Origin of the sequence: Sphingobacterium yanglingense, assembly GCF_004363245.1 — a bacterium.
Taxonomy (GTDB): Bacteria; Bacteroidota; Bacteroidia; order Sphingobacteriales; family Sphingobacteriaceae; genus Sphingobacterium; species Sphingobacterium yanglingense.
This window is the reverse complement of sequence record NZ_SNYV01000018.1, coordinates 1-230,686: the sequence shown is the minus strand read 5'-3', so window position 1 is coordinate 230,686 and position 230,686 is coordinate 1. Positions and strand designations below refer to the sequence as shown.

The following is a 230,686-nucleotide window of genomic DNA, read 5'->3' as shown; positions in this document are numbered from 1 at the left end:
ACCAACGACGATATACCCATCGTTGAGCTCCAGACAAAATAGCTGATAAAATAGAGCAAAAGCCCTGATCCAATGTAGATGCAGGCATTCTTAACCGTCATCTTCTCGCTCTTTTTTCCCCGGCTACCCATTAATGAAATGGACAATAATACTAAGGTAATCAACTTCGATCTATGAAAGCTTTTAAACAGCCCCGTAGCTTCAATGTTCATCAAAATCTGGTTTGAAAACTTTGAAATCCAGCCCAGTTCCCTAAAGAAAATGTAATTGAAATAGTAAAAATGGAGCAAAAGGATAGCTATTGCTATCCACCTTGTCATATCTATAATTTTTCTTAAAGCCTGTTGATTTTCTCCTGTGTCCGCCATATCATTATCTCCCTTCTTAATCCGTACGCTTCCTTTTTTTCTTCTTTTTCTTCCCCGAAAATGCCCTGACCACATAATCATTACTCTGCTCCACCTTTAAAAGCTGTTCTAAAGTTGATCCAGCATCAATAGGAGTAGCAGGAACATTTTGATCCTTATTGACGACCATGTTATCAGGTTTAGCTTCAGATTTTATAAATTGTCTATTATCAGTTTTCTGATCAATACGCTGACTTTCTTTTTCTTTTTTAAACAAGGCACTAACGACATTGGCACTGTAGGCTTTTCCCAGAGTACTACCATTCCAAACAGTTTTCGTTAACATATCTACGTAGGTTATCCCATAAATTCGCCCGTCTTTATTTTCTCTAAATACGACCTGAATACCATTCTTTTTAAGCAGGTCAGCAAAGTGATTTTTGTTGCTAATAGTATTGCTTTTTAAAACTAAATCCAGTTTTCCAACGACCGATTTCCTTTGTTTCTGCCTATCCAGATCATTGCGAAAATATCTCGTTTCAATATCCTTCATCTTTGCACCGATAGCGAATTGACTAGCCTTGATAGCGATCCCAATTGGTTCTCCATCTGGTGATATTGGTTGATAAACCAATCCCCCATTGCGGTAAATCCTTGAACTTTCACTGCCTCGACTTGCACGGATATTGTATAGGGAAAGCACCGCATTCAACTCATGTAAAGAAGTATATTTATATTTTGGCAACACATGTTTGATAATGTTTTCGATCTGCCGTTTTGTAGGTACACCACCATACAGAAGCTTTTGCGCCTGCTCATCCTCTTGCTTTAGTTCTTTTTTTTCCTCGGCAATGACCAATCCGTATTTCTTTTCAATAGCTTTACGAGCAGGTTCAGACTTTAGCTTACCAATAAAATTGGTATCAATAGGATGACCATTTTCATCAATTTTTACGGATACAATATGGACGTGTGGATGTCCGGCATCATTATGTTCGTAAAGTAAATACGGTTGATTTCCAAAGCCGATTGCATCCATGTATTCCTGTGAAATCTGCTTTAAAATTTCATGATTTAACAGCTCACCTTTGGCAAAATTTAAACTTATATGTATAGCGTTGTGGCGAATGTTGGATGCTCCTTCGCATCTTCTCAGCAACATATTGAGCCGTTGCGTTTCACTCATTTCATCATGCCTCAATGGATAATTTACAGCTGATAATAATATTGCCGAACCTTGTTTTACCTTATTTTCATTGTAGTAAAAAGTCCTTGTAATAGACTTTCCACTTCTTATTCTTGCAACCATTTTTCAGCACTTTTAGCTATGAAAGCTTTTATTTCATCAATGCATATAAATAATTCAACCCTTTGTTTTTCGTATAATTTTAACCAGAGTTTTACCTCTGCAACGGAAGTGGACAAGTGCAGTCTATGCAGCATCTGATTATAGTTATTACCAATTCCGTTAAGGTCTTTCTGTAATTTTGTGAGTACTGTAATGATTTCGTTCAGGCTTTCATCTCTTGTGCGTGCAATAAGAGGTTTGTTGAACATGATCTTACGCACATAGTTACTTATGTACTTCTCGGTCGTCCTCAATTGCATGTTTTGCAACTGTAGCAGTTCATCTTCATCGATGCGGATATGCAACCATTTGTTTTTATTTTTAACTTCTTTCTTCATCACTATATCTTTTACACATTAAAATTTCAAACCATTTTAAGCGATACGACTTCGGAGTAAATTCGCCAATGTATCACGAGAGGACATCTTGCCGTTTCCGGATGTAACAGGGAAACGGAAGGAACTAGAGTGCTTATTTTATTCTATTTTTAAAAGCTCTTTTTATTGAGACACTATTACGTTTCAATTGCTGTAGATAATCATTTATATCATTATGATCTGTATAGAGGTTACTTCGATCAATGATCCTATTTGATTTTTTAAGTGCAAGCTGAGTGAGGCGTTTTCCTACGTTATCGTTATTTAAATAGAGGTTAATTCTTTTATAGGTTTTTAAGGTCTCTATGGTTTTCATAAAGAAGGATAAGGAATTTAAGATAATAGTGTCGTAAGATGAATGATCGTTTTTCAATTCAAGGAAAGACAAGTAATCAATAAAGCCTTCAAAGATTTGCGTTGTATCACTACCTGCTTTAAAAGTTGTAATTCCTTTTGGCGAAGAACTTCCTTTAAAAAACTTGTTTCGAAGCTCCCAACCACCAAGATCATTTCCAAAGCCAACTGCGAAATATTGTTTGTCATACATGGTGAAATGTACTTCTCGACAATACTTTTTAGCTAGTGAAAATGAAACGGCTCGGCTTTCAATGTAATTTTTAGAAGGATAAGATAAGTTTGTGACATTTTGTATTTTAATGATAGGCTCTACAACTTCTGTTGTACTAGTGGGAATATCGTTTCTTCTAGCAAGATTTTTTCTGGCTATAATACGTAAAGCATCCGAAACGTTGACCCCTGAATACTTTACAACAAAATCTATTGTATTACCACCTAAACCTTCTCCGAAATCGTACCACCGATTTGTTTTCCGATTGATCTTAAAAGACGGCGTTCTTTCTTTCCGGAATGGCGAATGATACCAGTAGTATTTATTAACTATTTTAGCAGGATTATAACCTAAAGAACCTAGTAACTCAACCAGATCAACCCCACGTGCATCTGCACAATTCAAATTCTCTCTATCCATAACCTCACAATTTTACCCTACACAAAGAAGAGTGATACAAAATTATTAGCTTTTTAGGCAAACAGGCTCTGTTGTTCAATTTCTAAATATGTGACGGACAATTGTTTTAAATAGTTTTGTCAAAAAGGAAATGAAAATGGAAAATGCAAACTTAAAAATGGTTTATGAGACATTGCTTGCTGCGCCAGGCATGGCAGAAGTGGTAAAGGTTGATTTACGGGTTAGTCGTAAGCTTGCCTTATTCTTGGTGACAGCTATTGAAAAAGGGCTAGTGGTTAAAGATGGTTCTAATGACCTTCTCTCTATTTCAAAAGATGTATCACATGAAGAGATGAAAGAAATCATAAGTAGTGTACTGGATAAGACAGGTCTTACGAGCATGCACGACAAGTTAAAATTCTTGACAAAATGAATAAGGTTGGACAGTGTCGTCCAACCTTTAATTCAATCATTTGAGCACAATAGACTAGAGGATAGCTGCGGCATCGACAATTATTCTTTTCATTCTTTTGTTTTGACCTCTATCATATATGCTAACCCATTTTTCACGAAGTTTTAGAATATATTTTAGATCATTAAGAGAAATACTTCCTATTACCTTGTACATATTAAAAACGGGGTTAATGTGAGACAACTCCATTCCCGAACTATCAAAATGATAACGACCTATTTTCAAACAGAAATGCGAGTATGCAAATATGTCTTTTCGCTTACGTCTCCTTATATTTTCAATGTTATCTAAATGTTTGCCCTTTGTGATGACGATATCATCTTTGTCATACAAACAAATGATGTCAGACCGATAACCTTTTGATTGTAGAATTTTTTGTAGATAGTATACAAAGAAACCGCATCCACCATTGTTTAGAAATTCTATTTCAGATATGCGATCAAGTAGACGTAAATGAAGTGATAAAATCTGTGTAGCATTCATTTTAGCATGTTTGTTCATAATTCAAATTTTAAATCCTATCAATCGTTAATCTGATTAATAGAAATCGTTTACGATTAAATTTGAACTTGCCTCACATCTCAATGATGGCCGCACAAAGGTTTTTGACAAAAAATACTACCCGCAGGGTGGAGAATTTTTGTCAAAACTATTGCATGACCTTTTTGCGCCAGAATTGCAATGTATTTTTGTGAGGATTTAATGGGAAGGATTTCTAATTATATGAATATGATTTTTCGTAAATTGTGCAAAGAACTAATACTATTAAAAACTTATTGTATGAAAATAGCTCTATTAGAACCAGATATATCAAAATGGGATGTATACCGGAACATGCTCAAAGATATTAGTGAAGGAAATGATTTAATTTTCTTCTCATCTGGACATCAGTTAATCGATTTTGTTAAACAAAATTTGGTGGGTAACAAAAATCATGTTGATATCATTATTTCTGAATTTATTTTGCAGGACAGAGCGTTTACAGATATCTTAGAAATTATAAGAAATAGTCAATCAACATTTTCAGCAGGGAACTTTAAGGTCAGTTCAATTCCTGTAGTACTATTTACCGAAAAAAATCCTCAAACCGAATATGAGAAACTGGATGTAGATTTGATTATTGACAAATCTTCAAAGGACGATAGTGATAAACTAGCAGAGAAATTAAAATCCTTGAACAAATCTTGGAGAATGCAGATTTTTGATGACCTAGAAGTTTTAGGGATTGGAATTGACTATGATTTTTCGAAGATTGATGTTGGATATACTGTTAAAGTAAAATCAGATAACACCAAAGTTCTTTCATCAGCGTTTGTTCTTAACCAGTCTAAACTTCCCTACCTCTGGTTAAGTAAAAATTTTTTTGAGCAGGAACAGGCTATAGACGAATTGGATGTATTGGTTAACCAGTATATGGATCTCACACGTGATAAGCTATACAGAAAGCAATGGGAAAGTCAATTACAAGATTTTTTCGAAAGAAACCCCAAATTTATATTTAGTGATACATATGCTGATTTCTGGTCAGAACCTAGACTTTATTACCAAAATTCCACAAAACATATAAAGCCAGATTTTGTCACTGAACCAATCATTTCACCTGAACTCGGCAAGAACTGGCATATTTATGATTTGAAGCTTCCCATACAAGAATTTTTACAACAATCTGATTTTCATAAGACCTTTACCCATAGGTTCGAAAAATGTCTAACACAGATCTCTGATTATAAGAAGTATTTTCAGAATGATGCACACAAAGAGAATATCGAGAAAGTTTTAAAGTTTCACCCTAAAAATCCTAAGCTTACTTTGGTGGTAGGTAGACGGAACACCTTACTTGAAAATCAAGACAAGCTTTTTGAAAGAATGCAAGAAAGGAACTATGCTGAAATAAATCTGTTAACCTACGATGAAATATTGGATCATCAGAAAAGGGCTATTGAGCGATTAATGAATGATAAACTATTTTAGAGTTTCCAAACAAAGAACCATATAACATAATGGAAAATATAAGTAAAGCGAATAAAGCATCTCAGGCTTTTATAAACGCAGGCGTTGAATTTGAAAGTATTGAACGTATCCTATTGTATTTAAGGGTTAGCAATTCTTTAATTAACGAAGACATTTTGAAATCTGTTAAAAAGCTCACTGAATTTAACAGCAAATTGGAGCTTTCATATGAGCTTGATGCTAAAAGAGAAGAGGATTTTTTAAAAGTTAATCACTACGAAAGAATGCTTTCAATAATGATGTATATAAGATTAATAGATAACTTCGAAAGCTATTTTAAAGATATTTTATCCGAAATTGTGTTTAAGAACCCGAAAGTACTAAGCTCAAATGAAACGGAAAAATTGGATTTCATTTTATCTTTTGATGACTATCCTAGTTTGATAAAGGAAATTGCTAGTAAGAGAATTGAAGCACTGTTCTATCAAAATATAGATAACATCCAAAAATTCTTCAAAGAACGAGTTGGAATTCAGATATTTAAGGAGAAGGCAGATGATATCAACCTTTTAATTAAGCAAAGGAACTTAGCGGTTCACAATAGAAGTAAAATCACAAAAGAATTTATAAGACTATTTCCTAATAAAGAATTTGTTGAGGGAATGGTTTTGAAATTCGATTTTGCTTACATAGAACGCCTTATTCCGGCTCTATACAAAATCATAAACGAATTAGATTATGAGATTTGCGCAAAGTTTGATTTGAAAGAAGTTGAATATTAATGCGTTAATTGTCTATATTTTATTTATCACATTTAGAATATCCTCGAATAAATGGGTGAGCCAGAACTTCAAAATAAAATTGCTACACTTTCTTCCCTAAAAGAGAAATTCGAAGTGTGGTCAGCTCATAATGACGTTTTAACCGCTCATGGGCACGCCTTAGTTTTTGACAAAGACGGTAGAATTGTTGAAAAGTTATACTGTCCATGCAACCAATGCCAAGAAAAAGATGATTTCAAGCAGCGAGAACAGCTTTTTTTAAATAAATATAGTGAAAGCTTCTTCGAATTATCAGATAAACTTAACAAGGCTAGCACATATTCTGAGCGTTTAAATTTATGGATTAAGAGATTTGGGATCAACTACTGCATTTCCTATTCTTTTGAGAATACTCTTTTAACAGTATTACCAAAGGAAAAAAGCGAAATACAGGTCTATAATACAGCTCAATATAATTTATGGAGAGATTACTATTTCACCAATCAGAAGGAAACCAGATATACACAGACTGATTTCAATTCCAGATTAAAAAAGCTAAATAACCAATTGGCTTTATCTCCTTTCAAAGATACCATTTGGTCAAATACGATACGTGAGTTGGAAGATCATTTTAAGAATGACGTTAACGATGAAACAAAACAGTTTTTCTATGATCTGATAAATGGAAAGCCAAAAGCATTCGATGAGAAACCTTTCGAGCTTTCAGAACTGGTGAACTATATCAATGCAAACGAAGCTTATCAATTTTTATGTTACTTACACAATAAAGGAATAATGATAAAAGAAGCATTTTTAAGCCACACCTCTGAGGTGTTGGCTGAAACACAGTCAGGAATGACTTGGGGGCAGATTGTTAAATTTTTTATTGCTAAGGCAGTAAAGTTTAACATTGACATTCCCTACACTGATAAAAATTTTCTAAATCTGGTTGATAAAAATGGAAAAAAATTAGCTAATAAACGTACAGCATTCTTTGAAAACCTCAAAGCATTTTCGCCACAGCAGCAATTTGATATTATTAATGAGCTTTGCGACACTCGTAGTGATATTCCAGGGGCATTGGAATTGAAACAAACATTGGTGACCCAGTATAAACAGTTTCGGTCTACTTCACCATTTGAAAGTAGCGTGGAGCAGATCGAAGAAGTTAAGACCTTACTCGGAGATTATCCTGCTGCTGAAACTTTATACAAATCTGGCATAGAAAAAGTTGAAAATGGCATATATGAAAGAAATGCGATTGATGATTTACGCCTAAGTTTAGAAGTGTTAGTTAAAGAAATTTTAGTCAACGAAAAATCATTGGAAAATCAACAAGGGGAATTGAAAAAGTTTTTGGCATCAAAAGGCGTAGTTCCAGAAATTGCAAATCTTCTTTGGGTGAATATAGATCATATTACAAAATATAATAACAGGTATGTTAAACATAATGATAATGTTGGCAAAATAGACAGTGAAATGATCTTAGATCTTACAACTACTGTTATCAAACAAACAATTAAAGTCTGCCAATAGCAGAAAAACAGGTATCGGGAACTTGACCGATACCTGTTTTTATCAGGACGTTCTATAGAACATATTACCCTTCCACCATTTCAGACAACAACTTATCAATTTGAGCCATCCTATCGTTAAATCTCTCCGCTCGATTATCAGCTATTTCCTTTTGACTTTTTTCAATGCGCCCAAGATCCAGTTTCGCTTCTTTGGCAATTTGATACAAAGAATCTGAAAAACTATTATTTGGAAGCTTACTTTGTGAATTGCTAACTAATGCCATTCGGGTTAGAAAGCAGAATTCATCATCGTTAAGTTTTGACAAACTTTTATTCAAATCATCTTGCTGATCGGGGTTTGGAAATAAAACAGAGTTCACAAAATTACGCACTGCATAATCCAAACTGTTATAAACAATTAAACGAACAGCGGTTTGATCAGCAATAACAGATTTACAATTTTTACTTTCTCCAAATACCTCAGAGAACAGTGTATAAATATTCAACTTCACTTTTTCTTTATCTATTTCCTTAGCCCGGTTTTCCTTTATGGTCAAACGTTGTTTCTCCCGTTCCAACAATTCCGGAGTAGCTTCTCCTTGCTTTATTGCATCTTGCACTTGTTTAGCTGTAACTCCAATTTTATCGCAATTTGAAAAATTAAAATATTGATGTTTTATAGACCAATCATCAATAAAATAGGCTAATAAAATCTTACCAGCTTGCAGATCACTTTCAAACTCATCCATTTCCGCATGATACTCTACAAGAGCAGTTGTGTATGCTTCTTCATCCAAGATTTCATTATCAATAAAATCCCTTTGTTTGGGATGTACTGGTTTTTCAACTCTGTTAATCTTTTCACTGCCATATTTTTTCAACACAGCTAGATCAGCAAAATTGTTTATGACTTCATCCATTTCAATTGAATAATTATAGCTTGTCAAAATAGCTACAGGATTTGGATGTTTGCTTTTCATTAATTTTTGTATTCTGTTACTCAAATGCGTTTGACACTTTTTTCTAAAGCATTCCTTTTTAGAGCAAACGCTATCTGTTGCTTCCTCCGGAAAAAGGGAACCTAACGTAGCTGAATTAAATGGGCAACTGGTACATGCATCAACATCACTAATCAGATATTCATCTTTGGTATTAAATGGTGCATTACAAAGCTTATATTGGTATTGAGAAATTTTGTAGTCGAAAGAATAAATTATGAACCCTTTATTTTTCCAGTCTTTGCAATAGGCATCAAAAAATTCCATTTGGGAACTTTGTTCAAGACCGCCTAGCGTTATTGCTTCTTTGAATGATATTTTGTTTGCCCTAAACATCTCCTGCATTGACAGAATTAATTGAGCAAGCCGCAATCTATTATAAACATAGGCTTTGCTTTTTCCTATCCGATTTGCTGCTTCTTCGATAGTCTGACCTTTATCGAGTAGATACTTTATTACCAAAGCTTCGTCCATTGGGTGTGGGTTTTCCCTTTGGATGTTCTCTACGAGTTGAATTTCTTTTACCTCATCATCAGTCAAGGGTCTGATCACAGCAGGGATTGTTTTAAGATTAGCCAATACAGCAGCTCTGTATCGTCTCTCACCTGTCACCAATTCATATTTTCCATCTTTGCCAGGTCTAACAAGGATTGGTGAGATCACCCCGTGTAGGGCAATCTCTTTCGCAAAGTCAGCTAACGCTTCTTTATCCATACTTTTTCTATAATTCAGATTACCGATAGCAATATCCGAAAGAACAATGTTCATGTACTCTTTTTGGGTTTGTTTGATAGTAGTATTCATAATACTTAGTTTTAATGTTTATAATGATGTTGTTTATTGGAATTTTTTGAATGTCTTATCACTTACGTAGCCATTTCGTTTAATGCCCATCAACCATGTATTTGCGAAAGAAGCTTGTTCACTTTGTATCACTTTGCGGTACTTAGTGGCCTTGCCATCTACAACAATTACACTTTCATGATATATTCCAAGATTAGCCTGCACATACAAAATTGGAAAGATGGCAAGTAGATTCAGGTCTTTAACCTTTTCTGTCCGATCATCTATTACGATGAAACACATTTCGGGATCTTGCATCAGATCACCATTTTGAATATAGAAATGACACAAACTGTAAATCTTACCAACACCAAAAGCAGTTTCTATGCCTTCCGCAAGTTTTTCAATTGTAAGAGGCATAAAAGGACTATTTGAATCTTTGTCGTTGGGATAATCAAACCTTATATTCATATATTGTTTTCCTTGCATCATATCCAATAGTTCTGCAAAAACTTCATTCGCTTTTTTATTTAGTTTTTTCATAGTAAATATTATTTAGCGTTAACAATTTTTTTATTTTTGTCGCTATCGCTGTTGATAATGGAACTACCATATTTTCCTCTTATCTCATCCAGCGACTTTCTACCACCTCTACTCACTTTGAACAGCTCGCTCCTGTAGTACCAAGCCTCTTTTTTTGATGCGAAATAAAAACCAGCTTCTTTTAATTGCTGTCGCACAGGTTTTGTCTTACCAGTAACCCATATCCAGTGCGCCACCAATTCAATAATTATATCAGGCAGGTTGATTATCTTTTCTATTACCTCCCGATATTCATGTGAATAGTTCATTTCTCTATCTGTTTCTTCTGCTGAGGAATATTGACCACTTATTATTTTTGCAGATATATAAGCGTACTCCTTATTTATTTCCTGCATTGTAGCTGTGTTTCCTCCTTTATCAGGGTGATTTTCAAAAGCTAGCTTCCGATAAAGCTTTCTAACTTCTTCCAATGTGTTACAATCTTTAAAATACTTCATAACATTAAAAATTTAAGATGAACCTTCTGCCTTGCTTTTATCGCAAAAGGGAAAGTCCTAACACCCAAAGCCTGCACACTGGAACAAAAAAAGGAAGCGGAATAAATGGTGGGTATGTGCGTTGGCAAAACGCCACGCAAAAAATCAAAACTAAAAAGACGTGGCGTGTGTTTATGCCGAACACTTTTTTTTTACAAGATGTGCTTGCTTTACTTTCGCGCCCCCTTTAGTAGATAAGACAAGGTAGTATTAGTTGGAAACTTTCAAAGTAGCCGATCCTATGTAAGGAATAAATTTATAAGATAAACACCTGTTTATCTTATGGATAGAAGTTTACGATGTAGCAAATTCTAACTACATTCCGTTGACATTATGGTTTTCAATTTGAATAATTATATATTTCATTCACTAAAAACGAAATTGTTATGAATAGAGAAGCAATTACTGGTCTTTTAACCTTAATTAACAACACTGAGGAACTCAATTTCTTACCATCCAATTGGAGTGGTGAAAAATTTCAACACAAAAAAACTATTAAAAAGCTTAAGAAGTACTATTTATATTTTAAGATACAAAAAGCAATTAACGACCTTACAACTGGCATTTCAGTTCCTATTAACGAAGGTGATAGAGACAGAGTAAAAGTCAACCTAAGTGTTGACCAGATCGCTATAATGCTTAGATCATTAGTCGAGGCAGACGTATTTGATGATCCAAACCTTTCAAAAATTGCCAGGAGATTCGCTAGTTTTTTATCAAGCAGCAAAACAGATAAAATTTCGACAGAAAGTCTAAGAAGTAAATTCTACAATGTAGAAACAAAAGATAAGGAGATTGTTTTAGAAACTCTACGCAAAATGATAGCATCAATAAAAAGTATGTAATAATCACAGATATTTGCCTTTGATATCCTCAACTTTTTGCTTTACGAAATTGATGTCAAATTTGTTGTGCGTAAATTGCAGAGCCTTTTGATAGGTGTCAATTGCCAGTTTATGGTTTTGCAATTTTAAACACAGGTGAGCTTTAGTCGTATAGAAATAATAGGCTAACTTATCGTCGATTGATTGCTCAAATGAATCTAATTCAGATAAAATTAGATTTACATTTTTGACATTGCTTTCAGCAATCAATCGATTTAATTTCACTGTTAGGGAATCGGGTTTTAGAATTTCAAGTTGTCGGTACAAAAAAGAAATAGATTTCCAATCTGTTGATTGGTAAGATAGAGAAGAGCAATGTATCGATGATATCAACGCCTCTAAATAATAGGTTTCAATTTCTTCTGCTAAGTTATCTTTAGCTACATTTAAATAGTAAAAACCTTCGAAAATAAATGTGAAGTTCCATTTTTTACGATTTTGTTTTTCTAATGTCACCCAAGATTCCTTACTAACTCTAGCAGGGAAACGCGAAACGTTGAAGAACATTAAAGCCAGAAGCGAGTTTAATTTTGCATTACTAGGTATATAAGAATGTAATAATTTCGCCAATCTAATAGCTTCAAAACAAAGTTGTAATTGTATGTTGTGCAGATTTTTTGAGCTTTTGTAGCCAGCGTTAAAGAGTAGATATATGACTTGAATAGGTATGTCATAATTTTTGATCATATTCATATCAAAATTATCAAATCGTTCCGCATGTCTTTTAAAAGTTTCTTTATTTCTAAGAATCATCTTTTTCACACCTTCCAAATTTAGGAAAAGCGCAGCAGCAATTTCATTGTAACTAAAGCCACAAAGAAAGTAAAGTAGAAAAATTATTTTTTTCTTGTTTGAAACCTGCATAGACGAACAATGTATTAATAATTTTAATGCGCTTTCTTCTGCTTCATTTTCCTGTAGCTCAAATGAAGTGTAATATTCATAATGTAGGTTTGATATTTTTTTTCTCTTTAATTTGTTAAGCAGATTATTTTGAGCTACTTTAAATAACCAACCTGATGGATTGGTTGGTATTGAACCGAATTTCCATGTCCTGATCGCGCTTTCAAACGCATCCTGTACAGAATCCGTTATATCTTCGAAATACTCATAACCGAAACGCTTTGCCAATATGGAGACCATCTTTCCAGAATTATGTCTGAAAAGATGGTCAGTAAGTTTGTTTGAATCTAAACTATTCTGCATCAGTGTCTATGACCTCACGAATCTCTATCGTAGCCCCATTAGCAAGATCTGGGCATCCACGTGCTAGCTCTTTGGCTTGTTTCAAGTCTTTAGCTAGAATAAAGTAGTACCCACTGACACATTCTTTTGTTTCAATATAAGGACCGTCGGTTTCGGATTCTTGTTTTAAAACTGCGCCTGAGTTTCCATCCAACGGATTTGCCTCACGGAAGTGTCCTTTTTGTACCAGACCCTCCACCCATTTAATGTGGTTGTTGATGTCTTCTTGCATTTGCTCAACTGACATGTTGGAATAGTCCGCACTTTGCCTAATGAGTAATAAAAACTGTTTCATAATATCTTTATTTAAAATTAAAAACTATAGACAAGACAATTGCAATAACAAAATCGGGACATATTTAATTTTTTTTTAAATAAAGTTACAAAAAAGTCCCACCCAAATCAATGGATGGGACATAGCTTATGAAATCCTCCTGATTTTATGTAGATCAGTAAACTACTATTTGGTCTCCCTAGAAAGGGGTACCTCTTTTCTCTGATTACCAATTTTCATCCTTCTCTTATAGAACAAAAATGGTGCAGCAAAATAATGTTGAATAATCAATATTTCCAACTTTCATTGGAGAAAATGACTTTAATCAAAATCTTAATATACATTACCTAATATCTTATTCATAACTACTGGCAGCAAATAATCGATAATGTTATCACCGATTTTATACCCGTTGTTGATAAAATCATTTTCTTGTATCGACAAATTAATATGTTCAAAAAAATCAACAAGCAATTCGTTTGAAGAATAACCAGACCTGTTGTAATCAAACTCATAGATATAAAGGAATCTATAACGATCTATGTTTAGATTTTTAAGATAATATACCTCGAATTTTCCAGTGACAAAATCTGTTTCGAAATTTATCCTTATCGCAAGATCCTTTGCAATGTTTAGATTTCTCAAAGCAATCAATTATAATAGAAGAAAAAGAAGGTAGATGGTCTAATGAACATCTACCTTTAAGGGTGTCAAACAGCTAGTGACAACCGAAGATACTGATATGATACTAATCTTACCAAGATGGGAATGCGGTATTATCGTTTATCTTTATTTTATTGAGTTTAATCATGTAGAGATAATACAGATGCAATAAAAAAGCAGGACATAGAAATGCCCTGCTTTGTACAGCTCTTGTTGCAGCTGCAACTTACCTGTTTCTAACGGAGTCTGGAAAGATACCGTTACGCAAATCAACTTGAAGATTTTAAAGTTTGCAATGCACTTTTGTGAGATATGAAAAACCAAAAAAAACAAACAAAAGGAATCGCGCATAAAAAACCTTGCAAGTAATCATAAAAAAAGCTTTACTCACTGAATTAAGAAAATTAAAATCAAACGGAATATCATTTTGATATTCCGTTGATTTTACACACTTCGCATAAAACATGTGCGAAGAATTCAAAGATAAACTATTATTTGACCCTACAATCAACTTTAAAATAAGTTGACTTCAGTCAATTTGAAAAAAAAGCGGAATCTTAAAAGATTCCGCCTAAATATTCTAAGGAATATTTATCTACTGTAAAGAAGAAGTTCAGTGTAGTGAATAGATAAAAACTACAGATTCCCTCTAAAACTAATATCAAGAGCTAATAAAAATACCAAGCAAAATTTAACGATTAATTTCCTCACATTCATAAGTCAAATATGGAAAATCATTTATATAGACTAGATGTATTATCACATCTAATAGAGTTAAGATTCTCAGAGCAGTTGATAGATTAAACGGTTCTTCGAATGCAACTGTGAAGTGTCGCATTTTCTCACACTTAGGCGGCAAAAAATTTAATGATGATTTTTTACAGATATAATTCATTACAGTATCCAAAGCGGTGTTGTCAAAAAATTTGGTCTGGGCTACACAGATTTTCTGAAGTAGTAAAAAGAAAATTAGTATTTTAATGAATTTCATGATCGATTGTTGTTTTGATGAAGTCTATAATGCAGGCAGTAAGTATACTTTTAAATAGGCGGAAAAATTTATAAATGCTATTTTCCTGACTTTTGGACTGTGGCAAGCCATTTTGAACGCCTCCCATAGCTCCTCCTTTTCCAAGTGGTAAGATATTAGCTTTAAAGCTTCTTTTTCGGATAGCTCTAATTGAATAGTTTTGTTGGATCTATTACGAATTTCGTCTATTGGATAAAGGCAAAAAACCTGTTTTGCATCCAATAATAATTCGTTTAATCCTACTTGTAATTTGACCGTGTGATTATTTTGTTTTTCATGCCAAAAAACATCAATGATATTTGCTATATTATTGTAAGGTTCGATGCTCGATGGACAAGCATTAGTTTGTTGCGTTATCAATACATAGGTATTGGTCAAGTGCCTATATCTGCGTGCAATCATATGTTTTTGACAAACATAGTAGAAAAATTTAAATGCTGAGAAACCCATTAAAAGATATTGATTTTAATCAACCTTTCGTTGTTGAAAAATGTTGATGGTAATCAATTGGCTCACAATAGAAATAGTAATATTTTTAGATAATGAATTGCGTAGGTTTAGTTTTTGCTCATATTACCACTTCGTGGTATATTGCCGTTAGCGGTCTATTGGGTGGACTAGCCGGCGGATTATTTAGTTAGCATTATTCTTTCATTCTTAAAACAATTCTGAGCCTAAAGCGTATTTCTATTTCGATAAAACACCTTTTAGGCTCATTAGTATTAGTACTCTGCAACTCAAGTTTAGTTACCTTCATATCAGACCCTATTAAACAAAGCACATCCTTCCTCTCTTTTCATTATAACAAGCTTGGAGTTCACAGCGATCAACTTAAACTTCAACAGCGGAACCACAGTCGGTAAACTGGATTTAAACAGGAATTTCGAGCACAAAACATGTGCTTATGAAAAAGAATATCATTGATTTCATTAGTTACTCCTTTGTAGCATTGTTTGTTTTTGTAGCATTGAGCAAATTGTATATCTACAATGAATTTGTATCACAGATCAGATCACAGGTATTTCCGGATCAGTACACATTCGTGATTGTCTGGGGAATAATCCTGCTGCAACTTACCTTAGCTGCACTACTCTTATTCAATAAGACAAGATTATTAGGCTTATACCTCTCCACGTTTTTGCTGATCGCCTTCAATGTTTATATCCATCTTGTGATAAGTAATTTTTACGGCTACATGCCCTGCTCATGTGCTGGTATCAGCAAACATTTCTCTTGGTGGCGACAGCTTAACTTCAATTACTACTTTATTGTACTTGGCATCATCGGCATCATACTCAGTCACTGGAATAACTCCATTTTTGTGCAACGAAGATCAAAAGCCAACGGATAAAAATATTCATGAATACAGATTGAAGGCATCTGTCCAAAATGCTTTCTAATATTTTTTAACAACCTAAAATTTGAAACATGAAAAAGATCAAAATCGCCTTTACGGCAATAGCCTGTTCAGCTATTATAGGTACATCGATCGCTGGTGCTTTACCATTTGCACCAGGTGATCATTATCCTGATGCTACATCCAATACGCCAATTACTGGACAAAAAGGTGTAAATTGGGATTGTAATGAAGCATTCCCTGAGCAAACCTGCGCTTATCTTCAAGTTAGTGAAACTGAAAGAGTACCTATTTCAGGATTGTTTTATTTAAAATGATAAAATTCAAGGGTAGGATATTTTTCGGATCCTACCCTTTATGATATATCTTCATTAAATAAGCATATCGAACTAAACCTAGTATTTGACAATTTGATTGCAATCGTTACTTATTAATTGCGGCTTCAATAAAAGCTATCAATTCAGATTTTTCCATTTGTCTAATACCTTCCAATTGTAAATTTCTTCCCTGCTTATCTATAATTAAAGGATGTGGATACCCTCTAATTCTATAATGCTTAATGATATGGTGTCTACTACCCATCCCCATAGTATATAGATTAAGAACTTCATTACTGGTGTATTTCCCTGAATTTACACTCTCAATCCATTTCTCTCGATCAAGATCAATAGAGACCGTAATAAACTGAATGTTTGGATTATCTTTAAAATAATGTTCTATATTCTTTAGCTGTGTGTTATAATAAACAGCACACCATTGGCATCCTGTATACCAGAAATCAATGAAGATCACTTTACCTCTAAGGCTCTCCAATGTTACGATATTTCCGTTGGTATCTTCCAGTTTAAAGTTAAAGGCTGGTTCATTTATTTGGGGTCTGTTTTCTAAGCCAATTAATATTTTTTTATAAGATGGTGTTTTCACAAATTCATGTGTTTTTATGAGAAATTCTTGATGCTCATTGAGATATTTGATTCCCCATAGCAAAAAATCTACCATTAATTTTTCACGAAGCTTTCCTTTGAAATTCTTTTTATAGTAATAAAACAAGTCTTTCTCTTCGTCTGGAAGACCTATTTTGAATTCTACATCTAATCGTGCTTTAAGGTATAAATAGCTTAAAAATCGACCATCTGAAAATAACAGGTCTGTAGTTTTAAAATTGTAACTTTTCAATGGTACAAGATTTTCATTGTAAATATCTTTAAACTGCTTGTATTGGGAACTATCACTAACCAATCCATAGCTCTTCATTTTAAGGAAATTTTGATGCCTTTCGTGATATTCTTGCCCAATTAAATTAGCTTTCATTGTCCGGTATACTTGCTTAGGTAAATTCTTTTTCTCTTGTTCAAGCAATGCTAACCTTTCACTTAGATATAAATTTAAAGGGGCTTCGAAATATGTATTCAATTCATCAGCAAATGTGGAAAACTCTTTATTATTTAGCCTTTTAAAATCATCAATATAAGCTTGTTGTTTTTTCTTTAGATCTCCTATCTTTTGGACAATTATGTATTTGTTTGTGCTATTTCCTATAAAAGATAGGCTATCTGGATGTATTGTGATTGTGATTTGATCACCTTGTACAACTAAAAATAACTGTTCATGCAATTGCTTTTTAGTATTACTTTCACCAATGATTTGTAAATAGCCTGGTCTGTTCATTTTAGGAATATGCAAACGAAAATTCGGATCAGTTCCAGAAAATATTTTAGAAATGGAAATTGTCTGCGAGGGTGAGCCCATAAAGTAATCTTCCCAAAAATTTACTTGAATACTATCAAATTTTGATGGAATAAGATTTCGAAACTCAATATTGGCTCCTATGCTATCTATAACCGTATTACAATTACTGAATGCTTGGTGTTGAAATTGAATCGACAGCAAGACAATAATAATATATTTTATCATATTAATTTCTTTGATTTTGTTGAATACCTGATATATTGATTTCGTTTTGCGGAATCGGCAGTGCATAGTTTGGGCTATTTGCGGACAAAGTATATGTTTGTCCATCTATCGTACGACTTAATGTAGTTTCTCTGCCTGCTTCTTGGTTAAGCCTGCGTAAATCTAACCAACGAATACCCCTAAAAATCAATTCCTTTCTTCTTTCTGCGAGTACAATATTTATAGCAGTTTCTCTATCGTTTGCAGTTTGATCTGTGTACGTACTATTTCCGTTTCCATCTTTTTTATAGCGATACCGTAGTAGTCTGTTTATCTGCTCCATTGATTTTCCCAATTCATTATCTCGTGCGTAGCATTCAGCCAAATTGAGCATGACTTCATCAACTGCCAGCCCACTAAAGTGATATCTAGACCCATGTGTATATGATCCATTGGCGTAGTATGCATTTGGTAGGTTCGATCTGAAAAATGCAGGCTTTCTTAAATCATCTAAATGATAAAGTGATAAAAGATATTCATCAACCATCATATTTTGATCTATGCTTATGTTGTGTAAAAAAGAATAATATATTACTTCTGGGTTAGTTCTGGTGAATGGTGTAGAGGCTGTTAAGTTTAAAGTTTTAAAATCCAATAACTGATTATATATAAGTAAGCAATCTTCTGCATATTTACTTGCCATGTCGTACTTAGCCATACTAAGATAGATCCTAGAAAGTAGTGCTAGCACAGCAGGTTTGTTTGGACGGCTTCTATTATCAGAAATTTGGGTAGGAACTAGTTCTATCGCAGATAGCAAATCATTAAAAATTTGATCATAACATTCCTGTATTGTCGACCTTTTTGAAACTATAGATAGATCAGGAGATAAACGCAATGGAATGCCTAAATCACTTTGTGCCGTGTTCACATTATAAGGCATGGCAAAAGTCTGTACCGCATTAAAAAAAGCATAAGCACGGCTGAATAAAGCAGAGCCTTTTAGAAGGTTGTATTCATTATCATTAATTTTTTTTCTGTTAATCTCAATCCCTTCCAATACACAGTTAGCATAAAATATCTGTTGATAAACCCTATTCCAAAATGCACTGACATCATTTTCATAAATATCTTTTGCCCATATATAACTGTTTCTTGAGGTTGGTGACTGTGCTTTCCAAGTGGCTGTTTGATAATAATATTCGTCAGAAGATAAATGACCAAGTGGAAGAGTAAACTGCATAATATCCACATTGTCCAATAATGCCCAATAATCTGCTGCATATTGTGGTACTACCAATGATGTTCGAGGTTTTTCATTTAGAAAATCATCACTACAGGATAGCTGTAATAAAATTGTAATCGTTATAAGGTAAAGTTTAGCTTTCATAGTCATAGGGGTTAAAATGTAACATTCAATCCAATTGCATAGGTAGCAGGCATCGGATAGGCACTGGCGGCTGGGTCGATACTGTGTTTATTCGCGCGCCAGAGTATACCGAGATTGTTTGCGTAGCCATACACACCGATCCCTGCTATTGGCATCCGTTGCAGAAACTTGGCAGGTAGCTGATAACCGAGCTGTATATCCTGCAATCGGATATGATCGCCTCGCTCGACCATGATCTCTGATCGGGTGTAAAAACTATCCCGATTGAAATCTGTGGGATACACCATAGCAGGTACATGGGTTCTGCTCTCGTCGCCTGCCTGTTGCCAGCGGTCATTGTACTCAATATCGCCCAATGAAATTCTGCTCAATAAATCAGCGTACAACAGTGCTGGTCTTCGAAAATAGAAACCAAACTGATAGAGTATATTAAAAGATAAAGTGATATTCTTGTATGAAAAGGTATTCATCAGGCTACCAAAGTGAGTGGGATTAGCTGCGCCATGATAGACGATCTGATCTATATCTTGTGATCCGGCTATGCCGCTCCAATCGGTAGACAACTCTCCGTCCAGATACCCCTGCGGATCACCACTACTATTGAGACCTCCCCATCTATAGCTGTATAATGCGAATAATGCTCGATCCTCTATCGGGTTTTGAATACCATCTGTTACGTATGCACTTGCCGTGGTATAGTCCATCAGGTATTTGCTTACCGTAGTGAAAGTATTGTTGTACATCGCTGTGGTCTGCCAGGAGAAATTGCCTATAAGATTTTTAGATGTGATGGATACATCCATACCATGCCCTTTAATGTTGGCGGAGTTGCCACGGTAACGTGACATCCCTGTAGATGGGGCAAGCTCCGCATCCCCCATGATGTCTTTGCCACGCTTGGTAAAGTACTCCACATTTCCTGATAGCCTGTTGTTGAACAAGGCGAACTCTGCTCCAAAATTGACCATCTGTACTCGTTCCCATCTCAAATCCTCGTTTGGCGGATTTGAAATAATGGTGTATGGATTGCCCCAAACATTACTCGGCAATGTATACCCTGTTAAATATGCGGTCACATTCTTATCGACATTACCATTATAGCCGTATGTGGTTCTGATGGATAATTTGTCTATCCAGTCCGCCTGAAAAAAGTTTTCCTTGTGCAGATCCCATTTCGCACCAATAGACCAGAGCGGTACGCCCTTTTGATTGGTACGTACACCAAAGAGATTGCTCTCGTCCCTGCGTACGCTGCCACTCAAGGTATATTTATCTATATACGTGTATGAAGCATTGGCATAGTAAGAGCGATATCTGTCCGTCACTCCACTGATCGTTTGTCCATTGTCTATACGTTGGCTAGTTGTCCCGTAAATGTAGGGAAAGAAAGTAATATGATTGACCGGTGCAAAACTGGTTACCTCGTCTTTGTAGCCATACAGCCGATTGGTATGCCAATCTCTACCTATATCCGAAACCTCAAAACCTGCTATGGCGGAGATCTCATGATCAGTGCCAAATGATCTGTTTAGATTGAGCTGTGTTCTGATATTTTGGGATTTATTTTCTTCATCCCGTAAGTCCAATATGCCACCTAGCGGTACAGGTCTGGTGATGGCTCCTGTACTGGCATTGATGGAAGAAAATTGGTTGATATAGTTTCTGGTGAAATATGTCTCCTCACTTTGGTGGTTTCTTCCTTTGAGTGTACCCTTGCCATATTGATACTTGAGATCAAAATCCAAACCTTTCAGTATTTTATAATTCAATCCCAGATTGATCAGATAACGGCTATTTGTCGTACTGTTGTCTGCAAGATTGATCTCATCCAGCGGTCTGTAATTCCAGTCCAATAATCCAGTACCTGCCATGCTTTCTATATATTCCCTCCGTAATTTGTCAACAGGTAGCGCATTGCCCTGCTGATCCACTAGCTGCGCATATGGATAGAGGATCGGTGTCAACCCGAAGGTTACACTACCCGTATTATTTTGTCTATCCTTTGTCTGTGCATAGTATACAGCAGTGGATATATCGAGTTTGTTTTTCAATAGGCTAACCGTGTTATTGGCATTTAGCGTGACACGTTCATAATCGTTTCTGACCAGGCTATTTAAGTTCTTGTCATATCCTCCTGATATATAGTATCTATTATTGCTTCCACCACCAGATATATTTAGCGCATATTGTTGGTTTTGGCTTTGTCGGTAAAAATGATTGAGAAAATCGTTGCGTACATCGTGCTGACCTAGTTCAGTCAGCTGTCTTTGCAGCTCATCATCAGATAGTGTATTGTTTCTGTTCTGTAGCATCAGCTCTACCGCTGGTGTCAAGGCGGTCATTTGCGGAGAAATGATCTGACTGTCGTAATACCCCTGAGCAAAAAGAAACTTTTCGATTTCGATGTATTCCTTTGGTCCAAGCTGCCTGCCATAGAATAGATCAGGTTTATTGCCGACCGTGACGTTAGAGTTCAGTGCGACCTTCGGTGCGCTGTCCAGCTTTCCCTTTTTTGTCGTCAGCACGATTACGCCATTTCCAGATTTCGCCCCCCATATACTGGCTGCTGCGGCATCCTTCAGTACGGTGATGTTTTCGATATCATTGGGATTGATATCAGATAGATTGCCCTGAAATTCGAAATTGTCCAGAATGATCAAAGGTTTGTCATTGGCATAGATCGTGCTTTCGCCCCTGATCTTGATATTGGATCGTAGACCTGCACCTTTGGGATTGTGATTAAAGAGCAGTCCGTTCGTAATCCCTTCCAAGCGGTCAATGACATTGGTCGATACCCTTCTGTTGATAGCTTCATTGTCTACAAATTCAAACGATCCCGTTGCTCGTTCTTTGGGTATACTCTGAAAACCTGTAGAGATAACATTTACTTCTGTTATAGATGAAAGTACTTCTTTCAATATAATGTTATTATCTCCATATGTTGCTATCTTTTGTTGAGTGGCATAGCCAAGTAAGCGAAAAGTGAGCATCGTTCCTTCTTCAACATTCGTAAAATGAAACTTTCCGTCACGATCGGTTACCGTTTGCAAAGCCTGCTGGCCAACGGAAACCGTCACACCCTGCAATGGTCTTCCTATGCTATCGGTGACCTGCCCATGTATCGGGCGTTGTTGGTCTTTTTTAGGTTGTGTGCGTTCAGCTTTCTTACTGATGATAATGGACTTCCCTTTGAAGGTATAGTTAAGATTGATAGGCAGCAATACTTTATCCAATGTTTCTTGTAGTGTGGCATTGTGTAGCTGTACAGAAACTCTTGGTGCATCCTTTATTACAGCCGAATTGATCACAAAGTTATAGTCACTTTGTAGTCGTATACTGCTAATCACTTCCTCAAGATTTGCCTGCTGAAAAGAAAGCGTAATCTGTCCACTTGCTTTGGCAAAGCATTGTAGCGTAAAAAGTATCGATATAATAATCGTGAGTTTCATCTTCATTAGGTTGAAGTAGCTCTTTCGTCGGATATGATTTTTTATATAGCCGACCAATGAATAGTAATTATTCATACATTTGTGTTAGTTAAGGTTAATATTAAATTACTGTCGAGGTAATTGTTAATTCTTACTTTGCCAGAGGTGTTGTCGCACCTCTGGTTTCTTTATAGCTTTTATTTTTCTGTTATTTTCACCCTCCTTCCTTTGATTTCGAAATTTATATCCGAGACAACCTCCATCAATTCTAAAATTTCAGATAGTCGGGTTGACCTTTTGATTTCAATAAAGAATAGTTGATCAGTAGAAACGGAATTAGGGTCTAGTTCAAAATTGTAATAGCGTGCTAATTCCTTCATGATCGTTCCTAGCTTCTGGTGATGAAAGATGAACATATTGTCTTTCCATGCCAGATACTCCAATAGATTGACCTGTCGGGTACTGAATTTACCTCCTGTGAGTATACTCTGTTGCCCAGGTTGTAACCTGACAAAATTACTATTGCTTACATCATTGACCTGCACACTACCTTGTGCCAGTGTGGTCAAGGTCTCCCTATCATCCGCATAAGCTTTTACATTGAACTGTGTTCCCAGCACCAGTACTTCTTGATTTTTTGTCTCAACTATAAATGGTTTATCCTTTTCGTGCGCAACATCAAAGAAAGCTTCTCCTGTCAGTATCACCTTGCGCTGTAGGCTATTAAAGGCAACGGGAAATCTCAAAGTAGAACTGCCATTGAGCGTTACGACTGTTTGATCGGCTAATTTTATCTTATACATACCGCCAGAGGCTGTCTGTATCGTATTCAATAAGTTTTCACTGTTATTATTCTCAGGACTGATGGAATAGGTTAACATACCATCACTATCCTTTTGTAGACGCATGCCGTCTATATATAATATACTGTCAGCACCTAAGTCATCCAACAACAACTGCTGCCCACTACTTGATACCAGCTTGGCTACAGTGTCAGGTAAAATATCATCGCCATACTTGGATGTAGAAATATGTGTGTCAGTACTGCCTTTCTTCATAAACAAAATGGAAAAGATCGGAACTAGGATCAACATTGCCGCTATGGAGATTACTGCGGCTAATCGCACCGTACTGATTTTTTTGCGTTGAGGAATATTTTTAATGATCGGATCATTCCTTTGCAATATGCTATCGATACGCTTTTCCTGCACATCGGTAAAATGATCGTTCGCCAATTCTTCTTCGATCCGTTCTTTTAGGGATAAATTGCTTTCGTTCTCTCCGAAATAATCCAAAAGCTCCCTCAGCTCGTCATCCGTGTACGCATTGTTGAGATACTTTTTGAACAGTTCTATTTTTCTATCCTCGGTATTAGCCATAGTTTTTTATTTTGCTCCTTTAATCAGCTAATACGCTTGAGATCAAAAAAACAATTAGTCCAATACGAAAAAAAATAAAATAGATTTAAATATCTTGTGCTGTTAATACCGTGAGTGCGATATATACAATATCTTTATTGTTTAGCACATAGTCTCTAACCTGTTTGTTCGCTATGGTTATATGTGCATTGATGGTGGCTGTTGAAATTCCTAAAATTTTGGCAACTTCTTTATAGGACTTACCTTCTAACCTACAAAGTCTGAAAATATTTTGCCGCTGAGGGCTTAAAGTTGATATTGCCTTTTCCAATAACTGGGGCTGTTCATTTTTGATCAGCGTTTCTTCCAGCACCATATAACCTTCCTCAAAATTTTCTTTAAGATATTGAAAATAGACCTGATCCCTTGCTGCTCTTCTGAATATATCTACACAAAGATTTCTACCAATCTGAAATAGGTATGATTTAATGGGACGGTCGGTATCAATATTTTTTCTATGCTGCCATACATTGGCGAATAGTTCCTGCAATACATCATCTACAAGTTCGTCGGACTTCAACAGCCTGAGCAAATTACCTGCTAACCTACGTTTGTATAAGTCGTATATAATATCAAAAGCAGAATGATCACCTTGTTGCAATCTCAATAATAATTCCTTGTCGCTATAGACACTATACGTCATAATTTATCTATTAGTAACACAAATTACTGTATTATAATTTGTAATTACAATAGATTCAGCACTTTAGAGGTGGCGAAATACTAACAGGGTACAGTAGGGTACGCCGAAATATTGTACTTGTATATAAATTGGTTACAGAATTTCTTTGTGTAAAAACTTTTTCTGAACACTAAACATTAAATCTATGAAACAGTATTGCGATACACTACATAATAAAATGTTGAATGAATTGAACGTAGTTCAATCAAAATCCGAAAATGAGTTACAACGATACTGCTGGTCTTATAACGTGATTGAAGAAAATTTAAAGGACTTGAAAAGTTTTATTCTTCACTACGATTTTAATGATATTGAAGAAGAAATTAGCTTTTTTAAGGTTTACAAACCACAGTTTCAGCGTGAATTGATGTATTATCAAGGGTTGTATTTTTTCGAAGCTAATATGCCTATCGCAAAAGAAGGAATGCTTCACTACCACATGCACACACTTTATACCTACGCTAATTTTTTCGAACATCACCGTGCATTATACAATTACTACAAAATGAACTATACGGAGAATGATCACATATACTTCACAAGATCATTAAGTCTTATACCTAACCATCCAGAATATTCGCTCGATCTTGATTTGCGATTTAGTACTGTATTCAGTTATAAGTTAGCCATGATACAGGCATATGAATTGTTACGCGATCACGTTACCTTATCGCTCAACATGGTAGAAAATGGAGAATACTTTATTCGTCCCAACAAGATGGAAAATATTAATTTAAAATGGAGTGATAAAAAATCCGCCCTTATAGAGCTGTTGTTAGCAGTTCATTCAAACAAAAGCATTAATAACGGTCACATTAGTTTTGCAAAACTAGTCGAAAACTTTGAGAAGCTTTTTGAAGTCGATCTTGGAAATGTGTACCGCTCGGTTCAATCTATGAGAATCAGAAAAAAGGACCGAACGCCTTATTTACATTCGCTCATAAAAAGTCTTGAAAATTATATGGATGAAGTGGATATACAATAGTAAAAAATCATTTGTTATCTATTTAGTAAAAAGAGTAGTTACCAAATCCTACTCTTTTTTTATTTCTATTTGAATGACTTATCCAAATACGTGGTGTAGAGATACAAAATACCACAATTAGCATTACCTGATACCATTTGCATGCTGTCAAAAAAATAATTGGTAGGTACATCTTAGGTGTAAATATTAACTCTCAATTGCCTGCAACTTTGCTAACAGACAAAAGGATATAAAAAGATGAATTTATTGGAAAACATTTCATGGATGGAATTACTGCTCTTTTTAGGCATAGCGATCGTAATCTATTACGCAGTCATTATCATCAGGTTTAAGATTGATCCTACCAAAATTATAGGATCAGAGAAAGATATAAAAAGGAATGTAGGTAGTGATCTTCAGATACCTGATGAAGAAATCGCTGATGAAGAGAACGAAATAAAGGAGCTGGAAGAATTGGTGCAGATGTTGAAAAAAGACGTATTGGAAGCAGGCGGAAAAGGTCAGACCAAAGCAGAATTGTTGAACGCAATATCCCATATGGTCAGAAGCTACTCTGGGCTACAGAAGCCTGCTTTCCGGTACGCACTAATCAACTTTATCATCTATAATGCCAACGAAATTTGTGCGATACAACTGGAAGAGGATGAGGTTGAGATGATGTTGGATCATGTATCGCACAGTGATGACGGCACGCTTTGAGTTGGTTGATTGAGGTAGTTGGTGGTAGCGTGTGGTCAGTTTTTGAAGTGGGCAACCTGGGAATTGTGAAAGTGGGGTTAGGATATGGTTGCCCCTTCATTTTTTGCTTAGAAAAAGGAAAGTGTTTAATATAAAAATGTGAGAAATGAAAGTAGTGAGTGTGAAAGCAGTATTCCACTGTGTGAAATGGAAGGCATGTGTTCTTTTTTTAGCTATGGTGCATGTCGGTGAATTGTTGTATGCACAAGATGGACGTTCGGGTATTCAGACAGCAAACACACAAGTTCGAGGTTACTTTGAAGTCGGTACTCAACTGATGCTGGCAATAGGTGCGCTCGTCGGATTGATCGGTGCTGTTAAGGTATATACAAAATGGAGTCAAGGCGACCAAGATACGTCGAAAGTCGCCGCAAGCTGGTTCGGGAGTTGTATATTTTTGGTTGTAGTATCGGTAATCATTAAAAGTTTTTTCGGGGTTTAGTAAATATTCACAGGTATGGAAATGGAGATTATGGGGACAACTTTTGTTGTCGATACGGCAAGCGATCAATTGGTAGAAAAAACAAATCCCAATAATACTATATCACTCGATAAAATGATGTACATGAACTGTGAGTATTCTTTCCGCTACGATCCTGTGTCGAAAAACATTGCACATCCGTCTTCAAAAAGTACTGCAATGGAAGTTATAAAATTTCCTTCGCTTATCGAATTTGATCCGGATGCTATCGCAAAAATGTACAAAATCAGGATGGATCAGCAAAGCCTTTCTTCCATTACGTTATTGAAAGTTCAAGAGCGGGGAATAATAGAAAGATTGAAGGGAAATATACCTATTGTAAGCATCAATGGCAAACCATACGCTGTGAATATTAATAGAAATCAGCTGATAAGTGAAAATAAGCAATTTCCAGACATCGATTTGGATATATTTTCCAAAGATGCAAAGGGCGAAGATTTGTATTGTCTCTATCAGGAAAAAACGGGTGAGAGCATCAGTTTAAAAGATTATGAGAATGCGCCTAATGATGCTATGCTGATAAGAATATCCGCTGTATCTAGGTTAGACCCTGTTGGATTAGCGATTAAAAACAGGCAATCCCCAGTAAAATACTTAGATAAATATGTACAGTCAAACAGAAATATAGCGACGGTCTATCCCAAAGATGCCGATTGGATCAAGACAAAAGTTGATGCCATAAGGAAAAAAGAAGAACAAACAAAAATCAGACAAGCCAAGAAAAAACTAAAAATAAGATAACTATGTACCAAAAACTAAAAGAAAGCCTTTGGGCTTTTATTGTTGTCAACAATCCAGATCTAATGTTTAGACTACAGGATGAATATTCGGTGGTGACTTATCTTGAAGAAAAGGTAAGCAAGGTCATGCCCACTGCATTAAAACTACTTGAAACGGACAAACCCAGTCATGCGATCATAGAACTTTGCTTAAACGAAATGACTGCTGATCTCAAACCTTCCAGATATCAATACATCTTAGGTCTGTTGCAATCGTATTTTTCTAATCGACACAAGGAGCTGGCAGAATTAGGAACTCTGACGTATGTTGCTGTCAGATTGGTCGATCACTGTCAAGAGGTATTAGATAAATTTCCTTTTTGCGAAAAAAGCAAGGAAAGCGATGAATTATCTGTGCAGATGCAGTGTATGATCGGTGATTTCTTATTAAACCTAGAGGATTATTAATAGTTATGGCGACGAGCGTTTATCAAATGAATAAGGGGATTAATAGAAGTATTGAATTTAAAGGCTTACAGGCGCAATATATCTGGTATGTGGCATTTTTGCTGTTGGGGCTCATCGGTGTTTATTTCGTGCTGTTCATCATCGGCTTGAGCCAATATATAGCCATAATGATTGTTGCGATTATTGGAGTTGTTGGCTTCACCAAAATACTAAAGTTAAGCAATACATATGGTGAACATGGATTAATGAAAGTGATGGCAAAGCGGTCATTGCCTAAAGTAATCCGTTGTAAATCTCGGCATGTGTTTATCCAATTGCAAAATAGAAATAAATGATCCCAATTGAAAACATAGAGATCATATATAAAAAAGAAATGAGTGAGTATGGAAAAGTGGCTACAGGAATTGTTTCCTATCTATGATATTAATGAAGAAGGATGTATTGTCAATAAGTCCGGTGATGTGACTGTTGGCTTTAAATTGGAGCTCCCAGAAATATTTACCTTAAGTGATGGCGAGTTAGAGACTATCCACCAATATTGGATAAAAGCAATCAAAATGCTTCCAAAAAATACCGTAATACACAAACAAGATTGGTTTGTCGAAGATCAATATCAAACTGAGCGGCAGGAAAATCCTACTTTTCTTCAGAATGCAGCTGACGACTACTTTAAAAATCGACCCTATCTTTCTCATACGAGCTATTTGTTTATGACCAAATGTGTATCGGATAGAGCTATTTCCAGCATAACTTCAAATTTAATCAGACCAAATTTTATTCCTCCTCATCTGTTGGAAAAAAAGGAAATAGACAATTTTATTGAAGTATGTGGGCAATTTAAAAAGATCATGCAGGACTGTGGTTACTTTAAATTTCATCAGTTAGGCACTGAGGAACTTTTGAGTAATGATAAGAAAATCGGTTTATTTGAAAGGTACATGTTTTTGAATACAGATGCTCAGAAACTAATTCAGGATATCGAATTTAAAGATGAAATACGGATTGGCAATAAACAGTGTCAATTCTATACACTTGCTGATGCGGAAGACCTACCAGCTCTTTGTGGCAGCAGAATAACATTTGATAAATACAGTACGGATCATACAAAATTTCCAATAGGGTTTGCTTCGAATCTAGGTTTACTATTGCCGTGCAATCATGTGTATAATCAATTTATAAAAATCGAAGATCCTCAGTTGACATTAAAGAGATTTGAAACCAAACGTGTACGGATGCAATCGCTATCTGCTTATAGCAGGAGCAACACTATAAATCGGGATGCTATTAATCAGTTTCTAAACGAAGCTATCGGACAACAGCGATTGCCTGTAAAAGCGCATTTCAATATTATGGTATGGGCGGATAATAACGAAGAGCTTAAGAAAAGAAAAAGTATGGTTGCTACCGCTCTTGCTAAAATTGATGCAACCGCAAAAGAGGAAGTTTGGGGTGCCGCGCAGATTTTTTGGTCTTGTATTCCTGGCAATTCCGGAAACCTTCCTCTAAACGATACATTTGATACGTTTGCAGAACAGGCTTCCTGTTTCTTGGTTAATGAAACAAACTACCAAAGTGAAACTGTAAGTACAGGTATTCGATTTTGTGACCGCTTTGGTCGTCCTGTTTATTTAGATCTGTTTGATAAACCACGCAAACAAGGTATCTCCTCCAATATGGGTACGCTAGTATTAGGTACTTCCGGCGGTGGGAAATCCATGACAGTCAATCATATGCTCCGAAGTCTGTATGATCAGGGGGCACACGCTGTTGTGATTGATATAGGTGGTAGCTACAGGGGTTTATGTGAACTATTGGGCGGATATTATCTGACGTACGAGGAACATGACCCGATAAAATTTAATCCCTTTTATTTGCCAGAAGGAATTGCTTTAGACACGGAGAAAAAGGAAAGCCTTAAAGCCTTATTGGTTGCACTTTGGAAACAGGAAACAGATTATTACAACAGAAGTGAGTATGTTGCGCTTTCCAATGCACTACAGGGATATTATGATCTTCTCCAAAAAGACAAATCTATATTTCCCTGCTTCGATACGTTTTACGAATATCTCCAGACAACTTATGTAGAGTTGTTGCGCTCTATGAATGTCAAAGACAAAGATTTTGATATAAACAATTTTCTATACGTATTACGACCTTACTACAAAAATGGAGAATTTGACTACCTGCTCAATGCTAAAGATAAACTTGATATCCTTCATTCCAGATTTGTGGTCGTTGAGTTAGACAATATTAAAGATCACCCTATTTTATTTCAGGTTTCGACACTTTTAATTAGCGAGTTGTTTATTTCTAAAATGCGGAAACTGGCTGGTACACGTAAAATACTTTGCATAGACGAAGCATGGAAAGCGATTACAAAAAGCAGTATGGCGGAGTTTTTAAAGTACGCCTTTAAAACGATACGAAAGTTCAACGGTATTCCAATCGTGGTAACACAGGAGTTGGACGACCTAATTTCTTCTCCTATTATAAAAGAGGCAATTATCGCCAATGCGGATATCAAAATTTGTATGGACATGCGAAAGTTTGTGAACAAGTTTGATAAGCTACAGGATGCACTTGGTATGTCAGCCAAAGGAAAAACCATATTACTCTCTGTAAACAAAGATAACAGGGAAATCTATGTTGAGGTAGGCGGTCAGATGATGAAGGTGGTTAAAAACGAACTGTCTCCTGAAGAATATTTTGCCTACACTACCGAAGGTAAAGAACGTGTTAAGGTGCTGGAATATGCAAAGAAATATAATAGCATGGAGCTCGGAATACAGGAAATGGTCAAACAAAGTAAGAGGGTAGAAAAAAAATAGCTGTTATGAGAAAGCTTAGAAATTATTTCATGATCTTTTTTTTGGGTATTAGTCTGGTTTCATTACCAACTCTTACTGCAAATGCAGGTATTTACGAAATCATAAAGGCAGCTGTGGTGAAAGCAATACGGGCTGCCGACCTGGCGATCCAACGGCAACAGAATAGGGTCATCTGGTTACAAAATGCCCAAAAGGTTTTAGAAAACACTCTATCAAAATTAAAACTGGATGAAATATCGGATTGGACAGGCAGGCAAAAGGAACAGTACCAGAAGTATTTCGACGAATTGCGAAAAGTTAAGATGCTGATAAGTTACTATCAGAGGATCAAAGATATTTCGGAAAAACAATTGCTGTTGACGAAGGAATATTCCCGAGTCTGGACAACGATTAGGAATGATACATATTTTACTCCGGAAGAAATTGACTACATGTCGAAGGTATACATTGGCATATTGGAACAGAGCCTAAATAATGTAAACGAATTATCTATGATCGTCAATAATTTTAGAACTCAAATGTCGGATGCTAAGCGACTTGAGATCATCAATTCTGTGTCGGATAAGGTGGATGAGAATTATAGTGATCTGAAACAGTTTAATGCACAAAACAGTATTCTCCGATTACAAAGGGCGAAAACGAATAATGAAATTCAGCTGGTAAAACGAATGTATGGATTGGAGTAAAAACATATCAACTGAAAATTGATAAAAAAATGGACTCAACGAAGGAATGTGCGAAGTCCAAATAAAGGAATTTAAACGCAAGTAAGTTATGAAAATATTTATAATAATGTTCCTCATATTAGGTTCATTCCCTGTTTTAAGTTTTGCGCAATCGACTTGGTTCAAAGAGTGGTTCAGGCAGAACAAAACACAAAGAGAATATCTGATTAATCAAAATGCGGCACTACGTGTATATATCGGATATGCTCGTAAGGGATATGAAATTTACAATAAGGGATTGACCACCATAGGAGCGATCACAAACGGAGAGTTTACCTTTCATAAAGATTATTTCAATTCACTAAAGACAGTAAATCCGGCTATTACAAAATTTGCAGGTGGCGTAGATATCTTAACCTGGTACGAAGCTATACTACGATCTCATAAGACAAATATGGCTATTCTGACCAAAAGCCATTCGATACAAAACGAAGAAATCAGATATGTAAACACCGTGTATGAGCGTGTTATCCGAGACTGTAGTTTAATGGTTGATGAGCTGAATATGATCGTCAGTAATGCTACTATTGAGATGACTGATGATCAACGTATTCAGCGTATAAAAGAACTGCATGTAGAAATGAAAGACATCTATACTTTCATTACATCCTTCGGTCAAGATGCTGTGATGTTGAGTATATCCCGTAATAGAGAAAAGGGAAATATCAGATTAAGTAGAGTTGTACAGGAATAAAGTGAATATCATGAAAAAATCAATCGTTACGATAATTCTAGTTACCCTTGGAATAGGATTTCAGTTGAAGGTATCAGCGCAGCAAGATGAAATAGCGCAGTTACTATTAAATGTGGACAAGCTAGCACAGTTCAGAAAGATCCTAGACGATATGAAGAAAGGATATGATATTCTTTCTGGCGGATACAATACGGTAAAGAATATTGCAGAGGGAAATTTTAGCGTTCATAAAGTCTTTTTGGATGGACTGCTGACTGTTAGTCCTGAAGTTAGAAATTACCGTAAAGTTGCTGGTGTAATCGATTACCAACTACGTATAGTCAAGGAATACAGATCGGCTATGAACAGATTTCGTGACAGTAAAGTGTTGCGTATGGAAGAAATATTATACTTGGAACATGTGTATAGTAACCTTTTCAAAAAATCGATAAATAGTTTGGATGAACTAACCATGATATTAACAGCAAACCAACTCCGAATGAGTGATGATGAGCGACTGAAAGCCATTGATCAAATCTACCAAGATATGGCGGATAGATTGTCCTTTTTAAAGGAGTTCAATAGCAATACAAGTATGCTCGTAGTCCAACGGAAAAAGGAGCTGGACAACATCCGTTCGTCAAAAAAATATATAGGAAAAGAATGATTTTTTGTACTGTTTTAAAGGAAAGTGAGGGAATGGTTTATGTGGGGAAATTTAAAACTACCATTACTAACGATAATGGTCATACTACCTATGTTGGTATCAGCACAGGTAGCAGAGGGTATACGAGGTCTGCAAGAAGTCTTGGAGACCTTGCATACAACGATGAAAGGTGAAAGCAGACATCTCGTAGGGGTAGCTAGTGGTTTGGGTGGATTTGGCGCTTTATTTTACATAGCGGCAAGGGTATGGAAGCATCTTGCAGCAGCAGAGCCGATAGACTTCTATCCTTTACTTAGACCGTTTGCAATTGGTTTCTGCATTATAAATTTTAGTGCTGTACTCGCAGTTATTGAAGGTGTGATGAAACCCACGGTCACAGGTACAGCTGCCATGATCGAGGGAAGCAATCAAGCTATTGCCAGATTGCTGGATGAAAAGGAAAAAGCTTTGAAAACAACGCCCCAATGGGAAATGTATGTCGGAGTAAGTAATAAGGGAGATCGGGACAAGTGGTTGAAATATACGTATGATAAAGATCCTGCTGATGAAGGTTTTTTTGATGGTATAGGAAATGATATCCGTTTCGCAATGGATAAAGCCGCATACAGTTTTAGAAGTTCGGTGCGTGAATGGATGAGTGAAGTGCTAAAAATAGTTTACGAAGCAGCCGCACTATGTATTAATACACTACGTATTTTTCAATTGATCGTATTAGCTATTCTTGGTCCCGTCGTCTTTGCCATAAGCATTTTTGATGGCTTTCAACACACATTGACAGTATGGCTCGCACGCTATATCAACATCTTTCTTTGGTTACCCGTTGCAAATATATTTGGGAGCATAATTGCTAAGATACAGGAAGAAATGCTCAAGTTGGATTTGAAGCAGATAAATGAAGGTAGCTATTGGGAAGCAAAGACTTTTTTCTCTCCTACTGATATCGGTTATATGATCTTTCTGATTATTGGTATCGTAGGCTACTTCACCGTTCCTTCAGTCGCAAATTACATCGTGCATGCCGCTGGTGCAGGTGCATTGCAAAGTAAGGTAACCAGTATTGCAACAAGCACGGTTGGTGCTGCTACGAGTACAGCTACAGGTATTGCAACAATGGGTATCGGCGCAACAACAGCAGCAGGTAGTATGGCGATGGATGCACTTGGAGATGCTGCATCAAGGATGGCCGGAAGCATGTCATCACAAAAAAGTGGCGAAGGATATTTTAACGACAAATTAAAAGGAGAATAAGATGTTTAAGAAAGTGATCAATATGGATGCCTCTTTCAGGCAGATGCGTTTGGTAGCCATAGTTGCGGTGTGCGCATCCTTTTCATTATGCGCATTTGTGGTGTCCAAGTTTTTCAGGATGTCGTCAGAACTTCAATCAACAATATATGTATTAGGTAACGGAAAAGCAATAGAGGCTTTCGCCTCTAATAGAAAAGAGAATATTCCAATTGAAGCTAAAGATCACATAGCAACATTTCACGAATACTTTTTTGATCTACCACCTGATGATAATCAAATAAAAAAGAATATAGCTAAAGCTCTATATCTAGCTGATCATTCCGCAAAACGTGAATATGATAATCTAGTTGAAGTCAATTATTATATGACTCTAGTTTCATCTAATATCAATCAAACTATTACGATCGACAGTATACATTTAAACTTTGACGTAATACCGTTTCAATTCCGATGTTTTGCCACACAGACAATAACGAGAGCAACATCAATAGCGAATAGAAGTCTTATAACCGAGGGTAAATTACGTACTGTGCAACGTAGCGAAAACAATTCACACGGTTTCCTTATCGAACAGTGGAAGATTGTAGAGAATAAGGATATTTCTGTTAAAAAAAGATAGCTCTTATGAAGCAAAAGAAATTAGAAACCCGAAAAAGAGAATTGGCAAACTGGCTACAGCATAGAGCAAGCAAGTTTTCTGTTCGCGCCCAAAAATGGGTATTTGTTATCAGTGTATCCATAATTGTAATTTATTGTATCAATCTTATCTCTGGAGATTATATAATCAATAGATTAATAACGTTTGAGAAAAGCAATCTGAGAATTGATACCGAGATGATAAAGGCTCGTATTTCATACATAGAAAAACATCTGGACAGCATAAGTGAAACGCAGAACGGACGATTCAAGGTTGATAGTATTCTTCTGGTAAATCCTGGCTTACTGGACAGTATGGCAAGGTGGAAAGCAGAACTTGAAAGATTGGAAACTCCTTAGAGTATCATATGAAATTTAACTTATAAAATATATCAGTCATGGAAAAAAAACAACACAAAAGTTCTGACGAGGAAGTAAGAAAGCAAAAACTTATGCTAGTTCTACCTTTATTAGTAATACCTTTTATCATGTTCAGTTTTTGGGTATTAGGGGGTGGAAAACATAAAAATAATTATCTATCTGAAAATAGTACTGGTCTGAATATGGATCTGCCTGTTGCGGAAAACAATAAAACGCAAAATGATAAACTGTCTCTTTACGATGTAGCTGAAAAAGATCTTCAGCGATTAAATGAACTTAAAAAAGCAGATCCCTACTATAGTGCCGAAGACTTAAATGCAGAGTATTATGAAGGATATGATGATTATCAAGGTTTCAGATCATTATCCTTTCAAGATAATAAGGAAAAGCAGATATACGACAAGATCAATCAACTCAATGCAAGTTTAGATCAAAGCCAATACTATCCAACGCCAAAATACAGTGAACCTACCTATGTTTCTGCATCTGAAACATACCAAATCAAAAGCGACATTACTAGATTGGAAGAAATGATGAGTAGAATGCAAAATGTAGAGCCAGCTCCCGATCCAGAAATGGAGCAAATAAACACGGTATTGCAATCAGTGTTAGATATTCAGCATCCTGTGCGCGTACAGGATAGAATCAAAAGGACATCGTTGGAAAATTTGGGGCAAGTGTTTGCTGTAGATGCCGTCAAAATTGAAACCCCTATAACATTTTTATCGGATCAAATAGACACAGGTATATCAGATGTCAGATCAGTATTTTATGGATTGTCTTCTGATCATATTGAAAACAATGATCGCAACACAATTGAAGCAGTCGTACATGAGACCAGTACTGTTACATCTGGCTCAACTTTAAAATTACGGTTGCTGAATGACATCTATGTAAATGGAAATCTTATACCAAAAGACAATTTTTTGTTTGGAAAAGTTTCGTTTCAGGATGAACGTTTAGCTGTGACAATTGATGCAATTAGATATCAAAACTCAATATTTCCGGTCAAACTTTCGGTGGTTGATCTAGATGGAATTGAAGGAATATGTATTCCTAGTTCTGTCATTAGAGAAGTAGCAAAGCAAGGTGGCGATCAATTCACTAATAGCATAGGGATAAACAGCTTTAGTCCAAATATCGGAACTCAGCTGGCTACTACGGGAATAGATATTGGTAGATCTATGATAAATAAAAAAGTAAAAGCTGTGAAAGTTCAGGTTAAATCTGGCTATAGAATATTATTAAGAGATAACAAAATATAAAAATTTAAAAAGTAGTAATTATGAAAAAGTTGTGTAGAGGGGTATTGTGTGCAATGCTACTGATCATTAGCAATGTTTTTATTGTATCGGCGCAGGATATTGAGACAGATAAACTTCATTTAGGCATTCCTGTAATTGAAATCGCTAACGATAAGACAACAAACTTAATTTTCCCATTTTCCATTATATCTGTAGACAGAGGTAGTAGTGAAGTAATGGTCCAGAAAGCAAAGGGGGTAAAGAACGTTTTGCAATTAAAATCGGCGGAAGAGGATTTTGCAGAAACTAATCTTACCGTAATTACAAGTGACGGCTCCTTGTACTCTTTCCTATTGGTATATAATCATTTTCCATTCCAGACGAATTATGTATTAAATGATATGAAGCCGTTTCGCTTTAAAGCTGAACTGCATGATACAAACAGCAATGAAGCAATTTTATTTTCTAAATCAACGGAAGTGTCATTAAGGAAAGCGTTTCTAAAAAAGCTCTCTAAGGCTTATGGAGTTTCAATACAAATACAAGGCATATATATATATAACGGGATTATGTATTTTAAGGTTCAGCTATCGAACAATACCCAAATCCCATATAATGTGGAGCAGTTCAGGTTTTATATAAAAGATAAAAAGCTTACAAAGCGAACGGCATCACAGGAATTGGAGATATCACCAATTAATATACACGGTCATTATGAAGCAATCCCAGCTAATTCCAATATAATTGTCATCGTAGCGATGGAAAAATTTACTATTCCAGACAAAAAAATATTTCATATTGAAATGCTTGAAAAGAACGGTGGGCGCAATTTGCATATAAAAATCAAAAATAAAGATCTCATTAAATGTAGACAGCTATAATCGATACGATTAAAAGCTGTTATCAGGAGAGAGGTAAGAAATTATTATTTATAAAAAAACTTGTGTGATGGAAACGAAAGAAAGAGCCGAAAATATACAATCCCTTGCAACTAAAATGTACTATTCTGGATTTAGTGAAATTACTGTTGATCAATTACAAAAGCAGTTCGACGAGGCTGTAAAGAATAAAAAAGATAGTTTCCAGGTGGTTTTGGATAAGAAAAGTAACGGTGATAGTGTAAGGGCTGTATTGAATTTTGATTTTTCTCAAAATTCAGGGAAGTACTATTTCAATAACTTTGATCTTTTACTTAAAAAATATGGAAAAGAAGAAACTCTTCAGCAAAAGTTTTATGTCGGTTACGGCTCTAACTATACTCTGAAAGAAGGTTATAATTTGCTGGATGGTCGCTCAGTGTATAAACACCTGATCACAACAGATAAAATTGATCGGGAGAAAAAAAATGAGTTTAAAGGCTGGGTAAAACTGGATTTTAACGATGCCAATGAAAGCGGTAATTTTAAAATCCAACGGATAAACAATTTTGACATCGCAAAAAATATTGAAGAATATGCGTTAAAGGGAATTGAAAATGACAAGTATAAACAGAACCTGATCAACTCTCTAAAAAAAGGCAACCAAGCAAGCGTTACTATCGAAACTTCGGCTGGTGAAAGAAAAATAGTAATTGAAGCTCAGCCTTCTTATAATTCCATCAAACTGTATGATGAAAATTTGAAGCCAATATTGTTATCGATGAAAAGGAAAATCGATAAAACTGTTCAGGGGAAGGATAATAATAACAGTCAAAGTCAAGCTGGCGAAAATCAATCACCTAAAGTTGAAGAGAATAATGTAGTCAATAGTAAAGATCAAAATCATGGCAATAGCCCTGACCAAAACCAGACTACTGATACACTTAAAAAAGTGGAACAAAATCAGGCTGAAGACAATCTACTACCTAAGCTTGAACAAGAAAATAATGTTGTCAATAATAAAGATCAAAATCAGTCTACTGATACATCTAAAAAAGTGGAACAAAATCAGGCTGAAGAGAATAAAAATAATGAAGTCATCAAAAAGTCTCAAGATAACAAACAGACAGGACAAAAGAAATCAACCGGAGATAAAAGGCAAACAAATAAGCGAAGTGTTAGAGTATAAATAAAATTGGAAAGCTATGCTTGCCAATCAAAATCGATTAATAATGGCTAACAGAATTGAAACTTTTCTCAATGATATCGCAAGATGGAAGGATTATTTCGAAAATCTCGCAAGCAAAGGTATGTTCTCTACTGCAAACTTGGGAAGTAGACAACATAAAAAGGAATTGTTAAATAGATATCGTGAAATTGCTGGAACAAATTTGAAAAATCTAACCAGTGAGGAAAAAGCTTCCATGCGAATTGTGCAGAGGGAACGAAGACAATTGGAAAGGGAGCTATATCCTAATGTAATACTAAGGTTTGTGAGAAATATGTTTCGTCTTACTAATGCCACTTTAGGAAAAGTCTTTGTCAATCCGATGAAGCAAAAGCAAAGCCAAAAGACTGTAGATGCGGAGTTACACCAGTTCGGTTTGGAAAGCTTTTCGGATAAGATAGCTCCACAAATTCGGGCTGGTCAAAACTCTATCGTAGAAAAGACAGCAATATCAAAAAAACAAAATGAAGTATTGGAATTTGGTGTTTCGGTGGATAAGGACATGACCGGACGGCACTATCTGAAAGAAGCTACGGCAACGTTGACATTAAATGAAAAGGACAAACGTAGTTTGAGCTTTATCGATAATATGGGACTTTCACCCGATAAAGCCAACAATTTACTTGCTGGTCGTCCTGTGCTTATGTATGGAGATCGATGGAAAATTCCAAATATAAACGACACGGATGGAAAGGGTAATATTATAGTGAAGGAAATCAAGGTTATCGATTACAAAATAGAAGAACTATTAACTAAAATACCGGGCACAAAGTTGAGCAGCACTGAACTTCAGAAGACTGTAAAAGCTTTGAAAAAAGGGGAACGTATTGAAATCCCTATTAAGATTGATGGAAAGCAGAGGAACATTGGTCTGGAAGCTTCACCACTAAAGAGGGATTTTATTTATTACGAAGGAAATAGGCGAACGACGTTAGATCAGTTGCTCGGTCAAAGACAAAATGAAGCCAAAACGATAAACCTAAAAGAGAAGCAACAACAGTCTCAACGTAGCCAGTTAAAGAAAAAAGTACAGTAATGGATAATCGAGATGCAATGATTGTTTTTTTGGAGCGTATTGCAACAGATCCCTATGTCGATACAAAGCATATCGCAGTGTATTCAGCTTTATACTTGAGATGGCAAAGGGCTAATAAGAAACCTGTACGTGTGAAGAGCCGAACACTTATGAAAGAAGCAAAAATATCCAGTTCAGCCACGTACTTTTTGAAGTTAAGGCACCTCGTGGATAAGGGCTATATAAAATACTATCCGTCGAGAAATACAAAGAGCTCCAGCAGCTTTTTTTTGGAATAATTGTTAACAGAGTGATGTTAGAAATACAGTGAAAATGGAAGGGAATAACAAAAACAGAGACAGGCAACCTGTCACAAGAGCAGATTTAGATTTTTTTAAAGTTGAGATATTGGAAGGTGTTCGGCTTATTCTTGCTAACAAAGGTCTAGTACAGAAAAAGTGGCTAAAATCACATGAGGTAAGAAAGCTTTTAGGTGTTTCCTCTGGTAAATTACAGCGTATGCGAGACATGGGACAACTACCTTACACGGCAATAGGCTGTGTATTCTATTACTCGGAAGAGGATATTAGGAAACTTCTTGAAAGTAGGAAAAGGCAATGAAAAAATCACAGACTGGTTTTGGAAAGGTCTTGCCACCAACAGAACACGAGGTCACTATCTATTTCGCACAGGCAGGGAAAAGTCGTCAATTAGCTAGTGAATTTTATGATGAGTTCAATTCTAAAAATTGGCTTACCAGATCAGGTAAGCCAATTTTTAACTGGAAAAAGAAGGCTTGGGAGTATATTAGCTTACTGTCACAGTAATGGTTAATTGATTGATAATTATCGCTTTTTAGATAGTATTTGTCCGCGAAAAAAGATGGAATTGGTTGCAAAATTATTCATAACGATTAGCAGATTAGCTATTTTAGTTTAATCACTTTGCTTCGGTTTAACATCTCCTTTGTGGATATTGAATTTTGAATCTTATGAATGTTTATTTCGCATTCCGCAGAATTCCCAAACTTTTTTGTCTGCATTTTACAAATGTCCTTTAGTTTTTCAGCCACATCCGTTTGAACTGAAATCGTCCGCATTGCTGTTAGTATATTCGTTTTCGTATCAATTAAAAACAGGTTAACAATATTACCCTCAGCATTTAGCCAGTTATCTATACCAAAATCAGATTTTATTTTTAGAACATTGATGCTGCAATCTAAATTCCAGCTATCAAAGTTCAGTATAAAAAAAGGACAATTGTCTTTTCAAACAGAGCATATTCTAGCGAGCCTTTACGCCAATCCATAATTTCATTGGATGTCGGATCAGACAGATAACATTTTATATCAAAAAAAGATATCGTAATTTCCGACAATGTTATCTCACCACCTGAATTCGGTTGTGGAAAAGGAAAAGGCTTGTTTACTTCGTATTTAATCATATAGTGAATAATTCAAATTGTTGGAGTATCTAAAAAATTATTCTGCATATCTTTTAAACTTTTATTATATCTAGTATTGAGATATAACGTCCAGAATCTGAATAACAGTAGTTTTCATCCAATAGAGTTCCTTGATCAGTTTTGTCCAAAAAAGCGTGAGAAATATCATCTCCATCTATTTGCTCTGCGACAATTTTCCCATTTTCTTCTATACTGCAAATATTACTGATACCTTGATATGAATAGTTTTCTTTAGACGAAGGGGCACTCCATCTTACAATTTTTCCTTTAAAATTTTTGGCGTTTTTTATCGATAATAACTCCATTTATTGAGGCTTTTAATTGGTTGAAAATCCTGTGTTTTTATTATAAAAATACAGGATTTTTTGTGCCAACAATCAATTTTAAAAGAAATTAAGAGTATTTTTTTTCTAAAAAAAAGCAAAACTAAGTCTTAGAACTATAGTATAGAAGTATCACAGATATTGATATTTAGTAAATTATCAGATTTGATCATCAATATAATGGTATTTCATCTGAAGTGAGTTTCCATTCTAAAAGTAATTTTCAATACAAAGTTATGATAACCCCCTTTGTAGGTTCTAAATGTTCTAGGAAATAAGAGCTGCTAAATAATCGAATCGTTAATATCAGTCTTTTATATCTATAAAACTTAGTTATATTTGTAATAGATAGATTTTATCTATACATTTATAGTAATTAGACTTTTAGGTCAAATCGATCTTTATCAGATTTCTTAATTCGGTGGGTAAGCAGGTGGGTAAAAATGCCTGTTGTATGATCTTAGAAGATAAAAATATTGTATAGTTTTGATAAATAACGAATTAGCGAAAAATAGTTGTGATCCCAGCGGGATCACAAAGAAAGCTCAATCAAAAGATTGGGCTTTCTTTTTTTTATACTATGGGATGAGAACAGAAGCGCCGGGATGGGTTCGAACATAGCGTAGCTCGTTGCAGCCCTATGTGCGGGCATTGCGGGGCGCAACATATCCCAGCGGGATCACAAAAAGCAACTTCAAAAGAGTTGCTTTTTTTTGTTTTTACCCGCTTGGAGTTCGAACAGAATGTCTTATGTAGTTTCAAATCTATATTAAAAATATTGAACAAAAAACAGGCAATTCCGTTCAAACTTTGAAAACCTTGCCATTGAAAAAGGATTTATCGAAGATGGCCACATCATTTTTTTTGGCAATTGCTAATCAAAACTATATGATTTCGATTAGTTGGTAGTAGGGATTTTACTCATGTCCATATAGAATACTTCCCAGGTGTGACCATCAAGATCTTCTAATGTACGTTGCTGCATGAAGCCATAATCTCTCATCTCGGTTGGCTCTACCCCACCTGCCTCTAGCCCTTTTATCATCATGGTATTGACCTCCTCGACCGACTCCATCGATAGGGAGAAAAGACCTGCTACACTGGACTTGGTGTCGGCAATAGGTTTGTTGATAAAAGAAGAGAATTTGTCATGGGATAAAAGCATAACATAGATATTTTCGCTCCAAACCATGCATTTGCCCGATTCGTCTGAAAACTGAGGATTATTTGTAAAACCGATTGCGCTGTAGAAATCCATCGATCGCTGGACGTCTGCAACGGCTAAATTGATAAAAATTTGTTTTGCCATTTTATATAGGTATTAGTTTTGTTTATAGAATTATACGCAAAGATGGTTGAATTGCTCCTGTTTTGAATTGTCCTAAGGCAAGAAATGAGACCGTATCGGAAAGGACCGCACACTTTCGGAAAAAGCCATACCTCCAGAAGAACTATTTTAATAGTTTAAATCGACCAGTCTCCAACACTGTGAATATGGATTCTTCGTGGGTAGGTACTTCGCTCATATAATTCCAACTCTGAATGCTGATCCGATCCTTCTCCAGCTTTCCGATTTTACTAAATGCAGATTCGGCTATCTCATCATAGGCAATATCTAGCTGATCGATGATACTCCCGTTTTTATCTAGGGTAACTAAAGTGGTATAGAGTTCGTGTTCGCCATCTCTATAGGTAATAACGACGGCACTGAAATTCTCGGAGAAAGGCACTTTATATCTTAACTTAAAATCCTCTGCTGTGTTGTTTGAAGTTTTAAATTTTATCTTTTTGATGAAAATATCGTCTGCTATTCCTTGTGCATGATAATTATCAAAATTAGTCGAATCGGTGATTACAAAGTTTCTAATTGGAAGCTTTTTTAAGACATCGTCCTCCTTACTATCATTGCTTTTGTCTACAGTCTGCTCCCGAACTCCTTCCGAACTATCAGTTTTAGTTAATTCCGTATGGGGCTCTTTTGCCGTTGCTGCCTGCTGTTTCCCACCATTGTTGCAGGATAGGAGGCCTAAGCATCCTGTTACCGTCAGTGCTATTAATACTTTTTGCATATGTTCGCTTTTATCCGTACCTACCTCGGTTTATCGGAAGGAACTTCTGATGATTTTTGCAGCAATTCCTGTACCAAGGCTCCAATCGTGGAAAAATCAAAAAGTAAATTATCTTCTATAACGCGCCCTCATCTTGGTCCAGGACAAAGCAGCGCTATCCTCCAATTCCTAAATTGGGACGAGCACTTCTTTTTTGGAACATACTTTGCTAAATAAATAGCGTATAGAACCTTGTTCATGAAAAGAAAACCGCTGCCCCTACTGCAAAAAACATTGCTCGGTCTGCTTATACTCATTCTGGGCATCATGTTTGCAGATCTATTGCTGCGCTTGTTGTTTGATATCAGTTTGGAGATTGGACTGTTGATTCTCCCTTTTGTGGGAATAGGGTTCATTAGTCTGTTGGTCTTTTTTCGGAAAAAGAAGCTTTTTATCGGGGTACTTTTAGCGATTCTCAGCGGCTTGGTGTTGATTTATTCCAACCTGACAAAAGATGGTTTCTTTGGTGGTTCCTTAATAAAAAGCAGCGAATATGCCATTCGAGTCACACCCCACAGCTATTGGATAGTCAAGCATTATAATTTTGCAGAAAGGGTAATCGCAAGGAAAAAATCTGATATCTTTTTCGATCCGGACTCAAAAACGGGATATGACCGGGGATATACTATACAGATAAGCAAGGAAACAGCCGACAGCCTCTATATTGAAATAAATTCTGATCGTCGCCAGCTGGACAGTTTAAAAAAGAGAGGTCTTTGGGAAAAGAAATGAAAGCAAAATGAGTACAATAGAAAAAGGAGTTGACAGAGGTTACTTACTTCAACACAACATCGGGTGATCAGGGGAGAGAGATTTAAGAGGTATCGTACGGTAAAACAAAGTGAATAATATAAAACTAAAAATTTTCACAAACCCAATGGAAAATATGACAATTATATCGCTAGACGATATTAACGCGGACTACCTGCGACTTAACATTATATCGGACAACAAGCCGAGTGGCACTATTGATTTCATTTCGGAAAAAATAAATTTTAATATTATTGGCCCATCTTTCTTTAAAGGAATGGTGCCCATAAGGAATATCGATCTGGAATTCAAGGATGGGAAATTAATTTTCATATTCGACAGTAAAAAGAAATTATTATTCAATTGTAGTTTGGGAGGATTTGAAAAAGTAAGCACACATATCAAGGCTTATGGTAATCCTAGTAATAAATAGGGTAACTTTATGTACGGTGAACAAAGGTTAAATTTTCAGTTTTTTGAAAGCTGCTAGATACTTGTTCCTAACCCCATTATCTTCTTCCCGTTCACAAAGCTCCTTGACCTTGGGGACCAACAGTTTATTATGATCGGTCGCCAGCTTGAGGATCTCGGCCAGGGCATAAGCACCAGCCCAGCGTACAACAGTACCACCTCCAGGTATATTTAGAAGTAGGGCATCGATAGCCGCACCTATCTGCTCTGGGTAGTATTGGACAATGTTCCCAATTACTTTAGCACTCTCCCACTTGACTCTAGGCTCATCGTCAGCTAGCGTCTTTATAACATATGCCATAAGATAATCATCCGATATGCTGGGATCCTTTTTTGTAGCATATTCTATGGCTTCGATGCAGGTTGCTTTATCTATAGCCTTTTGCCGCTCGGCGAATCCCATTAATTCATCTAGGGGCAATTCACGCTGCAAGAGCCATTCGGCAATCATAGCTACCTTGCCTTTGGCTTTAATGGACTTGTCCCGAAAAACTTCTTCTATAGTCATCTAAACAATTACAAAGTATCGAAAAATTTAACTCCGCAAAATCTTTTCCATCTTCTTACCCTTGGCCAGCTCATCAACCAATTTATCCAGGTATCTGGCTTTCTGTGTCAACGGATTCTCGATCTCTTCTACCCGATATCCGCAAATAACACCTGTAATCAGCCCCGCATTCGGATTAATGGTCGCTCTCTTAAAAAACTCCTCAAAAGTAACTCTGTCGGCTATTAATTGCTGTAGGTCATCTTCGTTAAATCCGGTCAACCAAGTGATGACCTGATGCAAATCGGACTCAGTCCGCCCTTTCTTCTCTACTTTTGCTACATAATGGGGATAAACCGATGCAAATATCATCTTTGCGATACGTTCGTTGTGAGCTTCAGAAGTGTTCATATCAGATACCGTCTTTTAAATTATTTTTTCCTTACTAATGTCCTGTCCACTGCTTATCTTTGGTAAAGCAGATACTCTAAATTAGAAAAATTAACAACACACTTTATGTCTTTGCCAAATTTTAACTAAACAGATATCAACTACAAAAGCTCCTAAATAGAAAAAACAAAAAATGTAATTACTTTTTTATATTTACCAGAGCGAGTTGAAGAGCAGACCTATGAAACGTATTCGAAATTATTGGGAAACCCTAACACATATCGGTACCGATGCGTCTATGTCTTACATGGATTTTAAGCGAGCGCACATGGTCAATATGATTGCGTTATTATGTATTCTCCCTACAGTTTACTTTTCCATCACCAACCTTTTCGAACAACGTCCACTTCTTGCCCTGATTAATTTCTCAAATGGCTTATGCGACCTTGTCGTTCTTCTTCTTCAATATCGTCGCAAACATCACTATGCTAAATTGACGTTATTGTCGAGTAACTTTATTTTCTTTTTTGCGGGAGCCATACTCTACCAGAATGGAGCTGAGTATTTTCTACTCTGTATCCTAATCTCTTCCACTTTGCTCTATGACGACCGCCGTATACACCTGCTTTTTGCTTTAGCAGTCACAATAGCCATGGTATTTATTTACACCTCTCCAAATATAAATACCTTCGAACAACCTGTCCCTGTAGCTCGGGTGTTATACAATATAATCTGTTCAATTATCTTTATTGTTGTTTCTGTTAATTTCTTCTTGCAGATTATCTACAGCAATATGAAGAAAATAGAGGATCAACGCCGTAGTCTGCACGCTATCAACAAGGACAAAGAAAAGATTTTTTCGATTATAGCACATGACATCAAGAGCCCTTTTGCAACCTTAGAAACAATGGCTGTGGCACTAGAACAACAAGTGCTCAATGACAGCATATCCCCCGACTTCATGCGTCAATTGAGGTTACGGATAGTACAACAGAACCAAGTACTCGATGACCTCCTCCAATGGGGCAGCAGCAGTCTGCGGGGGATTGCAAATGCGCCCACTCCGCTAATGATCAAACCTATTGTAAATGATATTTTAATTACATTTGAAGAACAGATTCTCGTAAAACAACTAAACCTCAAAATCAGCATTCCTGAAGAAGAGCAGGTGCTTGTGAACAAAGATCACTTGACCATTATTTTACGTAATTTTATAAGTAACGCAATCAAATTCAGCTATGTTACAGGTGAAATACACATTTTTACCTCAACAGAAAAAGAATTTACCTTCATACATATCAAAGATCAAGGTATTGGAATTAACCCTTCTAAGTCAGCACTCCTGTTTAATGAGATTCAGCGCAAATCTCTTGGCACAGGAGATGAGCCTGGTGCAGGTGTAGGTTTGATTCTATGTAAAGACTTGATCGAAAGAAATCAAGGCATTGTACATATACAGAGCACACCTAACAAAGGTTCTGTATTCACAGTGGGGTTACCGACCCACCTTAAAGGAGAGCTAAATTCGAACCAAGGAGTACTAGAAACTTCTATAACAAAAGATATCCCTCTACCAAAAGGAGCGGTAGAGAAAATCATCTAGGTGACTCCACAATCCAAATAGTCTGCTATTATATGATATCCCACTCCCATACACTATGATACCCATTCACAGATTCCACATAATCTAAAAATCCCTTATAAAATGCGTGTTGCCCGATAGTGCTGCTATCACCTATCACGATGAGTTTTTTCTTAGCTCGTGTCAAAGCTACGTTTATACGTCGTACATCCGATAAAAAACCAATGTTTCCGTCTGTATTACTACGCACTAAACTAATATAGATAATATCTTTTTCCTGTCCCTGAAAACCATCTACGGTACTCACCTGAAGATCAATATCGGATAGACCTACCATATCGGACAATAATGTCTTCAACCGATTCGCCTGTCCCCGATAAGGAGTAATGATTCCAATCGTAGGCAATAGTCCTTCGTTATATTCCCCCTCCAACTGAGTTATTAGTGTAGTCAGGTGATTTATCAGAAAATCCGCTTCCTCTTTATTTGACAATGCTCCTTCATCTTCCTTTTCTTCAAAGCCAGCACCTGCCGTATCAATGAAAACAAGAGGTTGACAATCGCCTGTCAAACGCCACTCCGCGGCCGACGGTGCAGCTTTGAGCATCCCATCATACATCGTCATTGAAGGATAGCTCATTATCTGACTATTCATCCTGTATTGGGTATCCAAAAAAGAGACCGAGTCCGGATATTTCTTCACCAGCTTTTCAAACAATGTATTAAAGAGTTGTCTACTCTCCTTTTCTTCCGATTTTATTGTTGGGGGCAATTGACAATGGTCACCGGCCAATAGCAGACGGTCGGCTTTTAAAATAGGAATCCAACAAGCAGGCTCGAGCCCCTGAGCTGCTTCATCTATAACCACAGTATGAAAGCGTCTATCACGAATATGAGGGTGATTGGCACCGACCAACGTAGCCGCGATAACTTGTGCTTTATCCAATAGATCTTCTATTACGTAATCTTGGATACGATCGATATCCTTTCTTATTTTCCGGGCCTCATTCAATAATGCCTTACGCTGTTCATATTCCGAACGTCCAAAATTACGCTTGTACTTGCGTGCCATATCCGTGTAGGCACGGGCTTGTTTCTCCAATCCCTTTACCTCTTTATAACCAGCATGCTTACTCGCCTTCTCATCCAGCGTCAATGCCAGCAAATGCGCTGATACCTTTACCGGGTTCCCTATACGTAAGACATTCAATCCTAAGCGATCAAGTCGTTCGGCCAAAACATCCACAGCCGTGTTACTTGGTGCAACAATCAGTACCTGCTCGCCCGAGCGCTCTATAGCTACAGATATCGCCTTAATCAAAGTCGTCGTTTTACCAGTACCCGGAGGACCATGCAAAATAGCCAAATCACCTTCGCCCAAAATATGTCGAACAGCCTGATTTTGACTTTGATTAAGTGTAACATCATCAAAATCATCTTGACCATGACCAACAGTCAAGGGCTCTAATCCCAATAGCTTTCGGGTTAGCTTACCTTTCTGCGGATCTTCTATCCCACGCTCTGCCTCCAATAGAGCTGCTTTCATTTCACGATACGAGTTTTCATCAAACAAAAGATCCAATCCTAATTTCCCCTTTCGGCTCCATTCCGGAAGCTCTTCTGTTCGAAAAGATACTTTCATCAGGTTTTGATTTACAAAAGCTATAGTACCTTGGATTTTGTCTTCTTGAGGGGAATAATTTGAAAATAAGCTGATGGGCATGCCAAAACGAAATCGATGACCATTTTCAAGATCATTAGTCTTATGGAATGTAACTGTCAGGTAATCCCCCCTACCAAGCTCACTATCGGAGATCTGTATGGGATACCATGTCACCCCCAACTCTTTGCGCTCTGATAGCGTACGCGACGACAAGAGCAACTCATGTTGCGCCCTATCGTGCGCCAACTCCAGCTCCAACAAACCGGCTAAATTCTTAAAATAATCCATCAATCAATACCATCTTTAGAGATGCAAATTAACCTCTTTTTTTTGACAACCACGTTCCCAATAAAAACCAAAGAAAACCTCTAGCCCATTTAGTGCTACATCATATACCTTATATATCAGAAAGATTTTTTAGCTTTAGCTACTGAGCTGACAGATTATACAGGAGCGATATGACAATGGAAAAAAAGGTAAATGCTGATGAATTTGTAGAGCGATTCATGGTCGGCAGCCAAGAGCACTTAAAATACAAACAATTCCCGGTTAAGGTATTCCAACTTAGCGAAATTGCCCCTTTCATAAAATTCCCTACTCCTCCCATCTTTTTAGCCTACAACTTGGTCATTCATCTTACTGAAGGCTATTTCATCTATCAAATTGGCCCTAAAGAATATAGCGTACAGGCTCCAGCTATTCTTATCAGCAGTTATGGGAATATTTCTGCAGTAAAAACCGCAGACAAATCCGTCAGAGGACATTGCATTTTAATCAACGAAGCCGCTATGACCTCTATATTCAGAGCACAGGAAATCCTAAATATTTTCAGTATTTCCCCACTTATCAACCTTCCGCGAGAAGACAGTATCGGCATCCATCAGCTATGCAAGCTACTTTACAAAGAGCTTTATGCTGAAGACTCTTACAAAGAGCTAAATGACAGCCTATTAAAATCCATACTTTTAAAAGTTATCAAGCTATCTTCTTCAGACAAATTACTGAGCAGAAGACAGGAAATCGCGATGATGTTCAAGCACTTAGTTCACAAAAACTTTAAAAAGCACAAGCATATCGGTTTCTATGCAGATAAGCTAGCCGTATCCACCAATTACCTGAATCGATGTGTATTTTCCGTGTTCAGTCAGTCGTCAAAAGAAGTAATCCTTGAAATATGTATCATGCACAGTCAGCTCCTTCTCTTTGAATCCAATAAAAGCATTTCGGATATCTGCTACGAACTCGATTTCTCCGATCCTTCCTATTTCTCACGCGTGTTTAAAAAACTGGTAGGCCTATCCCCTACAGAATACCGTAATAGCGCAAAGTAGAAAACCCAAAGATGCACGATTTGTCCTAGTATTAATACAGGATTAGATACATGCATCATCATAAAATACCTACTTTTGTATCAAAGGGACATCACACAAGTAGTTTATGTGTCCACGCGTTAAAATCACGCAAAAAACAGTGTTTGATTTTGTGCTAGACTCACATTTCTGTTTACCCCTTCATATTTTCAATTAAAAAACGTTTGTTATGCTTAATCTTTTAGAGCAAACCGGTGTACATCAAGATTTCAATGTGTATATAGCATCCTTCAAGGAGCGGTTAGCTAGCCTGTTCAATACTGAATACGATTACAACTCAATAAGTTTGTCTAGAGGCCTACCTCCTACATTCTTGAGTGAGATTATGGCGATGAATCCTTTGTCGGTAGCTATCCCCGAAGAACATGGTGGCAGAGGTGTGCATGTCAAAGAATGCTTGGGCGTACTAGCTGCTGCTTCTTACGAATCCCTATCACTCTCATTGATGTTTGGTATCAACATCGCTTTATTTTTAGAGCCTTTTGCCAAATATGCGGATACTTCTTTACACCCAAGCGTCTTCAACCGTTTTTTGAAAGACAAAGCAATGGGCGGATTGATGATTACTGAGCCTGGATATGGTAGTGATGCACTCAATATGCGTACAGCTCATGAACTCCAAGGTGATACGTATAGCATTAAAGGCCAAAAGCATTGGCAAGGATTGACAGGCGCAGCAGACTTTTGGTTAGTTACCGCACGAAAAACAGTAGCAAATGGGGAACTAGCGAGAGATATCGATTTCTTCGTAACAGACAACTCGATTGAAGAACAAAAGATTATCGTCCAAAAGAAATTCAACAACTTGGGCTTATATGCCATACCTTATGGGTTGAATGATATTGACATCAAAGTACCAGCTGCGCAGAAATTAATTGCAGAAAGTACGGGTATCAAATTGATGCTGGACACTTTACACCGTAGCAGATTACAATTCCCGGGAATGGGAATGGGCTTTATAAAACGACTATTAGATGAATCGTTGCTTCACTGCAACAACAGACGTGTTTCAGGGCAACCACTGAGTGAAATAGATGCTGTCAAATTTCAACTATCTCGTATCCAGGCTGCATTCACGATATGCTCGGCTATGTGTTCATACAGTAGCGGCATGAGTTCTATATCAGCCGATTTATTTGGAAATGCAGTCGATGCAAATAGTGTCAAGGCATTAGTAACTGATTTAATGCAGGAATCTGCTCAGATTGCGTTACAATTGGCTGGTGCCAATGGATACCGCTTAGACCATATTGCAGGCCGCAGTGTAGTCGATAGTAGACCTTTCCAGATTTTCGAGGGATCTAATGAAATGCTATATTCACAAGTAGCAGATTCAATCGCTCGTGTGATGCGCAAAACAAAAGTTAATAATCTCTTGGAATACCTAAAGAGCTATGAGCTCACCAAACATGCTGCAGAAGTATTTGGCGCAACACTAAACTTTAATCTACCAGACCAACCTAAGCAGCGGCAGATGGTTACGTTAGGAAGAATGATTGCACGTGTAGTTTGTTTTCAGTTCGTAATACAGTCTAACCATCTTGGTTTCAACAATGAAATGACAGAAATAACGCGTCAACATATGCAAATGGATCTAAGCATGTTAGCAGGACAGTGGTCTGCTGGAGTACAAGCGGATGCAATGATGAATTATGAAGAGGGCAGTGACTGGTCCAACTTCATACACCAATAAGCACAAAATCACACTACTTTAAATCAAGAATGCCTGCAGTAACTTACCGCAGGCATTTTTTCTGAAACTGCATGTATTATTGATGCGACGCTATATTCTAAGGCACCAATGATGCCCTCTTCGAATATCAACTCAAGTGATAGCTTTGATTCTTAAATTCCATAGAAATATAATATTGATACTTCTGCTTATCTAGAGGATAATCCCAGCATCCCAAGCGATGATAAATATCGCCACCAAAACCTGACTTGAATCGATAAAGCCCATACATAGGATGCGAAGGGTCTGCCTGAGGTGCTACTCCAAAAAAATCATACTCTGTACAACCTTTCTCTCGTGCGATCTGCATCGCTCTCCACTGTAACGCATATGTAGCCATATAATTCCGGTTCTCAGTAGCTGATGCTCCATAGAGATAAGTTCCTCTATTGGCAGAAACGACTAAAAACATTGCAGCTAATGGTTTATCCTCCACTTCCGCCACTAACAGATACACCTCTGCTGGCGAAAGTGTATCATTAGCCCGAGCCGAAAGAATAATCCTAAAATTATTGATGTCGTGTAGAAAAAAATTGTTACGCTCAGCTGTCTGTCTATACAAGTCATACCATATTTCCAAGCTTTCTAGCCCCAACGAACGTATACGCACACCTTTGCGCGATGCAAGATTTATGTTGTAGCGGGTTTTCGCTTTCATCCTACCCAACAACATATCATCATCTCGCTTCAGGTCCATAAAAATCGTATTCGAGGGCAAAATATCGGTATTTGACTTGTGCAGATTCCAATGCTCCGTATTAAAATTGAGTCGCATTTCTTGAATCCTACGCTCAGGCACACCCAACCAATTGCCATGCAGATCATAACAATCGTCATCTTTTGCCCAATGAGACTCCCAAGACAGATCATATCGAATCATAATACAGTTTACCGGTAGTTGCGAACGCAGACTCTCGGACAATTGCTCTAAGAAATATCCTTGATTTTCTTCTGATGGTTCTACTTCGGGCCCATAGGGTACATAGGCTATACAATGATCTTCATCCACTGCCTGTAGGATAACCAAAAGGTCCCCTACAAAATAACTCATATCATCCGTATCGGTGTATAAATCTGACACCTTGGTTTTAAAATTAAAAGCCTTCGATTGCAAGCCTTGAAGTTTTTTAACCGTAGACCAATATGCGGTCTGTTGAATAATACCTGTTTTATAGAGATCGCCTACCTCTTTATCTTCAATATCTGCTATCATGACGCTATTTCGTTCACTTTCTAAAAAACCTCTTAATACAACACGTATTAATCGGCTAAATCCGGCAAACATATCCAATATAAATGGATAAAGCTAAGGGCGATTGTTATTTTAGTGTTAAAAAGTAGCACTAGCTCTCTTACACTACGGAAGAGAGCTAGTGAAAAAGGCTATTTGTCAAGATAATTACTTGGTTTCTTCATTCAATCTACGAACCAAAAGGCTGTCACAGACCAAGGAGGTCAGTACAACCGAGGTGCGTCCCGAATAACTCACATGCATACTACGATCAAAAGGTTCAATTTCCTCTATATGGATAACCACACCAAGGGCAAGTTCACGTGTATTTAGGTATTTCAATAGCGATGCCGAAGACTGACCAACCGCCATTAACTCAACTTGTTCACCAACTATACATTCACTCAATTTGAGGTATGGATTTAGAACGATCTTTCCTTCTTCGCTCGGTATCGGAGAACCATGTGGATCAACGGTTGGATAACCTAAAAGTTCATCCATCTTATTAAAAAACTCTGGAGCATGGATATGCTCTATCTGCTCTGCAATATGGTGTACCTCTTCCCATCCAAATCCCATCTTCTCTACAAGGTACATTTCTGTCAACCGATGCTTTCTGACAACCAAGGCAGCCTCTAATCTCCCCTTCTCCGTTAATTTAAGTGGTTTATAATTCTCATGAATCACCAAACCTTTTTCCGAAAGTCGCTTCATCATACTGTTTACAGTAGGCATTTTTATATCTAAAAAACGACTAACTTCGTTGACAGTAGCCTCCCCTTTTGTGCTAGACAGCATAAATAGAGCCTTAAGGTAATTTTCCTCTACAGATGAGTTCATACACAAATCTACAAAATATTAGACCATACTAATATGTTTGTTGAGAAAAACTTTATTCATATTGTCTAACTCCCTATTTTTGTGGAATAAATGAATCTATCATTAATAAGCTTGTATGTTTGACCCCATCATTTCGTTTTTAGAGCGTACAGATCCCGTATGGGCCGCGTTTTATGCCACTATGTTTACCTGGCTCGTAACAGCACTAGGTGCATCCCTCGTATTCTTTACCAAGGACACCTACAAGAGATTTATGGATAGTATGCTCGGCTTTACGGGAGGCGTCATGGTTGCAGCCAGTATCTGGAGCCTACTCATACCAGCCATCGATATGAGTGAAGGAGAAGGTTTCCAGAAAGTACTCCCCGCAGTATTAGGCTTTCTTGGTGGAGCGGCTTTTCTTTTTGCACTAGACAAAGTACTTCCCCATCTCCATGTTAACTTCAAGCAAGTAGAAGGAATAAAGACACCTTGGCAAAAAACAACCCTTCTTGTCTTAGCCATTACACTGCACAATATTCCGGAAGGTTTGGCTGTAGGAGTCTTATTCGGCGGCGTAGCCGCTGGCATACCCGAGGCAAGCATAGGTGGTGCGATTGCATTAGCTATAGGTATCGGATTACAGAATTTTCCTGAAGGAATCGCTGTGGCCATGCCATTAAGAAGAATGGGAATGAGTACTAGAAAAAGCTTTTTCTACGGACAGTTATCAGCAGTTGTGGAACCAATTGCGGGAGTCGTAGGAGCTATAGCTGTGGCTGCCTTTACCCCTATTCTCCCTTATGCATTAGCTTTTGCAGCTGGAGCCATGATATTTGTTGTCGTTGAAGAGGTAATCCCTGAGGCCCAGCAAAATAAAGGCTCAGACATGGCCACATTAGGATTTATTGCGGGATTTGTTATCATGATGACCTTAGATGTCGCTTTGAGCGGATGATATGAAAAAGGATAAAACGTTACTCTAGGACAGTAAGTGTAAATTGAATTGGAACTATCGGATAGTCGAGACTATCCGTTTTCACTTTACTGATTTTCAGTAGGACATCCAAACCTTCATAGACTTCGCCAAAGACCGTATAGTCACCATCCAACCGAGGCTGCCCTCCAGATTTTAAATAATGAGCTCTCTGCGAGGCTGTATATTTTATTCCTTTCTTGACCTCCAAACTATCCAGATCCACAGCGGAGACAGGCTTTCCTACCACAAAATAAAGCTGATTCAGAAACGAAGCTTTATCCGGATTGTCATCACGTCCCGCTCCCAAAGCACCAACTTTATGAAAAGCACGTTGATCAAACTCAGGTGCCAACCGAGGTTTAGACTGTAGCGGGTCAGCGGATTCGCGTTTCTCAATATCGATATCATGCTCACCTCCCTGCACCAAAAAACCGGATATTATCCTATTGAAAAATGAGGACGCATACGTTCCGTCTTTTATAGCTGTCAAAATCAACTCGCGATGATTGGGCGTAAAATCATAAAGTACCACTTTAACATCACCAAATGACGTTTTAAACAATAGCCGATTCGTCTGTCCGAAAGATAAAGCCTGATAAAACAGAAAAAACAACAGCAATAAAACGGCTCTTCTAAAATTAAAAAATGTCAACATCATGTCATTATAAAAAAAATAGCACAAATCATTTGGTTAGTGTACATATTACACCTATATTTGTAGTATCATAATTTAGGTTTATAATTGGTTACAAAAGGTTTTCATTCTCCCCGCTTGAAAACCTTTTTTCATTAATACATTAGCCCCTATCAATTGCATCGTATATCGCATCCCACAAAGCTATCCTCTTCTTCAAAGCTTCTTTTGATACCGCTTTTATTGCCTCCCATCTAGATTCATCTGTTCCACCAAGCTCTAATATCATCTGCATCGCCAACGGTCCATGCTCATCGGCATCCAACTCAATATGACGCTCAAAATAATATATAAACTTCTGCAGATCTGCATCGGGAAACTGTAGCTGTATCTCCTTTAGTATCGCGTTGAACATTCCTGGTATCAAATCCTCACGCCCGAAGGTAAATGCAGCAGCGACCTCATGATCACCTCCATTAAAAATCACATCAAAAGTGTATAACAAAAAATCTTTGATACGTGCATCTACATCCATTTTACGAATGGCATCTTCCACTCTCGTACCATCTTTGATTACTGACACAAATTGTTCGATGACACTTGTATCTGCTCCCATTGACCGCATAGCATCCAAATACATCTCGTAGTGACTCAACCTACTACCATCGATATACTCATCCGATTCTTCTGCCAGTACAATCTCATTAATAAGATATCTCGTATTCGGATAATCCGAAGCAATCCAAGGTATGCGCACACAGGTCAAGCGGCGTTGCAAACTCTTCAACAACGACATAAAATCCCAAACAGCATAGACATGCGTCTCCGTAAACAATCGCAGATCTGCTATATCTTTAATTTTGGAATACAGAGGATGGGTCAAAAGTAGCTCCCGTTCCTCATGAATGTAGGTATTAATCTCTTCAATCTTATTCATACAACAAAAGTAAGTATTCATTACTGTATCCGTTCAACAAAAAACACAGGTAAATTAAAATTACCTGTTATCGGGGATAGAAAAAAGGGGAAACTATTAGCATATTTGCCTCGTAATTTAACAGAAAGATGAAAAAGTTCACATTAACCCTTTTTATGGTACTTATACTATGTACAAGTATCTGGGCACAATCCCAAAAATCGTTTCGGATTGATTATCGCGTCACGACCGACGCTGGTTCTACAGCAGAAAACAACGAATCTCTTATCAAAGCATGGGTCAACAAAACTCATTTCCGGGTTGATAACGCAATGATGGGAAGTATCATATATGTTGGAAACAAAACTGAAAATTCAGCTTTCGCCTTGTTACCTGATTCCGAAGAATATGTAATTACCGAAGATGGCACGCAAAACGATGAGGAAGAATATGCTTTACCAGTAGAATTGGTAACAGGTAAACAAAAAAAGATTGCAGGCTACAACTGTAAACTAGCAACTGTTAAAGTAGATTACGGTACAGGAGAGGATGAAAGCACTACCATCGAAATCTGGTATACCGAAGATATCCCTAGCCTTTACTGGGGCGAATTTTCCTTTTTCAAACAACTAAAAGGAGCCGTTTTATCTTTAAAACTGGGAGACTATGGTTTTGTTGCAACCAACGTTGTATCAGAAAATGTAGACAACAGCCTATTTGAAATACCAGACAATTATACTGAAATGGAGGACGAAGGCATGAATGGTATGAATGAGCAGCTTTCCGAAGACCGATTCGCCTACGCTGATGAAGAGGGTGTATTATATGGGATAAGAGACGAAGAAGGTAATGCAATTACTCAACCATTATATACCTATATCGGTGTATTTACAGAGGATAATGTGTCCATCGTTATCGACGACAAGGAGAAATATGGAGCCATAGACAAAAATGGCAAAATATTGGTCCCGTGCAAATATGACTACCTCAGCTATGACGAGGGCACACAGCAATACCTATTCGGCCAAACCGAAAAATACGGTTTACTCCATAAAGATGGAAAAGTCTATGTTCCTGCAAAGTACGATATGATTTCATTCTTCAATCAAGGATATGCTACGTTCACACTGAATGACAAAAGCGGTTTGATCGACCAAAATCAGAAAGTAGTAGTTCCGGCCCAATATGATGTCATCTTTGAATACAACAAGCACAATTTCACGACAATAGAAGGTGAAAAATATGTTTTAAACAGTATAGCACAGAAGAAAAAAGTAATAGGTGGTTTTGACTTTCTTTCACTATCGTTGGATTGTAATATTATCTTAGCTCAAAAAGACGGTAAATACGGCTATATCGATGAAAACGGGAAAACAGTTATTCCTTTTAAATTCACATTCGCGAACACCTTTTCTGAAGACATGGCTGCCGTAGCAGAAGACGAAGCAACAGAAGATATATACTACATTAATACGAAAGGTCAACGTATCGATGTAGCACAAAACTAGTTGGTTTTATTACTTCCATCCTATCATCAGGATGGAAGTAATCTTACTACGAATCCTTTGGAGCTGGTCATACCCGACCAACATAAACCTACACCGCTATTTCCCATAGAAAGCTTATATTCGTTGACCTGTTAAAAAAAGTGCTATCTGGCATGGAAGAAAAAGTGATAAGATATATTTTCAAGTACGTTACATACATTTTTAGTGTTACATACCTTCTTTGTCACAATACTGGCCACGCCCAAGGTTTGTTACAACAACTAAAAACAGATTACAATAAGACAGAAGTCGCGAGCATACCACGTTTCCAATTAACAGGAAAATATGCCCAGGCCCTTTTCTTTAACAACGAGCAGGATAAAGCTATCGAGATCTTAGAGGAGAATGTAAAACAAGCCTCTAAACTCGCTGAGGGAAAATACGCAGCCTATCTTTATACGGTGTTAGCAATCAACAACCGTATTTTGGAGCGTATCAGCAATTCCACTAGCAGTATCGAAAGAGCCAAACTATTTGCGACAAATACCTCCGACCTAGAGACAAAAGGTTATGTCAAATATGGTGAAGGCTGGCTCGCCGCAAGAAACAACAAAGAAGCAGAAGCTGTACGCAACTTCTTACAAGCCGCACAATATTTCGACAAAGCTCCTCCTTCGCCCTCGTTAGACGCTCGGAAGTCAACTGTATACAAAGAGCTGACATCGATCTACGCAAATTGGAACGAGTATGAGTTACAGGAAAAATATGGTGCCCTATCACTTCAAGTCGCATTAAAGCAAAAAGATGCAACAGCTATTTTTGAAGCTTACATGTCTATGGGGTATATACATGAACAACGGTTCATCCAATCTCCCCATCTACAGAACCATAGAGACTTAGCCGAAAAATATTACCTACAGGCAATAGACCTCTACAACAAAAACAAACAATCCTTTGCTATTGCTTCTAATTTGTCTTTTGTTGCCAATAACTTAGCCAATCTATACTTACGTTTCTACCCGAGCTCTTACAAAGATAAAGTGAAATATTATGCCCAGTTGGCTCAAAAGCAAGGTCAAGAATCGGAACAACACAACCACATTGCCTCTTCCTACGGCATTCTAGCAGAATTAGCGATTCAAGACGGCGACTTTCTCAAGGCAAAAACCTTCCTTCTTGCCTCTCTTAGCGAAATATACACCGAACCTGTTGTAGATCAGCACATCCTGCTCAGCATCTACGAAAATCTAAGCGATATCTGCGAAAGAGACAACGATTACAATGAATCATTACGGTATTACAAACTCTACGTAGAGACATTTCAAAATATTTATAACAAGGAAAAATTAGGTTTAAGCAAGCGCCTCGAGGCTCAATACGAGAAAGAAAAGCAAATGCAGGAACTCAAAAACCTTCAATTAGAGGCCCAAAAGAAAGAGCAAAAACTACAATTAATGCAAGTTCTTGACCTGCAGCAGCGTCAAGATTTAGAAAATCTAAGACTCCGCGACGAAAACAATCTCAAACGGCTGGAGCTTTCCCGTATGGAGGGTGACCAACAACGACAAGCTTTACGTCTCTCCAAGCTGGAAAGTGAAACAAGAGCTAATGAGGCATTGAACTATCGAAAAGAACTCTCCTATCGTGAAAATATAAATCGCTTTTACACGGTACTCATGATTGCTTCCTTTTTGTTGCTCCTTGTATTGTTCTACGCCTACAGACAACGGACCCGCCATATGAAGCAGCGGGAAAAACTCCATAGCTTAGAGTTAGACAAAGAAAAACAAAGATCCAACATCGCTACCTTAACAGCTATGCTCGATGGGCAGGAACAAGAACGTGGACGATTGGCACGAGATTTACACGATGGTCTGGGAGGTCTCCTTTCTGGCACAAAACTCCACCTATCCCATGTGACCGAGCAATCAGGGCCTGACTTAAAAGGCCAGCTTTCGAAATCAATTAGCCAACTCGATATCGCTGTAGATGAGTTACGACGAGTAGCCCACAATCTAATGCCTGACCTCTTACAGAACTATGGCCTTGAAGAAGCCCTAACAGATTATGCCTCCCGCATGTCCAATGATAATATCGAAATCGATGTACAGTTTCTTCACTACACTTCCCCGATGAGCAAGGAACAGGAATTAATTATTTACCGAATCATCCAGGAGTTGGTAAATAATGCTATCAAGCATGCCTCTCCCCACCAAATCATTATACAGGTAGTGGAGGAAGATGAACGCTACAGTATTACCGTAGAAGACGATGGCAAGGGTTTTGAAATAGATAAACTAAAAAATAACAACAGTGCAGGATTGCACAACATCAACTCTCGAATACGCTTCTTGAACGGCAATCTACATATTCAATCAAGCATCGAATTAGGTACCAGTATAGAATTCTATTTTCCTAAACAGACTACACATGATTAAAATCGCAATCACCGACGATCATCCCTTGTTACTAGAAGGGTTAAAAAACATTTTATCCCAAGACGCAGATCTACAAATCATAGGTTGCTACGAAAGCGCTACCGCCTTAAAAAACGGCTTACAAAGTGCCGCAGTTGATGTACTCTTATTGGATATTAATCTTTCGGACAGTAACGGCATAGATCTGATTAAACCCTTACGGAATCAGTATCCTGCCATGCAGATCATTATTTTGAGTGTACATAACGAGTATGCCGTAATCAATACCGCATTTCAAGAAGGGGCACTAGGATACATCCAGAAAAATGCCGGTGTAGAGGAGATTTTGACAGGGATAAAGACAGTCTTGTATGGTAATCGTTTTACCTGTTCACAGACTAAAACAATCATTGACAAAAAAGCCAAAGATGGACTTAGCAGCGTACCAAAGCTCACACGCAGGGAAAAGGAAATACTAGTTGAAGCGGCAACCGGGCTCACAACCGTTCAAATTGCAGAAAAACTTTTTATCAGTCCACATACGGTAGAAAGTCATCGCAAAAATCTCATTGAAAAATTTAAAACATCAAACTTAAGTTCGGCTATCAAATTAGCCATTGAGTATGGTTTAGTGCGTGCTTAGTATTGGGATTAATCTATTTTAGAGATCGACGAGAAGCTTTTTATCAAGGCTTACCGTCGGTCGATACCCCATATATTCATACGTAGCCTTCGATTCGTACTTTACCCTATTCTCCATAATAAACAGAATCATACCGATTTCTTTGTTCACCTTTCCTTCCACGACCAAATCTCAATAATTTCCTGCTGCCCTACCGTGACGTAAACAAATCAAAAAAAGGGACAATTAGGGACAAATAGTCCGACTACCCGAACACTACCCGTCTTCTACCCGCCTCCTTATATAGATATTTGTCATATTTGCCACACAGCAGCAAAGCAATTACAGTATGGCAGAAAAAACAAATACACTTCTCAAAATAACCATTTATGGAGAAACAGCTTCTGAACAGAAAAGAGTATATGTAATCGACAATAAATCCTTGAAAATCGATTTGGCTAACCTTAGTCCAATCGGAGAACAGCGCCACCACACGACGATACAGAACTATGGAGCTAAATCAAGCAACCTATTCCCTATCGTTCCTGAGTAAAACTTATTTCCACAGCAGTTGTGCCTTAAAAACACAGGTTTTGTCCAACAAGTTATAGGACTCGTCATAAACTGGTAGATAAAAAAAGAAATACAGCGGTTTTGTCATTTTGCTGACCGAGACCGTTTTTTCCGTATTCATAAAATAGAAACTCTTGACTGTTCGAAAAGCTTGCCAGGAATCAGCATTACCATTCGCTCCCAAATCAAAACGATGGTCTTTGGTTGATGAAAAATACCAGTAGCTAGGCGCTTCATCATTAACAAAAACCTCCTTATCTTCGTTAAAAAAAGACTCCGCCATTCCGGTCTCATCAAACCACATCACTTCCAGGTCAGCATCTCCCAGTGCAGATCTGTAGATATCTTCATCTGCGGTGACTCCGATTAAGAATCCTTCTACCCCTGTAGCTCTAATCTGAAAAGAAAAGGTCTTAGGATTCAATCGAAAAACATCATTTGTAGCTTCTATCACCTTTCCATCCTGCACAATATTAACTTCTACTTTTTGCGCACGCAACACAACAGTGATACACATCAAAATGGAGTATACGAAAAGCTTCTTTATAACCATTACCTTTTATATTTATTTTAACTCCAAAACAACTTTACAGTTCTCACAACTTACAGGAGCAGATCGTCTGCGATAAACATCAAAATGTACTGTACTCAACAATTTATCCAGCATGGCATCCCCAGTAGACTCCCGCTGCTCTTGGATTCCTTCCAAACGCAATCCTCCAGCCTTCTCCATTGTTAAGCGATAATATCCCCAATACCCTCTTGATTCCAACACCAGAGTATCCTGCTTAAGTTCCCAATTATACGTTTCTACAGCGGCAACATAACAGGTATCTAAATCTCCCTCATAATAGGTATAATCGACGGTACCATCCGATTTGAACACAAAATTCTGAGATAAACGACAGGCATTAAAGTCCTTGATGACCTCTTCTCCGTCTGTTATAAATCCCGACTCTTCCAACTTCCAGATACCGACCAATTGTTCAGCCACTGTTTCTTGAGCCAACGTGAGGTTACAACATCCAAACGATAGCAATAAGCTATATATAACTGCGGACATATATTTCATATAGGGCAAATGTAACTATTTATAGTAATTCCATGTATCCCCATTTCCAGTGAATTCCCCAAAAAACCTATGCTTACTGACCCAAATATGACCATCCAGTCTATATGTCCTTATAGAAAAAAGGCTATCTTTACATTGGCTTTAGGGGCGTCCGTGTAACGATGGACTGAGATAGACCCTTTGAACCTGATACGGTTGATACCGTCGTAGGGAAAAGCAAGAACCTATCTGTTCAGGATATATCCATATTCCTGATGCATATAATTCCCAAAAGCCTTAGTACATATGTTTAATTTTTTAATCAGGCTTTTTTCATGGTACATTCCATTGACAGACAACTCAAAGCGCTAAGAACACTTAGCCCGCTCGTACACAACATTACCAACCTCGTCGTGATGAACAATACCGCCAATGCCCTTTTGGCATTAGGAGCATCCCCCGTCATGGCACACAGTCCTGCCGAAATCAAGGAGGTCGTAGATATTTCACATTCACTGGTAATCAATATTGGCACCCTCAACGAAGCATGGGTGGAATCCATGTGTCAGGCTGCGGCACACGCCCATTCCAAAAACTGTCCTTGGGTATTAGACCCTGTAGGCGCAGGAATTTCCACACTCCGCAATAACGCCTTAAAAAAGCTACTTGCACTTTCACCTACGGTAATCCGCGGCAATGCTTCCGAGATACTCGCGCTAGCCGATTTTACCCAATCCACCACCAAAGGCGTCGACAGCACAGCCCACAGCAGCACCGCAATAGAAGCCGCACAGCAGCTACAATCGACCTACGGTAGTATCATATGCATCTCTGGTGAGGTCGATTATATCATCTCACCTAGCGAGATCATTGAGGTTCACAATGGCTCCCCTATGATGACCAAAGTAACCGGACTGGGCTGTACCTCATCGGCATTGGTCGGAGCCTTTCTGGGCCTCCGCGACAATCCATTAGAAGAGACCGTCGCCGGAGTTGCCATCCTGAGTTTAGCTGGCGAATTAGCTGCCTGTGTATCTCCAGGACCGGGGAGCCTACAACTTCAAATCCTCGACACACTCTATACTCTGGATACAGCAACACTAAACAGTAATCTCAACATAAGACGCTATGCCCGAAACAGCTAACTTCCCTTACCTGCTCTATCTCGTTATATCAGAAAAGGACTGTCTACATCGTCCTTGGCTCGAAGTTGCCGAAGAAGCCATCCTAGGTGGAGTAGACCTCATCCAGCTCCGGGAGAAACAGCTGCCCTATGAAGACTTTTTGGAGCGTGCGCAGACCCTAAAATCAATCACAGATCGCTATCAAATTCCGCTCGTGATCAACGATGCTGTTGATGTAGCCGCAGCTGTCAATGCCTGGGGGGTACATGTAGGCCAACAAGACACAGCCCCTAGCGAAATTGTAGCCCACTACGGTGGACGGTTCCACATCGGTTGGTCCATAGAGCAGCTCGATCAGCTGAACTCTCCCGAAATAGCCAATGTGCAGCACCTGGGAGTCAGCCCTGTGTTCCGCACGGACACCAAAACAGACACTATTACCGAGTGGGGGCTGCAGGGGCTACAACAGCTAAAAAGCCTTACAAACCTTCCGCTCGTAGCGATCGGTCATATCAACGCGTCCAACATCGGTGACGTATACCATGCCGGAGCATCCAGTCTAGCGGTTGTTTCGGCTATATGCCATAGTCCCAATCCGCGGGAGGCAGCAATTCAATTAAAACAAAACATTAAGAACACGACAAAGTAATGGAACAAAACAAATATACCGTAGCTTCCGTACTCTCCATTGCAGGATTTGACGGAAGTGGTGGCGCAGGCATACAGGCCGATACCAAGACGATATCTGCTTTGGGCTGCTACGCCATGAATGTACTCACGGCTCTCCCCGTGCAGAATACACAAGGTGTCAAAAAAATATATGATATACCTACCCAAGCCATCAAAGACCAGCTGGAGACCATCTTTGAAGATATATACCCTAGCGCAGTCAAGATTGGCATGGTACACCATGCCGCACTCGTCGAGTTGATAGCCGATTTCCTGAAAGACTATACCGGTCATATTATCTTCGACCCCGTCATGGTCTCGACCTCCGGCCACAAGCTTATCGAAGATGACACCATACACGCGTGCATCGAGCGATTGTTCCCACTGGCTACATTGATAACCCCCAATCTGGATGAAGTTGCAGTCCTCATTAACGAACAGATAGACAGCCTTCCCAAGATGCAGGAAGCAGGCAGTAAACTGCTTCAGTTGGGAGCCCAAGCTGTATTGGTAAAAGGCGGCCACCTCCCGGGCACCGACCTATCCTCTATATTGCTCAGCGACAAGGGGAGCCAGCTCTTCAGCACCGATAGAATCGATACCCTTAACACACACGGTTCAGGATGCACCCTATCTTCAGCCATAGCGAGCTATATGGCACGGGGCGAGGCGTTCAGCACGGCAGTCGGCCACGCGCTCGACTATGTCAACAAAGCCATTCAAGGCAGTCAACACCTACTCATCGGCAGAGGCAACGGCCCTCTCAATCATTTTCATAACCCACAAAAACTCATTACATATGACATGGACTGATCAAGCGTGGCAACACATACAGCCACTTTACAGCAACATCCTAGCGATGCCCTTTATCGAGCAACTCAAGAATGGCACACTCCCGTTGGACAAGTTCCAATTCTACATGCAACAAGATGCCCGCTATCTGGAGCATTATGGTCGAGTACTCGCTTACCTCGGTAGCAAAACCGGAGACAACGACCAAGCTTTGGACTTTTTTGATTTTGGTAAAAACGCATTGATTGTCGAGCGTGCTTTACACGAGAGCTATTTTTCACAATTCGGCATCCACGAAGACAGCGACACAGCAGATCTCGAGCCTATATGCCATCACTATGTGCATTTTCTCAAAAGCACAGCAGCATTCGACCCCTTGGAAGTCGCTATGGCGGCAGTACTTCCCTGCTTTGTGATTTATAAAGAAGTAGGAGACTATATTATCGCCACACAGACCAACCAGGCCAATCCGTACAAAAACTGGATTGATACCTATAGCGGTCCCGAATTTGCAATCGGGGTCCAAAAAGCAGAAAACTATGTGAACGCCATGGCAGAAAACACGACCGAAGCCATTAGAGCACAGATGCTAGAAGCCTATGTCAAAGCCTCCCGAATGGAATTTAAGTTTTGGGAAGCGGCCTACAACAAGACCGCTTGGTAGACTATACCGTCCTCAGGCCCCTGTAGAGAATCCTGCAGGAGGCTGAGGTTATACTACTGCTAAACGCGCTTCAGGATCATGGCAGAGGCACCACCACCGCCATTACAGATAGCAGCCAGACCATAGGTCCCTTGCTCCTGCGCCAGCACACTACTCAGTGTCACCAGGATCCGTGCGCCCGAGCAACCCAGTGGATGTCCCAAAGATACCGCTCCACCGTACACATTTACCTTACCCATATCCAGATTCAAGATTTTGGCATTTGCTAAAGCCACCACCGAGAAAGCCTCATTAAATTCAAAAAAATCAATATCAGCAAGGGCCAGTCCTGCCTTTTGCAGCACTTTCTCCGTCGCCACACTCGGTGTCGTCGTAAACCACTCTGGTGCCTGTTCAGCATCTGCACAAGCGATTATTTCCACCAATGGTTTTAGCCCTAGCGCATTTACCTTTTCCTCACTCGCCAATAGCAATACCGCAGCTCCATCACTGATTGTCGACGCATTTGCAGCCGTTACCGTCCCGTCCTTCTTAAAAGCAGGTCTTAATCCCGGTATCTTATCATAATTGACCTGTTCAAACTCCTCATCACGCGCCACTGTTACATCCCCTTTACGACCTTGTATCGTTACAGGGACCACCTCCTGCTCAAACTTACCCGTATTCCAAGCCTCCTGACTACGTTTGTACGAAGAGATAGCATACGCATCCTGCGCCTCACGGCTTATCGCATATTTATCTGCACATAGCTCCGCAAATACCCCCATAGCTTCCTGGCTATAAGCATCCGAAAGGCCGTCCTTCTGTAGTCCATCGACCAATACCTGATCGCCAAATTTAGCTCCCCATCGGTTGGATGCCGCATAATAAGGCGCCTGACTCATACTCTCCATTCCCCCAGCCAATATCATATCCGCATCTCCCAGTCGAATCGCCTGTGCTGCCAGTGCCACAGCTTTCATCCCACTCGCACACACCTTATTGATTGTGGTAGCAGGCACATTATCGGGCAATCCTCCTTTTTTGGCTACCTGTCTAGCAGGAGCCTGTCCAAGATTGGCCTGAATAACATTTCCCATCAACAACTCATCCACCTCAGTAACCTCTAGCTGAGTGTCCTTTAAAATCTGTTCGACGACTTTAGCCCCTAGATCTGTTGCCGATAGACTAGACAATCCACCACCAAAACCACCTATTGCAGTTCGCTGTGCAGCGACGATAAATACTCTTCTTGACATAACGTAAAACCCTATATATGATTATTTAAAAGTTTATAATTGGGATTACTCCCCTAATCACGATTAGCAAATGAAGCGCTCTATTGTGATGAGCAACAAATTTAGTATTAAATATCAAAATAAATATGAAATACAAAACCTTTTTGGCTAAATTAGCAATTATCCCGAATAATTAGCAAAACCACATCGGGATGTTATAACCAAATAAACTTAAACGTATATGCGTGCATCTATATTGACTGCAGAACACGAGACATTCCGAGAGACACTACGTACCTTCATACGTAAAGAGATTCTTCCCCACGTAGACCGTTGGGAGCAACAAGGCCAAATCGATCGAGAGATCTGGAAAAAAATGGGCGACATGGGCTTCATGGCACTTAACTACCCCGAAGAATATGGTGGCCTGGACCTTGACTTTTACTTTTCCATGATCCTCTGCGAAGAGCTGTCCTACTGTTTTTCAGGTGGATTCACGATAGCAGCTTTAGTTACACAGTACATGTCTGCACCCTACTTGTTGAAGCATGCTTCCGAAGAACTGAAACAAAAATACCTGCGCCCTGTATTGAGCGGAGACCTCATCAGTGCAGTCGCTATTACCGAACCTGGTGCTGGTTCTGATGTACAACAGATCAAAACTACCGCACGTAGAGAAGGCGACTATTACATCGTCAATGGTTCCAAAACCTTCATTACCAACGGCTATTACGGTGATTTCTTTATTACAGCCGTAAAGACAAGCCCTGAAAAGGGGCACCGAGGCATAAGTCTACTACTTATCGATCGCAATGCAACAGGTGTAAGCGCTACTAAAATCTCCAAAATGGGATGGTTAGCATCCGATACGGCCGAGCTCGGCTTCGATCAGGTCAAAGTGCCCGTCTCCCATCTCATTGGCGAGGAAGATGCAGGCTTTAAATACCTCATGGGAGGCCTACAGTTGGAGCGGCTTACCGCAGCCATACACAGCTTGGCCACAGCAGAGTCGGCGCTCGAATATACGCTAGATTATATGCGCCAACGGGAAGCCTTCGGCAGAAAACTACAAGACTTTCAAGCCTTGCGACACCGTATAGCACAGATTGTAGCAGATATCACCACTGTCAAAGCCTTTATACAGCATTGCTGTGACCTGCAGCAGCAGGGCGAATATGCGGTAAAAGAATGCTCCATCGCCAAACTACAGGCCAGCGAGCTCGCTGTCACAGTCGTCAGCCAGTGTTTACAGTTATTTGGCGGATACGGATTTACCGAAGATTACAAGATCGCACGTCTATATCGAGATGTACGGGTAGGGACCATCATTGGAGGCACCTCCGAGATCATGCTGGAAATCATAGCCAAAATAGCGATCGATGATATACAATACGAACCGAAAAACAATCAATAGCGCGATGTCAGATACAGCATTTAATTTCTCCCGGATAGGTATTATTGGCGCAGGCATGATGGGGGCCGGCATTGCCTTTGAGGCAGCAAAAGCCGGTATTCAGGTATTCCTAAAAGATGTCACTATCGAGCAGGCACAGCAGGGCAAGGCTTATTCCCAACGTGTATGCCTTAAACTTATTGAAAAGGGTAAGATGCATACCGAGCAAATGGAAGCGCTGCTCGACAACATCCACCCCGTTACTGATTACGATAGCTTCCAGAACCTCGACACCATTATCGAGGCCGTATTTGAAGACCTAACACTTAAGAAGACTGTCATTCAGAATGCTCAATCGGGCCTCCAGACCGAAGGCTTTTTTGCCTCCAATACCACCTCCCTTCTGATCAGTGAACTAGCAAAGTCAAGTCAGGCTCCGGAAGCCTTTGTCGGTATGCACTTTTTCTCACCTGTAGATCGTATGAAACTGGTGGAAATCATACGTGGCAAAGAGACCAGTCCAGCGACGGTAGAAAAAGCACGACAGTTGGCGCAAACATTAGGCAAAACCGTTATCGTTGTCAACGATGGACCTGGCTTCTATACCTCCCGTGTCTTTTTCAACTACCTGCTTGAAGCCATCAGCATGTTGCTGGAAGGTATACCTGCCGAACAGATCGAAGCCGAGGCACGTCAAGCTGGCTTTGGCGCAAGCCCTCTTGCGGTATTGGACGAGATATCCCTACCACTGATGCTACACGTCTATGATCAATTCCCTTCATTAAGTGCAAGCCAGCAACGGGCATACCGCTACTTAAACACTTTGGTCGCACAGGGCCGATCGGGACGCAAAGCAGGTAAAGGTTTTTATAACTATGGCGAATCGAAAACGATATGGCTAGACCCAACATTACCCGCTACAGCACCTGCGAACGAATCAGGAACTATCGCGAAGCGGCTCTTGCATGTAATGGCGCTAGATAGCTATCGCTGCTTGGAAGAGGGCATTTTGGACAACCAAAGTGATGGTAATACTGGTGCACTACTCGGCATCGGATACCCACAGCACACAGGAGGTGTTTTCGGACATATCGATCAAGTCGGGTTACCGCAGTTCGTCCGCGAATGTGAACAGTTTGCCGACAAAGGTGAGCAGTGGGAGATTCCGGAATCGTTGAGAAAGTTTTAGAAGTGAGGATGGTGAAGAGATTGCTTCATTTCATTCGCAATGACGAGGATAAAGTAGTCAGCTATAGCTTTTAAATCTCTCCACTTCGGTCGAGAGGACGACATAGTTTCCAAACCGAGCTTGCGAGCTCACCGTAACCCATCATTGCTGGCAAAATAGCATAAAGCGAAGCAATCCCCTACAACAAGGAGATTGCTTCATTGTATTCACGATGACGACAAAAAACTACTTCATCATCAAATCTACTAAATCATTGACATCCATAGCGATAAACGTATCGTAATCTAAAGTAGCTTCACAGATCTGCTGCTGTTGTTTCTCCGAAAAGATACGAGCCAGGTTGCGTTTATATTTCTCAATCAACTTCGGTATCCCCTCGTCTCTACGTCGTGGATGCCCAATAGGATATTCGACCAATACTTCAGCGAGTACGGTTCCATCATTCAGCTCGACCGTAATACCGTTAGCGATAGCACGTTTCTCCGGATCGTGATAATCCTTGGTAAATTGTGGATCCTCTATACAGGTCATCTTATCGCGCAATACATCTATCCTCGGATCTAAAGCTACAGCATCTTCATAGTCCTCTGCCGTAAGGCGTCCATACAGTAAAGGCACAGCGACCATATATTGTATACAGTGATCCCTATCCGCAGGATTATGAAGCGGCCCTTTCTTATCGATAATACGGATAGCTGCCTCATGCGTACGGATGGTAATACGGGCGATATCCGCTGCCGTATATCCCTTAGCCAGCAACTCACGATGCAGCTGCATAGCACACTCCACCGCTGTCTGTGCATGAAACTCAGCCGGGAATGAAATCTTGAACAATATATTCTCCATAACATACGAACCGTAAGCCCGTTGGAACTTAAACGGCTGCCCTTTAAAGGACACATCATAAAAGCCCCAGACAGGAGCCGAAAGCACCGAAGGATAACCCATCTCCCCAGTCTGGGCAATTAAAGCCAGGCGTACGGCACGGGATGTCGCATCTCCTGCAGCCCATGACTTGCGACTCCCGGTATTCGGAGCATGCCTGTACGTGCGCAACGCTTGCCCATCCACAAATGCCAAAGACACCGCGTTGATCAGTTCGTCGCGATCAAGCCCCAACAGCTTACCTACCACAGCCGTCGAAGCCACCTTTACCAACAGCACATGATCCAATCCTACCCTATTAAACGCATTTTCTAAAGCCAATACCCCCTGTATCTCGTGTGCCATCACCATAGCTTCCAGCACAACATCCGCTTTCAGTGCTGCCTTTCCCTTAGCCACATTGGTACGGCTTATCCAATCTGCGACCGCCAGTATCCCCCCCAGATTGTCCGAAGGATGGCCCCACTCTGCTGCAAGCCAGGTATCATTAAAATCCAGCCAACGGATCATCGCACCGATATTAAAAGCCGCCTGTATAGGATCCAGTTGATAGCTGGTCCCCGGCACCTTAGCCCCCCGAGGTACGATAGTACCTTCCACTACAGGCCCCATCAACTTGGTACAAGCCGGGTAGGTCAGCGCTTCAAAACCGCAGCCCATCGTATCTAGGAAACAGTAAAATGCCGTCTTACGGGCTACAGAACTTGTTATTTTATATTGGAGTACATAATCAGCGATATCACACAGCACCTGATCAGGCTGCGGCCTTTCATTGGATAATAATAAAGACATATTGAAAAGTTAAAGAGTTAAAGAGTGAAAAAGTAAAAACAGAGCTTGCGAGCTCATCTAAAATAATTAAAATAAGAATTAACGTTGGTTCAACGGAACAAAAGGCCTATTCTCCGGGCCGACATAATTGGCACTAGGCCTTATAATCTTGCCGTCCTGCCGCTGTTCGAAGATATGAGCCGACCAGCCCGTAATCCGCGACAGCACAAATAGAGGCGTAAACATTTCCGTAGGCACTCCCATCAAATGATAAGAAACCGCAGAGTACCAATCCAGATTCGGAAACATACGCTTCTCCTCCCACATCACCTTTTCCAACCGTTCGGCGATAAGGTATAGCGTCATATCCCCAGCCTCTTCCGACAGTTCACGCGCCACCCTCTTGATTACCTCATTGCGCGGATCAGCAATAGTATATACCGGGTGGCCAAATCCAATAATCACCTCCTTATTCGCCAGCCGCTTACGGATATCAGCTTCCGCCTCGTCGGCATTCGCATAGCGCGTCTGTATCTCATAAGCCACCTCATTGGCACCGCCATGCTTAGGGCCACGCAGTGCGCCAATAGCCCCCGCTATACACGAATAGATATCCGACCCGGTACCAGCAATCACCCTTGCGGTAAATGTAGAAGCGTTAAACTCATGTTCGGCATATAGGTTGAGCGAAATCTGCATCGCACGCACCCAAGAATCCGGAGGTACAGTACCGTGTAGCAGGTGTAAGAAATGTCCACCCTGCGTCGCATCATCCGTCTCGATCGCTATTTCGCGTCCATTTTGGCTAAAATGGTGCCAGTACAACAAAGCCGACCCCATCGACGACATCAGCCGATTGGCGATGTCGCGGGCACCTGCCAAAGGATGGCTTTCCTTTTCTGGTTGCAGACTCCCAAATACCGATACATAGGTACGCAGGACATCCATAGGATGTGAGGTCGTCGGCAGCTGCTTGAGCACCTTCTGTATAGCGATAGGCAATCCCCGTTGACTGAGCAATTGCGTCTGATAGGTATTCAGCTGCGCCTGTGTCGGCAGCGCACCATAGATCAGTAGATAAGCCACCTCCTCAAAAGTAGCCCGATCCGCCAGCTCTAAGATATCATAGCCCCTGTAGTGAAGATCATTACCCGTTTTACCTACCGTACTAAGGGCTGTATTACCAGCCGCCACCCCCGATAGCGCCACACTTTTCTTCGGTTTAAATCCAGTTTCGTTAGTCTCGTTCATCCTATTTAGTTTTGAAAAGGTTATCTAATCGATTTTCATAAGCATAATAGTCAATACTCTGATACAACTCCTCCCGTGTCTGCATATCCTGCAGCACCGCCTGCTGACTCCCATCCTGACGGATATGCGTATAGACCTGCGTTGCTGCCTTGTTGGCTGCGCGGAATGCAGATAGCGGATACAGTACTATCGATACCCCCGCATCGCACAACTGCCCAACGGTAAATAACGGGGTCTGTCCGAATTCTGTAATATTGGCTAATATCGGCAAGCCCGTAGCGGTAGCAAAAGACTGGTAATCGGCCAGATCGACCACGGCCTCCGCAAAAATAAAATCCGCTCCAGCCTCTTTATAAGCTAGCGCCCGTTCTATTGCTCTCTGTATACCCTCCGAGGCGATAGCATCGGTACGGGCACCTATTACAAAATTCGCATGCGTCCTCGCATCGACGGCCGCCTTGATACGATCACACATTTCGGACGATGATACCAGCTCTTTGCCTGGTCGGTGCCCACAGCGCTTAGCCCCGACCTGATCCTCCATATGCACCGCTGCCGCCCCCGCCTTGATCAGGGACCTGACTGTACGGGCGACATTAAATGCTGATGGTCCGAACCCTGTGTCGATATCCACCAAAAGTGGTAGATCGCATACATTCGTAATACGGTCTACATCAATAAGAACATCTTGTAATGTGGTAATCCCAAGATCAGGAATCCCCAATGAACCGGCAGCAACACCACCGCCCGATAAATAAATAGCTTGAAATCCTGCCTGTTGAGCCAGCAGGGCATGGTTGGCATTGATCGCACCGACCACCTGTAAAGGTTTTTCCTTTTTAACAGCCTCTCTAAAAAGAAGCCCTGGAGAGTTTATCATATAATTGGATATTGAATGACTATACGCCAGTACTAGCTACTAGCGTATAGTCTTGTTAATTCGTATAGAAACTGTCTAGAATGCAATTAACTTCCGTCACCTTGAGCGAAGCCGCCATTTGGCGGAGAAGTCGAATAGGTCTAAAGACTGAATTACATCTTTTTAGATTTCTCTATTCCGCTACGCTACAATCGAAATGACGAAGGACAAGAGTATTATGACAGCCCGTATTTTCAACGGATAATATACAAATTTAATCCCATCAATACCAAATGATTATCTCATTATTAACAATTAAAAACGATACGATAAACCAGCAGCTACACCAGCATGAAAGGTATTCTGATCGGCTTCACCTTTCCAGAATCGCCAAACCGCTTTTCCCTCCTGATTCGCAACAGTAGCAGCCTGCGTATAGTTCAACGATGGTGCTACATATACCCGCCAATGTTTAGAGAATACATACGATGGCATGATGCGCAAGGTAGAACGGGAAGCGTCCATCCATCCCAGGTCTTTATCCATATGCATACGCTGCGTCAGTTCAGCAGACAACGCAAATCTCTTTCCATCGATCAGATTAGCCCCCAATCCCACCTCTACACCATATCGAAAAGAAGCATGATCTAAATAAGTACCGATCCCCAGCGAGCTATACAATACACGACCCCCCGACTTAAAATTCAAGCCCAGGTAACTGCTTTCATCTATAGCCAATGTCAGCTCCCGCCGCCCATTTTTAATCCAGTTGAAAATCGCTATCGGGTAGTCACTACTATCTCCAATATTAATTAAAGAAGCCACCTGTACTCCTTTGACTTTCTTCGCAATATTAATCACACCAGCAAGTTGACTACCGGTATTCTCTTTAGCGATATTGATTCCTCCAGCCAGCTGCACCCCTTTGACAACAGCACCTCTATTCATCACACCGGCCAGCTGATACTGCACCGTATCCTTTACATAATTGATCCCACCAGCGAGCTGTCCGCCACGTACCTCCTTAGCCATATTGATCACCCCAGCAAGCTGCAGTCCCTCGGTTGTATCTACCTTGTTCCAGCCTCCTGCTAGCTGTACCCCGTTCACATTGCGCAAGACCACATTGCCCAAGCCAGCCATTTGTACCCCCGATACATCACCACCGACCACATTCACTCCACCGGCCATCTGCAGCCCACGCACTTTATACTGGTTAAGGTTGAAAACCCCAGCAAACTCCACACCGTCTACCCCAGCCGTAGATCCCCCCAGTATATTTATCGAGACCTTATTTACAATCTGCGAATTAAAGAAACCATGTGTACTCAACCCTGGAGTCAATGACATCTGATACGGGCTGTAGATAAAGAAACCACCCAGATTTGCACTCTGAATACGCTGTGATGTACTGCTAAATGCTGCCCCTAAGAACGTTTTATAGATATTACGGCTCGAATCCTCCAGCACGTAGTAGCCTACTTTCTTGGCTTTACTGTCTTTGGCCACCTCTACCGGCAGCAAAAGAATCAATGTCGTATCCCTGTAATTTTCCTTATTGAGGCCTATAATGACCCTATTCTCCGGTTTCTTGACATCTAGCTCAAAAAAACCATCCTTGTTTGTCAATGTAGCTAGATAAGTTCCCTTATCGTACACACTGGCAAAAGACAGCGGCTTATTACTACGCAAATCCCTGACATATCCAGAGATCATGGTTTTATTCTGCTGTTTGAGATCAATATCCACCTGCTCGACCACCATCCGCCAGTCCGATCGGCTAATAATGATATGAGTCGCTGTCTCCTTGAATGAATACCGCGGCCCCAAGCAGCTCTCCAGATAACCGATCAGCACTCCATTGTACGAATTGGCCTGAATCAGACTATCGACATCCAACAATTGACTGTTATAAGAGAACAAGAGCCCCTTGTCCTTTTGTAGAGTCTCTAGAAACTCCCCTACAGGACGCTTACCATAAGCAGGCATCTTCACCTCCTGCGCCAATTTTGTTTGCGACATGACATCTGTCTGCACGAAAATAAAGATAGACAGTGCTACAAAAAACTTGGCTTTACGTATGAAATAAACCATCATCTTAAAGCTTCTAACAAGCTGGTACATAACAGCATTATCCTTTAATATAATATACATTACCTTTTTTCTCAATTTTCAATTCAAAAGTCTTCAATATCACATCCAACATTTCATTCAATGTCTGCCGCTCGAATGATGCCGTGTAGCGTAGCGTCTTGTCCTTGTCATTTACGACTACGAATTTTTTATCAAAAGCCTTACCCAACACATCAAAAACACGGCTCAAAGGGGTATTCTCAAAAATAAACTCCTGATGGATATAATACTTGTATAGCTGATCCTCTACGGTATGCACTTTAACCTTCGTACGTGCCGTATCTTGAATCAGCACCCTATCATTCGGCTTCAAGCGCACGCTATTCTCCCCATGATCCACCTGTACAGATCCAGAAGAAACAATCACCTCCGTCTCACCATCCGCTCTGCGCACATGAAAACTAGTACCCAGCACCGTAATCTTACTATTACCACTCTGAATGACAAAAGGCTGCGTCGTATCCCGCTTGACATCAAAGAAAGCCTCCCCCTTGCTAAGAACCACTGTGCGCTCTTTGGCCAGCCAGCCCTTCTTATAATCCAGTGCGGTCTGCTTATTGAGGTATACCGTACTACCATCGGGAAGCCCAGCCTGCTGCAGCGCATCATTAGAGACCAGCGTCATATCTGTAGATAGTGTCCATCGCAAGATACCGGCAGAAGACAGCAACAACGTGATGATCGCTGCGGCCACCGTCCATGGCTTCCAGCTTCTGGAGCGCTTAATCTCTTTTACTACTACGGTCTGCTGCGGCTGTGTATCCCGGAGCTTTTTAAAATCAGCCCATGCACGATCCACGTCCACCTCCGGACTTTCGTCTGAAGCCCCGCTCCACTCCCATATCTTTTTCATATCCTCATATTCCTTTTCGTGTTCGGCACTCTCCCTGATCCAAGCCTCCACAACTTCCCTTTGCTCTACAGGCAGATCACCGCTTATATATTTCACTAATTCTTCCTTATTCATAACCCATTGATTAATAAAAAGACAACAACATTTAAATAATCTGCCAGATGAACCCTCAAGTGACGTAGCGCCTTGGTCATATGCCCTTCGACGGTCTTCAGCGACAGCTCGAGAACCTGGGCTATCTCATGGTATTTGAGTTCCTGAAAGCGGCTCATCTCAAACACGGCCCTACTTTTCTCGGGCAGCTTGGCCAGCGCTACATGCAATTGCTTCTTAAGCTCCGTATCCGTACCATCTATATGCGCCTCCATATCTCCATTGTGCTGCCGGTAGGCTTCGTACCGCTGCTTGAGCTGCCCTCGCTTCAACACGTTCAGGCATTCATAATAGACCGATTTATAGAGATACGATTTTACGGAAGTATGGATCGTATTCTCCCAGTCCCGCTCCCAAAATCGTAAAAACACCTGTTGTACAGCTTCTTCAGCAGCATCCGAATCTTCAAGAATTTTGTAGGCATAGCCATGCAAAGCCTTAAAGTGCGCTCGAAATACCTGCTCAAATTTTGTTTCTTTCTCCAAAGACATACATTCAATTTAATTAGTCATTTTGTACCACTTACCTAACTAAGACAGTCTTTTGCGCTTACCCCCTCATTATTTTTTCACTTTTTTTTAAGAACCGAGCAAGGGTATAGCGGTTATTAATTGTCAAAACTATAAAAAAGTAATCTTATGCTACTACTCTTCTTCCTTACGATTCTACTGCTCGCTATAGGGATGGTGACATACCTTCTTACGCTATTGATCCGTACTGTACATGAATTTAGCGAAAACTAAAGGGATATGAACAAGCTATATAACTTTGGCGGATTCCTGATCGGGAGCATACTACGGTACCGTAGTGCGGTGGTGATACAAAACCTAGCACGTTCCTTTCCGCTGTCAAATTACAACGAACTCTCCCAGCATCATCAGCGCTTCTACCGTAATATGTGTCGATTGCTAGTCGAGCTATTACTACCTAGCCGCCCGGAACTCATCCTCTCGGCCGAGCTATACCGCACCCTGCACCAACAGTATCAGGAGCAGCGGCAGGTCATCCTACTACTAGGGCATTATGGCAACTGGGAAATACTGGGCAAGCTTCCGCTCCAATTAGGGCTACCAATACAATCCCTATATAAGCCACAGAAAAACCGCTGGGTAGACCGCTTTTTAAGAAAAAGACGCGGTCAATATGGACTACACCTGCTCCCAGCCCAGCGGGCGGCCAAGCTATTGCTCGAGCAGACAGCAAGCCCCTCTATCACGCTATTCATCGCTGACCAGTTTCCGGGGCAGGCCAATGGCCTGGCCATTGACTTTCTAAAACAACCCTCGTATATGTTTATGGGGCCAGAGCGCATTGCCAAGCGTCTTGACGCGTATGTAGCCTATGTTGATCTACAGGCCATAGGTGACCACAAGTGGAGGGCACACCTGCAACCGATCTGCCACCACGCTACAGATAGTCCCGATGGGCATATCACCACCGCCTATACCCGAAAACTAGAGAAAAGCATACAGCAGGATCCGAGCTGGTGGCTATGGTCTCACAAACGGTGGAAATAAAAAATAAAAAAAGTTAAGGGTATACTTTAGTTAGACCATCATAGTAATAAAGGAACTAGAAATATATATTAAAACAATAACAATGAAAAAACAATTAACGTACGGCCTGCTTTTAGCAGCAATGGGATTCGGTCTTAATCAGCAAACAAAAGCACAAGAGGTTGACTTTGGCGTAAAAATCGGTGGTCAGTACCACATGCCATCTTTTGGGGCTAACATGGTAAAAGGCTCGGATTCAAAAATTGGCTTTGAGGCAGGCGCTTTTGTACGCACCAAGGAGCGTCTCTATGGTCAGGTAGATCTAGGGATGTCCTACTACAAATTTGCTTACAGCATCGACAATCCCCAATACACTCCAAAATTCTATCAGTTAAACTTGCCTGTCCAATTGGGATATCGTGTGATAGAATCAGACAAGCTCACTTTGCGAACAGCAATCGGAGCACAACTAAACTATCAGTTGAAGAAAAACAAGGCATATACCAATAATTTCAATACAGTAACCTACGATGGATTGATCAATATCGGAACCGATATCAAACAATTTTCCATCGACCTGAAATACAACCACGGTATCAACAAACTGAGCAAAGAGCTTGACGCTAATAACAGAGTCCTAGGGCTATCTGTAGGTTACAGATTTTAAATACAAAAGGGAGGCAGATTAAGGCCTCCCTTTTGCGTCAGCCCTTTCCATTCCATCCCCAATCTATCCCAATACAAAGACAAGCACAAGCGATAGACCAAGTTACGAACGTCACTGCGCTATGCCCCAATCTTTCGGGAACCCTAGTGGAGGACTTGTTTTTCTTTTTACACACAAAGACATACCTTTTGCTATTTGAGACTCACAGCATCCCTTAAAAACGCTAAAATCGAAAGAGATAGCACATCCCAACTCCACGCCATTGCACGCTAGAAGAACTACACCGAAGCAATCTCCCTCTCCCTCACTACCGCACTTTATTGTGTCATCCTTGTGAGGTTGATGTGTCAAACATGTACCGTTATTGTGTTGAATAGGTGTCAAACATGTGTCGGGCATGTACCGTTTATGCATGTTCCCTGTTCCCTTTATGTGTGTTTCTGGTTCATAGACGGTTCTTAGCAAGTTCAGAGGAAGTGTTGAAACCTTTCGGTTCTTAAGCACACCACTAATGCGACTATTATGCGGGTATAATGTAGGTATAATGTAGGTATTATGTAGGTATTATGTAGGTCTATAGCTTTACACAATGCCTGCGTAAGACATACTATACCCCTACTATATATACGCTTAATCCCTATGGGAACTATCCCCGCAATGTATTGCCTAAGTACCCCCAAAGTAGAAACAGCGGTTATCCCCTGCTTATTCTCTACCCGTTCTCTATCTGTTCCTTGCTCTTTCTCTGGGATTGGCTTGGGCTTCGCTTGGTATTTGTTTGCCTTTTCTTTGCCTGTTCTCTGCCTATCCGTTGCCTGTTCTTTGCCTATTGTTTGCCTATCCGTTGCCTCGGAGGCAATAAAATAACGAGCAAAAGGCGGTAAATAAGTAGACAAAGTTCCTACTTGGTATCTCCCAAGACCTGACCTGCTCCCACTTTTACTCGATGAACGCACGGTGACGCCTCGATGGTTACACGATTGTGACCGAGTATCCATCGAAGAACGACCGAGAAACCACCGAGGAATGATAGACTTTTGGTTGAACCAAGGTAGAACCTGGGCAGAACTAAGTTGGTACACAGTAGGTGCCAAGCCGGGAGCTTCATAACCGCCCTGCTCCTGACCAGATTCGTACCTGCTCCGTACCAGCTTCGGAGTTTCACTACCTCCGGAACACCTTTCTATCACCTTTTCATCGACGATTCTCGATTCGGAGGTGTTAAATCTGTGTTGAATACGTGATGAATCTGTGATGTACGGCCGAAGCAAAGGCGAAGCCAGTCCGAACGTAGTACGAAGGCTTTCAACACCTTCGTCATTATCGTCATTGCGCTCCAGCTCGTCACTGCGATTCCGCCCAAGCGGAAGAAGCAGTCTTTCAAATAGATTATCTCCGATGAGCCCTGCAGGGTTACTTCTCTCCATTACATTTCGATTGTAATGATGGGATATTTGTGATAGGGCATCACCCTGCCCCATAGGCAGACCTCTTCCATCCCTAAAACAATGTTTCATATCTAAGCTATATTAGCGGCAAATAGATTGAAAGTCCCATTTTAGAAACAAGACCGTTAAACACTATTTATCAGCAAATTAAATAATTTAAATTCTATCGCTATACCTAAGTCGTCTGCTATCGAAAATAATTGGTTTATATCGGTATAAAAGCGATGGTTTGGAACCTCCCTTGCCCAATGGTTGATCTTGAGAAACTACACGGCCACGACCTTAAAAAATTAAGAGAGGCCCTGTCTGAATATCTACTAATTTTATTTAAGTATATACTTACCACTCAAGTATCCCCCAAAAAAGAAAAACCGTTGGCACATTCCCTAACGGTCAAAGATCATTACGAGGCCTTTCTATTTGTAATAAATGAAGCTTCTAAAAAGAATATAAGGCGATGCTAAAGTCAGAAATTACAGCAAGTGAAAATATAACGCACTAATCTAAAAAAGGGCTTGGTTTTACCCTACTGTTCTAAGATAGTTATTGACCGTTAATAAATTAGACTTTTTTGACCAAATAACAAGCAGACATTGCTGATTACAGAAAAGGCACTCTCCCTAGAAGTCTCACTTTTTTTTCCAAACTTTACCGGTATTAATTTATACACTTAATCTAGGTATTACCATGTTCTCAGTACAGACTTATCAAAACCGAAGATCAGAGCTTCAAAAACGAGTCTCCAAAGGCATTCTCCTTTTTTTAGGAAATATTGAAAATCCGATCAATTTCGAACATAACACGTATCCATTTCGTCAGGACAGTACTTTTTTGTACTATTTCGGAATCAGCGCACCTTATATAGCAGCCCTTATCGATCTCGACAACGATAACACCATTGTTTTCGGCAATGAGCTCAGCATAGACGATATCGTCTGGACAGGACAGCAGGAATCACTAAAAGAGAAGTCTTTAAAGTGTGGAGTGCAGGATACGCGTCCTTTCCAACAATTGGCCCTATACCTGCAACAGGCTAAAGCCAACAATAGAACAATACACTATCTCCCACCATACCAATCCAGCAGCAAGCTCTTGCTTGGCGAATTGTTACAGCTCAATCCAAAAGACATAAGTCCCTCGGCATCCTTTATTAAAGCTGTAGTGGCCCAACGGTCCATCAAGGAGCCACAAGAGATAGCAGAAATCGAAAAAGCATTGGCTGTCTCTACAGAAATGCATCTGTTGGCTATGCGTACAGCCCAAATAGGTCTGCAGGAGCGTCATGTTACAGCTGCGATCCAACACTATGCCTCCGATCAGAACTGTAGCTTTGCCTACCCTCCTATTGTCACAATACATGGCGAGATACTGCATAATGCCTATCAGCAGAACGTGCTGAAAGAGGGGGATATGATACTCAATGATTCGGGAGCAGAGACCGCTATGGGCTATGCTGCAGACCTCACCCGAACTTTTCCCGTCTCAGGTCGTTTTACCCCCCGTCAGCGGGAATTATACCAAGTCGTACTACAGGCGTTTGAGGCTGCAAGAGACAGTCTGAAACCCGGAGTAAGATTTAAAGATATACACCTACTCGCTGCCAGACATCTTGTCGAGGAACTGATAGGTGTCGGCTTGATGAAAGGAAACCCCGAAGAAGCTGTACAGGCTCATGCGCATACGCTATTCTTTCAATGTGGTCTAGGACATATGATGGGGCTTGATGTGCATGATATGGAGGATCTGGGTGAACAATATGTCGGTTATACCGAGGATGAACCTAAGGACACGTCTACATTCGGGCTTAAGTCTTTACGCCTAGGACGCGAACTACAGCCGGGATTTGTCGTGACTGTCGAACCAGGCATCTACATCATTCCGGAACTCATCGATATATGGAAGAAGGAGAACAAGCTTTCCCAATTCATTAACTATGACGTACTGGAATCGTATCGCGATTTTGGTGGCATACGTATAGAAGATAATTTCTTGATTACGGACAACGGCTTCCGTCTGTTGGGACCGGAGTTAATTAAATCAGTAGAAGATATAGAAAACTATAGAATCAATCATGTACAATAGAATCACAGGTATTTTACTCGCCTTATTTACAGTTCAGCTCTTATGGTCACTGCCTGCTCTAGCGCAGACGCAATGGACCGAAGATGGTAATGGGTATTACGATTTCTCTAAGGATGGAATCGTAGTCATCGATTTACTACATCCTGGCCAACGAAAGGTCTTTCTTGCAGCCAAAGACCTAACGCCCCTAGGCCAACAATCGCCGCTCGAAGTACAAAGCTTTCAATTGTCTCCAGACAAGAAAACACTGCTATTATTTGCCAATACCAAACGTGTATGGCGCGAAAATACAAGAGGCGACTACTGGCTGTACAGCCTTGACGGCAAGACATTGACGCAATTGGGAAAAGGGCTGCCTGAATCTTCCCTGATGTTTGCTAAATTCTCTCCAGATGGGAAACAGGTTGCTTATGTCTCTAAACATAATATCTATATAGAAGACATCAATACGCTACAGCGCAATCAGATAACAACAGACGGTACAGACCGCATGATCAACGGAACGTTTGACTGGGCTTATGAAGAGGAATTTGGAACTAAGGATGGTTTTAGATGGTCTCCTGACAGCAAAAAGATAGCCTATTGGAAACAGGACGCTAAAGATACGCGCCATTTTTACATGATCAATAATACGGATAGCCTGTATTCTTTTATCATCCCGGTGGAGTACCCCAAGGTAGGCCTTAAGCCATCGGCCACGAGTATCTGGATATACGACCTAAATAATAATAACAGCAAGTCTCTGGATATCCCTGGTGATCCCAGCCAACATTATATCCCACGCATGGAATGGACGCTAGATGCGAAGTCGGTGATATTACAACAGCTCAACCGTAAGCAAAACGAGAGTAAGATCATGCTTGGCGATGCAAGTACGGGTAGTAGCCGTACAATCCATACGGAGGCTGATGCTGCATGGATCGATATCAAGGCACGCTGGAATGATGGCGATCCCAGTGGATGGGATTGGATGGATAATGGAAAGGCATTTATTTGGCTCTCCGAGAAATCCGGATGGAGACAAATCTATAAAATAGATCTTCAGGGTAAAGAAACGAGACTCAGCAAGGATGATTTTGATGTTATACAGATAGACCGCATCGACCCGATCTCTAAAAGCATTTATTTCAGTGCGTCTCCGGTTGATGCAACTCAAAAGCACCTTTATCAGTTATCATTTGCTGGAGGCAAAGCAAAGCGCATTACTCCTGCCGAGCTCAAAGGAACTAACAGCTATACTATTTCGCCTAATGGCAAGCTCGCTATCTTCACTAAAAACAGTACTACAGCATACAGCAGCGGATCCGTAGTATCGCTGCCGAATCATTCGCAGCTCGTCCCTCCTACCCGGGAGATGCAAGCTGACAAAACCACCTCGCAAACGGAGTTTTTTCAGGTGACAACCGTCGATGGGGTCACACTGGATGGTTGGATGGTCAAACCTAAAAACTTTGATCCTACGAAGAAATATCCAGTAGTCTTCTATGTCTATGGTGAGCCTGCTTCGCAAACGGTAACGGACAACTTCTACGCTGGTAAAAACTTCTTGTATGCCGGTGATATGGCTGAAGATGGCTATGTGTATGTATCGCTTGAAAACCGTGGTGCTCCTGCACCGAAAGGCCGCGAGTGGCGTAAATCTATATACAGAAACATCGGTATAATTAATATCAGAGACCAAGCGATGGGCGCCAAAGAAGTATTCAAATGGGGCTTTATTGATACAGACCGTGTGGCGGTATGGGGATGGTCCGGAGGGGGAGCATCTACCCTAAATCTATTGGGGCAATATCCGGATATTTACCAAACGGGAATCTCCATAGCACCGGTCACCAACCAACTCCTTTACGACAACATCTATCAAGAGCGCTATATGGGTCTTCCTCAGGAGAATAAAGCAGATTTTGTGAAAGGATCGGCCCTAACCTACGCTAAAAATGTGCGCGGCAATCTCCTCCTCATCCATGGTACTGGAGATGATAATGTACACTATCAGAATGCGGAGGTGTATATCAACGAGCTTATCAAGCACGGTATTACTTTCGACATGATGGCTTACCCTAACCGCAGCCATTCTATCAATGAAGGGGAAGGTACATCGGAACACCTCGCTAGGCTATACACCCGATACCTAAGACAGCACTGTCCTCCGGGGGCCAAATAGAAAAAACTTTCATGATTCCATTGAATCGCCAACAGAGATGAAAGTTCTTGATGGCCTCTGAAAACAGACACTTTCAGAAAAAAAACAACAAGCTATTTGTTTTTTTAAATATTCATAAGTACCTTTAGTAATAAGGAGATAGGCATCGCTCTGATACTGTCTCCTTATTATATAAATCTAAAGTACATGAGAAAATTCAAATTAGACCAGACATTGGTTCCTGTAGCAATGCTATTGTTGGTTGTTGGGATGACAAGTAGTGAAACCTATATGAAGTTTACACTAATGGGAGCTTCTATCCTTTTAAACTTTACAGCTCTTCTGCTCAATACCCAACGCGTTAAGAACAAGTAATACGATTTGGAACAAACAGACTGTAACAGCACACATTAGAGTAGAAGATTTAGGTTTATTATCCTATCTTTATTCCGATGGACAAAATATCGGAAAGAAACAGCCCAGAATTAGATAACGCAAGAGAGAAGCAGCGAAGCCTTTTTTTGCTTATAGCCCTCTATACGCTTGTTTTTTTCTTACTTGTGCTCTTATTTCCCAAAGAGAATGACATGCTCTACATCCCTGCATATTATTTTGCAGTGGTTACTGTCCTACAATCCAGCTATGTAATTTATTATAAGTTCCCCTTCAAATCCTGGCCAGTTGCAGTTTTAATACTTTTCGTCATCTTACTTATTCTATTCGTTGCTTTCAGTATCTATATCACAGGGTTAGCGGCAGCATACCAACACTAGCCCAATGAACATACTCAATAAAATCTACACGGCACTCATCATTCTCCTACTAACAAGTTCGATATTCTTGGTATACCGTTCGAATCAAAAAATAAACTATAGAGCAGGCTGTTTTTCTGCTGTCCCGATCCATACACGTCAGGTCTTTTTTACGGACACGAGATCAACGGAATATGGTAATTTTTACGAAGCTGACCCTAATTATTTTGCTTGGGGACAGGTCGATCAATATTTTGACAACAACCGCATCGATGTACCTGACAGCTTACATATTGAATACTTTTCCTATACAGATTCTGTTTTTTATAACAGTACCCTTTCTCTGGACCGAACGGATTCAACTTGGGGAAAATACGTCAAAACGAAAGAACAACTTATTTTCACACTAGGTATAGCAGACAAAGGCATTATTAAGCTATGGTGCTCTACTCCTATTCTGGGAACCCAGCTGATACTCGCGGAGCAACTGCCTGCCGTAGCCCCCAAACCAGAGGACCTATATTACAGAGAACCTCTTTCGAAGGCCCAATACATTACGGAGATGTTCTCCCTATTGGATGATAGCATCAAAAATAACATCGACAAGCAGTTGTACCTCAAAAACTACAAAGACAGTAGCGACTACAAGCTGCCTGAATACATCTTCAATTAAGGACCTTTATTCTTTGAGAAAATAAGCAGCCTGTAAGCCCCTTTCGTTGTTTAGAAGCAGATCGGACTTGAGCAGTTTAATCTTATCCAGATCCGCAGATACCTTATACAATGCGCCTTCATAGGTAAGCATGTATATACTCGAGTTGGCCGCTGTAAGTGCCAATGGTTGACCGATATCCGTAGACCATCTTTTTTCACGCAATAGTTTTCCTTTTTTATCTAGAATCAATAGTGTATCCTTCGTCAATATGACATACTGGTCCCGCTCCAACAAATCCAATCCTTTAATCTCATTTAGATTTTTCACCTTCCATTGGATTTCTCCTGTTTTGGAATCTAAAGCACACAAACCATCAAAGGAGAGCAAAACGGAATTGTCGGTAACAAACAGTTCGGACTGTACATAACCCTCTTCTGCATCGGGTGTATACGTCCACTTCAGTTGGAGCTCTTGATCCAAACAATAGACCCTTCCTTTTTCCGTCTGAACATACAATAGCCCATTAACAGATTTTGCAGCAAAAGAAGAGCCTTCTTCGAGATTGAATTTTGCCAATTCTTTTCCTGTGGCTGCCTCTAGCTTCAGCACCTGATAGCCTGTAACCTGGTAGACAGCATTGTGCGCTATTAATGGCTCTGACAGCAATACGACACCAGTCTGGTAGTTCCATTTTTCTATTCTATCCATAATGGAAATAGACTTGACTTCACCATGGCTATTTGCGAAGAACATCTGGTCCTGATAGAGACTAGGCCGTTGATAAAAATGGACAAACCTAACATCATCAAAATTATAACCGTAGAAGGCCTGATCTTTTGATACACTATCTTTGAATATCCAGTTTTTATGGCCTGTTGTTTTATCAAAAGAAACAATTGTTCCATCTAGATAATCCTTTATAAGCTGTTCCTTATAAATAGCCATATAGGTCAGTTCATCTATATCGGAATCGCTCATCACCTGCTGCCAACGTAGCGAATCCGTGGCTAAATCCAAGCAATAAAGACTTCCACTATTTGTTGTAACAAACATCCGGGTCAATTGAGCTTCAGGATTATCGCTACGGCAAGCTTCAAGAGATACCAACAGCGATAGGGCTACAACAAGATTCTTACTAAAACCTGCCTTTAAAAAGCGTATAATCATAAGGTATAGTCTGTGAGAAATCCGTTATGTACCATGTATTCGGATCTGATTGAAACCGAACGAAATCGTATACGATGTATAATGGCTCCTGAATGTTGCCGAGATTGTTACCTTTACTATCAAAAGCACATACCATAGCCGTTACACGGGCTATCTCGGGATTATCATCGTCGACTGGTTGCAACTTGGCTTCGAAGGCTGTTCCTATACGGATATGAGCATCATTTTCTCTCAATAAAGCCACCATATCTTGCTTGTATCGATGTACAATAGCCTGTTGGGTCTCTAAGTCTGTAGGTTTACTATCGGTCTCTTTAAGATTACTTAAATCTAGGTTTTTAAAATAGGTATATCCTTCTTTGACATCATCCGGAATAAACTCACCTTTACGAATCTGCTCTCCCCAATATAATGTATCGAAAGGTTCGCGTACGGCCATGCTAACCGCCAGGGTATCGGCTTCTTGTCCACCCATGCCTATTGGTTCTTCTGCTATTGCTGGCTCACCGGTCTGTGTATTAAATAGACTTGAAGTCAGACTCTGAAAATGGTGTGGTATATGATGCCAACCTACGAGAAAATGAAGAACTGCAACAATAAATAAAAGGACGAGTCCCAAGGTCACCAATAAAGGCTTTTTTTGCATATATAGTCTGTTTTGTTGGGTTAAAAATAGTGCATCTATCTAACTTTTTTTTAACTAATTTAAATTCGCTCTCGCTACGCGAATAATTAACCATTAGCGGCAACTATGGTATCAATAAGTTTTTGTAGATTTATCGCCTGTCTATTATCAGAACAAAACAACTATGTCAACTAAAAACACGAAAATAGCTGTCCCTGCGGCGCTTCTATCTATGGCCTGTGTACAGGGAGGAGCATCGATCGCAAAGCAATTATTCCCCGCTATAGGTGCTGTAGGTACGAGTACCCTACGTATAGGACTATCCGCTATACTACTGACATTAATCAATAGACCTAAATTCTCTAAATTCACAAAACAACAATGGTGGTACGCGGCACTATATGGTATAGGTATCGCAGCTATGAATCTTATTTTTTATCTTGCGATACAACGTATTCCTTTAGGCCTGGCTGTTACGGTGGAATTTGTTGGCCCACTATTTCTGGCACTGGTATTATCCCGCAAACTATTGGATGTTGTCTGGGCTTTATTGGCCTGCACCGGGATATTGCTTATCGTCCCATGGACTAACAATGACATAGACCTCATTGGACTAGGTCTTGCCTTGTTGGCAGGAACATTCTGGGCGATGTACATCGTCATGGGAGGTAAGGTATCCAAAGTAATGGAAGGTAAGGATGCCGTGACGACGGGAATGCTGTTCGCGACTTTACTCATCATTCCGTTTTCTATTTGGGATGGAGCTATCTTTCAGGTCACGCCACTATTATTGCTTAAAGGACTCGGGGTTGCCATTTTTTCCAGTGCGCTTCCATTCTCTTTAGACTTTGTAGCACTGAAGCGATTGCCCGCGAAGACTTTCAGTATCCTGACCAGTCTCCAACCGGCCTTCGCAGCATTTTCCGGGTTACTTTTTCTTCAAGAGACACTCACCTTTATGCAATGGATATCGATATGCTGCGTTGTAGCAGCCAGCATGGGTACAACAATTTTTAGCAATTCAAAACAATAATCCTTATATTGGGTTCGGTATTCTATTAGAGAAGGCCGAACCAATGTATTCCCATTATTTCTTATTTACCTTTATTGCACTTCAGTTCCTTAAACTGAGTTCATCCTTATAGAATTAATTCACTTAACTTATTATCACTATGTATACAATACAGCAAGCACAAAACATTGTGATTACTGGAGGACCAGGTATGGGCAAATCCTCCATCATTGCCCATATGACGTCGCTAGGTTACCATTGTATTCCTGAAGTCGGACGTATGATCATCATTGAACAAATGCGTACCCAGGGGAGCAAGTTACCTTGGGTAGATCCGCTTGGCTTCGCCATGGAGATGCTTCAACAAGCTACAATTGACTATAAAAATGCAACAAGTCGGCAAACGGGTGGCTTTACCTTCTATGACAGAGGGATACCCGATATCATGGGCTATCTATTACTCTGTGGTATCGCACTCCCTCCACAACTAGAAGAGGCTTGCCACAACCTCCCCTATTTCAACAAAGTGTTTATCACCCCTCCCTGGAAGGAAATATACGTTAACGATACAGAACGAAAACAATCTTTTGCAGAGGCAGAAGCGACTTATGAGTGTATGTATACCGTGTACGACAGCTTGGGGTATACCTTAATTGAAATACCCAAGCTATCCATAGCACAGCGCGCCGATTTTATCCTATCTCAACTTGGATAATCTCCGGTTAAGCTTTCTTAATCAAACTTGGAGCGCTGAATCCGTACGGCATTCAGAATGGCGATAAGCGCTACCCCTACATCTGCAAATACGGCCTCCCACATGGTAGCAAGCCCGCCTGCACCCAATATCAACACAATACCCTTTACTACAAAAGCAAGGGTAATATTCTGCCACACAATCTGCTTTGTCTTCTTTCCGATCCGTATAGCCATCGGTATTTTGCTCGGCTTATCATCCTGTATCACAACATCGGCAGTCTCTATCGTAGCATCACTTCCCAGTCCTCCCATTGCTATACCGACATCACTCAATGCGACCACAGGTGCATCGTTGACACCATCACCGACAAAGGCTACTGATTCGCCTTTTGCTTTGATTTCCTCTACCCGCTTTACTTTATCTTCGGGCAGTAAATCGCCAAAGGCATTGTCTATACCCAGTTCTCGGGCTACATACTGCACTACAGAGTCCTTATCCCCGCTGAGCATGGTAGCCTTGATACCGCTGCTATGTAATCGCTTTATCGTCTCCGAGGCATCTTCTTTAATACGGTCGGCAATAGTAATGTATCCTGCAAACTGGCTTCCATAAGCTATTGCGATGACGGTAAATACAATAGCCTCCGGATCGACGTCATAAGAAATACCAAATTTGTCCATCAACCGAAAGTTACCTACCAATAGCTCTTTGCCTTTAACCGTAGCTTTCAACCCATGACCGGCAATCTCCTCCACATCCTCTAATACAATTGTATGGTCCAACTCACCAACATGCTCGTGTATTGCTGTGGCGACCGGGTGTGAACTTTTGCTTTCCAAGATATTGACCATAGCCAATATCTCCTGTCTATCCAGCCCGGCGGTAATCTTTACGTCCTGCACCTCAAATACCCCTTCGGTCATAGTTCCGGTTTTATCCATAACTACATTTTGAATATCGGCTAAAATATCCAGGAAATTGGAACCTTTGATCAAGATTCCATTTCGACTTGCTGCACCTATCCCACCGAAATACCCCAAAGGTATAGAGATGACCAAAGCACAGGGACAGGAGATAACCAAAAAGATCAAGGCTCTGTATAACCAGGTTACAAACTGATAATCCGACACAAATAAAGCGGGCAACAAGGCAATACCTATTGCTAAAAAGACAACGATAGGTGTATAAATCTTTGCAAACTTAGAAATGAATAACTCGGTAGGAGCCTTTTTGCTACTGGCTTGTTGCACCATCTCCAGAATCTTACTCAACTTACTGTCTGCATAAGCGGTCGTAATACGAACATTGGCCAGTGTATTCAGATTGATCATACCTGCCAGCACCACCTCCCCTTCATATTTCGTATCCGGTTTACTCTCTCCGGTCAGTGCTGCTGTATTGAATACGGCTTGATCACTGAGGAGAACCCCATCTAATCCTAGTTTTTCTCCGGGTTTGAGTTGCACAATATCGTCAATGCGTACGTCCTTTGCTTTGATTACGGAAGCGACCTTGTCGCGTAACACAGTAGCTTCATCAGGGCGCTGGTCTAACAACGCCTTGATGTTGGATTTTGCCCTGGATACGGCCAGTGTCTGAAAACTCTCTCCCACAGCATAAAAAAGCATAACAGCCACACCTTCTGGATATTCACCTATAGCGAATGCGCCCAAGGTAGCAATCCCCATAAGAAAAAACTCCGAAAAGAAATTTCCCTTGCGGATGCTGACAAGAGCGTCTTTAAGTACAGGAAGTCCTACAGGCAAATAGGCGACTACATACCATAGTATACGTATAGCCCCCTTAAACCACTCCTGTGGAAAATAATTATCAATGCCCAGTGCAACCAGCAGTAAAACCAAACTAATAATAGCGGGCATAAACAGCTTGAGATAACTACCTCCCTCAAAATCGTGACTGTGGTCATGCCCATCATCGTCGGAATGCTCCTCTGTATCATGCGTACAACAACCTGCTGCCTGTTCTTTTCTACCGCCGATCATAGCAGTTGCGCCTGCCTTACTATATATTTTTTCAGTCTGGTTACAGCATAATTGCCTCCCCTGTTCGTCATAACGATGTTTATGTTCCATAGTAACAATATACAATTTTTTAATTAATGATCGTGTCCACCCGTATTGCCCAATTTGGCGTTGATAAAGAAAGCACCTTTTACTACAATCTGTGTTTCCTTAGGTAATTCGCGAACCGGGGTTATAGCAGTATAGCCTAGTTCACTCACACCTTTCGCAATCTCAATCTTCTCAAAATTAACTTGTCCTTCAGCAGGCTTACTATCTATATGCGGATGCTCATGTCCTTCTCCTTCTTGGTGTTCGTGTCCTGCTTCATCATGATGTGCTTCTCCTTCCTTGTCCGTCACGACAAAAATGTAAGACTTTCCTTCGGCATCTACGATAGCCTCATTGGGTACAGCCAATGCTTTACGATCTCCTACTCCTAATAAACCGATTGTATTCATGCCATCTATCAATCCTTGCTTATCGCCCAATACATCACAATGCACCGCTATTGATTTGCTTTCATTCTCAAATGAAGCGCCTATCCTAAAGACCTTTGCTTTGTAGGTAACACCTGGATTATTGGTTAAAGAAAAGTCGATAACCTGTCCTATTTTAACCTTAGGTAGATCCTTTTCAAAAACCTGTAAATCTAAATGGATCAAACTATTATCTACCACCTCTATTACGGGTGACGATACATCTACATAACTTCCTATCTTTGCAAACACATTACTTACCGTGCCATTTATGGGACTTTTCACCACCAAGACAGACTTTAGATTGGAATCGGTAAGGCTATTGATATCTATCCCCATCAACGCGATTTGCTGCTGTAGAGATGCTTTACGGGTGCGCAATGTATTCATTGTCGTCCTTGCTGTCTGTAGGTTTTTACCTGTACCGGCATTTGAGGCATTCAATTCTTGCTGACGTTCCAACTCCTGCTCTGCTAGTACAATCTGACTCGTTACGGTTAGATACTCTTCCTGCAATTGTATATATTGAGGATTCGTAATCGTAGCTATTGTCTGTCCTTTCCGCACATAATCCCCTAATTGTACCAATAAGCTCTTGATAACACCCCCATATAAGGAAGTTGCATTTGCTTTGTTATTATTGGGCACACTCAACTGGCCATTCACCTTAATGGTAGCCATCAGGTCTTTATATTCCATATTCCCCCAGCTGATACCAACAGAAGCTATCTGTTCTTTGCTTAAAGTAGCTATCGTAGTAGATTCTTCTTCTGTCTCGCTATGTGCTTCCTTAGCAGCAGCTCTTTCTTCTTTTGATTTATTACTATTACAGCCCACTATCAATAGTAAGATCGTAATCACCGGTAATATTGTTTTTATGCTTAGTTTCATTATAGTCTCTTTTTTAAACACGTTATTTATTATTCAGGTAGTTAATCTGTATGGCCGATTTATTGTACAGATTGAGCACATCTAGATAATTCTGACGAATAGCAATGGCCTGTCCCAAAAATTGGCTAAGTTCTGCGAAACCAATCTCTCCGGTCCTATAGCTGAGCGTAGCGGCTTTTATAATCTCATCTGCCTGTTTTAATCCTGATTTTTCATAAAACTCCAGCAATACATTATTTCTTTCAATCTCTGTAACTGCTGACGCTCTATCTATCTGTAACTGCTGCTTATTATAGGCTAGAGTTTCTTCTTGGACTTTCACCTCCGCTTTAGCTGCTTTAACTCTATTCTTGGCGGCAGACATACCAAATAGTGGAAAAGAAGCACCTACCGAGAACCCTGTAATGGGATCATTCATTCCTAAGAGCCGTTGAGAAGAAAACCCTCCTGAAAAACCGGGCATATTAGTATTACGTTCGACCTGTACATTTGAATTGGCTATAGCTACATTTTGCTGTTGCAAATTCAACATTGGATGTGAAGGATTATCTTCCAACTGTTCCATTGCTATTTTGTGCATTGCGCGCTCGATGGGCAACATCCATTCATTACGATTGGTCAGCAGCATTAGCTGCTGCTGCTGCACCGTCATTTCTTTCGTGTTTTGTTTAATCTGAGCCCGTAGTTCATTCAACTTAGCCTCTGCCGCAATACGATCCAGCATAGCCACATCTCCCGTTCTGGCGCGTAGATCTGTCGCTTTAAATAGGTTTGCATAAATGCTATCCAGCTGTGCAAACAAGGACTGCTTATCCTGCAAATACCATAACTGAAAATAGGCTAACCGTACATCTCTTTTTATAGTTGTCGTGAGAAGCTCTCTGTTCAGTTCCGTAAACTTCAGTTGCTCGTTAAAGTATTTTTTTCGCGCCGAATATAATCCGGGCCAGGCAATATCTTGCGATATCCCGATCGTAGGCCTTCCCTTTCTGTTGGACGGCTGCATCTCATCATTCTGCACAGAAACACCGAAAGGTGCTATATCAACAGCGGTCTTGACCGTATAACCCGCCGCATCTACCTGGGCCTGATTGACACGGTACTGAAGATTATTTTTTAAGGCACTATCGATTAGACTCTCGACAGAAACTCTACTCTGGGCAGTAGCAAACAAGCTCCCCATTCCAAAAAACAATATGATCATTGTTGTTTTCATAATATCGACTTTAGCTGGCTTTATTTTTGAATTAAAAATAATATAAAGCAGAGGAAGGACAAACAGGGTTAAGAAGGTCGCCGTTACCAGTCCCCCAATGACTACTGTCGCTAGCGGCTTCTGTACCTCGGCCCCTGCACTGCTACTGATAGCCATCGGCAGAAAGCCTAAGGAGGCAACTGTAGCTGTCATCAATACAGGTCTCAGACGAATCATGGTTCCTTCCCTTACCCGCTGCAACACATCCTTAATCCCCTCTTTTTCGAGCTGATTGAATGTACCTATAAGTACTATACCGTTTAAAACAGCAACTCCAAATAGTGCAATAAAACCAATACCCGCACTAATACTGAAAGGCATATCGCGTAATAGAAGTGCCAATACTCCTCCAATAGCACTCATTGGGATTGCGGTGAATATGAGTATGGCCTGTTTGAAGGAGTGGAATGTAAAATACAATAACATAAAAATAAGTAATAAGGCAATAGGCACTGCAATCATCAGCCGGGCAGATGCTTTCTGCAAGTTTTCAAACTGTCCACCATAGGTAAAATAATAACCTGAAGGGAGTTTTACATTCTCTAATTTCTGCTGAATCTCTTTGACTACAGACTGTACATCTCTATCCGCAACATTAAATCCAATTACGATCCTACGTTTACCAGACTCTCTACTGATTTGAGCGGGTCCCAACTTGTAATCAATATCTGCAAGCTGGAATAAAGGCACCTGCGCTCCACTTGGAATTGGCACTAATAGATTGCGAACATCATCTATATCGCTTCGGTGTGTGCTATCCAAACGGACGACCATATCGAATCTTCGCTCATTTTCATATACGCTCCCCGTACTCTTACCGGCAAAGGCTGTACTGACAATATCATTCAGATCCTGAATCGTAAGACCATAATTAGCTATTCGAACCCGATCGTATTCTATATTAATCTGTGGCAGACCGCTCACGCGCTCGATCTGCGGTGCCGTTGCTCCAGGGACTGTCTGTATAACAGCTCCAACTTTGGTCGCATAATTTGCCAAGGTATCCATATTCTCTCCGAATATCTTTACAGCGACATCTTGACGTATCCCTGTCATTAACTCATTAAAACGCATCTGTATAGGTTGATTCTTTTCGAAGAAAACCCCTGGGATAACTTCCAGTTTCTCCAGTATGGCATCTCCCAGTTCATCGTAAGTTCTGCCCGAAGTCCACTCGCTCTGTGGTTTTAATATAACCATCATATCTGTTGCCTCTGGAGGCATAGGATCCGTAGGTACCTCGGCCGCACCGGTCTTACCGACGACCATGCGCACCTCATCAAACTCCTTTATAATCCGGGATGCTTTCATGGAAGTTTCTATACTCTGGCTCAAAGAACTTCCTTGCGGTAGAATACAATGGAAGGCAAAATCTCCTTCCTGTAATTGCGGAATAAATTCTCCCCCCATTCTGCTGAATAAGAATACTGCTATTCCAAAAACCAGTACTGTAAGCGATACCACAATGTATTTGACCTTTATCATCTTTTCCAACAAAGGCTTATAACCTCGTTGTAATCGGGCGATCATCTTATCACTGAAAGTCTCCTTTCCACTATTTTTCTTTGGAAGAAACAGGGCACTCATCATTGGAATATAAGTCAATGAAAGAATCAAAGCACCAAGAATGGCAAATCCCACCGTTTTAGCCATTGGGGTAAACATTTTTCCTTCAACCCCAACTAACGTAAGGATAGGGATATATACGATCAAGATGATAATCTCACCAAATGCGGCACTGGTTCTTATTTTGGAGGCTGATTCAAAGACCTCTTGATCCATCTGCTCCTGTGTCAGACGTTCCGTGGACTTACGTAACCCCAAATGATGGAGCGTAGCTTCTACAACAATCACCGCTCCATCGACAATCAATCCAAAATCTATGGCACCCAAACTCATCAGATTGGCGCTGACTCCAAATACATTCATCATCCCCAAAGCAAACAGCAATGATAATGGAATCGCAGACGCTACAATCAATCCTGCGCGTAGATTTCCCAAGAAAACAACCAATACAAAGATTACGATCAACGCCCCTTCAATTAGATTCTTTTCGACTGTCTGAATGGCACGTCCGACGAGGTCTGTACGATCCAGGTAAGGCTCGATAACAACATCTTCTGGTAACGATTTTTGTATGGTGGGAAGTTTTTCTTTAACACGGTTTACCACTTCGTTGCTATTTTCGCCTTTTAACATCATCACAACTCCCCCCACGGCATCTACCTCTCCATTATAAGTCAAAGCTCCATACCGTACAGCACTGCCCAAACGTACATTGGCTATATCCTTAACATAAATAGGCACTGTCCCCGTAGTCTTGACGGCTATGTTTCCAACATCTTCAAGCGAACTGACCAAACCTATACCTCTAATAAAATAGGCATTTGGCTTTTTGTCGATATAAGCTCCTCCTGTGTTTTGGTTGTTCTTTTCCAGGGCCGTAAACAACTCAGGAATGCTCACATTCATAGCCTTGAGTCTATCTGGGTCTACGGCAACTTCATATTGTTTAAGCTCACCTCCAAAGCTATTAATCTCAGCGATACCTGGTGTACCGTAAAGTTGTCGTGCTACAATCCAGTCCTGCATCTCCCGCAGATCCTTTGCATTATATTTATTCTCACTACCTTTTTTCGGATGAATGATATATTGATATACCTCACCCAACCCTGTACTAACCGGAGCCATCTCAGGACTTCCTATACCGGGAGGCATATTTTCAACGGCCTGTTTGAGCTTTTCACCAATCAATTGACGGGCAAAATAGATATCAACGTCCTCTTTAAAAACGACAGTTACAACCGAAAGTCCGAATCTGGATATACTGCGGATCTCTTCGATATCGGGCACATTCGCAATACTCTGTTCTATCGGAAAGGTAACTAACTGTTCTACCTCTTGTCCAGCAAGAGTTGGAACAGCAGTAAATATCTGTACCTGATTATTGGTAATATCCGGCACAGCATCTATAGGGAGCTTGGTAGCACTCCAACTCCCCCAAATGATAAGCAATAAGGTCATCAAACCTATAATGATCTTATTCTTGATGCTAAATCTTATAATACTATCTAACACAATACATTAAATTAAAGTTTGTAATTTTTTCTAAAAAGATAATTAGGCAGCCTGATACAATTTTCTCCAAAGAGAAAACCATAACAATCTTTTATTTTACAACAAATAATTGAGGGTATTGTTAGCGGTAGTAAATACTAAATTTACCTGCGCTACATCTAACGAAAGATTATACGTATCAACAAAAGATTGAACAAAGGCTAAGCTGTAGCCTTAGGTGGCTGCCAAATACTTCCGTTATAATCGGAGATAGGAAAATTCTTTTTGAAAAACTGATTTACAACTTTATAGACTACTGGCTGTTCAGGAGTTTCGTACCAGAAGAAAGAGACCTCGCTAATGTGCACACCACAGCAAGAACAACCGCACAAAGGAGTACAGGTATCACGATTCTCCTGATCATGGTCATGAGATTCTACAGTCAGATGTGTTAAATCAATTTGTATTGGAGCTATAAGATGGTCGGTACAAGGCAGCACTGCCAGCACCAATATATAAAGGGATAATATATAAATCAACCATCTCATTGATAACAAAATTAGACTATTCCCAACACTTTTCCAAATAGGAAATATTCTACATGTGGCTTTTCAACGACATTCAACCGATTCACGTTCAATAATTAATGGATAAAAAAGTATTTGGGATAGCACAAAAAGCACAGATTATTTCCTTATTTTCACATCAAAAAACAAACCTTAAAGGTTCCTATTTCGGATTATTTAAGGCAATAAAAACATTTTAAAAGACAAAAAATGAGAACAATATTATTAGGCTTTGTATTAGCCTTAGGTTTACAGACCGTATTGGCGCAATCGACTCCTGCTCCTGCGGAAGATGTTCTGAATGCAGCTATAAAGACAGCGGCAAAAGAGAATAAGAGCGTATTGGCTATTTTTCATGCCTCATGGTGTGGCTGGTGCCATAAAATGACTGCTAGTCTTAACGATCCTAGTATAAAACCTCTTTTCGATAAATATTATGTAATTGCGGACTTTACCGTATACGAGACCAAAGGCAAAGAGAATCTTGAAAACCCTGGCGCTGCAGATCTCTTAAAAAAATATAACAATGCTGACCAAGGGCTGCCTACCTGGCTGGTCTTTGACGGTAAGAAAAATTTAATTGCCGATTCCCAGATTCGTCCTATGGGTGCACCTTTGTCAAGCAAAGGGGAAAATGCTGGCTGCCCAGCTGCAGCAGCAGAAGTAGCCCATTTCATTGACTGCTTAAAGAAGAGTTCCTCCTTAAACGATTCACAGTTATCAGAAATTGCTGCTGTCTTCCGTAAGAACGAAATAAAACGCTAGTCGCTCTCTCTAGGTAGATACCTCTAGGACAGTATTACATTATAAATATTACAGACCACTTTAAACGAAGTGGTCTATTTTTTGTCCAATACTGTGGGATGCTCGAACACGGTTAAGTATTTTTTACCCTGTCGCGGTTCTATTCCATAAAATAATAAAATAAAAAAACACATGAAGACACTGCTAAGATTTCTTATTCCCCTCATGCTGATAGGAGTCATTATATGGTTAGTAAAAGACAAATACACCCCAAAGAGAACAACTGAAAGTAAACATCAAATTCTTGTAGAACGTATTGAGGCTATGGGAAAACTTGAATTGGTAAAGTATAGATTCAGTGATGTTATAGAACACAAGGACGTCAGTAACTATCTACCTGAAGCCAGTGTATTATTGATTGTGAAAGCTGATGCTGTAGGCTGCATCGACCTGAGCAAGGTAAAACCTGAGGATGTAACCATCTCAGGAGATTCTGCAACAATTGTCCTACCTAAAGCAGAATTATGTTATGTCAAGATAGATCATAAAGACTCGAAAGTCTATGATACTAAAATGGCTTTCTTCAGAGAAGCGACTTTGGTAGATGAGGCATTTAAAAGCGCCGAGAGCGAGATTACAAAACAGGTCCAAAAGTCAGACATATTGGCACAGACGCAATCCAATGCCATACATGTATTTCAACCGCTATTAGAAGGTCTTGGCTTTAAGAAAGTAAACTTAACTTTCCAATAAGCTGCTTTTTATTCTATAAGGGTAAACAAAAAGTTTACCCTTTCAACAAATCAAAAACCAAATGTACCAGAGCCGGGATTGATGTCCGCAATGCCTCTTCGTCCAGATTAAACTGTGCATTATGTAATCCGTACTGTGTTTCTAAACGACCGTTATCGGTACCAACCAATACGAACAAAGACGGATACTTATGAGAATAGTAAGCAAAATCCTCAGCAGCCATCCATATCCCCACATCCGTAATCCGATCTTGTCCTAAAAGCTTAGTCCAAAGTTCCTTTGAACGGGCGGCCAACTCGGGATCATTATACAACGTAGGGTATCCCCTACGTATCTCCAATTGTACCGAAGCACCTAAAGAATTGGGAAGTGTATTAATCAATCCTTCTATCTGTTGCAATGCTTCAGCCCGCCATTTTTCGTCTACAGTTCTGAATGTTCCTTCTAAAATCACTTCCTCGGGAATCACATTGGCCGCACCTTTACCCTCAAAACGACCGAAAGTTAAGACGGACGGTGTATTAGGATCTGACTTTCTACTCACAATCTGCTGCAAGGCACTTAAAAGCTGTACTGCAATCATAATCGGGTCTACCGCTCGATGGGGCTCCGCAGCATGGCCGCCACGTCCTTTGATCGTCAAATAGAACTCATCGCTAGAAGCCATAAAACGCCCCGCACAAATCCCGATTTTACCTAACGATAACCTTGGGCTCACATGTAATCCCAAGACAGCTTTTATACGCCCTCCAAATGATTCTAAAATACCGGACTCCAGTACCTGAATCGCTCCACCGGGTATTTTCTCTTCAGCAGGTTGGAAGAGCAAAAGAATTTTACCGGAATAATACGACCGTAACCCGTTGATTATAGATGCGACCCCTAGCAAATTGGCGGTATGAAAATCATGTCCGCACGCGTGCATAACACCATTATGTTCGGATCTATAATCAACTGCATTCTTCTCCTCTATTGGTAATGCATCAATATCTGCACGTATCACGACCACATCATCGCTGTCCTCCAATTCGCCTTCCAGCACTGCTACAACTCCCGTCTTGGCAACAATCCGAAAAGGAATATTCATAGCATCCAATCGACCTCGTATGTACGCACTTGTTTCAAACTCATTGAAAGAGAGTTCTGGATGCTGATGAAGGTACCTTCGGTCGTACACAGCTTGTGAAAACACCTCTTCTATCTTATTATTTATCTGATCTGCTAATTGGCTCATGGTCAGTATATACTATTATAATAGAACAAAATAGTTAAAACCATCGAAACTAAGAAAACAAAAAGGAAATTATAACGTATATCTTATATATCAAAACCAAATCGGGTATGAGGAGCACCTATAATTTAAACAATCCTTGTACTCGCAAATAAATAGTATTATGAATTTAAAGCCTGCATTGTGCTACCTGATTGTTCTTGCTTTCTGCTTTGGTACTTTCCCCCTTTATGCAAACTCCATACAACTGGATTCAACTCGTAACCAACAAGATAGTCTACCCCATGATTTTGTTTCCCGGATGGAAGTGTTTTTCAATGAGTCTGCGAAAAAGAGTTTGAAGGATCTCGAGAACGACAAGGCCGCCATACGTCAAAGCCAAGTAATGGAGGAGATAAAAGCATTATCCAGACAAGCTCGTTCATTTCTGAAGAAGGGCTTTGATACGCTAGCATTAAAAGCTGACTTACAGCATATCGTGCAATGGCATCGTGTTGTCCAGGAGGGGGTCTTTGAAAACAAGGGTTCCTATCAGACGTCCAGAAACTTAACTACAACCTCACATATTCTAAAAGCACTGTATACCGAAACATCAACCTACAAACGGAGAATTGACAATTATCAGGATCGCCTAAGCGATTACCGGCTACAGATTGATTCTCTAAGCAACGATAGATCTCTTTTTATCTTTCCGCGTGACTCTGCAGAGCTCCAAAATTATGTACACAAGCTGAAGGTACTGGCATTGGAAAGCTCCTATCACACAACAGATAAAAAAGAGCATGAATGATATACAGCTCTTACAGAATGAAGTCAATTTAGAACTGTTGAATCTAGAAACAGGGATTGAAGAGGTACGCTACTATCAGCAACAGCTAGCGGGACGCACATTGACTCAGGAATTTCCTAAACTCTGGGAGCCTAATGCTTTTGACAGACCATTTAAAGAAATACTCAGCTTCTCAATTGTAAAGGCCAAATTGGTATTTAGCTACTATATCCGAGGATATTGGGGTAGACTATTACTTCTATTGATTGCTGTTAGTATTGTCACGGTATATATCTATTCATTACATCGTGATGTTAAGCTAGAAGGCAAAGTCAATCTATCTAAAAGCATGATACTCCGCACGCCGCTTATATCTGGTTTACTGATTGGGCTCAGCTTAGGACAATTTGTATTCCCTAGCCCACCTTTTATATTCTCCACAACAATACTACTCTGCTGCGCTATCTTATTGACTTTATTATTACAGGGTTTTACTTCCAAATACTGGATGGCAATCTGGCTAGCATTGCTTGTGCTCTACATTACGGTCGCATTAGATAACATGATCCTGCAAACTTCCCGTCCTGAACGGTGGGGACTTTTACTAATCTCTAGCTGCAGCTTTCTCTTAGGAGGGTATACCTTACTCAACAAAAGCAGGCATAATGAACTTCTTGAAAAATGGATACTCTACCCTATTGGGTTAATGACCTTCATGGCACTCTTATCCTTATTTTTCAATCTCTTTGGACGTTTCAACATTGCTAAAGTTCTTGTCGTATCTGGTGTACTTAATGTAATTGCGGCGATTATCTTTCTGTGGGTACTACGTCTAGTCAATGAAGGCCTTAGTTTTGCTTCATCAATGTACAGACAACGGGAGCGCAGGCTATTTTACATCAATTATGACCGTGTTGGGCAGCGAGCGCCCTCGTTTTTCTATGCGATTTTAATCGTCGGATGGTTTGTCTTAGTGGGGCGAAACTTCTACGAATTCAAACTATTATCGGAACCTATACGGGACATCTTCTACGCACAGCAAAACCTGGGCAGGTTCTCATTTTCACTCTATACGCTGCTTGTATTTGTATTAATCATGCTAGGCGCAACGATCTTGTCCAAGGTTGTTTCTTTTTTTGCCTCAGACCCTCAATCCAGCAACCGCGAGGGAAAAGATAACCGTAAATTCCATTTGGGGAGTTGGATATTACTCGTCCGTATCGTCATCATCGTACTCGGTTTCTTAATAGCCTTTGCGGCGGTGGGTATTCCTCTTCAACAAATCACCTTAATTGTAGGGGCACTTGGGGTAGGTATAGGTTTTGGCCTCCAGACCTTGGTCAATAACCTAGTGAGCGGGTTAATTATTGCCTTTGAAAAGCCCGTCAACGTCGATGATCTAATCGATATCAATGGACAATCGGGCAAAGTGAAATCCATAGGTTTTAGAAGCAGTGTCATCGCTACGCCAGAAGGAGCCGATTTGGTGATACCAAACGGTGATCTTCTCAATTCGCATGTCATCAACTGGACCATGGGAGGCTTTAGAAAACGAATCCATCTTCCCCTTGCTATACGTTATGGTACAGACTTGGATTTGACAAAACAGATCCTCACAGAGCTATTGAACAATCACACAGAAGTATTACCTAGCCCATCACCGTGGGTATTATTTGGAGAGGTATCGGCACAATCGGTACATATAGAGCTTTATTTTTGGACAAAAACTTTCAAAGATACCGTACAAGTCAAAAGTGCGGTCATATCGGATATTGCACGTATTTTTGAGGAGAAAAACATTGCATTTGCTATCCCTATGCAGGAGGTCGTACAGCAAAAGCTACCTACGGATGAGAAGTGATCAAAGTCTTGTGAAAATAAAGGCTGGCTTAAATCTAAAGCCAGCCTTTATAGTCATTAACTGACAGGCGTTACACTACCGTACGACATCATTCAACATCTTATATTACAGCTTCATGCTCGATCTTAATCTAACACTTCGGCCAACTTTTTCTCCAATTTTTCACCTCTTAGATTAACCGCGACAATTTTTCCGTCGGGTCCTATCAAATAATTTTGAGGAATACCACGTACACCATACAATTGCGCTGCGGCATTCTTCCAGCCCATCAGATCTGAAACCTGTGTCCATTCTAGCTGGTCTTCTGCAATTGCTTTCAACCAATTATCTTTTTTACCAGGGTTATCCAATGATACACCTAGAACGGTAAAGTTCTTGTCTTTATAGGCATGATAAGCCTTTACCACATGTGGATTTTCTGCCCGGCAAGGCCCACACCAGGAAGCCCAAAAATCCAAGAGAACATATTGCCCTCTAAAATCCGATAATTTGATAGGCTTATCATTCACATCATTTTGGGTAAAATCAGGAGCCATAACGCCTATAGCTGTCTTTTTAGCGGACTCGATACGTTTAGCAAAACTCTGACCTACTTCGGTCTGTCTCACCCATTCCGGAAACTTAAGGAAAGTCTTTTCTTCCGTATAGCCATCCATGTCCAATCCTGTAATCTCCTGCAGTGCTAACAAACTAACATAGGAATTTGGATACTGTAAGATGTAGGTCTTCTGTATCGTTTCTTTTTGCTTTTCTAAAACATCAAACTTTTCAGAAAGTGATTTTGAAAAACCATTCTTACGTTGCTCTTCACTTGATGCAGCCCATTCCTTCTCCAGGTTTTCCATTGTCTTTTCCTGTACAGCGAAAAGTTCATTGTATTTCAGATACTCTACAGACAGAGGCGAACCTGAAAGCTGTGCATACTTCAGTGAATCTGTGACAGCAAGGGTATGTTTCCCTTTGTCTAGCAATAATCTATAACTATCGGAGAAATAACTTCCTTTCTCCGCAGGAAAACTCAATGTCATTACTGTAGGACTACTAATGATTCCTTTAAATTGAAATTTGCCGTTCTTTACCATGGCACTATCTCGCTGATGCCCCTCTGTATTACGATACGACATGTATACTTTCTCTTTTCCTTTACCATTCTTGACCGTTCCCTCTATGCTATAGTTATTTTGTTGTGCCAGCAACACCAGAGGACTAGCCAACAACATTGTTATTATTGTCTTTTTCATTGAAATAATTTAATTAAGTGAAGAAGCTATCTTTTGCCGTTTTTGCGCAGATAGCTTCAAACACAAAAACACACTAATATTTTGTAGGCAGATAAGGTGTATTATTTTCTTTCAGCCCCCAACTTGGATTTAATAGTATTGTTGGATTATTGATCTCCAATGTAAAATATTTCGATTTTACATCAGCAGAATAGGTTTTACCATCCAGTGTATGCGATATTTTCGTTTTACACCAAGGCTTTCCTGTATCCAAAGCCAATCTCTTTATATCGAATACCCTTTGGAATGTACCTAGAGGCATCTCACGACGACGTTCTTTTAGAATCTCTCCCAAAAGTTGATCCTGGCTCTTACCACCACCGTTGCCCAGATCTGTATTAGTACCTTCGTAACGGAACTTGCGCAATAGATTCAAATCAGAAAGAGCGGCAGCCAGCTTATTCAAACGTGCATTGGCTTCTGCTTTCATCAATAACAAATCCGGGTAAGTAAGCCCTGCATTCGCGGTCATTTTATTATCTCTATAGTAATACGTACGGATACCGTCATCGTGTTTGACGCCACCTATTGTAGCTGCATAGCCCAATCGCTTCAAGCCGAACAAAATATATCTCCGGTCTACAGTTTTATCAAAGAGATCCAAAAACTCATCCGATGGATAATTGCTCCAACTCGTTGCTGCTGTTCTAAAAAACAAAGACTCCTTGTTATTCGTTTGCTTGATTAAATTATCTGTTCCAATTAGTTCCAGACCAATCTCAGGGCTTGTTCCTGGTGGAGGATTACTTCCTACATTGGGTTTATAATAAAATTGATTAAGATTATAGATCATATTATTCACGCCGCCTTTTGCAGCGAGTGATAACTTCCATCCTTCTTCTGCATGTTCGGACATCTTTATCCAGTCTCTCTTATACATATAGAGTTGAGCCAATAGTCCGTGCACGGCAGGTCTGCTCGCCCTGCTCGGGTGTGCTACACTCATCGGCGCATCCAATGCCCCCAACAGGTCCGCCTCTACCTTATCCATCAGCTCTTTGGTAGTTGACAAGTCAGGGTTAGCTGCAGCTGGAGAACTCGTAGTCCGATAGGGTATCACGCGCTGATCATTTGCTGAAGCTGGATCATACATCGGGCCATATCCTAAACCTCCTACCATATACGACCAAGCACGACCTGCTCGCGCCTGAGCGACTAAAATCTTTCCCAAATCACTGTTCTGCGCATCTAGACTATTCACCTCATCCACAACCAGATTAAGAAGAGCTGTAGCTTTATAAATTCCCCAATCCCATGTATGTTGTGGATTTATTGGATTCATATAGGGATGATAATAAACATAAGCCGCATAGCGGTCTACATTGGGATGTGTACTGGTATACAAGTATTTCTCCTGATTGGGAGAAACCTGAAGATTATCACCCAAGAAAGCATAAAAACACCCCAAGTTATTATCCATGAAATGAAAGTCTACTGTTCCTGGATTATTCAGTACATTCTCTAAGTCCTCTACTTTTTCTGGTATTAGTTTTCCGATGGGTTTGAAATCTAAAAACTTATTACATCCGGTAGTGCTCAACAACCCGCTCAGTAATAATATATATGTTATCCGTTTCATAAAATAAGTTCTTTAGTTATCTATTAGAAATTGACACGTAATCCGATAAACATTTCTCGAGGTCGAGGTAGGGATGTAAATCCTTGCTCTGAAGTCGAAGAAACTCCACCGGTCTCGTTTACTTCTGCTGTCTCAGGATCAATATCCACTCCTTTTGCTGTGATCAACAATAGATTTCTACCCTGTACATACACCTGTGCGTTCGCTATCTTAAAGCGTTTAGTAAATTTGCTCAAGTCATAAGACAACGTCACATCACGTAGTTTGGCATAGCTCGCATTCCCTACCAGCTTGTCGATATAAGGAAAATCAAACATATCCATGTTCCAGTCCTGTAGCACTGGATATATCGTATTCGCTTCATCACCAGGTTTACGCCAGCGCTCACTCACATGTCTATTCATAATATTTGACCCTAGAAATGCGTCTTTTCTATATTTATGTCCCAGTTTGGCAATAAACATAAAAGAAAGGTTGAAGTCCTGGTATTTAACTCTATTGGTCAAAGCCAAATCCCATTTAGGACGGAATGTCCCTTGATAGATTAGATCTTTTATTTCTGCATTTGCGATGAGTATCTTTTCACCGTCCTTATTGTATACCTGTGTCTGACCGCGGTCATTAAGGCCTGCAAAACGATAACCAAAAAGAGCTTCGGCCGGAGAGCCTTCAATCAAGATTCCCATAGCATCCGTATAATAAGACGTGTATGGTCTGGTAACATTATAATGATGTACCGTATTCGCATTGAATGCGATATTAGGCGATACAATCCATTTCCAGTCCTTTTTGTCGATTACGTTAATATTCATACTCAGCTCAAGGCCTTCATTGCTCATCTCTCCCACATTTCTAACCACGGAAGTGTAACCGACTGTCTGATCTACCGCATCTTCAGCCAATAGATCTTCACTACGTTTGTTGTAATAATCCAAAGATCCCTCTACACGATTATTGAATAAACCAAAATCAATCCCGACATTGGTGATACCTGTCTTTTCCCAACGTAGCTGGTCATTAGGAGGAGACTCTACATAATAAGGGATCCCTCCCATTTTGGGGCTGTAATTATAGGATTTCAAGATCAAATAAGGACCATTATTCAAGGATATATTACCATTTATACCATACGATCCTCTCAAGTGGAGTTTGTTAACCACCTCACTGTTCCAGAACTTTTCTTTACTGAGTTTATAAGTTCCGCCCAAAGACCAAAGCGGTTTATATCTAAACTTTTTGTCCGTTCCAAAAAAATTAGTTAGATCTAAACGCATAGAACCACTGAAGATAAAACGATCATCATATTCGTAAGAACCGTTTGCGTACCAAGAGACAAATCGGTTATCACTATAGTTGAACGCTCCATCCGTAATACCTTTAAAGACCGGAGTCATCAACATATCCGAATTATAAATCCGCGCGTTATAATCCTTTATATTCACCGGTATAAATGATCCGGCAGTAGGATTATATCCTAGACGAGTAGCTAACTCATTACGATCAAATGTGAGTTTACGCATCTCATTACCGATCAAAGCGTTTACACGGTGTTTATAACCCGAAAAATCCTTGCTGTAATTAAGCTGGGACCTCAATGTCCAAGATTCATTAAAATCTCGGTTTTCATTGATTACGCCACCATCAGGGAAATAATGATTAGCATAATTGGCCCTTGAAGTAGCATCATTGTACGCTATCCGTACATCATATGCTTCCACATCTTGAATCCCCTTGACCAACCTACTCCCTCTCTCCCAGTTTCCACCGAACTCAGCCGTAAGTCCTTCCATCAAATCTGCACGTACAAATCCCATTATTCTACTCGAAAAACCATTACGCGTAAATTTTCTTTTGTTGAGATCGTCGATAGGATAATAATCCCAGTTCTTCATACCGGGTGTATTTTTATAGGCATCAATTTTATACTGACTTAGCCCCCAAAGCGGAAGTTGATTTCCGGCCTCATCCCACAACTGTGTATACGGTTGTAACATAGACTCGGTATTGAAATTAGTCAATGTCGAAAAATGCATCCCTTGATATTCGGGTCCCAAGAGTGTATTAACCAACATCCAGCTCGAATTCGCTTTGTTTAAAGTAACATTCGCTGCTGCCCCCAAAGTCAGGAACGGAAGTGGTTTCCATTCATTTTTCAAATCGAATATAAAGCGTTTGTTATCGTTATTCAACATATTTTGCTGTGTATTCTGATAATTAACAGCTATATTGTAGTTGTACTCTTCCGTTCCTCCAGCGATTCCTATATTATGTTGATGACTGATTTCATTGCGAAAGAATGCTTTTTCAATCTGTCCCATACCATCAATCTTTTTCAATCCTTCTATCTCCGCCATAGCAGCCTCTTCGGTAATTTCACCGTCCCTAGCCTGCATCAAGAGGTACGTTACGCGACTCATATTATATTGATCAATAGGTGATGCATTATTGACGTTATAATTAAACAAATCGACTTCGGCATCGATATAATCGGCAGTAGTTGCTCTATTAAGATATTTCAGCTGTGGCCTACCGATGATATTCACAAACGAAGAATATCTAACCTTTGGCTTTCCACTCATCCCCATTTTTGTAGTCACGACGATAACCCCATTCGCTGCACGAGATCCATAAATAGAGGCTGCCACACCGTCTTTTAACACCGTGATACTGGATATATTCATCGGATTTATATCATCAATACTTCCTTCTATGGGATAGCCATCTACCACCAATAAAGGAACTTTCTGCGCATTGAATGTCGATATACCACGTATTTCGATATTCCCGGATTTATCGATCACCACACCAGCAGCTTGGCCTTCCAATGCATTCTTGAGCCCTGTTGCCATTTTGGATTCAAGCTGTTCGCCGCTGACGTAACTAAACGACCCAGTCATGCGCTCTTTAGGCAAGCGTTGATACCCTGTATTGACGCGCACTACAGCCTCGTCAATGTTATCGTCTTTTGCTTTTAACACAATTGTACCGACATTGGCCTTGGCTTTGATCGTTTGGGAGAGATACCCTACATAACTAACAATTAAAGTTTCATTATCGGCTACATTCTGTAGTGTAAAATGGCCACTGGCATCTGTAACAGCACCAGTTTTCTTCCCTTCTACACTTATAGAAGCTCCTAATAAAGCTTCGCCCTTCTCATTGACGACGCGGCCTGTAATTACCGATTGAGGAGCGACTTCTATAGTTTCTATCTTTTTGGTTGTTGCGCTTATTACAGGCATCGTTGGGATGATAGACACCGATTTGCCACTTATGGTATATTGTAGAGGACGACCTGCAAGTAAGACAGGTACTACCTCTCCAACCTCTCTATTAGAGACGTTAAGGTTGACGCGCCATTCCGGATTGATGTCTTTATCCTGATAGATAAATGTTACTCCGGTCTGTTTTGTAATCTCCAAAAACGCTTTCTTAAAAGAGACCTTTTTCAGATCCAGGTTGATCTTCTGCGCATTGATTTTCGCCATGGCTCCCAGCATGGAAAAAAGAAACAAGACTAAGGTTAGTTTCATGTGTAATAAAAAAACGTATTTTTTATTGCTCATCGTTAATTCATAAATGAACAACACGTCTTAAGGGAATTATCCATCATGATGTACCATAGATTGATACAATGATTTCTAATCCTTAAATTTGTATTGTCCGGTTAAAAAAAATAGTTAGCTAATACTGTATATTTTGACAGGATCTGGCTGCTGCTGGTGTCGTTACCACCACAGCGGCTTTTTTAGATGCCTGCAAAATTTTTGTTCATTTGTTTATTTTATTCTGCTACCGACACCCTCCTTTCTTTTACTACAAATTTTATCTTCGTTCTTAATGTAATCGCGTCCAATACCTCTTTCAGTTTAACATCTCTACGAATTGTCGCTGAAAGCCTGTAGTTTTTATAATTTCCCATATCGACATCCACATCATACCAACGTTCGATCTGCTTCGCAAACTGTTCCAACGTTAGATTATTGACCATATAAGCACCATCTTTCCAAGCTGTATATTCCTCAACGTCTACCTGCACAACATCCATTTCCCCGGACTCTGACACAATCGCCTGCTGGCCCGGTTTGATCACTAGACGTTGATCATTCTGCTTAGCAATAACACGCAGGCTCCCCTCAATCAGCGTCGTGAGACATTTGCCCTGATCAGCATAGGCATTTACATTAAAGCTTGTACCTAGTACCTCTATTTTCTGATTTTCAGTTTGTACGATGAATGGCCTTTTTGCATCTTTAGCTACATCAAAATAAACCTCTCCTGTCACCTTTACCATGCGAAGATCTTTTTCAAACGTGGTTGGATAACTTAATGAAGAAGCAGCATTCAGCCAGACTTCCGTACCATCAGGTAGACTGACTTGATATTGTCCAGCTCTGGGCGTATGGATGGTTGCAGTGCGTACTCGGACCGCCCCAGGAATTCCTGTCCCATCGCCATATGTCATGCCTTCATCTGAAACAACCAATGAAGACTGCCCTTCACTGAGCGCTATAGATTTACCATCGCTAAGGGTCAAGGTCGCGCGGTTGCTGCCGGGTTTGATGTCGGGAACATTGACGGTAACTTCTTCTATAGCTTCCTTTTTATAATAATAACCGATAATTGTTAAGGAGATTAATAAGAGTGCGACAGCGGCATACTTATAAAGCCTAGAGAAGGGACGAATATTTATTAAAATCTCTTTATCAACTTCTTTATTCAGATACCTCCATGTATCATCCACTATTGGTTCTGCTTTATCGAGCCATTCGGAAGTCGTGCCGTCTTGCTCAGCGCGGAAAAAATCCGCTATCGTTTCTTCCGTGTATGTATTATACTCCTCCAGATCTAAAGCATTTTTCAATGCAGCTGATTCAGATTCCGTAATAGTTCCGTCTAAATACTTTTCAAACAAAAGCTGAAATTGAGCTTTAGCATCCATAATGAATCTTTTGGTTAGTAGTCCATTTATTTAGAATACACCACAGACAGAAAAAGTAACAGGTGTTTTTTTAATAAAAACACAAAAAAAACACAAGAACTTGATTTACAGTTTATTTATTTCAAACAACTAGTGATCAGTAAGGGAATGACTGACAGCATCAGGTCGGGTAACCGGTCTTTCAAGATGGCACGAATCTGTTTATTAGCCAATTGAAGATGTTGATTGATGGCAGAATGGCTTATTTGGAGCAACTCGCTTATTTCTTTATAAGTCTTGCCTTCCAGTTTATGTAATGTATAGACTTCACGCTGCCGATCAGTCAGAGTGGACAAGGCATAATTCAGTACTTTAGTTGTTTCCGCAAAATCGATATCTTCTTCAATGTGCGTATAGGATTCGCTTCCCTTAATTTTCATCAGGCGATTTTGTTCCCGCACCGCTGCACGATAAGAATTCAAGGAGAGATTGCTCGCCATAGTATACAGTAACGCTGCAAAAGAATGCTCCTCCCTGAGCGTGCCGCGCATCTGCCATATCTTCATGAATATTTCCTGCAATAAATCCTGAGCTATTTCTTCAGACTTGACAAGTTGAAGCAACTTTATAGTAAGCCGTGTTGCATATCTATGGTAGAGTATATCGAAAGCCATACGGTTGCCCTTCTGCAACTGTACCAACAGCTCTCTTTCCGGTGTCAGGTCTCTATCAATCATCAGCTAATGCTGTAAAATTAAATAATAATCTGAAATTACAAAATGGTTTTACTAGGCCGATCTATACTTACTCTATTTCAACAACCTTCATTCTACACAACACTGAATACTCTTCAAATTATTGAACAACAAATCAAATAAATAATGATTGGCTGTTAAATAGAGCCAACACATGTCCATATCAAAACTAATTTCTAAATTGCAGTAACGCTCACAATACGATAGGCTAAACCAACAAAACTATGAATGAGATAGAAATCACAGGGACAGATTCTAATATTCAACGTGAAGAATTAAAGCATTCTTTTGGCTTTAAAGGGGGGTACTTAACCGAATTATGGCAAAACATCGTTCATCTCAAAAGTAAAAATGGTTTTGATGCTATCGGTATGGCTACACAGAGTGTACTATATGGGGATTCCAATGTGTTCGCTTCAACTTCCGAATTCAATGCTAATGCATTAATGTATGAAGTAACCAATAGGGCTCTAAAAAGAATAAACGGTTATCAGTTTGATTCCCCAATGGTGCTCTTAGATCAAATCATTCCACAACTATATCAAGAGGCCAAAGAAATAACAGGGATCGATCACCTCAACATCAACTTTCTTTACAATGCCCTATCGAGTATAGATAATGCACTATGGTTGCTCTATGCCGCGGAAAATTCCATATCAACCTTCCGTGACATGATCCCTATCCCTTATAAAACCGCATTATCACATCAAAACAAAAAAATAGCCATCATGTTTCAGGTTTCTTACGATATGTCGATAGATGATATCGTCAAAGCAGCGGACAACGGCTATTTTATTTTCAAGATTAAAACGGGTTTCCCAGGTTCTCCCGAAGAAATGCTAAGAAAAGATATCCAGCGATTGACCGAAATCCATCAAGCATTAAAGGCCATAAAGACAACACAGACACCTACAGGCAAGCTATACTATACCATGGACGCCAATGGTCGTTATCCTGACAAAAAAACTTTACTCAGATATCTAGACCATGCCCGAACTATTGGGGCCTTTGATCATATTCTACTATATGAAGAACCTTTTATGGCGGATAATAACGAAAATGTATCTGATATAGGAGTCCTGATTGCAGCAGATGAAAGCATCCATAGCGAGAAAGACGCCTACACGAAGCTTAACTTAGGATACGGTGCATTTGTCCTAAAAGGAATTGCTAAAACCTTGAGCTCAACAATTAAAATTGCTAAAATAGCATGCGACCATCAAATTCCATGCATATGCTCGGACCTCACCGTCAACCCCATATTGGTAGACTGGAACAAAAACGTTGCTGCTGCTGTCGCTCCCTTCCCTAGTCTAGGTATGGGGATAATGGAAACCAATGGCGATATGAACTATAAAAATTGGACAACGATGAAAGCACGACATCCCTATCCTACCGCTAGATGGGCGAATGCGATAAACGGGATATTTGAATTAGATGACCACTACTACGAAAAAGCGGGGGGAATCTTTGATATCCCGATCTACTATCGGAATCTCTTTAAACCAAGACCATAAGCAGAAGTGAAGCAATAGAGATATTCCTTCACTTCTGCGTAATAAGAGAACAGATATATTCTTAATCTTTCAAACTGGCCATATCTATTACAAAACGATATTTCACATCGCTTTTTAATAAACGCTCATAAGCTGTATTAATATCTTCCATCCGAATCAGTTCGATATCAGATGTAATATTATGCTGTCCACAAAAATCAAGCATTTCCTGCGTTTCAGCAATCCCTCCTATCATCGATCCCGAAAAGCTCTTCCGCGTAGGGATGAGACTAAATGCTGCGACAGGAAGTGGGTGTTCTGGAGCGCCCACTAACGTAAGTTGGCCATCTCGCTTCAATAACCTTAAGTAGGCGTTGATATCATGTTGAGCAGACACACAGTCCAGAATAAAATGCAACGTTCCCGCATTTTTCTTCATCTGTTCGTCATCTGTAGACAAAATAATCTCATCAGCTCCCAAGCGCATGGCATCTTCCTTTTTCGAAGCCGATGTTGTAATCACCACAACATAAGCCCCCATTGCTTTTGCCAACTTGACCCCCATATGCCCCAAGCCACCGATTCCAACAATTCCTACTCTTTGTCCTGCCCCTACATTCCAATGACGTAATGGCGAATAGGTGGTAATACCAGCACATAAAAGCGGAGCTGTAGCTGCCAGATCCAGATTGGCAGGCACTCTTAATACAAAATCCTCATCGACGACGACACGTTCTGAATACCCTCCCATAGTGTGTGTTCCCAAGTGTTTGTCGATCGAGTCGTATGTCCCTGTCATTCCGTTTTCACAATACTGTTCTAGTCCTTCCTTGCAGCTATCGCACTCCCTACAACTATCGACCATGCAGCCCACGCCAACTAGGTCACCAACTTTAAATTTAGTTACCCCACTGCCGATCTTAGTAATCCGCCCCACAATCTCATGCCCTGGTACACTCGGATAGGATGTGCTTCCCCATTCGTTTCTCGCCGTATGTAAATCCGAGTGGCAGACACCACAGTATAAAATATCGATTTCAACATCTTTTGAGGTCACTTCCCTACGCTGGATGTTCATTGATTTTAAATCGGCCTCCGGTGCTTCTGTACCAAATGCCCTTGTCGAAAATGTATTCATAGTCATGACTGTGCTAAAGTATATAACCAAATTTAAGACAAAAACACTATAACCACTTATCCAAAATCATTTTAATTCTATTTTAATTAAACAGCTTACTCCTTCAATTTAACCAAATAGTGGATACTCTTGTAGCCATTAGCATCATCAAAATCATGTGCCAATACATCATACATCAGCAGCTGCCTGTCTTTTAATTGTAATAGATACAATTCATTTGCTGCTGCATCCTTATGAGTAAGGTAAAGTTTTCCATCTTCCACATACACATAATATCCTTTTACCGATTTTCTATCCTTCTGCTTATTACTCGCTTTTCCGTTTTTTAGGATTTGCCAAACATTTTCACCAGTCTTGTAGCTATCTGTCCGTACTGTAGGATTGTCTTTCCCTTCTGGTATCTGTTGCACCAATTTCGTTACTGTCCATTTTCCGACAATATCTTCTGTCTTCTCCTGTGCCTTTCCAATCATTACTGCTCCCATAATGAGCAATGTGCATAAAATTCTAGTTTTCATATGTATATAATTATTTCATCATCCGTCAGCTAGCGGGTCCAAACGGCACTATGATGCACACTTGTGTTGTCAGATGCTGTGCGTGCAGATTTCATATTATGTAAATTATCCTCTGTAGTATTTTCCCAAACAGGGAATAGCTCCAAAATTAAAAACTATATAGCACCAAAGAAAGCGGCTTATATCACTTGAAAAATGCCACAATCTATAAAAAGCTCAATGATTGACACTTAAAACGAACGCCAACCACTACAACTACCTATCAACTACCCTCTCCTACCTCCACCCCCTAGCTATCGCTATGTCATTCTATAATAATTTTTCAGAATTCTGTCGTTTACGACACTGCATCCAGGACCTATCTACAAAACAGCACTGTTTTAAAAAAACAAACATACTTTAGACAACTTCTATCAAATTTTATCTATCATTGCTGATGAGAACACGAACTAGCACTTCAAAGTAATGACTTATTATAGAAACTTTTCTGATAAAGAACTTTTCGGCCTTTTAATAAAAGGCAACGAGAGTGCTTTTTCCGAAATGTACCACCGCTATAAAGAAGCACTTTATTTTCATGCTAATAGATCTCTCCATGATCACGACGAAGCCCGGGATATGGTACAGGAGGTATTTGCTTCATTATGGGCCAAGCGAGAGGCCCTTCATGTCCCTGACTCCGTAGACGCCTATCTCTATGGCGCCATCCGAAATCGTATCCTGAACTATATAGCCCACCAGAAAGTGGTAGACCGATATATAGGCTCTATAGACACGTTTTTAAATTTCACAACCGATACGACCGACCATACAATCCGTCACAAAGACCTAGAGAATCTACTGTTGCGAGAAATAGAACGACTTCCTAAAAAGATGAAAGTTGTTTTCGAAATGAGTCGAAAACAAGGTATGACTTACAAACAAATTGCTGACGAGCTTAACATATCCGACCAATCCGTAAAAAAACAGATGCAACGCGCTATCAAGCTACTCCGTATCAAAATAAAACTGAATTTATTCCTTTCGCTGTTCTGGTAGTTAATCCCCTCACTACGAAGGCAGACAAATGTGAAAACCAGAATATTCCGAATATTTTATTTTTTATTGTCCCCCTACGCATCAGTTACCTGTCTAACGACTATAAGGAGCACGAAGAGATTTCTTCTAATCAATTGTAGAGGCGTATCTAGTTTTATGATACGAATGTGTGTAATCATCAGATAAGTGAATTACGCGCTATTCTAGTCCGTCAATTGTCGGAAGACTGATAACAAGCAAACAGATTATATCCATATGAGACGAGCGACAGGCGAGCAACTATTAAAGAAACTTAAAGAAGGTACAATCACTACTGAAGAACGTACACTTCTAGAAGCTTGGTACGATCACTACATCGAAACGGCCCAACCGTTCGATGACATAACTGCATTTGTCAACGATATGAACAAATTGGATAAAGCATTTTCGTTTGCTCCAAGTCCCAATGTACCCAAGACGGCTTTTTACAGGTTAAACTCTTTTCGCATCGGGTTAGCTGCTGCAATCGTCCTCCTAGTGTTTGGAATCTACTTATTCAACCAACGACAAGTGCCATCAACAACAGCGGATCAACTCACCCATAATGAGATTTCTCCAGGAGGTCAAGGAGCAACACTCACCTTGGGTAACGGTCAAAAAGTGAACCTCAATACTATAAAAAGTGGCAACATCAGTATGGAAGCAGGGATAAAGATTACAAAAACTCAGGATGGGCAATTAACTTATACCCTGCAGGAAACAGACCAAGGCCACAATGAGTCTCATACCCTGAGCACTGCCAATGGAGAAACCTTTGCCTTAATCTTACCGGACAAAAGCAAAGTCTGGCTCAATGCGGCCTCTAGTCTAACCTATAATACCGTTCCAGTACAACAGGGGCTGCGTAGAGTCACATTAACGGGAGAAGCCTATTTTGAAGTTGCTAAGGATGGTAAACATTCTTTTATTGTGGTCAGTAAGAATCAACAAGTCGAAGTACTGGGTACTAGTTTCAATATCAATGCCTATCCAGGGGGATCATCTCTACAGACCACGCTAATAGAAGGTAGCGTAAAACTATCTGCATATCATGGCAATACAAGTCATACCAAAATACTCATTCCTAATCAGCAGGCCTCTGTCCAACAGGGCAAGATACAAGTCCAAGAGATTGTAGCCAGTGATGTTATTGCCTGGAAAGAAGGTTACTTCCTCTTCTCAAGTGAAAATTTAGAAAGTGTCATGGAGAAAATAGCTCGCTGGTATAATGTCCATATCGTTTTCGACAACCCTGCACTCAAAAAGGAAACCATGCTTGGCACCATGAGCCGGCACGAACAATTATCCAAAGTACTCGATATTATGGAGCGTATAGGTATCGCAAAGTTTGAAGTCAAAGGACGTGTAATCCACGTCAGGAACAAGTAACTAACATAATTGAATAATATATAACCTAAAAACAATGAAGAAAGAAAATAGATACTCTTAAAAAAATCCATATATCAAAAAAGACTTCGACTGGAATCGAAGTCTCCTTGATCTGATTTAAAAAAACTGACTAACAATTATTTTTAAACCTGATGCTGTAACTCTTTTTCGCGATTGACCACAGCACCATAAAAGACTACGTAAATGTATAAAATTTATGCGAGAATCCGCTGTTTGCTACCTTCTGGCTACAGCCTTAAATTTTTATTGATTATGAAATTAACGGTTTTCATATTGGTATTATGTCAACTGCAACTAAGCGCAAATAGCTTTGGGCAGAAACTAACCTTAGCCGGAAAAAATCTATCGATTGGTAGGATATTCGTCGAAATCCGTAAACAAACGGGATATGATGTATTGATGAAAAACACCACATTCCATAAACCTGCGGTAGACGTAAACTTTAAGAATACCCCATTACCCACTGTGATGGACGAGCTACTGAGCGGCACCGGATTCACCTATACTATCACGGACAAAACCGTTACTGTAGAGGCTTCTTCAATAAAAACCACCTCACTATCTCCACAGCAAGAGCATATAGAGGTTCGTGGGCGTGTGGTCGATGAGCAGGGAAAACCATTGGCCGATGCTACTGTTACCATTGTCGAAACTGGTATTTCCACATCGACAGATCGTGAGGGCTATTTCGCATTAAAAAATGTACGTCAGGGACATACCCTACTCATTAGTTATGTCGGTTTTACCCCCTACCGTCTCCCTGCTACAGGACAGCTTGGCAACGTTAAAATGAGACCTGTCATTGACGAAATAGAAGAAATAAAAGTAATCAATACCGGATACCAGAGCATTTCCAAAGAGCGCAGCACGGGTTCCTATGCCAAACCTAACATGGCTATTCTAGAAAACCGGACAGGTAGCATGAATATCCTACAACGCCTTGACGGGCTTATCCCAGGACTAACAGTAAACAACTCTCCGAGTGCCGCTCAAAACCCGTTTCTAATTCGCGGTTTATCAACCATTGGAGTCCAAGGTTCTGATGGTCCAGGTTATGTCGGTACCAACAGAAACCCGCTATTCGTGGTAGATGGCATCCCTATCGATGATGTATCAAGTATCAATCCACAAGATGTAGCCGATATCACAGTGCTCAAAGATGCTACAGCGGCTTCGATATGGGGAGCAAGAGCCTCCAACGGGGTCATCGTAATTACCACCAAAAAAGGTACCCCTGGCGATCGATTGAGAGTCAACTACAGTGCTTTTATCAACTTTCAGGGCAAACCTGATTTGAATTATATCCCGACCTTGAATAGCAAACAATTTATTCAGGCAGCCATCGAAACCTTCGATCCAGTCAATTATCCTTGGGAAGAAGTTTACCCTTACCTATTCGGTAGCGCCGGTATAGCCCCTCACCAACGGATACAGTATAATCTCGCCAATGGATTAATCTCAGCCGAACAGGCCAAATATGGACTAGATAGTTTATCCAATATAGACAATAGGCAACAGATCAAAGATCTATTCTACCGTAATGCATCTTTAATGAACCACTCGGTATCCCTTTCTGGTGGTAGTACCAACTATTCGTTCTACGGGTCAGCTGCCTATACCAAGGCGACGAGCAACCAACCAGGCGAGAAAAACAACAACTACAAAGTCAATTTAAGGCAGGATTTTAAACTGGGTAAATCTATTCGTTTAAACCTGATAACTGACCTGACCAACGGTATAAACAGCAGTAAAAGGAATGCTATGGTCAGTCCCAATTTCTACCCTTATCAACTGTTTAGAGATGCTTCAGGTCGCAATGTCTCCATCCCCTATATGATGGATCTGAGTGAAGAAATGCGTCAAGAATTTCAAGACCTGAGCCTTATCGACCTCGACTACAACCCACTGGATGAGTATGATTACGGACATAGCAAAAACAACAATTTCCTGAGCCGTAATGTACTTGGGCTTAACATCAAACTTATCGATGGTTTAGCATTTGAAGGTACCTATGGCTATACTAAAGGTAATGGAAAAATGGAAAGCTATGACGACACCAAAAGTTATTTGGTACGCAATGAATTGGTACAGTTTACCGTAGCCCCCAACGGAGGTTCGACACCGACCTACTACCTTCCCAAAAATGGAGGTCGCTATAGTCTGACCAACCAGAATCAACAGAGCTGGACAGTGCGCAACCAATTGAGCTATAATAAAAACTGGCTGGCCGATACCCATCAACTAACACTACTCCTTGGCCAAGAGGTGCAAGAGCAGCTTTATACCACCAACCGTAGTACCGTAAGAGGTTATAACGAGCGCCTGCAAACCTTTGGAGCAGTTGATTATAATACCCTCGGAGAGTTTGGAGTAGACAACCCCATTATGCCCAATTACTGGGATAGCAGCCTACTCAGCAATGATGCTTTTAATCAAACCGAACGGTTATCCAGATTTATATCCTACTACGCCAATACAGCGTATACCTACAATAGGAAATATGCAATCAATGGAAGTTTCCGTATCGATCGAAGCAATCTATTTGGACTGGACAAATCGGCACAAAACAAACCCGTATGGAGCATCGGTGGAAAATGGTTATTAAGTGAAGAAGATTTCATGCCTAAGAAAGACTGGCTACAGGATCTAGCACTACGTGCCACCTATGGGCTGACCGGTAATTCTCCTGAACCAGGGACGGCAGCCTCAAAAGATATCCTTAGCACCATACAAAGTGGCTTTCTTCCTGGACGAACAGGCTTAACCATCGCGACACCATCCAATACCAAGCTCACCTGGGAAAGTACCAAGAATATCAACATCGGTCTTGATTTCGGCCTATTCAACAACCGTATATCCGGCTCCCTAGACCTATATCGCAAACGGACAAGCGACATGCTAGGTGTCATGCCTACCAATACGTTCAGTGGTTACCCTAATATCATCGGAAACCTTGGCGATATGGAAAACAAAGGTATTGAGTTGGGATTAAATACCGTTAACATTAAAAAAGATGCTTTCACCTGGAATACCATCTTCAATATAGCATACAACAAGAATAAGATTACAAAACTGAACTTGGTGACTTACGACAATAGCAGCACGCAACGTATATGGAAGAACTATGTAGCTGGATTTCCGGCTTTTGCATTATTTGCGTACAATTTTGCCGGACTTGATGAACTGGGTGATCCAAAAATCCGTCTGGCCGACGGAAGCGAAACAAAAGCACCGAATAGTGCCCTACAAGAAGACGTATTTTATCAAGGCACTTTTCAACCCGTTTGGAGCGGCGGTATGACCAACGTTTTCCATTACAAAAACTTCAGCCTGAGCGCCGCTGTAATTTTCAACCTAGGTCATGTTATGCGCAAGGACGTCAATGACGTTTATACCAATAGGTTACATCACTCAAGTGCACTTCGTAACGGATTGACCACAGGTAATCTCCACGCTGATTTTGCACAGCGTTGGCAAAATCCTGGCGATGAGCAGTATACCAATATCCCTTCGTATGTGTCCAACTCATCACTCAGCTACTCCCGTCGCGATTTCCAGTACTACACCTTGGCAGACATCAATGTCGTCAGTGCCTCTTACATCAAACTCCGTGATATCACCTTAGCATATGACTTACCAGTCTCCTTGCTCAACAATATCCGTACAGAAGGTATCACATTACGAGCACAGGTATTTAACCTTATGATCTGGAAAGCCAATAAAGATAATATCGATCCGGAATATATGGATACCTCCCAAGGCATACGTAGCATGCGTGCCAACCAAGGATCTGTTTCATTTGGTGTAAATGTTAAATTCTAAGGTAAATAATTATGAATACAACGTATAAAACAATAGTACTTACAGGATTAGTTATTCTGTTAGCAGCCTGTCAAAAAGATTTCCTGGAAGTCACCCCTAAAGGCCGCTTAGTGGCCGACGAGGTTGCTGATTATGATCTATTACTAAATAACCTAGAACTTATCAATATCAATGCTAGTGCACAAGTTGTCATGGGAGACGAGATTGCAGGCATTCAACCCTATTTCGATGGCGGCCGTCTGAAAAACCAACGACTTTTTCGCTGGGATGCCCTAGTTTATGAGCCGTCTGAGAATGCTTCGGAACTTGAAACACCAATTAAAAACATTTATGTCTACAATAAGATCATCAATGAGCTTCCCGAAGCTACGAATGGTACAGAAAAGCAGAAGGCGTCCTTACAGGCCGAAGCCAGAGCTGGTAGAGCGTGGACTTACTTTCTGTTGATCAACCTTTTTGGTAAACCTTACGATGCCGCTACATCTGCTACAGACCTCGGTTTTCCGATACTGGAGAATGCCGATGTTACAGGCAATACATTTACAAGAGCATCGGTCAAAGAGGTATATGATTTTATTATCAAAGACCTAACTCAAGCTATTCCCCATCTTCCAGCAACACCATCGCACCGCGTACGGATGTCAAAAATCGCAGCAGAAGGACTATTGGGCAAGGTATATCTCTTTATGAGAAATCCTGAAGAAGCCCTAAAGCATCTAGATAATGCATTGGCTGGACTCAGCACTTCTACTGTTCCACTAGGTCTATATGACTACAACAAAACCTTTGGTCCTGGCGGGGAGTTTTTACCCATTACTTCTTTTGGCCCCAACTATCCGTTTGTACCAAATATCAAAGAGAGCGTATATGCAAAACAAGCTTATTGGCCATCATCATCCAATGACCTGGTGCTTGATAAGAGAACGGTAAATCTTTTTGACCCAACAGACCTACGCCGCAACTTCTATTCCTCCAATGCATATTATGGGCCAGCATATCCCAGTGGATTTCTTAAAAAAACAGGTCCTAGTAACATTCAAATGGGGGTCATTGTTCCAGATCTTTATCTTTTACGTGCCGAGTGTAAAGCTCGACTTAATGATCTACAAGGAGGCAAAGTTGATGTAGAATACTTACGTAAAAACAGAATGCCTCTTGCAAAGGCAAGCATCCCAAACGCTGTAAGTGGTGCACAGAAAGAATTAATCGAGTTTATTTTAGAAGAACGGATACGCGAATTTGCAATAAGCGGATTCAGATGGTTTGATATGCGCAGGCTCTCTGTAGACCCGCTTTTTAAAGACAAAACATATAGCCATTCTCTCTATTCGGAAGCAGGTAATATCCAAAGTACCTATACACTTAGCACCGAACGGTTAGTACTCCGTTTTCCACAGAAAGTAATGGATGAAAACCCAGGAATGCAAAACAATCCTTAAAATATTAAGAACACACCTATGTGCAAGACAAATTATATACTATTAGCGTTCACTAGCATATTCGTTTTACTTACAAGTTGCGCTTCGAAAAAAGAAGTCGTGGGATATGCAGTAAAGGCAAGAATTGATAATCCTGAAAACTATTCCCCTTATTATTTGGAGTATTCGGACCGGGGCGAAGTTATTGTGGACACCAATTATACCGTTGATGGTGATTGGATTGTTTTTAAGGGTAAAATCGATGAACCTGTTGTAGCTTCTTTTGGAGTGCGTGGTAATCCTGCCAATTCGATAACCGATAATATAAACTTTCCAATGGAGGCGCCTTCACTACGTTTTTTTCTGAGTAATGATAAAATCGAAATCGTGGGAGATGCCAATCATATCTATATGGCCAACATAAAGGGTGGAAGCGCAAATCAAGACTGGTCTAAAATTAAGATGTTAGAAAACGACCTTATCAATCAAGACTGGACACTTTTAAAAGATGCTTATCATAATTTAACATCCGACAGCGATTCGACAGTGCTTAGCAATGCCTATAGAGCACGGAGAGATAAGCTTAAAAAAACAGCCGCGCTCAGAGAGGAGTTTATAAAAAAAAATCCAAATTCTATTGTGAGCTCCTATTTCTTATCTGAAATGCTTTTTGGAAAAAGCCTAGATGAGTTAAAAAATTCCTATGCTCAACTAGGTGAAGAAAATAGAAGCAGTAGATATGGCGGCGTGATATCGGATAAGATTGCCCGTATAGAAGCAAATGCAATAGGGATTAAAGCCATTCCGTTCCGCAAAACAGATATGCATGGAAAACCTATCAGTTTAGAAGATTTAAAAGGAAACTACGTATTGCTAGATTTTTGGGGCACACAGTGTGGTCCTTGTATCCAAAGCTTTCCACATTTAAAAGAGTTATACGCTAAATACAAAAGTAAAGGCTTTGAAATTATAGGAGTTGCAGACGAGAGCTGGCAAAAAGATGAGGTGAAACGTCATAAGAGATGGAAAGAGGTCATTGAAAGAGAAGGCCTGACCTGGATACAGGTTTTAAATGAGAAAGATAAAGATCAGCTCGACCTACAGAAGGCGTATGAAATTGCAGCTTTCCCAACCTTAATACTTTTGGACAAGGAGGGCAAAATCGCTGCCCGCTTTACCGGAAAAAGTGATGAACTCGCCATCAAATTAAAGGAGATTTTTGGCAGTTAATAATCAGTAATAAAAAACAGATTTAATAAAGACAAATTAAACTACAAAAGCATGTTACATAAAATAGCTCTTATCTTATTCACCGTTACTTCTCTGTCTGTTCAGGCACAGAACGGATTTTTAATCAAAGGAAAAATCAGTGGCAATCACGAGGGGAAAATTGTCCGCTTGATATACCCTAACCCTGCAGGTCTTAAAGACCCGATACAGGATTCGACTTTTGTAAAGAACGGTAGCTTCTCCTTCAAAGGGCATTCGGACAAAGACCTAACACAAGCAAAACTGGTGATGAGCGTAGTTGGGCAAGAAATTGACCCTGCCGACTATACCCGCTATTATGAAATCGACCAGCAACACTTCATTTTGGAGAACAGTACATTTACCGTAACGGGTAAGAATCTGCAACAAGCCAAAATTGTTGGTGGCACAGCGCAGGCAGACTTTAATACCCTGTCGGCACAGCTCAAACCTTTGGAAGACCAGATGCGGCCCCTATCTCAAAAAATCATACAGTATGGTCGGGAAAACAATGACGAAGGCCGCGAGGCACTATATCCGAAAGTAAGGAAAATTGCCCAGGAAAAATCGAAGGTAACCGAAGCCTTTATTAACAATCATCCCGATTCCTATGTCAGTCTAAAACTTCTTAACGAAGGTGGAGGCGCAGACGATGCGGGTCTTGAGGCACAGTTTGAAGCCCTTAGTGATAGGGTAAAGAATACCGACCTAGGCCGAGAAACAGCAGCGCGGATCAAAGCAACGAAAACCGTTGAAGTAGGCAATCCAGCACAGGACTTCATCATGAACGATACCGAGGGAAATCCAATCCAGCTATCTTCATTCCGGGGCAAATATGTATTTCTTGATTTCTGGGCGAGCTGGTGCGGTCCCTGCCGTTCGGAGAACCCAAATGTACTAAGAGCTTATGACAAACTTAAGGGTGATAACTTTGAGATTATCGCGGTATCATTGGATAATAAAAAAGAACACTGGCTTAAGGCCATCAAAGAAGATAATCTTCCTTGGATACAGGTCAGCGATCTAAAGGGTACCAAGAACGAAGCTGCTTTGAAATACGGCGTGACAGGCATCCCACAGAACTTTCTAATAAGCCCCGATGGCACTATCCTAGGAATAGGTTTTAGAGGAGAGGATATCCTCGAAAAGCTCATGGAGCATATGAAATAATAGTGGAAAATCCTTCAAACCAATACATACTATACATAAAAAAGGGAATCCGTTTGGTTAGCTACCAAACGGATTCCCTTGTATTAATAGTTACGATCTGGATAGAAAAATAGGCTCGAATGTGACAACATCCCAGCACTCGGTGTAAAGAAATAAGGCTGTACTAATCCTTTCTCTCCTGCAAGAGGTAGTCCCTTCCCAAAAGCAGACACCTTACTCTGATTTTCGTCACCCTCGATTGCCCACTGGTCCACTGTCCCTGCTTTTGTAAAACAGATACTTGATTTATCGAGCTTAGTCTTCTCATTAAAAGCTTCTGTTGCCAAATAGTTGGTATACACCCAAGTATTAGGTCGGACATTCTTCGCAAAATACTCCCTATATTCCGCTCCATTGACTTCATCCCTGCGATAGAGGAAAATATCAATAGGACTATTATCCGTAGGATAATTCAGATAAAAACCCAACTTATTCGTATTAGCATCGGCCTTAGGTATCTCGATTACCTGCTCTTTACCATCGAGATAAATATAATTGAACATCGCTTTCGTACCTTCTACGGGCAATGCTCCGGTATACATCACCTTTCCCGTAGTCGTATTCTTTATCCGAAGTAGCGGTTCTGTAACGACCGGATTAAAAGTATACACCACATTAAAACCTATTACTGACGTCGATTTAAGCAAAAATTTACCATGCATTACCGTTTTATCGTACACCGTAGTATCAATACTTACCTCTAGGTCTTCTGCATCACCATTATACCCATTGATGATAATATGCATAGCCTTTTCGCGGATGATGTCGTCCTTATTGCAGGCCACAAATACCAGAGACAGTAGTATGCAACAAAGTGAAGTTCTGATATAGTTAATTGTTATTTTCATTTTCTGTCCTGTATTAAAGTTCCAATTCTTTGAAAAACTGCATATTACCACCATTCGGAGCTTCCTGAAAAACATATAATTTAGAGGCTGCGGCATTAGCACCTGGTTTAGGAGCCGTCGAAGAGGTAGCGTGCCAACCATACTCCGTATCTTTAGTGTAATACTCATTCGTTCCTGCTTTGTAAATATAGGCTACAAACGAAACCGGTGTTGGCTGCCCGTTATACTGCTGTCCTACCGTAGGGAATGTAGCGATCGTAATCGGCTTAGTAAACTCGTAAGGCTTGACATCTTTAATTCTATCAATTTCTTCAAAAACCTTCGGTGTCCAATAATATTTCCCGAGCACAATATCTACCGGTCCAGCATACTTGGTCACTGTCGGTTTAAACATGTAAATCAATTTCAGCTTACCTTGTTCCAAAGCAGGAATATCAGGCATATCGCTCACTTTATCATTTGCATATAAAAAATTGATAGTAGTTGCCCCATCTCCCTTTTTCAATTCCCTTTCCAAAACCACTTTTTCCGTATTTTTTTCGGTTATCACCAACTTTGCTGTCTCCTTATTTTCAGGAAAAAGATAGGCTTCGCTAAAATCAAAGCGTCCGGTTGAGATGATCGATTTAAACTTTACGGTATCTATTTTGACCTCCATATACTCGCTTCCCCCATTGTAACCTTTGATTGTCACGGGCAACATATCACCTTTATACAGGAAATCTTCACTCGACTTTGTACATGCAAAAAGTAGTGAGAGCCCCATACCCATAAATAGAATTCGGGCAAATAGCGCTGAGATCCTTCTTTTATAACTGTTGTTCATCTGTTTCATTTTTTATTTCACCAACTACGTCAGTTTATACTAATTGCTCTATTTAGAAAGAATAAGATACCGAGAGACTGAACGATGTACCTACTCTACGTGTAAAAGTATCCTTATCCCCAATTCTTTGTTTGGTCTTGCCATCTTTCGAAGTTTCGTAATATCCCTCTTCGTAACGCTGGGAGAACCCATATTTCCATTCGTATATATCACTCCATTCTGTAGCAGCAATACCACTTGGAGGAGTATTCTTCCATTTGTCAAGAAGCTTGTACGTATCATTGCTATTGATATAAAAGCGGTAAGGATCATTGAGCAGATTGCTCATATTCAGTTTCGTTTTCAACTTCTTACTCCGTAAAAAATTGTAACTGATCTGTGCGTCCAACTGGCTTCGTGGGCGTTCATACTCCACGATATCAGGAGTCATACCTGTAGTAAAGGTTTTATAGCCCATATGGTTGAAGGCGATGTTGGCTCCAATGCGATCACCATCATATTGCAAACCTATATTATAGAGTAAAGGAACCTGTCCATATAATGGACGCTTCTCATTCTGTGCCTTCTTCGTTCGGTATACATAATTACGTCCATACTTGTCCTCAGTCATTGCCTGCCCAAGATAGGTGCTAGCCTGTACTTTTGAGTTCTGTATCGTGATATTACCATTCAGGTACAGGTTATCCAGAAATAGCCATTCCGGTTTAATAAATCCGAAGCTCTTGCGGATATCAAACTCCCATCCACTCACCTTAGCCCATTCCGAGTTACGGGTTACCACATACACCCGTCCTGTATTGTCAGGCTGATTACGATAGATCTCTGCCGGTTTATCAAAGTACTTGTAGAAATATCCAAAGGAGATCACCTCGCCCGATTTAGGATACCACTCTACCCGCGCATCATAGTGATCGATCAGCGTCGATAACACCCCCTCATTACTACGGTAGGCCGATATGTTCGGATCAAAACGGATCATCCGGGAGTTTTCGATCAACGCAGGACGTATTACCGATTGCGAATAGGCTGCGCGGATGTTAAAATCATCAAAAGGGGTCACCGTAAGACTAGCTGATGGCAGATAACGCCATTTTTTTTCCTCATACTCCGGATCTGCAAAAGAGCTCACAATCTTCCCACTAACAGGATCTACATAACGTTGCTTCTCTCCTCGCTCTATCAGATCACTGGTCGCCAAATCATTTACACCATTTTTAATCCGCTCGTACTTATAATACTCAGCACGTGCTCCCCATACCAAGCGTATCCAGTCCGTAATACGGTTATCCAGCATAGCATAGATAGCCTGGTTGTTGTTCTTACCCTGATATCCGTTGTACGAGAACCCTGCAGGGTAGTAAAAAAGATCCTTAGCAGGGTCGTTGAACTCCAGATACTTTGTCCATTCCTGTACCGGAACAAAGGGATAGACGCCTCCCCGAGGCTTTACTGTACCGATCGGCAATAATGTCCAATCGTACGTCCCCTCCCTATTCATGTATTGATAGCCTGTTTTAGCGATCTGTTTAAATCCTTTAACATTGAAATTATAACTTAATGCCAGTTCCGCTGCCTTATTCGTTTCATCATATTTATATTGTGCGCGGTTAAAAGTACCTCCACCAGGATTCGTAATCCCACTAGGCGTCACATTATAGACGACACCATTCATGGTCTTGGTCGGTGACAACCAAGCTTCTACCGCATCCTGCTCCAGGTTGCTCACCTTATTGCGTGATAGGCTCCAATCCACGCGGAATGCACCTAAGGTATGTTCACCATTAACACGGTTCTGTAATAGATCTATAAATTTAGGCCGGTCGTATTCCCGAATCTCCGCCAGACCATCTTCAAAACCGATCTCATTGCCCCAACCCACTATCCGTGAAAATTGATTGCTGAATACACGTGAGTAAAAGTTGCGCGAAGTAATCTTATGGTTCTTGCTGCTCCACCCTAGGTTCAATAGACCGCCCCAATTGGTATTGAAATTGTACTGATTGGCAAATGTAGGATTGATTTCCGCTCCGGTCTCGGCATCGATGACCGTATTTCCAATTTTTTCCCAATTGCCACGTGCAAAATGAGAGATATCATCTATAGATTGTTCATTGCGGTAACTCAATGACCCTACAAAACCAAACTTTCCATTCTTTAAGGTATAGTTACGTCCCAGACTGAACTGATAATTTTGCCCTGGGGAAGTTTTATACACACGTGTTCCCATTCTTTCCAATCCACCGATACGCTTGTTCTGTTCGGCAATCATCTCTGGTGTAATAGGATCAAATCCCGGCATCCGCGCACCATAAGGGTCCAGTGGATTATAATTCCCTCCGTTAAAGACCAAGATATCCTTTGGAAAATGATCCCGGATACCGTCATCAAATCCCAGGTAATCATATTTACCACGGCCATAGCCCAAGAAGTCCTTGCCTGTGCTTCCTTTTACATATTTACCCCCAAAGCTGAAATTATTAAAATTATGATCTGGAATAGCCAAGGTATTGATCTGTATCAAACCGCCTCCAAAGCCAAAGCTCATATCGGGTGTCGAGGTCTTGGATACTACGACATTATCAATCAGATTGACCGGTACAATATCGAATTCAAAATCACGGATCTGCACATCCGTACTAGGTAGCACAGCGCCATCCATCATCGCCAGATTATAGCGTTCGGCTATACCGCGTACCACCACGCGACGGTTGTCATTGGTACTCACACCCGAGATACGTTTTAAAGTCTCACCGATATTCTTGTCAGGTAGCGTTCCAATCTGTTCGGCCGAGATACCATTGGAAATACCCGCTTCATTCTTTTGGCGGGCATAGAGTGCAGCCGTGTTTTCCTTTTTTAAGCTTCCCGTCACCACAACCTGATCCAACTCATTTGTTGCATTTTTAAGCAAGACACTAAGCGAAGTCGCTTGCCCAGCCTTTACTTCCACATCGGTAATCCGTTTACTCTGATAGGAGATATAACTTACTTCCAGCGTGTAAACACCCGGCTCCAGCATCAAGGTATAAGTCCCATCTACTGCACTCCGTACACTATGGCTACTATTCAACACCTTAATACTTGCACCCGCCAGTGGCTGCCCACTATCATCCAGAATCTTACCCGATACACGTCCCTTTTGTTGCAGCACCCTATTATTAGCTATTTTCTGAGAAATAGCCGGTGGGGCCGCATAAATCGTAACCAGTTTATTATCGATACTATAATTGTAGGGTTTTCCATCAAACAGTGCGTGGAGAGTTTCTTCTATAGTTGCATTCCTGACCTGTATGCTCACTGGCTTCGCCGCGGAAAACAGCTCCATGTCATAGAAAAAATCATATTTTGCCTGCTTACGGATCTCCTCCAGTACCGCATGCACATTGCTATTCTGTTTGCTTATGCTGATTCGCTGGGCATACGTGTATGCGTTCACCTGCATCAAAAAGCAGGTCATAAGTAACATGATTATCTTCATGACTCGAATGCATTGGTAAAAATTTCTATGTATTTTATTACTCCTTAATAACCATAGAGAATATTCATGAGAAAATATTTTATTTTTTAAAGACCTCATGGAACCTGCCATGCAGGTTTCAAGTGAATATTTCATACTTTTGTTAATGTTAAAATTGTATTGATGAATATTGTTCTAGCAATGTCTTGATAAGCATTTTAACAATCCGGCCAGAGGTGTACCACCACCTTTGGCTATTTTTGTAGCTCGCTTACCTTTCGTTGATCCTTATCAGTCCGTCACTACAAACCTCCTTTCCTTAATCGTTACTTTTGCCTTTTTTGTTGACTGTATCATCTTCGCTATAACCGAGAGCGGCTGCGATCTGGACACCATTCCCGTAAACCGTATCTTCCCAAGATGAGCCGGACACTCTACCTCCACATCGTACCAACGGGCTACCTGGCGCAGCACGCTTTCCAGCGTAGCTCCGCGGAATACAAAATCCCCATTTACCCAGGATAACTGTTCCTGAATATCAGCTTCACGTACTTCCAGAGATTGGACCAGTACCGTCTGTTGACCAGGCTTTAACACAGCCGACCGACCGTCCTTGGTATTGACCTTCACCCGTCCTTCGACCAGTGTCGTCCGTACCGCGCGTTCATCCCTATAGGCGTTAATATTGAAATGGGTACCTAAAACCTGTACCTCCTGTGTAGCCGTTTCGACAAAGAAGGGCTTGTTTACAGCCCCCTTCGGAGCAGCTACTTTCTTAACTTCAAAATAAACTTCACCTGTCATCTGTACACGACGCTCTTTTTCTGAAAAACAAACAGGATAAGTTAGCGATGAACCCGCATTAAGCAAAGCCGTAGAACCATCGGGCAGTACCAACTGGTACTGACTTCCCTTTGGCGTACTGATCGTATTGAAAGCAGGAGACTTTGTCTTCAATTCATTCTGGGCTGTATAGGTCACCCTCCCCTCCGCATCCTTGTCGATACGTATACCATTCTCTGTGGCTATCGTACCATCACTCACCTCATTCAGTGCAATCACTGAGCCGTCCGAGAGCGTGAGTAAGGCGGTATTTTCTCCTGGTTGGATATCGTTCGTCTCGGCTAGTGTCTCTGGCTTCCCGACCGATCGTCCAAGATACCAATAGACAGCGCCTGTCGTCATCAAACCAATTAACAAAGCCGCTGCAACATATTGTAATTTTCGAAAGGGGAATGTTTTTTTTCTTTTGCCCGCTATACGTTGCTGGATACGCCTGCGCAAATCGTCTTTGACTTTATCAGCTGGCTCCAAAAAACAATCGCTCTGCACCGCATCTATCTCTTCATTCAAGACCTGATCATAAGCTTCTCTCAATTGCACCTCTTCTGCTGCACTTAAGCGTTCTCCCTCGGCATGCTTTTTCAATAACTGTCTGAATTGTTCCTGATTCATTTTTTGACTGTATAAACCTCTACTCAAGAAAACTAACGTCCCCTTTTATATATACAATCCAAAAAGCGGGGGTATCCCTTGGATTATATTTTACTTTTTTTACAAAAAAACATAACCGACAGATTTTGAACCGACTAGTACAGAAAGAAAACTAGAGAAATAACAGAAGAAGCAGTATCGTTAAGCTACCGATACTCTGACGTATACGTTTCAGTGCCAAAGTCATATGCCCTTCTACGGTCTTAGGAGAAATGCCTAGTTCAACAGCTATACGTTTGATAGACAGCTGCTCATTACGGCTCATGGTATATACCTTTCGGCATTTTTCAGGTAGCTCATCGACGCATTCGTCCACCTGCTTTTGCAGTTGTTGCAGTTGTATAGAAGAGTCTGCTTCTGGTGCCCATACGGGTGACAGATCAGAACCATCAAGTACTTGGGAAGATTTCAGTTGTTTTAGACTTTTCAACACCAACCTATAGGACGTAGTAAATAGCCATCCTTTTATGTTGATATGGCACATGGTATCCCAATGCTCCCAAAGCCGCACAAAGGTATCCTGAATAATATCCTCTGCGGCCTGCTCATCATTAAGGATGCGCAATGCGGTGCGATACAACGGCTTCCAATAGCGGTCATATACCTCATCAAACGTCAAGAAATCTTCACTCGATAACGTCTTTGGTTCTGAACAAGCCTTAATATTGGTTTTCACTGTGCCGTGTATTTTACGCAACAAAACTATTGGCCCAATATTAGATAGTCAATAAGAGTCGATTAAGTAATTGTTAAATAGCCGAGGATAAGCTTGGATTTTTTTGAGTAGATTCTATATAAAATAAATGATATGAAGCACCCCATTACTGTACTACTACTGACGTTATTGATTTCTTGTGGTCAAAACACACAAAAAGAGGTATCCGTTGAAAAAATTGGTTTAAACCTAGCGCAGATCAACTTCGAAGAAGACCCACAGATCCTACTGAGCGGGAAAATTGATAGCTCCAAGAATGCGACAGCTAGCTTTATCGAAGAAGGACTTTCCGATCCATTTGATTATCCGACCGGACACAAAGTAAACAAATGGAACGGCAATCAATCCTTATATGGCAAAGCCTATTACAGTAAAGCGTCGGATAGTATAGCTCACTATAAAGATTTATATTTTGATCAGATTTCCTTTTTAACACATCATAATAAAACGGTAGCCGTACTAGCCACTGTAGCTGTTACTTCCGACAGGATCTACCCTCACTTGATCGACTTACTCAATGCGCAATATGGCGCTTCTTCTTTTAATCGTCCCACCACTACAGATGAGTTTTACGAATGGACAGGGACAGACCGGTATGTGCAGATCGATTACAGTGTAGGTGGTTCAATAACGGTTATACCAGATCGTCCCATGACGACAGAAACCGTTTATACGATTAAACTACTTATTTTTAACAAAGCTGCAGCCGACGAGATCAAAAAAATACAAGACGACAATTACAGAAAGACAAAAAAATACGAGATTCTGTATGGTGATTTTGAGATTTACAGACAAAATCCCGAGAGAAATGTCGTTATGATGAGCGACATCCTATCCGGGACATATCAATAAAATAATTCGGCCTGAGGATAAAACCTCAGGCCGAATTGCTGCTATAATAATCCCATTCCACCGAGCCGATAACGGAAACCGACCTCGTGTGTATTGGTAGATATCTTCTGGTTTAGCGTATGTCCGTTTACACTGAACTGATAACTATAACCTATACCAAAGTTGCCAAAGTTGAGCTGCATCAGTCCAGAGAGATCTCCCTGATTCTGCACCCCCATTCCGAGACCAATCTTAGGTCCCATAAACACCATCGCATTGATGTCATAGCGCGGGGACATCTCCTGCATATGGCTCACCAAAAATGAAGGACGCAGCTTGAACGTATCGTCTAGATGGATCAGCATCCCCCCTGTCACATAGATTACATCCCGGAACTCATATTCCCGATCCACATTACGCTTTAGCGAAAACCGTGGCATCGCTACCCCCACATAAAACTTATCCTTTTGGTAGTACGATGTACTCACACTCAACACCCCTGCAGTACCACGCACATCTTCCCAGAATGCTGGATCCTGGTCGTCCAACTGCCGGTAATTGCCCTGATAAAATAAAAGACCTCCTCCCATAGAGAGGCTGAGGTACTCATTCTCTCCCAGTTGTACTGCTTTTGCTGCATACGCGGTGACTTCATTCTCACGAACCACTCCCAACGAAGCATTTTTAAAATCACCACCGATGGCTAGTCCCAGACTCTTGATCATTCCATGACCAGTCACCCACACCGACTTTGGTGCCCCGTCCACACCCGTCCATTGGCTACGCCCAAGTGCAGCAAAACTCCCCTGCTCATCCATCGTACTCAATGAGGAGTTGAAGCTGTTACGCAGTTGACCAAACTGGTTGTAACTTACCCCGTGTTGTGCCAAGCTGCACAAAGGCAGCAAGGACAACAGGCTCATAATTATATTTAGTTTTTTCATTTCTATATTGTTATCAAGTTATCCTGTGATCAAGTGATCTAGCTAGGCTTATTCTGATTTATCGGAATTCCATTTTTTTATCGGGATAAACAGGTTCACTCGATAGCTTGTTCACTCGATAACATCATTATCTCCTAATCACAAAATACCCCTTCTCGCGTTTCCACACACCGTTATCTCTAACATCGATGTAATAGAAATAAGTACCATCACGGTGATCATTACCGAAGAATACGCGATCTCTATTGTCATAGCCTTCTATCTCGGCCAGTACAACCCCATTTTTATCGAAGATCGTCACCTTATTATCAGTGTAGTCACGGATACCTTCGATGATCAAGAACTCGTTGATACCATCACCGTTCGGAGACAGGGCCTGGTGCACGCGAATCGGCAACTTGGCAGATGCATCATTTGCAACCCGTACCGATACCGTCACCGGACTTGCTGCTTCATAGTTCTCATTACCTGTCTGCACCGCTGTGACACGTACCGTACCCAAACGCAACACATTCAGATCCGTACCCGATACTGTGGCCACCATAGGATCATCAACGCTTAACACCACAGGAAGACCACTGCTACTCTGCACATCCAACGCAACTTTTCCAGCATCGCGCCCCAGTGTCTCTGGTGCTACAAAACTGATCGTTTGTTTGGCTTTGCGGATATCTAATCGAGCAGTAAAACTTGCTCCAAAATAGTTCTGCGTTTCAGCAATAACCGCTTTTACCTCATAACTACCCGTATTGATCTTATCGTTGTTTTGATAGCTCACTATTACGCCATTTGGAAGAGTACCGGTCAATTGCAGTGATTTCACTGTTCCATCGTAGACTACATCCTTATTTTCAAAACGTAATCCTTTCAGCGTTGCTTTAGTTATCTCGAAGTTATTACCAACGTAATTTACCTGATAATTTGCCCCAGCACTAAGGTTACCTTTATGGATCTCGTAGTTTCCTACATTTTCACCGATTACACGGCTTAATGTTCCTGTCACCACAGAAGCAGCGTCACCGTTACGCAGATCAGAAGCTTTAACCATATAGGTCAATACCGGATCAGACTCACCATATACTTTTGATTTTAGTTCTGCTGTGACGGTAAGATCTGCCTTAGTAATCGTCAGATCCGCAGACTGATAATTGATACTATAATTATTTGCCGTAAGGTCTACGTTATTGATAGCATAACTCCCTACATTTTCACCGATTGCACGGCTTAGTGTTCCCGTCACCACTGAAGCAGCGTCACCGTTACGCAGATCAGAAGCTTTAACCGTATACGTTAACACAGGATCGACCCCACCGTATACTTTTGATTTTAGTTCTGCTGTCACCGTAAGATCTGCCTTAGTAATCGTCAGGTCCGCAGGCTCGTAATTGATACTATAATTATTTGCTGTAAGGTCTACATTATTGATCGCGTAACTACCTACATTTTCACCGATTGCACGACTTAATGTTCCTGTCACCACAGATGCAACGTCACCATTACGCAGATCAGAAGCTTTAACCGTATAGGTCAATACAGGATCGGCCCCACCGTAGACTTTTGATTTTGGTTCTGCTGTCACCGTAAGATCTGCCTTAGTAATCGTCAGATCCGCAGACTCATAATTGATACTATAATTATTTGCTGTAAGGTCTACATTATTGATAGCATAACTACCTACATTTTCACCGATTGCACGACTTAATGTTCCTGTCACCACAGAAGCTGCGTCACCGTTACGCAGATCAGAAGCTTTAACCGTATAGGTCAATACCGGATCGGCCTCACCGTAGACTTTTGATTTTGGTTCTGCTGTTACGATAAGATCTGCCTTAGTAATCGTCAGGTCCGCAGGCTCGTAATTGATACTATAGTTACTTGCCGTAAGGTCTACATTATTGATCGCGTAACTACCTACATTTTCACCAATTGCACGGCTTAGTGTTCCCGTCACCACAGAAGCAGCGTCACCGTTACGCAGATCAGAAGCTTTAACCGTATAGGTCAATACCGGATCAGACTCACCATATACTTTTGATTTTGCATCTGCTGTTACGATAAGATCTGCCTTAGTAATTGTCAGGTCCGCAGGCTCGTAATTGATACTATAGTTACTTGCCGTAAGGTCTACATTATTGATCGCGTAACTACCTACATTTTCACCAATTGCACGGCTTAGTGTTCCCGTCACCACAGATGCAGCGTCACCGTTACGCAGATCAGAAGCTTTAACCGTATACGTCAATACCGGATCAGACTCACCATATACTTTTGATTTTGCATCTGCTGTCACCGTAAGATCTGCCTTAGTAATCGTCAGATCCGTAGGCTCATAATTGATACTATAATTATTTGCTGTAAGATCTACATTATTGATAGCATAACTACCTACATTTTCACCGATTGCACGACTTAATGTTCCCGTCACCACAGATGCAGCGTCACCGTTACGCAGATCAGAAGCTTTAACCGTATAGGTCAATACCGGATCAGACTCACCATATACTTTTGATTTTGGTTCTGCTGTTACGATAAGATCTGCCGGAACTATGGTTAAGGAGTTCCCTACAGCCGTTGCAGGTAAGTATTCATTATTTCCTGCCTGTGTAGCAGTAATTGTCACCGTACCTACCTTCTTCGCATTTATCTTCCATTTTCCAGCATCATTGTTGTCCTGATATACTTGAGCAATACCTGGATCTGACGAGGTAAAGGAAACCGGAAGATTAGAGCTAGCAGAAGCCGTCAATACCACACCTTGTTGGCCATAAGTGAGGTCTGTCAATGTCGCAAAATTGATTGTCTGCTCTCCCATCGTTTTTGCGGAGGCAAGAGCTTCAGCACTTTGATTACCGACCTGATCTGCTGCTACCAAATAGAACTCATAAGTTTTTCCATTCGGAAGGCCTGAATATGTATAATGTTCCGTTCCTTTTACTACATCTGCTAAATGTACTTTCACACCACCTTCTGGTTTTACATAGAGTATGTACTTGTCAAGATCTGGCTCAGTATTAGCAGACCAAGTGAGCAAAATCCGTCCATTCTGACCTGTGGCAACAAAAGCAGCAGGAACCATCGGCGCCGTCTTATCAATCTCAAACTGCACCGTAGTAGAATTTCCAGCTGCATCAGTTGCAATCAATGTATAATTACCTTCGGTAGAAACAGTAGTTCCTGAGACAAAACTCGCCCCATTTAACGTAGCATCACCCTCATTAAATCCTATCATTCGGTTATCATTATACACTCCCCCGTGAGTCACGCCTGTCACAATAGGTGCCGTTTTATCAATTTCGAACTGTAGCGTTGTAGAGTTCCCTACAGCATCCGTTACAACCAATGTATAATTCCCTTCAGCAGAAACAACAGTTCCTCCTGCAAAAGCGGCACCATTCAGCGTAGCACTACCCTCGTTAAAAACAATAGTACGGTTCGTGTTATATAAGCCATTATGAGCTACTCCTGATACCACAGGAGGCTTGGAATCTACTTTTACCCCCCTAGTATCACCAACCGAGTTTAGCGTCAACACAGCATTGTTGCCTGCGATATCGCTAATTGTACCACCATTCAATGATAAAGCGCCTACTGCGATACCATCATGATCCTCTAAGCCCGTAGCAACTGTATATCTGAATACGAGAGCGGAGCTTCCAGAACCAGATAAGTAGTTCGCAGATGTTGTCTGTCCCCCAATCGTAAGCGATATTAGAGGCGTTCCTCCAACCGTATTTAGAATCACAGCCTCGGAGAAGTTAACCGTAAAATCCAAATTTTGATTCAACAGATAATAACCGTTAGCAGGCACGGTCACCGATGTAACTGTAGGAACAATACCATCTATCACTATACTGGAATTTGCACCTAAAGAACCTGCCGATCCCGGTGTAGGCAACGTCAAGATTGCATCGTCTCCGTGGACATTTTTAATAGCCGCACCATTCAGTGCAAGAGCAGTAGTCGATGTATAGTCTAGATCTGCAGAGATATCAGCAGCCTGTACCTTATAGCTAAACGTTAATATATCACCTCCAGTACCACTTACATAATTCGCCTCCCGGTCGATTGCTCCTGTCTCCAATAAAAGGGTAGGTATACCTCCACCATTATTGACCATCACCGTTTGATCGAAAGTCACTGTCAGTGTAATAACATCGTCTATTTTATAGGTACCATTAGCAGTCGAAGCGCTGACCGAAATTACTTTCGGATTAATCGAGTTGACTGTAATAGCTATATTGTCGGTATCCGTTTTAGCTCCACCTGATCCCGTATTACCTAGATCATCTGTTATTATCTGTATGTAAGCAGGTCCATTATAACCTGGAGTTGGAGTAAATACCAAGCCGTTTAAGGCCGTATTAATATCTACTATCGTACCTCTAAAGGTCATCATAACATCGCTTGTACCACTACCTGATAAGAAAATCAGCCCATCGGTGCTAACCAATGTCATCCTACCGTTTGTTGCAGTCAAAGCAACCTGAACATTTAAAGATCCAGCATCTACATCCGAAATGGAGATTAAATTATTATTACCGGTACTAAATGTCAAAGTAGCATCCTGATCCACCGATTGCGCCCCAGGTACCGAATTGACAGGCGCATCGTTGACAGCGGTCACAAGCAGCATAATTATTTCGCTATCCGTTTTCAAATCTCCACCTGTATTACCCAGGTCATTAATTTCTACATTCAATGATGCGGTAAGCGTGGAATTACTGGCTGTAGTAAATCTTATGTTATCCCCCGCTATAAAAGCATTGATGTCCGAGATACTACCCGTCAACGTCAAAGAAGGGGACGTTCCTCCTACGGTAACACCAGAACCTGATGTTGCACGCAGTGTACCGCCGCCTGAGACGTACAAGGTCACTAACACATGGTTCGTCCCCGCATCTACATCCGCAAAACTAAAACCTTTCAGTACGGTTTCCTCATCTTCGACTACAACTATATCATTAGGAGCTGTGATTACCGGAGCATCGTTGACTGCATTCACCGTAATAGTCACGGTCTCAATATTACTTTGAGCAGCCCCATCAGAGGCCCTATAGGTAAAACTATCCGTTCCATTAAAATTCGCATTCGGTGTATAGGTAAATGATCCATTAGCGTTTAAGGTAAGCGTACCATTAGTAGGTCCTGTTACAAGTACCGCAGTTAGTGTATTGCTATCCACATCCGTATCATTTGCTAAAATACCAGGAGCAGGCACTGTCAACGTCACATCTTCATTAATGATATAAGAATCATTCGTAGCTACAGGGGCATCATTGACGGCAGTTACGTCCAGAATTATCGTAACAGAAGCTGTTTTAGCACCTCCCACCCCTGTATGCCCATTATCATTAATAGACACAGAAAGCGGAACATCCGTAGTTGCATTACTAGCGGTAGTAAATGAGACGTTGCCTCCAGCAATAAATGCATTAATATCCGATATAGCTCCATTAAGGACCAATGATGATGGCATTCCTGACACGATGACACCTGATCCCGTTGTCGCCTGCAGTGTCCCGTTAGGAACCAAAAGTAATACGGTCACATCGTTCGCTCCCGCATCTACATCAGAAAAACTTATCCCTGTAAGCGCAGAAGCAACATCTTCTGTTACAGTAATGCTCGCAGGTGCGGTAACTACTGGTGCATCATTTACCGGATTAATGGCTAAATGCAACCAGGCAGTGTCACACTTGGAAGGAAGTCCATTATCGCACACTTGGTATTGTAAACTATCCCTACCCGAGTAATTAGCATTAGGTGTATAGGTAAAACTACCGTCCGCATTCAGGACTACCGTGCCGTTAACAGGCGCTGTGACTAAGGATGCCGTGAGGGTATTACCTTCTGGGTCCGAATCGTTTGTTAGCACATTACCCATTCTTGGCGTATCTTCTGTCAATGTCAGGTAATCATCCATAGCTATAGGTGCATCATTAACCGCGACAACAGATACTGTTTTGATAGCAGCCGCAGACTCTTCGTTGCCATCGCTAACCTTAAAGCTTATGCTGCGCGTAGCCGTATTCGGGTTCTGTGACGAGTTATCGTATTTAACAGCACGCAAAGCCGTCTGCCATTGCGCTATGGTAGCTGAAGCGCCAGAAGACGTCATCGTCAGCACACCAGTACCGGCATTATACGATGTCGCGATATTGCCCATTGTAGAACCTTCATATGTAAAAACCAATACATCTTGTCCAGATTGGAAATTACCCGTAATAGCTACTGTTGCGGATGCGAATGTGGTGTTATCCGGATCGGAAAGGGTCAAGGCACCGTCTATTGCTACACCGGATGCTCCCTCCGTAAAAGTCGTATTACCACCGCTAGTCGTTGCTACAGGCGCATTATTTACTGCGACCAAAGTAACTGTAGACGCTATTGATAAGCTAGTGGTATTAACTCCACCGTTTGCCGTGCCACCGTTATCCTGTATCAAAGAAAGTTTTACTATACGATTCGTGGTATTAGGGTTAGTGCTCGTGTTACGATAGGTAATCCCATTGATTATTCCCTGAAGCACCGCTGCCGATTTACCAATCAGACTGCTCACTGTAAAAACAGCATTAGTTCCAGTCAAATTGATTGTAACCATAAGCTCGCTAATATCCGTTGGATTAGTACCATTCTGGATAGGGAAGTTCTTTCCATCAATGTTTATAATTTCGCTACTACCATCAAACACATTAGCCACTGTAAACTTGAAATTTTCGATCAACTGCCCTGCTTCAACTGTACTTATAGAAGTTCCGCTGAATAAAGAAACTGCAGCAGCTCCCTCAGTAAAAGTTGGGTTAGTCGCTGTACTAGACATTGTCGGTGCATCGTTGACTGCTGTTATCTGTACAGTCACATTAGCAGCGGCGCTAGTACCTCCATCACCATCATTGATCGTTACAGCTACAGTACGCACAGCTGTGGAAGGATCTGTATCATTGGTATTCATATACGTCAGATTGCGAATCAATGCCTGTGCGCTAGTCGGATTAGCATTACCATTAAAACTGATGATCAGATCGTTTGCTCCTGTTCCACCAGTCCAAGTACCGATAGTAGTGCCTTCGTAAGTCACATTGCTACCTGATATTCCTATCTGTCCCGCAGCCGTTCCTTCATTGCGAATAGAAAGTACATCTTCGGCACTTACACGGTTCGCAACAATGGAAACCGTCACATTGCCACCGTTAAAGTCTGGTGAATCCGAATCGGTTACGGTAGCATTGTTACCTACATCAATTAATACAGCAGAGCTTCCCTCTGTAAATCCCACAGCGTCACCATTAAGATTAGTTATAATCGGAGGTTGATTAGGGGGAACTGTTACGGTTAATTTTGCAGACAACGAAGTGGCATCAGGACTTACAGCCCCAGTCACAATACAACGGTACAAGTATCCGTTCATAGCGATTGTTGGAGCAGTAATCGTCAAAGTGTTGGAAGTTACTCCGCTATAGAGAGCTCCATTGGAGACATCAGTAAACCCAGCCCCTGTAGACACCTGCCATTGATAGCCGGTTGCACCTGCTGCCAACATCGTGAAAGCTATTTGATCACCTGCCATCACAGTTTTATCTCCAGGCTGCTGGCTTATAGAAGGTGCAGTGTTTACCGTCAGCGTAGCAACATTGGAGGCAAGACCTACAGAACAAAGGTTAGACACAACACACTGAAATTGCACACCATTAAGCCCTAATGTTGCATTAGATATCTGTAAGGTAGCTGAATTAACACCAAAAAAGCCCCCACCATCGCTAATATTTACAAATGATCCACCGCCGATTTTCTGTTGCCATTGATAGCTTGTTGCACCCGATGCTGCTACCGAGAAAGTTCCCGATCCACCTGTCGTAATATGCGTATTTACAGGTTGCGCATCAATCTGCACTTGACCAGTTACAAATAGGTTTGCAGTCGAAGAGTATTTACTGCCGGCAACGCCAAAAGTAACCTTGCAACGGTAGATATATGTATTAAAGCTAGCCGGTGTATTTATAATCGATAAATTTGCAGTAATGGCTCCGTTGTAATTTGCATTATCCAGGACATTATTATATGTATTACCACCATCTGTACTTACTTCCCACTGATGTGCCGTCGCCCCCGTAGTTGTGAGCGAAAAACTGGTAGAAGCATTGGCACAAATATCTGAACTTACAGGGCCTATTATTTCATTAGAGGGCTCATTCCCAGCGTTCGGATTGGGGACAATTCGCATCACACTTCCTCCTGAATTGCCATCATCTCCTGTAGTGTAGTAACCTATATCTCCTTTGAATACTACCCCCCAAGGGTAGATAAAACTACCCGCCTTTAAATCGGTACGTAATGGAGATCCTGTCCCCGACATATTGCTATACTTAGACAATTTATAGCCTCCCGCCGTCCCCGTACTCTCCAAGGCATACAAATCATTGCTTTCAATCGATAGTGCACTGGCATAGGTATCTTTTAAAAGGTAGGTCTTTGTTGCATAATCATAGCTTCCATTATTGTTAGCAACCTTGACAACACCTCCCTTCATGGAGAGAAGGGCTGTATTCGACTCGTCCACACAAAAGGGGTCCGTATAGTAAACATCACCATTTGTCGCTATCGCCAAATTCGTTGCATAACTCAATCCTCCTTCGGAAGGGATGCCTGAGAACAAGGAGGTATAACCTGAGCCGTTATTTAAATTGTTATACCGAACAACTTCGTAAGAAGTTCCATCATATTGTAGCGCATAGAGTCGATCGTTTACATCAATTGCTAATCCTGTATAATATTTAACGGGATTGCTCTGAAAATCGGATACGGTATATATTCCGTTACTATTCGTCAACTTCAAGATCCTATTCCCATTCTCTCCTATACTAGTACTAACGAAAATCTGTCCATTGGTGGCAACAGCTAATCCCCAAGGATAAGATCCTGCTTCATGACTTAATCCTGAATAAAGCACTGTAGGTTGTCCCTGTCCGTTGGTATATTTTACCAATTCATAGTTTGTCGAGGAGACCGCTCGAATCAGATAAATATTACCATTAGTATCCTTAGTCAATGCGGTATACAATCCTCCTGTCGCTATATTCTGTGCATTATAGCTCTGCGCACAAGCTGGTTGACCACAAAACAGCCCCAGTATACAGATGGACAAGAGTACCAGGGAGTGATAGATGTATTTTTTCATAATTTGCATTAATTTAGCCTATACAGACCAGTAGGGATTTAAGTAACCGCTCACTGATTCTTCAAAAACTTGTGTCGCATCGTACCCCAGTGCAGTGCCTTGAGATAAAATAGTATAATTTATATGTTGACTAGTCGTTACTACTCTATTGATATCGACCAGAGGGTACGTCAACTCACTCCAGCCATGAATTGTGATTGCTCCCCTTGGACCTGTCACCCCAGACTGCCGAAATTTAGCAATAGCCGAACCAGTATCCCCTTTCATCAACTCGTCTCGCATCTGTACAACGACCTGTCCCAATTCAAATCCCAACATACTAAAAACGGATGCTGGTTGATGATTGGCACCTACAAATTGTTGTGTAAAAGATTGATTTAATGCCGAATGGTCTGTATCTTGCCAGTTAGAAGCTGCATAGAACTTTAGGTTCAAATGTTGGACATCACTCAACATATCTTTATAAGCCATATTCTCTATCGTCAGCAAAGGTATCGTATCATAAAATTTACTTGCTCGCCACTGCTTTAAAAATTCGGTTCCTAAAGTGCCCGAAAAAATAGCGTGGACAAAGTCGGGGGTATCTCGGTCTACGGCATCAAAAAAAGGTTGTAAGTTGACACTGTTATTGCTTACATAATTTTCGGGCAATACCATACAATTCAAAGCTTTTGAACCAGCGGCTCCCGCTCCATCCAAAAAAGCCTGATGCAGATTAAAGCCAGACTCATAGATGGGCATGATAATTTGTCCATCCGGACCAAATTCTTCCATGGCCCATTTTCCGAGCGTATACTCGCTTTGCCAATAGTCCATTGACAAGCAGCCTACGTTTTTACCGTAACCGTTTGAGGGATGGATCAGCTCTCCGAAATCTATAAAAAGCCCCGGCTTATTATAAGTATCTAACAAGAGAGCTATTTCAGTCAGCGATTTAATATTGACCATTCCACTAATTAGATCTACACCTTCAAAAAACAAGAGCTTTTGGACAGCTTCTTGCATCATCTTGTGCTGTCCTTGTCCAATATATACGGGTACAAACACTACATCTGTCGAAGTAAGCCCATATTGTGCAAGAGACGTAAAGAAACCTGCCATCATATGTTGTCCATAGAAGGGATACACCGCAGAGAAGGGGGTCAAAAAACCGATTTTAAGAGGTCTATTCATTTTTCCTAGTTACGAGAAGGAAAAATTCCTTCCATGACGACGACATAGCTTATCGCTAAATAAGGCTGTATAATTTGAAAAGCTTGGTTGTTTCCTACAGCTTCATTAAACATTACAGCTGTGGGATCACTAGGATTATTATTATATACGTTTAGGTTACTGGTATTGGGACCTGATCCTACTTTAGGACCAAATGCCAAACGCGCATTTGTAGGGTTTGGGGTATTTCCTGCTGCCGAAGTAGCCATCACATGTCTATGATTAGGCAACTGATTAGTCGTCAATGTAACATTTTCTACTCCTCCACTCTGTCCTAACGTATAATTCGAAAGCCCCGGACCTTGCCCCCATCCAATAGGAGTTCTTCCACGTAAGTCCGGTAATCCAAATGTTGTTTGACCGTTACCACCAAAAGTGGTTCCCAGTAATGCAAAAAGTGCTGTATTTTGGGCAAGAGATACCAATTGACCATTACAAAACATCGTGCCCCGCATTGCAAAGTTGCCACCGAACATCTTTATCATTCCCATATACTCTTCCATAATCTTATATCTTTATTGTTGTTAATATTATTTTTTATTCAAATCTCATTGCTCCACCGACACACTACGACCAGTGTATTGGATTTTTTGGTGGACAACAGGCAATTCTATTTGGTAGAACATATCCAGCAGTTTTCATATTTGCAGCATAATGCCCTAATTCGATAGCTTCCTTTCCTCCGTAAATCAGCGTTGCCTCTTTCTTATCCTTATTTCTAAGGATATAAATCGCATCCTTTGGGGCATCTGTAGCGACACAGAAAAACACATCAATGCCACCACTTTCCCTAACCAACTCCAACAATTCTTTCTTTTTGAGTCCATTAGGCACTAAGCAAATGGCCAGATCACATTGTTGCTCTTTCTTTAGCTGCTTGGCCAGCGACGTCAATATAACTACCTCTTGGTTAGAAGGACACATCGGCGCTGTTGCAAGAACTGCGACATTCTTGTCCGCTATTTCAACCAATTGAAAAGGTTTGATCCAATTCGACAACTCGGGGTTTCGCCATGTCGTCAAACTATTCACCAACGTAAAATCGCAAGACTTTGCTAATCTTAACAAATTATCTTCTCCTATGGCCATTTCATGTTTACCCAATGCCGCAGCCTGATACCCAAAAGCATTCATTTGGGCTACTCGATGCATCGTCTTTGTTTTTGATTGCTCAGTAAAATTACCTGCGTCTAGATAGACACCAGACATATTTTGCAATAGTGGTGCTACAGCAACATCTAGATGTTGTTTAAAATTCAAGTTTCCTGTAAAGAAGAAGTTCACGTTTCGCAAATCAAGCTTTAACTTAAAGCGTGCCGTACGAGACAAAGGTTGACTAACGCCTAATCTTGAGATTAGAAGCCCCCCTAATAAAAGTCCTGAACTTTTCAGGAAAAACCGACGATCACTTTTTTTCATACATCAATAATTACTTCTTGATCCGTCAGTTGACGGATCAGTTTGCCTTTTAATATTCATTAGCCTGTTCAGATTTATCAATCTCTTAACCATTTTTTCATTTTCGGGTAACAACTTTCATCATCCGCAGCCCTCTGTGGCCCCAGTTTACATAATCCCCAATATTGCAGTAGTGGCGTAAATAAATAATTACCGCTATTATAATTGCTTATCAACATCTCCGAATCATTCTTATAACCATTTGCATGAAATAAGACTTCAATCGGCATCTCCAGATGACATGCCGCGGCATAGCTCCAGGCGATAGCACTGAGTTCATAACCATCCAATGTATGCACAGGAATATCGCTTGCGTTTAGATCGCCACTACTGGACGCTCTTTCTTCTGGAGTCATTACAGCAATATGGCCTGCTTCATGCAACAAATCTCCCGGATACATCAACCTTGACCTATCTACAATTAAACTTCCCCCTTGTATCTCGATACCGGGCAAGAAGCAGTCATTCTCTAGGCCTTGCTCTTTAACCGGTATCCCAATCTCGCGCAAAAACGATATAATCCGCATTGTCCACAGCATATCTTACATTTCTATTTTATGGTACGCTAAATATTGTACAAAACGAGGCTTGCTCGCTGTATTAGCTGTTGCAGCATGTGGCAACGATTCAAGCCATAGGATAAGATCGCCCTTTTTTCCATGGAGCTTAATAGCCAATCCTTGTTCTCTTATCCATTCCATCGCTTTTTCTGGGGAACCATGCTCTTTTAATAATTCCTCCACCTTATTTTGGTAACCCGGCACCAGACTAAAAGCTCCGCCCTCAGGTTCTACATCATCCAGGTACAATAGCCCCTGTATGTAGTATCTTAGCCCGCGATCAAAGTCGATATCCCAATGTAAATCAGTACCTCTAAATTTATTTGACGTCGTTTCGGGAGGATTATACCCCAGTGGCAAAGTCTGGGAAACGATCGTCTTTTGCTGGTACAGATCTTCGAATACCCTTCGTATTTTCGGATTTCCTTTTAGCTTTTTAGAACCGGGGGTCGTTAATGAAGGTAACATGATACTCTGTATTTTTTCAGAACCCGCGGGCCACCAACTTTCCGGTCGTTCCAGATCCACTTCTAGATATTCACAGATCTGCTGCTTGACACAATCGCAGTCTTCCTCCGGAACTAATCCCGATAACTGAAGATATCCTTTCTCTTGCCAGTGTTGCCACTCTTCATCTGTCAACAACTGATTCTGATAACCTTCTTCTGGTTTCAAATCATGTAGTAATCGATGGAACTCTTGTACTTTTTCGTCAAGGTAAATTTTGCTGTCCCTCTGTCTAATCCATTGCTCTAAATCTGCTACATCCTTACATTCATTGTGTAAGAAAAACAGCAGATCAAAAATCGGGATATCAAACAGGGCACGGAATACCTGTTCCTGAGTCGCATAATGATCATTTTTTTTCTTTTGCCCATTTTTTGCACTTAAAAATAGGGACTCCAAAAAACGCTGAAAAAAAACGTCGGCTTGTTGTTGCTCTATAAATGCCTTGAACCATACCGTTACTTGTTCAACAGCTTCATTTATACCATGAACCCCTGTATCTATCGTCCACTTGGAGGTGTTAGGCTGTTCAAATGGATCGGATATTCCCGTAAAGTTGTTCATACGATTGGGATTCCCTTCGGGAAGCAATGCTTTTTGATAAAGGCCTTTGGGATCCCGCTCTATCAGCTGTTCCAATTCACACTTTACATAGAGCAGCGGGCTATTATACCTTTCCTGTAGAAGCCCTCTACCTTCTTCAAAAGGATTTATCGCTGCAATAATAACCGCATCGTATACTTCAGATAGTTCCTTAGCCCGTGCTGCCAAGCGCCTTATATTGGTTAGACGATCTTGACGACTGAACCCTAGATCCTTGCATAACGTTTTACGGTATTGATCCGCATCCATCACATATACATTATGTCCTTGTCTTGCCAAAACTTCCTGCACGCCAAAAGCCAAGGTCGTTTTACCAGCCCCAGACAATCCTGTCATTTGGATAATTATACCTTCTCGCTGCGACATAACAACTTATAATATTGTGAATAACTAGTATGACTGTGCTCATACAGAATACTCTCAGCGTCTTCCTGTCTTTCCTTAAACACCTGATCTGGATATTTACTATGCTTATTTAACCGATCCACAGCTGCCCCGGATGCGCTAAGCTGTGTCCCGACATGTGCATCAAAATCAGCTAATAAACCGAGCATACCCGACGCATAATCATAAAACCCGTCTAAAGGATTCCGCTGCGCCCGGACGTCTATCAGTCCTTTATAAAAGTTGCTCAACACATCTGCTGTAAAAAGGGAAAAATCAGCATAATGCCCAGCGTGCACCTGCACTGGATTTGCCCCCTCCGATAGATAGCCTGGTATCATCTGGATTCCCCTACGCTTTTCATGCGATTGGATTATTGCTTTCGGCTCCCTACTTAAAAAATAAAAAGGTGTGTTCAGAAACCACCCTCTTAACAAATTATATTGATGTATGTGCCAACTGTCCAATTTGATAAACAGTTGTTCCTGACCTAAACGTCGTTGTCCCAAGAAAGTCAATATGGCCTTGAAGAATCGCTCTCTAGAAATTTCTTCTGGCAATAGAGCTTCTTCCAATTGCAGTATTTCATCGAGCAAGGGGGCTTCTGGAATAACCACATACTTTTTATCAGCAACCAAACATTGTGACAATAAAGTAGAGCCACAACGACTCACATGGAAAATAAAAGCTGTTACAGGACAAGTTTCTACCTGTGATACCCATTCACACAGACTCCGGATATCAGACTGCGATACCAGTCTACCTCTCCCTTTATTTTTAGCACATATTCTATTTTCAAGAATAGTTTCATCAAAGAACGGTTCCGCTATAAAACGATCCTCTAGGTCAAGCCATAGTACACGCACCTCTTGGTCTACTATTTCTAACTTATATGGAATCCAATTGCTAAGCATCTTTAAGTTCCTTTCTCAGTTGTAGAATCAGCTGTCTAGCTCCTTCGCCCTCCATCATTTCCAATTGGGCAATCATTGCTCTTTTCGTAACCTCATCATAGCCCGGCTTTGCCGGCTCTACATAACCGTTCTCCGAAAACCACGCATCGGTAAGCGCATCTCTTATCCCATCTATTACCAGATGAACTCTTATCTGCTCACTTCTATTTATGATCTGATGTGTTTTGGAGAAATCCAGATACCAGCAACTTCCCTCTTCCATTACCACACGCTCGCCTTCCAAATAAAACTCTACATATGGGTTTGTACAAATGGGAATATGAATTCTATACACTCCATCCGTATAAGAGCAGCCCGGGTCTTTATGCGGTTTGATTTCGGCACCTGGATAAAGCGCCATCATTCGGATAGATTCTTTTGCTCCAGGAATACCATCAATCACAGCGCGCACATAAGGAACCTGATCCAACAACGGGGTATCCTGATACGATCCTTCACCACCAAAACCAACGATAGTTTGATTACGACCATCTACAGAACGTAAAGAAATACATTCCCAGTTTCCTTCATAATCACGCTGATTGAAATGTTGCACCCAATCATACTGCACGCAAATTTGTAGCTCTTCTTGGAGTAGAGCGACTTCATAGTCTCTGTTGAATTTGATCGAATTACACACGTTGCTTAATAATTGCGGTCGCTAAAATTAATTTAAAAACCCAAAAAATACACCATTCAAGGGGGGGACAATTGGGGGACAAATGAAGGACATTACACTTAAACCACTGTATTACAAATGGATAAAAACACTGTAATAGATCCTCAGAAGTACTTCCAACCTACCCTATTGAACTCCGGAATTCGCTTTTAAGGTAAACCACAGTCACCGCAGCATATACTTTTCATAGTTAATTTATCTTTTCATAAGTAGTTTGGCAGAGAATCCACGTATAGTCATACCTAACGGGTTTCTCGAATACTGGGTAAAAATATTCTATTTCCATCATTTTTTCTTAAGACGAGACCTCTTTTTTGACATATGTCAACCACTAGTTTAATAGCACAAGTTATAAATAAGGCAATAGATTTACTTAGATAATCAAGAGCAAGTACAAACAAGCTCACAAAGAAATGCGAACATCACTCCCTCCACTTATTAAGCTTAAACCATCCACTCGTTAACATCATAACGTATCTCACCTGATATATATTTAATATTTTTTTAACACTACCATAGTACTCGCTTAATCTATTGTCGTTATACTAGTATACCAGCACCTAATTTAGCATGGAGAGGAGATTTACAAAAGAACAGTTAGCGACCTTTTTGAGTTCAGAAAAAGAGCATAGCAATGACGGAGAGATACGGGAGTACTTAAATACCGAAGAAGGCAGAGCCTTTTTGGAGGAATATTTCCATTCGGTATGGGGACAGACTAACTCAGCACAGCTTGATTCGCAAAAGGAGCAGGAACTGTACCAAAAATTCCTTTTCAAAAAGAAAGAGCAGGAAGACCATTCCACAGTGTTACACATCGACCCCAAGCACAATAAACGTTCTTATCTACGTTATGTAGCTGCAGCGGCTGTCATTCTAGCAATAGGCTTTGGTATCCGCCAATATTATTTCCAGAACAACAATAAAGATCTAGCAAACACCACATGGGCTCCTTCTGGGCTAGACTCTGTAGTCACTGGGTTGGGCCAACGTGCCGAGATAAAATTGGCTGATGGTTCTGTAGCTCACTTAGGCCCCATGAGCACACTCTGGTACCCCAAAAAGTTCACAAAAGATGAACGGCATATTATCCTAAAAGGCCAAGCTTACTTTGATGTCAGCAAAAACCCAACTAAACCATTTCGGATTTCGAGTCACAATTACATAACAACCGTATTGGGCACGACTTTCCTAATCGATTCATACGAAGCAGACCGCTATAAACTACTGGTATCCTCAGGCAAAGTTCAAGTAGAGAAAAAGAACTCGGCCAACGAAACGCAGGTACTAGGCATCGTCACGAAAGGCCTGGAATTGATTGATCAGAACAGTCAACCGTTGATAAAGGATGCCGATTTATTAAAACTAGAAGCATGGCTCCATAAAGACCTCGTCTTCAATGGCGAGCGACTACAACAGATAGTAGAGGAGATCAACAGAAATTACGACCTAGAGATCACGATTGAAAACAAACAGCTCGAGGAGCTTCCTATTACGACAGTCATAAAACGAGGGACAAACATTAATCAGTTCTTAACACAATCCGGAGAAATATTTGGCTTCAAATTTAGTAAAAAAGGAAGGCAATATCACATATACTAACCTACTAACTAATACCAACAATAATTATGAACAAGCAATGAAAGAATAGACTTAAAGAATTATAGAACAGCTCTGATTGTATTGGAGAGAATCATACCGCCGGCAGAATTTTCGACGCCCTACCGGCTTATGATCCGCTAATAGTATGTCCGTGAAGTACACAGGATTTAACCATTAATTATGTAAAGTTATGCAAAAAGGATCAAAAACAAATCCTTTAAAAAGAAAGATTTATATCTACCGCAAGCAATTATTTTTTTGGATGAAATTTTCGCTGGTTGTTTTATACCTAAAGGTGTTTCTAATTACTGTTCTCTACGCCGAAAATAGCAAGGGACAGTCTTTGGATATGAAATTAAATATCGAACTCAGTAACAGTAGTATCAAAGAAAGCCTGAGTATACTGTCTAAAAAAACAGATGTATCTATTTCGTACCGAGATGATGTCATTGGTGGTTATACGAAAAAGGTAAGTCTTTCTATTCAGAATAAAACAGCACGACAGGTGTTAAATCAGATTCTGGATAGGACAGACCTCGTATACCACGAGACCGGAACCTACGTATTCGTGACCAAGAAAACCCAGCAGAACACCCTCGTTGGCGTCGTTTATGATGCCGCCAACCGCACCATTCTCCCAGGCGTATCTATCCGGCTTAAAGGTTACAATACATCCGTCATTAGCGACAAAGACGGCAGATTTCAGATCCAGATTCCCCAAGGTGGCGGCACATTGACATTCCAGTACCTGGGATATATGAAACAGGAAGTCAAATTTGACAAGTCGAATACCGCTATCCAGATATTCCTTAATAAAACATCAACGGAGCTCAACGAAGTGATTGTCAATAGTAGAAAGCGTGTAGCAACGGAGGCTGCCTTACTAGAAGAACGAAGATTGTCTTCTACGATTCAAGACGGTATTTCTGCCGAATTGATTGAACGTACCGCCTCCATTACGACTACCCAGGCCTTACAGCGCGTCACAGGCGTCACCGTTACTGATGATAAATATGTCGCTGTGCGCGGTCTTGGCGAGCGAAGTGTCATCGGTCAGCTCAACGGTGTACGTTTAGCCTCTTCCAATCCAGATCGTAGCGCGATTCCTCTGGATCTGGTACCTGCCTCACTGTTGGATAATATCACGGTATACAAGACAGCTACCCCCGACAAACCTGCAGATGCAGCCTCGGCCATAATTGAACTAAAAACTAAATCCATACCAGATACCATTACCTTGGAGTTTATCGCACAGACGGGGTTTAATTCGAACATCGGATTTGGTGGCCAATACAATAGCTTTAAGAATAATGATATGGGTATCGGCGGGCAGCGTATCAATAAGAAAAATCTACAGGACGATTTTCTTGCCCTCTCCCAGCAGTATCCCAATGGGCTTGGCTCTATTCAAAAACTGATAACAGATCGCAACTACAGTCCCGAAGCCTGGCAAGAAGTAGAACGCATAAATGGTATTATGCAGCGCTTTGACCCTATCATGACGACACAATACGATAATGCCAGCCCCAATCAGATATATTCCCTGACATTTGGAAATAATTACAAAGGATTTGGAAACGGAAAAGTAGGTGTCATATTGGGTGGTAATTATTACAAGCGCTACACGGACATCCGAGAAGGAATGCTAACCCAATACAGTGTCTATCAAGGGGTGGTTACCGGAAATCCGGATGTATACAGCCATCGTAATATTCCGAACTTTATAACACCTAACCGCCTTTATATGGGCCGTTATCAAAACTATTTGGAGAATACCGGTACAGAAACGGTCAACTATGGCGTATTGGCGGGTCTAGCTTACCGTTTCAACCCCAGACATGAACTTGCCTTCCAATACATGGGCTCTTGGGGCGGGGAGAACAAAGCAGTCAACATGAACGGTGGCTATGAATATACCGGATTGCCAGGTACGGTAGATAGCTATATCTATTCCCTGCAGCAGGCCTATCGGACATTAGATATATTTAATTTCCAAGGAGAGCATAAGTTTGGAACAGGTGAATTTGCACCTCGATTAAGCTATAATGGTGCCAGCTCGACTTCTGGCCAGAATGAACCGGATTACCGCTTCGCAGGACTGGCTGTATACACCCCAGATGCCGGTGGATACTATAAAAGACCTTATTTTCAAGACGGCAACACCGTTATGGCGGATACCTACAGTGAGCATCTCTACGCCTTGACATCGGGGTATGTAAATGGATATGGCACCTATGGAATTATACAGGCCGAACCTAACGGTCGCCGTTGGCGAGATTTAAAGGAAAAGAACTACAACTACAAAGCCGACCTGTCCTTCCCTTTCTTACTATTCGACGGCAAGCAGGAATTCAAAACAGGGGTCAATTATTTATTTAGGGACCGCACCTTTAACGAAAACCACATGTTTATTCCGGGCTCTAACTTTGTAGGTAATAAGTCTATACCACTATATGATGTACAAGGAGACCTAGATCGATTGGTAGGGCCGGAGATTATCGGGATCAAGCCACCTACGGTACAAGGTGAGGGCGCTATGCCTATCGGAGGCTTTCTTTACAACAGTCAGAAATCGCCCAATAACTATAAAGGCTATTATGAAACCAATGCTTTCTACGGTATGTTAGACCTCCATCCTTCGGACAAATGGCGCATTACAGGTGGCGTACGCTTCGAAATGACCAACATCGGTTCTCGCGTAGATACAGCCAATGTATTCTTAGATCCAGGTCTTACCGCCACATCCCAAGACGGTAAAAAGATTCCTATGCTCTTGATCGAGCCCAATTCCCTATACCGCACCGGATACAAGCCTTTTTATTCGGTCAACCTCACTTACCATCCTAAAGAAAAGATGAACGTCAGGGTGGCCTACAACAGTACATTAGCAAGACCCGAGCTCCGTGAAATAACCAATGTCTTCGAGTTTGACGCATTTCAAATGGGTCTTGTCATTGGAAATCCGAACTTAAAAAATCAATACACACAAAATCTGGATTTTAGGTGGGAATGGTTTCCAAACACAGGCGAGGTTTTGGCGGTATCAGCCTTCGGAAAGCAGATTGAAAATCAACTGATCCGAGTATTTAATCTAAAGACGGATGGACTGGCAGCCACCTACCCCGAGTTTCCGACGATACAGTATCAGAACGACCAAAACATGGGGTATGTATGGGGATTGGAATTGGAAGTCGTAAAGCGCTTTGAAACATTGTGGCCTGCAATGAAGGGATTTTCACTGGGCTCTAACCTCATGCTCGCACAGAGTAACATCAAAAAATCCGACGAGCGCTATCTAGCCAACAAATCGTTGGACAGGCATACACCAAAAAACAGTCCCCTATTTGAACAGGCACCTTACTCGGTAAACGTGTGGCTCAACTATGTCAACAAAAAATGGGGTACAGATCTCACTACCACCTTTAATATGGTCGGCGAAAGATTAGTACAGATAAATCTAACTGGTGAGCCCGACCTCTACAGCCGTCCCGTACCGATGCTAGATTTTGTATTTACACAAAAGCTTTATCGAAAAATAAACCTCAAAGGTTTTGTAAAGAACATCTTAGACCCGGCCATAAAAACGGTATATGCCAACCCTGGTACAGGAGGGCTCTGGTATGGCAACAGTTACATCAACAGAAGTTATAACAGGGGAATGGAAGTAGTCTTTGGTTTAACCTATAACCTATTTTAATCATGTTAAACAAGAATAGCATACGTACTTTGTTTCTAGCATTGTCTTTAGCGTTCACGGCCTGTCAAAAGGATAAACTAGATAATGTACAGATAAATCTTATCCCAAAAGATATTGACCTGACGCCTTCGGCAGTGCGGATCATCGATTTATATGGTCTCAATCATGTCAAAGCAAATGGGGATAGCTTAACCAACTTCTCTCCACCAGTGACGGGCGAGGTATTTCGCTTTCCCGCTACAGCTTATTTTTCTGGGGATGGCCGTTTCGGAAATCATTGGTGGTCCGACAACAATATCGATGGTAAAGTAGGCGCCATATGGAATATCCCGAAAAAACTATTCAAACAAGATGGTTCTATCGATCTGGAATTTTACAACCTGACACTAGGTGGTACTATTGACGAATTTGCGGCATACTCCATTAAAAATTCGGATAGCCCCAGGGATCATTATGTATCTCCATTCCATACCTATGCATATGGTGGCAGCTCCTACTTCGTCGAAGTGCCGCGGGAGACCTCAGCGCCAAAGGAAGGCTATTTTAAAATTCGCTTACTCAATCTCAGCGCTCCGGTATCCACTCCAGTTGCTGCCTATGGTCAACTGGAAGACCTAACAGGTCCAATGACCCTCACCTATGCAGACGGATCGGCAGTAGATGCCAAAACAAATGCCGTAGCTATAGGAAAAGCTTCAGAATACGTAGAGATCCCTTATGGTACCTATCAGTTTAAGGCCCTGACCCAGACGAATAAAATAGTACCTGGCACCTCCGGAAATATGACCTACAGAACCATAGACCCGGGTACATCCAGTATTGCGATAAGCCGCTTTGAGCCGAGCGACGTTATCTACTCCAGTATCCAAACTTTTCAGCCAGGAGGAATATATACCATCGTCATTACACCAATGAGTTTTGAGTACTTTAGGAATGAATTGGGCTATAAGTATATGCTCAAGCAAAATGCCATAACTGTGATTGCCGATGTGGCCGAACCGATCAATACCTCCCTATTTAGGGTGCAGGGTTTTAATGCTACTCCGGATAAAAAGATCCGCTTTTCTGCCAATGGCAAAGAAATAGGCAGTACGGTACCCTTTGCCCAATCCACTTCATACAGTAGTTTCACCCCTAGTGAGCAAGCGTTCGAAATAAAGGATGAAAATGGAATAGTATTGGATAAATTGACCTATATAGCGAGACCCAATGAAAACTATACCTTATGGTCCTATCCCGATCCACAGGGGCAGATCAAAATAGGCCTTACCGTAAATAATCTGAGCGCACTGATGCCTATTGCCGGAACAGAGGCCGACGGCACCTACGCTTATACCAAGAATAGCTTTCCGACAGATTTTCGCTTTGTCAATCTATGTCCCGACATCCCATACCTCAGTATCACAGCTGATGATGGCCAACCTTTGGGCGAAAAAGGAAACAAAGCCGTATATAACCTCCAGCCAGGCATTTTTACCACTACCGCTCCCTATATAAGGGCTACTTTCAAGCAGCTGATGGCCTACAGATCAGCGCCAGGCGTTATTCCTGGCACTTGGGCCGAAGATATCCCTGTGATCAAAGGACAAGATTTAATAGCAAACAAAGATCTCTACCAGCGTATCGGCAAAGTTTTGCCACCTTACGAAACAGGGATATACACCATCGCATTGATAGGACGAACTGGCCCTAATGTGCCCAATGCTCAAAAAGCGCGTCTGGTCATTCTAAAACACAATAAATAGAACCTAAGAGGATGAAACGAGAGCTACAAATAAAAAGGATAATTTATACCCTATTATTATTGGGTATAGTACAGATCAATCTAAGCTGTTCAAAAGTAGAATACACATCTACTGAAAATCCAGCCTACTTACGGGTATTCAATAATATGTATTTCTATAGAGATGCGGCCCATAAAAGTGAGCCTTATCCCATGTTCACCATGCTAATAGACCCTAGTTTCGATGCACAGGGCAAATTAACCGGGGCTGCGATTGTAGGTGATTACCTAGATCAAAGGGATAGCTATGCCCCACCCTATCCGACTCACATCGGTAATAGCACATCTGTCTTCAATCCAGAATACCCTGGAAAGGAAAAAGTATTGGTAGGACCTATCCTCAATGGATTTGACCTGAGCAGCTGGGCACAGATCCCATCCGGAAAGAAGCGCATCATGTTTGTCTACCGTCCAAAAACTACCGTACCGTTCTTTCAGCTCGAAGAGCGTTTACGCAGCACCATTTTTATAGATACAACATTAAACATCACAGAAGGTGAAGTATATACACTGAACCTAATCCAGAAAGATTTCAACACCAAGAAAAACGGTATAATCCTACGACAGGAAATCTTCCATAAAATCGCACTAGCAGACTCTCTGACTTATGTTAATTTCTACAACATGAGTGCTAAAGGATACCTCGAAGCAAGCAAAAGGACGAAAGAGGATATCTCAGATGTCATCTGGTTTAATGAAGGGCTTCGCGACACCTTGTCCGTACATCTTTCCATTATGGAAAACTATAGAGATGAAATGAACTTCGCTAAATCAAGAGGTATATCTGGATACGACAGACAGTTTGTTACGACGCTATTAAGAGATTGCGAGTCGACTCGGGTAGCCTCCTACCATAGCTTTCCTACCTTTCCAAAATCAGGGAACAATACTATTTACACCGATGTATGGCAAATGTTCTTTTTTAGACACCCTTCGATCGATGTAGACCGGATATATCAGTATGGAATCAATGAGCCGGACGGCAAATTTGCTATGATGGCCTGCTACAAAGACGGGCGGACCACTCCACCCTACAATCCCATGGTTTATCGTTCGCCGATGTTCCCCAATCTATTGATCAATACACATTCGGGTGTACATAATCCACGGACATTTAGCTCCGTGAATACCATTGAGATTGTCAATGGACGGGTATTTCTCACGACCGTACAACGGGAATATGCTCCACCGATATATCGAAAACAACAACTAACCTACTAACAAGCTTAAATAAACATGAAACTCAGATTAAATATATCGCTTTTATATCTCCTGGTTGCGGGCTTATTGGCTGTTTCCTGCGACTTTGAGCCTGTACGCCTCGCAGAGCCCAATGAAAAGATACGCCCTATGGCAGCCTATCTGAAAAACAATTATGAGTTCTCCCTTTTTTCGGCAGCTTTGGAATATACAGGCCTAGAGGACGAATTGAATCAGGGCGGCCCGTACACTATTTTTGTGCCCACCAATAGAGCATTCAATGAGTTGGGAATAAATAGGCCAGAGGATTTTCAGACGAATAACCGCGACAGCCTACGTACCGCCATACGGTATCACATCCTCAAACGCCGACTGAATGTTGACAACGACATCGCGCTAGGCAGTACTGACAATTTATTTGAAACCATAGATGGCCCTCCTCTGTACATCAGCCGTGACGAAACACCAGCATCGTATAATAGAACATTTGTCAATGGTATACAGATACAGCGTAAAAACCTGGAGACATCCAATGGGGTATTGCACAGCATTGATGCCGTATTCAAATATCAGAATAGCACCATTCAATCCTATCTAGAAAGTCAGGAAAAATTCTCCTGCCTTCGAGCGGGGCTTAAGAAGTTTGGACTGTGGGATCAACTAAAGGATGAAAAACCTCAAACCATAGTCGCTCCGAATAATAATGCTTTTAAGAAAAATGGAATAAGTCTAGAAGATATTAACAAGATGAGCCCCGATAAATATGGACAGCGTTTATTTGCAGCCTATATCTTTCCACTCAGTTTCTTTATGAAGGATTTCAACTTGTACCCATCAGTGGGTATCGGCTATTATGCCGGCGCACCGCTACGCTATCCTGTACCTGGCGATGAGCATTATACCTACGGTATAGCCGCCGATCACAACAATATCTTTATTATGCTAAGCAAGTATAATGACTATCCTATCATTAGAGACCTTCCTATCAACCAAAAATCGAAAAGAGATTATCTGTTGAATAATGGTGTACTGCATGAAATAGAAGAGATGCTCATACTTCCCTCAGAATCTCTTAAACCTTAATTTATGATCAGCTTTATGAAACGGTTCCATATCCCATACCTTACTACCATCGTGCTTCTGACCATAGGTCTATGTAGCTCCTGCCTGAAAAAAGAATTCATGCCTCCTCCTATTGGTGAGTCGATACCTTATCAGGACAGTATCCCCACATTCTATGAAGCCTTTTCGGATCCCGCTTACTCAACATTTCTCCACGCATGGAGACGAAGCCGCATCAGTAGTCAGGTGAATGTACAAGATCCAAAAACTAAATTTACCGTTCTGATTCCAGACAACCAGGCTATGGCCCAAGCAGGATATACCCTCGCCAAAATCAACCAGATGTCCTTGAACGACATTGATAGTCTAGTTTTTTACCACACCATAAAAGGACAGATGCCCCAAAAAGGTATTGAAGAGAGTAAAGGCAATACGAGACTAAATACCCTCTTAACCCATCCCTCTGAGATGGAAGGTGGAACTTCTGAAACCGGAGAAAACAGCGTTTTCCACTATAAATATAAAGTCTACTTCGGAATAGAGAACCAACAGATCCTGCTAAACGGAAAACCACATGGCCCTCAAAACAGGATAGTCGAGAGCAAGCAGGCTACCCTGATACCAATCAGCAAAGTGCTAGTCAGGCCTAGTAAAACAACTGCACAGTTCTTGAGAGAAGATGGTCGGTTCAGCATGTTTATCAAAGCACTCAACTACAGTGATAGCCTTTATCACGAAATGCAGACCGAGAGTAACCCGTACTATTATCAGCCAGAAGGTTACCAATTACGCATGAATATGCTGTCGACTTTTAATTCGACCTCGCTATTGGTCCCTACGGATGATGCGTTCAAAAAAGCGGGAATCTACACGGTCAGCGATATCGAGAAACTCTGCGAACGCTCCCCCGTACAAGTTAAGAACTGGACAGGGACTATGTCGAATTTCTCGGTGATCGATTCCGTCATGAACAACCATTGGTGGCAGATCAATTCCTGGAATGTATTGGCAACCGACCCCAGGGGCCTTGCCACCTACCATCAGGCCAAGAATGCTTTCACACCCTTCTCTACCTTTTTCAGCAACGATCTCAGAAATGAAATTCTAGGTACTATTGTGCTTAGCTGGGAGGTTGATCAAGGCTACCGAATAGATAGTAACAACTTGGAATTTGACCGTGCTAACAATGAAATCCGTATAAAGACCAAAGGTTCTAAGCATCCTGCGGCAAAAGTTATTGAACAGGATATCCTAACCTACACCGGAGTTGTGCATGTAATCGATCGGCTCTTGCTTCCCAAAGATTTCAAACTAAACTAACTGAACCATGAATAGATCCTTTATACTATATCTGTCTTTTGCCTATTACCTATTCGCTACTTCATGTAGTCGCGACAAGGACTATGTATTGGATATTGACTATAATACTACCGCATTAGTAATTGCTGACAATGACAATCTATCGGTATTTAATGCAGGTATGCGTCCGATCGGACTCATCGAGAAGCTGCAAGCTCCAGGCCCGTTTACCGTATTGGTTCCTAGTGATGCGGCCTTTCAAAAGGTAGGAATGGACAGCAAATCGATACAGCTCCTATCTACCCAAAATCTATCCAATCTGATGCTGTATCACATCATAGACGGTACTTACCGTCTCGATAACCTGCCCTTTTTATTCAATCAGGAGATCAAATCCCAACGGGGCAAACTGTATGTAACCCATTGGATTAAAGAACGGGACACCATACTAACGATAAATGGGGCACGGATTCTCAATCAACGCATGACAACGAGTAACGGACTGATTCATGTAATCGATCGGGTTCTTGAGCCTTTCAAACACGAACGGTTAAATGATGCTATCAGTGATGACAACAATTTAACTTTCTTTAAAGAAGCCCTACGCTCCTCGGGTCTGGAACCACTGCTGAACAGAGAAGGAGAATATACCGTATTTGCGCCCAATAATACCGCTATGAAAGCCAACGGCTTTAACAGCATACAGCAAATACATGATACTGATCCCGAGCTGCTGAAAAGTTTTATCCGATACCATATCGCAGATACCAGACGGTTTGTCTACGATTATATCTTAACCACCGATAAGACCAATATCAGCCAGCAACGCATGCTGGATGGCTACAACTGTAGAATAAACCTTCTCCCGGATTACTGGGCACCAGGTTCATTCCTCGGGATTACGTTGCAAGGCCCAGGAAATCTGTCACCCATCTCGGTGGCCAAACAGGATGTACTGACCGGAAATGGCATTTTACATACCATCAATGGGATACTAAAACCTACGCGGTAACACACTGAACCTTAATTTGAAAAGAAATGAAAAGAACAAAATTGCTATACGATACAACCACCTACAGAACCTATTGCCATCTTCTGCTCCTTTTGGTATCAGTGGGCCTTTTCATAATAGGTTGTAAAAAAGAGGAAGGTGGATCTGCCGGTCCGAAAAACCCTATCGTAGAGAGTTTCTATCCGAACAGTGGAAACGAAGGGACACTAGTCACCTTATTGGGAAAAAACCTGAATGCCGAAAAAGTTGAAGTTCACTTTGCCGGCACCAAGGCCGAAATATTTACGAGCAAAGAAGATGAACTGGTTGTACAGGCTCCTAAAGGTGGTAATTCAGGCATGCTGGTACTTGCCGTAGGCGACAAGCGTATTGAAGTGGGCAACTATACCTATCAGGCACTGAGTATACATGGGCTGTCCCCTTCAAATGGTACAGCAGGGTCACATATCCGCATTTCAGGAACCGGTTTTAGCAGTATTAAAGAACCTGCTAAGGTACAGGTCAACGGCAAGGAAGCCATTGTGATCAGCGTTTCCGACACCGTGATGGTCGCTCAGGTACCAAAAGACGCCGGAACAGGTGCAGTCGTGGTACGGGTTAATGGTATGGAGTCTACCGGTCCTATCTTTACCTATCAGACCATCGAAGATATCAAACCCCGTACCGGTGGTGTTGGTACACGTATCACGGTAAAAGGAACTGGATTCAATGGCGAGCTATCACAGATCTCTGCCGATATCAACGGCAGCGCAGCTACCTTAGTATCCGCCAATGATACCGAAGTAGTTCTCACCGTACCTCAAGGAACAGAAAGCGGTCCGCTATCTATCACCATCAACGGTCAGCGAATCACGGGGCCAGACTTTACGATGGTCCCCCCGCCTAGCATAGACGTCGTGAGTCCTTTGAGTGCGCCAGCTGGAACAGAAATAGCGATTAAGGGATTAAATTTCAGCACAGTTTTAGATGAAAACAAAGTCCTTATCAACGGCCAAGAAGTCACCCCATCGTCTGTAAGCTTCTCAGAGATCAAGTTTATCCTTCCAAGTGGTATCGGTGCTGGAGATCTTGTGGTCAATGTAAATGGACAGTCTATGCTAGGTCCGAAATTCACCGAACAGAATCTGGGTATCCAAAGCGTAAGTCCTGATAATGGACTCGCTGGCACCGAAGTGATCATCAAGGGAATCGGATTCAGCGCCGATATGAATCAAAATCAGGTTTACTTCAACGGTGTGCAGGCACAGATCCTTTCAGCAAACAGTTCAGAGATCAAAGTAATAGCTCCTGCCAACCTAAGTACGGGTCAGTTACAAGTGCACAGCAATGGTCTAATCGCCAATGCTCCAAACTTATTCCGCAGAGCGGGAATCGTCACCATTGCCGGTGGACCTAATACAAATATCTTTGACTTCCAACTCCGCAACGGAAGCTTGGCTGTGGATAGTAAAGGTAACATCTATGTAGCCGAGTGTGTTAACAATGTCATTAAAAAGGTCACCCCATCGGGTCAGGTCAGTCTGTTCGCAGGCAGTAGCACAGGCAAAGCAGGATATGCAAATAGTACACGGGACAAATCCCTATTTAATATGGGATACTCCGAAACCAGATTATGGATTGATCATCAGGATAACCTCTATATTGCCGAAAAAAACAACTCGGCTATACGGATCATACGTGCTAATAGTGAAAACGTAGAAACCTATATCGAAGGTACCGGTACTGAAAATGTATTGTTGGTAGAAAACGGAGACTTCTATGCACTACGGGACAACGGACAGCTTTACCATATCCCCAAAGCAACCGGCAACCGGGTAGAAATGAAACTCATAAGCTCCAACAATTATAACACCTATATAGGTGACCGGCGATTTGCCATTGGGCCTAATAACTTCCTGTACCGACTTATCGACGATTATGACACCTTCTTTAATCTACCTACCGGTATAGTGGGAAGCTACTCAGACTATGGTTACAAAGATGGCATAGGAGACAATGCACGTCTGGGTTTTAAAATAGGATCTATCATCAAGTCTGGGCCACAAGAGTTAGTGGTACTAGATGGTTTCGTTAATGGGGCCATTCGCAAGGTAAATACAGCGACAAGAGAAGTCAGTACGATTTTGAAATTTGTTGACAATACATTCAAAGATGGTACACTCCACAATGCTGGCGGATCGACGAACCAAGCGGATATGTATGTAACCCGGGATGGCACCATCTATTTACTGGACACTAGAAATCAAGCTGTTCGAAAAATATTCTTAAAGTAACTCAATAATCCATATCGAAACAGATTATCCCCACCCTAGCTAGCCAAAAATTAGCCAGGCCAGGATTGCTCTGTCTCTTAATCATCAAAAAGCAAGTAAGTAAGAGGTAATGAAACAATTAAATTTCAAACGAAAAACTTTTAGTTCGCTGCTTATGGTTAGTCTCTGTCTAGGCACAGCCTTACCGGCTATGTCTACAGGCATAGATACCAGCAACACCAAAATCCAGCAACAGACAAAAGGAAAAGTCGTGGGTACTGATGGAACACCTATACAGGGGGTATCTATTCGTATCAAGGGAGTACAAACGAGTACAACGACAGACAAGGACGGAAACTTTACCATCATGGCACCCAATGATGCAACCCTTGAGATCAGCTATCTCGGCTATGTCAATCAGGATATCGCCGTGCGGGGGCGTGATCATATACAAATCACGCTGGTAGAAGATATTAATAAAATCGAAGACGTGGTAGTCACTGGATACCAATCGGTACAGAAGCGACAGTTCACGGGATCCTCTGTCAAGATCAAAGCCGAAGACGCCAAGCGCGAAGGTATCAGCGATGTCAGTCGGATGCTTGAGGGCCAGGTCGCCGGTGTATCCGTGCAGAACGTATCCGGTACATTTGGCGCTGCTCCCAAAATCAGGGTCCGTGGCGCGACATCTATCAGCGGAGACAACAAACCCCTCTGGGTGGTCGATGGGATGATCATCGAAGATATTGTCAATATCTCCAATGAACAACTGTCCACCGGAGATCCGGCCACCTTAGTTGGTTCTTCTGTAGCAGGTCTAAACCCCGATGATATTGAGAGCTTCGAGATATTAAAGGATGCTGCTGCAACATCGCTATATGGGGCACGCGCCATGAATGGAGTTATTGTAATCACCACAAAGCGTGGTAAAATCGGAGAACCGGCAGTTTCCTATACAGGCAACTTCTCGACTTACCTCAAGCCCAGTTATAGCCAATTCAACATCATGAATTCTTATGATCAGATGTCAGTATATGCGGAGTTAGAGCGAAAAGGTTTCCTCAACTTTGGGCAGACAGCCCGGTTTGCCAGTGGCGGTGTGTATGTAAAGATGGCCGATCTTATTAATGAGTACGATAAGAGCTCCGGAAAATTCGGTTTAAAAAATGATCCCTTGTCCCGAAGATCATTTCTAGAAAGATACGCCTATGCCAATACCGATTGGTTTGACATTCTATTTGACAATTCATTTATGCAGGAACACGCTGTGAGTGTATCTTCAGGAACGACAAAATCGCAGATATATGCATCCAGCAGTTTTCTCAAAGATAATGGATGGAGTAAAGGTGATAATGTAGAGCGCTTTACCGGCAACGTCAGGGCTACTTTTACACCCAACGACCGCGTCAGCTATGGACTGATTACACAAGGCTCCATCCGTAATCAAAAGGCTCCCGGAACGCTCGGTCGCGTAAGCAATCCGGTAGAGGGGCAGTATGCCCGGGATTTTGATATTAACCCTTACTCCTATGCACTTAACACCTCACGGGTGCTTACGGCCTATGACGAAAACGGAAATCTCGAATATTTCAGACGCAATTTTGCCCCATTCAACATTTTGCACGAGCTCGGCAACAATTACATCAATCTTAGTTTTATAGATTTTAAGATGCAGGGAGATTTTCGGTATAACATTCTGAAAAACCTAAAGTATAGTTTTGAAGGCGCCTATCGTTACGCCAAAACAAACCAGGAGCACAATATCCACGAAGATTCGAATATGCCTATGGCCTATCGTGCAGATGGTGATGCGACCATAAGGCAGTCCAATAAATTTCTGTACCGCGATCCGAACAATCCAGAAGCAGAACCTTTTGTCGTATTGCCTTACGGCGGATTCTATAAAACAAATGATAGCTATCTAACGAGTTACAACGTCAGAAACTCACTGGATTTTGACCAGAGGTTCAATGATAAACATCAGCTCCGCTCCTACCTCTTTACCGAGCTACGCTATGCCGATCGACAGTTCAAGTTTTTTGATGGTTACGGTTATCAATTTGACAAGGGTGGTGTACCGTACCTGGATCCCAACTTTGTGAAAATGGTGGTCGAAGGGAGCTCCACCTACTATGGTATGGAACGCAAATACGATCGCTTTTTAGCTTACGGATTAAATAGTAGTTACAGCTACAACAGCAGGTACAATCTCGCGGGCACGCTTCGCTATGATGGATCCAACCTGATGGGAAAAACCCGTACCGCAAGATGGCTACCTACCTGGAATCTTTCCGGCTCGTGGAATATCGATGCAGAAGACTTCTTTGCCCAACAAAGTCTCTTAAACCGGGCTACGATACGGGCTAGTTACGGATTGACTGCCAGCTCCGGTCCTGCTACCAACTCCAGCATTGTACTGATGAATGCTGCCGCCAACAGGCCCTATCTGACAGAAAGAGAATCCATCATTGAACTGATCAACCTCGAGAACTCCGAGTTGACCTGGGAAAAGCTGTATAAAACCAATATCGGCATCGATGTCGGTTTGTTGCAGAACAGGCTTTCGCTCGTCGTAGACTATTATAGACACCAAAGCTACGACCTCATCGGCCTCATACGCACGGGCGGAATCGGTGGAGAGTCCGTCAAAGTAGCCAACTACGCAGACATGAAATCGCAAGGTCTTGATGTTACCCTTGGTGGTCACGTTATCAAATCGGATAAATGGAACTGGAACAGCCAACTGAACTTTGGTTACAATAAGTCCGAAATCACCAATCTAAAGAATGAGCCCAATGTATGGTCACTGATCGGCCCCGATGGAGGTGCCAAAGAAGGATATCCACAACGATCCCTGTTCTCCATTCCTTATGTAGGGCTGAACAAAGAACTCGGTGTGCCTCAGTTTATCAATGAAAATGGAGATATATCGCAGTCTGTATACCTACAAAGTCAAAAAACAGATTTTCTAAAATATGAAGGTGCCATCGACCCCTTATTGACAGGAGGATTCTTTAACACCGTGGGATACAAAAACCTGAAACTATCGGCATTACTCACTTTCAGTACAGGAAATATAGTGCGCCTACGACCAGCGTTCAGCGCCTCCTATTCAGAGCTCGATGCAACTCCCGAAGATCTATTAGACCGCTGGGTTCTCTTTGGGGATGATATCGCCCCTTCTATCATGGATGCACGTACCGGAGCACAGCTGATCGATGGCTATCCCTATAATAACTACAATTACTCCACAGCACGCGTAGCAAAAGGCGATTTCATCCGGGTGAAGCAACTTATGTTGACCTATACCCTACCAACAAAAATATTCAACAACTTACCGATTAAAAGTAGCTCCATCAGCCTAGTGGGAAATAATCTCTGGCTATTATACTCGGATAAGACCTTACGTGGCCAAGACCCCGAATTCCTAGGATCAGGTGGTGTAGCCATGCCGATACCGAGACAGTTTACTTTTTCACTAAAAGTAGGATTATAACGATGAAAACAAAAACATATCTAAGAATCAGCTTTATAGCAACCTGTATTATAGCCTCTTCCTGTAGCAAATACCTGGAGCAGAGCCCCGATATGCGAACCGAGCTCGATAGCCCCGAAAAAGTGGGTGAGTTATTGGCTACAGCCTATCCGCAAGCAAACTATATCCCATTTACCGAGTCTATGACCGACAATGTAGAGGACAAAGGTGCCGGTGCCATTGATCTGGTCAATATCAATCCTTTCAACTTCCGCGATGCAGACCAGACCGGAATAGATGGCCCTATATTCTATTGGAATGCATCCTATAAGGCAATTGCTGCCGCCAATCAAGCGCTCGAAGTTATTAACAACTCGACGAATCCAGAAAAATATAGTGCCTACAAAGGAGAAGCTTTAGTAGCTCGCGCCTATGCTCATTTTATGTTGGCCGTACTATTTGCACAACCTTACTCTATCAATTCGTCTACATCCGACCCGGGTATACCCTACGTTACGGATACTGAAAATATAGTCATTAAAAAATATACACGGGGCACCGTTGCCACTGTGTACGAAAATATTGAAAAAGACCTGCTAGAAGGTCTTCCACTACTGGACGACAGCAAGTACAAATCGCCAAAATATCACTTTACAAAAGTAGCAGCGCACGCTTTTGCCTCGCGCTATTATCTATTCAAACGTGACTACAAAACGGCTATTGTGCATGCCGAGGCAGCCTTTCCGGGAGACGCTGTGACCTCCAGTCTGCGTCCCGTAAATAGCGAGACTTACCGCAGCTATCAATACCTCGAACTACAGGCTCAATATACACGGGCCGACAATCCGGCCAACTTACTGCTGGTAGAGACTCCCTCGGTATGGGGCAGGTCATATTTCAGCTATCGATATGGGCTTACGAGCAATCTGATGGCCAAGTTTTTCAATTCGGCCAATGTTACGACCGGTATCTGGGCCTACAACGTATATGGTAGCGAGCTGAGTTTGAATATTCCCAAATTCCGGGAACATTTCGTAAAACAGAGTCTGCATGCCGAATCAGGTGTACCTTATAATATGGTTCCTTTATTCAGCAGCGAAGAGGTATTATTTAACCGTGCAGAGAGCCAAGCGATGCTCGGCAACTATGATGCGGCATTGGAAGATATCAACCGATTTGCCTCTACCAAATTTATTCACTCCTATATGTTCCCTATCTATTTTGACGATCTACTGGAAGTCAATATGAAAAAGCTATTGGCATTTTACAAAACACAGGATCGCAAACAAGCCGTCCTCAACTGCATACTGGATTTTAAACAGGTATACTTTATTGCCGAGGGACAGCGATGGTTTGACATTGTACGCCATAACCTGACCGTCGAACATAAGACTAGCAAAGGCGATGTCATGATTCTCGGTCCTAACCACCCTATGCGTGTTTTTCAGATGCCCGAAGAAGTACAGAGTTCAGGTATACAACTTAATCCAAGATAACAATGAAAACAACAATTATAAGCATACTTCTACTCGCGGGCTTAGCCATGATGAGTTGCACAAAAAGTGAAGTTCTGCCCGACGCGCCAATATTGGGATTGGGTGGCGAAACCTGGGTTGCGGGACCAATAGACAAATGGTTGGAGACCAACTTTGTCACCCCCTATAACATCGAGGTAAAATACAAATGGGATCCTTTTGAACTCAACTACCTGAGGAACCTTGTACCCGTCAAAGAAGAAAAAGTAGAACTGGTGATGACCGCTGTACGGGATATCTGGATAGCGCCCTATGTCAAATCTGCGGGAGAAGATTTTATCAAGAAATACAGTCCTAAAGTATTTATGTTGGCCGGAAGTGCCGAGCATAATAACGACGGGACTATCGTACTCGGACAGGCCGAAGGTGGACGTAAAATCGTACTTATGGTGGTTAATAAATTTGCCAAGGAGAGCCCGGACCAGGTCGTGCAGATGCTTCATACCATTCACCATGAATTCGCCCATATTTTGCATCAGAACAGACTTTATCCGGTCGAATGGAAATCACTCAATCCACAGCATTATACCGCTGCCTGGTTCAATAGCAGCGACCAGCTGGCGCAGTCTCAAGGTCTGGTCACGGCCTATGCCAAGGCTAGCCCCGATGAGGATTTTGTAGAAACCGTATCTGTTCTTTTAGTCTATGGGCAGGATGCCTTTAATACCATCGTGAACAACCCCAACCTACCTGTAGAAGCGAGAAACATTTTGCGTAAAAAAGAAGATATCGTCGTTCGTTACTTCCAACGTGAATATGGTATCAACTTCAGGACATTACAGGCCGACACACAAAAAGCTATTCAGGAATTTATCAAATAAGACCTAATTATAATGAAACGACTCTATATATTATTGGCCTTGATCCCTCTTATCTTCGCCTGCCAAAAGGAAGATGCATATACGGGATTACGACCAGACGAAAGATTGTCTGAGGCCATGCAGAAATATGAAAACCTTTTAAAAGATGCGCCTTATGGCTGGAAAGGTCACCTCTATACACAAGAGGGTGGTGGCTACGGATTTCTCTTTAATTTTGACGGCAGCAACAGGGTTGAAATGCTCGCCGATATCTCCAACGAATCGACTCATATCAGCAAAGAAAGCTCGTATCGACTTAAAGCAGCATTGCTCCCCAGTTTGTACTTTGATACCTATTCTTATATTCACTTACTGGCAGATCCAGATCCCGACGTTTTTGGAGGTAAACCCGCCTGGGGGTACTATTCGGATTTCGAATTTTCTATTTTGAAAAGTTCTGCCGACAGCATCCTGATGCGTGGCAATCTCAATGGTTCGAAACTACTACTTGTTAAAGCCTCCCAAGAGGAATCCAACGCCTATAAAGCAGGCAATCTCCAGACTTTAAAGAGCGGGACTATTGACTTTTTAAGTACCAATCGATTCCCCTATATCATGACCAAAACGGGAGATCTTGTTGCCTTGAATTTCAATATGCGGACGAAAAAACTGACGCTGACCTACGACAGTGCCCAGCAGGTTCAAAATAAATCCGTAGGCTTTGCCTTTTCAGGTTTAAACTACCTGGAGCTAGAAAGCCCCATACGCTATGGAGGAACGCAAATAAACCGCTTTTCCCTGGATAAGGCAAGCTCTTTCCTAGTTGGGCTGGACGGAGCAAAAGAGACACAGCTATTCAGTTCGAGTACGCCCCTATTTAGCTTCAACCAGATGTTAGGGGTTCAATTTGACTACATCTTGATTCCCTTTGAGGAAAATGTACCTGGGTCAGGATCCGATTTTAATTCCAGAAGAACTGCTGCGCTTAATCAATTACAGACCATGCTTGCCGCAGGCTCTAAATTTCCGTATCTGGCCGTACGCTTTGATAAAAAGGAGAAAACCATGTTGCTGACCCTGGTCATCCAGCAGGGCAATGAAAGCTATGTTGCGAATTATTCCTTCTATTATACCATAGAAAATGAGAAGTACAGATTTGTATACGAAAAAGCGGTAGACGGGAATGCCAATTATGTCTTTGAGGCTATGATCCCTTTACTTCAGGGCTTTGTAAATGGAGACTTCAATTTTGATTACCAAGTGGTGAACAATGAACTTATGGGATACGGACAAAGTGCTAGCAACCCGAATTTTAAATTTTTAGGCACATTGGAATAAATACTAAAATCATGTCAACAATAAATAAACTCTTCGTCTTTATCCTACTCCTGCTTAGTATCAGCAGCTGTAAAAAAGACACACTGGAAGCCTACGAGGTGGAGCCTGTATTCATGAGCAATGAAGAAGCTATCGCTCATTTCAAGGCCAACTTTATAGATGGACAATCTGCCTGGAAAGCCATACTAACAACCAAAAATACGGGTAAAGCCTATGGCTTATATGTCACCCTATCAGAAAAAGGAGAAGTAAACATGTTGTCGGATCTATACCCTGATGCCGGCAATCAGTTTACAACTACTTCTTATCGTTTACAGGCACATGCTGGCAATGCCGTGCTCAACTTCTCATTGGGAAGTTACCTTGATGCCATCTTTATACAGCAAGGTCGACACAAGATCAGTGCAGACACCAGTTATACTTTCCGCTACGCTATCCAGGATACCGTAGTCTTATTGGGCAACCAACACGGCGACGAACTAAAACTTGTACGCACTACGGTAGAAGAGCGGAATGCCTACAACGGATCCGCTCTATATCATTCGTTATGGAACACCTTCAACTATTTTAACACCAATCGATTCCATTCTTTCCTATACGGTAATGGAAAAGCAGTCCAAATAATGATTGATCAAAATGAACGGTCAGCTATTGCCTATTATGTCGAGAACAACAAACTCATCACAACGACATCTTACATATCCTATGGAATCAATCACATTAATTTCAGAACACCTCTATTAATCAATGGTAAAGAGGTAAGACAATTGTACATAGATCCTACCAAGACACAACTGTACGCACAGGAAGGCAATCAACGTATAGACCTGATAGGCTCAAGAGTTCCGATCATACCGATGCACCTTTTCTTAGGACATGGCATACCGTCGACCATATCGGCACCTAATCCATTTACCTATTACGCTTTGGAAGGTTGGTCAGACGATGCCTATCTTGCCTGGTTTAACTCGACCATGAATTTTTTCAACAGCCCTTACGAGGCGGCCTTTATGCTTGGCGATTTTGACTTTGTAGAAGACAGCAAACAGATGAATATCTCCCTCCATTTTCAGATGGGGCAATCAAATTATGTCGCCATATTTCCTTTCAATTATACCAAAACCGACGCTGGTATATACACATTTACCCCAGGTCAATTAAAAGGAGATATCCCAGAGCATCTCAATGCCAGCCTTATACAGGATTATGTACAGGATTTTCTCCGGTTAATGATTGTCAGCAGATACACCTTGGATTATTACGAATCAGGAGACATGTTCTTAGGTCAATTCAAAGGCGTAGATAATCCGAACATCACCTTTACCGGTTTTTTCGGCACCCTAGCAGAATAAAAGGATTGTGTGTTTAGTATGGAGTGTAGGGTTATCAAGGTGACCCTTACTCCTCTTTTTGAACGGAACATGGAGGTCTAGCTTTACGCTTACCGGTGAAACAACAGACCTATGATACACAGGAAAATGGAGACATCCTTGTCGTCGAAATGCTTTCTAAAATGCTTTAAAGAGGTGCTTATTTGATTTTTCACCGTTTGCAAGGAAATATTAAGCCTATCTGCTATCTCTTGGTTGGAAAGGTTCTCAATACGGCTCATATGAAAAATAAGTCGTCTCTGCTCTGGCAACTCCGCTAATATGACTTTATATTTTTCTTCAAGTTCTTTGGCTAACAATTGCGAGTCCGCACTCAGGTAAGACGTTTCTAGCGTTTCGTCCAACTCATCGATAGAAGTTGTCATAATTTTCTTCTTTTTCAAATGATCCAATACCCCATTCTTGATGCACTTGAATAGAAATGGCTGCAGTGAGTTATCAAACGCCAGATCCGATTTTTTATTCCACAACCGCAGCATCACATCTATAGCTAACTCTTCGGCAATATATTCGTCTTTAAGTATGGTCAATGCAAAAGCACGAAGCCGTTTAAAATATCGTTTAAACACAACTTCGAATGCCTGTTCATCACCCTCCCTAAAATATATGTATAGGTCTGAATCTGTTAAATCTTTGAGTTTAATCTTCATCAGGTCAGTAGTATAGATCTTTGTAAAACGACAGCAAATTAACTATATTTTTCGATATTGTAAAATTTATACTTCAACTACGATAATGTAATTTCTCACTTATCTCTCGTCTTAATACTATCTTCATTCAACCTAGTCAGCTTTATTAAATGCAACAATATTGCTTTTAATTGTTTTTATTTCTAATTTTGTCTGAATAGGTAACGTATTCACTAAAAGACATACTATGCAAGAGAATAGATATTTTGACGCCATAATCATTGGAGGGAGCTATGCGGGCCTATCTGCTGCCATGGCCTTAGGACGGTCGCTCCGTCGGGTGCTAATCATCGACAGTGGCTTGCCCTGTAATCGTTACACCCCACACTCCCATAACTTCATCACACATGATGGTAGCACACCCAGCGAGATCGCTGCTGTGGCAAAGACACAGGTACTAAAATACGATACAGTAGATTTCTTACAGGATACCGCCGAAAGCGGCCAAAAGACCGAACAAGGTTTTGAAATACGCACTGCCTCTGGCAACACCTTCTATAGCAAAAAAATTATACTGGCTACTGGGATCAAAGACCTCTTCCCTGATATCAAAGGATTTGCTGCCTGCTGGGGAAAATCGGTAATCCACTGCCCGTATTGTCATGGTTACGAGTTCAAAAGTAAAAAGACAGCGATTCTCTCCGATTCCGAAAAGGCACTACATCTGGCAGGGCTTATCCACAATCTGACGGATAGCGTCACCCTTATCCCATCCCAAAATGCTACGTTTACGGAGGAGCAAAATTCTAAATTAGAGCGGAACAATATACATATCCTTTCCAAAAAAGTACAGGAGATCGTCCATCAAGACGGGCAGATCAGTGCGTTGATATTCAGTGATGGTACAATGGAAAATTTTGAAGCCCTATATGCTGCTATCCCTTTCGTACAGCATTCTGCTATTCCCGAACAGCTCGGTTGCGCACTAACAGAAGCGGGGCATCTCAAAACCGACTCCTTACAACAGACCTCTGTAGAAGGTGTTTTCGCTGCAGGGGATTGTTCCGGTATGATGCGATCCGTAGCCTATGCAGTTTCGACAGGAAATATAGCTGGAGCAATGGTAAACCATCAGATCGTCCAAGAAGAGTTTTAATACGCCTTTATATAGTAGCAATACAGGCCCCGATACGCTCGGGGCCTGTGTTGCTAATCCTAGTATCCAAAATCTAAATACTAAACTCTAAATACTATTTAGCTGCTCCTTCCTTCGCTCCAGCAACCGCAACATCATACAGAATCCATCACCATGGTCTACAACAACTCTTCCCATTTAACCTCTACCGTTATTAGCAAACGGAAAGAATTTCACTAAAGAAAAACATTCGTTGGTCTACCAATGACTACAATTTTTCAACTCAAAATCTCTCAGGGACTTTGAGTGTTGTGGAACATAATTACATTAATAATTAAAATGATTTTATAACTTTAGAAAACCACTATCCAAAGATGGATGGAAACCTCTATTTAGGTTATGAAATTACAAATCGTCCCAACTATAATGAAAAGACTAACTTTTATTCTCATTCTATTGCTCCACACAGTAGCTTTTGCTCAAAAAAAGGAACAGAACACGATCGAAAATAAGCTGCTTGCACTTGATAAAACCTTAGAACAGATCCGTAACGATTGGAATGTTGCCGGCTTTTCAGTTGCCGTAGTTTCCAAAGACAAGGTAATCTATAGCAAAGGCTTTGGCTATAGGGACCTAGAGAAAAAACTTCCTGCTGATGCCAACACCCTATTTGCAATAGGCTCCTGTAGTAAGACATTTACAGGCACGCTGATAGGCCAATTGGTCAACGAAAAAAAAGTAGACTTAGATAAACCTGCGGTATCATATCTACCAACTCTAAAGTTTTACAACGACCAAATGAACAACCTGGTTACTGTACGCGACATGCTGGCCCATACCACTGGATTGCCAAGACACGATCTATCCTGGTACCTCTCACCTACACATGCTAAAGACAGCTTATTAGCGCGTATTCAATACCAAGAGCCTAACAAACCCATTAGAACAGCCTGGCAGTACAACAACTTCATGTATTTAGCCTTAGGTTGCCTAGACGAACAGATGACTAAAAAAACATGGGAGCAGGATATTAAAGAAAAAATATTTGTACCACATACAGATGAGCCGATCAAACTGCTCACTTCGGGAATGGACTGCCGATGCTAATATTTCATTAGGATATACCGTAAAAGAGGATAAAACCATTAAAAGAATGAACTATTTCGACATTGCGGCCATGTCGCCAGCCGGGGCGATAAATAGCAGTGCCAATGAAATGGCCAATTGGCTGAAAGCATGGATAAACGATGGCCGCTATGAAGGCAAAGAAGTTATTCCTGCTAGTTACAGATCCGAAGCTATAGCATCGCAATCAATCATTGCCGCTGGCCTGCCCGGCAAAGTAAAACCCGACATCATGTTTGCGACATACGGCTTTGGCTGGATGCTGGCTAGCTATAAGGGCCACTACCGCGTCGAGCATGGTGGAAATATTGATGGCTTCAGTGCCAGCACCTCCTTTTTTCCAACGGATAGCATCGGTATTGTCGTACTGACTAACCAAAATAGTTCGGGGACAACAGCTATAATAAGAAATACGATAGCAGACGCAGTGTTAGGCTTAAAGTATTATGATTGGAATGCAGAAGCACTTGAAGGCTTAAAAAAACCGAAAGATACCACCAAAAACACTCCTGAAGTACAACCGTTACGACCAACCACGCACCAGCTAAAGTCTTATGCCGGGACATATGCGAATGCAGGGTATGGAAAATTAAGAGTAAGTCTAGAAAACGATTCTCTTTTTATCCATGCTTCTAAGAAGTTTTGGTTAAAGCATAATAACTTCAACAGTTTTGACCTTCTATTGGTGGATCCTGTAGAAGGAATTGATACAACAAGTCAAACCATGCGCCTTCAGTTCAACCTAAGCAACAATGGTGATATTAGTAGCATCAGCATGCCGTTAGAACCGAGCGTTAAGCCTATTGAATTTGTCCGGGAACTTACCGAAGTAAGCGTAGACGAGAAAGAACTTAAAAAATATGTAGGCGATTATAGCCTATCGAATATGACAGTGAAGGTCTATATTAAAAACAACACAACGCTCTATGCACTCGTTCCTGGACAGCCAGATTACGAACTTCTAGCTTTAGGCGACAATAAATTTGCAATAAAAGCGCTGACAGGATTCTTTCTTCAATTTGCGGTTGATGCAAAAAACAAGGTAAGCCAAGTGACATTTATACAGCCTAATGGAAATTTTGCGGCTAAAAAGATAACCACAACGCCATAAACAACAACGCCTGAGACTTATCACCTCAGGCGTTCTGATTTTAAGTATCCAGATCTAGATTATTTACCAAAAATTTCCACCAGCTTATTATCCAATTCTTCTCCTCTTAAATACTTTGCTATAATTTTACCTTCCGGATCGATCAGGTAATTCATGGGAATAGCTTTTACCTCATACAATGCACCTGCTTCATTATCCCATCCCTTCAAGTCACCTACCTGCTTCCAAGTAAGGCCATCATCTTGTATCGCTTTTAACCACTTCGCTTTATCAGTAGCTTTATCCATCGATACGCCCAAGATCTCAAATCCCCGGTCCTTATATTGCGCGTAGGACTTTACTAAATTTGGATTTTCGCGACGGCATGGGGCGCACCACGATGCCCAAAAGTCCAATAGCACATATTTACCTCTAAAATCGGATAGCTTTACTGGATTACCATCTACATCTGGTTGCGTGAAGTCCGGTGCTTCCACACCTTCTTGTGTCTTTTTAACCTGTCCAATACGCTCTGCTACCTTACGGCCTAGTTCGGTATTGCGCAAAGAACCATCTAGTCCTAGAAACACTTTTTCTAAACCTACCGCATCAAAACCATCGCCCAGAATAGAACTCAATGCCATCAGTGCCATGTAGCTTTTGGGACTCTTGCTGATATAGCCCAACTTCGCATCTTCCGTTTGCTTTTGAATAGTTGCGGCACGGTCCTCCAAGGATTGTAGGTATTTCGGGTTCTGCTGCTCTGCCATAGGCTTGGATGCATATTCTTTGTTCAGTTCTTCGTACTGTGCGTAGATAGGCGCCAGCATAGTATTAACTTTCTGATTCTCCTCATTCAGTGGCGATCCCGAGATAGTAGCATTTTTGATAGAATCAGTCGCTACAATTTTAATATCCGCACCTTCAATAAAAAAGGGGAATAAATCCCACTGTCTCGGCGCTTTCGGGTCTTCCGGTTTATTGTCATGCGCAACACGTATTGCTCCTTCCATCGGCGACGGTATTGTTCCTTTAAAAGAAAACTTTCCGTTGTTTACAAATGTAGAGTCAATGATTTCCTTGCCTTCTATTTTATACCTTAAATAAGCTTTAGCAGGTTTATTGAGCTTTCCGATCTGTCCATCTATCGTGTAATTCTGTTGTGCAAAACCAACTACGGGTAATGCAAAAGCAATTAATAACGCTATTTTTCCAGTATTTATCATTATCTATTTTTTTGTGTTTTTCTTCTTTGTTTTTTTTACTTCCGACAGCTTTTCCTGCCTGTTAAGCAGACCATCATATTTTTCCTGATCCTTCAGAATCGTAATTGCCGTCTTGAAACTTTCACTAGCTTCCGTACGTATACGGGTTTGGTAATCATAGCCTGTGTACAACAGGGAAGCAATTTGCGCCTTCATTTCCAGCGCGATGCTTTCTTGCGCTCCTGTTGTTTCCGGCAGGACCAACTTCATTTTAGGAGCGTTGGTGATTATGCCAGTAAGGAGCGATTCGGGGATCTTATAGTCCCTATTAAAAGATTTAAAATCTTTGTACTGCTCCAACAGTTGCACGCGATGTGTCTGTACATAATCAAATCCAAACTTGACAAGAAGTCCAGACTGCACCAGATGTCCCATCCATTCACTATATACATTAGTATCGATAGGAATGAACCTGTCTGGCGTAATACCACCACCTCCGTACACCGTACGCTTTGTGCCTAGCGTACTATGTTTCAACGAATCAGCAAAAACCACATGTCCTTCTTCGATCAATTCTTTTGAAGCCATACGTCTATTAAAATCTGCGAAGTAATCGGCGGCACCTTTATCGTAGGGGCGCTGTATGGAGCGGTCGGCAGGTGTATAATAACGGGCACCTGTCAATTGGAGTACAGAACCATCAGGCAGGTCATAAGGGCGCTGCATGAGTCCTTTACCAAAACTGCGACGGCCTACGATAACCGCCCTATCCCAATCCTGTAAAGCTCCCGAAACAATTTCACTGGCAGAAGCAGTAGATTCATCGATCAACACTACTATGTTACCATCGTAAAAACGTCCAAAGCCGCCGGTAAAATAATAGTCCTTTTCTCCTTGATTATTCATCGAATAGAAAACAATCTTTTCTTTTGGTAAGAACTCGTCCACCACACCAATGGCAGACTGCACATAACCACCACCATTACCTTGCAGATCAAGGATCAACTTTTTCATTCCTTTTTTCTGCAATTGTTCGATAGCCGAATCGATCTCTTGCCGGGTGGTCCCATTAAAGATCACCAACGAAATATACCCGATCTCGTCGTCGACCATATAAGCCTGCCGAACAGAGCGGTCGAGAATGCTTTCACGTATGATTTCGATATTACGGACCGTTTCGACTATCGGAGATTTGATACCCAACGTGACCGGAACACCTTTATCACCACGCAGCTTGAGCATAATATCCTGGTTCTTCAGCTGTTGCCCTACGATAGACTCGCCATTAACGCTCACGATCTGGTCTCCCACCCGTAGCCCAGCACGCATAGCCGGACCGTCAGGGTTGACCTCCGTGATATAGGTACTGTCCTTGCTTTTCAGAAACTGAATACCTATACCTGCAAAACTTCCGCTCATACCCACGTTCATGGCTTCGGCTTCCTCCCGGCTTGTATACCTCGAATGCGGATCCAGCTCAGCCAACATCGCCTTTATCGCTGCATCCACTAACTTTTCCTCATCCACCTGATCCACGTAATTTTTCTGGATGACTTTTAGTGCCTCCTCAAATTTATACTTGGGATTCATCTGCGCTTGTAGTGACAGCGCCATTCCTACCATTCCAAAAAGTAACCCTGTTTTTATCATGTTTCTAATACCTTAATACGTACGCTTATTCACTTCTTAATTTCTCGATCACTAACGAAAGCTCATCCATCAGTTTGCTTGGGCTTCCGGAGTAGCCTCCAGATGAATACCTGATCACCCCATTCTTGATGACAATCTTGCGCGGGATAGAAGAGTCACTGAATACAGGACCAACCAAAGATTTAAACAACACATCCTGCGCGCCATTTTTCGCATTTTCCGCATCGTGCAAGAGCGTAAAACGGTAGCCTTCGCCACGTGCGAAATTGACCGACTTTGCCCGGTAATCGCCTGTCTGCATCGTCCCCACCATATAGATATCCACCTGCTTGTCGTTGGCATACTTGTCGACTAAGAGCTGCATACCTGGAAATGCCATGATACATGGACGGCACCAGGTTGCCCAAAAGTCCATCACCACGATTTTATCTTTTAGGTCATGCGATGTGATGTGACCACCATCTGCATTTTCCAACGAGAATACCGGCATCTGATAGTTGAAATTCAGGTGTTCATTAACATATGCTTCCAACTCGGCCTTTTCTTCCGATGATTTCAAGCTAGCCAGATACGCTTCATAGCCGGCATAGCTGCCACCATGACCTTTTCTGAAACTCGCTTTGAGCGTATCAAACATTTGCGGGGTGACCGCATTTGCACGGGCACACATTTCCAAGAACGGAACTACCTCATTATTTGCACCTAGTTTCTCCAATACATTCAAGTTAATTTCATTCAGTTCGGCATTCGCATATTTTCCTTCCTCTGAGAGTTCAAAGAAGTATTTACGGGCCTGTTCGTAACGGCCTAGATCGTTTAGCAGAGATATATGTGTAAATAAACGTTCATCTACTTGTTTCCACATGTTAGAATCAGCTGCCTCCGTAGACATAAAATCCGATTTATACGAATTGTCCTGTTTTTTTGTCAACAGATCCTGAATTAAAGGTTCGGCTACTTCATACAAAGAATCTTTGGACACCATCTTAAACATATAGGCGCGCATGACATTCCAACGCAGTAATTCGTTGGCAGTGCGGAAATCAAGATCTTTAAATAACGCTTGAAACTTATCAAACTGCTTATCATCAAAATAGCTAGAGCCTATTCCGCGGTATACCGCATAGTAGATAAAGCCTTTACTGTCTGGCTTCTTACGCCATTCCGATATCGGATAACGCTGTAAAAAATCTTCATACGAAGGAATCACTTCCTGTAAAGAACCCGATGTACGGATATTGCTGTAAGCCACAAAACGGGCTGTTGAGCTATTAGGATATTGCGCTGTGATATATTGGCCAACACATTCAGCCAGTGCATCCTGTTTCACCTGATGCTTCAGGAAAAGCTGTAAACTTCCAAGCTGTTCTTCTTTAAAAGCCTTATCCTTTACTAACTGATCGACGACCTTCGTAGCTGCAGTGGCAAACTGGGTATCATCAAGCAGTACACGTTGTGCACCGAGGTACGTCGCAAAATTGTTGTTGATAGCGGCTCCTGAAAGCTTTTCCTCCTTTTTGATGAGCTGTGCTAGGTACTCCTTTTGCGGTATAGGCTCTCCTTCATAATAATTAAGGAGCGCCCCTTTAGCTAATGTAGGTATCAGGAATGATGCTTCTGCCAAGTAAGCCCCTTTCTGCGGTTGACCTTTGGTATCTGCCACGGGTGTTCCGTAGCCTTTATTAGCGTTATTGTCTGCCATATCAGGCTCATGAAGATCTCCCTGAAAAAATCGCGCGGCAATAAAAAATGTGGAATCTTTCACCGGATAAGACAGCTCCCATTGTTTGTCGCCGACAGCTTTCATATCAAAACTCTCCATTTTCCAAAACCCCTTTTGGAAGGTATATAGGGCGACTTTTACTTCATCACTAAATTCCAGATCACCACCTTTACTGTTGTAAAGCACACGCGTTTGCTGGCCCACTTTGACCGGTTGGTTTGGAAAAACTGCACTTTGATAAGGTTGCACCTGAGCATGCAACAGCGTGCCCCAGAGTACGAGTACGGCTAAAACTATTTTTTTCATCATCTATAAATTATGTAAAGACCCCAAGTATTACCTTGGGCTCTGACCTATTTCGGGGTTCATTTCTAAATACTTATTAGCTACCGGATAAATGTATTTATTGCTATTGACAGGCAATACATGCGAAACACCTTTGAAAGTACGGTTATACGCTTTCGCAAAGTCAACATCCAGATTCAAACGACGCATATCAAACCATCTTTTGCCGGTTGCAAAAAGCTCACGACGTCTTTCTTCTATGACAATTTTTAGTGCATCGGTCGCATCCGCAGCTGTTAGCTCTACATAGTCGGCCTCTGTGAAACGCTTCTTACGAAGATGGTTAATGGTTTCCATAGCTGCTTCCGTATTACCATTTCTAGCTAGCACTTCTGCTTTTATCAGCATCATCTCTGGAACAGACGGACCTGTTTCAGGGCCTGAGCTACCCAGTATCATCACTTCACTTTTTCTAGATATACGCGCACCGGTAGGCATCTGACTGCTGGTTGCATTTTGTGTATACACCACAAACCGGAGGTCTTTTGCATCGAAAAGACTTAGTAGTTCAGGGTTTAGCTGCTCGCGATACTGTCGCTTAACCAACTTTGAAAAATAAGTTTCAGGTTGCTCAAAAGACCGCGGATATCCAGTTGCCGACGAGGCGTAAAGTTGTAGATCCAACAGGTTACTATTTCCTTTCAAAGCTTGTTCTGCAGCATCAAGAGCTTGGTCAAAATTGCGCATATGCAGATACACAACAGCCAGTAAGGCATGAACGGCGTCTTTATTGGGGTGTCGTTTATTCACTACTGTTGCAGGAATGTCCGGCAAAGCTTCGTTAAGATCTTTCCGTATCTGTGTGTATACCTTCTCCAGAGAAGCTCTTTGGAGTGAGGCGTACAGATCAGGTTGTATCAGTAATGGAACTCCGACAGCTGTTTCTGCCGTCTGTGGATTGTATATCGCTCCGTACTGATTCACCAATACAAAATAATTGTAGGCACGTTGCACCTTAGCCTCCGCAAGCAGTGCTTTTTTCTTTTGTTCTGTACCATCACTGCTTCCCATTACTCCAGCGATTACTTCATTAGCCACATAGATCTGTTGGTAGGAATCCGACCAAGAAGGATCTTCCAAACCATCCGCAATATACTGATCAGCCCAAGTATAAGGCCAAGCCACATCATCCGTTTGTTGCGCTTGATAGTCTTCGTTTGTAAAAACAATATCATCACTGGTCAATACGGGAAGGGCATATGCACTACTAAATAACGTATTGTTATTTAAGAGGTATTCGAAATCGGAAGTGTATTTCAATTCACGACGATTGAACTGCTCTACTTCTACGTATTTACGGCAGGCCAACTGTGAAAGCGCAAGCGCACCAACCGAAAAAAATAAGATATATTTAAGTTTCATAGTGTTACGAGTTAAAATGAAGCATCAATAGTTAAGAAATAATTTTTCGTTGGCGCCAGATTGTTGTAGCTATTGTTACGTACATACAAGGGGTCTACTCCCATTTTGTTCGCTTTCCACAAAATTCCAAGGTTTCTAACAGCGGCATTTACACCCAATGACTTGAACGGTGTCTTTGCTGTAAAACTGGATGGGAAGCTATAGCCTAGCGAAATCTGTTGTAAGCGTATATGACTGGCGTCAATGGTCATATTCTCCGAGTCGCGAAATCTGTTAAAGCTGTTGGTATTTATGTTTTTAAGTCCAGGTACATCCGTATTTGCTTCGTCTCCCGGGTTACGCCATCGTTGTACCATCAACTCATTTGTGCCAAGTATGCCATACTGTACGCCTTGGTATTGTGGGTAGTTATTAAAAGACTGTAAACGCCTCACGTGTCCCATTTCATACGATATACGTACACCCAAGTTCACCCCTTTGTAGGTGAAATTATTCATAAAACCACCAAAGTAAGGAGCTGTGGTACGGCCCATATAGACTAGATCCTCTCGCGCAAAGATATTCCGGCCACCTTGTGTACTTTTAACAATCTCACCATTCGCCTTCGCTATTTGAGACTGTCCCGTCTCGTCCAATCCAGCCCACTTATAAGCGTATAAGTAATCAACAGGCATTCCTCCAAGAAGTGATCCGTATATATATTGACTTATATCTGTGATCTGAAACCGACTATCTGTCACTTTATTTGTGTTGTAAGAAAAATTAAAGATGGATTGCCACCTAAAATTATTGTTTTGTACGATACGCCCAGACACCCCTAGATCAATACCATTTGATTCCATGGTACCACCATTGAACTGCACTGAAGACCATCCATACGTCGAATTGAACGGGAAATTATACAGGATATCCTTTGTGTGCTTTTTATATAGATCAAAATTGACAGACAATCTATTGTCCAGTATCGTAAAATCTAATCCATAATTTTGGGTGTACACTCTCTCCCAGCCTACCTCTGGATTACGAGGCGCACTGATCACGGCCGGTATTTCACCGGTCTGACCATCTGGGCCCTGGAGATCAATTACGGTGACATTTGATCCACCGCTAGGCAAAGTACCTCCCACGCCATAAGTCACGCGCAAATTAAGCGCATTAAGCCAATTTTGCTCGCTTAAAAAACGCTCCGATTTAATATTCCACTTCACTCCACTTGACCAGATCGGTTTAGCTCTCTTTTCTCTGGATATTCCTATTAGCGTCATGTCATCAAACCTTGCACTTCCCGAGACGATATATTTTCCATTTAGGAACGATAACGCAGCATTGGAGTAATAGGATAATTTTCTGATATTAGGTCTTCCAATAGAACCATCACTGACGCCTAAACTTTGTTCCCATCCCTGTATACCCATATAACTACCATTTTGATCGTAATTAACTGAAGAATAAGTATCTTCATTAAATCCATATCGTGTTTGGGCATAGTTAATTCCGGTCTGTGAGCTAATCTCTCCTCCGACTATCATGTTCAGATTGACCTTATCCTGCCACCAGGATTTATCTATGTTTCCCTGCAGACGTACATTATACATCGTTGAATTTTCATTCCTCAGTAGCATACGACCACCCTGCGGTAGATTTCTGGTAAAGGAATTATTTTCAAAATCGACGGTCGTTGCATAGTTCAGAAAATCACGCATACTGTAACTTTTGAGTTCATCCAGTTGTGTAGTCTCCGCTAGGGTGCGCTGTAACATCCCGGATAGACTCAGTCCTGCCCAGCTATTGATCTTTCCATCCAGTTGCGCATTTATACGAAACCTGTTATCCCCCATCGTATAGTTGTTATAGTTTAATTCTTCAATGGGATTATATGTCCAATCGTACAAACCTCGACTATAAAAATCAGCCAATACAGGATCAGTGAATTTAAGTGATTTTCGCACGAGGTTCCCATTGTCATCTTTTAGAAGCTCATAAGGTCGTAATGCTTCTGGGTTATTACCGAGTGCATTTGCCGCGACCTGATTTGAACTACTTTTTGCATAGTTATAATTTATACCGGTTGTCAATTTTAGGCGTTGATTCAAAAAATTCGTTGTCAGGTTTGAATTCACAAAAAAAGTCTGCCCTCTATTAGACTTAAACACAGGCACATCGTCGGAATAATTACCGGACACCATATAGGTTGTACGGGCATTCCCTCCTGAAAGGGAGAGATTATACTGTTGACTGACGGCATTTTGCAAAAGGTTTTTACGTATCTGAGAAAAATTATTCACGTTGGATAACCTTTCTAGTTGTACATCAAGTTCATTTTGCGTGATCTCGTTCCTTTTAGCTTTAAACATCCATTGTACAGCTTCACTAGCAGGCATATTGGGGTTAAAAGGTGTCCAGACTGGGTCATAGTACCAATTATCTGGGTCTGGGACAAACCCTAAACTAAAAAGTTCCTTTTCCAGTTCCACGTAATCTCGGCTTGACATACGATTAATATTACTTAAATCTGCAGGAGCAGAGATACTTAAATTGGTACTAAACGATATCGTAGGGTCGCTAACACGTCCTTTCTTTGTTTCGATGACAATAACTCCATTGGCAGCTTGAGCCCCCCATATGGAGGACGCAGCAGCATCCTTAAGCACCGTAATGCTTTCAATATCGGCCGGATTAAATTTATTTAAGATGGAGTTATTAGCAAATTGTGTTGTATTCTCTACCAAATTTTGTTCAATAGCAGGAAAACCATCTACCACAATTAAAGGGCGACGTGAATTACCGTCGGTATTAAAGCTATTTATTCCCCTCACTGTCAACTCATTGGTCCTTAAGTCTACCTGAACGCCAGGTATAGTGCCCTCTATACGTTCCAGTAAATTAACCGCAGGCACCTCTTTCAACTCTTTGCTCGTAATCTGTCCGAATGCACCTGTAGCCCTTTCCTTCGATATTTTCTGATATCCTGTCGAGACCACCTCTACTTCATCGAGTTGGTTCAAGGCTTCTCCCATCAACACATTGATTTGGTTGGCGGATCCTATCAAGCGTTTTTGAGGCTCCATCCCTACAAACGAGAAGATCACTGCTTCGGTGGGTTGTTCTAATCGTAACGTAAAACGTCCGTCACTACTGGTAGTGACCCCCGTTCGCGCAGCATAGGTATCAGGCATAACGGTCACACCGACCAACGGATTGCCTTTACTGTCCTTTACCGTTCCGGTTATTATTTTCCAATAACGCTGATTATCTTTCTCACTTTTTACAGGTTGGTTGTCACAGATAATCGTATAGTAATTATTCTGTACGTAGAGAAATAGGAATCCATTGGTATATAGTATATCTTTTAATACAGACTCTACGGGTTTAGTTTTATTTTTTGGCAGCAGATCGCTCTGAACCTGCGTGGTACCCAGCAGTCCCTCTTCATATGAAAATTTGGTTCCATAGACCCGAGTTACTTCTCCCAACGCCTGTTGCAGGCTCACTTTCTTTTGTGCATACCCATTTACTGCGGCCAGCAGGCAGGCAAAAAGAATGAATAAATTTGGTTTCATAAAGTTAAAAAGTTAGTTATTATTGTTTATTGTTATTTTCTTACGGTCTACATCAATACGGAGATCCATGGTATGCTTGATTACAAATAGGATATCATTTACTTTGGTAAGCGGCACCACCCCTGTCAATCGTTTCTGCAATAAACTAGAATCCTTGAGCTCCACACTATAACCATAGTTGTCTTCCAATACTTCAATGATATCGGATAGATTTTGGTGCTCTACAAGCATTTCTCCACGTGTCCACGACAAAGCCTTGTCTATCTTCTCAGTAATTACCTGTTCCGTATCCTGCTTACTGTTGTAAACAAAAGTTTCACCAGGATGGAGTACACGTTTCAGTCCGAAGCCATTTTCGATCTGTACACTTCCTTCTATCAGCGTTACTTCGATAAGATCCCTGCGGTCTTTCACATTAAATTTGGTACCCAATACGGTTAATGAAAGCTCACCCACATGCACAATGAAATAATCATCTTCGCGTAGTCGGTTTTTAATCGCTGTATGTTGAACCTCAAACATAGCCTCCCCGTCCAACCACACTTCGCGGGGTTTATCAGATTTCCAGTCCCTTACATATTTCAATTTAGAGTTACTATTAAGCTGTACTATGGATTCGTCCGGAAGGTGCATGCTACGACGTTCGCCGTATGCCGTATTTGTTACTTGAGTCCCCATTTGGCTCACTTCATAGAGCATAAATACCGAAACAAGAACTGCGGCAACCCGTGCCGTCCAGCGGCTATAACGACGAATCATATGACGTCTATTTTGCTGCTTTTCATAACTCGGCAATGCCTGCTTCATCCGCTGCCAACGAGCCTCATTATTCAATGAGCTTTTGAAAACGGGCTGTTGTCTTAGAAGTCCTATCCATTGGTCAGCCAGCTCCATCTCAGCAGCTACTTCCGGATATAAGCTAATCAGCGACTCCCAAAAGCGTACATCTTCCACGTTTTTAGCTAAACGCGTTGTGGCAAAATATTCGTCAGCTAAAAAATCAGCCGCTTTAAAAGCTTTGTATCGTGAAGGGTCTTGTACCATAATCTATTATCTATATACATCCTACATTAAGATTTTACCCCAGTAAGATTAAATTATTTTTATTTTTTTGTAAAATACCGTTTAAGTGCGTGTTAAAGCAGGGACACGACCTTAAAAGATCCGTGTTTGGATGAGGATTATTTCGACAGGCGACCTGAAAAGAACGATACAGAAATATTAAGAGGATTTAGCTTCAAAAAGCAACGCAAGGACAACCAATAGACTAAATGGTGCAATATTTTTCCGTAGACTATCCATAGCACGGTAAAATAGTTTATAGAGATCCTTTACTGAAAGTCCCATAATATCCGCTATCTCTTCATAAGATAGTTCTTCGAAATAGCGTAAATGAATGACTTCTCGCTGACGTGGGGTCATTTTATCAAGGGCCTTTTGAAGTTGAACTTTTATTTCTTCCAGTCGCTCTTTGCGCATGATCTTGGTATCATGGGACAATTCAATTTCGAATGATAGATGCTCTTTTGGAATGTTTTGCTTTCGGTTAGCCCGTTCTATATGTATTAATAGCGTACGTCGAAAGGCCTTGTAAACATAATTCTTTACAGAAACTGTATCATTCAGGTTCGCTCTATTATTCCAGATCTTCATAAAAAACTCCTGGATACTGTCTTCTATAACGTTCTCTTCCCGCGTAAATCGATAACCATAGTTAAATAAAAGTGGGCTGTACCGTTCGAACAAGAGTTTGAATGCTTCCTCTTCTCCCATACGAAACGATTGCCACCATAGTAACTCCTTATCCATTATCAGCAGGAATATTTAAAAACCTTATTTTCATGAGAACTTAGTCTGTGGCTAGCGAAAACTAAATGTTGCAAATTTAAATAAATTTTCGACAAAAGAACGAACTGCTTTCCTCACACAACAAAACGCCTCCAATCACGGCAGACTAGGGGTGCTTCCAATAAGCTACCATAAAGATGAATTGGCATAAAAATCTGTATTACACTCCTCTAGATTAGGTTTTAGACGTTTTTTTCACTTTCCGGTTTTTTACAAAGCAACCTTTAGCATTTGGAATTTAACTTAGAATACAATAGTTTTACGTCGTTTGTACATTTCCCCAGCAAATTGAAAAGCCAAAAAAAATCATACACAGCTGATAAAGAACTTGTTAATAAAATCAACAAGGGAGATCACCGTGCATTTACCGAGCTGGTCAATCGTTACAAAGAAAAGCTTTACCGACATGCATACCGTATGATTCCCGATACAGAGGTCTGCAACGATATCATCCAAGACACATTTCTAGCGGTATGGGCCATACATGAAAAGTGGCAGATCACAGATTCAGCTCTTCCCTACCTCTATCAATCCGTTCGAAACAAAATTTTGAATCACCTCAGTCGTGAAGAGGTGTCCAAGCGGTACATAGAATCCTTTCAGCTCCTGCCTCAACAGGGACACTGCTATACCGAAGAGAAGATCCTCGAACGGGAGCTTTTAAATCTGATCGAAGAAAGAAAATCAGATCTAGCCCCTCGCACCCGTGAAATATTTGAACTCAATAGAGAGCAGCATCTCACTTACAAAGAGATAGGTCAAAAGTTAAATATTTCAGAAAAGACTGCAAAAAAACAAGTCCACAACGCGCTAAAATACTTACGCGCCAAACTCGCTTCCTTCCTCTTTTCCTTATTGTTTTTATTTTTTTTCATTTTCTAGTACTCCCTTCGTTCAGGTTGCCTGTTAATACTATTAACTAACCGTCATAAATGTCGGCTTTAGGAACCTAATCAAGATGGAACAACAAAATATTAAAACAATACTACAGAAGTATCGCTCAGGCCAAGTGCTAGACAAGGAAGAGAAAACAATCTTGGACAATTATTACCTCCATGTTGCCAATCAGTCCCACAACAAACTTTCGGACGACGAGCTCCAGATCAATTTAGATCAGATAACTTCTAATATCATCAGAGAGATAAGCCCACGCCGTACCAGAAAGCTCCGTACGTTATGGTACAGTTCCGCTGCCGCCATCCTTATTATAGCCTCAGTATCCGGTATTTTATATAGATTCCAGTCCATCAACACCTATGACACCGAGCAACAAGCTCGCTTCGAAGCTATAAATGCCGGCAGCGACAAAGCATTGCTTGTTCTTGCCAATGGCGAGCAATTCAAATTAGATGGCAATACTGCTATAGCAAGCGGGCAGGGAGACATTCTTATCGATGGACAGAATCTTAACCTTTCAGAAAAGGGGATATCGACAGCATCTCTAAACACCTTAGAGACCCCTAGGGGTGGACAGTTTAAAGTCGTGCTCAGCGATGGTTCCGAAGTATGGCTCAATGCCGGCTCGCAACTACGCTATCCAACGACATTCACAGGTGATAGCCGCGAGGTAGAACTCATCGGCGAAGCCTATTTTGAAATTAAGCACAACCCCAAAAAGCCATTTAAAGTACATACCAAAGATCAACATATCCAAGTATTGGGTACTGGCTTCAATATCAGCTCCTATCCAAACAGTATAACTACTACCGCATTGGCGCATGGCAAAGTCAGTGTATCTAGCGGAGCAAGCCCTAGCCCGGCTGCGATGATACTCGCCCCAGGCCAACAGGCCGTATCCAACTCCGGAAAACTATTAAAACAAAACGCCGATATAGACCGAGTCACAGCCTGGAAAAACGGATTGTTCAAGTTCAAAAAGAGCAGTGTGCAGGATATTACTGCTCAGATCGAACGCTGGTACGACGTTCAGTTTGTATTCAGGAATAAAACTATCCCTACACGACAGATTACTGGAGAAATCCCACGAAAAGTCAATCTATATGATATCGTCCAGATCCTATCCTACTTCGACATCAACTGTGAGATAGAAGGACGAACCGTCTATTTAGACATAAAAAAGTAAAACTAACCTAACATTTATAAAGAAGTACAACCGTATGAAGAAAATCAAATTTAACCATTGGATTCTTTCACTCGCTGCATCTGTTGCATTGTTTTCATCAAATGCGTTTTCGCAGATTACGCTCAAGTTTAGACAGACAAATGCCAAGGAAGTCATGTACTCGATCGAGAAGCAGAGTGGCTACCGCTTTGTTTACGACGAAAGCAGTATTCAATTTCCTCAGGTCAATATCGAGGTCAATAACGGATCAATCGATCAGGTACTGGCGCAGACATTCGCAAAGACCAATATAGAGTACAAGATCGTTCAAAAAAACATACTACTTAAGAACACCACTGCCCCAAAGGCACGTGAAGGCAGTAGAGAAGTCACAAAGGCCGAAGAGGCTCAAAGCTTCACCTTCTCAGGCAAGGTTGTGAATGAATCAGGAGCAGCACTTGCCGGAGCTAGTGTACGTCTAAAGAATACGGACATTGCAGTCTCTAGTAATGATAACGGCAATTTTGTAATAGAAAGTAATAGCCGTACCGGGACGCTACAGATTTCTTTTTTGGGCCACCAGACCATAGAAGTTGCAGCGAGACCCCAGCTGGGCAATCTGGTATTACCCCTATTAACTGCTGAGATCGAAGAAATCGCCCTTAGCGTGAGCACAGGCTATCAGACCATTCCAAAAGAACGCGCTACCGGTGCATTCGGTTCACTGCCCAAGAAGAGCTTAGAACAGCAACGTCTCAACAGCTTGAGTTCGCTATTGGAAGGTCGTATCGCAGGTTATCACGATGGCCGCATACGAGGCACCACATCTATGAATGGTATTACAAATCCTTTATTTGTAGTAGATGGATTCCCAATTGAAAACAACGACATTCAATTCAACGGGAATATTAAAGAGACACTCCCTAATTTAAATCTCGAAGATGTCGAATCTATCACTATCTTGAGAGATGCAGCAGCAGCCTCTATTTATGGGTCTCGAGCAGCCAATGGAGTAGTCGTCATTGTAACCAAAAAAGGAAAAAGCAATGGAACAGAGATCAATGCCTCTGCCGTAATTACCCATACCCCCTATTATTACAATACAAGCCGGCTTACCTCGGCTGCAGATATAATTGGTATAGAGCGCGAGTGGGCACAACGCAATCCAAAGCTAGATACCTTATCTGCTGCTGGTGCGAGTGGTTGGCTCAATCAGATGATCTATCCCACACGGGGTATTCAAACGATCTTACAGCAATATGCTGGAAAAATAACCGAAGCCGAGATGAATGACAGATTAGATGAAATGGCAAATCACGGCTATCGCTATTTTGATGATCTAGAGAAATATGGCAAGCGAAATCCCTTTGCCCAACAGTACAATATTAACCTCGCCAACGGAAGTGAGAAAAACCGCTTTTATTCTTCCGTAACATACAAGAAAAATCTAAAAGAGGATATATATAGTAAAGATGACAACCTCGGTATTAACTTACGAAACACGACCCAGATTACCAATTGGCTTAGCGTAGAACTCGCGACTTTCTTGACCTATGGTTCACAGAAAAACCAAAACTATAATCTGCTAAATCCGCAGTTTATTTACATGCCCTATGATGGTCTTAAAAACAGCGATGGCAGCAATTTCATCTCTACAGCAGAATCTCGCTTAAGCCTACAAACAAGGGATATTATCCGTAATAACAAGCTCTACAATATGGATATAGATCCATTGAATGAGATCAGTAACAATATTGGTGATCAGAAGAACTTAGGGAATAGAAGCTATATTAAACTCGACGTCAAATTAGCAGATTGGATTTCTTACATGGGTTCGTTTCAATACGAGTACAATCGTTCGAAAGAAGAAACACTATATGACAAAAACTCCTTTTATGTCCGCAATAGAGTCAATAGCTTTGCTCGAAATATCAATGGACAATTGCGGTACTTGCTACCCTATGGCCATATCTTTGCCAACAACGAACAAAACAGTAATGGCTATACCTTCCGTCAACAGGTTAATATTGACAAGAGCTTCGATGAAAAGCATAGTCTTAACGCCATCTTAGGTACCGAAATCCGCAATAACAACTATCTCAGAACAAATCAAACCCTGCACAACTACGATCCGATGGTCCTGACATACGAAATGTTAACTCCTGGAATAGGATCCGGCGGAGGAGTAATGGGCGGATATGCACAATTTGATCAGCGATCTGATGTCTACGGTCGCTATGATATTGTACGTCGTTATGTTTCCTTTTATGCCAACGCAGGATATTCTTACCTCAATAAGTATCTTTTAAGTGGAAGTATCCGGTATGATCGTTCTAACCTATGGGGTACCAGCTCCAAGTATCAAGATAAACCGATCTGGTCGCTTGGTGCAGGGTGGAATATTGACAAAGAATCTTTCTTTAATATAGAAGTAATCAATCAATTAAAGCTACGTGCCTCATACGGTATAGGCGGTAATATTGCACAAAATGTCAGTCCTTATCTTACGACCTACTACGGTACCAATCCCAATGTAGGAGGCATATCGGGGTCTGTAAGTAGTCGCCCCAATCCATTACTATCCTGGGAAAAAACAACGACCACTAATATTGGAACTGATTTCTCTCTATGGAACAATCGTATTACGGGTAGCATAGATTACTATCGAAAAAAAGGCGAAGATCTATTAGCTAGTGCACAGGGTATTCCTACAGAAGGGTTTGGTTATAGTACCTACAGTCTCAACAACGGGGGAATGACCAACCATGGTATTGAAACTACATTGGGAGCACTCGTATTTAAAAATAAAAAATTCAATTGGAGCACCAATTTCCTCCACGCCTACAACAAAAATAGAGTTAGTTATGTAGATGTAGAAGCACCAGTATACTTTCTACAGATAGACCAACCGGGTGCATTCCCCCGCGTAGGTAATCCTTATCAATCCATTTATGGTTATAGCTGGGCAGGTTTGAATAATCAAGGAATACCTCAGGTATATAACGACAAAGGAGAAGCTGTGACATCTACCCCATCGACCCTAGAATCTGTTGTATATATCGGTTCTACAGTCCCGACACATACATTCTCTTGGACCAATAGTTTAAGCTATGGCGATTTTGATTTTTCTATTATGATGACCTACGAAGCTGGACACAAGATCCGTAACACAGATCTACCTTATCTAGGCGGTTCATCGCAGTTTGCCAACATCCGTATCGTCAATAAAGATATCGCCAACCGCTGGGTTAAAGCCGGTGATGAAGCTTTTACAGATATTCCACGTCTAGTATTTCCAGAGGAACAAGGATTGTACAATTCGCAAAGTGAAAATATTTATCGAAATGCTGATGTCAATGTCGTCAGTGCCAATAACCTTAATATCCGTAATATAAGTTTGGCATACCGCATACCGACCAGCTACTTAAACAGACTAAAAATACCGGGTGCAAGGCTTCAGATGAATGCAGAGAATGTTGCTCTTTTTGCAAAAAGCAAGAATGCAAAAAACATGTTGAATGGCTACCGCAGACCTAATTATGTATTCGGACTTTATATCAATTTATAATAGCATCCATATGAAACATCAAATTTTAAAATATATCATTCTAGGTTTTATCGCAACAAGCGCAGTATCTTGCAACGATTACCTAAACATTCTTCCGAAGGGTCAAAAGATGCCCGTAACTTATGCTGATTTCGAACCGCTTCTACGCGATGAATATACCGTACACCATACCCGCACAACGCAGAGTACAATTCTGCTCAATGATCGTTTTGTGTCCAGCGCCAATCTCAACTACTATCGACTATGGGATGCGAACTACTTTTGGCGGGAGAATTCAGATCGCATCGAATTAAATAATGCTGACGAAGACACCTACTATCAGAGCTATGCCAGTATTTCGACATGCAACCTCATTATAGCCAATGGAGATAAAATGACGGAGTCTAGTGAACAACAACGCAAAGAATTAGTCGCTACTGCCAAAGTGATCCGTGCGCTCAACTACTATATCCTGGCCAATTATTATGCAGCGACCTACGATGCAGCCACATCTGCGAGCCTTAAATCGGTACCACTAATCTTAAGCGCTGATGTCGGTGCCCCGCACACACAGGTCAGCATTGAAGAATTGTATCAATTTATGATCAGTGAAATAGCGAACTCACTACCGGATTTGCCTACTACTGGACTTACGGTATTGCATCCCGGACAAGGTGCTGCTCATGCATTACTTGCTCGGATTTATCTACAGATGGGCAACTACCCATTGGCCTTGCAACAAGCAGAGAAGGCTTTATCCATCAATGATAAGCTTTTCAATTGGCTCAACTATCACGAACAGAACAAGTCACGAATAGAATCTCCATTGGATTATACGTTGAAGGAAACACCTGTTGATCACAGTTATGTCGAAAACTACTATTTTCGCCATGGTAACGACGCTTCGAGCTATCGTACCACAGAATATGCGTTACGTGTCGATAGGGCATCTGGATTTGAAGACGGAGATGCCAAATTCTTGTCCCGTTGGAAGCTACGTACTGTAGGTCCGGATACCTATTATACCAGCACAATGACTGGATATCACAATCTTCAAGGTCTCACCACCGTAGAAGTATACCTCATTAAAGCTGAGGCCCTAGCTCGTTCAGGAAAAGTAGACGAAGCCCTAACAGCATTAAATGCTGTTCGAAAAACCCGGATACTAGCTGATAAATACGCTGATCTACAGACCTCCGATGCCGCACAGGCCATAAAATGGATACAACGAACCAAACAAAATGAATTGATATTCTCTATCATGCCATTTGCAGATATACGTAGACTCAACAAAGAAGACACTTATAAAAGAACATTCAACAAGACCGAAGTGGGCGCAAACTATCAACTGTCACCTACATCACACCTATGGATTATGCCCATACCTCAAGGCGCTTTAGACAACCCCGGCAATGGTAATATAGAACAGAACGTATCAAAATAAGAAAAATACAGATGAAAAAAACACTATTGATAGCACTTACCTTTACGGCCGGACTGGCCTATGGACAACAGCAAGAGCTCGACAAATTCCAACAGTATAGGCCTATCTGGGAAGAGGGAACAATAGCACAAAAGGACTCACTAGCCGCTGTACTTATTGCTGAATCAAAAAATTACAAAACGGAAGATGAATACAGCACCACACTGAATCTACTACGTGCACTAGGCCACGAAGATAAAATGGCTCCTTTGGAGACTATCGCCATGAAAAAATTTCCAAAAGGCAGACTAACACGAGATGTTTTCATGCAAGAGGTCATGTACAAAGCCGAAGGTACTACTGAAAAAGAAAAGGCCTATCAGCAGCTTATCAAAAAGTGGCCCTTAAAAAACTTCCCAGGTGACGAGCTGACCTACGACTATGCTCTATCCAGCTTAGCAGGTAGCTATGCAACAGATGGTAATGCCCCAAAAGCTATTGCAACTCTCGAGCAGATGCAAGAACGTTTTTGGAGAGGGAACGGCTATCTCCCAGTCGCAAATAGACTCTTGAGCGCTGGTGATACCACCAATGCTACCCCCCTCCTCAAGACAGTTATGGATGATGCATATTATTACATAACACTGCCCGAAGAACAAAAAGACAATAAAGCCCGCTTTGCTTCTATGGGGTATGCGAGCTCCATGTCCGCCTATGTCAATATCCTTGTCAATCAAGGCAAATACACCGAGGCATTAGAACTCATCGAAAATGCATTACAGGTAGCTCCTGAGCAAGCGGATGCACTTTCTAATGTCTATTACAAATCCTTGATGGCTACCGGACGAAAATTAGAGGCATACAATATTTTAGCCAAGCTATATGCCAAGGGACAATTCAATGTTGAGCCCGATCTAAAGACACTCTATGCCGATCTGAATGGTTCTATGCAGGGGTATCAAGGCTTCAATGCCGGTCTCAAAGAAGACCTTGTCAAATCCATCCGCGATCATATCAAGGAGATGGCAACCTTCAAACCTGCTCCTGCATTTGAGCTTCTCAATTTGAAAGGTGAAAAAGTGTCATTAGCAAGCTTAAAAGGCAAAGTCATCGTACTTGATTTCTGGGCCACCTGGTGTCAACCTTGTATCCGTTCATTCCCGGGTATGCAGGCCGCACAAGCCCAATATGCAGATGATAAAGAAGTACAATTTCTATTCATCAACACCTGGGAGCGAGACAAAGACTACAAAAAAAATGTAGTATCCTTTATTGAGAAAAACAACTATCCATTTGAGGTATTATATGATGACCAGAAAGATGCAGTTACCGGCCAAGTTATGGCTGCTAAATATGATGTCCAAGGGATTCCTGCCAAATTTATAATAGACAAAGAAGGCAACATCCGTTACTTTCTTACGGGCTCCAGTCCCAATGTAGATTATATCAAAATGGAGATGAAAGAATTGATCGAATCTGCAAAGAAACCTTATAAAGGCTAACCTCAATACCCTGTCAAGGCCTTATATAGTGGTCAGAACGCCTTAGGCAATAAGCCTAAGGCGTTCTCTTTTTAGCTAGGCTGATCCCAAATGATAAGTCTCTCCAATCTAAACACTAAGCTCCAAATCCTAAGTACTATTTTCTTCTTCGCTCCGACCAATGCTACTTCGCGTAGCTCATCGTAGATAATCTAAAAGCTATATAGTACCCCTATACAGTTTGTAGACCTTCCGATGTATCGGAACAAGTACTCCACAAGGTCGAAGTGACGTAAAGGCCTAACTTCCTCACCTCTAAACACAGACTGCTTCGTTTCTCTCGCAGTGACGTGCTAACATAACCTCCTTCACCCTCTTCACTAGTTCACTTGTTAACTCGATAACTTGTTCACTTCATAACTTCCCCACCTCTAAACATAGACTGCTTCGTTTCTCTCGCAGTGACGTGCTAACATAACCTCCTTCACCCTCTTCACTTGTTAACTCGATAACTTGTTCACTTCATAACTTCCCCACCTCTAAACATAGACTGCTTCGTCTCTCTCGCAGTGACGTGCTAACATAACCTCCTTCACCCTCTTCACTAGTTCACTTGTTAACTCGATAACTTGTTCACTTCATAACTTCCCCACCTCTAAACATAGACTGCTTCGTTTCTCTCGCAGTGACGTGCTAACATAACCTCCTTCACCCTCTTCACTTGTTAACTCGATAACTTGTTCACTTCATAACTTCCCCACCTCTAAACATAGACTGCTTCGTCTCTCTCGCAGTGACGTGCTAACATAACCTCCTTCACCCTCTTCACTAGTTCACTTGATAACTCGATAACTTGTTCACTTCATAACTCCTTCTCTTAAATGCGCTTTCGGTTATCGTCCGAGTTGGCATCGATCAATTTATTATAAGGATCTACCCCTACCTCAAATGGTTTTTGGTCCACAAATAGCGTAATCTTGTTGTCTATCTTATTTATTTTATGCTTTTTCAGGTAAATTGCCTCTTCCGTATGAAAACCACGATCCAATTTCTTAGGCTCTGCAAAAACACCGATCTCCACATAATCGGCCAATGGTAATGAAACAATATCCTTACCGTCTACCTTAGCTTTCAGGCTATCCGCTCCCTTCCGACCATCACTATACCCCCGCTTACCTTTATCATCTGCCCGGTACTTGGCTACATTAAACATGATATCTACCTGATATTTGTTGTCGGCTATTTTTTTGGAAGTTACTTTATGCATTACATTATCGTACAACGTGATAGTCTCGTACATATCTTTAATCGCATATTGTAACGAATCCGGGGTATTTCTTTTCAAGAGATCAACAAATTCTAATGAGGTCGTATAAGGCGCATCCTGAAATGCCACCTGCGCGACATATTGCTTCAAGAACGAATTAAAAACCTTCTCACCAAGAAAATCACTCATCGCGTACATGACCAATGATCCTTTATTATAATGTATATACTGCTGATTTTCATTATACATCAATGGATTTTCCTTCAGTTGCTCCATCGTACGGCCACGCAGATAACTATCCAGTGCCTCTTTCAGGTACTTACGCATCTGTCCTTTTCCATAGGTATGCTCTAAAACTTTTAGCGAACTATATTCCGCCAAAGACTCCGATAGCATAGTAGCACCTTTTACATTTGCTCCTATTACCTGATGCGCCCACCATTGATGTGCCAACTCATGTGCAGTCACTGAGTATGGGTAATCCACCTGATCAGGATTATCGTCATCCACCTTAGCTATAAAACCGATAGCTTCTGAAAAAGGCACCGTATTAGCAAAAGCCTGGGCAAAAGTACCGTGCGTACGCGGGAACTCCACAATGCGCATCTGTTGGAACTGATAAGGGCTAAACTCCGTTCCATAATACCCTAAGGACTTTTTCATAGATGTCATCATTCGATCCAGATTAAAGGTATGATCCTTATGATAATAGATTTCCAGATTAATTCCATTCCACTTCTCTTTCTTAACAGCATATCGCGCAGAGATAAATGAATAAAAATTTAACATCTTCTGATCCATCTTATAATGAAAATACCGTCGTCCATCCTTCACCCACTCTTTGATCAGGTACCCAGGCGCCAGAGCAATCTGATCCTCAGCCGTACTGATTGTCGTTTCAAATTGAATCCAGTCCGCTTCACTAGAAATATACGTATTAGCTAGAGCAGTACTATCTGTTGGATCCGCCATACGATCCCGTTTTGGCAGTTTATACTTTGCACGCACTTCATTATCCACCAATTCATAATTATCGCTATAGCCAATACTTGGAAACAGGCTATTATTAATAAATGTTCCATTTTCCAGAATAGGAGACTTATCTTTCAAAAATGTATTCGCTTTGTTCTTCAATACACTCTTTATCTCCATACTCTCCTGCGGCATCAAAGGTTTACGCAACGCATAAATATTGACATGTAGCAATGAATCCCGCATGACCAAAAGAGCATCATTTCCGATTTCCATGTGCTGTACATCCTCCGAATAGTTGATAAACAACGTATCGATAGCTACCTTACTTTTGTTTTCAACTTTAAAAAGTACTTCTGCATAATAGTTCCGTTCCCTTGGATAGATATCCAAAAGGACTTTCGTATCCACAATACGAGGTTGGGCCTGCTTGTGATAACGCTTATATTGGCGTTCATAGGTCACCTGTTCCAATTCCTTCTCTATCTGCGATACATAGCGTTCCGAGACATTGTCATGGTAATAGATAGCCCCTCCCAAACTGAGAAACGCACCCAAAAACACCATCAACGGCAAATAGATCGTTGGTTTAAAACGTAGTCTAGCTATGCTCAACCGCTCTTTTGCACTGGATAGTATACCCCGTCTCCAGAGCAAAAGTGTCAGACAGGTCAGTACCATAGCAAAAAGCAACCAATAGATCTTATAGATCATATAGTTCCGAAACACACCGTACCCATTCATATCCGAATAGCTATAGCCCGGTCCCGTATTAAATTTGAATATGGACTGTTCTATACCGATCTTAGAAAGCATCGGTACCCCGATAGTGATAAACAGACACACCATAAATCCTGCCATATAGTTTTTGAACAGCGACTGCACGAATAAGGCAAATAAGATGAGGATAAGATACTTCATCATATCCAAGCCAAAAAGTTCCTTTACATAATTCCCTATTTCAAAATGATAGTAGCCTTGATACGTCTGATACATAATTGCCGAAAGCATGCTAATCAGCAAGACGAGACAAGTCATCTTCAACAAGGCAAAAAATTTGGAAAGCAACATTGTCCAGTTAGGAACAGCGGTAGCATCAATCAAAAGATTCATCCGATCCGTTTGCGCCCGCTGTATGAGCATACCCGCAAAAAGAAAAATCAATACCTGTAAAAAGAAACTATATACACCTCCCACCGTATTCAGCATCTTCCATGTTACCGGGTAAGTCTCCGTACCATACATCTGTCCCGCGGTAGAAGCCACCACCAGCACCATAAGCACCGTAATCACCATGATGACAATAAAAGTCCAATTACGAACGATATACTTAAAGTCATATTGGGAAAGATTCCACGCTAGCTTTAAGCGAGAAAGGAAAGAAAAGCTGTATTTAACATCTGATAATTTGACCCGGATAATGCTACCAAAATTATCTTTGACTACCCGATCGCCTTTCGTTTTTCTAGAAAAAGTAAAAGCATTTTGCGCGAATGAGAATGTATAATAAACAAATCCCAGAATCAGTGCAGCAACCCCCAACCATATTAAACGGTTATATAATACGACACCCATAAAAGGCAAATCCTTCGTATTCTGTTCTTCAATAGTCCAGTATTTTGTATAGTACTGAATAGGCTCGAAACCAAAAGGATCAAGAAGTGCTACCAGATACCTATTGTCCATATCCTGAGTCAATGTGCCCAATAACGATTGAAATACAAATAGCAGCAGCACGAAGATAAATCCCACATAGATATTCCGGCTAAAGGTTACCAAGCCAAAAACCATAGCACCAAACAGGATCAGATTGGGTATAACCAATAGTACCAGCGCCTGTAAATAGGCCCAGGCCCGTGTAGGCCCCAACAGATCGTTATTGATACCGGGCAGATACTGCGCGACCACAAAACCAATGATCGTGGTAAAAACCACCAGAATGGTAACCACCAATGCACTCAGAAACTTGGCCGACAGATAGGTTCCCTTTGTCAATGGATAAGAAAACAAAACAGTATGTACCTGATATTTAAAATCCCGATATACAGCTGCTCCGATGATCGTTGGCAACAAAAAATATACAAAAGTAGATAGTCCGTTCAGAAAGCCATTGATATTCAACGGCGAGTTCACTTTGATCGGGCTTGAAGTAGTCCCCGTAGCTCCATCAAACATCCCTAGCGCGGAGGCCATCACCGCCACCGACAACACAAAAAAGACAAAGCAATAGATGTAGAAGGTCGGCGTATTGAGCCACCGCTTGATTTCAAACTTAAAAATAGTACTAAACATGAGCCGTATCGTTTTTAAGTGAAACAAAATATACATCCTCTAATATCGGCTTGGCCATGGAAAAATTTTCTCCTGGGCTCACTTCGCTGTATACCCTTACATTCAGTGTATTATCCGGGTTATAGTTAGCAAAAATCACATTTTGTTCCTTGCTCACAGCCTCGTAATCGTCTCTCAGAATCACCGTACTCCAGATTTTTCCTTCCAGCGCCTCTTCTCCGGCCTGCGCGGTACCCCGGTACAATACCCGTCCTCCATTCACAATGGCCAATTCGTGGCACAGCTCCCGTACATCATCCACGATATGGGTAGAAAATATAACCGTATTGGATGTACCGATCTCTCTCAACACATTCAAAAAACGATGGCGCTCCGCCGGATCTAAACCCGCCGTAGGTTCATCGACAATAATAAGTTTAGGCTTATTCAGTAAAAGCTGGGCAATACCGAATCGCTGCTTCATCCCTCCAGAATAGCCACTCACATTCTTCTTCCGAACAGCATATAAGTTGGTCACTTCCAACACCTCATTCACTATCTTCTTCCGGTCTGCAGCCGATGATATTCCTTTCAACTGGGCAAAATACGACAACAGTTCCTCTGCCGATAAGTTGGGATAAACACCGAAATCCTGTGGCAGATACCCCAATACCTTTCTGAAATCCATCTGATTGGCAAATATGTCCATCCCATCAAACAAAATTGAGCCATTATCTGCAGATTGCAAGGTTGCTATCGTACGCATCAATGAAGACTTGCCGGCACCGTTTGGTCCTAAAAGTCCAAACATACCCACGCCAATTTCTAGATCTATACCATCAAGTGCACGCACACCATTACTATAAGTCTTTGTCAGTTGGTTAATTTTTAAGCTCATATTTTGAATAATTTTGTAATTAGTTACCTAGTTAGTAGCCCCCTAACGGGAAATGTTACAGTAAAATACAAAATATTATCTAGACCGCTGTATTGCCATCTAAATAGCATCATTCACATGATCCAACGCTTCAGCGTCTCTTCACTTGGAGCCGACAGCTGTTGGTTCTCTCGAGGGCTGCTTTCCAGAGTTCTAGTATCCCGAAGTAAGTTCGGGACTTCGTTTCACTCAGTCTCCAATCTAAATACCAGGTACTAGATACTAAGCTCTCGTTAACCTCTTCAATTTTAATTTAAAAAAACATACCTTTGATAGTATCAAATGATAGTATCACTTTAGTAATAATGAAACCACCTTACGACGTCACAGCACTTATACTAAACTTAATATCGACCATTTCTTTAAAAATAGGTGAGGTAAATGCTAAGCATCTCATCAAGCAAAGTCCCACTCTTCGGAAGCAAAATCAAATCAAGACCATACACTCTTCTCTAAGCATTGAAGGGAATACATTAACCGAGGAACAGATCACTGCTATCATTGATAAGAAGCGTGTATTAGGGCCAGAGAAAGATATTAAAGAAGTTTTAAATGCACTTGAAGTCTATAAGAAATTGAGTGATTTCAAGCCCTATTCGGAAAGAGATTTCCTAAAGTCTCACAAAGATCTTATGCACGGTTTAATTGAACATCCTGGAAAGTATCGGACTCAGGGCGTTGGCATAATAAAAGGTAGTCAAGTACAACATGTAGCCCCCCCAGCTCAGAACGTTGCATTCCTTATGAAAGACCTATTTCTTTATCTTAAAGATAAAACAGAACTAACACTTATCAAGAGCTGTGTTTTTCATTATGAGATGGAGTTTATACATCCCTTTATCGATGGCAATGGCCGCATGGGCAGGCTCTGGCAGACGCTCATTTTAATGAAAGATTTCCCCATATTTGAATTTTTATCATTCGAAACACTCATAGCAAAGAATCAGGATCAATACTATGAGGCACTATCCAAATCCGACAATGAAGGTAAGTCTACGAAATTCATCGAATTTATGCTCTCTATCATAAACCAATCTCTCGATCAACTTATCGAGACCGCTGTTAAAAAGCCCGATAGGACAGACAGATTAGCATTTTTCTTAGCGCATACTAATACATCTTTCACACGCAAAGACTATCTCAAAAAATTCACAGACCTCTCCTCAGCTACTGCAAGTAGAGACTTAAAAAATGGTGTAGATCAGGGTTTGATAGAAAAAGTCGGTGATAAAAAAAACACCATCTATCATAAGCTTTCTTAATAGGGCTGTTCGAACGAAAGCAAGCCCCGCCCCAATCGAGGCCTGCTTTCCGGAATCTAATATCCCGAAGCAAGTTCGGGACTTCGTTTCACTCAGTCTCCAATCTAAATACTAAGTACTAAATACTATTCTCTTCTTCGCTGCAACAAGCGCGACATAGCATAGCTCACCAATGTACCCAGAACTGCCATGACCACGGTCTGCAATAGATCTCCGAGCGTAATAGACGCCCAGATGCTGCACAGCGTACCACCTAGGGTACCTGCACGGATTTCGTTTGTTTTCAATTGTAATTATTTTACTTTAAGGCAATTGAGAGCTCGACCGAAGGATCGGCCTCGATTTCATGTGTTTTTTTGTTATCATGTTATCATGTTATCATGTTAATCCCGACGATGTCGGGACTTCGTTTCACTACGCCTGTTATCGAGTCGTCATTGCGGAGGCCTGCTCCGAGTATCGGAGAGTGCAACGACAAAGCAACCCCGAAGGGCTCATCGTAGATAATCTCGAATGGCTCGTTCTAGATAATCTATAGACTGCTTCGCAGGCTCGCAGTGACGTATTAATATAACCTTCCTCACACTCTTCACTCTTCACTCTTTACTGCGTCACTTCCCTCACCTTCCTCACTCTCGCACCCCTCTTCACGACTTAACTTCCTTCACTTGATAACTCGATAACTCGTTCACTTGATAACTATCGTCCCTCTCCTCCCCCACTTCCACGACTGCTTCCCCCTTCCCTACAGCATCAACCAGCTGGCTATACAACCGCTTATAGGCCTTAGCCGATTTGAGCAGGATATAATCTCCGTCCTCTTCTTTCGTATAGCTCTCACCGACCAATAGGCAGCCTGCGGTATCGCCAAAATTGTTGCCGATATGGATGTAGATATACTTGAAGTTGGGCACGTCCATCAGCTCGATCATACCGCGGTGCATAGTAGGAAATTTGCGTTTGTAGCGGGCGTTCATCCCTCCATAGGTATTCAGCCGAAGCGTATAGGTTCCTGCCGGAATAGCTGTAGATCCCTTGATCTTCTCCTCCCGAACCACATCCTCCAGACCATAACAGAAAAACTCACCATCCAGATAGATCTCAGACAGGGTACTATTCTTCCCCTGCCTGATACGTTTTACCGTTAGTTTCATGACTTTTGTTGCTTATCTGCGTATTCGCGAATGTGCAAATCCGCCTCGTCACCCTTCGCTCCATCACTATCGTCACTCGTCACTCTGTCACTTTTGTCACTTTTGTCACTTATTACTGTCTCCAACACCCCCAATCCGAGAGCGACATACTTGATAATATTCAGCGCCTTTCCAGGCAGCTTGACTGGTGCCAGCAGCACCAACTGTACCGCTGCGCTTATTTTCTTTAGAATTTTGTGCATTTTGTATCAGTTTTAGGCTGTAAGCTTTACGCCATAGGCTTTACGCTTACAGCCATCATTAACCATCAATAATTAACCATTAATCATTAACCACACTACCCCTACAAGAATCAAATTTGACCAGCGTAAGCCTAGGAATTTTGCGTACCAAAGGTTCCAGCTTACGCGGTCAATTTGGTTCGCTAACTCACCACGATCTCTCCCAGATAATAGCTTCCTGAGGTCTTCACCCCGTCGCGGTGCCCTGTGAATACCCAGCCTACCACATGATCGCCGGCATAGACCGGTGGAAAGTTAAAGCTCATGGTCCCATCGTTGCGGGTTGCCGATTCCAGGATACTGAAAAACCGCTTCTCCTTATTGTACATCAGGAGGATCACCGAGTCATCCGCAAAAGCGTTGAAGCGGTTTACCTCCGTACTCCAGCTCACGCTGATCTGCTGCGGAGCAGACTCCGTCCAGGCCACTCCCAATAAATTGGACAGCGCCCCCTTGGCCACCACAATCGACCCATAGTCCAGCTCTAGGCTCGGATAGGTACCCATCACCCCGTACGACAGCAGGTGCTGCAGCGCCTTGTTGTACCCCGTAGAGCGTCCCTGCAACGGATCCGAGTACCCCAGGTTAAGGAGATCCTTTATCGGCGAGAGAAAACCCACCCCCAATGCAAACCGGGCGCGCTGTGCCAGCTGATCCTCCGAAGCCGCTTTATTACTACGTCGGGCCACCGAGCGTACATAGTCTACGCTACGCCAGTTAGAGCCGACCACACTACCTACTTTGCCAGAATAAGCTCCGACAATTCCTTTTAAAAATCTAGCCATTTAATTGTTTTTTAAAGTTTAACCATTGTGCATGCATGCTGCATTTATTCCTGATATCAAGCGCTAAACTAGGCAGATGATGGCACCGGTAGGAAGTAATGGCACTAGATGGAACAAGATGATACGATACGGGACAGTACGTCCCATTATTCAGGTTTATAAAACCAATTCCCCAAATGAAAAATCCCTATGAATGAAGAGCAGAACAAAATTCTCATTTATATTAAGACGTAATTATATTGCGTTTAACAGCAATTTTATGTAGGTTTGAATATATTAATACTAAAGATATCAGAGCTGCTTCTGATTAACTAACCCTTGGACGAATAATACGTCTATACTAATCTATTCGAAAGATCATTTCCAAAATGAAGGTGTATGATACATATGATGATGATCAGTTGGTCAAAAAATCCCAACAAGGCAATCAAATGGCCTTCACGGCGTTGTACAATAGACATTGGATGTTCCTTTTCCTTCAGATCAATAAGATCGTACAGCAGGATGATGAGGCCCTAGATATCGTCCATAATATCTTTGAGCGGCTATGGAAAGACTTTCCCAAAGAAATCAAAAGTTTCAAAGCCTACTTATACCAGATGGGACGTTTTGCCTCTATTAACTACATCAACAGCAGCAATAGAAAGTTCCAATTTCTGGAACATCTATATGATTTTCAGGAAAAACATTCCAGTGGTCTCGCAGAGCGCGTACAATACGGAGAGATACTCGAGATCCTACATCGAGAAATTGAAAACCTACCCCCAAAAGCGCGGGAAATCTTTATCAGAGCCCGTATCAATGAAGAAAGCTACAAAGACATTGCGGCCGATCTAGGCTTATCCTTACAGACGATCAAGACCACCGTCTTTCGCATCACCAAAACATTAAAAAAGAAAATCCCCTACATCAAATTATTTTTTTTGAATTAGTTTGTATACCGAGTCGATTTTGGTTTGTCTTATATGTAGCATACAGACTGAATTATGACTAACAAACAAGATCTATTTGAGCGTTACCTATCCGGCGATTGTAGTCCGAAAGAAAAGGAACTAGTTGAAAGCTGGTATGCCCATTATTTAAAAGAGACAACGAGCAAAGAGATCGATACCGCACGCTTTGAGCATACGGTAAGCACCAGAAGACCCTCGTTTGCGCGCACGAGTAAGCAGCACACCTTTTCTATTGGCCTGCGCATCGCCGCGAGCCTTCTACTGTTCTGTACCATCAGCGGACTCCTCTATACCTATCTCCTATCCACTCCATCAGATACAGAGCATGCAGCACTAGCCGAGGTATACCCAAAGGTAGGCCAAGGGTATATCCAATTTGGCGGCCGCAACTATGCCATAGATACCACACAAAAACACATTAAGATCGATCTTCAAGACATTCGGCTAGAAGGTACAGATGTGACCTTAGCACTCCATTCCCCCGACAGCCGCGAAATAAAAATAAAGTCTCCCCTTTCGCATAATCTAACCGTACAGCTTACCGATGGTTCGACTGTCATGCTGAATAGCGGATCAGAACTAAGCATCCCCAAAGATTTTTCCGACACCCATCGATCGGTAAGTCTAACAGGAGAAGCCTTTTTCGACATTTCCAAACGCACCGATCCAAAGTCATCTTTTCGCGTTTCCTTCTTAGCACATCAAGTCGAGGTCCTGGGTACCAGTTTCAATATCAACGCTTCTCCAGAAGTTCCCGAACTCCGGGTCTCCTTATTTACAGGAAAAGTCAAACTTATCAAGGGCAAGGAGTCCACCTTCTTACTGCCTGGCGACAGTTACGAATTCAATAAATCCAGTGGCGAGACCTCCGTACATAGACAAGTCGTATTGGACAGTGACCGTGCCTGGACCACCGATGTCTTTATATTCGAAAGTGAATCCATAAAAGAAGTCACCGCATTGCTCGCCCGCTGGTACGGTATCGACATTGTACTGGATACTTCAGTAGATCCCAAAGAATCCTTTACCGGTATCCTATCCCGCCAAAAGAGCCTGCTTCAGTTATTAGAAACAATAAACAGCAACAACCAATATAATTACCAAATCGATATGAAAGAAAGGAGAATTACGATACAGAAATCATAAGCGCAAAAAAACTGGAACGCCAGGCGCTCCAGTACATATTTAATAAAACGTTAATTTAACTCGTACTGCCCTGAGAAAGCATCAAGTACGAATCTTACTAACCTTATTCACAAATATATGATAATAATACCAAGCCTAAAAAAGTATAAAATACTTATCATGAAATTGAATATCATCACATTTCTAGTGGCTTTTGTTTTTCAGCTCAACGCGTCCACCTTTGCACAAAAAGTAACGTTGGAAAAACAGAACAGTTCCTTAAGGGAAATATTCAAGGAAATAAGAAAGCAGACCAACATCGACTTCTTCTTCTCGGACAAGATCATTGACGACAGTAAAAAGTATAGCATAAGGTGTGAAAACACCCCGCTGAAGCTTGTCCTAGAAAATATTTCCAAACAGACCGACCTTCAATTTACCTTAGAGAATGAAGCCATCAAGGTCACATCTCCTACCGTGACAGGCAGTGTCGTCCAGACCCATATTAGCGGTTACGTATTTGACAGCAAAGGCAACCCCATATCCGGGGCCAATATCCGCGTCAAAAACACACCATTTAATACCCATTCGGACGCAAATGGAAAATTCAGCGTTCCCATCCGTGACGATTACAAGACCGTCATCATCACGCATATCAACTACGCTTCCATAGAGCTACCGATTTCCAAAAAACTGGCTAATGTCATCCTTCAGGATCGGGAAAACGAGCTGGAAGAAGTAATCCTGAATGTAGGTTACGGGCAGACCAAACAGTCAGACCTCACCGGATCCGTCGTGCAGCTTAATGCCAAAGAACTCGAAGGCTTCGCTCCACATCAGGATATTGCCTCCATGATACAGGGAAAAGCCGCAGGGGTCAACGTACAGATCAGCAGTGGCGCTCCCGGTGCGGGCGTATCCGTCAATATCCGTGGTACCACTTCCTTGACCGGCAACAGCCAGCCCCTATGGGTAATAGACGGTATCCCGCAGTACAATGTCAACGGCAATGATATCGGCGATATCCTCTACGATCTCAATGTGGGCGATGTAGAGACCATAGACATCCTGAAGGATGCTTCGGCGACGGCCATCTACGGTTCGCGGGCAGCCAATGGTGTCATCATCGTCACCACCAAAAAAGGGAACAGAATGCAGACACCCCAACTTGATGCCAGCTTCAACTACGGTTTTCAAAAACAACGGGATAGCTTCCGTACCCTCAAAACCGAAGAATTCAAACGCGTCATTACCGATGCCGCGCGCAACTACTACTTTACCAACGGAACCATCCCGACAACAGGGAGCATCAGCACCATACTCGATGCCTCCCAGGCAAAAACCGGCACCGAAGTCGATTACCTATCTGCGCCCTTCTTATCCAATGCTTTCCTCGATGGCAATACCAATTGGTGGGACGAAATGACCCGCACCTCCAATGAGAAGAAGCTCGATGTATCACTCCGTGGCAGCACCCCTACCAACAATTATTTTATAGCATTCGGCATGCCTATGCAACAGGGTATTATCAAAGGCTCTGACCGAAACGGCTTTACGGGACGGATCAACTTTGACGCCAAGATAATGGACAGACTTACCGTAGGGCTCAATTTCAACGGATCCCTAAACAAACAGAATAACCAAGACGGGATGCTTGAAAAAATCTGGAACTTCCGGCCTGATTTCCCGATGTACGATGAAAACGGAAAAATATTTATCCCGGGCTACTACGAAGAAAATCCACTCACTACATTAGCGAACCGCAATTATAACGAGCGTAAGGGATTAAACGGCAACACCTACTTACAGTATAACTTCAGTCCCAACCTGTTTGTCAAATCTTCCATTGCGATCTCCTATAGCCAAAGCTTTTCAGACCGATTCCAGACCGAAGGCACGGTAAACTCGACCCATAAAGGGCAGGCCAATATATCGCAGATGGAAATGGCCAACTGGATATTTGAGAACATAGCAAGCTATAACAAAAAGTTCGGCACACTGCACGACCTTTCTGCCATGATCGGTTTCTCCATGGAAAATGGGGCTACCAAAAACTTCGCTGCCGGCGCCCAAAACTTTCCCGACCAGTACATCATGACCAACCTGACCAGTGGGGCCACCGCTTTGAAACCCACTTCCTCACATACGTCTACGGCCATGGTTTCGGGCTTCTCCAGATTAAATTACAAATTTGACGACAAGTACATCCTAACCGGTACCTTCCGTACCGATGGATCATCCCGTTTCGGTCCCGACAAGCGCTGGGCCTACTTCCCTTCCGGAGGTATCGCCTGGATGCTCAACAAGGAAAAATTCATGCGTTTCTTAGATCCCGAACTATTCAACCAGCTAAAAATACGCAGCTCACTGGGCGTTTCAGGTTCCCAGGTTCTAGGGAATAATGATTGGCGTTCATTGTACCAGGCCGCACAGTTTGACGAGTCGCCCGGATACGCCCCCTTCCAATTGGGCAATAATAACCTACGCTGGGAGAAAACCAAAACCTGGGAAATCGGTCTTGACTTCGCCCTGCTCCACAACCGGATAAACGGTTCCTTTGGTTACTACGACAAGCAGACCAGCGATGTCATCTACAACAAGAACATCCCTTCCAGCAGTTCATTTACATCCGTAAAGGAAAACATCGCCAATATTCAGAACAGCGGTCTCGAATTCGGCATACAGGGCGATGTGATACGTAAGCGGGATATGGTATGGTCCCTTAATTTTAACATCGCAGGCAATAAAGCCATCGTCCAAAAAATCAACGGAGTTGACAAGTTCATGGATCTATACGCAGGCAATGCCCTCGCTATACGCATGGAAGAAGGCATGCCACTGGGAAGCTGGTACGGATTCAAATGGAGCGGCCAATACTACCAATCCATGGAAGAATACAACCTACTCTCCAAACAAAACCCGACCACAGGAGCCAAGATATTCTACCAGAACAATACAAGCACCGTCCGTCCGGGAGATCTACGATTTGAGGACATCAATGATGACGGACTGGTCAACAACGATGACAAGACCTTTCTGGGCAATTCGCAACCCAAATTTTTTGGCGGGTTCGGAACCTCATTCCGCAAGGGCAACTTTTCCCTCAATGTCAATTTTGTGTACAGCTATGGCGCGACGAGATACTGGTACACCAATTCGGCAAACTGGTACACCACAGGCCTGTTTCTTAAAAACTACCCAGAATACGTACTCGATTCCTGGAGTACCGAAAATCGGGCTGCACAATGGCCAAGGATGTCCTTTGGTCAAGGATCGTCAAATACCTTTTCAGACTTCTGGATTTCGAAAGCAGACTACCTAAAAGTATCCCTGATACGGCTTAACTATCGCGTCCCGAATGAATTATCCAAAAGAGTATTCGGCGGTTACATCGATCTTTCCGTCTCCGGCACAAATCTATTTACCATTACAAACTACAACGGTATAGATCCCGAGGGCAACTTTAGGCTCACCGGAGGAGCCACAGGAATGGGAACCGATTGGGGGGTATATCCATCCATGCGTTCGTACAACTTCTCTATCAGGTACTCGTTAAAATAAATAAGATTATGAAGACTCTAATTTTACGTATCACACTCAGTATATTCCTCGGTCTGACCTTCATCGGCTGCGAAGACTTCATCACCCAGGATCCCAAATACCTGCTCACACCAGAAGCAGCCATCACCGACGAGAATTCTGCACAGAATCTGCTCAATGGTGCCTACGCGGCTGTTGGCTCCAATGATTACACGGCACGCTTTTCAGGAGGCTTTAGCTCCATGCTCGGTTCTTATCAGTACAACAGCTCTGCCTACAACATGAATATGCAAGCTACCGGCGATAATGATGCCCTGTGGAAAATATTCTACACCACCATTAATAGAGCCAATGCCGTACTGGAAAATGTATCCAAACTGCCTGATGACAGTTTTAAAAACCCTGCCCGGAAAAAAGAAATACTAGCCGAAGCCAAAGGCCTACGCGCATTTGCCCACCTCTATACATTTTGGTACTTCGGGCGCTGGCGTGACCAACCAAGCTCCGAATACGGACTTATATTCAGAGATCAGATGGCCGAACTGACCAATGTCTATCAACCCCGTCTTAACATAAAAGACTCTTATGATAAGATCATTGCCGATCTGGATGAAGCCATCGCCAACTGTCCCAACTACAGCACCGGCAAGCGTGTCTCTAAACAGCTCGCAAAAGGGCTGAAGGCCAAACTGCTCCTTAACCGTGGCTGGGACAATGATTATAAGGAAGCCCTGGCATTGGTCAACGACGTGATCCAAGAGGCCACAGCAGTCGGAATAGTACTTGAACCATCATTGACCAAGCTCTACGAGAACAGCTGGGATTCAAAAGAACTCCTCTTCTGCCGCTATCGCGAGCAGACCGACGATGTAGTGTCTGCCTATAATTTCACCTACGGTTACAATTACGCCATCACAGGCCTTCCGACCGTCACCCTGGCAAAAGCGATTCTTGAAAGCGATTCGCGGTTTGACGAAGGCTGGGGAATGGTAAGATACCCATCGCTCACGCCCAATACGACCAATTTGCGTCCAAAAAAACTCTGCCGTAAAGGGCGCTTTATCGGTGGCGACAATGACAAGTATACCACCTATTTTTTACGTCTTACCGAATTGTACCTAATGCAGGCCGAGTTAAAATACCGCACCGGCGAGCCGTTGACAGCAGCCGTAGGTCCTATCAACACCATACGCTCCAGGTCCAATCTAGGTGCCTTAGCTCCGGCTACCCCTACCGCATTCGAGAAGCTTCTATTTGACGAGTATTTTAAAGAACTGAACCTGGAAAATGATGCCGACTGGATGGCTTCCCTACGTCTCAAAGGAGCCAATGGACAAGCCATGATCTACGAATTCAGAGGCGGAACAGTAGCCTTAGAAGAGGATAGATTCGTTTGGCCTATTCCTACTTCAGAAATAAAATTCAACAAGCTAATAAAGCAAAATCCAAGTTACGAAAGTCTAGTCTATTAGTTATGAAGAACTATCAGTTTATATACACCTGTCTCTTGATACTTTTTGTCCTGACAGGTTGCAAAAAAGAAGAAAAAAGCCCGGATGATTATCAAGAGCTTGCGACCGATATCCTATTTGAGAATATTAATGTCGGCCGCTTCCAGCACCTGATCCCCAACGAACCGTTTAAGGTCAAAATAGCCACCTTCAATGTCCAGAAAAACGGCAATGATTGGAGCGGATTTGCCGTATCCAACCGCAACCACCGCCTCTACGTCACCAATGCCGGTGCTGTAGATAGTACCCGGTTCAGCGTATACACCAATATCGTGCATGCCGGAGGCAACTTCCTAGTCGCCAAGACCAACGACAATAATGCCTTCGTTCGTTTTGACCGCCCGGTACAGGTAGACCGTGTGTTGGTAGCCAACACCACCCAGGTATGGCAGACCATCAACTACGGTCAGGGCAATGCCACCCTTGGCTTTACATTTTCTCCGGGCACACGAGCCCTCAATGTCACCGCCAAAGACTATGTCAAGGTCATCGCCACCGGCTATCAAAACGATGTAGAAACCGCGAAAGTAGAGTATCTACTGGCCGACCGTCGCTCCGATGCCCTTCTACGCAACTTTACCATCGTCGACTGGATGCCCATGGAGCTAAGCAGTCTAGGAAAAGTAGACAAAATTTTATTTCAACTCGATTCCTCCGACAAGACCGCAGGCAAAATGAATACCCCGCCCTATTTTTGTTTAGATGGATTCAGATTTTCAGAACAGTTATAATTCCAGCAACATGAAAACGCACAATATAGTAATCCTAGCATTTAGCATTTTTCTAAATCTATTCAGCAGCAGTATCAGCGCCCAAAACCGCAAGGTCAATCTCAAGGAGAATCTCCCTTTTAGCGAGGTCCTCCAAATGGCCAAAGCCGAAAACAAGCTGATATTCCTGGACTTCGGTTCCATCACCTGTAAGCCCTGTCTCTACATCAAACAGAAAGTACTCACGCTGGACAGCGTTGCAGACTATATCAATCCACGTTTCGTTTCCGTAGATTACAATACCGGCGAAGAGAAAAAACGCCTTCAGAATGTATACCATGTCGTGGGCGAGCCCGTACTCTTGATCCTAGACCAAGAAGGCAAGCTGATGCACCGCATGTACGGCAAGATGGAGGGCGACGAACTGATGGCCAGATTCCGTCGTGGGATCGACCCCAAGCGAAACAGTATAGCCATGGATGCCCGATATGAAAGCGGAGACCGCACGACCGACTTCATTCTGGACTATATGGAAGTACTGCACAATGCCGGTGAAGTGCAAAAGATGAATCACGTTTCCAAAGACTTCCTGGCTGGTCCGCTGGAGAACCTCAAAAAACCGGAAGTGTTTCCTATCTTCTTCAAATATGTAGAAGATCCCGCTGGCCGAGAGATGCTATACATGATGGATAATAGAGACGAATTCATCAAACTCTATGGCGAAGGTAAAATCGAGGGCAAGATCAACAAACTTTACGGCATGAGCAGCATCAAGTATCTGTACGGACACAGCAATCCATTGGAAGACAGCACCTACAACAGCCTCTTGGCCTATCTCAGCAAATCCGACCACCCCAAGGCATCCGAATGGTTATGCTACCTCGTACCTGCACAATACAAATTCAAGGACTGGAGCAAGATGGGCGATGAGATCAATGCCATCTACCGTTACAATATCTTAAAGGGTAGATCAGGTAGCATCTTCAAGGACATGATGATCACCCAATACCAGATGTACTGCAGCGATCCCAAGGCCCTGCCCCAAGCGATCCAATGGTGCAAAGATCTACAGGTCGGTGCCGACAAAAAAACAGTAGACCAATACAATAAAACCATCGACGCCATAAAAGAAAAGATTAAAAAAGGTCCAGCCATAGAAGACACACTAGACTGGCAGTAGATAACAGTACAGATGTGTGGGGCCTCAGTACGCCCCACACCGAGTACCTATCCTAGGGAGGTGTCTAAAAAGTAACCAATAATCGTCATTGCGAACCTGAGGAACAGCCTGTCCCGATAATCGGGAACGGTGCGGCAATCTAATTTGCTTAAAATACAGATTGGTTTGCTACGCATCTGCCTTCGGCGGTCGTCATTCTTCCTCGCAAAGACGAGAATTTCGACCTTTTTAGACAGTTTCTCTTTATCCTCCACTATCCATTCTGCATACATCGGCATTGCTCCCCAATGGTATCGCCCCCTACAGGAGATTGGGTCGGCTATCCTTCGACTCGGCTATGGCTACCGTTCGACAGCAGGGCGAAGCCCAGCCGAAGCACAGTAAAACACCTACCGAACAGTAGCCGAATCAGTCCCGAACCAATCCCGAAGCAATCCCGAAGCAGTGTCGAACAACAACCGAATAACTGCCGAACCGCAGTCGAACAGCTGTCGATCAAAAGTCGATCAAACCTGATCAGATCCGTCCCCTCCGTTTGCTCTCCTGTATCATCTCTTCGAGATCTTCCAGATAATAACAGTGACGCTCTCCGATCTTGCGGGGCACCAGTTTGCCTGCATTTACAAAGCGGTAATAAGTCGAACGGCCGATGCGCAGTATACGGAGTACCTGCTCGATGTCCAGCAGCTTCTGGTCGCGCAGCGAAGGCTGTGGCACCACATGCTGCACCAATAAGCAATCGCGTATCTGTAGCATGTAATCGCGCATTTCGCGTGCATAGCTATGTATTTCGACTAGGTGTATAGCGAGATCTTTAGGAAGATGTTCCATGGTTATTCTCTTTTTAAAATGGGTATAAAAAAAGTAACAGCCCTCCCAAGACGGGCGACTGCAATTCAAATAAGCAATGGATTTATATAACCTGTTTTTTATACTTTCTCTTTAGTTCCTTTCCCCCACCACAGCTCAAAAGCCTTTGACGCATCATAACTCAGATGGCTGTCATATTCATAAGGTGGGTCCAATTCAATATTCGTCGTCTTTCTACAACGCGGCCTAGCGCTCTTGACACTAGCGCGAGATACCACGAGATCCCGACGTACCACCATGAAATCATCCGGCGGCAGTAACGCTCCCCACTCTTCTATAGTCTCCTTTACGGCAACAATGGTCCCCAAATGCGTCCGGATCACCCTTTCTTTATTGATACTATATATGTAGCATATATCATCCTTCACAATACCGTAGCCATCCAATACACTTTTCAAGTGTGAAAACCCCTGTAAGCTGATCAAAGACACTGCCTTTCCGATATTTTTCATTGACCGCAGATACATCAAATTTTCAAAATCATCACTATCAAAATACGGGCGCCAACTCCCCTTGCTAGCCTTAAGATTACGAATCACAAAGACCACTATATCTATTCCATAGCACAAAAACTGGATAAAAAATGTCACTATTAGCACCACGTAAAAATCCAGCTTAAAATAATTGGTTTTCCACAAAGCCGTATCGAACTGAAAATAAGCTATCGCTGCAGCCATGGCGACTGCAACAAGAATGGCAGGAATCGCACTATATAATAGCTGTGCAGTAAGACGACGCTGCATGTAGTTCCAAAAAGAAGTCCAGCTCTTTAACCGCTTGTGAACCCAAATCATCGAAGCATATGTAAACAATAAATACACTGCGACAGAAATTACGGCAAGGCTAAGATTGATCCATAAATTGGGATCATCCAGCATCTGCCATGGATACTCGTCTTCGCCGATACAATACATCAATATCCCACCGAGAACAGACGTTAACACCAACATGGTCCACCTATACCAAATACGTTTTTGAATCGTAATCTTCTTTTTCATAAAAATAGGTCGTCAGGTTAAACTCTCAAGATAATATAAAAAACACAGTTTAATAAATTATTATGTAAGAAAATAACATTTAACAAGATATTATTGTCCATCTCGGTAAAAAACCTGTCCATTTCGGTATAAACACCCCTAGTCAACCCCAATTCTTCCTCTTTTTATTTAAGAACTTAGCTCTAAACTTATAAATATTATTTTATGGAAAAATTTGATTTTACAACAGCAGGTGTAGCAGCGGCAAACATGTACTTCTACGCCATGAACACCCCCGAGCTACACGTCGTAGTGCGTGAAGTACAGCTTGACTTGCCCGGATGGGCCAAAAGAACATTCAAATTCAGCGAGTCACAGATCCAGTGGATAGATGCACTAGACGACACCTTCGTCTTTCAATTATCCAATCAGCTCGCGAATACGATGACCTTTAGACTTCCCTTTCGGTTGGATAAAGAAGAGCCCGGTGCTAAATCGGTTGTATTCGGTATCAAACGAGGAGATTCACACAACCCCATAAAGAGCAAGATCTCCAGTGAAGGCGATGTCGCTGCCGAGGGCGAGCTTGTACTCCGTATTAGCTACTAAACACATTGCAATGGATGTAACTGTTTTTTAAAAGAAATGGAAATGCTCCCTTGGTTTCAATTAACGGAGCACCCATTTCTGTCGATAATTGTGATTATGACAGATTTTGACTTCAGACATTTAGACCAGCATATTGGCACCTCTCCCGAACAGCGACAGCAGATATGTACTGTCCTGAAGCAACGCGATGTGCGCAAAGGTCATACCCTGATGCTGGATGAAGACGACCTGGTCTATATAAGCAAAGGCCTACTGGCCAAAATAAACCGTGACAGTGATACCATCGAACATTTCATAGCCGAGTGCGACATCGCCATCTATCCGGCACGCAATAGCTCTTACACCCTACAAGCATTGGAAGACACCAGCATTTACTATATCCAACATGACGATGTCGTCCATATCCTGAGCAAAAGCAACAACCTCAATCTTATCCGCGCCTACCACAAGATGCTACTTTACTGGGCCTATCGACGACTGGCTCGCACCGAACTCTTATTACTGCCTGCCCGAGAGGCAAAACTACTATTCTACGAGCGGCACAAGCACATCGCATTGCGCCTTCAGAGCAAAAGTATCGCCTCTTATCTAAATATGGATCCCAGTTACTTCAGCAAACTATAAATTTTGCAACTTTTAAATAGGAAAATCACAAGTTTTAAATAGGAAAATTACAACTCCAATCCGTCCTATACGCCCGAACTTGGTATCATCAATAAGAAACAAAACAGATGCGCAAAAAGAAGCAGAATTATACAACAAAGCGTCGGTTTATCGGGGATAACTAGATAACTCGTTCACTAGATAACAACAAAAAAATGACAGCAGTAGCGACATATCATCCATCAGGTACAGCACAAGCAGGCAGACACAGCGCCTTGCGGATAGACTCCGCAGCTATAGGCCATCCCTCATGGGGGCAGACCTACCCTATGCGCTATCTAGGTAATGAACAAAGAAGCTATTGCTACCGGCCGCTATTCAAACGAATACGGCGTAGATTTGCGGTATATCCCCGTGGGCATGGGGTCAAGACATATGAAGTCCTCGCTGTGCTGTAAAGAAAGCAAAGCCCCCAGAGGAAACTCCGGAGGCACAGCCAGGCCAAGTATCGTAGCCTTTTCTAGAGAGATACGAAAAGCTTGTAGCCAATATAAACTAAGTTGTCATTCTAAATAATGTACAATGCCTCTATTCAAATTAGATGATCAGACGCAGCCAGCAAACCCTTCCAAGTACTCCTTGGTTACGGGTACGCCTCCGAGCTGTAGTGGAGATCAAGTAATCTGTACGATAGATGCTGCGGACAATGGTAGTGGTAGACCTGAGCTAGATGTAGCTATACTCAGTGAAATGGTTACAGCACTAAATACCAATACCAACCAACCGCACGTCAATCTAAAAGATTAACGTCATTTCTTCATATCTTTAGGCTAGGCCAAGGAAATCCCTTGGCCTATTTGTCATTAAAAACGAGCGCTTCTATCTCACGCTCCTCTTCTACTAATTCCAACCCATTCATATTTAATATTTGCCGCATACTGACAAAGTCTTTCACTGTTACTGAAGGATAAACGGTAATTTTCTTTTCAGGATCCACACCATCCAATATGATCGGAGGAAAAGACTCTTGGAATAGTTCCAGTAGCCCCTTCCATATCAGCACGGACTGAACTACAGCGTTTGGTTCCTCCTTATGCGGCACAACCCGCTCCTGCATGGGTTTTATCACCCAAACCCTCGCTCTATGTGTTGTGTACAGAACCTCTAGTCCTAGGCGATTCCCGATGTCGGTTACAATATTGGACATAAGCGCGAGCTGTTCGATACCAAGAGGCCAAGTGGACTCGTAGCAAAATGAATGCTCCTGCAACCACAGGGAATAAGGCATCGTCGTATCTCTTTCAAAGTCTGTGAGGTCTTTTACATTCAAAACAACTCGTTCTTTCTTCTTCATGAAAGGCATTTCAGGATGTTTTTTACCATACAAAAATGTAAACAATGGTAGCGGATGCACATTGGTAAACTTTGCCCGTATCCTATTTCCTATGGTATCTATCAGGTAGTTTAGCTTTGCACCGTTTTGATAGGAATAGAACTTGGAGTATAACATAGTGTCCTGCTGAGATTCTTCCATTTCATAATCAAAAAAATCATTCTTCCTAGGCCAATCCACCACACTCTGTCCTGACAAGATATGATCCACATTAGCTTCTGTCAGCATATCACCGCTTGTGATTGCCGCGATCCGGCCTTGCCATATCCATACCAGATGAGGTACTCCTCGATGGGGCAAGAGCGCGCTAAGCGTTTTATCCTTGATTATTATCGGAAGTTCATTGCCTCTCATATAATCGTTCTTCTGGTTAAAACCATCTACCTTCTTTTTATCTTCATAGGTAATAGGCAGTATGCGAATACGGTTACCAAATTTTCGTTGTAGTATGTTGTTTTTCGGAAATGCAGCTATACAAGAGCCACAATACGTATTGTAGAAATCCAACACCATTAGTTCTGCAGCAAATTTTTCTAATCTAAGTTTTGCTTTTGGGGAATTAGTTAGTTCTACCCGAATCGCCAAGTCTAGTGAGTCACCTATTACTAGAGGTGCAATCTGGGCTCTTATAATCTGAGTTGAAAATACTGTGGCCGATAGCCACAGTATATAGAGATATCTTTTCATTTATCTAGGGTTTTGAATTATTGAAGGGGTCTGCTTGACCACTGCCATCGGTATGGGAAAAGCAAACCTCAGGTCATTAGGTGGCAAATAGATTGCCTCATTACCAAGCTTGCGTGTTAACGTAATTTTGGGTTCTCGCAAAAGGTTCTGTCTTTTGATATCCGACCACCTCAGGTTTCGCATAATCAGCGATTTCTTTCGCTCCGTCCATATGATATCGAGCGCCTGCGGCTTATCGTTTGCCGACATGGGCATAAATTTCGAGGTTACCCATCGGGTCTTAAGCAATCTATTCAGCACCTCCATTGCTTCACTTACTTTATTTCGATGTGCGAGCGATTCGGCTAGAATAAGGTAAACTTCGTCCACAGCTATCCCTGCAAAAGATGAGTAGTTTATCTGCCCGTCATACTTACCTTTAAAAGCATAAGATTGATTCCCGTTGGATTTGAAAAAAGCTTTTTGGCGTAAATCATCATTTGCATAAGAGTCAAATAGAAAAGAGTCAATCTTTGATATCGCTGGATTTAAAACAGAAGAAGTCAATGTAACTCCATAGAAAAGCATCTCTTTATTAAAATTAGCAAAGGGTGCTGCCGCATTCATATTCAACCCATTAAAATCGATTAGCTCACTGTACAGCCCCAAGGATGATTCTGCTGCTTTCTCTGCTTCGGGGAAATCCTGAACAATAAGCGCTACTCTTGCTATCGCTGCATATGCTGCTGCTTTACTCGGTCTCGTTTTGACCACTAAAGAAGAAGGCAAAAGTTCGGCGGCTTGTTCTAAATCAGCAAGGATACGGGCGTAGGTGGTCTTTAAGGAGCTGCGGGTCGAAATTTCATCCACATTAGCGGTATTTCTTAGGACAAGTCCCATTGTACTTTCGGCGGTAGTACTCTCGTAGGGCAAAGCAAATACATCAGCCAACTGCGCATAAGCGTAAGCCCTGAAAAATAACGCCGATCCTAATATGCGGTCATATCTATTTACATCCTCCCCTCTATCTATTTTTTTCAGAACTTCTAAAACCAGATTGGCCATAGCTACCACTTTATAGCCTCCTTGCCAACTATTGACGGGCAGATCCAACTTCGGATCCCAAACATAAGCACCACGATCATGATTCACGGTCAATGCCTTATAATCCACCTCCGTGAGATAATACAAGTCGGATGCAGCTTCGCCAAACACAGGGTAAGCCGCATTCATCGTAAAGTAATCGTCCAATATAGCGTCACAGTCTTCCAAAGACTGCGGAACGACCATCTTTTGATCAGGTTTCATTTCAAGATAGTGCGTGCAGGCCCCTAGGGTATTCAATATTATACCCACTAAGACCATTTTTAAAATTGCTTTCATAACCTATTATAAAGTAAAGTTTAAACCAAATGAGATAGATAGCGGAGCAGGGATTGCATCCCGATATTCTGGATCCAACGGATAGCTACTCGCTTTCCATAGTATCCAGTTTAGATTTTTGGCAAATCCATATACCCTAATATTTTTTAAGGACTTAAAATCCCCTAGATCATAAGCGAGCTGCATATCCTGTATTCTGATATTGTCTCCTTTCTCTACCAATGCATCCGCTCCCATCATAAATTCAGACCGATAGGTATCTATAGGGTATTGTAATGAAGGTACGATGGTGTGTAGCTCATCACCAGGCTTTTGCCATCTCAGATTATAATCGGGATGTCCCTGTCTAAACTCAGCAGCATTCCGTTCATTAAACGTAGGTCTGATGTAGCGAAACTTAAGCCTTGCCTGTAGATTAACGTTAATACTAACCCCTTTATAGCTAAACTCGTTACCCAATGAAGCATAATAAACAGGAATCCCCGGACCAACCGAGCGAAGCTGTTCGAAAGGTCCATAGAGTATAGCATTATAGTCTTTTGAGACTTCACCATCGAGATAGCCCAAAGGGTCCCCATTCTGGTTGTCGAGCCCTGCAAATGGAAATGCGAATACGGTGCCGACATCGTATCCTTCCCGCAAAACAGCATTTGCGCCTGCACTGGGCATTACGTAATTGGTGGCCGAGGGCCATTTATAATTATACGATTTTACAAATGTCCGGTTTCGGTTAAACAGCAACTTGCTATTCCAACGGAATGCTGCGGAATAGAAGTTTAGCGAATTCACCTCAAGTTCAAAACCCTTTGCCTGTAATTCACCACCATTGGTGACCATTGTCAAGAAACCCGAGGTAGGATCTACCGGATTGGAACTAATCAATTCGCGCGAATTACGCTGATACCATTCGACCGACCCTGATAACCGTCGTTGGAAAAAAGAATAATCCAATCCGACATTTATCGTACGGATTTTTTCCCACGAGAGCGAAGGGTTTCCTAAGGATGTGATGTTAGCATAAGCTAAATTCGTCAATGGTGCCGATCCTCTGTAATAAATAATCGGCACAGCCGAATATGTTGGATTGGCTCTTCCTGCATAACCAAAGGACGCTCTAAATTTCAAAATATCATCAGGACTGCTCTTTATAAAATCCTCCTTTAATATGTGCCAACCTGCACCTACAGACCATAAGGGCTCCCATTTCTGGTTGGCCGAGACGCCGAATAGATTAGAAGCATCCTTACGGAAACTAGCCGATAGCAGATATTTGTCGCTATAAGTATAGTTCAGATTACCAAAGATAGAGACATAGCGGTTTGTCTGATTTTCAAACAGCGTAGCATCAGGTATTTTTGCCCCACCAGTCTTCCTATTGTTTACTGGATATAGCCCTGCGAGATCTACCGCTACATGGGTTAGCTTATCAGGATCATATCCATAATATAGCGAAGATGTCCTACTGAAATTCTTATCCCTGATCTCTGACGCCAAAAGTCCCTCCAGGCGATGATGCACATCACTAAAAGCGGAAGAATAGTTAAGCTGTACCCTTCCTGTCTGACTGCTAGTCTGATCATACAGGTTATTCAATCGATCGCCCAATGGAATAGGCCGCTTAAGCACCGACTCATCGTTCCATTGCGAATAATAGTTGATCAGGTGTCTCATCGCATACGAGCCCATACCATCCCAGTTTGACAACGTATTCTGTATATGTTGATAGCCATACATCCCTTGTGCACTGAAACCGAAGGGCAGCTTATATTGCACCGTTAGGTTTATGCTCAGGTCTTTCGGATTACTGGTATTGCTATTATGCGCTATCTCTTTTATAGGATTGTATGTCCAATCCAGTAGATTCCCCTTTCCTACCGTATCTCTATACAGCGCACGCAGGGTCACGTTATCTACTGTGATGGGCCTACCAGAATCATCCACGAGTCGCAAATAGGGCCACCGTGGTGTTTGAACCCCAGAACTATTACCCGAATACGATAGTTGCTGATTTACGCTATTATCCCTTGATGTGACCTGTGCATAAGTCACATTTGCCGAGACCTCCATTTTTTCCAAAGGTCTAGCTTGCAAGGATGAGCTGAAGGTAAGGCGGTCATTCTTTGAGGTGATTAGCTGATTCTTATTATGATCATATCCGCCCGTAAGATTAAAGCGAACGCTATTATTCCCCCCAGACAGCCCCAACGCGTACTGCTGAAATACCGAATTACGGTATATGTACCTATAATAGTCGTCCCGTACATCGTACCCTTTGTATACTTCAATCTGTGCTTCGGCTTCAACGGAGGTCAATAGCTTTTTGTCCACCGCGTCCAATAGCTCTACAACAGGAGATACCGAAGGATAGGTGGTCTTATTACTTAACTTACTCTTGAAATACCCCTTATCATACAAAAAACGTTCATATTCGATAAAGTCAGTACTATTCATAAATGGTCTGCTATAAAGGTCGGGTCTGTCCTTTATAGTCAGGTTGCTATTAAAGGATAGCTTAAATGGAGAATTATAAGCCCCTTTCTTACTCGTCAATACGATCACTCCACCTCCACCTGCTACGCCCCAGATCGAGGTCGCGACGGCATCCTTCAATACCGTGACCGATTCTATATCATTGGGATTGATGTTACGTAAATCGCCTTCATATATTACATTGTCCAAGACGACCGTACGCGATGCCGATCCAGAAATCATTGTCCTGCCCCGGATATCAAAATCAAACTGCGGAATACTATGGTATTCGTTTAGATCAGAGAACTCGTAGCTCTTATCCATCCGCAAGCTATTCGACATATTCTCCAATCGGTCTATAATAGTTGGTCCAACCCGCTTGCTAAGCTGTTTGTTATCGATAAACTCAAAGCTCCCCGTAGCTCTTTCTTTGGGTATCTTCTGGTATCCTGTAGATACCACTTCCACTTCTTCGATCTGTTTTTCATTGGCCTGTAGGGCGATATTTAATGTAGTAGACGTAATCTCATAGGCAACCCGTTGCTCCTTGTATCCGATGTGTTTTATAGTTAGTACTCCTGTAGGCTTATCTACACTGATGGTAAATCTTCCCTGCTTATCCGTGCGCGTATGCCTCTTATCTACAGAGACCGAAGCCCCTTCTATCGGCTTCCCATCTTGAACAGATGAAACCACACCTCTCAGTATGTTTTGAGTTAGGCCTTTGGCCTCCTGCCCGAAGGCAGGAGAAACCAAAAGGCAACTAAACAACACACAGAATATTGTTATAAGACTACTTACATTTAGTCCAACTCTATCGTCACTGCGCCACATTTCGTCATTGCACCCCGTTTCGTCTTTGCGAGGAGCTTCGCGACGAAGCAATCTATTTTGGTTTACGGAGCAGACATCGCTCTGCCCAAAGGGCAGTTCTCTCCCACCCCTAAAAAATTGTCTCATTTTTCAAGATTTTAAACTGTTCTTTAATCGACTTGAAGAGCTCGCTACGCGAAGTTTTCAAGTAAATTTTAGCAACCTAAATGACACGCCAGTATCGTTACTGGTCACTCACCACTAGTCACTGGTTCTAATAAAAAATTAACTGAGTGAAATCGAGTAGATACCTTTGCTTTTTACAATTGGGCTTTGTCGGTTTATAACTGGCAAATACTTCGATTTGAGTCATCAACAATGACTTCTACTCCTTGAGTATTAAGGGGGCACTCTAACTATTGATTTGTATTCCTTTTTGCGAGAATTACAAAATCTTGAAAAAAGAAAAGCACCAGCTACATCGCATTTCTGTGATGTAACTAAGTGCTTAATTCTTTTAATTGATTCTCTCATAGTTCATATATTTCAACGAACTACAGAAAGCGCCAATCAAAAGTGGGAGGTCACTTGCTGTCACCGCAAGGAAGGCTCTGGCGAAGAGCCCCTGAATATTGTCTAGGCCCAATATTTCATGCAACACGGCGCGTTAAGCAAGCGCCATCCCTATCCTAGAAATTCTTCCAAAGATAAGGAATCGACGCGTCACTCACACTCGTATTGCTTATAATAAGTTAAATCGCCAGATTTCCTTACGAGGTTCGTTTATTGTCTATTTATCTATCGTCTATTTTTTTCTTGCTTTTTCTATTTTAAATCATTTTGTAAACAAAGATATATATTATTTTTAAATAAACAATTATTTAGTCAATTACAAATGATTGCATTTTGTGTATTTGCCGTATGGAATCATCATTTGGCAAGAACCTTAGAGCTACACGAAAATACTTAAACCTTTCAATTAAAAGGTTTTCTGAACTAACTGGAGTATCTCCAGCAACTATAGTAAACGTTGAGCAAAGTCACACAGGCTTAAAAATTGAGACTATGGAACGTCTCATCAGTTTTACAAATCTTAGCATTGAAAAAGTAAGTTCTCCAAAGTTTAAAATACCATCTGACTTTCAATTTCAGCTTTTCCAAATACATAAAAACGATTTCCAAAAGAGGGAATACTTTATGAAAAGGCCTAAAATACAAGATGCTATTAACAATAAGCTAATAAATAGCGATTTTTTCCAATCTAGCAGAGAGATTAATGAAATAGTTGCCTATTTTGCTGATATGGGTTGGAAAATATTAGGTACATCTTTGCAGAATGAACTGAAAAAGCACCCAGATGTTCAAGTTGATCCTCACCCGACAAAAGGGAATACGAATGTTTATAGGAAGAAGTAATCCTCGGCTAGTCCTGCTTTTCAAGCTATGCTATGAATTCCAAATTATGAACAAAACAACTCCTCCTCTAAAGATTCCCTTACGAACTGCTCATTCATCGAAAGCAAAGAAGATAGGAAATATAGGAAAGCGAACAAGCTTTCAATAATTAAGCTTAAACGTGGAAGTAAAAAAGAGGATGACTAACTAAAATTTAATATATCTAACGAGAAGGGGCTTTTTGGAATTTGGCTAAATAATAAGCCACTTTCTACAACAGCTCCTTCAAAATATTCTTCTATTTTTTTATCTTAGCAAGAACCAAGCTTTTTAAATATGGAATTATTATGGTGTCAGTTCTTCATTGACGCTTACAACAAAGGCATTTACGAGTTTTCAAAAGATTTCCTCATGCCAGGAACAGTACTCTTTTTGACTGTTTATTTTTCAATCTACTTATCAAAAGAAGAATTTAGGCGTCAAGCTGAGAAAGAAAAAATTAAAGATGATGAAGAAAAAGAATCTATTTTAAAGATTCTAGAGATGACAAATCCTAAGTTGATAGAAAATATTGAAGAGCAATTAGACAATCTTAATGAATCAAAATCCGACTTTTCGATAGATTCATTTAATAATATCACTTTTTTCAAAGCAAACACATTAATCTTCGAATCTATTTCATCATTTGGATACCATAAATTATACACAATTATCTCAGAAAAATGTGTTACTAATGACGAAAGTTTTTACAAATATTGGAGCGTAATTAGCAATACTCCTCGTCATCAGAAGCATATTGAAGAATATTTCACATATATTAACGAAACATACAATAGAATAAATAAGGATTTAAATGCTCTAAATCACAGAATTGCTATTTCTTGTAGCGAAATAGTCCACTCAGTCTTTGAACCGTATGAAACTTACGAAGTAAAAAAGTCAGATTTTGAAACAAATCCCTCTGTAAAATTAGCAATTCAAGTAAAGGAAGTTTTAGATGCTTTTAAAATATCTGGAGCTAGCAGGTTAAGAAAAATACACAGTTTTCTAAACAGCCTAGATCAACTAAAAAACGACCCTGTTTCAAGTAAAGTTTTAACTGCACCTTTTGCGCAACATGTCAGTGATGCGCTTGGAATTGTATCCGGAATAGAACAGTTATTTAATGTCGCGAATTCGAGTATAGATAATTACATTGATGTATTTACTAAATCAAAAAAGAATCTTGAAGAAATGACTTTTACGACTAAGGCGAAGTAAGAGATCTTATTAACCTATCATTTGTAAATCATTAAAGTGCTTCAATCGCAAAACTTTTATAAAACACCCTCATAAGTCGATAATACCTCTTTCCAAAGAGGTGCAATTATACAGCCCTAGAGAACATACAGAAAAACGATATAGCCATTTAATTCAAGCTTTGTTAATGAAGACTAATATTAAAGAAATAGTAAATTTCTTAAAAGAACACATACTCATAGTATCTCTATCACTATATGCAATCAGTCTCACGAATTACTACCTCTACTTTTGGAGTTTCGGTATAAGCATATTTAGCTATGTGACGATAAATGATCTGGTCTTTTCAATAACTAAACATGTATTGGATATATTTGCGATAGTATTAATAATTGAAATATTACTCTTCATTACGTACACCTTTTACTATCGACTATTTTGTGAGCTACTTACACTCTATAGAAGAGGAAAACTACGACTTTATATAACTTCTACGAAGGCTAATAAAGAACGAATACTAAGAGTATTTGAAAAAGGATTTAGTCCGACTTATACAAAATATAGATTAACACTACTAATCATACAGCTGTTTTTATTGACAACGCTCCCTGCGCTCTCCATTACAGTTCCTGCTTATTTCATCAGCTTTACATATACTTTAAGTCGTTTCAACGATGATGATGAACCTAGGCTACGACAACTTTTCTATTATTTCATTTGTCTTATTCTACTAATATCATTGTTCGGAAAAAGCCTAATAGACTCCCCTAGGCTGGCGCTTCAATGCTTGAAGTGCCTCATAAGTCAATAATACCTCTTTCCAAAGAGGCGCAGCGATACAGTCCTAAAGAACATACGGATAAACGATATAGCCCCTGCGGACTGCTAGGACTATGTCTAACCAATTATAATCCCACTGGCGAGGATCCGTATTATGAATACCTAATGATAAGCTTTATACAACTGTAATACAACAGGATACAAAAAAGTATTATAAACAACAGCTAATCTTAGCATTGACCGAATCAGCTCCTGTCCTAATTAGTCATTGTAAGAATACAGTTTCCCATATTGAGCTTAATTACCAATTTGCACCTTTACAATAAAACCAATTTAAACTTGTAAAGCAATATTGTTTTATTATCTTTCAATAGTGGATTAGTCATCGAAATAAGCAACAAATACACAAAAATGTAAATCGATGGTGTATAAATCTCATATTCATAAAATACACTTACGTTAATAAATTAGCTTTCGCAATTAATTATTATTTGCTCATGACTAAGAAAAAAAAATATAAAAATAGAAGTTGGTGACCATATTGTTGAAACTAGACCATCTGTAAAAGAGCCGGATAAACTAAAACTATGGGTTCGTTCTGGTGGACGTTGCGTTATCTGTAATAAATATTTGCTTGATCTGAATTATGATATCTCTATAGGAGAAATGGCACATATTGTCGGATGGAGCAAGGCAAAAAAATCACCGAGAGGAGATGCCCCACTAGCATTAAATCAGAGAAACACTGTTGACAACCTGATCCTACTATGTGCAGATGATCATAAAATTGTAGATACCAAGTCTCTACTGGAAGAGTTTACCTTGAATCGTCTTATGCAACACAAATTAGATCATGAAAGCAGGATACACCACCTGACAGAACTTCAGGTAGATTCAGAAAGCATAGTTTTAAGAATGCTAGGGGGAATCAGGGGGGTATCCGTTGAAGTATCAAAGGAGCACGCGAGAAACGTCATATTCAATAGCGAGAAAAAGTTCGCCAAGTTTATGGACAGTTTTGATAAGCATGGAATTGAAATTAACTTAAACACCCTCCCGGACCCGGAAGAAAGTTGGGAAGCTTACTGGTCTATAGGAATGAACATAATCAACAAAAGTTTGCGTCCTCTTATAGAAGGAGTAGAAAAAGGGGCATTTAGACATCTTTCTATCTTCGCGATGACCCGTATTCCATTATTAGTTTATTTGGGCTATAAACTGGGCGATAAAATCCCTTCGTCGCTTTATCAGAAACACCGAGGTGAGCAAGAAACCTGGATGTGGTCTGAACAGGTGAAAGCCGAAACATTTGAAATTATTAGATTAAAAGAGGTTGATTCAGCAAATGTTGCATTAATATTGTCCCTAAGCGGTAACATTAATCCCGATAATCTTCCTCCTGATGTATTCGCAAATTCTAACCTATATGAGATAAGGCCGGTAGGAACAACTCCGAACCGCGATATTTTAAGGAACAAAACTTCTTACGAAAACTTCAACAAAACCTACCATGAATTTTTAAGTCAAATAGAAATTACGCATAAAACCTGTAATGAAATCCATTTATTTCCCTCAGTTCCGATTACTGCTGCTATAGCGTGTGGTCGTGGATTAATGCGCGATGCACAACCTGCCATTATAATTTACGACCGTACTGGAACTTCTTACAAACAAACTTTAACCATCAATTCAAAATGAAATTAACCAGCTACTTCAAACGTTTTTTAGAAAATGAGGTCAATCTTAATCCTTCAAGAATTACAACTTTGGACGAGAGAACCGAGACAATCACGAACCTTTTAAGTGATAGTGAAAATTTTAAAGATATTTTCATTGATGTCGTACCTCAAGGCTCTTACGCTCACAAAACCATCATCAAGCCAGTAAAAACTACACAGGAATTTGATGCAGATATCTTGCTATATCTTGAAGAAAACGCGGAGTGGGAACCCAAAGATTATGTCCAGGAATTATATCATTTTTTTAGGGGCAACAATACGTATAAGGATAAAGTAAGTAGGAAAACCCGATGTGTAACCATTCAATACGCGAATGATTTCCACATTGATGTAGTGCCCTTTTTAGAACGTCATGGTGAAAAATATGTAACTAATCGCCACGAGAATAATTTTGAGCTGACAAATCCTGAAAAATATACAGAATGGCTAGATGAACGAAACAGAATAACTAAGCACCACTTTGTAAAAGTAATACGTCTATTGAAATACATTCGTGACTATAAACAAACATTTGCAATCAAGTCAATAGTTTTAAATACCCTATTAGGTGAACAGGTTAACGACGCTGCCTTACTAGAGGATGAAAATTGCTACAGTGATGTACCAACTACACTATACACTGTTATGAAAAAACTAAAATCATATGTCAAGGATCACCAATACATGCCTACTATTGCTGACCCTGGAGAAACTGGAGAGAATTTCGGAGATCGCTGGAACCAAGACGGCTGGGCGGTATTCAGAACAAAAATGATATACTACGGTGACAAAATTATTGAAGCCTACGAGGAGACGGATAAGGATAGGAGCTTAAGTAAATGGCAGGAAGTATTTGGCGAGTGTTTTAAAAAGCCCGAAAACAAGTCTGAACAAAATTCTACTGAATCTAATCGAAATCTGATTTCTTACAATAATACAGAACAGCAAATATCTGACTTAGGTTTCCCGTTAAGATTGAATCCTATCTACAAAGTCAGAGTAACAGCTAGAGTAAATAAAAAAATAGGACACAGAAATTATGACTTGCATACTCAGGGCAATAAAGTTGGTCGTGGTAGGCAGATTACCTTCACTGTCACAAACGTTAACATTCCCCAACCATTTACTGTTTACTGGAAAACATTAAATAGGGGGCAATACGCTATCGAGTCAAATTGTGTCAGAGGCCAGATTAGTGCAGGAGGAATGACGCATCAAGAACCAACGAGCTTCAAAGGGAACCATTTTGTTGAATGTTATATAGTTAAGGATGGCATCTGTGTTGCAAAGGATAGACAGTCAGTTATTATTATCTAATAATCCCCCAAAATAGTCCTGCTTTGTTAGCGGGACTAGAACAAATAAGGTAACAATGTTATGAATTATTTACCCATTACTGAGAAGCCTACATAAACAATCGCATTGCACTTGAATACGAACTTATGTTGGTTTAAGTGTAATAGCCACTACTTGATCTGACAGTTGGTTGTTTTTAAAAATTGTCAGATTGCCTATTCGAATATAGTAATGTTTCTGCAAAATCTATA

General features: G+C 41.2%; 184 protein-coding genes and 1 riboswitch (1 of these 185 cut by a window edge). Of the genes, 100 read left to right on the top strand and 84 right to left on the bottom strand.

The window, feature by feature from the left end:
• From mobC to CLV99_RS20685, 4 genes are all read right to left on the bottom strand, one after another.
• Nucleotides 1-368: the start of a conjugal transfer protein MobC gene (gene mobC, locus CLV99_RS20700; protein WP_133586504.1), read on the bottom strand. The gene continues 1,618 nt to the left of window position 1, outside the view; the window shows 368 of its 1,986 coding nt (coding positions 1-368); its start codon is at nt 366-368; its stop codon lies off the left edge, out of view.
• Nucleotides 369-384: 16 nt separating this feature from the next.
• On the bottom strand, nt 385-1,656 hold the full coding sequence (locus CLV99_RS20695; RefSeq protein WP_133586420.1) for a relaxase/mobilization nuclease domain-containing protein: 1,272 nt from the start codon (nt 1,654-1,656) through the stop codon (nt 385-387).
• Nucleotides 1,641-2,033, bottom strand: coding sequence for a plasmid mobilization protein (locus tag CLV99_RS20690; protein ID WP_133586419.1), 393 nt, complete (start codon nt 2,031-2,033; stop codon nt 1,641-1,643). Before CLV99_RS20690 ends, CLV99_RS20695 begins: the two co-directional genes overlap by 16 nt.
• Before the next feature lie 133 nt (nt 2,034-2,166).
• A complete protein-coding gene (locus tag CLV99_RS20685; RefSeq protein ID WP_133586418.1) occupies nt 2,167-3,060 on the bottom strand; it encodes a CHC2 zinc finger domain-containing protein in 894 nt (297 codons plus the stop codon).
• 136 nt (nt 3,061-3,196) lie between these two features.
• On the opposite strand from CLV99_RS20685, the gene CLV99_RS20680 reads away from it, so the two are divergent.
• Nucleotides 3,197-3,472, top strand: a complete 276-nt coding sequence (locus tag CLV99_RS20680; protein ID WP_133586417.1) for a hypothetical protein — start codon at nt 3,197-3,199, stop codon at nt 3,470-3,472.
• Between the two features lie 54 nt (nt 3,473-3,526).
• On the opposite strand, the gene CLV99_RS20675 is transcribed toward CLV99_RS20680, so the two are convergent.
• Complete coding sequence (locus CLV99_RS20675) at nt 3,527-4,012, bottom strand: hypothetical protein (RefSeq protein ID WP_133586416.1); 486 nt, start codon at nt 4,010-4,012, stop codon at nt 3,527-3,529.
• Nucleotides 4,013-4,291: 279 nt separating this feature from the next.
• Here CLV99_RS20675 and CLV99_RS20670 point away from each other — a divergent pair, with 279 nt between their 5' ends.
• The 3 genes from CLV99_RS20670 to CLV99_RS20660 are packed head-to-tail and all read left to right on the top strand — an operon-like array spanning nt 4,292 to nt 7,758.
• Nucleotides 4,292-5,482, top strand: coding sequence for a Shedu anti-phage system protein SduA domain-containing protein (locus CLV99_RS20670; protein ID WP_162850180.1), 1,191 nt, complete (start codon nt 4,292-4,294; stop codon nt 5,480-5,482).
• A 29-nt stretch (nt 5,483-5,511) separates the two neighbouring features.
• Nucleotides 5,512-6,243, top strand: coding sequence for a hypothetical protein (locus tag CLV99_RS20665; protein WP_133586414.1), 732 nt, complete (start codon nt 5,512-5,514; stop codon nt 6,241-6,243).
• A 51-nt stretch (nt 6,244-6,294) separates the two neighbouring features.
• Nucleotides 6,295-7,758: a hypothetical protein gene (locus tag CLV99_RS20660; RefSeq protein ID WP_133586413.1), complete on the top strand. Its 1,464-nt coding sequence runs from the start codon at nt 6,295-6,297 to the stop codon at nt 7,756-7,758.
• A gap of 64 nt (nt 7,759-7,822) precedes the next feature.
• Here CLV99_RS20660 and CLV99_RS20655 read toward each other — a convergent pair whose 3' ends face one another.
• Genes CLV99_RS20655 through CLV99_RS20645 form a run of 3 tightly spaced genes read right to left on the bottom strand, consistent with a single transcriptional unit; the run spans nt 7,823 to nt 10,560 of the window.
• The gene (locus CLV99_RS20655; RefSeq protein ID WP_133586412.1) at nt 7,823-9,541 is read right to left on the bottom strand and encodes a ParB/RepB/Spo0J family partition protein; all 1,719 of its coding nucleotides are present in this window, start codon (nt 9,539-9,541) and stop codon (nt 7,823-7,825) included.
• A gap of 33 nt (nt 9,542-9,574) precedes the next feature.
• Entirely contained in the window at nt 9,575-10,063 is a 489-nt protein-coding gene (locus CLV99_RS20650; protein ID WP_133586411.1) for a DUF6908 domain-containing protein, read from the bottom strand.
• An 8-nt stretch (nt 10,064-10,071) separates the two neighbouring features.
• Entirely contained in the window at nt 10,072-10,560 is a 489-nt protein-coding gene (locus CLV99_RS20645) for a J domain-containing protein (protein WP_133586410.1), read from the bottom strand.
• A gap of 425 nt (nt 10,561-10,985) precedes the next feature.
• Here CLV99_RS20645 and CLV99_RS20640 point away from each other — a divergent pair, with 425 nt between their 5' ends.
• The gene (locus CLV99_RS20640; RefSeq protein WP_133586409.1) at nt 10,986-11,444 is read left to right on the top strand and encodes a hypothetical protein; all 459 of its coding nucleotides are present in this window, start codon (nt 10,986-10,988) and stop codon (nt 11,442-11,444) included.
• A 3-nt stretch (nt 11,445-11,447) separates the two neighbouring features.
• Here the strand turns inward: CLV99_RS20640 and CLV99_RS20635 are convergent, their stop codons facing one another.
• From CLV99_RS20635 to CLV99_RS20620, 4 genes are all read right to left on the bottom strand, one after another.
• A complete protein-coding gene (locus CLV99_RS20635; protein WP_133586408.1) occupies nt 11,448-12,689 on the bottom strand; it encodes an RNA polymerase sigma factor in 1,242 nt (413 codons plus the stop codon).
• A complete protein-coding gene (locus CLV99_RS20630; protein WP_211348594.1) occupies nt 12,679-12,975 on the bottom strand; it encodes a YciI family protein in 297 nt (98 codons plus the stop codon). Before CLV99_RS20630 ends, CLV99_RS20635 begins: the two co-directional genes overlap by 11 nt.
• Nucleotides 12,976-13,335: 360 nt before the next feature.
• Nucleotides 13,336-13,647, bottom strand: a complete 312-nt coding sequence (locus CLV99_RS20625; RefSeq protein ID WP_133586406.1) for a hypothetical protein — start codon at nt 13,645-13,647, stop codon at nt 13,336-13,338.
• 1,033 nt (nt 13,648-14,680) lie between these two features.
• Complete coding sequence (locus tag CLV99_RS20620; RefSeq protein ID WP_133586405.1) at nt 14,681-15,097, bottom strand: hypothetical protein; 417 nt, start codon at nt 15,095-15,097, stop codon at nt 14,681-14,683.
• 502 nt (nt 15,098-15,599) lie between these two features.
• Between CLV99_RS20620 and CLV99_RS20615 the strand changes: the two genes are divergently transcribed.
• Together CLV99_RS20615 and CLV99_RS20610 are read left to right on the top strand one after the other, a co-directional pair.
• Nucleotides 15,600-16,046, top strand: coding sequence for a MauE/DoxX family redox-associated membrane protein (locus CLV99_RS20615; protein ID WP_133586404.1), 447 nt, complete (start codon nt 15,600-15,602; stop codon nt 16,044-16,046).
• Nucleotides 16,047-16,123: 77 nt separating this feature from the next.
• The gene (locus CLV99_RS20610; protein WP_133586403.1) at nt 16,124-16,369 is read left to right on the top strand and encodes a hypothetical protein; all 246 of its coding nucleotides are present in this window, start codon (nt 16,124-16,126) and stop codon (nt 16,367-16,369) included.
• A gap of 106 nt (nt 16,370-16,475) precedes the next feature.
• On the opposite strand, the gene CLV99_RS20605 is transcribed toward CLV99_RS20610, so the two are convergent.
• The 5 genes from CLV99_RS20605 to CLV99_RS20585 form a co-directional block, all read right to left on the bottom strand.
• Nucleotides 16,476-17,966, bottom strand: coding sequence for a TlpA family protein disulfide reductase (locus CLV99_RS20605; protein ID WP_162850179.1), 1,491 nt, complete (start codon nt 17,964-17,966; stop codon nt 16,476-16,478).
• A 1-nt stretch (nt 17,967) separates the two neighbouring features.
• The gene (locus CLV99_RS20600; protein ID WP_162850178.1) at nt 17,968-19,335 is read right to left on the bottom strand and encodes a RagB/SusD family nutrient uptake outer membrane protein; all 1,368 of its coding nucleotides are present in this window, start codon (nt 19,333-19,335) and stop codon (nt 17,968-17,970) included.
• 11 nt (nt 19,336-19,346) lie between these two features.
• Nucleotides 19,347-22,859 carry a SusC/RagA family TonB-linked outer membrane protein gene (locus tag CLV99_RS20595; protein WP_133586400.1) on the bottom strand — a complete coding sequence of 1,171 codons (3,513 nt, stop codon included), beginning with the start codon at nt 22,857-22,859 and terminating at the stop codon, nt 19,347-19,349.
• 101 nt (nt 22,860-22,960) lie between these two features.
• Complete coding sequence (locus tag CLV99_RS20590) at nt 22,961-24,142, bottom strand: FecR family protein (protein WP_133586399.1); 1,182 nt, start codon at nt 24,140-24,142, stop codon at nt 22,961-22,963.
• 85 nt (nt 24,143-24,227) lie between these two features.
• The gene (locus CLV99_RS20585) at nt 24,228-24,824 is read right to left on the bottom strand and encodes an RNA polymerase sigma factor (protein WP_133586398.1); all 597 of its coding nucleotides are present in this window, start codon (nt 24,822-24,824) and stop codon (nt 24,228-24,230) included.
• Nucleotides 24,825-25,008: 184 nt separating this feature from the next.
• On the opposite strand from CLV99_RS20585, the gene CLV99_RS20580 reads away from it, so the two are divergent.
• The 20 genes from CLV99_RS20580 to CLV99_RS20485 all read left to right on the top strand — a co-directional run bounded on the left by CLV99_RS20580 (nt 25,009) and on the right by CLV99_RS20485 (nt 40,583).
• Nucleotides 25,009-25,848, top strand: coding sequence for an RteC domain-containing protein (locus CLV99_RS20580; RefSeq protein ID WP_133586397.1), 840 nt, complete (start codon nt 25,009-25,011; stop codon nt 25,846-25,848).
• Nucleotides 25,849-26,085: 237 nt separating this feature from the next.
• Complete coding sequence (locus CLV99_RS20575; RefSeq protein WP_133586396.1) at nt 26,086-26,547, top strand: hypothetical protein; 462 nt, start codon at nt 26,086-26,088, stop codon at nt 26,545-26,547.
• A gap of 145 nt (nt 26,548-26,692) precedes the next feature.
• A complete protein-coding gene (locus CLV99_RS20570) occupies nt 26,693-27,028 on the top strand; it encodes a DUF4134 domain-containing protein (protein WP_133586395.1) in 336 nt (111 codons plus the stop codon).
• A gap of 15 nt (nt 27,029-27,043) precedes the next feature.
• Complete coding sequence (locus tag CLV99_RS20565; protein ID WP_133586394.1) at nt 27,044-27,808, top strand: hypothetical protein; 765 nt, start codon at nt 27,044-27,046, stop codon at nt 27,806-27,808.
• A gap of 2 nt (nt 27,809-27,810) precedes the next feature.
• The gene (locus CLV99_RS20560; protein WP_133586393.1) at nt 27,811-28,254 is read left to right on the top strand and encodes a hypothetical protein; all 444 of its coding nucleotides are present in this window, start codon (nt 27,811-27,813) and stop codon (nt 28,252-28,254) included.
• Between the two features lie 5 nt (nt 28,255-28,259).
• Complete coding sequence (locus CLV99_RS20555; RefSeq protein WP_133586392.1) at nt 28,260-28,589, top strand: DUF4133 domain-containing protein; 330 nt, start codon at nt 28,260-28,262, stop codon at nt 28,587-28,589.
• A 48-nt stretch (nt 28,590-28,637) separates the two neighbouring features.
• A complete protein-coding gene (locus CLV99_RS20550) occupies nt 28,638-31,082 on the top strand; it encodes a TraG family conjugative transposon ATPase (RefSeq protein WP_133586391.1) in 2,445 nt (814 codons plus the stop codon).
• 5 nt (nt 31,083-31,087) lie between these two features.
• Nucleotides 31,088-31,768, top strand: coding sequence for a conjugal transfer protein TraI (locus CLV99_RS20545; protein WP_246032819.1), 681 nt, complete (start codon nt 31,088-31,090; stop codon nt 31,766-31,768).
• 88 nt (nt 31,769-31,856) lie between these two features.
• Nucleotides 31,857-32,501: a hypothetical protein gene (locus CLV99_RS20540; protein ID WP_133586390.1), complete on the top strand. Its 645-nt coding sequence runs from the start codon at nt 31,857-31,859 to the stop codon at nt 32,499-32,501.
• A gap of 10 nt (nt 32,502-32,511) precedes the next feature.
• The gene (locus tag CLV99_RS20535; RefSeq protein ID WP_133586389.1) at nt 32,512-33,147 is read left to right on the top strand and encodes a TerB family tellurite resistance protein; all 636 of its coding nucleotides are present in this window, start codon (nt 32,512-32,514) and stop codon (nt 33,145-33,147) included.
• Between the two features lie 39 nt (nt 33,148-33,186).
• Entirely contained in the window at nt 33,187-34,395 is a 1,209-nt protein-coding gene (gene traJ / locus CLV99_RS20530; RefSeq protein ID WP_133586388.1) for a conjugative transposon protein TraJ, read from the top strand.
• 1 nt (nt 34,396) lies between these two features.
• Entirely contained in the window at nt 34,397-35,014 is a 618-nt protein-coding gene (gene traK, locus CLV99_RS20525) for a conjugative transposon protein TraK (RefSeq protein WP_133586387.1), read from the top strand.
• 5 nt (nt 35,015-35,019) lie between these two features.
• Complete coding sequence (locus tag CLV99_RS20520; protein WP_133586386.1) at nt 35,020-35,391, top strand: hypothetical protein; 372 nt, start codon at nt 35,020-35,022, stop codon at nt 35,389-35,391.
• Nucleotides 35,392-35,429: 38 nt separating this feature from the next.
• On the top strand, nt 35,430-36,677 hold the full coding sequence (gene traM, locus CLV99_RS20515) for a conjugative transposon protein TraM (protein ID WP_133586385.1): 1,248 nt from the start codon (nt 35,430-35,432) through the stop codon (nt 36,675-36,677).
• Between the two features lie 20 nt (nt 36,678-36,697).
• A complete protein-coding gene (gene traN, locus CLV99_RS20510; RefSeq protein WP_133586384.1) occupies nt 36,698-37,537 on the top strand; it encodes a conjugative transposon protein TraN in 840 nt (279 codons plus the stop codon).
• Between the two features lie 67 nt (nt 37,538-37,604).
• Entirely contained in the window at nt 37,605-38,702 is a 1,098-nt protein-coding gene (locus tag CLV99_RS20505) for a hypothetical protein (protein WP_133586383.1), read from the top strand.
• A gap of 43 nt (nt 38,703-38,745) precedes the next feature.
• Nucleotides 38,746-39,777, top strand: a complete 1,032-nt coding sequence (locus tag CLV99_RS20500; RefSeq protein ID WP_133586382.1) for a hypothetical protein — start codon at nt 38,746-38,748, stop codon at nt 39,775-39,777.
• Entirely contained in the window at nt 39,777-40,055 is a 279-nt protein-coding gene (locus CLV99_RS20495) for a hypothetical protein (protein WP_133586381.1), read from the top strand. The genes CLV99_RS20500 and CLV99_RS20495 overlap by 1 nt, the downstream gene beginning before the upstream one ends.
• Nucleotides 40,056-40,089: 34 nt before the next feature.
• Complete coding sequence (locus CLV99_RS20490) at nt 40,090-40,377, top strand: helix-turn-helix domain-containing protein (protein ID WP_133586380.1); 288 nt, start codon at nt 40,090-40,092, stop codon at nt 40,375-40,377.
• On the top strand, nt 40,374-40,583 hold the full coding sequence (locus tag CLV99_RS20485; RefSeq protein ID WP_133586379.1) for a hypothetical protein: 210 nt from the start codon (nt 40,374-40,376) through the stop codon (nt 40,581-40,583). Before CLV99_RS20490 ends, CLV99_RS20485 begins: the two co-directional genes overlap by 4 nt.
• A gap of 669 nt (nt 40,584-41,252) precedes the next feature.
• Here the strand turns inward: CLV99_RS20485 and CLV99_RS20480 are convergent.
• The 3 genes from CLV99_RS20480 to CLV99_RS20470 all read right to left on the bottom strand — a co-directional run bounded on the left by CLV99_RS20480 (nt 41,253) and on the right by CLV99_RS20470 (nt 43,612).
• Nucleotides 41,253-41,525 carry a hypothetical protein gene (locus tag CLV99_RS20480; RefSeq protein WP_133586378.1) on the bottom strand — a complete coding sequence of 91 codons (273 nt, stop codon included), beginning with the start codon at nt 41,523-41,525 and terminating at the stop codon, nt 41,253-41,255.
• 916 nt (nt 41,526-42,441) lie between these two features.
• Nucleotides 42,442-42,852: a VOC family protein gene (locus CLV99_RS20475; RefSeq protein WP_133586377.1), complete on the bottom strand. Its 411-nt coding sequence runs from the start codon at nt 42,850-42,852 to the stop codon at nt 42,442-42,444.
• Nucleotides 42,853-42,994: 142 nt separating this feature from the next.
• Nucleotides 42,995-43,612 carry a hypothetical protein gene (locus tag CLV99_RS20470; protein WP_133586376.1) on the bottom strand — a complete coding sequence of 206 codons (618 nt, stop codon included), beginning with the start codon at nt 43,610-43,612 and terminating at the stop codon, nt 42,995-42,997.
• Between the two features lie 237 nt (nt 43,613-43,849).
• Here CLV99_RS20470 and CLV99_RS20465 point away from each other — a divergent pair, with 237 nt between their 5' ends.
• Nucleotides 43,850-44,383, top strand: a complete 534-nt coding sequence (locus CLV99_RS20465) for a hypothetical protein (protein WP_133586375.1) — start codon at nt 43,850-43,852, stop codon at nt 44,381-44,383.
• A gap of 145 nt (nt 44,384-44,528) precedes the next feature.
• Nucleotides 44,529-44,834 carry a hypothetical protein gene (locus CLV99_RS20460; RefSeq protein ID WP_133586374.1) on the top strand — a complete coding sequence of 102 codons (306 nt, stop codon included), beginning with the start codon at nt 44,529-44,531 and terminating at the stop codon, nt 44,832-44,834.
• 27 nt (nt 44,835-44,861) lie between these two features.
• Here the strand turns inward: CLV99_RS20460 and CLV99_RS20455 are convergent, their stop codons facing one another.
• Nucleotides 44,862-45,380 (bottom strand): hypothetical protein, encoded by a 519-nt coding sequence (locus tag CLV99_RS20455; protein WP_133586373.1) that lies wholly within the window; start codon nt 45,378-45,380, stop codon nt 44,862-44,864.
• Nucleotides 45,381-45,407: 27 nt separating this feature from the next.
• A complete protein-coding gene (locus tag CLV99_RS20450) occupies nt 45,408-45,770 on the bottom strand; it encodes a DUF2200 domain-containing protein (protein WP_133586372.1) in 363 nt (120 codons plus the stop codon).
• Nucleotides 45,771-45,990: 220 nt separating this feature from the next.
• Between CLV99_RS20450 and CLV99_RS20445 the strand changes: the two genes are divergently transcribed.
• Nucleotides 45,991-47,352: a sensor histidine kinase gene (locus tag CLV99_RS20445; RefSeq protein ID WP_133586371.1), complete on the top strand. Its 1,362-nt coding sequence runs from the start codon at nt 45,991-45,993 to the stop codon at nt 47,350-47,352.
• Nucleotides 47,353-47,380: 28 nt separating this feature from the next.
• Here CLV99_RS20445 and CLV99_RS20440 read toward each other — a convergent pair whose 3' ends face one another.
• Nucleotides 47,381-49,282, bottom strand: a complete 1,902-nt coding sequence (locus tag CLV99_RS20440) for an AAA domain-containing protein (RefSeq protein WP_133586370.1) — start codon at nt 49,280-49,282, stop codon at nt 47,381-47,383.
• Between the two features lie 170 nt (nt 49,283-49,452).
• On the opposite strand from CLV99_RS20440, the gene CLV99_RS20435 reads away from it, so the two are divergent.
• Both CLV99_RS20435 and CLV99_RS20430 read left to right on the top strand, forming a co-directional pair.
• Nucleotides 49,453-50,325: a helix-turn-helix domain-containing protein gene (locus CLV99_RS20435; RefSeq protein ID WP_211348593.1), complete on the top strand. Its 873-nt coding sequence runs from the start codon at nt 49,453-49,455 to the stop codon at nt 50,323-50,325.
• Nucleotides 50,326-50,533: 208 nt separating this feature from the next.
• Nucleotides 50,534-52,057 carry an acyl-CoA dehydrogenase family protein gene (locus tag CLV99_RS20430; RefSeq protein ID WP_133586369.1) on the top strand — a complete coding sequence of 508 codons (1,524 nt, stop codon included), beginning with the start codon at nt 50,534-50,536 and terminating at the stop codon, nt 52,055-52,057.
• A gap of 127 nt (nt 52,058-52,184) precedes the next feature.
• Here the strand turns inward: CLV99_RS20430 and CLV99_RS20425 are convergent, their stop codons facing one another.
• A complete protein-coding gene (locus tag CLV99_RS20425; RefSeq protein WP_133586368.1) occupies nt 52,185-53,309 on the bottom strand; it encodes a lipid II:glycine glycyltransferase FemX in 1,125 nt (374 codons plus the stop codon).
• Between the two features lie 186 nt (nt 53,310-53,495).
• Nucleotides 53,496-54,167 carry a metal-dependent transcriptional regulator gene (locus tag CLV99_RS20420; RefSeq protein ID WP_133586367.1) on the bottom strand — a complete coding sequence of 224 codons (672 nt, stop codon included), beginning with the start codon at nt 54,165-54,167 and terminating at the stop codon, nt 53,496-53,498.
• 115 nt (nt 54,168-54,282) lie between these two features.
• On the opposite strand from CLV99_RS20420, the gene CLV99_RS20415 reads away from it, so the two are divergent.
• Entirely contained in the window at nt 54,283-55,104 is an 822-nt protein-coding gene (locus CLV99_RS20415; RefSeq protein ID WP_133586366.1) for a ZIP family metal transporter, read from the top strand.
• A gap of 19 nt (nt 55,105-55,123) precedes the next feature.
• Here CLV99_RS20415 and CLV99_RS20410 read toward each other — a convergent pair whose 3' ends face one another.
• Both CLV99_RS20410 and CLV99_RS20405 read right to left on the bottom strand, forming a co-directional pair.
• On the bottom strand, nt 55,124-55,783 hold the full coding sequence (locus CLV99_RS20410) for a peptidylprolyl isomerase (RefSeq protein WP_246032818.1): 660 nt from the start codon (nt 55,781-55,783) through the stop codon (nt 55,124-55,126).
• 139 nt (nt 55,784-55,922) lie between these two features.
• Nucleotides 55,923-56,696: a DUF3050 domain-containing protein gene (locus tag CLV99_RS20405; RefSeq protein ID WP_133586365.1), complete on the bottom strand. Its 774-nt coding sequence runs from the start codon at nt 56,694-56,696 to the stop codon at nt 55,923-55,925.
• A gap of 128 nt (nt 56,697-56,824) precedes the next feature.
• Here CLV99_RS20405 and CLV99_RS20400 point away from each other — a divergent pair, with 128 nt between their 5' ends.
• From CLV99_RS20400 to CLV99_RS20385, 4 genes are all read left to right on the top strand, one after another.
• Entirely contained in the window at nt 56,825-58,183 is a 1,359-nt protein-coding gene (locus CLV99_RS20400; protein ID WP_133586364.1) for a WG repeat-containing protein, read from the top strand.
• 248 nt (nt 58,184-58,431) lie between these two features.
• Nucleotides 58,432-60,600 (top strand): sensor histidine kinase, encoded by a 2,169-nt coding sequence (locus tag CLV99_RS20395; protein ID WP_211348592.1) that lies wholly within the window; start codon nt 58,432-58,434, stop codon nt 60,598-60,600.
• Nucleotides 60,593-61,222, top strand: a complete 630-nt coding sequence (locus CLV99_RS20390) for a response regulator transcription factor (protein WP_133586362.1) — start codon at nt 60,593-60,595, stop codon at nt 61,220-61,222. The genes CLV99_RS20395 and CLV99_RS20390 overlap by 8 nt, the downstream gene beginning before the upstream one ends.
• 328 nt (nt 61,223-61,550) lie before the next feature.
• Nucleotides 61,551-61,754 (top strand): hypothetical protein, encoded by a 204-nt coding sequence (locus CLV99_RS20385; protein WP_133586361.1) that lies wholly within the window; start codon nt 61,551-61,553, stop codon nt 61,752-61,754.
• A gap of 3 nt (nt 61,755-61,757) precedes the next feature.
• Here the strand turns inward: CLV99_RS20385 and CLV99_RS20380 are convergent, their stop codons facing one another.
• Together CLV99_RS20380 and CLV99_RS20375 are read right to left on the bottom strand one after the other, a co-directional pair.
• On the bottom strand, nt 61,758-62,327 hold the full coding sequence (locus CLV99_RS20380; protein WP_133586360.1) for a hypothetical protein: 570 nt from the start codon (nt 62,325-62,327) through the stop codon (nt 61,758-61,760).
• A gap of 12 nt (nt 62,328-62,339) precedes the next feature.
• Nucleotides 62,340-62,837 (bottom strand): lipocalin-like domain-containing protein, encoded by a 498-nt coding sequence (locus tag CLV99_RS20375; RefSeq protein ID WP_162850177.1) that lies wholly within the window; start codon nt 62,835-62,837, stop codon nt 62,340-62,342.
• A 142-nt stretch (nt 62,838-62,979) separates the two neighbouring features.
• Nucleotides 62,980-63,076: riboswitch (TPP riboswitch) on the top strand.
• Between the two features lie 84 nt (nt 63,077-63,160).
• Between CLV99_RS20375 and thiM the strand changes: the two genes are divergently transcribed.
• Genes thiM through tenA form a run of 4 tightly spaced genes read left to right on the top strand, consistent with a single transcriptional unit; the run spans nt 63,161 to nt 66,074 of the window.
• A complete protein-coding gene (thiM, locus tag CLV99_RS20370; protein WP_133586358.1) occupies nt 63,161-63,970 on the top strand; it encodes a hydroxyethylthiazole kinase in 810 nt (269 codons plus the stop codon).
• Nucleotides 63,954-64,598: a thiamine phosphate synthase gene (gene thiE, locus CLV99_RS20365; protein WP_133586357.1), complete on the top strand. Its 645-nt coding sequence runs from the start codon at nt 63,954-63,956 to the stop codon at nt 64,596-64,598. Before thiM ends, thiE begins: the two co-directional genes overlap by 17 nt.
• Nucleotides 64,598-65,431 carry a bifunctional hydroxymethylpyrimidine kinase/phosphomethylpyrimidine kinase gene (gene thiD, locus CLV99_RS20360; RefSeq protein WP_133586356.1) on the top strand — a complete coding sequence of 278 codons (834 nt, stop codon included), beginning with the start codon at nt 64,598-64,600 and terminating at the stop codon, nt 65,429-65,431. Before thiE ends, thiD begins: the two co-directional genes overlap by 1 nt.
• On the top strand, nt 65,418-66,074 hold the full coding sequence (gene tenA, locus CLV99_RS20355; protein ID WP_133586355.1) for a thiaminase II: 657 nt from the start codon (nt 65,418-65,420) through the stop codon (nt 66,072-66,074). The genes thiD and tenA overlap by 14 nt, the downstream gene beginning before the upstream one ends.
• Before the next feature lie 59 nt (nt 66,075-66,133).
• Here the strand turns inward: tenA and CLV99_RS20350 are convergent, their stop codons facing one another.
• Nucleotides 66,134-67,312, bottom strand: coding sequence for an acetyl-CoA C-acyltransferase (locus tag CLV99_RS20350; RefSeq protein ID WP_133586354.1), 1,179 nt, complete (start codon nt 67,310-67,312; stop codon nt 66,134-66,136).
• A 220-nt stretch (nt 67,313-67,532) separates the two neighbouring features.
• Between CLV99_RS20350 and CLV99_RS20345 the strand changes: the two genes are divergently transcribed.
• On the top strand, nt 67,533-68,705 hold the full coding sequence (locus CLV99_RS20345) for an acyl-CoA dehydrogenase family protein (RefSeq protein ID WP_133586353.1): 1,173 nt from the start codon (nt 67,533-67,535) through the stop codon (nt 68,703-68,705).
• Nucleotides 68,671-69,873 (top strand): 3-hydroxyacyl-CoA dehydrogenase family protein, encoded by a 1,203-nt coding sequence (locus CLV99_RS20340; RefSeq protein WP_133586352.1) that lies wholly within the window; start codon nt 68,671-68,673, stop codon nt 69,871-69,873. Before CLV99_RS20345 ends, CLV99_RS20340 begins: the two co-directional genes overlap by 35 nt.
• Before the next feature lie 225 nt (nt 69,874-70,098).
• On the opposite strand, the gene CLV99_RS20335 is transcribed toward CLV99_RS20340, so the two are convergent.
• From CLV99_RS20335 to CLV99_RS20310, 6 genes are all read right to left on the bottom strand, one after another.
• Nucleotides 70,099-71,550 carry a bifunctional 2-methylcitrate dehydratase/aconitate hydratase gene (locus tag CLV99_RS20335; RefSeq protein WP_133586351.1) on the bottom strand — a complete coding sequence of 484 codons (1,452 nt, stop codon included), beginning with the start codon at nt 71,548-71,550 and terminating at the stop codon, nt 70,099-70,101.
• Nucleotides 71,551-71,628: 78 nt separating this feature from the next.
• Nucleotides 71,629-72,780, bottom strand: a complete 1,152-nt coding sequence (gene prpC, locus CLV99_RS20330; protein WP_133586350.1) for a bifunctional 2-methylcitrate synthase/citrate synthase — start codon at nt 72,778-72,780, stop codon at nt 71,629-71,631.
• 1 nt (nt 72,781) lies between these two features.
• Entirely contained in the window at nt 72,782-73,660 is an 879-nt protein-coding gene (gene prpB, locus CLV99_RS20325) for a methylisocitrate lyase (RefSeq protein ID WP_133586349.1), read from the bottom strand.
• 294 nt (nt 73,661-73,954) lie between these two features.
• Entirely contained in the window at nt 73,955-75,793 is a 1,839-nt protein-coding gene (locus tag CLV99_RS20320) for a peptidase associated/transthyretin-like domain-containing protein (RefSeq protein ID WP_133586348.1), read from the bottom strand.
• Complete coding sequence (locus tag CLV99_RS20315) at nt 75,771-76,739, bottom strand: FecR domain-containing protein (RefSeq protein WP_133586347.1); 969 nt, start codon at nt 76,737-76,739, stop codon at nt 75,771-75,773. The genes CLV99_RS20320 and CLV99_RS20315 overlap by 23 nt, the downstream gene beginning before the upstream one ends.
• Entirely contained in the window at nt 76,736-77,269 is a 534-nt protein-coding gene (locus CLV99_RS20310; RefSeq protein ID WP_133586346.1) for an RNA polymerase sigma-70 factor, read from the bottom strand. The genes CLV99_RS20315 and CLV99_RS20310 overlap by 4 nt, the downstream gene beginning before the upstream one ends.
• A 258-nt stretch (nt 77,270-77,527) precedes the next feature.
• Here CLV99_RS20310 and CLV99_RS20305 point away from each other — a divergent pair, with 258 nt between their 5' ends.
• Both CLV99_RS20305 and CLV99_RS20300 read left to right on the top strand, forming a co-directional pair.
• Nucleotides 77,528-78,295 (top strand): lysophospholipid acyltransferase family protein, encoded by a 768-nt coding sequence (locus CLV99_RS20305; protein ID WP_133586345.1) that lies wholly within the window; start codon nt 77,528-77,530, stop codon nt 78,293-78,295.
• Between the two features lie 82 nt (nt 78,296-78,377).
• Nucleotides 78,378-78,941 carry an outer membrane beta-barrel protein gene (locus tag CLV99_RS20300; protein WP_133586344.1) on the top strand — a complete coding sequence of 188 codons (564 nt, stop codon included), beginning with the start codon at nt 78,378-78,380 and terminating at the stop codon, nt 78,939-78,941.
• Nucleotides 78,942-79,408: 467 nt separating this feature from the next.
• On the opposite strand, the gene CLV99_RS20295 is transcribed toward CLV99_RS20300, so the two are convergent.
• Nucleotides 79,409-80,458 carry a hypothetical protein gene (locus CLV99_RS20295; RefSeq protein ID WP_133586343.1) on the bottom strand — a complete coding sequence of 350 codons (1,050 nt, stop codon included), beginning with the start codon at nt 80,456-80,458 and terminating at the stop codon, nt 79,409-79,411.
• Between the two features lie 618 nt (nt 80,459-81,076).
• Between CLV99_RS20295 and CLV99_RS20290 the strand changes: the two genes are divergently transcribed.
• The 4 genes from CLV99_RS20290 (at nt 81,077) to CLV99_RS20280 (ending at nt 86,039) form a co-directional block, all read left to right on the top strand.
• Entirely contained in the window at nt 81,077-82,471 is a 1,395-nt protein-coding gene (locus tag CLV99_RS20290) for an aminopeptidase P family protein (protein ID WP_133586342.1), read from the top strand.
• A complete protein-coding gene (locus CLV99_RS20285) occupies nt 82,461-84,635 on the top strand; it encodes a S9 family peptidase (RefSeq protein WP_133586341.1) in 2,175 nt (724 codons plus the stop codon). The genes CLV99_RS20290 and CLV99_RS20285 overlap by 11 nt, the downstream gene beginning before the upstream one ends.
• A 186-nt stretch (nt 84,636-84,821) precedes the next feature.
• The gene (locus CLV99_RS23265) at nt 84,822-84,989 is read left to right on the top strand and encodes a hypothetical protein (protein WP_162850176.1); all 168 of its coding nucleotides are present in this window, start codon (nt 84,822-84,824) and stop codon (nt 84,987-84,989) included.
• Nucleotides 84,990-85,391: 402 nt separating this feature from the next.
• Nucleotides 85,392-86,039, top strand: coding sequence for a DUF2931 family protein (locus CLV99_RS20280; RefSeq protein WP_133586340.1), 648 nt, complete (start codon nt 85,392-85,394; stop codon nt 86,037-86,039).
• Nucleotides 86,040-86,045: 6 nt separating this feature from the next.
• Here the strand turns inward: CLV99_RS20280 and CLV99_RS20275 are convergent, their stop codons facing one another.
• Together CLV99_RS20275 and CLV99_RS20270 are read right to left on the bottom strand one after the other, a co-directional pair.
• On the bottom strand, nt 86,046-87,188 hold the full coding sequence (locus tag CLV99_RS20275; RefSeq protein WP_133586339.1) for an outer membrane protein assembly factor BamB family protein: 1,143 nt from the start codon (nt 87,186-87,188) through the stop codon (nt 86,046-86,048).
• Nucleotides 87,157-87,834: a hypothetical protein gene (locus CLV99_RS20270; RefSeq protein WP_133586338.1), complete on the bottom strand. Its 678-nt coding sequence runs from the start codon at nt 87,832-87,834 to the stop codon at nt 87,157-87,159. Before CLV99_RS20270 ends, CLV99_RS20275 begins: the two co-directional genes overlap by 32 nt.
• A gap of 163 nt (nt 87,835-87,997) precedes the next feature.
• Here CLV99_RS20270 and CLV99_RS20265 point away from each other — a divergent pair, with 163 nt between their 5' ends.
• Both CLV99_RS20265 and CLV99_RS20260 read left to right on the top strand, forming a co-directional pair.
• Nucleotides 87,998-88,846: an EamA family transporter gene (locus CLV99_RS20265; protein WP_133586337.1), complete on the top strand. Its 849-nt coding sequence runs from the start codon at nt 87,998-88,000 to the stop codon at nt 88,844-88,846.
• Nucleotides 88,847-88,985: 139 nt separating this feature from the next.
• Entirely contained in the window at nt 88,986-89,540 is a 555-nt protein-coding gene (locus CLV99_RS20260; RefSeq protein WP_133586336.1) for an AAA family ATPase, read from the top strand.
• Between the two features lie 17 nt (nt 89,541-89,557).
• Here the strand turns inward: CLV99_RS20260 and CLV99_RS20255 are convergent, their stop codons facing one another.
• From CLV99_RS20255 to CLV99_RS20240, 4 genes are all read right to left on the bottom strand, one after another.
• Nucleotides 89,558-91,615, bottom strand: a complete 2,058-nt coding sequence (locus CLV99_RS20255) for a heavy metal translocating P-type ATPase (RefSeq protein ID WP_133586335.1) — start codon at nt 91,613-91,615, stop codon at nt 89,558-89,560.
• Between the two features lie 23 nt (nt 91,616-91,638).
• Nucleotides 91,639-92,913 (bottom strand): efflux RND transporter periplasmic adaptor subunit, encoded by a 1,275-nt coding sequence (locus CLV99_RS20250; protein ID WP_133586334.1) that lies wholly within the window; start codon nt 92,911-92,913, stop codon nt 91,639-91,641.
• A gap of 22 nt (nt 92,914-92,935) precedes the next feature.
• Nucleotides 92,936-97,246, bottom strand: a complete 4,311-nt coding sequence (locus tag CLV99_RS20245; protein WP_133586333.1) for a CusA/CzcA family heavy metal efflux RND transporter — start codon at nt 97,244-97,246, stop codon at nt 92,936-92,938.
• Between the two features lie 200 nt (nt 97,247-97,446).
• Nucleotides 97,447-97,773 (bottom strand): DUF6660 family protein, encoded by a 327-nt coding sequence (locus CLV99_RS20240; protein ID WP_133586332.1) that lies wholly within the window; start codon nt 97,771-97,773, stop codon nt 97,447-97,449.
• Nucleotides 97,774-98,001: 228 nt separating this feature from the next.
• On the opposite strand from CLV99_RS20240, the gene CLV99_RS20235 reads away from it, so the two are divergent.
• Both CLV99_RS20235 and CLV99_RS20230 read left to right on the top strand, forming a co-directional pair.
• Complete coding sequence (locus CLV99_RS20235; protein ID WP_133586331.1) at nt 98,002-98,556, top strand: thioredoxin family protein; 555 nt, start codon at nt 98,002-98,004, stop codon at nt 98,554-98,556.
• 171 nt (nt 98,557-98,727) lie between these two features.
• Entirely contained in the window at nt 98,728-99,288 is a 561-nt protein-coding gene (locus CLV99_RS20230; RefSeq protein WP_133586330.1) for a DUF4230 domain-containing protein, read from the top strand.
• A 34-nt stretch (nt 99,289-99,322) separates the two neighbouring features.
• On the opposite strand, the gene CLV99_RS20225 is transcribed toward CLV99_RS20230, so the two are convergent.
• Nucleotides 99,323-100,522 (bottom strand): M20 metallopeptidase family protein, encoded by a 1,200-nt coding sequence (locus tag CLV99_RS20225; protein WP_133586329.1) that lies wholly within the window; start codon nt 100,520-100,522, stop codon nt 99,323-99,325.
• A 160-nt stretch (nt 100,523-100,682) separates the two neighbouring features.
• Here CLV99_RS20225 and CLV99_RS20220 point away from each other — a divergent pair, with 160 nt between their 5' ends.
• On the top strand, nt 100,683-101,309 hold the full coding sequence (locus tag CLV99_RS20220; protein ID WP_133586328.1) for a hypothetical protein: 627 nt from the start codon (nt 100,683-100,685) through the stop codon (nt 101,307-101,309).
• Nucleotides 101,302-103,149 carry a mechanosensitive ion channel family protein gene (locus CLV99_RS20215; RefSeq protein ID WP_133586327.1) on the top strand — a complete coding sequence of 616 codons (1,848 nt, stop codon included), beginning with the start codon at nt 101,302-101,304 and terminating at the stop codon, nt 103,147-103,149. The genes CLV99_RS20220 and CLV99_RS20215 overlap by 8 nt, the downstream gene beginning before the upstream one ends.
• 125 nt (nt 103,150-103,274) lie before the next feature.
• Here the strand turns inward: CLV99_RS20215 and CLV99_RS20210 are convergent, their stop codons facing one another.
• The 5 genes from CLV99_RS20210 to CLV99_RS20190 all read right to left on the bottom strand — a co-directional run bounded on the left by CLV99_RS20210 (nt 103,275) and on the right by CLV99_RS20190 (nt 111,666).
• The gene (locus CLV99_RS20210; RefSeq protein ID WP_133586326.1) at nt 103,275-104,390 is read right to left on the bottom strand and encodes a TlpA disulfide reductase family protein; all 1,116 of its coding nucleotides are present in this window, start codon (nt 104,388-104,390) and stop codon (nt 103,275-103,277) included.
• A 73-nt stretch (nt 104,391-104,463) separates the two neighbouring features.
• Nucleotides 104,464-106,008 carry a RagB/SusD family nutrient uptake outer membrane protein gene (locus CLV99_RS20205; RefSeq protein WP_133586325.1) on the bottom strand — a complete coding sequence of 515 codons (1,545 nt, stop codon included), beginning with the start codon at nt 106,006-106,008 and terminating at the stop codon, nt 104,464-104,466.
• A 23-nt stretch (nt 106,009-106,031) separates the two neighbouring features.
• Nucleotides 106,032-109,541, bottom strand: a complete 3,510-nt coding sequence (locus CLV99_RS20200; RefSeq protein ID WP_162850175.1) for a SusC/RagA family TonB-linked outer membrane protein — start codon at nt 109,539-109,541, stop codon at nt 106,032-106,034.
• A gap of 251 nt (nt 109,542-109,792) precedes the next feature.
• A complete protein-coding gene (locus tag CLV99_RS20195; protein WP_133586323.1) occupies nt 109,793-110,950 on the bottom strand; it encodes a FecR family protein in 1,158 nt (385 codons plus the stop codon).
• 116 nt (nt 110,951-111,066) lie between these two features.
• A complete protein-coding gene (locus CLV99_RS20190) occupies nt 111,067-111,666 on the bottom strand; it encodes an RNA polymerase sigma factor (protein ID WP_133586322.1) in 600 nt (199 codons plus the stop codon).
• Nucleotides 111,667-111,908: 242 nt separating this feature from the next.
• On the opposite strand from CLV99_RS20190, the gene CLV99_RS20185 reads away from it, so the two are divergent.
• Nucleotides 111,909-113,201 carry a mandelate racemase/muconate lactonizing enzyme family protein gene (locus CLV99_RS20185; RefSeq protein ID WP_133586321.1) on the top strand — a complete coding sequence of 431 codons (1,293 nt, stop codon included), beginning with the start codon at nt 111,909-111,911 and terminating at the stop codon, nt 113,199-113,201.
• A gap of 61 nt (nt 113,202-113,262) precedes the next feature.
• Here the strand turns inward: CLV99_RS20185 and CLV99_RS20180 are convergent, their stop codons facing one another.
• Both CLV99_RS20180 and CLV99_RS20175 read right to left on the bottom strand, forming a co-directional pair.
• Entirely contained in the window at nt 113,263-114,318 is a 1,056-nt protein-coding gene (locus CLV99_RS20180; protein ID WP_133586320.1) for an NAD(P)-dependent alcohol dehydrogenase, read from the bottom strand.
• A 95-nt stretch (nt 114,319-114,413) separates the two neighbouring features.
• A complete protein-coding gene (locus tag CLV99_RS20175) occupies nt 114,414-114,836 on the bottom strand; it encodes a hypothetical protein (protein WP_133586319.1) in 423 nt (140 codons plus the stop codon).
• 465 nt (nt 114,837-115,301) lie between these two features.
• On the opposite strand from CLV99_RS20175, the gene CLV99_RS20170 reads away from it, so the two are divergent.
• The 6 genes from CLV99_RS20170 (at nt 115,302) to CLV99_RS20145 (ending at nt 124,960) form a co-directional block, all read left to right on the top strand.
• On the top strand, nt 115,302-115,874 hold the full coding sequence (locus CLV99_RS20170; protein WP_133586318.1) for an RNA polymerase sigma-70 factor: 573 nt from the start codon (nt 115,302-115,304) through the stop codon (nt 115,872-115,874).
• A gap of 255 nt (nt 115,875-116,129) precedes the next feature.
• Nucleotides 116,130-117,281 carry a FecR family protein gene (locus CLV99_RS20165; RefSeq protein WP_133586317.1) on the top strand — a complete coding sequence of 384 codons (1,152 nt, stop codon included), beginning with the start codon at nt 116,130-116,132 and terminating at the stop codon, nt 117,279-117,281.
• Between the two features lie 273 nt (nt 117,282-117,554).
• Nucleotides 117,555-121,124: a SusC/RagA family TonB-linked outer membrane protein gene (locus CLV99_RS20160; RefSeq protein ID WP_162850174.1), complete on the top strand. Its 3,570-nt coding sequence runs from the start codon at nt 117,555-117,557 to the stop codon at nt 121,122-121,124.
• Nucleotides 121,125-121,135: 11 nt separating this feature from the next.
• Complete coding sequence (locus tag CLV99_RS20155) at nt 121,136-122,563, top strand: RagB/SusD family nutrient uptake outer membrane protein (RefSeq protein ID WP_133586315.1); 1,428 nt, start codon at nt 121,136-121,138, stop codon at nt 122,561-122,563.
• An 18-nt stretch (nt 122,564-122,581) separates the two neighbouring features.
• The gene (locus tag CLV99_RS20150; RefSeq protein ID WP_133586314.1) at nt 122,582-123,772 is read left to right on the top strand and encodes an AhpC/TSA family protein; all 1,191 of its coding nucleotides are present in this window, start codon (nt 122,582-122,584) and stop codon (nt 123,770-123,772) included.
• 51 nt (nt 123,773-123,823) lie between these two features.
• The gene (locus tag CLV99_RS20145) at nt 123,824-124,960 is read left to right on the top strand and encodes a TlpA disulfide reductase family protein (protein WP_133586313.1); all 1,137 of its coding nucleotides are present in this window, start codon (nt 123,824-123,826) and stop codon (nt 124,958-124,960) included.
• 83 nt (nt 124,961-125,043) lie between these two features.
• On the opposite strand, the gene CLV99_RS20140 is transcribed toward CLV99_RS20145, so the two are convergent.
• From CLV99_RS20140 to CLV99_RS20120, 5 genes are all read right to left on the bottom strand, one after another.
• The gene (locus tag CLV99_RS20140) at nt 125,044-125,847 is read right to left on the bottom strand and encodes a hypothetical protein (protein WP_133586312.1); all 804 of its coding nucleotides are present in this window, start codon (nt 125,845-125,847) and stop codon (nt 125,044-125,046) included.
• A gap of 13 nt (nt 125,848-125,860) precedes the next feature.
• A complete protein-coding gene (locus tag CLV99_RS20135; RefSeq protein ID WP_246032817.1) occupies nt 125,861-126,673 on the bottom strand; it encodes a hypothetical protein in 813 nt (270 codons plus the stop codon).
• Nucleotides 126,674-126,725: 52 nt separating this feature from the next.
• Nucleotides 126,726-130,151, bottom strand: coding sequence for a TonB-dependent receptor (locus tag CLV99_RS20130; RefSeq protein ID WP_133586311.1), 3,426 nt, complete (start codon nt 130,149-130,151; stop codon nt 126,726-126,728).
• 270 nt (nt 130,152-130,421) lie between these two features.
• On the bottom strand, nt 130,422-131,585 hold the full coding sequence (locus tag CLV99_RS20125; protein WP_133586310.1) for a FecR family protein: 1,164 nt from the start codon (nt 131,583-131,585) through the stop codon (nt 130,422-130,424).
• Nucleotides 131,586-131,736: 151 nt separating this feature from the next.
• Nucleotides 131,737-132,300, bottom strand: coding sequence for an RNA polymerase sigma-70 factor (locus CLV99_RS20120; protein WP_162850173.1), 564 nt, complete (start codon nt 132,298-132,300; stop codon nt 131,737-131,739).
• Between the two features lie 132 nt (nt 132,301-132,432).
• Between CLV99_RS20120 and CLV99_RS20115 the strand changes: the two genes are divergently transcribed.
• Nucleotides 132,433-133,191, top strand: a complete 759-nt coding sequence (locus tag CLV99_RS20115; RefSeq protein ID WP_133586308.1) for a hypothetical protein — start codon at nt 132,433-132,435, stop codon at nt 133,189-133,191.
• Nucleotides 133,192-133,232: 41 nt separating this feature from the next.
• On the opposite strand, the gene CLV99_RS20110 is transcribed toward CLV99_RS20115, so the two are convergent.
• From CLV99_RS20110 to CLV99_RS20070, 9 genes are all read right to left on the bottom strand, one after another.
• On the bottom strand, nt 133,233-134,114 hold the full coding sequence (locus CLV99_RS20110) for a PorP/SprF family type IX secretion system membrane protein (protein WP_133586307.1): 882 nt from the start codon (nt 134,112-134,114) through the stop codon (nt 133,233-133,235).
• A 127-nt stretch (nt 134,115-134,241) separates the two neighbouring features.
• Complete coding sequence (locus CLV99_RS20105; protein ID WP_162850172.1) at nt 134,242-143,289, bottom strand: MBG domain-containing protein; 9,048 nt, start codon at nt 143,287-143,289, stop codon at nt 134,242-134,244.
• 18 nt (nt 143,290-143,307) lie between these two features.
• On the bottom strand, nt 143,308-144,462 hold the full coding sequence (locus CLV99_RS20100; RefSeq protein ID WP_133586305.1) for an ABC transporter substrate-binding protein: 1,155 nt from the start codon (nt 144,460-144,462) through the stop codon (nt 143,308-143,310).
• A gap of 5 nt (nt 144,463-144,467) precedes the next feature.
• Nucleotides 144,468-145,004 carry a phage tail protein gene (locus CLV99_RS20095; protein WP_211348591.1) on the bottom strand — a complete coding sequence of 179 codons (537 nt, stop codon included), beginning with the start codon at nt 145,002-145,004 and terminating at the stop codon, nt 144,468-144,470.
• Nucleotides 145,005-145,068: 64 nt separating this feature from the next.
• Entirely contained in the window at nt 145,069-145,920 is an 852-nt protein-coding gene (locus CLV99_RS20090) for a bifunctional UDP-sugar hydrolase/5'-nucleotidase (protein WP_133586303.1), read from the bottom strand.
• Between the two features lie 77 nt (nt 145,921-145,997).
• Complete coding sequence (locus CLV99_RS20085; protein WP_133586302.1) at nt 145,998-146,498, bottom strand: hypothetical protein; 501 nt, start codon at nt 146,496-146,498, stop codon at nt 145,998-146,000.
• A 3-nt stretch (nt 146,499-146,501) separates the two neighbouring features.
• Nucleotides 146,502-147,995: an adenylyl-sulfate kinase gene (gene cysC, locus CLV99_RS23260; RefSeq protein WP_162850171.1), complete on the bottom strand. Its 1,494-nt coding sequence runs from the start codon at nt 147,993-147,995 to the stop codon at nt 146,502-146,504.
• Entirely contained in the window at nt 147,974-148,927 is a 954-nt protein-coding gene (locus CLV99_RS20075; protein ID WP_133586301.1) for a hypothetical protein, read from the bottom strand. The genes cysC and CLV99_RS20075 overlap by 22 nt, the downstream gene beginning before the upstream one ends.
• Nucleotides 148,920-149,606, bottom strand: coding sequence for an aspartyl/asparaginyl beta-hydroxylase domain-containing protein (locus CLV99_RS20070; RefSeq protein WP_133586300.1), 687 nt, complete (start codon nt 149,604-149,606; stop codon nt 148,920-148,922). The genes CLV99_RS20075 and CLV99_RS20070 overlap by 8 nt, the downstream gene beginning before the upstream one ends.
• A gap of 609 nt (nt 149,607-150,215) precedes the next feature.
• Between CLV99_RS20070 and CLV99_RS20065 the strand changes: the two genes are divergently transcribed.
• The 13 genes from CLV99_RS20065 to CLV99_RS20005 all read left to right on the top strand — a co-directional run bounded on the left by CLV99_RS20065 (nt 150,216) and on the right by CLV99_RS20005 (nt 172,052).
• A complete protein-coding gene (locus tag CLV99_RS20065; RefSeq protein WP_133586299.1) occupies nt 150,216-151,247 on the top strand; it encodes a FecR family protein in 1,032 nt (343 codons plus the stop codon).
• A 262-nt stretch (nt 151,248-151,509) separates the two neighbouring features.
• Nucleotides 151,510-154,944: a TonB-dependent receptor gene (locus CLV99_RS20060; RefSeq protein ID WP_133586499.1), complete on the top strand. Its 3,435-nt coding sequence runs from the start codon at nt 151,510-151,512 to the stop codon at nt 154,942-154,944.
• A 2-nt stretch (nt 154,945-154,946) separates the two neighbouring features.
• On the top strand, nt 154,947-156,689 hold the full coding sequence (locus tag CLV99_RS20055) for a DUF4397 domain-containing protein (RefSeq protein ID WP_133586298.1): 1,743 nt from the start codon (nt 154,947-154,949) through the stop codon (nt 156,687-156,689).
• An 11-nt stretch (nt 156,690-156,700) separates the two neighbouring features.
• Nucleotides 156,701-157,948 (top strand): hypothetical protein, encoded by a 1,248-nt coding sequence (locus CLV99_RS20050; protein ID WP_133586297.1) that lies wholly within the window; start codon nt 156,701-156,703, stop codon nt 157,946-157,948.
• Nucleotides 157,949-157,963: 15 nt separating this feature from the next.
• Entirely contained in the window at nt 157,964-159,010 is a 1,047-nt protein-coding gene (locus tag CLV99_RS20045) for a fasciclin domain-containing protein (RefSeq protein WP_133586296.1), read from the top strand.
• A gap of 15 nt (nt 159,011-159,025) precedes the next feature.
• Nucleotides 159,026-160,309: a fasciclin domain-containing protein gene (locus CLV99_RS20040; RefSeq protein ID WP_162850170.1), complete on the top strand. Its 1,284-nt coding sequence runs from the start codon at nt 159,026-159,028 to the stop codon at nt 160,307-160,309.
• A 7-nt stretch (nt 160,310-160,316) separates the two neighbouring features.
• Nucleotides 160,317-161,300 carry a fasciclin domain-containing protein gene (locus tag CLV99_RS20035; protein ID WP_133586294.1) on the top strand — a complete coding sequence of 328 codons (984 nt, stop codon included), beginning with the start codon at nt 160,317-160,319 and terminating at the stop codon, nt 161,298-161,300.
• 26 nt (nt 161,301-161,326) lie between these two features.
• Nucleotides 161,327-163,573, top strand: coding sequence for an IPT/TIG domain-containing protein (locus tag CLV99_RS20030; protein ID WP_133586293.1), 2,247 nt, complete (start codon nt 161,327-161,329; stop codon nt 163,571-163,573).
• A 109-nt stretch (nt 163,574-163,682) separates the two neighbouring features.
• Nucleotides 163,683-167,048: a SusC/RagA family TonB-linked outer membrane protein gene (locus tag CLV99_RS20025; protein ID WP_133586292.1), complete on the top strand. Its 3,366-nt coding sequence runs from the start codon at nt 163,683-163,685 to the stop codon at nt 167,046-167,048.
• A 2-nt stretch (nt 167,049-167,050) separates the two neighbouring features.
• Nucleotides 167,051-168,523, top strand: coding sequence for a RagB/SusD family nutrient uptake outer membrane protein (locus CLV99_RS20020; protein ID WP_133586291.1), 1,473 nt, complete (start codon nt 167,051-167,053; stop codon nt 168,521-168,523).
• Nucleotides 168,524-168,525: 2 nt separating this feature from the next.
• Entirely contained in the window at nt 168,526-169,383 is an 858-nt protein-coding gene (locus CLV99_RS20015) for a zinc-binding metallopeptidase (protein WP_133586290.1), read from the top strand.
• Between the two features lie 12 nt (nt 169,384-169,395).
• Nucleotides 169,396-170,700, top strand: a complete 1,305-nt coding sequence (locus CLV99_RS20010; RefSeq protein WP_133586289.1) for a DUF4302 domain-containing protein — start codon at nt 169,396-169,398, stop codon at nt 170,698-170,700.
• An 11-nt stretch (nt 170,701-170,711) separates the two neighbouring features.
• Complete coding sequence (locus tag CLV99_RS20005) at nt 170,712-172,052, top strand: DUF4302 domain-containing protein (RefSeq protein ID WP_133586288.1); 1,341 nt, start codon at nt 170,712-170,714, stop codon at nt 172,050-172,052.
• An 89-nt stretch (nt 172,053-172,141) separates the two neighbouring features.
• Here CLV99_RS20005 and CLV99_RS20000 read toward each other — a convergent pair whose 3' ends face one another.
• On the bottom strand, nt 172,142-172,741 hold the full coding sequence (locus CLV99_RS20000; RefSeq protein WP_133586287.1) for an RNA polymerase sigma-70 factor: 600 nt from the start codon (nt 172,739-172,741) through the stop codon (nt 172,142-172,144).
• 226 nt (nt 172,742-172,967) lie between these two features.
• Here CLV99_RS20000 and CLV99_RS19995 point away from each other — a divergent pair, with 226 nt between their 5' ends.
• The 3 genes from CLV99_RS19995 (at nt 172,968) to CLV99_RS23490 (ending at nt 176,091) form a co-directional block, all read left to right on the top strand.
• Nucleotides 172,968-173,876 (top strand): NAD(P)/FAD-dependent oxidoreductase, encoded by a 909-nt coding sequence (locus CLV99_RS19995; RefSeq protein WP_133586286.1) that lies wholly within the window; start codon nt 172,968-172,970, stop codon nt 173,874-173,876.
• 405 nt (nt 173,877-174,281) lie between these two features.
• Nucleotides 174,282-174,962, top strand: a complete 681-nt coding sequence (locus CLV99_RS19990) for a serine hydrolase domain-containing protein (RefSeq protein ID WP_162850169.1) — start codon at nt 174,282-174,284, stop codon at nt 174,960-174,962.
• Nucleotides 174,916-176,091, top strand: a complete 1,176-nt coding sequence (locus tag CLV99_RS23490) for a DUF3471 domain-containing protein (protein ID WP_133586284.1) — start codon at nt 174,916-174,918, stop codon at nt 176,089-176,091. Before CLV99_RS19990 ends, CLV99_RS23490 begins: the two co-directional genes overlap by 47 nt.
• 59 nt (nt 176,092-176,150) lie before the next feature.
• Here CLV99_RS23490 and CLV99_RS19980 read toward each other — a convergent pair whose 3' ends face one another.
• The 7 genes from CLV99_RS19980 to CLV99_RS19950 all read right to left on the bottom strand — a co-directional run bounded on the left by CLV99_RS19980 (nt 176,151) and on the right by CLV99_RS19950 (nt 187,724).
• Nucleotides 176,151-177,296, bottom strand: a complete 1,146-nt coding sequence (locus CLV99_RS19980) for a TlpA disulfide reductase family protein (protein WP_133586283.1) — start codon at nt 177,294-177,296, stop codon at nt 176,151-176,153.
• A gap of 3 nt (nt 177,297-177,299) precedes the next feature.
• The gene (locus tag CLV99_RS19975) at nt 177,300-178,925 is read right to left on the bottom strand and encodes a S41 family peptidase (protein WP_133586282.1); all 1,626 of its coding nucleotides are present in this window, start codon (nt 178,923-178,925) and stop codon (nt 177,300-177,302) included.
• A 25-nt stretch (nt 178,926-178,950) separates the two neighbouring features.
• Nucleotides 178,951-180,957: a TlpA family protein disulfide reductase gene (locus CLV99_RS19970; RefSeq protein WP_133586281.1), complete on the bottom strand. Its 2,007-nt coding sequence runs from the start codon at nt 180,955-180,957 to the stop codon at nt 178,951-178,953.
• Between the two features lie 27 nt (nt 180,958-180,984).
• Nucleotides 180,985-182,355, bottom strand: coding sequence for a RagB/SusD family nutrient uptake outer membrane protein (locus CLV99_RS19965; RefSeq protein WP_133586280.1), 1,371 nt, complete (start codon nt 182,353-182,355; stop codon nt 180,985-180,987).
• A gap of 11 nt (nt 182,356-182,366) precedes the next feature.
• Complete coding sequence (locus tag CLV99_RS19960) at nt 182,367-185,915, bottom strand: SusC/RagA family TonB-linked outer membrane protein (protein ID WP_133586279.1); 3,549 nt, start codon at nt 185,913-185,915, stop codon at nt 182,367-182,369.
• A gap of 12 nt (nt 185,916-185,927) precedes the next feature.
• Nucleotides 185,928-186,959: a FecR family protein gene (locus CLV99_RS19955; RefSeq protein WP_133586278.1), complete on the bottom strand. Its 1,032-nt coding sequence runs from the start codon at nt 186,957-186,959 to the stop codon at nt 185,928-185,930.
• A 177-nt stretch (nt 186,960-187,136) separates the two neighbouring features.
• Nucleotides 187,137-187,724, bottom strand: a complete 588-nt coding sequence (locus tag CLV99_RS19950; RefSeq protein ID WP_133586277.1) for an RNA polymerase sigma factor — start codon at nt 187,722-187,724, stop codon at nt 187,137-187,139.
• A gap of 270 nt (nt 187,725-187,994) precedes the next feature.
• On the opposite strand from CLV99_RS19950, the gene CLV99_RS19945 reads away from it, so the two are divergent.
• From CLV99_RS19945 to CLV99_RS19925, 5 genes are all read left to right on the top strand, one after another.
• Nucleotides 187,995-188,645 (top strand): RNA polymerase sigma factor, encoded by a 651-nt coding sequence (locus CLV99_RS19945; protein WP_133586276.1) that lies wholly within the window; start codon nt 187,995-187,997, stop codon nt 188,643-188,645.
• A gap of 76 nt (nt 188,646-188,721) precedes the next feature.
• Nucleotides 188,722-189,846: a FecR family protein gene (locus tag CLV99_RS19940; protein WP_133586275.1), complete on the top strand. Its 1,125-nt coding sequence runs from the start codon at nt 188,722-188,724 to the stop codon at nt 189,844-189,846.
• 34 nt (nt 189,847-189,880) lie between these two features.
• Nucleotides 189,881-193,393 carry a SusC/RagA family TonB-linked outer membrane protein gene (locus CLV99_RS19935; protein ID WP_133586274.1) on the top strand — a complete coding sequence of 1,171 codons (3,513 nt, stop codon included), beginning with the start codon at nt 189,881-189,883 and terminating at the stop codon, nt 193,391-193,393.
• Nucleotides 193,394-193,403: 10 nt separating this feature from the next.
• Nucleotides 193,404-194,816 carry a RagB/SusD family nutrient uptake outer membrane protein gene (locus CLV99_RS19930; protein WP_133586273.1) on the top strand — a complete coding sequence of 471 codons (1,413 nt, stop codon included), beginning with the start codon at nt 193,404-193,406 and terminating at the stop codon, nt 194,814-194,816.
• Between the two features lie 11 nt (nt 194,817-194,827).
• Nucleotides 194,828-196,297, top strand: coding sequence for a redoxin domain-containing protein (locus CLV99_RS19925; protein WP_133586272.1), 1,470 nt, complete (start codon nt 194,828-194,830; stop codon nt 196,295-196,297).
• 856 nt (nt 196,298-197,153) lie between these two features.
• Here CLV99_RS19925 and CLV99_RS19920 read toward each other — a convergent pair.
• Both CLV99_RS19920 and CLV99_RS19915 read right to left on the bottom strand, forming a co-directional pair.
• On the bottom strand, nt 197,154-200,807 hold the full coding sequence (locus CLV99_RS19920; RefSeq protein WP_133586271.1) for an ABC transporter permease/M1 family aminopeptidase: 3,654 nt from the start codon (nt 200,805-200,807) through the stop codon (nt 197,154-197,156).
• Nucleotides 200,800-201,684, bottom strand: coding sequence for an ABC transporter ATP-binding protein (locus tag CLV99_RS19915; RefSeq protein ID WP_133586270.1), 885 nt, complete (start codon nt 201,682-201,684; stop codon nt 200,800-200,802). Before CLV99_RS19915 ends, CLV99_RS19920 begins: the two co-directional genes overlap by 8 nt.
• Before the next feature lie 344 nt (nt 201,685-202,028).
• Here CLV99_RS19915 and CLV99_RS19910 point away from each other — a divergent pair, with 344 nt between their 5' ends.
• A complete protein-coding gene (locus tag CLV99_RS19910; protein ID WP_133586269.1) occupies nt 202,029-202,985 on the top strand; it encodes a Fic family protein in 957 nt (318 codons plus the stop codon).
• Nucleotides 202,986-203,110: 125 nt separating this feature from the next.
• On the opposite strand, the gene CLV99_RS23255 is transcribed toward CLV99_RS19910, so the two are convergent.
• The 4 genes from CLV99_RS23255 to CLV99_RS19895 form a co-directional block, all read right to left on the bottom strand.
• Complete coding sequence (locus tag CLV99_RS23255; RefSeq protein ID WP_162850168.1) at nt 203,111-203,272, bottom strand: hypothetical protein; 162 nt, start codon at nt 203,270-203,272, stop codon at nt 203,111-203,113.
• Between the two features lie 360 nt (nt 203,273-203,632).
• Nucleotides 203,633-204,139: a DUF5675 family protein gene (locus CLV99_RS19905; RefSeq protein WP_211348589.1), complete on the bottom strand. Its 507-nt coding sequence runs from the start codon at nt 204,137-204,139 to the stop codon at nt 203,633-203,635.
• Complete coding sequence (locus tag CLV99_RS19900; RefSeq protein ID WP_133586268.1) at nt 204,136-204,381, bottom strand: hypothetical protein; 246 nt, start codon at nt 204,379-204,381, stop codon at nt 204,136-204,138. Before CLV99_RS19900 ends, CLV99_RS19905 begins: the two co-directional genes overlap by 4 nt.
• 182 nt (nt 204,382-204,563) lie before the next feature.
• Complete coding sequence (locus tag CLV99_RS19895) at nt 204,564-205,205, bottom strand: DUF6266 family protein (protein WP_133586267.1); 642 nt, start codon at nt 205,203-205,205, stop codon at nt 204,564-204,566.
• A gap of 368 nt (nt 205,206-205,573) precedes the next feature.
• Between CLV99_RS19895 and CLV99_RS19890 the strand changes: the two genes are divergently transcribed.
• From CLV99_RS19890 to CLV99_RS19860, 7 genes are all read left to right on the top strand, one after another.
• Complete coding sequence (locus tag CLV99_RS19890) at nt 205,574-206,137, top strand: RNA polymerase sigma factor (RefSeq protein ID WP_133586266.1); 564 nt, start codon at nt 205,574-205,576, stop codon at nt 206,135-206,137.
• A 54-nt stretch (nt 206,138-206,191) separates the two neighbouring features.
• On the top strand, nt 206,192-207,304 hold the full coding sequence (locus tag CLV99_RS19885) for a FecR family protein (protein WP_133586265.1): 1,113 nt from the start codon (nt 206,192-206,194) through the stop codon (nt 207,302-207,304).
• 159 nt (nt 207,305-207,463) lie between these two features.
• Nucleotides 207,464-210,844 (top strand): SusC/RagA family TonB-linked outer membrane protein, encoded by a 3,381-nt coding sequence (locus CLV99_RS19880; protein WP_162850167.1) that lies wholly within the window; start codon nt 207,464-207,466, stop codon nt 210,842-210,844.
• Nucleotides 210,845-210,852: 8 nt separating this feature from the next.
• Nucleotides 210,853-212,295 carry a RagB/SusD family nutrient uptake outer membrane protein gene (locus tag CLV99_RS19875; RefSeq protein WP_133586263.1) on the top strand — a complete coding sequence of 481 codons (1,443 nt, stop codon included), beginning with the start codon at nt 210,853-210,855 and terminating at the stop codon, nt 212,293-212,295.
• A gap of 2 nt (nt 212,296-212,297) precedes the next feature.
• Nucleotides 212,298-213,065, top strand: a complete 768-nt coding sequence (locus CLV99_RS19870; protein WP_133586262.1) for a DUF4465 domain-containing protein — start codon at nt 212,298-212,300, stop codon at nt 213,063-213,065.
• Complete coding sequence (locus CLV99_RS19865; RefSeq protein ID WP_133586261.1) at nt 213,037-214,224, top strand: thioredoxin family protein; 1,188 nt, start codon at nt 213,037-213,039, stop codon at nt 214,222-214,224. Before CLV99_RS19870 ends, CLV99_RS19865 begins: the two co-directional genes overlap by 29 nt.
• 129 nt (nt 214,225-214,353) lie before the next feature.
• Nucleotides 214,354-214,608, top strand: a complete 255-nt coding sequence (locus CLV99_RS19860) for a hypothetical protein (protein WP_133586260.1) — start codon at nt 214,354-214,356, stop codon at nt 214,606-214,608.
• 132 nt (nt 214,609-214,740) lie between these two features.
• Here the strand turns inward: CLV99_RS19860 and CLV99_RS19855 are convergent, their stop codons facing one another.
• On the bottom strand, nt 214,741-215,055 hold the full coding sequence (locus tag CLV99_RS19855) for a helix-turn-helix transcriptional regulator (protein WP_133586259.1): 315 nt from the start codon (nt 215,053-215,055) through the stop codon (nt 214,741-214,743).
• 98 nt (nt 215,056-215,153) lie between these two features.
• On the bottom strand, nt 215,154-216,092 hold the full coding sequence (locus tag CLV99_RS19850) for a LytTR family transcriptional regulator DNA-binding domain-containing protein (protein ID WP_133586258.1): 939 nt from the start codon (nt 216,090-216,092) through the stop codon (nt 215,154-215,156).
• A gap of 204 nt (nt 216,093-216,296) precedes the next feature.
• Here CLV99_RS19850 and CLV99_RS19845 point away from each other — a divergent pair, with 204 nt between their 5' ends.
• The 4 genes from CLV99_RS19845 (at nt 216,297) to CLV99_RS19830 (ending at nt 218,090) form a co-directional block, all read left to right on the top strand.
• The gene (locus tag CLV99_RS19845) at nt 216,297-216,680 is read left to right on the top strand and encodes a hypothetical protein (RefSeq protein WP_133586257.1); all 384 of its coding nucleotides are present in this window, start codon (nt 216,297-216,299) and stop codon (nt 216,678-216,680) included.
• A 42-nt stretch (nt 216,681-216,722) separates the two neighbouring features.
• Nucleotides 216,723-217,304 (top strand): cyclic nucleotide-binding domain-containing protein, encoded by a 582-nt coding sequence (locus CLV99_RS19840; protein WP_133586256.1) that lies wholly within the window; start codon nt 216,723-216,725, stop codon nt 217,302-217,304.
• 194 nt (nt 217,305-217,498) lie between these two features.
• Complete coding sequence (locus tag CLV99_RS19835) at nt 217,499-217,741, top strand: hypothetical protein (RefSeq protein WP_133586255.1); 243 nt, start codon at nt 217,499-217,501, stop codon at nt 217,739-217,741.
• Nucleotides 217,742-217,865: 124 nt separating this feature from the next.
• Nucleotides 217,866-218,090, top strand: a complete 225-nt coding sequence (locus tag CLV99_RS19830) for a hypothetical protein (RefSeq protein ID WP_133586254.1) — start codon at nt 217,866-217,868, stop codon at nt 218,088-218,090.
• A gap of 46 nt (nt 218,091-218,136) precedes the next feature.
• Here CLV99_RS19830 and CLV99_RS19825 read toward each other — a convergent pair whose 3' ends face one another.
• From CLV99_RS19825 to CLV99_RS19815, 3 genes are read right to left on the bottom strand one after another with little or no spacing between them, the layout of a single operon-like run.
• The gene (locus CLV99_RS19825) at nt 218,137-219,363 is read right to left on the bottom strand and encodes a TlpA family protein disulfide reductase (protein ID WP_133586253.1); all 1,227 of its coding nucleotides are present in this window, start codon (nt 219,361-219,363) and stop codon (nt 218,137-218,139) included.
• Nucleotides 219,364-220,725 (bottom strand): RagB/SusD family nutrient uptake outer membrane protein, encoded by a 1,362-nt coding sequence (locus CLV99_RS19820; protein ID WP_133586252.1) that lies wholly within the window; start codon nt 220,723-220,725, stop codon nt 219,364-219,366.
• 6 nt (nt 220,726-220,731) lie between these two features.
• Nucleotides 220,732-224,154 (bottom strand): SusC/RagA family TonB-linked outer membrane protein, encoded by a 3,423-nt coding sequence (locus CLV99_RS19815; RefSeq protein WP_133586251.1) that lies wholly within the window; start codon nt 224,152-224,154, stop codon nt 220,732-220,734.
• Between the two features lie 774 nt (nt 224,155-224,928).
• Here CLV99_RS19815 and CLV99_RS19810 point away from each other — a divergent pair.
• The 4 genes from CLV99_RS19810 to CLV99_RS19795 all read left to right on the top strand — a co-directional run bounded on the left by CLV99_RS19810 (nt 224,929) and on the right by CLV99_RS19795 (nt 230,456).
• Nucleotides 224,929-225,423: a helix-turn-helix domain-containing protein gene (locus CLV99_RS19810; RefSeq protein WP_133586250.1), complete on the top strand. Its 495-nt coding sequence runs from the start codon at nt 224,929-224,931 to the stop codon at nt 225,421-225,423.
• 315 nt (nt 225,424-225,738) lie between these two features.
• Nucleotides 225,739-226,662: a hypothetical protein gene (locus CLV99_RS19805; protein ID WP_133586249.1), complete on the top strand. Its 924-nt coding sequence runs from the start codon at nt 225,739-225,741 to the stop codon at nt 226,660-226,662.
• 1,275 nt (nt 226,663-227,937) lie between these two features.
• Nucleotides 227,938-229,119, top strand: coding sequence for an SAVED domain-containing protein (locus tag CLV99_RS19800; protein WP_394347256.1), 1,182 nt, complete (start codon nt 227,938-227,940; stop codon nt 229,117-229,119).
• Nucleotides 229,116-230,456, top strand: a complete 1,341-nt coding sequence (locus CLV99_RS19795; RefSeq protein WP_133586247.1) for an SMODS domain-containing nucleotidyltransferase — start codon at nt 229,116-229,118, stop codon at nt 230,454-230,456. The genes CLV99_RS19800 and CLV99_RS19795 overlap by 4 nt, the downstream gene beginning before the upstream one ends.
• The last annotated feature ends 230 nt before the right edge of the window (nt 230,457-230,686 follow it).

Excerpts from the sequence above, each read along its gene's own strand:
- CLV99_RS20345 (WP_133586353.1), top strand. The coding sequence starts at position 67,533 with ATGCGTGCATCTATATTGACTGCAGAACACGAGACATTCCGAGAGACA.
- CLV99_RS19905 (WP_211348589.1), bottom strand. The coding sequence starts at position 204,139 with ATGAAACTAACGGTAAAACGTATCAGGCAGGGGAAGAATAGTACCCTG.
- CLV99_RS20430 (WP_133586369.1), top strand. The coding sequence starts at position 50,534 with ATGCTTAATCTTTTAGAGCAAACCGGTGTACATCAAGATTTCAATGTG.
- CLV99_RS20655 (WP_133586412.1), bottom strand. The coding sequence starts at position 9,541 with ATGAATACTACTATCAAACAAACCCAAAAAGAGTACATGAACATTGTT.
- CLV99_RS20045 (WP_133586296.1), top strand. The coding sequence starts at position 157,964 with ATGAAACTCAGATTAAATATATCGCTTTTATATCTCCTGGTTGCGGGC.
- CLV99_RS20670 (WP_162850180.1), top strand. The coding sequence starts at position 4,292 with ATGAAAATAGCTCTATTAGAACCAGATATATCAAAATGGGATGTATAC.
- CLV99_RS20180 (WP_133586320.1), bottom strand. The coding sequence starts at position 114,318 with ATGAATACATTTTCGACAAGGGCATTTGGTACAGAAGCACCGGAGGCC.
- CLV99_RS20620 (WP_133586405.1), bottom strand. The coding sequence starts at position 15,097 with ATGATTGCACGCAGATATAGGCACTTGACCAATACCTATGTATTGATA.
- CLV99_RS19830 (WP_133586254.1), top strand. The coding sequence starts at position 217,866 with ATGCCTCTATTCAAATTAGATGATCAGACGCAGCCAGCAAACCCTTCC.
- CLV99_RS19990 (WP_162850169.1), top strand. The coding sequence starts at position 174,282 with ATGAAAAGACTAACTTTTATTCTCATTCTATTGCTCCACACAGTAGCT.
- CLV99_RS20440 (WP_133586370.1), bottom strand. The coding sequence starts at position 49,282 with ATGGATTATTTTAAGAATTTAGCCGGTTTGTTGGAGCTGGAGTTGGCG.
- CLV99_RS20650 (WP_133586411.1), bottom strand. The coding sequence starts at position 10,063 with ATGAAAAAACTAAATAAAAAAGCGAATGAAGTTTTTGCAGAACTATTG.
- cysC (WP_162850171.1), bottom strand. The coding sequence starts at position 147,995 with ATGTCGCAGCGAGAAGGTATAATTATCCAAATGACAGGATTGTCTGGG.
- CLV99_RS20250 (WP_133586334.1), bottom strand. The coding sequence starts at position 92,913 with ATGAAACTAAGCATAAAAACAATATTACCGGTGATTACGATCTTACTA.
- CLV99_RS20185 (WP_133586321.1), top strand. The coding sequence starts at position 111,909 with ATGAATGAGATAGAAATCACAGGGACAGATTCTAATATTCAACGTGAA.
- CLV99_RS20235 (WP_133586331.1), top strand. The coding sequence starts at position 98,002 with ATGAGAACAATATTATTAGGCTTTGTATTAGCCTTAGGTTTACAGACC.
- CLV99_RS20290 (WP_133586342.1), top strand. The coding sequence starts at position 81,077 with ATGTTCTCAGTACAGACTTATCAAAACCGAAGATCAGAGCTTCAAAAA.
- CLV99_RS19955 (WP_133586278.1), bottom strand. The coding sequence starts at position 186,959 with ATGGTACAAGACCCTTCACGATACAAAGCTTTTAAAGCGGCTGATTTT.
- CLV99_RS20200 (WP_162850175.1), bottom strand. The coding sequence starts at position 109,541 with ATGAAACTAACCTTAGTCTTGTTTCTTTTTTCCATGCTGGGAGCCATG.
- CLV99_RS20020 (WP_133586291.1), top strand. The coding sequence starts at position 167,051 with ATGAAAACAAAAACATATCTAAGAATCAGCTTTATAGCAACCTGTATT.
- CLV99_RS20025 (WP_133586292.1), top strand. The coding sequence starts at position 163,683 with ATGAAACAATTAAATTTCAAACGAAAAACTTTTAGTTCGCTGCTTATG.
- CLV99_RS20055 (WP_133586298.1), top strand. The coding sequence starts at position 154,947 with ATGTTAAACAAGAATAGCATACGTACTTTGTTTCTAGCATTGTCTTTA.
- CLV99_RS19835 (WP_133586255.1), top strand. The coding sequence starts at position 217,499 with ATGACAGCAGTAGCGACATATCATCCATCAGGTACAGCACAAGCAGGC.
- CLV99_RS20265 (WP_133586337.1), top strand. The coding sequence starts at position 87,998 with ATGTCAACTAAAAACACGAAAATAGCTGTCCCTGCGGCGCTTCTATCT.
- CLV99_RS20375 (WP_162850177.1), bottom strand. The coding sequence starts at position 62,837 with ATGTCCGCAGTTATATATAGCTTATTGCTATCGTTTGGATGTTGTAAC.
- CLV99_RS20255 (WP_133586335.1), bottom strand. The coding sequence starts at position 91,615 with ATGGAACATAAACATCGTTATGACGAACAGGGGAGGCAATTATGCTGT.
- CLV99_RS20665 (WP_133586414.1), top strand. The coding sequence starts at position 5,512 with ATGGAAAATATAAGTAAAGCGAATAAAGCATCTCAGGCTTTTATAAAC.
- CLV99_RS20555 (WP_133586392.1), top strand. The coding sequence starts at position 28,260 with ATGGCGACGAGCGTTTATCAAATGAATAAGGGGATTAATAGAAGTATT.
- CLV99_RS20205 (WP_133586325.1), bottom strand. The coding sequence starts at position 106,008 with ATGAAACGGATAACATATATATTATTACTGAGCGGGTTGTTGAGCACT.
- CLV99_RS20150 (WP_133586314.1), top strand. The coding sequence starts at position 122,582 with ATGTGCAAGACAAATTATATACTATTAGCGTTCACTAGCATATTCGTT.
- CLV99_RS19970 (WP_133586281.1), bottom strand. The coding sequence starts at position 180,957 with ATGATGAAAAAAATAGTTTTAGCCGTACTCGTACTCTGGGGCACGCTG.
- CLV99_RS20260 (WP_133586336.1), top strand. The coding sequence starts at position 88,986 with ATGTATACAATACAGCAAGCACAAAACATTGTGATTACTGGAGGACCA.
- CLV99_RS20465 (WP_133586375.1), top strand. The coding sequence starts at position 43,850 with ATGAAAAGAAAACCGCTGCCCCTACTGCAAAAAACATTGCTCGGTCTG.
- CLV99_RS20095 (WP_211348591.1), bottom strand. The coding sequence starts at position 145,004 with ATGGAAGAGTATATGGGAATGATAAAGATGTTCGGTGGCAACTTTGCA.
- CLV99_RS20335 (WP_133586351.1), bottom strand. The coding sequence starts at position 71,550 with ATGTCTTTATTATTATCCAATGAAAGGCCGCAGCCTGATCAGGTGCTG.
- CLV99_RS20085 (WP_133586302.1), bottom strand. The coding sequence starts at position 146,498 with ATGCTGTGGACAATGCGGATTATATCGTTTTTGCGCGAGATTGGGATA.
- CLV99_RS20170 (WP_133586318.1), top strand. The coding sequence starts at position 115,302 with ATGACTTATTATAGAAACTTTTCTGATAAAGAACTTTTCGGCCTTTTA.
- CLV99_RS20680 (WP_133586417.1), top strand. The coding sequence starts at position 3,197 with ATGGAAAATGCAAACTTAAAAATGGTTTATGAGACATTGCTTGCTGCG.
- CLV99_RS19885 (WP_133586265.1), top strand. The coding sequence starts at position 206,192 with ATGACTAACAAACAAGATCTATTTGAGCGTTACCTATCCGGCGATTGT.
- CLV99_RS20060 (WP_133586499.1), top strand. The coding sequence starts at position 151,510 with ATGAAATTTTCGCTGGTTGTTTTATACCTAAAGGTGTTTCTAATTACT.
- CLV99_RS20505 (WP_133586383.1), top strand. The coding sequence starts at position 37,605 with ATGGAAACGAAAGAAAGAGCCGAAAATATACAATCCCTTGCAACTAAA.
- thiD (WP_133586356.1), top strand. The coding sequence starts at position 64,598 with ATGGAACAAAACAAATATACCGTAGCTTCCGTACTCTCCATTGCAGGA.
- CLV99_RS19935 (WP_133586274.1), top strand. The coding sequence starts at position 189,881 with ATGAAGAAAATCAAATTTAACCATTGGATTCTTTCACTCGCTGCATCT.
- CLV99_RS19975 (WP_133586282.1), bottom strand. The coding sequence starts at position 178,925 with ATGATAAAAACAGGGTTACTTTTTGGAATGGTAGGAATGGCGCTGTCA.
- CLV99_RS20415 (WP_133586366.1), top strand. The coding sequence starts at position 54,283 with ATGTTTGACCCCATCATTTCGTTTTTAGAGCGTACAGATCCCGTATGG.
- CLV99_RS20640 (WP_133586409.1), top strand. The coding sequence starts at position 10,986 with ATGAATAGAGAAGCAATTACTGGTCTTTTAACCTTAATTAACAACACT.
- CLV99_RS20225 (WP_133586329.1), bottom strand. The coding sequence starts at position 100,522 with ATGAGCCAATTAGCAGATCAGATAAATAATAAGATAGAAGAGGTGTTT.
- CLV99_RS20585 (WP_133586398.1), bottom strand. The coding sequence starts at position 24,824 with ATGACGTATAGTGTCTATAGCGACAAGGAATTATTATTGAGATTGCAA.
- prpB (WP_133586349.1), bottom strand. The coding sequence starts at position 73,660 with ATGATAAACTCTCCAGGGCTTCTTTTTAGAGAGGCTGTTAAAAAGGAA.
- CLV99_RS19840 (WP_133586256.1), top strand. The coding sequence starts at position 216,723 with ATGCTCCCTTGGTTTCAATTAACGGAGCACCCATTTCTGTCGATAATT.
- CLV99_RS20220 (WP_133586328.1), top strand. The coding sequence starts at position 100,683 with ATGAATTTAAAGCCTGCATTGTGCTACCTGATTGTTCTTGCTTTCTGC.
- CLV99_RS20005 (WP_133586288.1), top strand. The coding sequence starts at position 170,712 with ATGTCAACAATAAATAAACTCTTCGTCTTTATCCTACTCCTGCTTAGT.
- CLV99_RS20480 (WP_133586378.1), bottom strand. The coding sequence starts at position 41,525 with ATGGAGTTATTATCGATAAAAAACGCCAAAAATTTTAAAGGAAAAATT.
- CLV99_RS19880 (WP_162850167.1), top strand. The coding sequence starts at position 207,464 with ATGAAATTGAATATCATCACATTTCTAGTGGCTTTTGTTTTTCAGCTC.
- CLV99_RS19925 (WP_133586272.1), top strand. The coding sequence starts at position 194,828 with ATGAAAAAAACACTATTGATAGCACTTACCTTTACGGCCGGACTGGCC.
- CLV99_RS20090 (WP_133586303.1), bottom strand. The coding sequence starts at position 145,920 with ATGAAAAAAAGTGATCGTCGGTTTTTCCTGAAAAGTTCAGGACTTTTA.
- CLV99_RS20425 (WP_133586368.1), bottom strand. The coding sequence starts at position 53,309 with ATGATAGCAGATATTGAAGATAAAGAGGTAGGCGATCTCTATAAAACA.
- CLV99_RS19795 (WP_133586247.1), top strand. The coding sequence starts at position 229,116 with ATGAAATTAACCAGCTACTTCAAACGTTTTTTAGAAAATGAGGTCAAT.
- CLV99_RS19845 (WP_133586257.1), top strand. The coding sequence starts at position 216,297 with ATGGAAAAATTTGATTTTACAACAGCAGGTGTAGCAGCGGCAAACATG.
- CLV99_RS20240 (WP_133586332.1), bottom strand. The coding sequence starts at position 97,773 with ATGAGATGGTTGATTTATATATTATCCCTTTATATATTGGTGCTGGCA.
- CLV99_RS20660 (WP_133586413.1), top strand. The coding sequence starts at position 6,295 with ATGGGTGAGCCAGAACTTCAAAATAAAATTGCTACACTTTCTTCCCTA.
- CLV99_RS20695 (WP_133586420.1), bottom strand. The coding sequence starts at position 1,656 with ATGGTTGCAAGAATAAGAAGTGGAAAGTCTATTACAAGGACTTTTTAC.
- traN (WP_133586384.1), top strand. The coding sequence starts at position 36,698 with ATGAAAAAGTTGTGTAGAGGGGTATTGTGTGCAATGCTACTGATCATT.
- CLV99_RS20495 (WP_133586381.1), top strand. The coding sequence starts at position 39,777 with ATGGATAATCGAGATGCAATGATTGTTTTTTTGGAGCGTATTGCAACA.
- CLV99_RS20000 (WP_133586287.1), bottom strand. The coding sequence starts at position 172,741 with ATGAAGATTAAACTCAAAGATTTAACAGATTCAGACCTATACATATAT.
- CLV99_RS20475 (WP_133586377.1), bottom strand. The coding sequence starts at position 42,852 with ATGGCAAAACAAATTTTTATCAATTTAGCCGTTGCAGACGTCCAGCGA.
- CLV99_RS20190 (WP_133586322.1), bottom strand. The coding sequence starts at position 111,666 with ATGATTGATAGAGACCTGACACCGGAAAGAGAGCTGTTGGTACAGTTG.
- CLV99_RS20675 (WP_133586416.1), bottom strand. The coding sequence starts at position 4,012 with ATGAACAAACATGCTAAAATGAATGCTACACAGATTTTATCACTTCAT.
- CLV99_RS20040 (WP_162850170.1), top strand. The coding sequence starts at position 159,026 with ATGAAACGGTTCCATATCCCATACCTTACTACCATCGTGCTTCTGACC.
- traM (WP_133586385.1), top strand. The coding sequence starts at position 35,430 with ATGGAAAAAAAACAACACAAAAGTTCTGACGAGGAAGTAAGAAAGCAA.
- CLV99_RS20230 (WP_133586330.1), top strand. The coding sequence starts at position 98,728 with ATGAAGACACTGCTAAGATTTCTTATTCCCCTCATGCTGATAGGAGTC.
- CLV99_RS19810 (WP_133586250.1), top strand. The coding sequence starts at position 224,929 with ATGGAATCATCATTTGGCAAGAACCTTAGAGCTACACGAAAATACTTA.
- CLV99_RS20050 (WP_133586297.1), top strand. The coding sequence starts at position 156,701 with ATGAAACGAGAGCTACAAATAAAAAGGATAATTTATACCCTATTATTA.
- CLV99_RS20455 (WP_133586373.1), bottom strand. The coding sequence starts at position 45,380 with ATGACTATAGAAGAAGTTTTTCGGGACAAGTCCATTAAAGCCAAAGGC.
- CLV99_RS19980 (WP_133586283.1), bottom strand. The coding sequence starts at position 177,296 with ATGATAAATACTGGAAAAATAGCGTTATTAATTGCTTTTGCATTACCC.
- CLV99_RS20135 (WP_246032817.1), bottom strand. The coding sequence starts at position 126,673 with ATGAACAACAGTTATAAAAGAAGGATCTCAGCGCTATTTGCCCGAATT.
- CLV99_RS19950 (WP_133586277.1), bottom strand. The coding sequence starts at position 187,724 with ATGGATAAGGAGTTACTATGGTGGCAATCGTTTCGTATGGGAGAAGAG.
- CLV99_RS20450 (WP_133586372.1), bottom strand. The coding sequence starts at position 45,770 with ATGAACACTTCTGAAGCTCACAACGAACGTATCGCAAAGATGATATTT.
- CLV99_RS19855 (WP_133586259.1), bottom strand. The coding sequence starts at position 215,055 with ATGGAACATCTTCCTAAAGATCTCGCTATACACCTAGTCGAAATACAT.
- traK (WP_133586387.1), top strand. The coding sequence starts at position 34,397 with ATGTTTAAGAAAGTGATCAATATGGATGCCTCTTTCAGGCAGATGCGT.
- thiE (WP_133586357.1), top strand. The coding sequence starts at position 63,954 with ATGCCCGAAACAGCTAACTTCCCTTACCTGCTCTATCTCGTTATATCA.
- CLV99_RS20610 (WP_133586403.1), top strand. The coding sequence starts at position 16,124 with ATGAAAAAGATCAAAATCGCCTTTACGGCAATAGCCTGTTCAGCTATT.
- CLV99_RS20540 (WP_133586390.1), top strand. The coding sequence starts at position 31,857 with ATGAAAATATTTATAATAATGTTCCTCATATTAGGTTCATTCCCTGTT.
- CLV99_RS20320 (WP_133586348.1), bottom strand. The coding sequence starts at position 75,793 with ATGTATATTATATTAAAGGATAATGCTGTTATGTACCAGCTTGTTAGA.
- CLV99_RS19870 (WP_133586262.1), top strand. The coding sequence starts at position 212,298 with ATGAAGAACTATCAGTTTATATACACCTGTCTCTTGATACTTTTTGTC.
- CLV99_RS20075 (WP_133586301.1), bottom strand. The coding sequence starts at position 148,927 with ATGCTTAGCAATTGGATTCCATATAAGTTAGAAATAGTAGACCAAGAG.
- CLV99_RS20015 (WP_133586290.1), top strand. The coding sequence starts at position 168,526 with ATGAAAACAACAATTATAAGCATACTTCTACTCGCGGGCTTAGCCATG.
- CLV99_RS20295 (WP_133586343.1), bottom strand. The coding sequence starts at position 80,458 with ATGAAACATTGTTTTAGGGATGGAAGAGGTCTGCCTATGGGGCAGGGT.
- CLV99_RS20195 (WP_133586323.1), bottom strand. The coding sequence starts at position 110,950 with ATGGATGCTAAAGCTCAATTTCAGCTTTTGTTTGAAAAGTATTTAGAC.
- CLV99_RS20535 (WP_133586389.1), top strand. The coding sequence starts at position 32,512 with ATGAAAAAATCAATCGTTACGATAATTCTAGTTACCCTTGGAATAGGA.
- CLV99_RS20460 (WP_133586374.1), top strand. The coding sequence starts at position 44,529 with ATGGAAAATATGACAATTATATCGCTAGACGATATTAACGCGGACTAC.
- CLV99_RS20165 (WP_133586317.1), top strand. The coding sequence starts at position 116,130 with ATGAGACGAGCGACAGGCGAGCAACTATTAAAGAAACTTAAAGAAGGT.
- traJ (WP_133586388.1), top strand. The coding sequence starts at position 33,187 with ATGTGGGGAAATTTAAAACTACCATTACTAACGATAATGGTCATACTA.
- CLV99_RS19820 (WP_133586252.1), bottom strand. The coding sequence starts at position 220,725 with ATGAAAGCAATTTTAAAAATGGTCTTAGTGGGTATAATATTGAATACC.
- CLV99_RS19815 (WP_133586251.1), bottom strand. The coding sequence starts at position 224,154 with ATGAGACAATTTTTTAGGGGTGGGAGAGAACTGCCCTTTGGGCAGAGC.
- CLV99_RS20300 (WP_133586344.1), top strand. The coding sequence starts at position 78,378 with ATGAAAAAACAATTAACGTACGGCCTGCTTTTAGCAGCAATGGGATTC.
- CLV99_RS20380 (WP_133586360.1), bottom strand. The coding sequence starts at position 62,327 with ATGGTTATAAAGAAGCTTTTCGTATACTCCATTTTGATGTGTATCACT.
- CLV99_RS20350 (WP_133586354.1), bottom strand. The coding sequence starts at position 67,312 with ATGTCAAGAAGAGTATTTATCGTCGCTGCACAGCGAACTGCAATAGGT.
- thiM (WP_133586358.1), top strand. The coding sequence starts at position 63,161 with ATGGTACATTCCATTGACAGACAACTCAAAGCGCTAAGAACACTTAGC.
- CLV99_RS20560 (WP_133586393.1), top strand. The coding sequence starts at position 27,811 with ATGTACCAAAAACTAAAAGAAAGCCTTTGGGCTTTTATTGTTGTCAAC.
- CLV99_RS20115 (WP_133586308.1), top strand. The coding sequence starts at position 132,433 with ATGAAGCACCCCATTACTGTACTACTACTGACGTTATTGATTTCTTGT.
- CLV99_RS20485 (WP_133586379.1), top strand. The coding sequence starts at position 40,374 with ATGAAAAAATCACAGACTGGTTTTGGAAAGGTCTTGCCACCAACAGAA.
- CLV99_RS20590 (WP_133586399.1), bottom strand. The coding sequence starts at position 24,142 with ATGGCTAATACCGAGGATAGAAAAATAGAACTGTTCAAAAAGTATCTC.
- CLV99_RS20630 (WP_211348594.1), bottom strand. The coding sequence starts at position 12,975 with ATGTCAGTTGAGCAAATGCAAGAAGACATCAACAACCACATTAAATGG.
- CLV99_RS20635 (WP_133586408.1), bottom strand. The coding sequence starts at position 12,689 with ATGCAGAATAGTTTAGATTCAAACAAACTTACTGACCATCTTTTCAGA.
- CLV99_RS20130 (WP_133586311.1), bottom strand. The coding sequence starts at position 130,151 with ATGAAGATAATCATGTTACTTATGACCTGCTTTTTGATGCAGGTGAAC.
- CLV99_RS20645 (WP_133586410.1), bottom strand. The coding sequence starts at position 10,560 with ATGAAGTATTTTAAAGATTGTAACACATTGGAAGAAGTTAGAAAGCTT.
- CLV99_RS20275 (WP_133586339.1), bottom strand. The coding sequence starts at position 87,188 with ATGATTATACGCTTTTTAAAGGCAGGTTTTAGTAAGAATCTTGTTGTA.
- CLV99_RS20500 (WP_133586382.1), top strand. The coding sequence starts at position 38,746 with ATGGCTAACAGAATTGAAACTTTTCTCAATGATATCGCAAGATGGAAG.
- CLV99_RS20035 (WP_133586294.1), top strand. The coding sequence starts at position 160,317 with ATGAATAGATCCTTTATACTATATCTGTCTTTTGCCTATTACCTATTC.
- CLV99_RS19915 (WP_133586270.1), bottom strand. The coding sequence starts at position 201,684 with ATGAGCTTAAAAATTAACCAACTGACAAAGACTTATAGTAATGGTGTG.
- CLV99_RS20140 (WP_133586312.1), bottom strand. The coding sequence starts at position 125,847 with ATGAAAATAACAATTAACTATATCAGAACTTCACTTTGTTGCATACTA.
- CLV99_RS20340 (WP_133586352.1), top strand. The coding sequence starts at position 68,671 with ATGATATACAATACGAACCGAAAAACAATCAATAGCGCGATGTCAGAT.
- CLV99_RS20210 (WP_133586326.1), bottom strand. The coding sequence starts at position 104,390 with ATGAAAAAGACAATAATAACAATGTTGTTGGCTAGTCCTCTGGTGTTG.
- CLV99_RS20385 (WP_133586361.1), top strand. The coding sequence starts at position 61,551 with ATGGCAGAAAAAACAAATACACTTCTCAAAATAACCATTTATGGAGAA.
- CLV99_RS20545 (WP_246032819.1), top strand. The coding sequence starts at position 31,088 with ATGAGAAAGCTTAGAAATTATTTCATGATCTTTTTTTTGGGTATTAGT.
- CLV99_RS19805 (WP_133586249.1), top strand. The coding sequence starts at position 225,739 with ATGGAATTATTATGGTGTCAGTTCTTCATTGACGCTTACAACAAAGGC.
- CLV99_RS20280 (WP_133586340.1), top strand. The coding sequence starts at position 85,392 with ATGAACATACTCAATAAAATCTACACGGCACTCATCATTCTCCTACTA.
- CLV99_RS19875 (WP_133586263.1), top strand. The coding sequence starts at position 210,853 with ATGAAGACTCTAATTTTACGTATCACACTCAGTATATTCCTCGGTCTG.
- CLV99_RS20390 (WP_133586362.1), top strand. The coding sequence starts at position 60,593 with ATGATTAAAATCGCAATCACCGACGATCATCCCTTGTTACTAGAAGGG.
- CLV99_RS23265 (WP_162850176.1), top strand. The coding sequence starts at position 84,822 with ATGAGAAAATTCAAATTAGACCAGACATTGGTTCCTGTAGCAATGCTA.
- CLV99_RS20155 (WP_133586315.1), top strand. The coding sequence starts at position 121,136 with ATGAATACAACGTATAAAACAATAGTACTTACAGGATTAGTTATTCTG.
- CLV99_RS20105 (WP_162850172.1), bottom strand. The coding sequence starts at position 143,289 with ATGAAAAAATACATCTATCACTCCCTGGTACTCTTGTCCATCTGTATA.
- CLV99_RS19850 (WP_133586258.1), bottom strand. The coding sequence starts at position 216,092 with ATGAAAAAGAAGATTACGATTCAAAAACGTATTTGGTATAGGTGGACC.
- CLV99_RS19910 (WP_133586269.1), top strand. The coding sequence starts at position 202,029 with ATGAAACCACCTTACGACGTCACAGCACTTATACTAAACTTAATATCG.
- CLV99_RS20065 (WP_133586299.1), top strand. The coding sequence starts at position 150,216 with ATGGAGAGGAGATTTACAAAAGAACAGTTAGCGACCTTTTTGAGTTCA.
- CLV99_RS19965 (WP_133586280.1), bottom strand. The coding sequence starts at position 182,355 with ATGAAACTTAAATATATCTTATTTTTTTCGGTTGGTGCGCTTGCGCTT.
- CLV99_RS19960 (WP_133586279.1), bottom strand. The coding sequence starts at position 185,915 with ATGAAACCAAATTTATTCATTCTTTTTGCCTGCCTGCTGGCCGCAGTA.
- CLV99_RS20605 (WP_162850179.1), bottom strand. The coding sequence starts at position 17,966 with ATGATAAAATATATTATTATTGTCTTGCTGTCGATTCAATTTCAACAC.
- CLV99_RS20600 (WP_162850178.1), bottom strand. The coding sequence starts at position 19,335 with ATGAAAGCTAAACTTTACCTTATAACGATTACAATTTTATTACAGCTA.
- CLV99_RS20160 (WP_162850174.1), top strand. The coding sequence starts at position 117,555 with ATGAAATTAACGGTTTTCATATTGGTATTATGTCAACTGCAACTAAGC.
- CLV99_RS20405 (WP_133586365.1), bottom strand. The coding sequence starts at position 56,696 with ATGAATAAGATTGAAGAGATTAATACCTACATTCATGAGGAACGGGAG.
- CLV99_RS20410 (WP_246032818.1), bottom strand. The coding sequence starts at position 55,783 with ATGATGTTGACATTTTTTAATTTTAGAAGAGCCGTTTTATTGCTGTTG.
- CLV99_RS20215 (WP_133586327.1), top strand. The coding sequence starts at position 101,302 with ATGAATGATATACAGCTCTTACAGAATGAAGTCAATTTAGAACTGTTG.
- CLV99_RS20285 (WP_133586341.1), top strand. The coding sequence starts at position 82,461 with ATGTACAATAGAATCACAGGTATTTTACTCGCCTTATTTACAGTTCAG.
- CLV99_RS19940 (WP_133586275.1), top strand. The coding sequence starts at position 188,722 with ATGGAACAACAAAATATTAAAACAATACTACAGAAGTATCGCTCAGGC.
- CLV99_RS20685 (WP_133586418.1), bottom strand. The coding sequence starts at position 3,060 with ATGGATAGAGAGAATTTGAATTGTGCAGATGCACGTGGGGTTGATCTG.
- CLV99_RS20100 (WP_133586305.1), bottom strand. The coding sequence starts at position 144,462 with ATGAATAGACCTCTTAAAATCGGTTTTTTGACCCCCTTCTCTGCGGTG.
- CLV99_RS19865 (WP_133586261.1), top strand. The coding sequence starts at position 213,037 with ATGGATTCAGATTTTCAGAACAGTTATAATTCCAGCAACATGAAAACG.
- CLV99_RS20445 (WP_133586371.1), top strand. The coding sequence starts at position 45,991 with ATGAAACGTATTCGAAATTATTGGGAAACCCTAACACATATCGGTACC.
- CLV99_RS20570 (WP_133586395.1), top strand. The coding sequence starts at position 26,693 with ATGAAAGTAGTGAGTGTGAAAGCAGTATTCCACTGTGTGAAATGGAAG.
- CLV99_RS20310 (WP_133586346.1), bottom strand. The coding sequence starts at position 77,269 with ATGTCTTTGGAGAAAGAAACAAAATTTGAGCAGGTATTTCGAGCGCAC.
- CLV99_RS20400 (WP_133586364.1), top strand. The coding sequence starts at position 56,825 with ATGAAAAAGTTCACATTAACCCTTTTTATGGTACTTATACTATGTACA.
- tenA (WP_133586355.1), top strand. The coding sequence starts at position 65,418 with ATGACATGGACTGATCAAGCGTGGCAACACATACAGCCACTTTACAGC.
- CLV99_RS20490 (WP_133586380.1), top strand. The coding sequence starts at position 40,090 with ATGGAAGGGAATAACAAAAACAGAGACAGGCAACCTGTCACAAGAGCA.
- CLV99_RS20435 (WP_211348593.1), top strand. The coding sequence starts at position 49,453 with ATGACAATGGAAAAAAAGGTAAATGCTGATGAATTTGTAGAGCGATTC.
- CLV99_RS20110 (WP_133586307.1), bottom strand. The coding sequence starts at position 134,114 with ATGAAAAAACTAAATATAATTATGAGCCTGTTGTCCTTGCTGCCTTTG.
- CLV99_RS19890 (WP_133586266.1), top strand. The coding sequence starts at position 205,574 with ATGAAGGTGTATGATACATATGATGATGATCAGTTGGTCAAAAAATCC.
- CLV99_RS19825 (WP_133586253.1), bottom strand. The coding sequence starts at position 219,363 with ATGAAAAGATATCTCTATATACTGTGGCTATCGGCCACAGTATTTTCA.
- CLV99_RS20615 (WP_133586404.1), top strand. The coding sequence starts at position 15,600 with ATGAAAAAGAATATCATTGATTTCATTAGTTACTCCTTTGTAGCATTG.
- prpC (WP_133586350.1), bottom strand. The coding sequence starts at position 72,780 with ATGAACGAGACTAACGAAACTGGATTTAAACCGAAGAAAAGTGTGGCG.
- CLV99_RS20575 (WP_133586396.1), top strand. The coding sequence starts at position 26,086 with ATGAATTTATTGGAAAACATTTCATGGATGGAATTACTGCTCTTTTTA.
- CLV99_RS20030 (WP_133586293.1), top strand. The coding sequence starts at position 161,327 with ATGAAAAGAACAAAATTGCTATACGATACAACCACCTACAGAACCTAT.
- CLV99_RS20470 (WP_133586376.1), bottom strand. The coding sequence starts at position 43,612 with ATGCAAAAAGTATTAATAGCACTGACGGTAACAGGATGCTTAGGCCTC.
- CLV99_RS19930 (WP_133586273.1), top strand. The coding sequence starts at position 193,404 with ATGAAACATCAAATTTTAAAATATATCATTCTAGGTTTTATCGCAACA.
- CLV99_RS23490 (WP_133586284.1), top strand. The coding sequence starts at position 174,916 with ATGAGCCGATCAAACTGCTCACTTCGGGAATGGACTGCCGATGCTAAT.
- CLV99_RS19920 (WP_133586271.1), bottom strand. The coding sequence starts at position 200,807 with ATGTTTAGTACTATTTTTAAGTTTGAAATCAAGCGGTGGCTCAATACG.
- CLV99_RS20125 (WP_133586310.1), bottom strand. The coding sequence starts at position 131,585 with ATGAATCAGGAACAATTCAGACAGTTATTGAAAAAGCATGCCGAGGGA.
- CLV99_RS20315 (WP_133586347.1), bottom strand. The coding sequence starts at position 76,739 with ATGAATAAGGAAGAATTAGTGAAATATATAAGCGGTGATCTGCCTGTA.
- CLV99_RS19900 (WP_133586268.1), bottom strand. The coding sequence starts at position 204,381 with ATGCACAAAATTCTAAAGAAAATAAGCGCAGCGGTACAGTTGGTGCTG.
- CLV99_RS20145 (WP_133586313.1), top strand. The coding sequence starts at position 123,824 with ATGTTACATAAAATAGCTCTTATCTTATTCACCGTTACTTCTCTGTCT.
- CLV99_RS20595 (WP_133586400.1), bottom strand. The coding sequence starts at position 22,859 with ATGAATAATTACTATTCATTGGTCGGCTATATAAAAAATCATATCCGA.
- CLV99_RS19995 (WP_133586286.1), top strand. The coding sequence starts at position 172,968 with ATGCAAGAGAATAGATATTTTGACGCCATAATCATTGGAGGGAGCTAT.
- CLV99_RS20690 (WP_133586419.1), bottom strand. The coding sequence starts at position 2,033 with ATGAAGAAAGAAGTTAAAAATAAAAACAAATGGTTGCATATCCGCATC.
- CLV99_RS20550 (WP_133586391.1), top strand. The coding sequence starts at position 28,638 with ATGGAAAAGTGGCTACAGGAATTGTTTCCTATCTATGATATTAATGAA.
- CLV99_RS20270 (WP_133586338.1), bottom strand. The coding sequence starts at position 87,834 with ATGCAAAAAAAGCCTTTATTGGTGACCTTGGGACTCGTCCTTTTATTT.
- CLV99_RS20420 (WP_133586367.1), bottom strand. The coding sequence starts at position 54,167 with ATGAACTCATCTGTAGAGGAAAATTACCTTAAGGCTCTATTTATGCTG.
- CLV99_RS19895 (WP_133586267.1), bottom strand. The coding sequence starts at position 205,205 with ATGGCTAGATTTTTAAAAGGAATTGTCGGAGCTTATTCTGGCAAAGTA.
- CLV99_RS20175 (WP_133586319.1), bottom strand. The coding sequence starts at position 114,836 with ATGAAAACTAGAATTTTATGCACATTGCTCATTATGGGAGCAGTAATG.
- CLV99_RS20010 (WP_133586289.1), top strand. The coding sequence starts at position 169,396 with ATGAAACGACTCTATATATTATTGGCCTTGATCCCTCTTATCTTCGCC.
- CLV99_RS20520 (WP_133586386.1), top strand. The coding sequence starts at position 35,020 with ATGAAGCAAAAGAAATTAGAAACCCGAAAAAGAGAATTGGCAAACTGG.
- CLV99_RS20565 (WP_133586394.1), top strand. The coding sequence starts at position 27,044 with ATGGAAATGGAGATTATGGGGACAACTTTTGTTGTCGATACGGCAAGC.
- CLV99_RS20305 (WP_133586345.1), top strand. The coding sequence starts at position 77,528 with ATGAACAAGCTATATAACTTTGGCGGATTCCTGATCGGGAGCATACTA.
- CLV99_RS20580 (WP_133586397.1), top strand. The coding sequence starts at position 25,009 with ATGAAACAGTATTGCGATACACTACATAATAAAATGTTGAATGAATTG.